237 protein-coding genes, 1 pseudogene, 3 riboswitches and 2 other annotated features (1 of these 243 cut by a window edge) are annotated in these 230686 nt (G+C 36.2%); of the genes and pseudogenes, 90 read left to right on the plus strand and 148 right to left on the minus strand.

Going from position 1 to position 230686, the window contains the following annotated elements; genetic code table 11:
- Positions 1-138: 138 nt before the first annotated feature.
- Entirely contained in the window at positions 139-1329 is a 1191-nt protein-coding gene (locus ACIQ38_RS13305; protein WP_402823578.1) for an oxalate decarboxylase family bicupin, read from the minus strand.
- Positions 1330-1532: 203 nt separating this feature from the next.
- The gene (locus ACIQ38_RS13310; RefSeq protein WP_402823580.1) at positions 1533-1967 is read right to left on the minus strand and encodes a ribosomal maturation YjgA family protein; all 435 of its coding nucleotides are present in this window, start codon (positions 1965-1967) and stop codon (positions 1533-1535) included.
- 138 nt (positions 1968-2105) lie between these two features.
- Between ACIQ38_RS13310 and ACIQ38_RS13315 the strand changes: the two genes are divergently transcribed.
- The 12 genes from ACIQ38_RS13315 (at position 2106) to ACIQ38_RS13370 (ending at position 8895) form a co-directional block, all read left to right on the plus strand.
- Entirely contained in the window at positions 2106-2468 is a 363-nt protein-coding gene (locus ACIQ38_RS13315) for a hypothetical protein (protein ID WP_402823583.1), read from the plus strand.
- A gap of 18 nt (positions 2469-2486) precedes the next feature.
- Positions 2487-2627 (plus strand): hypothetical protein, encoded by a 141-nt coding sequence (locus ACIQ38_RS13320; protein WP_402823586.1) that lies wholly within the window; start codon positions 2487-2489, stop codon positions 2625-2627.
- A gap of 159 nt (positions 2628-2786) precedes the next feature.
- Positions 2787-2993 (plus strand): helix-turn-helix transcriptional regulator, encoded by a 207-nt coding sequence (locus tag ACIQ38_RS13325; RefSeq protein ID WP_402823589.1) that lies wholly within the window; start codon positions 2787-2789, stop codon positions 2991-2993.
- Positions 2990-3472, plus strand: a complete 483-nt coding sequence (locus ACIQ38_RS13330; protein ID WP_402823592.1) for a hypothetical protein — start codon at positions 2990-2992, stop codon at positions 3470-3472. The genes ACIQ38_RS13325 and ACIQ38_RS13330 overlap by 4 nt, the downstream gene beginning before the upstream one ends.
- Positions 3473-3483: 11 nt before the next feature.
- The gene (locus ACIQ38_RS13335; RefSeq protein ID WP_402823595.1) at positions 3484-3981 is read left to right on the plus strand and encodes a hypothetical protein; all 498 of its coding nucleotides are present in this window, start codon (positions 3484-3486) and stop codon (positions 3979-3981) included.
- Positions 3982-3998: 17 nt separating this feature from the next.
- Positions 3999-4415, plus strand: coding sequence for a GNAT family N-acetyltransferase (locus ACIQ38_RS13340; protein ID WP_402823598.1), 417 nt, complete (start codon positions 3999-4001; stop codon positions 4413-4415).
- Positions 4416-4444: 29 nt separating this feature from the next.
- A complete protein-coding gene (locus tag ACIQ38_RS13345; protein WP_402823601.1) occupies positions 4445-4810 on the plus strand; it encodes a YybH family protein in 366 nt (121 codons plus the stop codon).
- Between the two features lie 71 nt (positions 4811-4881).
- Entirely contained in the window at positions 4882-5328 is a 447-nt protein-coding gene (locus tag ACIQ38_RS13350) for a MarR family winged helix-turn-helix transcriptional regulator (protein WP_402823604.1), read from the plus strand.
- A gap of 108 nt (positions 5329-5436) precedes the next feature.
- Positions 5437-6732 carry an arsenic transporter gene (locus ACIQ38_RS13355; RefSeq protein ID WP_402823607.1) on the plus strand — a complete coding sequence of 432 codons (1296 nt, stop codon included), beginning with the start codon at positions 5437-5439 and terminating at the stop codon, positions 6730-6732.
- Between the two features lie 11 nt (positions 6733-6743).
- Positions 6744-7169 carry an arsenate reductase (thioredoxin) gene (gene arsC / locus ACIQ38_RS13360; protein WP_402823610.1) on the plus strand — a complete coding sequence of 142 codons (426 nt, stop codon included), beginning with the start codon at positions 6744-6746 and terminating at the stop codon, positions 7167-7169.
- Positions 7170-7823: 654 nt separating this feature from the next.
- Entirely contained in the window at positions 7824-8114 is a 291-nt protein-coding gene (locus tag ACIQ38_RS13365; protein WP_402823613.1) for a hypothetical protein, read from the plus strand.
- 1 nt (position 8115) lies between these two features.
- On the plus strand, positions 8116-8895 hold the full coding sequence (locus ACIQ38_RS13370) for an alpha/beta fold hydrolase (protein WP_402823616.1): 780 nt from the start codon (positions 8116-8118) through the stop codon (positions 8893-8895).
- A gap of 61 nt (positions 8896-8956) precedes the next feature.
- Here the strand turns inward: ACIQ38_RS13370 and ACIQ38_RS13375 are convergent, their stop codons facing one another.
- Positions 8957-9838: a LysR family transcriptional regulator gene (locus ACIQ38_RS13375; protein ID WP_402823619.1), complete on the minus strand. Its 882-nt coding sequence runs from the start codon at positions 9836-9838 to the stop codon at positions 8957-8959.
- Between the two features lie 103 nt (positions 9839-9941).
- On the opposite strand from ACIQ38_RS13375, the gene ACIQ38_RS13380 reads away from it, so the two are divergent.
- The 13 genes from ACIQ38_RS13380 (at position 9942) to ACIQ38_RS13440 (ending at position 24022) form a co-directional block, all read left to right on the plus strand.
- Positions 9942-11018, plus strand: a complete 1077-nt coding sequence (locus ACIQ38_RS13380; RefSeq protein WP_402823622.1) for a citrate/2-methylcitrate synthase — start codon at positions 9942-9944, stop codon at positions 11016-11018.
- A gap of 106 nt (positions 11019-11124) precedes the next feature.
- Positions 11125-11739: a DUF3885 domain-containing protein gene (locus tag ACIQ38_RS13385; protein WP_402823625.1), complete on the plus strand. Its 615-nt coding sequence runs from the start codon at positions 11125-11127 to the stop codon at positions 11737-11739.
- Between the two features lie 191 nt (positions 11740-11930).
- Positions 11931-13139, plus strand: a complete 1209-nt coding sequence (locus ACIQ38_RS13390; protein ID WP_402823628.1) for an acyl-CoA dehydrogenase family protein — start codon at positions 11931-11933, stop codon at positions 13137-13139.
- An 80-nt stretch (positions 13140-13219) separates the two neighbouring features.
- On the plus strand, positions 13220-13792 hold the full coding sequence (locus ACIQ38_RS13395; RefSeq protein ID WP_402823632.1) for a TetR/AcrR family transcriptional regulator: 573 nt from the start codon (positions 13220-13222) through the stop codon (positions 13790-13792).
- A 77-nt stretch (positions 13793-13869) separates the two neighbouring features.
- On the plus strand, positions 13870-14937 hold the full coding sequence (locus tag ACIQ38_RS13400; protein WP_402823635.1) for a phosphotransferase family protein: 1068 nt from the start codon (positions 13870-13872) through the stop codon (positions 14935-14937).
- Positions 14938-14961: 24 nt separating this feature from the next.
- On the plus strand, positions 14962-15729 hold the full coding sequence (locus ACIQ38_RS13405) for a crotonase/enoyl-CoA hydratase family protein (RefSeq protein ID WP_402823638.1): 768 nt from the start codon (positions 14962-14964) through the stop codon (positions 15727-15729).
- A gap of 18 nt (positions 15730-15747) precedes the next feature.
- The gene (locus ACIQ38_RS13410; RefSeq protein ID WP_402824441.1) at positions 15748-17301 is read left to right on the plus strand and encodes a class I adenylate-forming enzyme family protein; all 1554 of its coding nucleotides are present in this window, start codon (positions 15748-15750) and stop codon (positions 17299-17301) included.
- Between the two features lie 118 nt (positions 17302-17419).
- Positions 17420-17965: a histidine phosphatase family protein gene (locus tag ACIQ38_RS13415; protein WP_402823640.1), complete on the plus strand. Its 546-nt coding sequence runs from the start codon at positions 17420-17422 to the stop codon at positions 17963-17965.
- A 710-nt stretch (positions 17966-18675) separates the two neighbouring features.
- Positions 18676-20430, plus strand: a complete 1755-nt coding sequence (locus tag ACIQ38_RS13420; RefSeq protein ID WP_402823642.1) for an ABC transporter transmembrane domain-containing protein — start codon at positions 18676-18678, stop codon at positions 20428-20430.
- Complete coding sequence (locus ACIQ38_RS13425) at positions 20430-22214, plus strand: ABC transporter ATP-binding protein (protein WP_402823644.1); 1785 nt, start codon at positions 20430-20432, stop codon at positions 22212-22214. Before ACIQ38_RS13420 ends, ACIQ38_RS13425 begins: the two co-directional genes overlap by 1 nt.
- A gap of 90 nt (positions 22215-22304) precedes the next feature.
- Positions 22305-23015, plus strand: a complete 711-nt coding sequence (locus ACIQ38_RS13430) for a cytochrome c biogenesis CcdA family protein (RefSeq protein ID WP_402823647.1) — start codon at positions 22305-22307, stop codon at positions 23013-23015.
- A 117-nt stretch (positions 23016-23132) separates the two neighbouring features.
- The gene (locus ACIQ38_RS13435; protein WP_402823649.1) at positions 23133-23501 is read left to right on the plus strand and encodes a response regulator; all 369 of its coding nucleotides are present in this window, start codon (positions 23133-23135) and stop codon (positions 23499-23501) included.
- A gap of 32 nt (positions 23502-23533) precedes the next feature.
- Positions 23534-24022 carry a CcdC family protein gene (locus ACIQ38_RS13440; RefSeq protein WP_402824444.1) on the plus strand — a complete coding sequence of 163 codons (489 nt, stop codon included), beginning with the start codon at positions 23534-23536 and terminating at the stop codon, positions 24020-24022.
- A gap of 43 nt (positions 24023-24065) precedes the next feature.
- Here ACIQ38_RS13440 and ACIQ38_RS13445 read toward each other — a convergent pair whose 3' ends face one another.
- The gene (locus tag ACIQ38_RS13445; protein ID WP_402824447.1) at positions 24066-24521 is read right to left on the minus strand and encodes a DUF2621 domain-containing protein; all 456 of its coding nucleotides are present in this window, start codon (positions 24519-24521) and stop codon (positions 24066-24068) included.
- Between the two features lie 116 nt (positions 24522-24637).
- On the opposite strand from ACIQ38_RS13445, the gene ACIQ38_RS13450 reads away from it, so the two are divergent.
- The 4 genes from ACIQ38_RS13450 (at position 24638) to ACIQ38_RS13465 (ending at position 25963) form a co-directional block, all read left to right on the plus strand.
- Positions 24638-24853: a DUF1659 domain-containing protein gene (locus ACIQ38_RS13450; RefSeq protein ID WP_402823652.1), complete on the plus strand. Its 216-nt coding sequence runs from the start codon at positions 24638-24640 to the stop codon at positions 24851-24853.
- A gap of 21 nt (positions 24854-24874) precedes the next feature.
- The gene (locus tag ACIQ38_RS13455; protein WP_402823655.1) at positions 24875-25087 is read left to right on the plus strand and encodes a DUF2922 domain-containing protein; all 213 of its coding nucleotides are present in this window, start codon (positions 24875-24877) and stop codon (positions 25085-25087) included.
- A 57-nt stretch (positions 25088-25144) separates the two neighbouring features.
- On the plus strand, positions 25145-25267 hold the full coding sequence (locus ACIQ38_RS13460; RefSeq protein ID WP_402823658.1) for a YvrJ family protein: 123 nt from the start codon (positions 25145-25147) through the stop codon (positions 25265-25267).
- 105 nt (positions 25268-25372) lie between these two features.
- Positions 25373-25963, plus strand: coding sequence for an SCO family protein (locus tag ACIQ38_RS13465; protein ID WP_402823661.1), 591 nt, complete (start codon positions 25373-25375; stop codon positions 25961-25963).
- Positions 25964-25990: 27 nt separating this feature from the next.
- Here ACIQ38_RS13465 and mscL read toward each other — a convergent pair whose 3' ends face one another.
- On the minus strand, positions 25991-26380 hold the full coding sequence (gene mscL, locus ACIQ38_RS13470) for a large conductance mechanosensitive channel protein MscL (protein ID WP_402823664.1): 390 nt from the start codon (positions 26378-26380) through the stop codon (positions 25991-25993).
- Between the two features lie 176 nt (positions 26381-26556).
- Between mscL and ACIQ38_RS13475 the strand changes: the two genes are divergently transcribed.
- Positions 26557-27255 (plus strand): lytic transglycosylase domain-containing protein, encoded by a 699-nt coding sequence (locus tag ACIQ38_RS13475; RefSeq protein WP_402823667.1) that lies wholly within the window; start codon positions 26557-26559, stop codon positions 27253-27255.
- A gap of 19 nt (positions 27256-27274) precedes the next feature.
- On the opposite strand, the gene ACIQ38_RS13480 is transcribed toward ACIQ38_RS13475, so the two are convergent.
- The 3 genes from ACIQ38_RS13480 to yfkAB form a co-directional block, all read right to left on the minus strand.
- Positions 27275-27523 (minus strand): GlsB/YeaQ/YmgE family stress response membrane protein, encoded by a 249-nt coding sequence (locus ACIQ38_RS13480; RefSeq protein ID WP_402823670.1) that lies wholly within the window; start codon positions 27521-27523, stop codon positions 27275-27277.
- A gap of 83 nt (positions 27524-27606) precedes the next feature.
- A complete protein-coding gene (locus ACIQ38_RS13485; protein ID WP_402823673.1) occupies positions 27607-28155 on the minus strand; it encodes a cysteine hydrolase family protein in 549 nt (182 codons plus the stop codon).
- Positions 28156-28463: 308 nt separating this feature from the next.
- Positions 28464-29573, minus strand: a complete 1110-nt coding sequence (gene yfkAB / locus ACIQ38_RS13490; protein WP_402823676.1) for a radical SAM/CxCxxxxC motif protein YfkAB — start codon at positions 29571-29573, stop codon at positions 28464-28466.
- 329 nt (positions 29574-29902) lie between these two features.
- Between yfkAB and ACIQ38_RS13495 the strand changes: the two genes are divergently transcribed.
- The 3 genes from ACIQ38_RS13495 to ACIQ38_RS13505 all read left to right on the plus strand — a co-directional run bounded on the left by ACIQ38_RS13495 (position 29903) and on the right by ACIQ38_RS13505 (position 33897).
- Complete coding sequence (locus ACIQ38_RS13495; RefSeq protein WP_402823679.1) at positions 29903-30406, plus strand: DinB family protein; 504 nt, start codon at positions 29903-29905, stop codon at positions 30404-30406.
- Between the two features lie 114 nt (positions 30407-30520).
- The gene (gene acnA / locus ACIQ38_RS13500) at positions 30521-33229 is read left to right on the plus strand and encodes an aconitate hydratase AcnA (protein ID WP_402823682.1); all 2709 of its coding nucleotides are present in this window, start codon (positions 30521-30523) and stop codon (positions 33227-33229) included.
- Positions 33230-33480: 251 nt separating this feature from the next.
- The gene (locus tag ACIQ38_RS13505; protein WP_402823685.1) at positions 33481-33897 is read left to right on the plus strand and encodes a hypothetical protein; all 417 of its coding nucleotides are present in this window, start codon (positions 33481-33483) and stop codon (positions 33895-33897) included.
- A gap of 31 nt (positions 33898-33928) precedes the next feature.
- Here the strand turns inward: ACIQ38_RS13505 and ACIQ38_RS13510 are convergent, their stop codons facing one another.
- Entirely contained in the window at positions 33929-34477 is a 549-nt protein-coding gene (locus ACIQ38_RS13510; protein ID WP_402823687.1) for a GNAT family N-acetyltransferase, read from the minus strand.
- A gap of 263 nt (positions 34478-34740) precedes the next feature.
- Here ACIQ38_RS13510 and ACIQ38_RS13515 point away from each other — a divergent pair, with 263 nt between their 5' ends.
- From ACIQ38_RS13515 to ACIQ38_RS13570, 12 genes are all read left to right on the plus strand, one after another.
- Positions 34741-37950, plus strand: a complete 3210-nt coding sequence (locus ACIQ38_RS13515) for a BTAD domain-containing putative transcriptional regulator (protein ID WP_402823689.1) — start codon at positions 34741-34743, stop codon at positions 37948-37950.
- Between the two features lie 196 nt (positions 37951-38146).
- Positions 38147-39403, plus strand: coding sequence for a substrate-binding domain-containing protein (locus ACIQ38_RS13520; RefSeq protein ID WP_402823692.1), 1257 nt, complete (start codon positions 38147-38149; stop codon positions 39401-39403).
- A 99-nt stretch (positions 39404-39502) separates the two neighbouring features.
- Positions 39503-40270 (plus strand): ABC transporter ATP-binding protein, encoded by a 768-nt coding sequence (locus ACIQ38_RS13525; RefSeq protein WP_402823695.1) that lies wholly within the window; start codon positions 39503-39505, stop codon positions 40268-40270.
- Positions 40254-40961 carry an ABC transporter ATP-binding protein gene (locus ACIQ38_RS13530; RefSeq protein ID WP_402823698.1) on the plus strand — a complete coding sequence of 236 codons (708 nt, stop codon included), beginning with the start codon at positions 40254-40256 and terminating at the stop codon, positions 40959-40961. Before ACIQ38_RS13525 ends, ACIQ38_RS13530 begins: the two co-directional genes overlap by 17 nt.
- A gap of 11 nt (positions 40962-40972) precedes the next feature.
- The gene (locus ACIQ38_RS13535; RefSeq protein WP_402823701.1) at positions 40973-41833 is read left to right on the plus strand and encodes a branched-chain amino acid ABC transporter permease; all 861 of its coding nucleotides are present in this window, start codon (positions 40973-40975) and stop codon (positions 41831-41833) included.
- Positions 41834-41839: 6 nt separating this feature from the next.
- Positions 41840-42850, plus strand: a complete 1011-nt coding sequence (locus tag ACIQ38_RS13540) for a branched-chain amino acid ABC transporter permease (RefSeq protein WP_402823704.1) — start codon at positions 41840-41842, stop codon at positions 42848-42850.
- Positions 42847-43854 (plus strand): 3-oxoacyl-ACP synthase, encoded by a 1008-nt coding sequence (locus ACIQ38_RS13545; RefSeq protein ID WP_402823707.1) that lies wholly within the window; start codon positions 42847-42849, stop codon positions 43852-43854. The genes ACIQ38_RS13540 and ACIQ38_RS13545 overlap by 4 nt, the downstream gene beginning before the upstream one ends.
- Before the next feature lie 16 nt (positions 43855-43870).
- Positions 43871-44770 (plus strand): intracellular short-chain-length polyhydroxyalkanoate depolymerase, encoded by a 900-nt coding sequence (gene phaZ, locus ACIQ38_RS13550; protein ID WP_402823710.1) that lies wholly within the window; start codon positions 43871-43873, stop codon positions 44768-44770.
- Complete coding sequence (fabG, locus tag ACIQ38_RS13555; RefSeq protein WP_402823713.1) at positions 44767-45507, plus strand: 3-oxoacyl-ACP reductase FabG; 741 nt, start codon at positions 44767-44769, stop codon at positions 45505-45507. The genes phaZ and fabG overlap by 4 nt, the downstream gene beginning before the upstream one ends.
- A 20-nt stretch (positions 45508-45527) precedes the next feature.
- The gene (locus ACIQ38_RS13560; RefSeq protein ID WP_402823716.1) at positions 45528-47009 is read left to right on the plus strand and encodes a class I adenylate-forming enzyme family protein; all 1482 of its coding nucleotides are present in this window, start codon (positions 45528-45530) and stop codon (positions 47007-47009) included.
- 54 nt (positions 47010-47063) lie between these two features.
- The gene (locus tag ACIQ38_RS13565; RefSeq protein WP_402823719.1) at positions 47064-47489 is read left to right on the plus strand and encodes an acyl-CoA thioesterase; all 426 of its coding nucleotides are present in this window, start codon (positions 47064-47066) and stop codon (positions 47487-47489) included.
- A complete protein-coding gene (locus ACIQ38_RS13570; RefSeq protein WP_402823722.1) occupies positions 47489-47785 on the plus strand; it encodes a hypothetical protein in 297 nt (98 codons plus the stop codon). Before ACIQ38_RS13565 ends, ACIQ38_RS13570 begins: the two co-directional genes overlap by 1 nt.
- A gap of 38 nt (positions 47786-47823) precedes the next feature.
- On the opposite strand, the gene ACIQ38_RS13575 is transcribed toward ACIQ38_RS13570, so the two are convergent.
- The 4 genes from ACIQ38_RS13575 to ACIQ38_RS13590 form a co-directional block, all read right to left on the minus strand.
- Complete coding sequence (locus ACIQ38_RS13575; protein ID WP_402823724.1) at positions 47824-48123, minus strand: HesB/YadR/YfhF family protein; 300 nt, start codon at positions 48121-48123, stop codon at positions 47824-47826.
- A 13-nt stretch (positions 48124-48136) separates the two neighbouring features.
- Positions 48137-48739 carry a glycerol-3-phosphate 1-O-acyltransferase PlsY gene (gene plsY, locus ACIQ38_RS13580; protein ID WP_402823726.1) on the minus strand — a complete coding sequence of 201 codons (603 nt, stop codon included), beginning with the start codon at positions 48737-48739 and terminating at the stop codon, positions 48137-48139.
- Between the two features lie 151 nt (positions 48740-48890).
- Positions 48891-50171 (minus strand): dicarboxylate/amino acid:cation symporter, encoded by a 1281-nt coding sequence (locus tag ACIQ38_RS13585; RefSeq protein ID WP_402823729.1) that lies wholly within the window; start codon positions 50169-50171, stop codon positions 48891-48893.
- Between the two features lie 207 nt (positions 50172-50378).
- Positions 50379-51425: a DctP family TRAP transporter solute-binding subunit gene (locus ACIQ38_RS13590; protein WP_402823732.1), complete on the minus strand. Its 1047-nt coding sequence runs from the start codon at positions 51423-51425 to the stop codon at positions 50379-50381.
- Between the two features lie 93 nt (positions 51426-51518).
- Here ACIQ38_RS13590 and ACIQ38_RS13595 point away from each other — a divergent pair, with 93 nt between their 5' ends.
- The 8 genes from ACIQ38_RS13595 (at position 51519) to ACIQ38_RS13630 (ending at position 62284) form a co-directional block, all read left to right on the plus strand.
- Positions 51519-53114 (plus strand): ATP-binding protein, encoded by a 1596-nt coding sequence (locus tag ACIQ38_RS13595; protein ID WP_402823735.1) that lies wholly within the window; start codon positions 51519-51521, stop codon positions 53112-53114.
- Positions 53115-53129: 15 nt separating this feature from the next.
- Positions 53130-53813, plus strand: coding sequence for a response regulator (locus tag ACIQ38_RS13600; RefSeq protein ID WP_402823738.1), 684 nt, complete (start codon positions 53130-53132; stop codon positions 53811-53813).
- A gap of 274 nt (positions 53814-54087) precedes the next feature.
- A complete protein-coding gene (gene parE, locus ACIQ38_RS13605; RefSeq protein WP_402823741.1) occupies positions 54088-56061 on the plus strand; it encodes a DNA topoisomerase IV subunit B in 1974 nt (657 codons plus the stop codon).
- Positions 56058-58490 carry a DNA topoisomerase IV subunit A gene (gene parC, locus ACIQ38_RS13610; protein WP_402823744.1) on the plus strand — a complete coding sequence of 811 codons (2433 nt, stop codon included), beginning with the start codon at positions 56058-56060 and terminating at the stop codon, positions 58488-58490. Before parE ends, parC begins: the two co-directional genes overlap by 4 nt.
- A gap of 307 nt (positions 58491-58797) precedes the next feature.
- Positions 58798-59412 carry an exosporium glycoprotein BclB-related protein gene (locus ACIQ38_RS13615; protein ID WP_402823746.1) on the plus strand — a complete coding sequence of 205 codons (615 nt, stop codon included), beginning with the start codon at positions 58798-58800 and terminating at the stop codon, positions 59410-59412.
- A gap of 516 nt (positions 59413-59928) precedes the next feature.
- Complete coding sequence (locus ACIQ38_RS13620) at positions 59929-60402, plus strand: BclA C-terminal domain-containing protein (RefSeq protein ID WP_402823749.1); 474 nt, start codon at positions 59929-59931, stop codon at positions 60400-60402.
- Between the two features lie 208 nt (positions 60403-60610).
- Positions 60611-61177: a copper resistance CopC family protein gene (locus ACIQ38_RS13625; RefSeq protein ID WP_402823752.1), complete on the plus strand. Its 567-nt coding sequence runs from the start codon at positions 60611-60613 to the stop codon at positions 61175-61177.
- Positions 61178-62284 (plus strand): copper resistance D family protein, encoded by a 1107-nt coding sequence (locus ACIQ38_RS13630; protein WP_402823755.1) that lies wholly within the window; start codon positions 61178-61180, stop codon positions 62282-62284.
- Here ACIQ38_RS13630 and ACIQ38_RS13635 read toward each other — a convergent pair.
- From ACIQ38_RS13635 to ACIQ38_RS13700, 14 genes are all read right to left on the minus strand, one after another.
- Complete coding sequence (locus ACIQ38_RS13635) at positions 62258-62491, minus strand: hypothetical protein (protein ID WP_402823758.1); 234 nt, start codon at positions 62489-62491, stop codon at positions 62258-62260. The genes ACIQ38_RS13630 and ACIQ38_RS13635 overlap by 27 nt on opposite strands.
- A 440-nt stretch (positions 62492-62931) precedes the next feature.
- On the minus strand, positions 62932-63315 hold the full coding sequence (locus ACIQ38_RS13640) for an rRNA methyltransferase (RefSeq protein ID WP_402823761.1): 384 nt from the start codon (positions 63313-63315) through the stop codon (positions 62932-62934).
- On the minus strand, positions 63299-64111 hold the full coding sequence (locus ACIQ38_RS13645) for an LAGLIDADG family homing endonuclease (protein ID WP_402823764.1): 813 nt from the start codon (positions 64109-64111) through the stop codon (positions 63299-63301). Before ACIQ38_RS13645 ends, ACIQ38_RS13640 begins: the two co-directional genes overlap by 17 nt.
- Positions 64112-64216: 105 nt before the next feature.
- Positions 64217-65263 carry an enoyl-CoA hydratase/isomerase family protein gene (locus tag ACIQ38_RS13650; protein WP_402823767.1) on the minus strand — a complete coding sequence of 349 codons (1047 nt, stop codon included), beginning with the start codon at positions 65261-65263 and terminating at the stop codon, positions 64217-64219.
- A gap of 11 nt (positions 65264-65274) precedes the next feature.
- Positions 65275-66060 carry an enoyl-CoA hydratase-related protein gene (locus ACIQ38_RS13655; RefSeq protein WP_402823770.1) on the minus strand — a complete coding sequence of 262 codons (786 nt, stop codon included), beginning with the start codon at positions 66058-66060 and terminating at the stop codon, positions 65275-65277.
- 59 nt (positions 66061-66119) lie between these two features.
- Positions 66120-67007, minus strand: a complete 888-nt coding sequence (locus tag ACIQ38_RS13660; protein ID WP_402823773.1) for an NAD(P)-dependent oxidoreductase — start codon at positions 67005-67007, stop codon at positions 66120-66122.
- 14 nt (positions 67008-67021) lie between these two features.
- Complete coding sequence (locus tag ACIQ38_RS13665; RefSeq protein WP_402823776.1) at positions 67022-68743, minus strand: acyl-CoA dehydrogenase family protein; 1722 nt, start codon at positions 68741-68743, stop codon at positions 67022-67024.
- A gap of 56 nt (positions 68744-68799) precedes the next feature.
- The gene (prpB, locus tag ACIQ38_RS13670) at positions 68800-69708 is read right to left on the minus strand and encodes a methylisocitrate lyase (RefSeq protein ID WP_402823779.1); all 909 of its coding nucleotides are present in this window, start codon (positions 69706-69708) and stop codon (positions 68800-68802) included.
- A gap of 15 nt (positions 69709-69723) precedes the next feature.
- Positions 69724-71160, minus strand: coding sequence for a 2-methylcitrate dehydratase (prpD, locus tag ACIQ38_RS13675; protein WP_402823782.1), 1437 nt, complete (start codon positions 71158-71160; stop codon positions 69724-69726).
- A 94-nt stretch (positions 71161-71254) separates the two neighbouring features.
- The gene (gene mmgD / locus ACIQ38_RS13680; RefSeq protein WP_402823785.1) at positions 71255-72379 is read right to left on the minus strand and encodes a citrate synthase; all 1125 of its coding nucleotides are present in this window, start codon (positions 72377-72379) and stop codon (positions 71255-71257) included.
- A 233-nt stretch (positions 72380-72612) separates the two neighbouring features.
- A riboswitch (cobalamin riboswitch) is annotated at positions 72613-72810 on the minus strand.
- A gap of 175 nt (positions 72811-72985) precedes the next feature.
- Positions 72986-76165 carry an ATP-binding cassette domain-containing protein gene (locus tag ACIQ38_RS13685; RefSeq protein ID WP_402823788.1) on the minus strand — a complete coding sequence of 1060 codons (3180 nt, stop codon included), beginning with the start codon at positions 76163-76165 and terminating at the stop codon, positions 72986-72988.
- 136 nt (positions 76166-76301) lie between these two features.
- Positions 76302-76712, minus strand: coding sequence for an SRPBCC family protein (locus ACIQ38_RS13690; RefSeq protein WP_402823791.1), 411 nt, complete (start codon positions 76710-76712; stop codon positions 76302-76304).
- Entirely contained in the window at positions 76709-77077 is a 369-nt protein-coding gene (locus tag ACIQ38_RS13695; RefSeq protein ID WP_402824450.1) for an ArsR/SmtB family transcription factor, read from the minus strand. Before ACIQ38_RS13695 ends, ACIQ38_RS13690 begins: the two co-directional genes overlap by 4 nt.
- 145 nt (positions 77078-77222) lie before the next feature.
- Positions 77223-78617 (minus strand): amino acid permease, encoded by a 1395-nt coding sequence (locus tag ACIQ38_RS13700; protein ID WP_402823794.1) that lies wholly within the window; start codon positions 78615-78617, stop codon positions 77223-77225.
- Positions 78618-78859: 242 nt separating this feature from the next.
- On the opposite strand from ACIQ38_RS13700, the gene ACIQ38_RS13705 reads away from it, so the two are divergent.
- Together ACIQ38_RS13705 and ACIQ38_RS13710 are read left to right on the plus strand one after the other, a co-directional pair.
- On the plus strand, positions 78860-80530 hold the full coding sequence (locus ACIQ38_RS13705; RefSeq protein ID WP_402823797.1) for a ribonuclease J: 1671 nt from the start codon (positions 78860-78862) through the stop codon (positions 80528-80530).
- Between the two features lie 5 nt (positions 80531-80535).
- Complete coding sequence (locus tag ACIQ38_RS13710; RefSeq protein ID WP_402823800.1) at positions 80536-80781, plus strand: (4Fe-4S)-binding protein; 246 nt, start codon at positions 80536-80538, stop codon at positions 80779-80781.
- A 39-nt stretch (positions 80782-80820) separates the two neighbouring features.
- Here ACIQ38_RS13710 and ACIQ38_RS13715 read toward each other — a convergent pair whose 3' ends face one another.
- Positions 80821-82122, minus strand: a complete 1302-nt coding sequence (locus tag ACIQ38_RS13715) for a CitMHS family transporter (RefSeq protein ID WP_402823803.1) — start codon at positions 82120-82122, stop codon at positions 80821-80823.
- A 237-nt stretch (positions 82123-82359) separates the two neighbouring features.
- Here ACIQ38_RS13715 and ACIQ38_RS13720 point away from each other — a divergent pair, with 237 nt between their 5' ends.
- Genes ACIQ38_RS13720 through ACIQ38_RS13730 form a run of 3 tightly spaced genes read left to right on the plus strand, consistent with a single transcriptional unit; the run spans position 82360 to position 86159 of the window.
- Positions 82360-83910: a spore germination protein gene (locus tag ACIQ38_RS13720; RefSeq protein ID WP_402823806.1), complete on the plus strand. Its 1551-nt coding sequence runs from the start codon at positions 82360-82362 to the stop codon at positions 83908-83910.
- Between the two features lie 16 nt (positions 83911-83926).
- Positions 83927-85048, plus strand: coding sequence for a GerAB/ArcD/ProY family transporter (locus ACIQ38_RS13725; RefSeq protein WP_402823809.1), 1122 nt, complete (start codon positions 83927-83929; stop codon positions 85046-85048).
- The gene (locus ACIQ38_RS13730; RefSeq protein ID WP_402823812.1) at positions 85035-86159 is read left to right on the plus strand and encodes a Ger(x)C family spore germination protein; all 1125 of its coding nucleotides are present in this window, start codon (positions 85035-85037) and stop codon (positions 86157-86159) included. Before ACIQ38_RS13725 ends, ACIQ38_RS13730 begins: the two co-directional genes overlap by 14 nt.
- Before the next feature lie 6 nt (positions 86160-86165).
- On the opposite strand, the gene ACIQ38_RS13735 is transcribed toward ACIQ38_RS13730, so the two are convergent.
- A complete protein-coding gene (locus ACIQ38_RS13735) occupies positions 86166-87122 on the minus strand; it encodes a nucleoside hydrolase (protein ID WP_402823815.1) in 957 nt (318 codons plus the stop codon).
- 229 nt (positions 87123-87351) lie between these two features.
- Here ACIQ38_RS13735 and ACIQ38_RS13740 point away from each other — a divergent pair, with 229 nt between their 5' ends.
- Positions 87352-88170 carry a GNAT family N-acetyltransferase gene (locus tag ACIQ38_RS13740; protein WP_402823818.1) on the plus strand — a complete coding sequence of 273 codons (819 nt, stop codon included), beginning with the start codon at positions 87352-87354 and terminating at the stop codon, positions 88168-88170.
- Between the two features lie 57 nt (positions 88171-88227).
- Here ACIQ38_RS13740 and ACIQ38_RS13745 read toward each other — a convergent pair whose 3' ends face one another.
- The 3 genes from ACIQ38_RS13745 to ACIQ38_RS13755 all read right to left on the minus strand — a co-directional run bounded on the left by ACIQ38_RS13745 (position 88228) and on the right by ACIQ38_RS13755 (position 90711).
- Positions 88228-88776, minus strand: coding sequence for a GNAT family N-acetyltransferase (locus tag ACIQ38_RS13745; protein WP_402823820.1), 549 nt, complete (start codon positions 88774-88776; stop codon positions 88228-88230).
- A gap of 149 nt (positions 88777-88925) precedes the next feature.
- Positions 88926-89576, minus strand: coding sequence for an SDR family oxidoreductase (locus ACIQ38_RS13750; RefSeq protein WP_402823823.1), 651 nt, complete (start codon positions 89574-89576; stop codon positions 88926-88928).
- 190 nt (positions 89577-89766) lie between these two features.
- Complete coding sequence (locus tag ACIQ38_RS13755) at positions 89767-90711, minus strand: tyrosine-type recombinase/integrase (protein WP_402823826.1); 945 nt, start codon at positions 90709-90711, stop codon at positions 89767-89769.
- 349 nt (positions 90712-91060) lie between these two features.
- Here ACIQ38_RS13755 and ACIQ38_RS13760 point away from each other — a divergent pair, with 349 nt between their 5' ends.
- Together ACIQ38_RS13760 and ACIQ38_RS13765 are read left to right on the plus strand one after the other, a co-directional pair.
- Entirely contained in the window at positions 91061-92521 is a 1461-nt protein-coding gene (locus ACIQ38_RS13760) for a SulP family inorganic anion transporter (protein WP_402824453.1), read from the plus strand.
- A 22-nt stretch (positions 92522-92543) separates the two neighbouring features.
- Positions 92544-92963, plus strand: coding sequence for a universal stress protein (locus tag ACIQ38_RS13765; RefSeq protein WP_402823829.1), 420 nt, complete (start codon positions 92544-92546; stop codon positions 92961-92963).
- A 56-nt stretch (positions 92964-93019) separates the two neighbouring features.
- On the opposite strand, the gene ACIQ38_RS13770 is transcribed toward ACIQ38_RS13765, so the two are convergent.
- The 16 genes from ACIQ38_RS13770 to ACIQ38_RS13845 all read right to left on the minus strand — a co-directional run bounded on the left by ACIQ38_RS13770 (position 93020) and on the right by ACIQ38_RS13845 (position 107845).
- Positions 93020-94135 carry a GerAB/ArcD/ProY family transporter gene (locus ACIQ38_RS13770; RefSeq protein WP_402823832.1) on the minus strand — a complete coding sequence of 372 codons (1116 nt, stop codon included), beginning with the start codon at positions 94133-94135 and terminating at the stop codon, positions 93020-93022.
- Positions 94136-94185: 50 nt separating this feature from the next.
- On the minus strand, positions 94186-95295 hold the full coding sequence (locus ACIQ38_RS13775; protein ID WP_402823835.1) for a GerAB/ArcD/ProY family transporter: 1110 nt from the start codon (positions 95293-95295) through the stop codon (positions 94186-94188).
- Between the two features lie 32 nt (positions 95296-95327).
- Entirely contained in the window at positions 95328-95552 is a 225-nt protein-coding gene (locus ACIQ38_RS13780) for a hypothetical protein (protein ID WP_402823837.1), read from the minus strand.
- A gap of 6 nt (positions 95553-95558) precedes the next feature.
- A complete protein-coding gene (locus ACIQ38_RS13785) occupies positions 95559-96746 on the minus strand; it encodes a Ger(x)C family spore germination protein (RefSeq protein WP_402823840.1) in 1188 nt (395 codons plus the stop codon).
- A gap of 22 nt (positions 96747-96768) precedes the next feature.
- A complete protein-coding gene (locus ACIQ38_RS13790; RefSeq protein WP_402823843.1) occupies positions 96769-98373 on the minus strand; it encodes a spore germination protein in 1605 nt (534 codons plus the stop codon).
- Between the two features lie 148 nt (positions 98374-98521).
- Positions 98522-99328 carry a YitT family protein gene (locus tag ACIQ38_RS13795; protein WP_402823846.1) on the minus strand — a complete coding sequence of 269 codons (807 nt, stop codon included), beginning with the start codon at positions 99326-99328 and terminating at the stop codon, positions 98522-98524.
- A 186-nt stretch (positions 99329-99514) separates the two neighbouring features.
- A complete protein-coding gene (locus tag ACIQ38_RS13800) occupies positions 99515-100315 on the minus strand; it encodes a DUF4097 family beta strand repeat-containing protein (RefSeq protein WP_402823849.1) in 801 nt (266 codons plus the stop codon).
- A gap of 110 nt (positions 100316-100425) precedes the next feature.
- Positions 100426-101010, minus strand: a complete 585-nt coding sequence (locus tag ACIQ38_RS13805; RefSeq protein ID WP_402823852.1) for a lysophospholipid acyltransferase family protein — start codon at positions 101008-101010, stop codon at positions 100426-100428.
- A gap of 101 nt (positions 101011-101111) precedes the next feature.
- The gene (locus ACIQ38_RS13810; protein ID WP_402823855.1) at positions 101112-102251 is read right to left on the minus strand and encodes a hypothetical protein; all 1140 of its coding nucleotides are present in this window, start codon (positions 102249-102251) and stop codon (positions 101112-101114) included.
- A 13-nt stretch (positions 102252-102264) separates the two neighbouring features.
- A complete protein-coding gene (locus tag ACIQ38_RS13815; RefSeq protein ID WP_402823858.1) occupies positions 102265-103524 on the minus strand; it encodes a hypothetical protein in 1260 nt (419 codons plus the stop codon).
- Positions 103524-104399: an ABC transporter ATP-binding protein gene (locus ACIQ38_RS13820; RefSeq protein WP_402823861.1), complete on the minus strand. Its 876-nt coding sequence runs from the start codon at positions 104397-104399 to the stop codon at positions 103524-103526. The genes ACIQ38_RS13815 and ACIQ38_RS13820 overlap by 1 nt, the downstream gene beginning before the upstream one ends.
- A gap of 1 nt (position 104400) precedes the next feature.
- Complete coding sequence (locus ACIQ38_RS13825; protein WP_402823864.1) at positions 104401-105159, minus strand: hypothetical protein; 759 nt, start codon at positions 105157-105159, stop codon at positions 104401-104403.
- Positions 105152-105700 (minus strand): RNA polymerase sigma factor, encoded by a 549-nt coding sequence (locus tag ACIQ38_RS13830; RefSeq protein WP_402823867.1) that lies wholly within the window; start codon positions 105698-105700, stop codon positions 105152-105154. The genes ACIQ38_RS13825 and ACIQ38_RS13830 overlap by 8 nt, the downstream gene beginning before the upstream one ends.
- Before the next feature lie 151 nt (positions 105701-105851).
- A complete protein-coding gene (locus tag ACIQ38_RS13835) occupies positions 105852-106736 on the minus strand; it encodes an aminoglycoside phosphotransferase family protein (RefSeq protein ID WP_402823870.1) in 885 nt (294 codons plus the stop codon).
- 144 nt (positions 106737-106880) lie between these two features.
- Positions 106881-107255 (minus strand): cytochrome-c oxidase, encoded by a 375-nt coding sequence (locus ACIQ38_RS13840; protein ID WP_402823873.1) that lies wholly within the window; start codon positions 107253-107255, stop codon positions 106881-106883.
- A gap of 104 nt (positions 107256-107359) precedes the next feature.
- On the minus strand, positions 107360-107845 hold the full coding sequence (locus ACIQ38_RS13845) for a tetratricopeptide repeat protein (protein WP_402823876.1): 486 nt from the start codon (positions 107843-107845) through the stop codon (positions 107360-107362).
- Positions 107846-107937: 92 nt separating this feature from the next.
- Here ACIQ38_RS13845 and ACIQ38_RS13850 point away from each other — a divergent pair, with 92 nt between their 5' ends.
- On the plus strand, positions 107938-108153 hold the full coding sequence (locus tag ACIQ38_RS13850) for a hypothetical protein (protein ID WP_402823878.1): 216 nt from the start codon (positions 107938-107940) through the stop codon (positions 108151-108153).
- A 5-nt stretch (positions 108154-108158) separates the two neighbouring features.
- Here the strand turns inward: ACIQ38_RS13850 and ACIQ38_RS13855 are convergent, their stop codons facing one another.
- Positions 108159-109043 (minus strand): GNAT family N-acetyltransferase, encoded by an 885-nt coding sequence (locus ACIQ38_RS13855; protein ID WP_402823881.1) that lies wholly within the window; start codon positions 109041-109043, stop codon positions 108159-108161.
- Positions 109044-109121: 78 nt separating this feature from the next.
- Here ACIQ38_RS13855 and ACIQ38_RS13860 point away from each other — a divergent pair, with 78 nt between their 5' ends.
- Entirely contained in the window at positions 109122-109403 is a 282-nt protein-coding gene (locus tag ACIQ38_RS13860; protein ID WP_402823884.1) for a DUF2277 domain-containing protein, read from the plus strand.
- 74 nt (positions 109404-109477) lie between these two features.
- On the opposite strand, the gene ACIQ38_RS13865 is transcribed toward ACIQ38_RS13860, so the two are convergent.
- The 15 genes and pseudogenes from ACIQ38_RS13865 to ileS form a co-directional block, all read right to left on the minus strand.
- A complete protein-coding gene (locus ACIQ38_RS13865) occupies positions 109478-110452 on the minus strand; it encodes an NAD(P)H-dependent flavin oxidoreductase (RefSeq protein ID WP_402823887.1) in 975 nt (324 codons plus the stop codon).
- Positions 110453-110673: 221 nt separating this feature from the next.
- Entirely contained in the window at positions 110674-111453 is a 780-nt protein-coding gene (gene trpA / locus ACIQ38_RS13870) for a tryptophan synthase subunit alpha (protein WP_402823890.1), read from the minus strand.
- Complete coding sequence (gene trpB, locus ACIQ38_RS13875) at positions 111446-112639, minus strand: tryptophan synthase subunit beta (protein ID WP_402823893.1); 1194 nt, start codon at positions 112637-112639, stop codon at positions 111446-111448. Before trpB ends, trpA begins: the two co-directional genes overlap by 8 nt.
- Positions 112640-112643: 4 nt before the next feature.
- The gene (locus tag ACIQ38_RS13880; RefSeq protein WP_402823896.1) at positions 112644-113246 is read right to left on the minus strand and encodes a phosphoribosylanthranilate isomerase; all 603 of its coding nucleotides are present in this window, start codon (positions 113244-113246) and stop codon (positions 112644-112646) included.
- Complete coding sequence (trpC, locus tag ACIQ38_RS13885; protein ID WP_402823899.1) at positions 113243-114034, minus strand: indole-3-glycerol phosphate synthase TrpC; 792 nt, start codon at positions 114032-114034, stop codon at positions 113243-113245. The genes ACIQ38_RS13880 and trpC overlap by 4 nt, the downstream gene beginning before the upstream one ends.
- Entirely contained in the window at positions 114034-115062 is a 1029-nt protein-coding gene (trpD, locus tag ACIQ38_RS13890) for an anthranilate phosphoribosyltransferase (protein ID WP_402823902.1), read from the minus strand. The genes trpC and trpD overlap by 1 nt, the downstream gene beginning before the upstream one ends.
- Positions 115063-115142: 80 nt before the next feature.
- Positions 115143-115360, minus strand: a binding site (T-box leader).
- Between the two features lie 315 nt (positions 115361-115675).
- Positions 115676-116151: pseudogene (tnpA, locus tag ACIQ38_RS13895) on the minus strand (IS200/IS605 family transposase).
- 526 nt (positions 116152-116677) lie between these two features.
- Complete coding sequence (gene glsA / locus ACIQ38_RS13900) at positions 116678-117607, minus strand: glutaminase A (protein ID WP_402823905.1); 930 nt, start codon at positions 117605-117607, stop codon at positions 116678-116680.
- A gap of 67 nt (positions 117608-117674) precedes the next feature.
- Complete coding sequence (locus tag ACIQ38_RS13905; RefSeq protein WP_402823908.1) at positions 117675-119084, minus strand: amidohydrolase; 1410 nt, start codon at positions 119082-119084, stop codon at positions 117675-117677.
- Positions 119068-120300 carry an MFS transporter gene (locus ACIQ38_RS13910; RefSeq protein WP_402823911.1) on the minus strand — a complete coding sequence of 411 codons (1233 nt, stop codon included), beginning with the start codon at positions 120298-120300 and terminating at the stop codon, positions 119068-119070. The genes ACIQ38_RS13905 and ACIQ38_RS13910 overlap by 17 nt, the downstream gene beginning before the upstream one ends.
- Before the next feature lie 216 nt (positions 120301-120516).
- Positions 120517-121824: a helix-turn-helix domain-containing protein gene (locus ACIQ38_RS13915; protein WP_402823914.1), complete on the minus strand. Its 1308-nt coding sequence runs from the start codon at positions 121822-121824 to the stop codon at positions 120517-120519.
- Positions 121825-121866: 42 nt separating this feature from the next.
- On the minus strand, positions 121867-122271 hold the full coding sequence (locus ACIQ38_RS13920) for a hypothetical protein (protein ID WP_402823917.1): 405 nt from the start codon (positions 122269-122271) through the stop codon (positions 121867-121869).
- A gap of 90 nt (positions 122272-122361) precedes the next feature.
- On the minus strand, positions 122362-122823 hold the full coding sequence (locus ACIQ38_RS13925) for an Imm30 family immunity protein (protein ID WP_402823920.1): 462 nt from the start codon (positions 122821-122823) through the stop codon (positions 122362-122364).
- 15 nt (positions 122824-122838) lie between these two features.
- The gene (locus ACIQ38_RS13930) at positions 122839-124479 is read right to left on the minus strand and encodes a ribonuclease YeeF family protein (protein ID WP_402823922.1); all 1641 of its coding nucleotides are present in this window, start codon (positions 124477-124479) and stop codon (positions 122839-122841) included.
- A 356-nt stretch (positions 124480-124835) separates the two neighbouring features.
- Positions 124836-127913, minus strand: coding sequence for an isoleucine--tRNA ligase (ileS, locus tag ACIQ38_RS13935; RefSeq protein WP_402823925.1), 3078 nt, complete (start codon positions 127911-127913; stop codon positions 124836-124838).
- Positions 127914-127968: 55 nt separating this feature from the next.
- Positions 127969-128212, minus strand: a binding site (T-box leader).
- Positions 128213-128491: 279 nt separating this feature from the next.
- Here ileS and ACIQ38_RS13940 point away from each other — a divergent pair.
- Positions 128492-129244, plus strand: a complete 753-nt coding sequence (locus ACIQ38_RS13940; protein WP_402823928.1) for a MerR family transcriptional regulator — start codon at positions 128492-128494, stop codon at positions 129242-129244.
- Between the two features lies 1 nt (position 129245).
- Positions 129246-129905, plus strand: a complete 660-nt coding sequence (locus ACIQ38_RS13945; RefSeq protein ID WP_402823930.1) for a VC0807 family protein — start codon at positions 129246-129248, stop codon at positions 129903-129905.
- Between the two features lie 82 nt (positions 129906-129987).
- Here the strand turns inward: ACIQ38_RS13945 and ACIQ38_RS13950 are convergent, their stop codons facing one another.
- Positions 129988-130122 carry a hypothetical protein gene (locus tag ACIQ38_RS13950; RefSeq protein WP_402823933.1) on the minus strand — a complete coding sequence of 45 codons (135 nt, stop codon included), beginning with the start codon at positions 130120-130122 and terminating at the stop codon, positions 129988-129990.
- A gap of 1 nt (position 130123) precedes the next feature.
- Complete coding sequence (locus ACIQ38_RS13955) at positions 130124-131425, minus strand: helix-turn-helix domain-containing protein (RefSeq protein WP_402823936.1); 1302 nt, start codon at positions 131423-131425, stop codon at positions 130124-130126.
- Between the two features lie 507 nt (positions 131426-131932).
- Here ACIQ38_RS13955 and ACIQ38_RS13960 point away from each other — a divergent pair.
- From ACIQ38_RS13960 to ACIQ38_RS13970, 3 genes are read left to right on the plus strand one after another with little or no spacing between them, the layout of a single operon-like run.
- Entirely contained in the window at positions 131933-132457 is a 525-nt protein-coding gene (locus ACIQ38_RS13960; protein ID WP_402823939.1) for a sigma-70 family RNA polymerase sigma factor, read from the plus strand.
- Positions 132450-132623: a YvrJ family protein gene (locus ACIQ38_RS13965; protein ID WP_402823942.1), complete on the plus strand. Its 174-nt coding sequence runs from the start codon at positions 132450-132452 to the stop codon at positions 132621-132623. The genes ACIQ38_RS13960 and ACIQ38_RS13965 overlap by 8 nt, the downstream gene beginning before the upstream one ends.
- Positions 132624-132848 (plus strand): hypothetical protein, encoded by a 225-nt coding sequence (locus ACIQ38_RS13970; protein ID WP_402823945.1) that lies wholly within the window; start codon positions 132624-132626, stop codon positions 132846-132848.
- 424 nt (positions 132849-133272) lie between these two features.
- Here ACIQ38_RS13970 and ACIQ38_RS13975 read toward each other — a convergent pair whose 3' ends face one another.
- Positions 133273-133827, minus strand: a complete 555-nt coding sequence (locus tag ACIQ38_RS13975) for a helix-turn-helix domain-containing protein (protein WP_402823948.1) — start codon at positions 133825-133827, stop codon at positions 133273-133275.
- Positions 133828-133948: 121 nt separating this feature from the next.
- On the opposite strand from ACIQ38_RS13975, the gene ACIQ38_RS13980 reads away from it, so the two are divergent.
- Complete coding sequence (locus ACIQ38_RS13980; protein WP_402823950.1) at positions 133949-134908, plus strand: PLP-dependent cysteine synthase family protein; 960 nt, start codon at positions 133949-133951, stop codon at positions 134906-134908.
- Positions 134909-134979: 71 nt separating this feature from the next.
- Here ACIQ38_RS13980 and ACIQ38_RS13985 read toward each other — a convergent pair whose 3' ends face one another.
- On the minus strand, positions 134980-135522 hold the full coding sequence (locus tag ACIQ38_RS13985; RefSeq protein WP_402823953.1) for an NADPH-dependent FMN reductase: 543 nt from the start codon (positions 135520-135522) through the stop codon (positions 134980-134982).
- 214 nt (positions 135523-135736) lie between these two features.
- Between ACIQ38_RS13985 and ACIQ38_RS13990 the strand changes: the two genes are divergently transcribed.
- Positions 135737-135970: a PepSY domain-containing protein gene (locus ACIQ38_RS13990; protein ID WP_402823956.1), complete on the plus strand. Its 234-nt coding sequence runs from the start codon at positions 135737-135739 to the stop codon at positions 135968-135970.
- 52 nt (positions 135971-136022) lie between these two features.
- Here the strand turns inward: ACIQ38_RS13990 and ACIQ38_RS13995 are convergent, their stop codons facing one another.
- The 3 genes from ACIQ38_RS13995 to ACIQ38_RS14005 form a co-directional block, all read right to left on the minus strand.
- Positions 136023-136673, minus strand: coding sequence for a hypothetical protein (locus ACIQ38_RS13995; protein ID WP_402823959.1), 651 nt, complete (start codon positions 136671-136673; stop codon positions 136023-136025).
- Positions 136674-136789: 116 nt separating this feature from the next.
- Complete coding sequence (locus ACIQ38_RS14000) at positions 136790-137422, minus strand: DUF4652 domain-containing protein (RefSeq protein ID WP_402823962.1); 633 nt, start codon at positions 137420-137422, stop codon at positions 136790-136792.
- A 41-nt stretch (positions 137423-137463) separates the two neighbouring features.
- On the minus strand, positions 137464-138066 hold the full coding sequence (locus tag ACIQ38_RS14005) for a histidine phosphatase family protein (protein ID WP_402824456.1): 603 nt from the start codon (positions 138064-138066) through the stop codon (positions 137464-137466).
- A 164-nt stretch (positions 138067-138230) separates the two neighbouring features.
- Between ACIQ38_RS14005 and ACIQ38_RS14010 the strand changes: the two genes are divergently transcribed.
- Positions 138231-139163: an aldo/keto reductase gene (locus ACIQ38_RS14010; RefSeq protein WP_402823965.1), complete on the plus strand. Its 933-nt coding sequence runs from the start codon at positions 138231-138233 to the stop codon at positions 139161-139163.
- A gap of 43 nt (positions 139164-139206) precedes the next feature.
- Here the strand turns inward: ACIQ38_RS14010 and metA are convergent, their stop codons facing one another.
- The 8 genes from metA to ACIQ38_RS14050 all read right to left on the minus strand — a co-directional run bounded on the left by metA (position 139207) and on the right by ACIQ38_RS14050 (position 145998).
- Entirely contained in the window at positions 139207-140115 is a 909-nt protein-coding gene (gene metA / locus ACIQ38_RS14015; protein WP_402823966.1) for a homoserine O-acetyltransferase MetA, read from the minus strand.
- Between the two features lie 82 nt (positions 140116-140197).
- Positions 140198-140306: riboswitch (SAM riboswitch) on the minus strand.
- A 121-nt stretch (positions 140307-140427) separates the two neighbouring features.
- Complete coding sequence (locus ACIQ38_RS14020; protein WP_402823969.1) at positions 140428-140883, minus strand: 5' nucleotidase, NT5C type; 456 nt, start codon at positions 140881-140883, stop codon at positions 140428-140430.
- Positions 140880-142748 (minus strand): ribosomal protection-like ABC-F family protein, encoded by a 1869-nt coding sequence (gene abc-f, locus ACIQ38_RS14025; RefSeq protein ID WP_402823972.1) that lies wholly within the window; start codon positions 142746-142748, stop codon positions 140880-140882. The genes ACIQ38_RS14020 and abc-f overlap by 4 nt, the downstream gene beginning before the upstream one ends.
- A gap of 112 nt (positions 142749-142860) precedes the next feature.
- On the minus strand, positions 142861-142992 hold the full coding sequence (locus tag ACIQ38_RS14030; protein WP_402823974.1) for an RAxF-45 family protein: 132 nt from the start codon (positions 142990-142992) through the stop codon (positions 142861-142863).
- A gap of 67 nt (positions 142993-143059) precedes the next feature.
- Positions 143060-143287 (minus strand): hypothetical protein, encoded by a 228-nt coding sequence (locus ACIQ38_RS14035; protein ID WP_402823975.1) that lies wholly within the window; start codon positions 143285-143287, stop codon positions 143060-143062.
- A 97-nt stretch (positions 143288-143384) separates the two neighbouring features.
- The gene (locus ACIQ38_RS14040; protein WP_402823977.1) at positions 143385-143780 is read right to left on the minus strand and encodes a sporulation protein; all 396 of its coding nucleotides are present in this window, start codon (positions 143778-143780) and stop codon (positions 143385-143387) included.
- A gap of 5 nt (positions 143781-143785) precedes the next feature.
- Entirely contained in the window at positions 143786-144982 is a 1197-nt protein-coding gene (locus ACIQ38_RS14045) for an AI-2E family transporter (protein ID WP_402823979.1), read from the minus strand.
- A 74-nt stretch (positions 144983-145056) separates the two neighbouring features.
- On the minus strand, positions 145057-145998 hold the full coding sequence (locus ACIQ38_RS14050; protein ID WP_402823982.1) for an LCP family protein: 942 nt from the start codon (positions 145996-145998) through the stop codon (positions 145057-145059).
- A gap of 121 nt (positions 145999-146119) precedes the next feature.
- On the opposite strand from ACIQ38_RS14050, the gene msrA (ACIQ38_RS14055) reads away from it, so the two are divergent.
- Positions 146120-146635 carry a peptide-methionine (S)-S-oxide reductase MsrA gene (gene msrA, locus ACIQ38_RS14055; RefSeq protein WP_402823985.1) on the plus strand — a complete coding sequence of 172 codons (516 nt, stop codon included), beginning with the start codon at positions 146120-146122 and terminating at the stop codon, positions 146633-146635.
- A 23-nt stretch (positions 146636-146658) separates the two neighbouring features.
- Here msrA (ACIQ38_RS14055) and ACIQ38_RS14060 read toward each other — a convergent pair whose 3' ends face one another.
- Positions 146659-148005: a sensor domain-containing diguanylate cyclase gene (locus tag ACIQ38_RS14060; RefSeq protein ID WP_402823988.1), complete on the minus strand. Its 1347-nt coding sequence runs from the start codon at positions 148003-148005 to the stop codon at positions 146659-146661.
- A gap of 184 nt (positions 148006-148189) precedes the next feature.
- Between ACIQ38_RS14060 and ACIQ38_RS14065 the strand changes: the two genes are divergently transcribed.
- On the plus strand, positions 148190-149794 hold the full coding sequence (locus ACIQ38_RS14065; protein ID WP_402823991.1) for an ABC-F family ATP-binding cassette domain-containing protein: 1605 nt from the start codon (positions 148190-148192) through the stop codon (positions 149792-149794).
- Positions 149795-149820: 26 nt separating this feature from the next.
- On the opposite strand, the gene ACIQ38_RS14070 is transcribed toward ACIQ38_RS14065, so the two are convergent.
- Complete coding sequence (locus ACIQ38_RS14070; protein WP_402823994.1) at positions 149821-150306, minus strand: YkvA family protein; 486 nt, start codon at positions 150304-150306, stop codon at positions 149821-149823.
- Positions 150307-150412: 106 nt separating this feature from the next.
- Here ACIQ38_RS14070 and ACIQ38_RS14075 point away from each other — a divergent pair, with 106 nt between their 5' ends.
- On the plus strand, positions 150413-151051 hold the full coding sequence (locus ACIQ38_RS14075) for a hypothetical protein (RefSeq protein ID WP_402823997.1): 639 nt from the start codon (positions 150413-150415) through the stop codon (positions 151049-151051).
- A gap of 41 nt (positions 151052-151092) precedes the next feature.
- On the opposite strand, the gene ACIQ38_RS14080 is transcribed toward ACIQ38_RS14075, so the two are convergent.
- Together ACIQ38_RS14080 and ACIQ38_RS14085 are read right to left on the minus strand one after the other, a co-directional pair.
- Positions 151093-151293: a cold-shock protein gene (locus ACIQ38_RS14080; RefSeq protein ID WP_142605075.1), complete on the minus strand. Its 201-nt coding sequence runs from the start codon at positions 151291-151293 to the stop codon at positions 151093-151095.
- Between the two features lie 192 nt (positions 151294-151485).
- Positions 151486-151764 (minus strand): DUF1033 family protein, encoded by a 279-nt coding sequence (locus tag ACIQ38_RS14085; protein WP_402824002.1) that lies wholly within the window; start codon positions 151762-151764, stop codon positions 151486-151488.
- Between the two features lie 160 nt (positions 151765-151924).
- On the opposite strand from ACIQ38_RS14085, the gene ACIQ38_RS14090 reads away from it, so the two are divergent.
- The 3 genes from ACIQ38_RS14090 (at position 151925) to ACIQ38_RS14100 (ending at position 154115) form a co-directional block, all read left to right on the plus strand.
- A complete protein-coding gene (locus tag ACIQ38_RS14090) occupies positions 151925-152206 on the plus strand; it encodes an acylphosphatase (RefSeq protein WP_402824004.1) in 282 nt (93 codons plus the stop codon).
- Positions 152207-152278: 72 nt separating this feature from the next.
- Positions 152279-152953 carry a 5-bromo-4-chloroindolyl phosphate hydrolysis family protein gene (locus ACIQ38_RS14095; protein WP_402824007.1) on the plus strand — a complete coding sequence of 225 codons (675 nt, stop codon included), beginning with the start codon at positions 152279-152281 and terminating at the stop codon, positions 152951-152953.
- Positions 152928-154115: a toxic anion resistance protein gene (locus ACIQ38_RS14100; RefSeq protein WP_402824009.1), complete on the plus strand. Its 1188-nt coding sequence runs from the start codon at positions 152928-152930 to the stop codon at positions 154113-154115. The genes ACIQ38_RS14095 and ACIQ38_RS14100 overlap by 26 nt, the downstream gene beginning before the upstream one ends.
- Positions 154116-154130: 15 nt before the next feature.
- On the opposite strand, the gene ACIQ38_RS14105 is transcribed toward ACIQ38_RS14100, so the two are convergent.
- The 14 genes from ACIQ38_RS14105 to ACIQ38_RS14170 form a co-directional block, all read right to left on the minus strand.
- Positions 154131-156014, minus strand: coding sequence for a vWA domain-containing protein (locus tag ACIQ38_RS14105; protein WP_402824012.1), 1884 nt, complete (start codon positions 156012-156014; stop codon positions 154131-154133).
- Positions 156015-156023: 9 nt separating this feature from the next.
- The gene (locus tag ACIQ38_RS14110; protein WP_402824015.1) at positions 156024-156887 is read right to left on the minus strand and encodes an ATP-binding protein; all 864 of its coding nucleotides are present in this window, start codon (positions 156885-156887) and stop codon (positions 156024-156026) included.
- A gap of 75 nt (positions 156888-156962) precedes the next feature.
- Positions 156963-157160, minus strand: coding sequence for a DUF6501 family protein (locus ACIQ38_RS14115; protein WP_402824018.1), 198 nt, complete (start codon positions 157158-157160; stop codon positions 156963-156965).
- 138 nt (positions 157161-157298) lie between these two features.
- Positions 157299-158498: an acyl-CoA dehydrogenase family protein gene (locus tag ACIQ38_RS14120; RefSeq protein WP_402824021.1), complete on the minus strand. Its 1200-nt coding sequence runs from the start codon at positions 158496-158498 to the stop codon at positions 157299-157301.
- A complete protein-coding gene (locus tag ACIQ38_RS14125) occupies positions 158495-159838 on the minus strand; it encodes an LLM class flavin-dependent oxidoreductase (protein ID WP_402824024.1) in 1344 nt (447 codons plus the stop codon). Before ACIQ38_RS14125 ends, ACIQ38_RS14120 begins: the two co-directional genes overlap by 4 nt.
- Positions 159839-159859: 21 nt before the next feature.
- The gene (locus tag ACIQ38_RS14130) at positions 159860-160696 is read right to left on the minus strand and encodes a MetQ/NlpA family ABC transporter substrate-binding protein (RefSeq protein ID WP_402824027.1); all 837 of its coding nucleotides are present in this window, start codon (positions 160694-160696) and stop codon (positions 159860-159862) included.
- 240 nt (positions 160697-160936) lie between these two features.
- A complete protein-coding gene (locus ACIQ38_RS14135; RefSeq protein ID WP_402824030.1) occupies positions 160937-161590 on the minus strand; it encodes a methionine ABC transporter permease in 654 nt (217 codons plus the stop codon).
- On the minus strand, positions 161532-162611 hold the full coding sequence (locus ACIQ38_RS14140) for a methionine ABC transporter ATP-binding protein (RefSeq protein WP_402824033.1): 1080 nt from the start codon (positions 162609-162611) through the stop codon (positions 161532-161534). Before ACIQ38_RS14140 ends, ACIQ38_RS14135 begins: the two co-directional genes overlap by 59 nt.
- Before the next feature lie 32 nt (positions 162612-162643).
- On the minus strand, positions 162644-163480 hold the full coding sequence (locus ACIQ38_RS14145; protein ID WP_402824036.1) for a MetQ/NlpA family ABC transporter substrate-binding protein: 837 nt from the start codon (positions 163478-163480) through the stop codon (positions 162644-162646).
- Between the two features lie 127 nt (positions 163481-163607).
- A riboswitch (SAM riboswitch) is annotated at positions 163608-163711 on the minus strand.
- A gap of 175 nt (positions 163712-163886) precedes the next feature.
- Positions 163887-165113 (minus strand): 2-oxoglutarate dehydrogenase complex dihydrolipoyllysine-residue succinyltransferase, encoded by a 1227-nt coding sequence (odhB, locus tag ACIQ38_RS14150; protein WP_402824039.1) that lies wholly within the window; start codon positions 165111-165113, stop codon positions 163887-163889.
- 146 nt (positions 165114-165259) lie between these two features.
- Positions 165260-168055, minus strand: a complete 2796-nt coding sequence (locus ACIQ38_RS14155) for a 2-oxoglutarate dehydrogenase E1 component (protein ID WP_402824042.1) — start codon at positions 168053-168055, stop codon at positions 165260-165262.
- Between the two features lie 265 nt (positions 168056-168320).
- On the minus strand, positions 168321-169697 hold the full coding sequence (locus ACIQ38_RS14160; protein WP_402824045.1) for a HAMP domain-containing sensor histidine kinase: 1377 nt from the start codon (positions 169695-169697) through the stop codon (positions 168321-168323).
- Entirely contained in the window at positions 169694-170368 is a 675-nt protein-coding gene (locus ACIQ38_RS14165; RefSeq protein WP_402824048.1) for a response regulator transcription factor, read from the minus strand. The genes ACIQ38_RS14160 and ACIQ38_RS14165 overlap by 4 nt, the downstream gene beginning before the upstream one ends.
- 34 nt (positions 170369-170402) lie before the next feature.
- Entirely contained in the window at positions 170403-172070 is a 1668-nt protein-coding gene (locus ACIQ38_RS14170) for a diguanylate cyclase domain-containing protein (protein ID WP_402824051.1), read from the minus strand.
- 347 nt (positions 172071-172417) lie between these two features.
- Between ACIQ38_RS14170 and ACIQ38_RS14175 the strand changes: the two genes are divergently transcribed.
- Entirely contained in the window at positions 172418-172963 is a 546-nt protein-coding gene (locus ACIQ38_RS14175) for a GNAT family N-acetyltransferase (protein WP_402824054.1), read from the plus strand.
- Between the two features lie 993 nt (positions 172964-173956).
- Here ACIQ38_RS14175 and ACIQ38_RS14180 read toward each other — a convergent pair.
- The gene (locus ACIQ38_RS14180; protein ID WP_402824057.1) at positions 173957-175033 is read right to left on the minus strand and encodes an undecaprenyldiphospho-muramoylpentapeptide beta-N-acetylglucosaminyltransferase; all 1077 of its coding nucleotides are present in this window, start codon (positions 175031-175033) and stop codon (positions 173957-173959) included.
- A gap of 45 nt (positions 175034-175078) precedes the next feature.
- Here ACIQ38_RS14180 and ACIQ38_RS14185 point away from each other — a divergent pair, with 45 nt between their 5' ends.
- Entirely contained in the window at positions 175079-176437 is a 1359-nt protein-coding gene (locus tag ACIQ38_RS14185; protein WP_402824060.1) for an MATE family efflux transporter, read from the plus strand.
- A gap of 14 nt (positions 176438-176451) precedes the next feature.
- Here ACIQ38_RS14185 and ACIQ38_RS14190 read toward each other — a convergent pair whose 3' ends face one another.
- The 9 genes from ACIQ38_RS14190 to ACIQ38_RS14230 all read right to left on the minus strand — a co-directional run bounded on the left by ACIQ38_RS14190 (position 176452) and on the right by ACIQ38_RS14230 (position 184880).
- Positions 176452-177516, minus strand: a complete 1065-nt coding sequence (locus ACIQ38_RS14190; protein ID WP_402824063.1) for a Ger(x)C family spore germination protein — start codon at positions 177514-177516, stop codon at positions 176452-176454.
- Positions 177500-178534, minus strand: coding sequence for a GerAB/ArcD/ProY family transporter (locus ACIQ38_RS14195; RefSeq protein ID WP_402824065.1), 1035 nt, complete (start codon positions 178532-178534; stop codon positions 177500-177502). Before ACIQ38_RS14195 ends, ACIQ38_RS14190 begins: the two co-directional genes overlap by 17 nt.
- Positions 178527-179942 (minus strand): spore germination protein, encoded by a 1416-nt coding sequence (locus tag ACIQ38_RS14200; protein WP_402824068.1) that lies wholly within the window; start codon positions 179940-179942, stop codon positions 178527-178529. Before ACIQ38_RS14200 ends, ACIQ38_RS14195 begins: the two co-directional genes overlap by 8 nt.
- Before the next feature lie 106 nt (positions 179943-180048).
- Positions 180049-180942, minus strand: coding sequence for a CAP domain-containing protein (locus ACIQ38_RS14205; RefSeq protein ID WP_402824071.1), 894 nt, complete (start codon positions 180940-180942; stop codon positions 180049-180051).
- A 159-nt stretch (positions 180943-181101) separates the two neighbouring features.
- The gene (locus ACIQ38_RS14210; protein WP_402824074.1) at positions 181102-181362 is read right to left on the minus strand and encodes a hypothetical protein; all 261 of its coding nucleotides are present in this window, start codon (positions 181360-181362) and stop codon (positions 181102-181104) included.
- Entirely contained in the window at positions 181355-182260 is a 906-nt protein-coding gene (locus tag ACIQ38_RS14215) for a CobW family GTP-binding protein (protein WP_402824459.1), read from the minus strand. Before ACIQ38_RS14215 ends, ACIQ38_RS14210 begins: the two co-directional genes overlap by 8 nt.
- Positions 182261-182316: 56 nt before the next feature.
- The gene (locus ACIQ38_RS14220) at positions 182317-183798 is read right to left on the minus strand and encodes a S41 family peptidase (RefSeq protein ID WP_402824076.1); all 1482 of its coding nucleotides are present in this window, start codon (positions 183796-183798) and stop codon (positions 182317-182319) included.
- A gap of 83 nt (positions 183799-183881) precedes the next feature.
- Positions 183882-184586 (minus strand): purine-nucleoside phosphorylase, encoded by a 705-nt coding sequence (gene deoD, locus ACIQ38_RS14225; RefSeq protein WP_402824079.1) that lies wholly within the window; start codon positions 184584-184586, stop codon positions 183882-183884.
- A gap of 72 nt (positions 184587-184658) precedes the next feature.
- Positions 184659-184880 carry a YozE family protein gene (locus ACIQ38_RS14230; RefSeq protein ID WP_402824082.1) on the minus strand — a complete coding sequence of 74 codons (222 nt, stop codon included), beginning with the start codon at positions 184878-184880 and terminating at the stop codon, positions 184659-184661.
- Between the two features lie 121 nt (positions 184881-185001).
- On the opposite strand from ACIQ38_RS14230, the gene ACIQ38_RS14235 reads away from it, so the two are divergent.
- The gene (locus ACIQ38_RS14235; RefSeq protein WP_402824084.1) at positions 185002-186861 is read left to right on the plus strand and encodes a methyl-accepting chemotaxis protein; all 1860 of its coding nucleotides are present in this window, start codon (positions 185002-185004) and stop codon (positions 186859-186861) included.
- A 52-nt stretch (positions 186862-186913) separates the two neighbouring features.
- On the opposite strand, the gene msrB is transcribed toward ACIQ38_RS14235, so the two are convergent.
- The 7 genes from msrB to ACIQ38_RS14270 form a co-directional block, all read right to left on the minus strand.
- Entirely contained in the window at positions 186914-187324 is a 411-nt protein-coding gene (gene msrB / locus ACIQ38_RS14240) for a peptide-methionine (R)-S-oxide reductase MsrB (RefSeq protein WP_402824087.1), read from the minus strand.
- Positions 187321-187845 (minus strand): peptide-methionine (S)-S-oxide reductase MsrA, encoded by a 525-nt coding sequence (gene msrA, locus ACIQ38_RS14245; protein ID WP_402824089.1) that lies wholly within the window; start codon positions 187843-187845, stop codon positions 187321-187323. Before msrA (ACIQ38_RS14245) ends, msrB begins: the two co-directional genes overlap by 4 nt.
- 10 nt (positions 187846-187855) lie before the next feature.
- A complete protein-coding gene (locus tag ACIQ38_RS14250; RefSeq protein ID WP_402824092.1) occupies positions 187856-188428 on the minus strand; it encodes a YpmS family protein in 573 nt (190 codons plus the stop codon).
- Between the two features lie 12 nt (positions 188429-188440).
- Positions 188441-189247: a GDSL-type esterase/lipase family protein gene (locus ACIQ38_RS14255; RefSeq protein ID WP_402824095.1), complete on the minus strand. Its 807-nt coding sequence runs from the start codon at positions 189245-189247 to the stop codon at positions 188441-188443.
- Between the two features lie 57 nt (positions 189248-189304).
- A complete protein-coding gene (locus ACIQ38_RS14260) occupies positions 189305-190144 on the minus strand; it encodes a DegV family protein (RefSeq protein ID WP_402824098.1) in 840 nt (279 codons plus the stop codon).
- Positions 190145-190292: 148 nt separating this feature from the next.
- Positions 190293-190781 carry a dihydrofolate reductase gene (locus tag ACIQ38_RS14265; protein WP_402824101.1) on the minus strand — a complete coding sequence of 163 codons (489 nt, stop codon included), beginning with the start codon at positions 190779-190781 and terminating at the stop codon, positions 190293-190295.
- Between the two features lie 18 nt (positions 190782-190799).
- Positions 190800-191744, minus strand: a complete 945-nt coding sequence (locus tag ACIQ38_RS14270; protein ID WP_402824104.1) for a thymidylate synthase — start codon at positions 191742-191744, stop codon at positions 190800-190802.
- A 361-nt stretch (positions 191745-192105) separates the two neighbouring features.
- Here ACIQ38_RS14270 and ACIQ38_RS14275 point away from each other — a divergent pair, with 361 nt between their 5' ends.
- Positions 192106-192777: an excalibur calcium-binding domain-containing protein gene (locus ACIQ38_RS14275; protein WP_402824107.1), complete on the plus strand. Its 672-nt coding sequence runs from the start codon at positions 192106-192108 to the stop codon at positions 192775-192777.
- A gap of 107 nt (positions 192778-192884) precedes the next feature.
- Here ACIQ38_RS14275 and ACIQ38_RS14280 read toward each other — a convergent pair whose 3' ends face one another.
- The 7 genes from ACIQ38_RS14280 to ACIQ38_RS14310 form a co-directional block, all read right to left on the minus strand.
- The gene (locus ACIQ38_RS14280; protein ID WP_402824110.1) at positions 192885-193883 is read right to left on the minus strand and encodes an NADP-dependent oxidoreductase; all 999 of its coding nucleotides are present in this window, start codon (positions 193881-193883) and stop codon (positions 192885-192887) included.
- 26 nt (positions 193884-193909) lie between these two features.
- The gene (locus ACIQ38_RS14285) at positions 193910-194260 is read right to left on the minus strand and encodes an ArsR/SmtB family transcription factor (RefSeq protein ID WP_402824113.1); all 351 of its coding nucleotides are present in this window, start codon (positions 194258-194260) and stop codon (positions 193910-193912) included.
- A gap of 453 nt (positions 194261-194713) precedes the next feature.
- On the minus strand, positions 194714-195304 hold the full coding sequence (locus tag ACIQ38_RS14290; protein ID WP_402824116.1) for a YpjP family protein: 591 nt from the start codon (positions 195302-195304) through the stop codon (positions 194714-194716).
- A 257-nt stretch (positions 195305-195561) separates the two neighbouring features.
- Positions 195562-196341: a class I SAM-dependent methyltransferase gene (locus ACIQ38_RS14295; protein ID WP_402824118.1), complete on the minus strand. Its 780-nt coding sequence runs from the start codon at positions 196339-196341 to the stop codon at positions 195562-195564.
- Entirely contained in the window at positions 196338-196775 is a 438-nt protein-coding gene (locus tag ACIQ38_RS14300; RefSeq protein WP_402824121.1) for a BrxA/BrxB family bacilliredoxin, read from the minus strand. The genes ACIQ38_RS14295 and ACIQ38_RS14300 overlap by 4 nt, the downstream gene beginning before the upstream one ends.
- Positions 196776-197109: 334 nt before the next feature.
- On the minus strand, positions 197110-197934 hold the full coding sequence (locus ACIQ38_RS14305) for a hypothetical protein (RefSeq protein WP_402824124.1): 825 nt from the start codon (positions 197932-197934) through the stop codon (positions 197110-197112).
- A gap of 485 nt (positions 197935-198419) precedes the next feature.
- Positions 198420-199202 carry an alpha/beta fold hydrolase gene (locus ACIQ38_RS14310; RefSeq protein ID WP_402824127.1) on the minus strand — a complete coding sequence of 261 codons (783 nt, stop codon included), beginning with the start codon at positions 199200-199202 and terminating at the stop codon, positions 198420-198422.
- 398 nt (positions 199203-199600) lie between these two features.
- Here ACIQ38_RS14310 and ACIQ38_RS14315 point away from each other — a divergent pair, with 398 nt between their 5' ends.
- The 4 genes from ACIQ38_RS14315 to ACIQ38_RS14330 all read left to right on the plus strand — a co-directional run bounded on the left by ACIQ38_RS14315 (position 199601) and on the right by ACIQ38_RS14330 (position 202455).
- On the plus strand, positions 199601-199777 hold the full coding sequence (locus ACIQ38_RS14315; RefSeq protein WP_402824130.1) for a hypothetical protein: 177 nt from the start codon (positions 199601-199603) through the stop codon (positions 199775-199777).
- 148 nt (positions 199778-199925) lie between these two features.
- The gene (locus tag ACIQ38_RS14320; RefSeq protein ID WP_402824133.1) at positions 199926-200420 is read left to right on the plus strand and encodes a GNAT family N-acetyltransferase; all 495 of its coding nucleotides are present in this window, start codon (positions 199926-199928) and stop codon (positions 200418-200420) included.
- A gap of 265 nt (positions 200421-200685) precedes the next feature.
- On the plus strand, positions 200686-200811 hold the full coding sequence (locus tag ACIQ38_RS14325) for a YjcZ family sporulation protein (protein WP_402824136.1): 126 nt from the start codon (positions 200686-200688) through the stop codon (positions 200809-200811).
- Between the two features lie 1119 nt (positions 200812-201930).
- The gene (locus ACIQ38_RS14330; RefSeq protein WP_402824139.1) at positions 201931-202455 is read left to right on the plus strand and encodes a collagen-like protein; all 525 of its coding nucleotides are present in this window, start codon (positions 201931-201933) and stop codon (positions 202453-202455) included.
- Between the two features lie 562 nt (positions 202456-203017).
- Here ACIQ38_RS14330 and ACIQ38_RS14335 read toward each other — a convergent pair.
- The 4 genes from ACIQ38_RS14335 to ACIQ38_RS14350 form a co-directional block, all read right to left on the minus strand.
- On the minus strand, positions 203018-203443 hold the full coding sequence (locus tag ACIQ38_RS14335; RefSeq protein WP_402824142.1) for a hypothetical protein: 426 nt from the start codon (positions 203441-203443) through the stop codon (positions 203018-203020).
- Between the two features lie 107 nt (positions 203444-203550).
- Complete coding sequence (locus ACIQ38_RS14340) at positions 203551-203700, minus strand: hypothetical protein (protein ID WP_402824145.1); 150 nt, start codon at positions 203698-203700, stop codon at positions 203551-203553.
- Positions 203701-203779: 79 nt separating this feature from the next.
- Positions 203780-204031 (minus strand): hypothetical protein, encoded by a 252-nt coding sequence (locus ACIQ38_RS14345; RefSeq protein ID WP_402824148.1) that lies wholly within the window; start codon positions 204029-204031, stop codon positions 203780-203782.
- A gap of 218 nt (positions 204032-204249) precedes the next feature.
- Positions 204250-205716: an aminoacyl-histidine dipeptidase gene (locus tag ACIQ38_RS14350; RefSeq protein ID WP_402824151.1), complete on the minus strand. Its 1467-nt coding sequence runs from the start codon at positions 205714-205716 to the stop codon at positions 204250-204252.
- 174 nt (positions 205717-205890) lie between these two features.
- Between ACIQ38_RS14350 and ACIQ38_RS14355 the strand changes: the two genes are divergently transcribed.
- On the plus strand, positions 205891-206319 hold the full coding sequence (locus ACIQ38_RS14355) for a hypothetical protein (protein WP_402824154.1): 429 nt from the start codon (positions 205891-205893) through the stop codon (positions 206317-206319).
- Between the two features lie 274 nt (positions 206320-206593).
- Here the strand turns inward: ACIQ38_RS14355 and ACIQ38_RS14360 are convergent, their stop codons facing one another.
- The 4 genes from ACIQ38_RS14360 to ACIQ38_RS14375 all read right to left on the minus strand — a co-directional run bounded on the left by ACIQ38_RS14360 (position 206594) and on the right by ACIQ38_RS14375 (position 212064).
- Positions 206594-207706 carry a virulence factor gene (locus ACIQ38_RS14360; RefSeq protein WP_402824157.1) on the minus strand — a complete coding sequence of 371 codons (1113 nt, stop codon included), beginning with the start codon at positions 207704-207706 and terminating at the stop codon, positions 206594-206596.
- A gap of 24 nt (positions 207707-207730) precedes the next feature.
- Positions 207731-209614 (minus strand): ABC-F family ATP-binding cassette domain-containing protein, encoded by a 1884-nt coding sequence (locus ACIQ38_RS14365; protein ID WP_402824160.1) that lies wholly within the window; start codon positions 209612-209614, stop codon positions 207731-207733.
- Positions 209611-210246: an HD domain-containing protein gene (locus tag ACIQ38_RS14370; protein WP_402824163.1), complete on the minus strand. Its 636-nt coding sequence runs from the start codon at positions 210244-210246 to the stop codon at positions 209611-209613. Before ACIQ38_RS14370 ends, ACIQ38_RS14365 begins: the two co-directional genes overlap by 4 nt.
- A gap of 138 nt (positions 210247-210384) precedes the next feature.
- The gene (locus tag ACIQ38_RS14375) at positions 210385-212064 is read right to left on the minus strand and encodes a formate--tetrahydrofolate ligase (protein WP_402824166.1); all 1680 of its coding nucleotides are present in this window, start codon (positions 212062-212064) and stop codon (positions 210385-210387) included.
- 150 nt (positions 212065-212214) lie between these two features.
- On the opposite strand from ACIQ38_RS14375, the gene ACIQ38_RS14380 reads away from it, so the two are divergent.
- On the plus strand, positions 212215-212418 hold the full coding sequence (locus ACIQ38_RS14380; RefSeq protein WP_402824169.1) for a cold-shock protein: 204 nt from the start codon (positions 212215-212217) through the stop codon (positions 212416-212418).
- A gap of 38 nt (positions 212419-212456) precedes the next feature.
- Here ACIQ38_RS14380 and ACIQ38_RS14385 read toward each other — a convergent pair whose 3' ends face one another.
- Positions 212457-212633, minus strand: a complete 177-nt coding sequence (locus tag ACIQ38_RS14385; protein WP_402824171.1) for a zinc-finger domain-containing protein — start codon at positions 212631-212633, stop codon at positions 212457-212459.
- 112 nt (positions 212634-212745) lie between these two features.
- Between ACIQ38_RS14385 and ACIQ38_RS14390 the strand changes: the two genes are divergently transcribed.
- Positions 212746-213144 carry a reverse transcriptase-like protein gene (locus ACIQ38_RS14390; RefSeq protein ID WP_402824174.1) on the plus strand — a complete coding sequence of 133 codons (399 nt, stop codon included), beginning with the start codon at positions 212746-212748 and terminating at the stop codon, positions 213142-213144.
- Here the strand turns inward: ACIQ38_RS14390 and ACIQ38_RS14395 are convergent.
- The 6 genes from ACIQ38_RS14395 to ACIQ38_RS14420 form a co-directional block, all read right to left on the minus strand.
- Positions 213141-213608, minus strand: coding sequence for an SRPBCC family protein (locus tag ACIQ38_RS14395; protein WP_402824177.1), 468 nt, complete (start codon positions 213606-213608; stop codon positions 213141-213143). The two genes, ACIQ38_RS14390 and ACIQ38_RS14395, sit on opposite strands and share 4 nt — an antisense overlap.
- 739 nt (positions 213609-214347) lie before the next feature.
- Positions 214348-214548: a cold-shock protein gene (locus ACIQ38_RS14400; protein WP_053589685.1), complete on the minus strand. Its 201-nt coding sequence runs from the start codon at positions 214546-214548 to the stop codon at positions 214348-214350.
- 165 nt (positions 214549-214713) lie between these two features.
- Positions 214714-215535, minus strand: coding sequence for a type II pantothenate kinase (gene coaW, locus ACIQ38_RS14405; RefSeq protein WP_402824181.1), 822 nt, complete (start codon positions 215533-215535; stop codon positions 214714-214716).
- Between the two features lie 27 nt (positions 215536-215562).
- Positions 215563-215871, minus strand: coding sequence for a magnetosome magnetite crystal formation protein family (locus tag ACIQ38_RS14410; protein WP_402824184.1), 309 nt, complete (start codon positions 215869-215871; stop codon positions 215563-215565).
- A 56-nt stretch (positions 215872-215927) separates the two neighbouring features.
- A complete protein-coding gene (locus tag ACIQ38_RS14415) occupies positions 215928-217445 on the minus strand; it encodes an amidohydrolase (RefSeq protein ID WP_402824187.1) in 1518 nt (505 codons plus the stop codon).
- Complete coding sequence (locus ACIQ38_RS14420) at positions 217442-218011, minus strand: DUF1836 domain-containing protein (protein WP_402824190.1); 570 nt, start codon at positions 218009-218011, stop codon at positions 217442-217444. The genes ACIQ38_RS14415 and ACIQ38_RS14420 overlap by 4 nt, the downstream gene beginning before the upstream one ends.
- A 133-nt stretch (positions 218012-218144) precedes the next feature.
- Between ACIQ38_RS14420 and trhA the strand changes: the two genes are divergently transcribed.
- Positions 218145-218792: a PAQR family membrane homeostasis protein TrhA gene (gene trhA / locus ACIQ38_RS14425; protein ID WP_402824193.1), complete on the plus strand. Its 648-nt coding sequence runs from the start codon at positions 218145-218147 to the stop codon at positions 218790-218792.
- 247 nt (positions 218793-219039) lie between these two features.
- On the opposite strand, the gene ACIQ38_RS14430 is transcribed toward trhA, so the two are convergent.
- Positions 219040-219483 carry an OsmC family protein gene (locus tag ACIQ38_RS14430; RefSeq protein WP_402824196.1) on the minus strand — a complete coding sequence of 148 codons (444 nt, stop codon included), beginning with the start codon at positions 219481-219483 and terminating at the stop codon, positions 219040-219042.
- 89 nt (positions 219484-219572) lie between these two features.
- Here ACIQ38_RS14430 and ACIQ38_RS14435 point away from each other — a divergent pair, with 89 nt between their 5' ends.
- Complete coding sequence (locus ACIQ38_RS14435; RefSeq protein ID WP_402824199.1) at positions 219573-219941, plus strand: hypothetical protein; 369 nt, start codon at positions 219573-219575, stop codon at positions 219939-219941.
- A gap of 44 nt (positions 219942-219985) precedes the next feature.
- Here ACIQ38_RS14435 and ACIQ38_RS14440 read toward each other — a convergent pair whose 3' ends face one another.
- The 11 genes from ACIQ38_RS14440 to ACIQ38_RS14490 form a co-directional block, all read right to left on the minus strand.
- Entirely contained in the window at positions 219986-221530 is a 1545-nt protein-coding gene (locus ACIQ38_RS14440) for a sensor domain-containing diguanylate cyclase (RefSeq protein ID WP_402824202.1), read from the minus strand.
- Between the two features lie 129 nt (positions 221531-221659).
- Positions 221660-222367, minus strand: coding sequence for an ABC transporter ATP-binding protein (locus tag ACIQ38_RS14445; RefSeq protein ID WP_402824462.1), 708 nt, complete (start codon positions 222365-222367; stop codon positions 221660-221662).
- A complete protein-coding gene (locus tag ACIQ38_RS14450; RefSeq protein ID WP_402824205.1) occupies positions 222360-223148 on the minus strand; it encodes an ABC transporter ATP-binding protein in 789 nt (262 codons plus the stop codon). The genes ACIQ38_RS14445 and ACIQ38_RS14450 overlap by 8 nt, the downstream gene beginning before the upstream one ends.
- Positions 223138-224088: a branched-chain amino acid ABC transporter permease gene (locus ACIQ38_RS14455; RefSeq protein ID WP_402824208.1), complete on the minus strand. Its 951-nt coding sequence runs from the start codon at positions 224086-224088 to the stop codon at positions 223138-223140. Before ACIQ38_RS14455 ends, ACIQ38_RS14450 begins: the two co-directional genes overlap by 11 nt.
- 13 nt (positions 224089-224101) lie before the next feature.
- Positions 224102-224977, minus strand: a complete 876-nt coding sequence (locus ACIQ38_RS14460; protein WP_402824211.1) for a branched-chain amino acid ABC transporter permease — start codon at positions 224975-224977, stop codon at positions 224102-224104.
- Between the two features lie 83 nt (positions 224978-225060).
- Positions 225061-226239, minus strand: coding sequence for an ABC transporter substrate-binding protein (locus ACIQ38_RS14465; RefSeq protein ID WP_402824214.1), 1179 nt, complete (start codon positions 226237-226239; stop codon positions 225061-225063).
- Positions 226240-226905: 666 nt separating this feature from the next.
- Complete coding sequence (locus ACIQ38_RS14470) at positions 226906-227613, minus strand: ABC transporter ATP-binding protein (RefSeq protein WP_402824465.1); 708 nt, start codon at positions 227611-227613, stop codon at positions 226906-226908.
- The gene (locus tag ACIQ38_RS14475; RefSeq protein WP_402824217.1) at positions 227606-228394 is read right to left on the minus strand and encodes an ABC transporter ATP-binding protein; all 789 of its coding nucleotides are present in this window, start codon (positions 228392-228394) and stop codon (positions 227606-227608) included. Before ACIQ38_RS14475 ends, ACIQ38_RS14470 begins: the two co-directional genes overlap by 8 nt.
- Positions 228384-229334, minus strand: coding sequence for a branched-chain amino acid ABC transporter permease (locus ACIQ38_RS14480; RefSeq protein WP_402824220.1), 951 nt, complete (start codon positions 229332-229334; stop codon positions 228384-228386). The genes ACIQ38_RS14475 and ACIQ38_RS14480 overlap by 11 nt, the downstream gene beginning before the upstream one ends.
- A 13-nt stretch (positions 229335-229347) precedes the next feature.
- Entirely contained in the window at positions 229348-230223 is an 876-nt protein-coding gene (locus ACIQ38_RS14485) for a branched-chain amino acid ABC transporter permease (RefSeq protein ID WP_402824223.1), read from the minus strand.
- An 88-nt stretch (positions 230224-230311) separates the two neighbouring features.
- Positions 230312-230686 carry the end of an ABC transporter substrate-binding protein gene (locus tag ACIQ38_RS14490; RefSeq protein ID WP_402824226.1) on the minus strand. 828 nt of this gene lie beyond the right edge of the window, so the window shows 375 of its 1203 coding nt (coding positions 829-1203); its start codon lies beyond the right edge, outside the window; the stop codon is at positions 230312-230314.

A 230686-nucleotide genomic window follows, 5' to 3' on the forward strand; every position in this document is an offset into this window, starting at 1 on the left:
TTTTTAATACCTAAAAACAAAGCCCTGGAAATTTTACTGTTCGTAAAATTTCCAGGGCTTTTCATTTTTCAAGATGGGTTTTGTCCCAGCCTCTTACTCACTGCATCGTTATTGGGTAATATCAATACTTTATAATTGTTATTTAGGATAATAGGTAAATCCCGGATATTTAACAACAGGATGCTTCACTTTATTTAGTGCATTCAATAATTCTGGTCCCACATGCAAATTGCTTTTCACTAGGTCCCGCGGTGTAAGTGCCATCCATTGGTTTAAGGACACATCAACAAATCTGTCGCTTTTGAACATTTCCAAAAACCATAAAGTTTGGTCACCCGTGTTCTGAATATAGTGGCCATTAGCGAAGGGGACATAACCAACATCGCCAGCTCTGTAATCAAATGTGCGAGCAGCGCCATTCCCAGTAAATACCGTCATACGGCCCTGCCCTGAAAGATAATACTGCCATTCATCATTATTCGGATGCCAATGCAGTTCTCTCATTGCCCCCGGTTCAACTTCCACAAGTGCCGCTGCGATATTTTTGGATACAGGAAAATTAGTAGAGTCTACGATTCGTACGCTACCGCCAGGCATTTTCATTGGTTTTTGTGCTAACAACTGATGTGTAAAACTTTGAGGAATGGTTCCGTAAGGAGATTCAACCTTTTCACTTTCAAGAGGGCCTGGAACTTTGTCCTGATAAATATATACTTGCTTAGAAGGAATATGGTCAAAGGTATTAATAGGAACTCCAAAATTAGCAGACAGTACATCTTTTGGCGTGTGTGCAAACCAATCAGAGATAGATAAAGTACTAAGATCCGAAAATTTTCCATCATCGAAAACGAGAAGAAACTCGCAATGTTCCAATCCCTGAATCGAATGGGGAAGTCCAGGGGGAAAGTACCAAAGATCTCCTGGTCCTACGTCAGCAATAAAATTTCTGCCTTCACTATCGATGGATGTGATTCGCGCTCGACCTATTATCATATAGGCCCATTCTGCTTGAAGATGCCAATGTAATTCTCGTACACCACCAGGCGTCAAGCTCATGTTAACTCCTGCAAGCGTAGTAGCGATAGGAAGTTCCCTAACGGTGATTTCTCGTGACCATCCTCCAAAATTTAATTTCATCGCAGTGTCTGAAAACGAAAACTTCATGTTAGGGAGCAAGCCAGCATCTGTTTTGGGTGGAACTAACAAGTCAGGATTTTCAAGATCTCGCATTACATCTCGTGGTCCCGTATCATATCCTCCCGCTCCGTCATTTCGAATCGGTTGTGGGATATGAGCGTATATATCTCGATCTTGTTCAGGATTATCCAATTCATAGACTCCTCTCCGTGTTTCGAATTCTTTTCTAATCTGATATATGATAAGGATTCTGTGTAAATGACTGTCAGATTTTCACCAAAAACTGCAAGAAAAAAGTAAACCGCCCTTAAGCTCCCAAGCAGAGGACAGTTTACTATGAATTTTGCCGATCACTTTGAAAGTAGGATTTTTCCATAAGAGATAAATCTTTTTTATTATTCATGGTGCCGTATTTTTGAAAATACAAGCACTATTTTATCTAAGAAAGCTCCTAGTATAATCCCTACAGCATATCGAAGTAAATCTACTGTAAGAAATCCTTTTCCGAATATTAATGCTCCTAGAGAAGTAGCGCGAATCTGCTTCATCCAATCTCCTTGATACAGCTGGCTACATTCAATGGCAAAACTAAAAATGAAACTAAGGAAAATTGCTATTACTAAGCTTTTCCGGACTAAAAGAAAACGAAATTCAAAATAGACCATCATAGCCCAAATAATGTCTCCTGCGTTTTCTGCTACAAATGGTGAAAGAAAGTAGCTATATTTCCTTGAGGCTAGTCCAAAGAAAATGGTTGTAAAAACCGCGAGTATATAAGCAAATCTACATTTAGGATAATAAAAGTTGATGTATTCACTTTTGGGAATCAATTATATCACTCTTTAGATAGTAGTATTTTTTTCAATATACAAGTTTTAAATGAGGGGAGCAAGGATTCAATGAAGAATCATCGATAATACAGTTACGTTTGGGAATTATAAACTTAACATAACTGGAAGGTGATGAAAATGAAAAAAACTATATTCTTTCTCCTGCTTTTTTTGTCTATTTTTCAGACAGCAAATGGAACTGATGAACTAAGTCCTTACGAAGAAACATACCCCGAAATTGGATATAAGACAGTTGAAGCAGCATTAAACGAGATGGAACAACATTTTAAGAAAGAACTCCAATTGCCACTTCGTGTGCCCCCGATAGCATTTACGCATTATTTTGGAAGGTTTAATGATCTAGATGGAGACCTCAATGATTTATTTGAAGTAACGTTCATACATGATCAGTTGTCAGAAAATCATTATAAGATTGATGTTCGGCCTACTAAATATAAAATTCTAATGAAAGAAAAGGATGTACTAAAATCATATACATAAAAAAATGGAGAGCGGGCAATGTATATGCCAATTTCAGGTTTTAATGTGCTTGTATTTGAAAAAGATGAATGGCAGTATATGCTAAGCATTAACAAAAAAGTTTCAGATAAAGTTACTCCTGAACACTTGGTGGATATTGCTAATTCCATCAATTATTAAACGGAATAGAAAAATTCAAAGGACGCATCAGCATTTAGGGCTGTATACCGTCCTTTTATTTTGTATAAAAAGTAAAGTAAAGCATTCAAAAAGTAAAATGAACTATACAAAAAGACAAATAAACTATACAATGAAAAGAGAACGTTTGGAGGGAGCAGTTTGCTAAAAAATCGAGTAAAGGAATTAAGGGCTAGATTCAACTTCACGCAAGGTGATCTTGCAGAAAAAACGGGCGTAACAAGACAGACAATTGTTTCCTTAGAAAAAGGTAGCTATACTCCATCATTACTGCTTGCAATGAATATAGCAGAAGTATTTGGGGAACCGATTGAACAAATTTTTTACAAGGAGGACGATGTGAAATGAGGATGTATGTGACAGTTCTTTTGAGGTGTTTGCTTTTTACAGCAATGGCGCTAAGTGTGTATGATTATGTGAAAATTAATCAATATTTTGAGCTATTTGGACGTGGTTATATCGATGAATTCTCTGTATATATTAGTACATGGAGAGGAACTTTTTTATCCATTGTTACTATACTTTTAATTATCTTTAATGTGATTGATTTTATCGTAGTAAAGAAAAAGAAAAATGCTCTATTAAAGGAATATATTCTATCTGAATATGATGTTTCGGATGAGCGAGCTGTTGAAATCACTGGCAAAGCTGTTCGTTATGCATTTGTTTTTATTATATTCTACACGATTGTTCTTCTAGCGTCGTATATGCTTATACCCAATTATTTTCTCGATTATCCATGGTATCCGATATTTACAACCGCTTCGATACCGGTTTTTGGTTTGATCATTTATTTAGTGACATTTAAATATTTTCATGCTCGGTAAGGGAGGATTCCATGAGGACTTTATTAATAACTATTATTTTACGCATTCTTTTAATTATTTCATTTGCAGTACACATGTTTCCTTCTGTAAAATCATCTCAACTTTCAAAAATGCTTATGAATAATCAAATAAGTTACGAGTTTTATGTGGAAAATAATACCCATAGTATTTATTACTCCATTCCATTTTTTATCCTTGTATTGCTAAATGCTTGGTTCATATATTCTAATTCTAAAAAAAGGAATAAAGGTAGAATACTAATGAAAGAAATAGTCATCCCAGAAGTAAACCTGGATGACGATGAAAGAGAATCTGAAATTACAGGTAGGTCGGCGAAAGCGGCGTTTTCCGTTGTTATTGTTTGCTCTTTTCTTTTATTATCAATTTTCCCAATGGCTACAACATTTTTCGGTGAACTAATAGCCTATTCGGTATTTGCGGTTGCTGCACTACCCATAGTTGGTCTATTAACTTACTTAATCACCTATAAAGTGCTATATTCTAGGTGAAAAAGGAGAGTTGAAACGTGGAAGAAATAAATATGGAAATCCTTCCAATACCTATTAGAGAACTATTAACATACGCTACGTCTGCAAATAAAATTGATGAGGAGTATAAGCTTTATCAAGAAAAGGAAAATAGAAAATTGTATGGATACAAGCAAGTTGAACAATTTGTTGGCTGTATTGGAGTTGAATTGACAATGGGCAATACTTGTACTATAAGACAGATTGCCGTATCTCCATCAGAAAGAGGACGTGGAATAGGGGAGAGGATGATAGATTTTATTAATGACCATCATTCTCTCTCCATCATTTCTGCTGAAACAGATCAAGATGCAGTAGATTTTTATAAAAAAATGGGATTTACTATTACAAGCCTAGGAGAAAAATATCCAGGGGTGGAACGTTTTTATTGCGAATTCTTAAAAACCGACAAATAAAATAATTATTTTAAACTGGGGGATTTACGATGGGCTACGAAAGAGCATTGGAACAATATATAAGTGCGACAAATACGCATGATTTCAACAATGTGCGAAAAATTCTTCACGAAAATGCAATTTACTGGTTTTCAGATAAGACTTGTACAACTAATAGTGGGATTCAACGTTATTTTGAAAACGCATGGAATCTTATAAAAGAAGAGGTCTATTCAGCCGAAGATGTTAAGTGGATTACAGTAGATGAAGGATCCGCAACATGCATTTATACTTATCGATACAAGGGATATTACAATGATGAATTTGTTTCTGGTAGTGGAAGGGCAACGAACGTATTCATAAAAGTAGATGATGGAAAATGGAAACTAATTCATGAACATTTAAGTAGCCTATAAAATAGAAAACAGGAAATATATAGTTGCATTATGCAAGTATTTGTTATATAAATAAAATAGAGGTGAAAGTCATGGAAAATAAACGTGAATTATTCCAAGTTCTAACACGACGATTTGGATTATTAAATAAAAATTGTTGTTCTATTGGAACCGTGGATATTTCATCTGTTCAAAGTCACGTACTTTATGAAATTGACAGGCAACATGAACCTTCTATGCTACAAGTAGCAGATGCATTAGCAATGGATATTACAACTTTTAGCCGTCAGATTCAGAAATTAGTAAAGATGGAATTAGTAAAAAAAACACCTTCCGTACGAGATAAGAGGATCTACATTTTAAGTTTAACAGTACAAGGAAAGTTCGTTGCTACATCAATCGATCAAACGATGAATGCTTATTTGGATGAAGTGTTTTCACATATGAATGAATTCGAGCGTGAAACAGTCATTCGTTCGATAGAGTTACTAAATAAAGCTATGTCGAAATCGAATGTTTGCAGTTCTTCTTTCTGTTAAATCCATCAATAGTTGCATTATACAAGTAAATTAAAATGTTACATATATATTACGGGTGCCAGGCACCCGTAATATATATGTAACAAGAAATAGTTTGGGGGCTTCAACATGACGGATGCGATTTTGGCATCTATGATTTTTCTTCTGACACTAACTTTAGTTATTTGGCAACCTAGAAACTTATCCATTGGATGGTCAGCATGTGGTGGGGCTTTAATTGCTTTATTGGTTGGGGTAGTAGGATTTCAAGATGTACAAGAAGTAATAGGAATTACGTGGAATGCAACTTTAACATTTGTTGCGATTATTATCATTTCACTGATTTTAGATGAAATTGGGTTGTTTGAGTGGGCAGCTCTTCATATGGTGAAGGCAGCTAAAGGTAGTGGCGTGAAGATGTTCGTATATGTGAGTATATTAGGGGCAATTGTGGCAGCATTTTTTGCCAATGATGGTGCGGCACTTATACTAACACCCATAGTACTTGCGATGGTTCGGCATTTGAATTTTAAAGAGAAGATGATTTTTCCGTTTATTATGGCGAGCGGGTTTATTGCAGATACGACATCTCTGCCTTTTGTTGTGAGTAATTTGGTGAATATTGTATCGGTAGATTTCTTTGGTATTGGATTTGCGGAATATGCGTATCGGATGTTTATTCCAAATTTGTTTTCGTTAATAGCAACTATAACAGTGTTATATATCTATTTTAGAAAAAGCATTCCGAAAGTATATGATTTATCAAAACTAAGATCACCTTCTGAAGCGTTAAAAGATATAAGAATGTTTCACCTATCTTGGGGTGTTTTAGCTATATTACTTGTTGGTTATTTTATAAGTGAATTTATAGAAATACCTATATCCATTATTGCAGGGGTAATTGCTTTGTTATTTTTATTTATGGCGAGGAGAAGTCATGCTGTGAATACAAAAGCCGTTGTAAAAGGAGCTCCATGGAGTATCGTATTTTTCTCCATTGGTATGTATGTGGTTGTTTATGGCCTAGGCAATGCTTGGTTGACGGTTTCTTTGGCAAGCATCATTCAATTTATAGCGGACCAAGGATTGTTAGTTGCAACGATAGGGATGGGCTTTATAGCGGCGTTTTTATCTTCGGTTATGAATAATTTACCAACCGTAATGATTGATGCATTGGCAATAGCAGAAACAAATACTTCTGGTCAAATACGTGAAGCACTAATTTATGCAAATGTGATTGGATCGGATTTAGGTCCGAAAATTACTCCAATTGGTTCCCTTGCAACATTAGTGTGGCTACATGTTTTATCTCAAAAAGACATCAAGATTTCATGGGGCACTTATTTTAAAACTGGAATTGTATTAACGATCCCAATTCTATTTATCACGTTAATAGGATTATATGTAACATTATTAATTTTCTAAAGGAGAAGGAAATGGCGACTAACAAAACAATATACTTTCTTTGTACAGGAAATTCTTGCAGAAGCCAAATGGCAGAAGGCTGGGCAAAGAAATATTTAGGAGAACAATGGAGTGTGTACAGTGCTGGTATCGAAGCACATGGGCTTAATCCGAATGCAGTAAAAGCAATGAAAGAAGTTGGAATGGATATTTCGGATCAAACTTCCAATATTATTGATCCTGTTATACTAAACAATGCAGATTTAGTCGTCACTTTATGCGGAGATGCTGCAGATAAATGCCCAATGACTCCGTCCCATGTAAAAAGAGTACATTGGGGATTTGAGGATCCAGCGAAAGCAGAAGGAACAGATGAAGAAAAATGGTCTTTCTTTCAACGTGTCCGAGATGAGATTGGAGAAAAAATTATACAATTTGCAAATACCAAGAGCAATTGATTTCCTCTTTTTTGAGGAAGGGGCGAAGCGTATACTATTCCAGTAAGATTCAAATTCTTTAGTACAAACAAACTAAAAAAGCACTGGAATAAACAGTTGAAATGTATCATAGCTTGTACAATTAAAACAGAACGTATGTGTGGTATAATAATAGAGTAATAATATAGCGTGTTCATGGGTGGTCGGCATTTCCTATTAACTATACTTGGATTTAATCAAGAGTAGAGAAAGGAGATGCTGCTATATGACAACTTTCGAAACTTTGATGTTCGCCGTAGCGTTCGCTGGTTTGATCGTTTCCATACTTACTTTTTCAAAAGAAAAAAAGTAAACCACCCCTGAGCTTGCCGGCAATTGGGTGGTTTACTAATCTTAACTGCTGATCGCCTTTGAAGCGATACTATATTATTACTGGAACGTTTGGTGTTGTCGCACCAAGCGTTCTTTTTATTTTATCCTGATTCTACTACGATTATAACATCATTTAATAGTTTGAGTAAATAAAAGCAATCGATCATCTGAAATACTAAGCGAAGTGTCCATTCCTAACTTCCGAAATTTTGGGTTACGGCTTTCTGAAGCAGTCAATCGTTAGTTAGATAGATTGAAACTTTTTGTCAGACAGATCGTAAACAGTCATAGGGAGGCGAGCACGTGAAAAAGTATTTGCTGTTCATTATGAGTTTTGCTGTATTATTTTTTGTATTCCAACTAAGCCTAGATATGCTGCTTACACTATTTTATACACCAGAAATAACTTCGATTGGAACTGGCATGTATTCCGAAGTGGAATTCGGAAATGCATCACTCGGTTATTTAGTTGGTACACTTTTCGTTGCTACCATAGTGTTTTTCTTTCACAAAAATTTACTTTCCCCAAAAATGCATTTATTTGAGCGTGTTCAGTTGATGGAAACGCTTTTTTCTATAAAGAGAGGTGATTGATTTGACTATACATTATGTAGAATATGGAGATAAAAATGATCCACTATTGATCTTTTTGCACGGCGGGGGAGTAAGCGGCTGGATGTGGGATAAACAAGTACAATATTTCTCTCAATACCACTGTATCGTACCAGATTTGCCAGAACAAGGGCAGAGTACAATCGGACCTAACTTTTCCATCCAAACAAGTGCTGAACAACTCATCGAGCTTATCAAGGAAAAAGCAAATGGCCAAAAAGTAAGTGTTATTGGGTTTTCCTTAGGGGCTCAAATTACACTTCAAATATTAAGTTTGGAACCAGATTTAGTTGATCATGCCATGATCAATAGCGCATTAGTAAGACCTGTTCCCTTGGCAAAACAGCTAATTGGCCCTTCTATTCGATTAACATTCCCATTAATAAAAAACAAATCGTTCTCAAAAATCCAATCTAAAACACTCTATATAAAAGAAGATTACTTCGACAAATATTATAAAGAAAGTAGTCAAATGAAAGTTGAAACCCTTATTAGAATTTTAGAAGAAAACATGTCCTTTAGACTGCCCAAAGACTTTCCAAAAGCAAAAGGAAAAATTCTGGTGACAGTTGGAGAAAAGGAAAAACCGGTGATGAAAAAGTCTGCAATGGATATTGTAAAAAGTAATCCAAATTGTAAAGGCGTAATACTCTCTAATGTTGGTCACGGAATTTCTTTAGCAAATCCTACTTACTTTAATCGAATGATCGAAACATGGATACAGGAAGGTAATGTGCCAAAAGAAGGCATAATTTCCATGTAAGGCTCGTACATATATATTAGGAAGGGCAGCATATACAATTTATCATGCTACCCTTTTTTGCCTATCGAAAATAATATGTCGAAATCCGATCGATGAAGTCTTTCTCCAAATCCCCTTGCTTTTTCACAATAATGTAAGTAGAAACGGATGGTAATTCAAATAGATCAAAATGGGGTTGCATCACTTTCCCTTCAATTAGCTCCCTTCTGACGATCGAGTGGGGCAAAAAAGAAACACCTAGTCCGTCTCGGATGAATCTTTTCGTTATATGGGCTTGTGTTACTTTCATCGTTCGAAGACTGACGATGTGTTTATTCAGTTGCAATAAAAGATCTTCCCAAAAGACCGGATGATGATGCGTAAATAGATAATTTTGCTGCAGTACATCTTTTATATCAATTGGTGGACCAGTTTCTTCATCATATTCATCAAAAGGCATAATAAATAATATAGGATCCTCATAGATTGGAATGGACTGGATATTTCTTCGCTGTGCTTGTAGTGCTGAAACGCCGATATTGACTTCCCCTTGCTCCACAAGTTGCTCAATATGATGCGACTCTTCTATACGAATACTTATTTCCACATCGGGGTGACGTTTCATAAAAGAACGTAAAACATTTGGTAAGATCGTTTCCGCCATGAGTGGGGAGATAGCAATACTCCAGTTACGACGATATCCTTGGGCAAATGCTTGTACTTTTCCTACACTGTTTTCAATACGATTCACGATTTGTTCCGCCTCTGGTAAAAAGAACTTTCCTGCGTCTGTTAGTGACACACGATTATTTTGTCTCTCGAAAAGAGGGGTACCTAAATGCTCTTCCAATAACCGAATATGCACAGTAACACTCGGTTGGGACAACATTAATTTTTCGGATGCTTTTCGAAAATTAAGCGTTTCCGCTGCAATGCAAAATGTTTTCAGCCATTGATACTCCATAGTTCCACCTACTTGATTAATAATATTAATTAACTTAATTATATATATTTAATTTTCATTATCAACTAACGCTCATATACTGAATAAAAGGAGATGGTTAAATATGTATCAACGAGGACTAAAAGACATTGTAGCGGTGCATACAAACATCGCATCTGTAGAAGGAAACATAGGGGAGCTAAGGTATCGTGGGGTTAAAGTAAATGAATTAGTACCGAACCTTTCGTTTGAGGAGCTGGCAAACTTTCTTTGGACTGGAAAGAGGACAAGTTCTACCCTGCATAACGATCGAGAACTTCCAAAACATATTAAAAATATAATCGATTCACTTCCAAAAGAAACTACATTAATGGATGCCATGAGAACTGCAATTTCTGCGTATGCTCATAAGGAATTCAAGGAAAAAACGATACAAGAACAAGCAGTCATTTTAACAACGGCACTTCCAATCATTGTGGCAAGGCATTACCGAAATCAACATGACCTTCCAATAGTGGATCCAGATAAGCAGTTATCCCATACTGCCAACTATTTATGGATGTTAAATGGGGAACTGCCGAGTGAAGTACAAGTGGAAGCACTGGAGACCTATTTAAAGCTGACGATGGAGCATGGTTTAAATGCTTCCACATTTGCAGCAAGAGTAACGATTTCGACGGAATCTGATTTAACAGCAGCGGTAACTTCCGCACTTGGAACGATGAAAGGTCCACTTCACGGTGGAGCACCGGCCGGAGTCATAGATTTACTAAATGAGTTTAAAGATCCTTCTTCTATTCGAACAATTGTAGAGAGCAAAATAAAGAATGGAGAAAAAATAATGGGATTCGGCCACCGCGTATACAAAACAGAAGATCCACGCTCCATTCTTTTGCGTGAAAAATGTTTGCAGCTCCAAGGAAGAGATGCCTGGTTAGACTTAGCAACGATAGCAGAAAAAGAGATTATCGATTTACTTGCTGAGCACAAACCGGGGCGCAAATTATATACGAATGTGGAATATTATGCAGCGGCCATTATGCGTTCTATTAATATGCCACCAGAGCTGTTCACTCCAACATTCAGCGTAGCAAGAATGGTCGGTTGGACTGCCCATGCAATTGAACAGATTAATGATAACACTATTTTCCGACCTGAATCTGTTTATGTTGGGGATTTAAAAGAAGAAATAAATATTTAAATGAAACACACGAAGAAAATCACGCTTTTCTTCGTATGTTTTTTTTGTTCTATTAAACATTAAATCACTTATAATGAAAGGGAAGATTAAGAAATGGAGAATGAAAATGGATTTAGTGCAATTTTTGGAAAATAATTATCCGAATCTAGAGTTAAAACCGCCTTTATTCTATGACTGGGATATTGGGATACGATTTGAACTTGGCGTTAACATGCAAGAAAATCGTCATTATATGCGAGATGTGTATAAACGTGCTATCACATTATTTCGTGCATTACATAAAGACGATGAGGAGATATGTATCGTAGCAAACGTACATAATTTTGGCAGAATCCCCAAGTCACCTGTTTTATCCAAATATATACGAAACAAATCTGTATTGTATCAACTAGAGCATTATACGTTTCCCTATGTTTTTCCAGAGGATAATGAAGTAGGACAGTGGACAACTGAGCGATTTTGGTTAGAATGTAAACCTTCCGATATCCATTACACATTATTGATACAGGCAATTTGCAACCAAGATATGGGACTTAAACCAAATCTATATCATGATATTTTCTTTATTAATATCAATCGAAAAACAATTTTTCATGTGTATGATGACCGTGGATGTGATTTGATTGCACCATCTCCAGAGTCAATTCGAACGATGTATCATACATATAATGACTGGATACTCGACTATGATCGGGAAAAAATAGATAGAGTATTTCAGTAAAAATATGTTAAAGGCTACCTCTAAAAAGGCAGCCTTTTTTATTGGCTTATTACTATACTAATTTTGTTACTAACCACCATACTCAGTTGAAAATAGTGGTTGCATATTTTCATATGGTAATGATATAGTTAATGTAATATTCTGAACATACTAACCGGTTAGTATTAATAATCATGAATGGAGATGGTAAAGTGAATTTTTCATATTCAGAAAAAACATTGGGACTTCAGAAAAAATTACATCATTTTATGAATACCTATATATATACTAACGAAAAGACTTACGAAGAACAGTTAAATCACCAAGAAGATCGTTGGAAAAAAGTACCCCCAATAATGGAGGAATTAAAGAAAAAAGCCAAAGCGGAAGGATTATGGAATTTATTTTTGCCAAGTAAGGAGTATGGAGCTGGACTTTCCAATCTAGAATATGCTCCACTTTGTGAAATTATGGGGCGTTCTGTAATAGCTCCTGAGGTGTTTAATTGTAGTGCACCTGATACAGGAAATATGGAAGTTTTAGTGAATTACGGATCTGAGGAACAAAAAAAACAGTGGCTCGAACCTTTGTTAGCTGGACATATTCGCTCGTGTTTTGCCATGACAGAGCCTGAAATTGCTTCAAGTGATGCTACTAATATTGAATCTAGTATTGTTAAAGATGGTGATGAATACGTTATTAACGGACGCAAATGGTTCGCATCTGGTGCAGGCGATCCTCGTTGTGAAATTTCGATATTTATGGGAAAAAATGATCCTACTGCTAAAGTTCATGAGCAACAATCCATGATACTAGTTCCTATGGATACAAAAGGAGTAAAAATAGAACGAATGCTTCCGGTATTTGGATATGATCATGCGCCACACGGGCATGGAGAAATAGTATATGAAAATGTACGAGTACCCGCTTCCAATATAATTTGGGGGGAGGGGAAAGGATTTGCCATTGCTCAAGGGAGGTTAGGTCCTGGAAGAATTCATCATTGTATGCGATTAATTGGTGCTGCCGAACGAGCACTAGAGGAGATGTGTAAAAGAGTTCATCTGCGTTCCACATTTGGCAAAAAATTAGCAGAACAAGGAGTGATCCAAGAATGGATTGCAGAATCTAGAATAGATATTGAACAAGCTCGTTTGTTGACGTTAAAAGCAGCATATATGATGGACACAGTTGGAAACAAAGAAGCTAAAGCAGAGATTGCTATGATAAAAGTTGTTGCTCCGAGTATGGCATTAAGAGTGATTGACCGAGCAATTCAAGCTTTCGGGGGCGCAGGAGTAAGTGATGATTTTACACTTGCATCTCATTGGGCCAATTCTAGAGCACTTAGACTTGCAGATGGACCGGATGAAGTCCATCGAAGCCAGATTGCCAAAATCGAACTACGAAAATATGTGTAGTTTTTGCTTATCACGGAAAAATGGAAGTTAGTATGATAGATTAATATTATAAAAACAAGACAGCAAGCGAGGAATCTATCATGAAAGATAAGTTAACAAGAGAAAGTGTATTACTTTTCGAAAAAAAAGGATTTAGTCAGACTTCTATTCAAGACATTGTCGATGCATTAAATGTTACAAAAGGAACATTCTATTATTATTTTTCAAGCAAAGAACAACTACTGATGGATATTCATTTAGAGTACATTACAGATTTATTGGACCGTCAACAACTAATTCTAGATAACGAGGAAACAACTCAAAAAGAAAAACTTACTCAAATGATCCATTTATTAATTGCGGATATAAAAGATAATGGTCCATATGGAAGAGTATTCTTTCGTGAAATACGTCATTTGTTGAATGACAATATGGATATTATTGATCAAAAAAGAACGAAATTTCGTTTGAATATAGAAGATGTAGTGAGAACTGGTATAAATAAAGAAGAGTTTAGACATAACCTTAAAGCTGAAATGATCGCTTTTGGGATTTTGGGTGTAACAAATTGGACTTATAACTGGTTTGATCCGGAAAAGAAAGTAACTACAGAACAATTAGTAGATATTTACGCAGATATGATATTAAATGGCATTTCAAATGAACTTAAGTAATACTATCTAAACTTGATAGTATTACGCTAATGTTTATCTGAAATATTAGTCAATTAAAAATCAGTAGGAGTGATTAAATGAGTCTTACAAGTAACGATACAATTATCGTACGAGCCGGAGAAGAATTGAATAAAGTGAATCTGGCGAAATATATTCAAGAAAACATTGCAGAAGCTCCTACAGGTTTACTTGAAATTGAACAATTTAGTGCAGGACACTCCAATTTAACTTACTTATTACGGATTGGTTCTTGGGAGGCGGTTTTACGTCGACCGCCAATCGGTCCTGTTGCGGCTAATGCACACAATATGGAAAGAGAATATAAGATTTTATCAAGTCTCCATCCAATCTACCCAACTGCACCAAAGCCTTTTATTTTTTGTCAGGATCCATCCATTATTGGAAGTTTATTTTTCATCATGGAACGTAGAACAGGAATTGTGTTTGACACGAAAATCCCAGACGGCATTGTTTATAACAAAGAAGTAGGGCAAAAAATCTCTGAATTGATGGTTGATAAGTTAGTTCAATTACATTCGATTGATTATACAAAAACAGATTTGATTCATCTTGCAAAACCTGAAGGATTTATGGAACGTCAAGTGCTCGGATGGATTAAACGGTATGAGCATTCTAAAACAGAAGAAGTACCAGGTATTAATGTACTAATGAAATGGTTAACCGAAAATATCCCAATTTCATTAGAACCTACAATTATTCATTATGATTACAAGTTAAATAACGCTATGTTTTCTGCTGATTTTAATAAAATGATAGGCTTATTTGATTGGGAAATGACTACAGTCGGAGATCCACTAGCAGATTTAGGGGCAGCTATGAGCTACTGGATTGAGGCAGATGATTCAGATTTATTGAAGTCAGCTCTTGGTACTCCTCCAATCACAATAATGGAAGGATTTTTCACTCGTGAACAGTTTATAGAGAAATATGCAACTAAAAGTGGACGTGATGTTTCTAATATTCACTATTATGAAACGTTTGCTTACTTTAAACTCGCAGTAATTTGTCAGCAAATTTATAGTCGATTTGTAAAAGGCCAAACGCAAGATCAACGTTTTGGTCATTTCAATCAGTTTGTATGTAAGTTAATAAAGTATGCAAGAAATACAGCTAAAGGATTATGAAGAAATTCAAATGGGGGTTATCTCATGTCAGTTATTATTGAGAAAAATGGAAGAGTATGTACGATTCAGATCAATCGACCAGAAGTTAAAAATGCAGTGAATCGTGAAACCGCAAAACAGTTAGCAGATGCATTTCGTGAATTCGAGAATGATAATGAATTATATGTTGCCGTTTTACACGGAGTAGGAGAATCTTTTTGTGCTGGCGCAGATTTGAAAGCGCTATCTTCAGGTAACGGAAATGAATTGGAATTGGATATGGCCAAAGATGGACCTATGGGACCTAGCAGAATGCATTTAACGAAACCAGTCATTGCAGCAGTTTCCGGTTATGCAGTTGCTGGAGGATTGGAATTAGCGCTTTGGTGTGACCTTAGAGTAATGGATTCTGATGCAGTATTTGGTGTATTCTGTCGTCGTTTTGGAGTGCCACTTATAGATGGGGGAACACAGAGGCTTCCAAGACTGATAGGTATGAGTCGGGCACTAGACCTTATCTTAACAGGACGTCCAGTACATTCCGAAGAGGCCTTAATGATAGGACTTGCAAACCGGGTAGTTTCACCAGGAACAGCAAAAGAGGAAGCAGAGAAACTTGCAGGGCAAATTGCAGCGTTTCCTCAATTATGTATGAGAAATGATAGGGAAGCAGTATATAAAGGCTTTGATCAAGATTTTGATAAGGCAATGCGACTCGAATTTTTGTTAGGATATCATGTCGTTCTTAGTGGAGAAACCCATGAAGGGGCACATCGTTTTGCGGAAGGAAAAGGGAGACACGGACAATTTTAAAAAGGGGAGTGTTCATTGATGAACGCAGCGGAATTAATCAAAAGAGGCGCAACTTACTATCCAAACCATACAGCAGTTATTTACAAAGGAGAAAAACTTACATTTAACGAAGTATACAAAAATAGTAATCGTCTCGCCAATGCATTGCTTCAATTAGGCTTAAAAAAAGGGGATAGAGTTGCCTTTATTTTAGCTAACTCATTACAAAGTGTAGAAATTGATTTTGCGTTACTTTTGGCTGGTCTCGTCCGAGTTCCATTAAATGCACGACTTTCTGAAGGTGAACATCGACAAATGATTTATGAAACGGGTTCAAAAGCTCTATTATTCACAGAGGAGTTCAGCGAACGTAGTACACTACTGAAACAAACTTGTAATGTTCTAGAGCTGTTTTGTCAAATGAATGGAACTACAACGACACCATGGATAACTAATATGCCAGAATATGTTCAGAACGTTTCAGATGAGGAGCCTAACGTCACCATAGAAGAAAGTGACCTTGCAACCATTCAATATACTTCTGGAACAACTGGCGTTCTTAAAGCTGCACAACATACGCAGCAAACATGGGCAGCAATATGCACGAATATTATAACATCATTAGATATTCAAGAAGGAGATATAATGATGCATGCAGCCCCATTAACGCATGCTTCTGGAACATTAGTTCTGCCTCATTGGGTTTCTGGAGCAGCAAACTCGATTTTGCCAGGGTTTAATCCAGAAGAATATTTACAAGCTATACATCACGATAAACCTACAACATTAAATCTGGTACCAACAATGGTTGTAATGCTCTTATCACATCCAAATGTTGAAGAATACTCGTTTGAATCCGTACGAAATCTCATTTATGGAGCATCCCCTATGCCACGAGAAGCCTTAAAACGCGGATTAGAACTTTGGGGACCTAAGTTCGTTCAATATTATGGTCAAACGGAAGCTCCTCTTATATTAACTATTCTGAGTAAAGAAGATCATCTTGGGGATGATGAAGAAGCAAATGGAAGATTACTTTCTTGTGGAAGACCGGTAGCTACCGCTTCTATCAAAATTGTAGACGAGGAGAATCGCCCTGTTTTAGCTGGCACTGTAGGGGAAATCGTCATTAAATCTACTCAAAACATGATTGGATATTATAATGAACCAGAGCTAACACAAGAAACAATTATTGATGGTTGGATTCATACTCGCGATATGGGGTATATAGATGAAAAAGGGTATTTATTCCTTGTGGATCGTAAATCAGACATGATTATTACAGGGGGATTCAATGTTTATCCCCGTGAAGTGGAAGAAGTAATCTACCAACATCCGTCTGTAGTAGAGGCATCCGTAGTTGGAGTTCCTGATGAGAAATGGGGAGAAGCTATTAAAGCATTTGTAGTTGTCCGTTCGAATCATGAGGTTTCGGAGGGAGAAATTATACAGTTCTGTAAAGAAAGATTAGCGTCCTATAAAAAGCCTTCTTCTGTGGAATTCATAGATGATCTTCCGAAGAGTGCTGTAGGGAAAGTAGTTCGTCGAGTACTAAGAGAACCTTATTGGAAAGATAATGTGCGAAGAATATAAAAGATAGCCTATTAACCGAAAGAACTCTGAAAATCGTATGATTACGGTTTTCAGAGTTCTTTCATTTCACTAATGTATAGTAGACTATATACTTAGGAAAATTATTGGAGGGTAAACAATGAAAAGAATATACATAATAAGGCATTGTAAAGCAGAAGGTCAGGAAGAGAATGCTAACCTAACTTCCGAGGGCTACACGCAAGCAATCATGCTAAAAAACTATTTTGAAAACGTGCAGATTGACAAAATAATTTCTAGCCATTATGTAAGAGCTGTTCAAACAATTGAACCTTTAGCTGAAGATAAAGGAATGGAAATCATACAAGATGCTAGACTTTCAGAAAGAATTCTAAGTACGGAGAATTATCCCGATTGGCTTGAAAAGCTTAAAATGACCTTTCAAGACAAATCTTTAACATTTATCGGAGGCGAATCTAGTAATGAAGCGCTAATTAGGATCGCTTCAGTATTGGAAGAGGTGATAGTTTCTCCAGAGGAAAATATTATCCTCGTCACACATGGAGCGATTATGTCTTTATTATTAAATAGTATCGATGAAAACTTTGGATTTGATCAGTGGCAAACATTAACGAATCCTGATATTTATTTGATTGAAGTTCAAAATGGGAAAAAGACTTTTAAAAGGACATGGAATTCAAAATAAAAGTTCTACGTAGAGAACAAGCAAAAGCACCTGTCTCAGCTTGATATAGAAAATGCTGGCGAGGGACACATACCGTCTTAAAGTAGCTCTTTTAGTGTTATCTTACTATGGACGATTTTGGGGAGGAGAGATTGTCCAACCTTGCAATTATTGTCCAGTTTACAAGAAAGATTGTCCATCTTTTTGAATAGATTGTCCAATTATTCGAGGGGATTGTCCAACTTTGGAAAGAGATTGTCCATCCTTGCAGAGATTGTCCAACTTTATTAATTTTCGTTGCAGCCGTACGCTCCCCTGGCAGGAGTCGACCTCTGCAGCGAAAATCATAGCGGTCGCTAGTCGACAAACTACAACTCACTATCTTTATATCACTTACATATAGAAAGATAGTCATATCGAAAAAATAATCCACATGTGTAAATTATTTACTCTCCTAAGCAACAAGAAAAAGACCAATTTTCTTGTTGTTTTTTAGTTTAGTTGCTCTTCCTACCAATCTAGTTGCTTTCAAAAGAAAAATAGTAGCTTTCATTACGTCATTAGTTGCTCAATCACCTACACTGGTTGCCCTTAGCCATTTATTTGTAAATATCATCACTATCCATAAAAAAGTTTCAACTTCCGAAATAAATTCTAGCAATCGTCTTCCGAAATGTATGAACATTTGCTAAACTATATAAGTCTTAATATAGGAATATGGGGGAAATCAAGTGAAAGTATTTTTGGATTTAGGGTGGTTTTTTAAAGAAAGGAAAAAGCAATATTTACTAGGCATTCTGATGCTTATGTTCGTTGCTTTTTTGCAACTGATCCCGCCTAAAATTATAGGGTATGTTGTAGATGAAATTAGTGCTGGTTCATTGACGGCTTCTATTCTTACGAAATGGCTGGGCATTTTAGCGATAGCAGCAATTGGAATGTACATTTTACGGTACTACTGGCGTATTATGATTTTCGGTTCTGCTATTTTTTTAGCACGACAATTGAGAGAAAGATTGTTTCGTCATTTTACGAAAATGGCACCATCGTTTTATCAAAAAAAGCGTGTTGGAGATCTAATGGCGCATGCAACGAATGATTTATCTGCAGTTCAACAAACTGCTGGAGCAGGTGTGTTGACACTTGTCGATTCCATCACGACAGGTGGTTTTGTGATAGCTGCAATGGCCATTACGATTAACTGGAAACTAACGTTAATCGCGCTTATTCCGCTACCTTTAATGGCTATATTAACAAGCTATTATGGAACACTGTTACACAAACGATTTCGTTATGCCCAAGAAGCATTTTCTAGTTTGAATGATAAGGCACAAGAAAGTATTTCTGGTGTGAAAGTTATTAAAACATTCGGGCAAGAAAAAGAGGATACCGAAGATTTCGTGCAATTATCAGAAGACGTAGTAGATAAAAATATTCGTGTGGCTAAAGTGGATGCATTGTTTGATCCAACGATTTCACTCATTGTAGGGATTTGTTTCTTCTTATCCATTGTGTTTGGGACTCGTTTTATATTAGCTGGAGATATGTCGATCGGTGATTTGTTTGCCTTTACTTCCTATTTAGGGCTACTCGTTTGGCCGATGCTTGCTTTTGGCTGGTTATTTAACATTGTGGAGCGTGGTCGAGCTTCCTATGATCGTATTATGAATTTATTAGATGAAGAGATTGAAATTGATGATAGACAAGGGGCTTTGGATCAAAAGCCAGAAGGAGACATCCAATTCGATATAGATGAATTCAAATTTCCTGAAGACGAAAGAGCCGCTATACATGATGTTCATTTCACGCTTAAACGCGGAGAAACATTAGGTATTGTCGGTAAAACTGGATCTGGAAAAACAGCAATACTGAAATTACTGATGCGAGAGTTTGAAGGATATACGGGACAAATCGTCTATGGTAATCACTCGATAGATGCTTACAAGAAACGAAGTTTACGGGAAGCGATTGGGTATGTACCTCAAGATCATTTCCTTTTCTCGACAACAGTCGCTGGGAATATTGCGTTCGCAAATGCAGGTGCTTCTATGGAGGAAGTGTATGAAGCAGCGAAACTTGCCTTTATTCATGAAGATATACTGCAGTTTACGGATGGATACAGTACAGTTGTCGGTGAACGAGGCGTGAGCTTATCAGGTGGTCAAAAGCAGCGGATTTCGATAGCACGCGCACTGATGATGGAGCCGGAACTTTTGATCCTCGATGATTCATTGTCCGCAGTAGACGCACGGACAGAAGAGGCTATACTAGAAGCTTTAAAAGCCAAACGACAGGACAAAACAACGATTATTACTTCCCATCGACTAAGCGCGATTCAACATGCGCACCAAATTATTGTTATGAATGAAGGGGCAATTTTAGAAAAAGGGTCCCATGAACAATTGATGGCATTAAAGGGAATGTATTTTGAAATGTATCAATTACAACAATTAGAATCTTTAGTGGAACAGGGGGGTGAAGCATAATGGATGAAAAACAACTACAGTTAAGCGGGAAAGATCAGTGGAAAGTTTTCAAACGATTGCTCACCTATTTAAAACCGCATACAAAAGTTATTGCGTTAGCGTTAATTTTACTAATTTTGACGGTATTAGGGGATATTTTAGGACCTTATTTGATAAAGGTGTTTATGGATGATTATTTAACACCTGGAATTTTTCCGACAGGACCTATTGTCGGTTTGGCACTTGGCTACGTATTCATACAAGTTGGAAATGTCATCGTCAGTTATTTTCAATTGCTTAGGTTTCAAGAAATCGCTTTGAAAATTATTCAGCAAATGCGAATTGATGTGTTTTCCAAAGTCCATAAGTTAGGCATGCGTTACTTCGATAAAACACCTGCTGGAAGCATCGTATCCCGTGTGACGAATGACACAGAAGCGATTAAAGATATGTTCGTTAGTGTATTAGTAGCATTTGTGCAAAGTGGATTTTTAGTAATTGGCGTGTACATTGCTATGTTTATCCTGAATGTAAAATTAGCGCTTGTGACGATTGTCTTGTTACCTATTTTATTTTTCATCATAACGACGTATCGTAAACATAGTTCAATCGTGTATCAAGATTTGCGCGAACGACTAAGTCAGCTAAACGCAAAGCTTGCAGAATCGTTGCAAGGAATGACGATGATCCAAGCATTCCGACAAGAAGATCGTCTACAAGATGAGTTCAATGATATTAACGATAAGCATTGGAATGCAGGTAAGCGTAATATTAAGCTAGATAGTTTACTGCTGCGACCAGCAATCGATTTAGTGTACGCGTTGGCAATTATTATGGTCCTTAGTTATTTTGGGATCATCTCGATGAATAATGTAGTAGAGGTCGGGGTGATTTACGCGTTCGTCACATATATAGACCGATTTTTTGAACCGATAAATCAAGTAATGCAGCGTTTATCGATATTCCAGCAAGCGATTGTTGCTGCATCCCGTGTATTTAAATTATTGGATGAAAATGACCTAGCACCTTCCCAAAACAACATCGCTAATGCTAAAATTGAACAAGGAAAAATCGAATTTCAAAATGTTACTTTTTCTTATGATGGTAAAACGGATGTGCTAAAAAATATTTCCTTTACTGCAGAACCTGGTCAAACGGTAGCTTTAGTAGGGCATACTGGAAGTGGGAAAAGTTCTATTATTAACTTGTTGATGCGTTTTTATGAGTTTGAAAAAGGTAATATTATAATTGATGGGCATTCTGTAAAAGATTTTCAAACCGAAGAAATTAGAGAAAAAGTTGGGCTAGTACTGCAAGATCCATTTTTGTTCTATGGGGATATCGAAAATAATATTCGATTACATGACAAAGAAATGACTACTGAGGAAGTAAGGGCTGCGGCAGAATTTGTGCAAGCAAATACTTTTATTGAAAAGCTTCCGAATACTTACAACCAAAAGGTAACCGAGAGGGGTTCTACATTTTCAAGTGGTCAAAGACAGTTGGTTGCTTTTGCACGTACAATCGCAACGAACCCCAAAATTTTAGTATTAGATGAAGCGACTGCAAACATCGATACGGAAACCGAAGTAGCCATCCAAAGTAGTTTGGAAAAGATGCGAAAAGGTCGCACAACAATTGCTATTGCGCATCGTTTGAGTACGATTGCCGATGCAGAACTTATTCTCGTTTTACATCACGGAGAAATCGTCGAACGTGGCACACATCAACAATTGTTAAATAAAAAAGGATTATACCATAAAATGTATTTACTTCAAAATGGTGTAGTGGATGGTATTGCATAAAAGAGTCAAAAAGCTGTCACAAGCAATTGTAGAGTCAAAGTACGATATATTTGGTACGATAGGGACAGTAATTCGGAAAGGAAGACAGCCGTGAGTACCGATATAAATTTATTTTTGGCATTTGGAGCCGGGTTTTTAAGCTTTATCTCGCCTTGTACATTGCCTTTGTATCCTGCATTTTTATCTTATATAACAGGAATGTCTTTGGAAGAAATTAAAACGGACAAAAAATTGATGCAAAGAAGAGGAATGATGCATACTTTATTCTTCTTATTAGGATTTTCTATTATCTTTGTAGCAATTGGGTTTGCCACATCTTTAGTAGGCACATTCTTTATCCAATATGGAGATTTGCTTCGTCAAGTTGGTGCAATTTTCATTGTCATCTTTGGATTAATCATTGTTGGTATATTCAATCCAGCATTTTTAATGAAAGAAAAGCGTCTTCACTTTAAAAATCGTCCTTCCGGCTTTTTAGGGACTACATTAATAGGGATGGCGTTCGCTGCTGGTTGGACTCCGTGTACTGGACCCATTTTAGCAGCAGTAATTGTAATGGCAGGATCAAACCCGGATGTTGGAATCTGGTATATGCTTTCATATGTGTTAGGGTTTGCGATTCCATTTTTCGTATTATCTTTCTTTGTCACAAGACTTAACTGGATTCGTAAAAACAGTAATCTAATCGTAAAAGTAGGCGGTTATATTATGATTGCCCTTGGGATCTTATTGTTCTTTGATGGTTTAGAGTATATTATTCGAATTTTAAGTCCGTTTTTTGGGAATTTTACAGGGTTTTAAATGAATTTATCGAGCTAGTTTGATAAAATATAGGTACATCTTTTCTACGCAAACTAGAAAAAGTGGAGCAAGAGCAAGTTTAATTGGATTTAACAGTTGAAGGTGAGGGGCATGAATATGACAACAGTATTAGTAGTGGATGATGCAATCTTCATGCGGACCACGATTAAAAGAATGCTTGCGGAACATCAATTTGATATAATTGGGGAAGCAGCTAATGGGCTAGAAGCAGTTGAAATGTATAGAAAGCTATTACCAGATGTAGTGACAATGGATATCACGATGCCAGGAATGACCGGAATCGAAGCGGTTAAAGCAATTATCTCCGAACATCCAGATGCAAAAATAGTAATGGTTACTGCACTTGGACAACAAAAACTCATAGTAGATGCATTGGAGTCCGGCGCAAAAGATTTCATCACAAAACCATTCAATCCAGAACAAATGGTGCAAGTGTTATATAATGTGACAGCTGACTCAGAATAAATGTATGGGAATTGAAGGATATGATGGATACAATGTTTGAAAAAATCTCACCGAACGTTATGATAATTGTTTCTACAATATTTGCGATTGGAATGGGAATTGTTGTTACAACGATAAGAGCAAAATCTGCGAAACGACCGGCAAGTGTTAAAAAAATATTATTGCCTCCACTTTTTATGTCTACTGGAGCGCTAATGTTTATCTTTCCGTTTTTTAGAGTAACAGGACTAGAATTTTTAGAAGCAATAGCTGTGGGGATTTTGTTCTCTACCGTGCTAATTTGGACTTCTAAATTTGAACAAAGAGATGGCGATATTTACTTGAAACAGTCAAAAGCATTTATCTTTATCTTGTTCGGATTGTTAATCGTTCGTATCATTGGAAAATTAGTGCTTAGCTCTACTATTGATGTTGGGGCGTTAAGTGGCATGTTTTGGATATTGGCATTCGGTATGATTGTCCCATGGAGAATTGCCATGTATATGCAATTTAGGAAAGTACAAAAAGAAGTAAGTTTATAAATAGAAAGCGAGCATTCCCTAAAATGGGGAAATGCTCGCTTTTTCATTTACCTCTTGGCATATCTGCTGATAGCTCGAAAAACTGTTCATATGGTGTAACATCAATCTTCAGCTCAGCTAGTTTTTTGCGCAAGAATTTATGATCTCGCTTAGGTGTAGCGATTATATAACCTCGCACTAATAACTCCCGTGTAATAGCGGTCGCTTTTTCCTCTAATGCCAACTGCCCAATTTTGCCTGCGATCTTTTGTTTGGCAACTGGTCGAAAAAGTTCTGGCACTGGGCTAACTAACTCATTTAACAGTATTTTTTGGTCTTCATTCCATAAATGTATTGTGTTGTTAACATAATATTCTTCCCAATCTAGCACGGACTTTCCGTCATCTTTTGGTAGAGCTTTTAAAAACTTTCGGAACATAAAGAAGCCGCCAATAGCCATCAATGATATAAGTACGACTACCCAAAAAAGTATAAACCATAAAAACCAACCATTTAACAATCTATTCACCTCAATCTTCTTACCATTAGTATAAGATGTTTGCGAAAAATTTTCACTAGGAATGTATCCTTTTACTTAAAAAGTTTCTATCTACTAGTTGAAAGGAGGTGATACTCATGGCGAACTTAGAGCATAAACAAGCGGTACTCAAACTGATTTTCGAAGCAGGTTTGACAGAAGACGGAAAGATGAAGACAAAATCGAAAACGTATCGCAATATTAACGGTGCAGCAACAGCAGATCAACTAGAAATAGTAACAACTACTTTAAAAAGCTTCACTAGCAGTCCTTTTATCAATGCAGAAAAAATCGAAACTATGAACTTAAACTAATAAACGAAAGGAGGAAGCAGCATGGCTAAAACATTACAATTACAATTCGAAGCAGCTAACGGAAAAAACATTACCATATCAGTGGATGAACCAAAAGAGTCTTTGACTTCCGAGGAAATTCAAACGGGTATGGATGCCATCGTCTCTAGTAATGTTTTTCATGTGGGAGGGGTACCCCTGGCACAAGGAACAAACGCAAAAGTTATCGAACGAAATGTCACAACTATTATCTAATGTAAAATGACTCTCCGCGCATCGGAGAGTCATTTTTTAAAAGGGAGATGCATATGAATGGAACAATGGCTTGCGGTTATTCAAGATGTTGGTTTTCCAATTTTCGTATCATTTTACTTGATGCACCGAGTGGAAAGCAAACTCGAAGAAATTAAAGATGCACTATTATCCTTAAAATAACTTCTCTATTCACAAAACTGTTGAATTAATAGGAGCCAATGTAGTTGAATGTAACAATTTGTTTCGTTAAGATTAGGCTATAATAGAAAAGAGAGGTCTCATTCGATGAAAAGATTATTAGCAATGCTTTCTATCACCCTGCTAGTTCTTGCAGGTTGCGGAAGTGGAGGTAATTTTGAAGCACAGACGAATTGGAAAGTAGAAGATTTTAAATTCGAAAACCAACGTGGAGAAAATGTTTCACTAAATGATTTAAAAGGAAATGTGTGGCTAGCAAGTTTCATCTATACGAATTGTACAACAGAATGTCCATTAATGACCTTTAATATGAGTGATGTTCAAAAAGCACTTGCAGATAAAGGAATAGAAGATTATAAGATTGTTTCCTTTACAGCAGATCCTGAGTACGACACACCAAAAGTATTAAAAGAATATATTAGTAATTATGAAGTTCCAGATGAAAGCAAATGGAATCTTCTAACTGGTTACTCCCAAGAAGAGATTAAAAAATTTGCAGCGGATAATTTTAAAACAGCTGCTATAAAAAATCCAAATACTAACGAAGTAATGCACGGTGTCTCCTTCTTTTTAGTCGACCAAGACGGTGTAGTTGTGAAAAACTATAATGGCTACACAGATGTTCCAAAAGAAGAGATTGTGATGGATGTAGAAGCATTAATCGCAGATGGAAAATAAAAAAAGAACCCAAAGCGGGTTCTTTTTTTAAGCATTATTTTGTTTTTTCAGTAAGTCTCTAATTTCTTCCAATAATACTTCTTTTGCATCTACTGGAGGAGCTTCTTCCGTAATTTCCACAACGTCTTCTTTTCGTTTAAATTTAGATAATAAGCGAATAAATAGGAAAATAGAAAAAGAGATCACAATAAAATCAAAAACGGACTGGATAAAATTGCCGTATAATATAATTGGATCCTTCGATGGGAACCCTAGGGAAGTAAATTTTACGCCACCTATTAGCAGCCCGACTATAGGCATAATAATATTCTCAACTAATGAAGAAACAATCTTTCCAAAAGCGGCACCAATAACAACCGCTACTGCTAAATCTAACACATTTCCTTTAAAGGCGAACGCTTTAAAGTCTTTCCACATATATATCACCTCCATAGTGCCATACTACAAAAAAATACAATAAATGTATAGCGACTTTCGACGTTTTTCGACTATTTTATTATGTAGAATCATGCGACTGTTTTCTTTTTAATGAAAATTGGGTAAGATAGACGGTGACATAAAAAGTATTTCGTGAAATAGGGGAATAAGGCTATATGAAAAAAAAGAAGGATACATCCTATAAAACTAAAGCTTGGATACTTATATTACTCCTACCTATTACGATTACAGTGTATATACTGTTGATAATTGGGTGGAAGGAATTACAAAGGATACCAGTAGTACTTGAATGGGCAGAATCTATTCAACTAAAATCCTTTTCTCAAAATAAATTAGATATCCCGAAAGAATATATTGCCATTTATCAAGAGGCAGAAGCAATTTATGGAGTACCTTGGACGCTACTAGCAGCTCATCATCGTATGGAAACTATATTTTCTACAATGGATCCGCTCCTATCTCCAGTTGGAGCAGAAGGTCATATGCAGTTTATGCCATGTACGTTCGTCGGTTGGTCGCATCCTAGTTGTAGTGGGTTAGGACAAGGTAACATCCCCGAAGAAGATAAAGTAAACCCAGCTATCATTGCTGAATATGGTGGATATGGAGTCGATGCAAATAAAGATGGGGTAGCGGACCCTTATGATATTGAAGATGCTATTTTCAGTGCTGCAAACTATTTAGCCGCAAGTGGTGCGGCAGACGGTGAGTTAGAAAAAGCTATTTTTAATTACAATCGTAGTGACAAGTACGTAGAAGATGTATTATATTTTTATCATTTATATGAAAATCAATTACAAGCACTACAATCTGCAGCCGCTTTACAAACAGAAAAAAAGGATGGACTCGAGTAGGAGCCCATCCTTTTAGTTATTATTTACGTGTAGATTTGAGTATCAAACTTAAAATGAATACTAAAATAATGGCACCGATCAGAGCTGGAATAATGGCCATATCCCAAATAACTGGTCCAAAGTCAGAGAATATTAGTCCACCAATCCATGCACCAATAATACCTGCAATAATATTACCAATTATTCCTCCAGGAATGTCTTTACCTAATATTAATCCTGCTAACCATCCAATAATACCACCGATTATCAAATATAAAATGAATCCCATATTCATTCATCTCCTTCTAAAAATGTTGTATTGCTGTATATTCTTTATATAGCCATACAGGAGAAAAACTAAACATGCGATTATTATTTTATCGTTACTTTAGCACCAAGCGAGTTCGTAAAATGTTCCAAAGCCCATTCATGGCCTTTCGGATTGAAGCTTGCAACCGCCGACTCATGAACCACAATCGAAAACCCTAAATTATACGCATCCACTGCCGTATGCAATACACAAATATCCGTACATACTCCAACAATATGCACTTCCTCAATCTGACGTTCACGTAATAATTGATGCAAATTCGTTCCAGCAAAAGAACTATAGCGTGTTTTATCCATCCAAATAATTTTATCTTGATTTGTTTCATACACGTTTTTTAGCTCTCCATATAATGCACGTCCTGGCGTATTGCGAATATTATGTGGAGGAAATAGTTTTGTTTCCGGATGGAATGGATCATTTGCTTCGTGCAAATCCACCGGAAAGATGACTAAATCATTGTTATTCAAAAAATTCTGGGTAATGGAAACAATCGCCTCTTCTATTAATTGTCCCGGCTTGCCACAAGTAAGTGCACCATCATCTGCAACAAAATCTACCGTATAGTCAACTACTAGTAATGCTTTTTTCACTTTGCAACACTCCTTTACTAATTACTATTAGTATGAATGAATAAAAATAAAAATCCACAATATATTGTAAAGTAACTATTCAAAATATTTTGCATTCCAAAAGAAAAGCGCGTATAATAACAAAAAAAAGGGAGTGGAGAAGATGGACAGTCAAGTAACAAAAAAGTTAAATAAACAAGGGGTATGGTTCGTGATTCTCCATACAGTATTCATTTTAAACCTAGCGATCGACATATTTTCTCTTCACTAGAAACGTAGTCATATTAGAAACGACCGAATGATTTTTCTCATTCGGTCGTTTTGTTTTTTTACTTTACAGATCCGCTTTCGAACTTGGTTTCTGTATAATACATATTTTTCACTAGAATGTTAGGACCTAAGCATTTTACTGCCGGACAATGACAATTCAATGATTTAGAAAGTGGGGAAGCTAGCCATCTATCAAAAACAGTCGGAAGCGTATCCGTTTGAATATTCCCTAGCTTGGGAGCATCACCAAAATCAGTGACAATCACTTCTCCTGAAAAAATATTGACATTTAAACGTGATCTGCCGTCCGGATCGTTTCGCACCGAAACATTTGGGGCATTCTTTAATCTATTTAAAAGCTCTATGCTTCTATCATTTTGACTGCAAGGATAAAATGGCAATGTCCCGAACAACATCCAAGTGTCTTCATCACGAAAATCTAATATTTGTTCAATCGCATCATGCGTCTCTTCTAAAGTAAGCGTAGTAAGTGCGCTTGCAAAATCAGAAGGGTACATAGGGTGAATTTCATGTCTAGCACATTTCATTTCTTCGACTACTTGTTTATGAATATGTTCTAAACAAGGAAGTGTTTTTTTGTTGAGCATCGTTTCCGCTGAAACCATGACACCCGCTTCCGACAACATTCGACTATTGTCGATCATCCGTTGGAACAACTTTGCACGTTGCTCATAAGTTGGTTTTCGATCCATCATGGCAAAGCCCGTTTCTACAAATTCATCGATAGTTCCCCAATTATGAGAAATATGTAGCACATCTAAAAACGGTGCGATTAGTAAGTATCTCTCCGGGTCTAACGTAAGATTGGAGTTTATTTGTGTCCGTACTCCACGACTTTTAGCGTACTTTAAAAGTGGGAGTACATAATTCATAACGGATTTCTTTGACAACATTGGTTCTCCGCCTGTAATACTAATCGTTTTTAGCTGAGGAATTTCCTCTAGTCTTGTAATGATTAGATCGATAGGAAGCGCTTCGTCATCTTTTGTTTGCAGTGTATAGCCAACTGCACAATGTGCACAGCGCATATTACAAAGATTGGTTGTAGTGAATTCAATATTGGATAATGTCAGTTTTCCGTGTGTTTCGATATCCCGATAAGCTTCCCACGGATCATTTGTTGGTGTCATTATATTTTTAGTAATCAAGTAAATCTTCCTTTCCAATATAATATTGTCTCATATTCTAATGGAAATGAAAATATCACACGTTTTGATTAACTAATTTTCACCGTGAGAATTTTCCCCGAAAATGCGCAAGCAGCCCATTTTATCCTTATACGTTTTCGGTTCTGTTCAAAGCACTACAAAAGCACTTAGTAAGTAAAGTGCCTTGTGTGTTATCACAATCTTAACGATTAATTTAGTGGATACATTTGGTTAATCAACACTTGTGTGAAAATATAGCTTGGAGGAAAGATTGCGGATGCGCTCTATAGGGTATACGATATATAACAAGATATGAGTGGAGGAATAACATGTTTATAGAAAAAAACAATGAAATTAGAGCAACACTTTTTCAGAAAGTAGATACACTAACAGACGAGCAGTTCAATCAAAAACCAGATTCGAACAGTTGGTCGCCAAAAGAAATCATCGAACATTTGATAAAAATGGAACGAACAATTACTAAAGGGATTAAAGCGGAATTAGCTAACCCCGAAAGCTCAAAAGCTAAGAAAAAACCAATACAAATTTCGACATTGCGATTTATAAAAGTAAAAGCGCCTGGCCATACAGTTCCGACCCCTGATTATGAAACAAAAGAAAAGATGAAAGCATTGCTTCATGAAGCTCGAATGGAGTTGCTGTCTGTCTACGCAACTAATAATTTACATGATCTAAGGTCTAAATCATTGAAGCATCCCATTTTTGGGAAAGTCCCGCTTATTCAATGGTTTCCTTTCGTAGGTCTTCATGAGAAAAGACATCTTAAACAATTAGAAAAAACAATTGAGAAACTGAAAGGTCATAAGCAATAATTATCACTTATAATAATTTTAATGTAATTTACTTATCGACTTTATTCGAGTATGATTAATATTGGAGAAAAGTTACTAGATAGATCTTTTCAATAGACACTAGGAGGAATAGTAATGGCAAAAAGTAATTTACACAACAGCCGTACTTCTTTTTCTGTAAATGGTAAAGAATATAACTATTACCGTTTAGCAGCTTTAGAAGAAGCGGGCATCGCAAATGTATCACGCCTTCCTTATTCAATCAAAGTATTATTAGAATCTGTTTTACGTCAATATGACGGCTACGTAATTAAAGACGATCATGTAAACCAATTGGCAAAATGGGGGAAAGACGCTGATACGGAAGCGGAAGTTCCATTTAAACCATCTCGCGTTGTGCTACAAGACTTCACTGGAGTACCAGTAGTAGTTGATTTGGCGTCATTACGTTCCGCTATGAAAGAAATGGGTGGTAACCCAGACAAGATTAACCCTGCTATTCCAGTTGATCTTGTAATTGACCACTCAGTTCAAGTTGACAAATACGGCACATCAACTGCATTAAAAGCAAATATGGATCTTGAGTTTGAACGTAATGCTGAGCGTTACAATTTCCTAAAATGGGCACAAACATCTTACAACAATTTCCGCGCTGTTCCACCAGCAACTGGTATTGTTCACCAAGTAAACTTGGAATACTTGGCTCCAATCGTACATGTGAATGAAGATGCAGATGGCACATTAGAAACTTTCCCTGATTCAGTAGTAGGTACGGACTCCCATACAACCATGATCAACGGTCTTGGTGTATTAGGATGGGGTGTAGGTGGTATTGAAGCAGAAGCAGGAATGCTAGGACAACCTTCATACTTCCCAATTCCAGAAGTAATCGGAGTAAAATTAGTAGGAGACCTTCCTAACGGAACAACTGCTACTGACTTAGCGCTTAAAGTTACGCAAGTATTGCGTCAACGCGGCGTAGTAGGTAAATTTGTTGAGTTCTTCGGTCCTGGGGTATCTAAATTACCACTTGCAGACCGTGCAACAATTGCCAATATGGCTCCTGAATATGGTGCTACTTGCGGTTACTTCGCAATCGATGAAGAATCACTTAACTATTTACGACTAACTGGTCGTGACGAAGAGCATATTGCTGTAGTAGAAGCTTACTTAAAAGCAAATGATATGTTCTTTGATCCAACATTAGAGCCTGTTTATACAGACGTAATTGAAATCAACTTAGCTGATATCGAGGCAAACCTTTCTGGACCAAAACGTCCACAAGATTTGATTCCACTTTCTGACATGAAAGCTCGTTATCATGAAGCAGTTGTTGCTCCACAAGGTACACAAGGTTTCGGTTTATCAGAAAAAGAATTCGACAAAACTGCTACTGCTAAATTTGCAGATGGAGATGTTACAATCCCAACAGGTGCTGTAGCGATTGCTGCAATCACTTCTTGTACAAATACATCTAACCCATACGTAATGTTAGCAGCTGGTTTAGTTGCGAAAAAAGCAGTAGAAAAAGGTTTAACAGTTCCTGCTTACGTAAAAACATCTTTAGCACCAGGTTCAAAAGTTGTTACTGGTTATTTAGAAGATTCAGGATTAAACGAATATCTTGATAAAATTGGTTTCAATACAGTTGGTTACGGCTGTACAACATGTATCGGTAACTCAGGTCCTTTACTTCCTGAAATTGAAAAAGCAATCGTTGACGAAGATCTATTCGTAACTTCTGTTCTTTCTGGTAACCGTAACTTTGAAGGACGTGTACACCCACTTGTAAAAGCTAACTACTTGGCTTCACCACCATTAGTTGTTGCTTATGCACTTGCTGGAACGGTAGATATCGATTTACAAAAAGATTCATTAGGAAAAGACAAAGATGGCAATGACGTATTTTTTGCAGACATCTGGCCTTCAACTGATGAAGTAAATTCAGTGCTTAATAAAGTAGTTACTCGTGAATTATTCCAAAAAGAATATGCACGTGTATTCGACGAAAACGAAGCATGGAACGCTATTGAAACTTCAACAGAATCTTTATATACATTTGATGACAAATCAACGTATATTCAAAACCCACCATTCTTCCAAGGATTATCGAAGGAGCCTGGTGATATCCAAACACTTGCTGGACTTCGTGTTGTTGCGAAATTCGGTGATTCTATTACTACGGACCATATTTCACCAGCTGGTGCGATTGGTAAAGATACACCTGCAGGTAAATACTTGCGTGAAAACGGTGTAGAAATCCGTGATTTCAACTCTTACGGTTCTCGTCGTGGTAACCACGAAGTAATGATGCGCGGAACATTCGCGAACATCCGTATTCGTAATCAGATTGCTCCAGGTACAGAAGGTGGATATACTACTTACTGGCCAACTGGTGAAATCATGCCAATTTATGATGCTGCAATGAAGTATCAAGAAGAGGGTACTGGTTTAGTAGTTCTTGGTGGAAAAGATTACGGTATGGGCTCATCTCGTGACTGGGCTGCTAAAGGAACAAATCTTCTAGGTATTAAAGCTGTTATTACGGAAAGTTTTGAACGTATTCACCGTTCAAACCTAGTAATGATGGGTGTTTTACCACTTAACTTCTTACCAGGAGAAAATGCAGAAACACTTGGATTAACTGGTAAAGAAGAAATCAGTATCAATGTAGCAGAAGGTGTTAAACCTCGTGATATTCTACAAGTTACTGCAAAAGCAGAAGACGGTACAGAAAAAGTCTTCAACGTACTTGCTCGCTTTGACTCAGAAGTAGAAGTAGATTACTACCGTCACGGTGGTATCCTTCAAATGGTACTACGTAACAAAGTATTAGAAGCTTAATAATGTAAGATAAAAAAGCCTAATTCCAAGTGGATTAGGCTTTTTTGGCGTAGAATAGATGATTCGCTTAGGTCATATGATGTATATAAAGTGAAACTTCAATCAGTGAGGGTTTTCTTCATCCCTCACTGATTGTTAGTTGAACCAATCGGGCTTTTACGGGCAATTGGTCTCCCACTTATCTTTTCGCTTTACTTAAATCTTGAAGTGGGAGTCTTACTGCCCGTTAATGCGGGATAAACAACATAGGAGTGAATAAAACGAAAAAAAGAAAAATGCGTCTAATGTTTGGTCTGTTTTTGTTCCTAATTCCTATAACTAGCCTTCTATTTATGAGTACCCCAAAAACAATAATTGAAATCTGCTCCCCGTTTTTCCAACAAGGCACGATAGAAACCCAAATTTTACATCTAACACTGATGGAAAAGGGTGGTCTGTATGAGCAAGTAGGCGAAAGACTAAAAGAAAAAGGATATGAACATCGTATTCTTGGAGGAATCGATGCGAAAGATAAGATTTTGGTTAAATTTGTTTTAGCAAACAAAGAAGCCAATGACTTAAGGCAACAAGAAATAACCACAATTTTTTATGACTACATTACAAAGAATAATTTAGATACAGAGGCTTTCGAAGTAAAGGTAAGTAATGATACAAGTACAAATTGGTAGTAGAAGAATTTTAAAACATCAAAAAGATATTTTAAAAAGTTCGCTTCCACTCCGGTTTAATTAATGAAAACACAAATGTATCATTTGATTTGTTATTTTGATAAATATAACCTCTTAATAGTCCTTCTTGCTCAAAGCCAATTTTCAATAAAAGCTTGTAAGAGGATTCATTTTCTGTAAAAGTCACTGCAGCAATACGGAATAGGTTTAGTTCTTCGAAACAATAATGAATAATTGACTCAACAGCCTCGCGTGCGATTCCTTTTCTCCAGTATTCAGGTAGCAATTCATAACCTATTTCTGTCCGTTTTTGTCCAATTGATAAATTATTTAACCCTAGTGTACCAACTATTTCTTCAGATTCTTTAAGGTAAATTCCCCATCTCATAGATCGCTTTTCTTGAAAACTCTTGGAGAAGGACTTGATCATGTTACTAGCTTGATCTTTTTGTTTTAAAGGCTCCATTCCGTAATATCTTATTACTTCTTCATTTGAAAAGATTTGAAAAATCTTATCGACATGTTCTTCTTTAATTTCGATTAGTTTTAATCGCGATGTTTCTAGCACTGGAAATTCCAATATGTTTCCTCCTTATTAATCAATTATTCTTGTATTTACTAATTGCCAATCTAAGTTATGGTAATTTATCCCGCGTTAACGGGTCAGTAAGACTGAAAGGCAAAAGTGGGAGATAAACTGCCCGGAAATGTCCGATGAAATGATAGAAGTTTTACTATATCATAATTCCATCTTTTGACCAAGTTAGAATTGTTGTGCAATTACGACTATTAGTATGATAGGATAAGTTTAGTAGATTATGTTATTTGATGGGAGCGTTAAAGATGAAACAGCCAACAATTATAATGTCTAAACTAACCCCACCGATAGCCTCTTCTTTTTATATGAGAAGATCTTCACTTATCAAAAAACTAAAAACAAGTGACCATCAAAAGTTAACGCTTTTACATAGTGGTGCGGGCTTTGGTAAAAGTTCAGCACTTGCACAGTACTATTCGGATTCAAAGGAATTGTTTTCTTGGTATACGATTACAGAAGAAGATGATGATATCCTTCCTTTTTTGCGGCATTTAATCCAAAGCATTCAAAAAGTAATACCTACTTTTGGGGAAAGTTTTATGGAAAGAGATATGCTTTCCATGTACCCAAAAGAAGCAGAATTAATACATTGGTATTCCCAATTTAGCAATGAGCTTTCTCGAATAAATGAAACCTTTTCTATAGTACTAGACGACTATCATCTCGTGGACCATGTTTTTTCGATCAATTATATAGTGGAGAAAATCATTGAGTTTCTGCCGCCTAAAATCCATTTAGTTGTTGCTTCTCGCATACGCCCAAAGTGGTCGATACTATTAAAACTGAAACTGAAAGGACAATTGGTAGAAATAACGGAAACTGATTTCATGTTTTCGGAAGAGGAAATACAGGTTTTCTTTGAAGATTATTTTGACAAACAAATTACTGCACAAGAAGCTAACGACATCTTAAATCTAACAGAAGGATGGGCCATTGCCATCCATTTAATTGCTATGCAGTTAGGGGAACATAAACAGCAAATAACTAAATTAGGCGATCCACTACTAAAAGATTTGTTTACATATTTATCAGAAGAAGTGTTTTTGCTTATGTCTGAAATAGATCAGCAATCACTTTTAAACTTCAGTATTTTCCCCATGTTTACAACGCAAGAGATAAGTGATTTTTACGGGGAACAGGAAGCGAAAAGTTTAGAAAGACTGGCAACTAGTCATGCCTTTATCCAACCACTAGCTGAGCCAAATGCCTTTCGTTTTCACGCATTATTTCAACAATTTTTAGAGACAAAATGGTTGCAAAAGGCACAACAGACCTTTTATAAGACTCATAAAAAAGCAGCCAATTATTTTAAAGAACAAAATAATGTGGTGCAAGTACTGCATCATGCCGTGAAATCAAACGATGAATTATTTTTAGGTGAAATGCTTGTTTCATATGCAAACTATATGGTGAAAGCAGGCCAATTCGATTGGTTATTAGATCTACTGAAAGAACATTTATCAGCGGAAACGAGAAAGCATTATTACGAATTATTTTTTTACGAAGGGGAATGCCACAGATACAGAGCTTTTTATGAAAAAGCAAGAATTGCTTATGAGGCGTGTTTAGAAAAGGCGATGGATAAACAGGATATTCTTTTTATTAGTCGAGCAAATGCAGGTTTAGCACATATTTATTTGGATACGATTCAACCAGCATTTGCGAAAGCTTATTTGGAAGAGGCAGTGAAGTGGGCAGAAGAAAGTGAGAAGATACAAAGTAGCGAACGATTATTCCTAAAAAGGTTGCTTGCCGAAAATTTAGTGAACCTTGGCAAAGCAAATGAAGCGAAGGAATGGGTGATGAATGAGCAGTTAGATGCCAGCTTATTAAAAGAAGGTAATCTAGATGCCCGTATCTTGCTACGCACCGGCTTATTGAATGAAGCGCAGCATCTGCTGGAACAACGTACGGCAGATGAAGTAAGTTTACCGGATTCGCACCGCGAGACGGAAGTTCTTCTTTCTTTTATCTATTCTCTCACTGGACAGCAAGATGCAGCAATGCAGTCTGCAAATAAAGGAATAGAGACCGGTATTCGGGAACAGTCGGGTTTTGTGGAAGCGGTAGGTTGGATTCGGAAAGGACATGCTGAGTTTTTAGCAAGTACCTTTGATTTGGAAATGCCTGAGAGTTATTATAGGAAAGCAATCGAGCGGATGGATGAATTAAATGTCGAAAGAGCAAAAGCAGAGCCTTATATGGGGCTTGCCATCGTCAAATCGCGACAAGGGCATTTTCAAGAAGCGATTTCGTATGGAGAGAATGGATTGCGTGAAACCGACAAAGGAAAAGATTATTGGCTTTCTGCCTATATTTTACTTTGTTTGACAATCGTTTATTTTGAGCACAAACAGTTTGAACCAGCGATTCAAGTTGGGAAGGAAGCGAATGCCCTTTTTGCCAATAGTGGGGATGTATATGGTGAAATGATTGCGCATTACTGGTTGCTATGTATATACGACCAGTTGGGACAGCAGGATTTATCCATACAACACGCCCATTCATTTGCGGAATTATGTGTGAAAAACAATTTTTTCTTTTTTCTGCAAAGCAAAACGGTGTTTGGTCCAGTAGATATACAAATAAATTATCCGCTGTTTCAGAAATTTTCTACACTACAACTAGATATGGCTCCATTACAAACAATTGCAGCAAGATTATCTATCCAACCTACCATCACTTATCCTGGATATCAATTGAGTCTCCAACTACTAGGACCCTTTTCTCTTTTTATGGGAAATGAAGAGATAAGTGATCGCAATTGGCAAAGAGATAAATCGAAAGAATTGCTTATCTATTTATATTTACAGAAAGGTCGTTTTGTACCGAAAGAAGAACTCATGCAAGCATTATGGAGCAAAAGTGATGAAAAAACGATGGATCGTGATTTTAAGGTGACGCTAAATTCTTTATTGAAAGTAATCGAACCAAAGCGAAAAGCAAGAGAAGAATCCTATTTTATCGATCGTAAACAAACTATGTATCGTTTAAATCCAGCTGCTCCTATAAAAAGTGATTTGGATACTTTTCAAAAACTCGCAGATCAAGGAATCGATGAAAAGAATCCGTTTATATGTAAAGAGTTACTTTGGAAAGCAGTTAAATTGTATAGAGGAGAATTGGTGGAAGATAAACCCGCATTAGAATGGATTTCACATGAGCGGGAAAAGGCCCAACAACAATATATACACGTATTAGAACGATTGGCGCAAACGAGTACTCGTTTAAAAGAATTTGATCAAACCATTTATTGGGCTCAAAAGTTACTAAAAATAGATCCGACATGGGAAGAAGCATATCGATTATTAATGTTTGCTTGTTATCAGCTACAAAATAGGAGTCTAGCTGTTAAATGGTATGAACGCTGTGTAACTGTACTGAAAACTGAACTAAATATTGAGCCGATGAATACAACGATGCAAATGTATGAAATGATTACGAGCTATGGGTGAAAATAAGTGAAGATAGCTTAAATTTAAAGAAGCTGACTGTGATTTCAACCACGACCAGCTTCTTTTTATTGATTATTCTCTTTAATATCTTTTGCAATGGTGAAAAGTGCGCCTATGTAACTCTTTTGTAACTTGCTTTTTGTATGATAAAACAGAAGCATGAGAGCGCTTACAAATTTGTAAAAGGGGGATTTATATGCCGAAGAAATTGGGATTACTAATGCTATTTGTATTCGTCTTGATTTTCAGTGCCGCTTGTAGCGATGAAACGAATACTGCCGAGGAAACTGAAAAAGATGAAGGAACAACTACTCCTGTGTCAAGTGAAGTAACAGAAGAAGCGGGAACGATCAAAATAGGAGTACTTGCATCTTTAACGGGTGCACTGGAATCTTACGGAAAGCAAACAAAAAATGGTTTTGAATTAGGACTTGAATATGCAACAGATGGGACCTTGGAAGTCGCAGGTAAAAAAATTGAAGTTATTTTCGAGGATACAGAAACGAAACCTGAAGTAGCCGTTCAAAAAGCTACGAAACTATTAGAAGAAGATGAGGTTGACTTTATTGTAGGCTCTTCTAGTTCAGGGGATACACTAGCAGTTCTTCCACTAGCAGAAGAATACGAAAAAATTATGATTGTCGAACCAGCTGTTGCAGATAGTATTACGGGTTCCGAGTTTAACCCGTATCTATTCCGAACAGGACGTAACTCCTCTCAAGATGCGGTAGCCGGAGCAGCTGCCATTGCTGGAGAAGGGGTAAAAATTGCAACATTTGCTCCCGATTACTCATTTGGATGGGATGGAGTATCTGCATTTAAAGCAGCCGCTGAAAAGTTAGGCGCAGAAATCGTGCTAGAAGAATATGCGGATCCAGCTGCAACTGATTTCACATCAAATTTACAAAAAATCATTCAAGCAGATCCAGATTACTTATTTGTAGTATGGGCAGGTGCAAATTCCCCTTGGAACCAAATTGCTGACTTAAAACTGCAAGAAAAAGGGATTAAAATTTCTACTGGAGCTCCTGATATCCCAGCTCTATCAATTATGGAACCATTAGTTGGAATGGAAGGATTCTCAGTTTACTATCATACTTTACCAAACAATCCGATTAATGATTGGTTAGTAGAAGAGCATAAAAAACGCTTTAACGGCGAAGTGCCGGATTTATTCACTCCAGGTGGTATGACTGCTGCAATTGCTATCGTAGAAGCATTAACAAAATCAGAAGGGAATGCAGATGGCACGGCGCTAATCGATATTATGGAAGGAATGTCCTTTGAAACACCAAAAGGAAAAATGACTTTCCGTCCAGAAGATCATCAAGCACTTCAATCATTGTACTCCATTAAACTGGAAAAACAAGAAGGGGTAGATTACCCAGTACCGGTACTTATCAGAGAGTTGTCACCGGAAGAAACAGAGCCACCGATTATGAATAATAAATAAAATAGAGACGTGATAGCCTAATCATTAGGTCTGTCACTCTCCATAGGATAGAAAATTTCCATCCTATGGAGAGCGATAGAAGAAGGGGGTATGAATTAAATGGAACCAATACTAAAAACGGAAAATCTAACGATAAAATTTGGTGGTCAGACCGCAGTGGATCATGTGAACTTCGTCATGCCGGAAAAGCATTTTAAATCGATCATCGGACCAAATGGCGCGGGCAAAACAACTTTTTTCAACTTAATTAGTGGAGAATTAAAGCCTACAGAAGGAGATGTCTTCTTTAGAGGAGAGTCGATGGCCAACTACTCTTCCGTTATAAGGACGAGAAAAGGATTAGGTCGTTCCTTTCAAATCACAAATGTATTTCCTAATCTCACCGTAATCGAAAATGTGCGACTAGCAGTACAGTCGAAAGAAAAAATTCGCTATCAACTTTTTCGCCATTTTACTGCTTATAAAGATTTGCATATTCAAGCAGAGCGATTGCTAGAAATGGTTTTGCTATCCAGCAAAGCGAACGCTTTTGCCAATCAATTATCCCACGGTGAAAAAAGGAAGCTAGAAATTGCGATGTTACTTGCACTCGATACAGAAGTATTACTATTAGATGAACCAACTGCAGGCATGTCACTAGAAGAAGTACCAGCTATTTTAGATGTCATTAAACAAATCAAACAAGCAGGAGACAAAACCATTTTGTTGATCGAACATAAGATGGATATGATTATGGACCTGTCCGACTCTATTATGGTGCTTTTTAATGGTAGATTAGTAGCGGATGGTACCCCTACAGAAATCATGGAAAATGAAACGGTTCAAAGTGCTTACCTAGGAGGATTGTATGATGAGCATCTTGCTTAAAGTAGAAAACGTTCAGACGCATATTGGCCAGTACCATATTTTACAAGGCGTTTCATTTGAAGCAAAAGAAGGTGAAGTAAGTGTACTGCTTGGTAGGAATGGTGCAGGTAAAACGACTACATTAAAAACCATTATGGGACTCACTCCTGCTACTGCTGGAACGATTCATTTTCAAGATAAAGAGATTACGAAACAGGCTACACATCAAATTGCTTCTGGTGGAATTGGCTATGTTCCAGAAGATCAAGGAATTTTTGGAGCACTGACCGTAGAAGAAAACTTAAAAGTAGCCATGAGAAAAGAAGATGATGCAGCACTTGCAAGGCAAGAATATGTGCTTGAACTTTTTCCTGATTTAAAAAAGTATTGGAAAAAAGATGGCGGTCATTTGTCTGGTGGGCAAAAGCAAATGCTATCGATGGCACGTGCTTTTATAAACGACAGCAAATTGCTATTAATCGATGAACCGTCCAAAGGTTTGGCACCCGTTGTGATCGAAAAAGTGATGGAAGCAATAGTGGAAATGAAAAAACAAACAACGATTATTTTAGTAGAACAAAACTTCATCATGGCTAGTAGAATCGGTGATACATATACGTTAATTGACGATGGAGAAACCGTTCAATCCGGCGCAATGAGTGAATTGATAGAAAATGAACAGCTGAAACGTCAATATTTAGGAATCGGATAGGGGGTTATACGATGGAGTTAATCATCAATTTATTGATAAATGGACTTGCAACGGGCATGCTTATCTTTCTTTTAGCAGCTGGCCTTACCTTAATATTTGGGTTAATGGATGTATTAAATTTTGCACATGGTGGGTTATTTGCTTGGGGAGCTTTTTCTGGCGTTTGGTTTTACGGATTAACGAATAGCTTTACGGTAGCTATCATTGGTGCCATTTTAACAGGAGCCGTGCTCGGCTTTATAACCGAAAAAATTATTATCAAACCGGTGTACGGAAATCATATTCAACAAATTCTTATTACGCTTGGTTTTATGATTGTGTTGTCTGAAATGTTGAAAGTCGTTTTTGGTCCAAATCAAATTGCAGCAAAGACTCCTCCTCTATTGTCTGGCAGTTGGGAAATCGGGGATGTTATCATTATTAAATATCGCTTATTTATCATTATTGTAGGGTTCCTTGTTTTTGGAATCTTCCAGTTCATTCTAAAACGAACAAAGATCGGTTTAATTGTTCGTGCTGGAGTAATGAATAAAGAAATGGTGCAAGCGCTTGGCATTAATATTAAACAAGTATTTTTATATGTATTTATGGTAGGAGCAGCACTTGCGGCATTAGGTGGTGCACTTATGGCACCGTATTCAGGAGTAGTGTATGCGGAAATGGGCATGGAATTTGCTATCTTAGCCTTCATCGTAGTTGTTATTGGTGGTATGGGAAGTTTTCCTGGCTCCCTGCTTGCAGCTATACTTGTAGGCCTTGCTGGTAGCTTTATGGCCTACTATGTCCCTGCTTTATCACTTGCGGTCAATATGATGCTTATGGCAATTGTATTAATATTCCGTCCGCAAGGTTTGTTTACGGCGAAAGGATGATGCGAGATGAAAAATAAATTCCAAGTTAATAATGCCATCTTACTTGTCCTAGTCGTTGCACTTGCAGTTTTTCCCTTTGTATCCGACTCACGGACTTGGACGATTTTACTAACACAAATTTTCATATTTTCTATATTGGCAATGAGTTATGATCTGCTATTAGGGTATACAGGAATTGTATCCTTTGGTCATGCAATGTTTTTTGGAATGGGTGCTTATGCTACGGCAATCATGCTCAACCGTCTAGAACCTACGCTAGGGGTATTCTTTTTATCGATAGCTGTTGGTATGGTAATTGCGGGAGTGGTAAGCTTTCTAGTAGGGTTGCTCACCCTACGGTTAAAAAGTCACTTCTTTGCAATGTTGACGCTTGCTGTTTCTGGTTTATTTTTAGTGCTTGCTGAAAAATGGCGAACACTGACGCATGGCAATGACGGTTTCACCTTTCGAGCACCTGAGTTTTTTAAAGATCGAATGATGTTTTATTTATTAGTTCTTGCTTGTTTAGTGCTCGTTTATTTCTTCTTACGCAGATTTGTGCATTCTCCTCTAGGTAGAGTATTAATTGCAGTTAGGGAAAATGAACAAAGAACGAAATCACTTGGATTTCAAACATTGCATTATAAAGTAATTGCGTCGGTCATTGCAGGAGTAGTCGCAAGTTTAGCGGGATCCCTTTATGCTATTTCCTTGCGATTTGTCAATACTAGTGTACTTACGATGGACATTACACTTGATGCCCTTCTTATGACGATTATTGGAGGAGTTGGAACATTAATAGGTCCAATTATAGGAGCTGGTGTCATAGAGCTAGCCCAGCATTATTTATCGGGTCTTGCAAAAGAATATCCTATTTTTGAAAGATGGATCATTTTCTTCGGAATTATTTATATTTTAGCTGTTATCTTTTTCCCAAGAGGGATCGTCGGAACGATTCGCTATGCGTTTTGGAAACAAAAAAACAAAACAAAAGTGGAAATTGCTGCTCCTACTAGTAGAAAGGAGCTAACAAAATGAATATCGGGATTGTAAGTACCGGCGTGTATATACCGGATAATAGGATGACGGGAGAAGAAATTGCAAGGCTTGCAAATTTGCCCGCGCATGTTGTGAAAAACAAAATGGGAATCACGCAAAAAGCAATTCCTGGTCCAGATGATCATACGGTCATGATGGGTATTCGTGCCGCAGAAAAAGCGCTAGCAAAAGGAAATATTGACCCAAAAACGATCGATTTAGTCATATATATAGGAGAAGAACATAAGGAATATCCTTTGTGGACAGCTGCTATTAAAATGCAGGAAGAACTAGGAGCCTATCATGCTTGGGGCTTTGATGTAGCGCTTCGTTGCGGAACGACGATTATGGCGATGAAGGTCGCGAAAAGTTTAATGCAGGCAGACCCTTCGATCAACACCGTATTACTTGCCGGCGGTTATCGTAATAGCGATTTTATTGATTACACGAATGAACGAACTCGTTTTATGTATAACTTAGGAGCTGGCGGGGCTGCCATGATTTTGAAAAAAGACCACGCCGAAAATATTATTTTAGAGACGGACATGATGACGGATGGCTCTTTTTCAGAAGATGTTGTCGTACCGGTCGGTGGAACAAAAGAGCCTTTAACGACTGAACATTTGGAAAAAGGATTATACCGTTTAGATGTACTGGACCCAGAAGGGATGAAGGCTAGACTAGAACAAAAATCAATGCAGAACTTTTTAAAAGTCATACGTCACGCATTGATGAAAAGTGGCTATTCTGAACAAGATATTGATTATTTAGCTATCCTCCATATGAAAAAATCGGCACATGACTTTGTATTACAAGAACTAGGTTTAACAGATGAACAAACTACTTATTTACATGATTACGGCCATATTGGACAAATGGATCAAATTATTTCACTCGAAGTGGCACAACAAGAAGGAAAGCTAAAGGATGGCGATTTAGCCGTACTAGTTAGTGCAGGGATAGGATATGCTTGGGGAGCAGTGGCAGTGAAATGGGGACAATAAAGGGGAGTGTAGGTAAATGAATTTACAAAAAGTACAGTTAGCAAACGGAGTATCACTCGCATATTTTGAACGTCCAGGGGGAGAAGAAGTCATTATGTTAGTCCATGGAAATATGACTTCCTCCAAACATTGGGATGTGCTAATCGACAAATTAGATGCCAAGTATAAAGTGTATGCTGTCGATTTACGCGGCTTTGGAGAATCTACGTATCATACTAGAGTAAAAGGGATCAAAGACTTTTCAGATGACTTAAAAGGATTAGTCGATGCAATAGAATTGAAGCATTTCCACTTGATTGGCTGGTCTACAGGTGGTGCTATTTGCATGCAATTTGTCGCAGACTATCCAGGATATTGTGAGAAGTTAGTACTTCTTGCTTCCGCATCCACTAGAGGCTATCCATTTTACGGTTCTAACATAGACGGAACACCTAATTTAGAACAAAGATTTCAAACGATTGAAGAAATAGAGAATGATCCAGTAAAAACAATACCAATGCAAGGATTATACGACACCAACAATAAAGCAGGGTTAAAAGCTGTTTGGAATGCCGTTATTTATACGCATAATCAACCGAAAGAGGAGGATTACGACGCCTATGTAGATGATATGCTTACGCAACGAAATTTAGCAGATGTGTATCACGCTCTAAACACATTTAATATAAGTGCCCTGGATAATGAAGCAGCAAAAGGTACGAATCAAGCAAAAGATATTACGATTCCCGTTCTTATATTACGAGGAGATCGTGATTACGTGGTGACAGAGGATATGACACAGGAAATTGTCGCGGACTTAGGAGAGAATGCCACATATGTTCCGCTCATTAATTGTGGCCATTCCCCATTAATCGACGATTTGGAACAGTTAACAAGCCGAATCGAAAATTTCATATCAAAGGAGAATGAACGATGAGATTACAAAATAAGGTCGCTCTTATTACAGGTGCAGCTAATGGAATTGGTTTAGCAGCAGCACTTCGCTTTGCAGAGGAAGGGGCGAAAGTAGTATTAGCGGACTATGATGCAAATGCCGGGAAAGAGCAAGAGCATGCATTAAAAGCAAAAGGGTATGACGTAAAATTCATTCAAGTGGATGTTGCCAACCGAGAAAGTGTAGACTCTCTCATAAAAGAAACTATCGAACATTTTGGAGAGATTCATATATTAGTTAATAATGCCGGAATCACAAGGGATGCCATGCTAACTAAAATGACCGAAGAAGATTTCTCACAAGTTTTAGACGTTAATTTAAAAGGGGTATTCTATTGTACACAAGCAGTAGTCCCTCATTTAATCGAGCAAGGCTATGGGAAGATAATAAATACATCGTCTGTAAGCGGAGTATATGGGAACTTTGGGCAAACGAATTATGCTGCCTCCAAAGCAGCTGTCATTGGCATGACCAAAACATGGGCAAAAGAACTTGGGCGAAAAGGTATTAATGTTAATGCCGTATCTCCTGGATTCACTACAACAGCAATGGTAGAAAAAATGCCCGAAAAAATTATCGAACAAATGAAAGCAGGAGTGGCGCTTCGCCGACTAGGTGAACCTGAAGATATCGCCAATGCTTATTTATTTTTAGCTTCGGATGAATCTAGTTATGTACACGGTACGGTATTACAAGTAGATGGTGGAATTATGATGTAACAAAAAAGGAGCGGTGCAAAGTGTATACAGAGCAAGCTTGGATATATAAACGTGCGGCATTGTCTCCAACAAAGATCGCCCTAATTGATAGTGGCACAGATGAACAATGGAGCTATCAAACATTAACCGAACATATATCCAAATGGGTTTACTTTTTTCAAGAAAAAAATTATCAAAAAGGCGATCGAATCGTTGTACTCTCACAAAATCGAATCGAACTATTTGCGATTCTGTTCGCATGTGGCATATCTGGTCTACTCTATGTACCGCTCAATTTTCGATTAAGTAAAGTAGAATTAGCCTATATTTTAGAAGATTGTAAACCAGTGCTCATTATTCATGATGAAGCACATCAAACAATCAGTCACACTTTCGTCCAGGTGGATCGTCTATTACTGACATCTGTACTAGAAAAAGCTGCTTTTTTCTATCCATCTAGCCATAATTGGAGCGCATCAGACAGTTGGATTATTATTTATACGGGAGGAACGACAGGAAAGCCAAAAGGAGTAGAGCTTTCTTTTGATGCAGTCAATTGGAATGCGATCAATACCATTACAAGCTGGGGCTTGAGCGATTCGGACTGTACCTTAAATTATATGCCCATGTTTCATACCGGAGGGTTAAATGCTCTATGTATACCGATTTTAATGGCTGGAGGCACCGTCGTTGTAGGGGCTCGTTTCGATGCAGAAGAAGCTATTAAAGCGTTAAATACGTATAAAACGACGCTGTCTTTATTTGTTCCGACTATGTATCAGGCAATGCTCGATACGACTTACATTCAAACGGCCACTTTTCCAACCGTAAAAGTGTTTTTATCGGGAGGTGCGCCTTGTCCTCATACGATTTATCAACGTTTTGAAGAAAAAGGCATTCTTTTTAAAGAAGGTTACGGACTTACAGAAGCCGGACCGAACAACTTTTTTATTGATCCATTGGATGTAGGGAAAAAAAGAGGATCAGTTGGAAAATGTATGTTGTTTAATGAAGTGAAAATAATAAATGAAAATGGAGAGCTTTGTCGCACCAATGAAGTAGGAGAGCTTTATATTTCAGGGAAGCATGTGTTTACGAAGTATTGGAATAACGAAGAAGAAACAAATCGTGCATTTGTAGATGGTTGGTTGAAGACTGGTGATTTAGCAAAGGTCGATGAAGAGGGATATTATTATATAGTCGGTAGAAAAAAAGAAATGATTATTTCGGGCGGGGAAAATGTGTACCCGCAAGAAGTGGAGCAGTGCCTAGTTTTACATCCGAACGTTAAAGAAGCTGCGGTTATTGGAGTGGCAGATGAAAAGTGGGGAGAATGTGTCACTGCATTTGTCACCTGTAGTACGGTAAGTGAGTCGTTCGAAATGGAATTATTGCAAAGTTGCAAAAGGGAGCTTGGCGGTTATAAAGTACCGAAAAAAATCTATATACTCGATGAACTTCCTCGCACGGATGTTGGTAAGATTGATAAAAAATGTTTACAAGAACTAGCTGTAAAGATTTGATTTACAGCTTTTTTTGTCGCCTTTTTGTATAATTAGTTTTGAGGTGACATGTATATGTTTATTAGTGAGAAAGAAATTGAAGTACGTTACGCAGAAACGGATCAAATGGGGGTAGTGTACCATGCAAACTATGTAATATGGCTTGAGATTGGTCGCACACAGCTTATTAAAGATTTAGGCTTCTCCTATGCCGGTCTCGAAAAAGATGGTTATTTATCTCCCGTTACGAATGTGAATATAAACTATAAATCATCTGTGAGGTACGGAGAAACAGTAGTTGTAAGAACTTGGATCGAAAGCCACGGAAAGCTTCGAACTACATATGGCTATGAAATCGTTCACGAAGACGGTACGATTGCTTCTAGCGCAACATCTGAACATGTTGTCGTGAACAAGGACAATTTCCGGCCAGTTTCCTTAAAGAAAGTTCATCCTGCGTGGGATGCAAAGTATATGGAAATCGCAAAGGTGATAGATTAATGGCATTTGGAATTACAAGAGATGAGTTGCGACATTGGAAAACAGCAGTTGAAAACGAACAGATTGCTTTCCTTACTCATTATTGGCTAGATGACCGTTTTCCAGGATGTAAAACGGTTACCAAAGTCGGCTGTAGTAATTTAGAAAAGTTAATCGAATGGGGCGAAAAATACGGTTTAAAAGAAGAATGGATTGACCATAAAGAAGCCTATCCACATTTCGATTTATTTGGAAAGCATGAGTACGAAATCATGCAAAATGAAGGACTGCTAGATCAATTGATGAGGTTTAAATAAGAACTCGAACAAGCAATATAAAAAAGCGTGATAACAAATCACGCTTTTTTATATGTATAAGCTAATTCATCTAATTGGTGATCTACATCTACATACAAATCATGTCCATCGAAATACCACTCATCTCGTTCCTCGATGAAAAATGTAACTTCCTCAACTTTTACGGTAACAACAGGCTCAAACGGCGTATCCTTTGTCATTCCTAGCGAAAAGCCTTGCTGAATTGGACTGGATCCACCATAGCGTGCGTAAAAGCGAATGGTATCACCTTTACTTACTTCCATTTCTTCTTGAAACCAGGTCAATGCATCTTGCGAGATAAAGATTTTCATATCCATCACCAAGCCTTTCTTAAATCCACTTCACCTTAGGTTCTGTCCCGTTTTTAATACGTTGAATGTTAGTGCGATGACGATAAAAGATAAAAACGGCTATTAAGACAAGCATCGCAATTAATGGCCAATCTTTTTCGGCTGTGAAGTAATAAACGATTGAATAAATAAGTGCAATAACAGCTAAAATCATAGAAGTTAGTGAAACCATCTTAGTTATTTTTAAGATGATAAAAAATCCAACAATTAGAAGCACGAAAAGTGGCCAATTATAAGCAAGTAATATACCTCCAGAAGTAGCTACCGCTTTACCGCCTTTGAATTTAGCAAAAATCGGGAACATATGCCCAATCACTGCAATGATTCCAAGAATTAGTGGATGAACATTAGCCGTTTCAAACACAGCTAAATAACCTAGAAGTGTTGCAGCTGTCCCTTTTAGAATATCCATGATAGTAACAACTAATCCCGCTTTTTTACCTAGCGTGCGAAACGTATTTGTTCCACCTAAATTTCCACTGCCATGCTCACGAATATCTGTATTATAAAATAATTTTCCGACCCATAAGCCGGAAGGGATAGATCCGATTATATAGGCAAGTAAAAGTAAAATGATTATCATAGCATGCTCCTTTAGTGACGAAACTAATATTATATTGAACTATTACAGTTTACCACGCACACTTTGTTTTGTTCAATGTAAAGAAGTAATTATATCAGTAAGAGCCATCTGACAAATAATCAGATGGCTCTTACTAGCATTCAAGTTGTAATTAGTTTTGCAATACTGGAATCTGTTCGCTAACTTTTTCATCGTTGACTTTGTTTTGAACTCCACTTGGATCAAATTCCTTTTCCGATTTTGCTACTACAACTGCTGCAACACCATTACCTATCAAGTTTGTTACAGCACGTGCTTCTGACATAAAGCGGTCTACACCGATTAGTAACGCCATTCCTTCAACAGGAATCATCGGGAAAGCAGCTAATGTTGCAGCAAGTGTGATAAAACCAGAACCAGTAACTCCTGCAGCTCCTTTAGAAGTTAACATTAAAATACCAAGTAAAGTAAGCTGTTGCCAGAAGGAAAGAGGTACACCGTAAGCTTGAGCTATAAAGATGGCAGCCATGGACAAGTAAATGGATGTACCATCTAGATTAAAAGAATAACCGGTTGGTACTACTAATCCTACTACTTGTTTAGAGCAACCGTAATTTTCAAGTTTCCCCATCATCGAAGGCAATGCAGATTCAGAAGAGGAAGTTCCTACAACAAGGAATATTTCTTCCTTAATGTATGCTATAAACTTTGTAATGCTGAAACCATAATATTTTGCGATAGCCCCTAAAATTAAAATAATGAATAAGAACATCGTTATATATACAGAGAGCATTAGTTTCCCTAAAGACCATAAAGAACCAAGTCCGAAATTACCAATCGTGTACGCCATTGCACCGAATGCACCAAACGGAGATATTTTCATTACCATCCCAATGATTTTGAAGAAAATTTCGGATACTTTTTCTAAAAGTTTAATAACCGGTTTAGAAGATTCACCTAATGAAGCCGTAGCAATACCAAATAGAATTGCACAAAATAGAACAGGTAGTAATTGCCCACCAGCTAATGCTCCTATAAAGTTTTCAGGAATGATACTCATGATGAATCCCTTTAAGCCTTCGCTTTCACTAGCTGCAGTTGTAAAAGCAGATACATCTCCGCCATTTGCAGCAGATGTATCTAATCCTTTACCAGGTTGTACTAAATTGACAACAAGTAAGCCAATCGCTAAAGCAATCGTGGAAACAACCTCAAAGTAAATTAATGCTTTACCACCAATCTTACCCACTTTTTTCAAATCGCCCATACTACCGATGCCAATTACTACTGTCAAGAATATTATTGGCGCAATGAGCATTTTAATCATTTTAATAAAAATATCCGCTAAAACTTTTAATTGCGCTCCAAAGGCTGGAAATAACGCACCTACAACAATACCAAGGATAATTGCGAAAATAACTTGTACGGTTAAATTTTTAAAATTTAATCTCATATGACCCCTACTTTCTGTTAGTTTTCTTATTGCTTTTCATGTTGTTACTATCATAAATGTAGAGAAAGCGTTTTCAAATATTTTGGTGATAATGTTCTTTTAGGTCTTTTAGGTCTTTTCTAAAGGTGGGTCAAATAAATCGTTCCCTAGCGGCTTGGAGAGGGAATAAAAAAAGTCACTAGAGAGTTTCCTCCCTAATGACTTTATCTATTTATTGAGTAATTGCTTGATTTCTTGTAAATAGGTTGCATTTATTTCCTGTTCATAATATGTATAGATGGGTTCAAAAACCTTTTGCCATTTTTCTTTATCGGCAGAAGAAAGTGTTTCTATATGGATTCCCGAAAAATCTCTTAATCTACTTAAATTGTCCTCGTTCATTTGTTTAGAATGCTCAAAGTTCCATTCAGCTACTTCGTCCATCACTTCTATTAGATCATTTTGTAAATTTGTAGGCAAACTATTAAAAAAATCTTCATTTATCATGACGGCATATCCCAAAATACCATGATTGGTAATGGTTAGATTTTTTTGTAGTTTGTAAAATCCCTTAGAATAAATATTGGAAATTGTATTCTCTTGTGCATCAATCTCTTTTTTCTCTAATTCCTCATATATTTCATCAAAGGAAGTAGCAAGAGGAGTAGCATGTAGTAACTTGAATTGCATTTGTAGCACATTACTTGGCATCGCTCTTATTTTAAGACCAACAAAGTCTTCCGTTTTTTGAAGAGGTTTACCTGTGCTTAGCATTTGTTTAAATCCGTTGTGCCAAAAGCCTAATCCTCTCACATCGAAGCTATTTAATTGATTTAACAGTTGCTCACCGTACGGTCCTGTCAAAATCCGCTCAATATCTTCTTCATTTTCAAATAAAAAAGGCAAATCTAGCACCTGCCATGTAGGCAATAATTTTGTTACTTTTGAAAAGGTAGGGGCAATCATTTGTACATCATTATTTTTTAATGCATCAAATTCACTATCATCATTGAACAACATACCATTTGGATAGATGACGACTCGAATACGACCATCTGTCTTTTCCTCTAATAACTCAGCAAATTTTACAGCTGCTTGTCCTTTAGGTGTATCCTCGGCTACGACATGACTAAAATGAATGACGATTTGTTCATTTAATCCACTCTGCTCCTCATCGAGCGGTAAAGAACCATCTTGCCAAAACTTTTGCTGATAGCCAATATAACTAATAATCACTACTAATGTACATAAAGCTGTTTTAAAATATAAACGCATTCAGTCCACCACAACATTCTGACATTTTCTTTTATAGTATCATAATTCTAATGGTACAATAGATTCATTATTGGGAAATTCAGAGGGAGCTATATGAAAAAAGAGCAAGCATCTATTAATATTAAAATCGTGTCACTTACGTTTTTCATCATTATCTTTTCATTTATCATTGCAGCTATTTTTGTCATTGGTAATATTATGACCGAAAAGGAAGAGAAACTTAGCGAACAAGCAATGCTCGTTGCCCGTACAGTCGGTAAATTGCCTGAAATACGAGAGAAACTTGCAAGTAGCGAGACTTTTACTGCTAAATCGGAAACTGTCAATCAAACAGTAGAAGGAATACGTGTCATTAACAAAGCCGACTATATAGTTGTATTGGATATGGAGCATAGACGTTTATCCCATCCAGTAAGGAACATGATTGGGCAAACTTCTAATACAGCAGATGAAAATGCCGCATTTGAAGAACATTACTATACATCTAAAGCAATTGGTGAGATAGGTAAAACCGTGCGAGCATTTGTTCCTGTAATGAGTAAGGATCATGAGCAAATAGGTGTTGTTATAGTTGGTTATCGTTTACCTACCATTATGGAAATAATAGGAGGTATGCGTACCGAAATAATGTTCGTCACTATATTATCCCTATTTTTCGGTGCATGGGGAGCATGGGTGCTCGGACGGCATATGAAAAAGCAAATGTTTGGACTGGAACCACATGAGATTGCAAGACTTTACGTCGAAAGAACGGAAACTTTTAATGCCATGCATGAAGGAATCATCGCTATTGATAATAAGTTAAATGTCACCATTTTCAATGAAAAAGCGCGCCAAATTCTTGGAGTCTATCAAGATGATCTAATTGGGAAAAGCATTTATAAGATTTTGCCAGATACCCGTTTACCAGAAATACTAGATTTTAATAAGCCAGTTTATAATAAAGAATTACTCATAAATCAGCATAGTATTATGAGCAATCGCGTACCTATTACAGTGAACGAGGAAACAATTGGGGCAATTGCTATATTTCAAGATCGTACAGAAGTGAAAAAGCTTGCCGAAGAATTGACGGGTGTACAAGAATTTATACAAGCATTACGTATCCAAAACCATGAACATAAAAATAAGATGCATACAATTGCTGGATTGCTTCAACTTGGGCATTATAACCAAGCGCTTGACTATGTGGTAGAAGTAAATCAACGCCAAAACGAGTTATCCCAATTCTTCGAAGAACGAATAAAAAACGAAAACATTTCCGGTTTGCTCCTAAGTAAAATTAACCAAGGAAAAGAACAAGGAATTCACGTTGAAGTCGATATGAATAGCAAGCTTTTATATTTGCCAGAAAAACTGGATATGAATGATTTTGTCATTGTTCTAGGTAATCTAATCGAAAATGCTTTCGATGCTTTACGACATGTTGATAAAGAAGAGAAAAAAGTCTTCATCAGCATAGATCAAGACGAATATACCTTATCTATTTTAGTTGAGGATAATGGCATTGGGATCAAGCAAGAACAACTAAATTATATTTTTGATAATGGTTACTCAACAAAAAACGAACAAAATTACGGAATAGGGTTATACTTAATACAGAGCATCGTCCAAAAAGAGAATGGAAACATTGATGTTTCGAGTAACCTTGGGGAAGGAACAAGCTTTCAAATTACTTTTTATTTATAGAAGGAGGTGCTATTGTTGCTTCCAATTTCAGTCATATTAATAGAAGATGATCCAATGATTCGTCAAGTAAATCAGCAATTTATAGAAAAAGTAAAAGGATTTCAGATAATCGGGACAGCTGGAAACGGAATAGAAGGTATGAAACTCATCAAAAAATTAAAACCTAATTTGGTCATAATGGACATTTTCATGCCGGAGCAGAATGGCATACAAACACTACAACAGCTTCGTGAAAGTAAACTGAATGTAGATGTTATTACGATCACTGCAGCTACTGAGATGAAAACGATCCGTCAAATATTACAGCTTGGTGTATATGATTATATTATGAAACCCTTTACCTTTGAACGAATCAAGCAAACACTCGAAAATTATAGGAATTTTAAAGAAAAGATGGGAAGAAAAAAGGAACTGACCCAAACGGAACTCGACGAATTAATACATCCTCATCGCTTAAACTTGCAAGGGTTAAATGAGTTGCCAAAAGGGCTAAATGCATCCACTTTAGATAAGATAATTGCTTTTATCAGAATGCAAGATAATTCAGTTTCTGCCGAGGAAGTGGCAAACGGTGTTGGACTTGCCCGAGTCACCGCAAGAAGATATCTAGATTATTTAGAGAAACAGCAAAAGGTAGTTATTGATATTCAATATGGTTCTGTTGGTAGACCTGTCAATCAATACAGAATTATTCGGTGAAAGTATACCTGGAGCAGCTTTATTAGGCGTCTTCAGTTTTTTTACGCATTACTTTTTAATCATTGTAAAGAAGGAATAACGTATGAAGACAGAGAATGCTACAGGAAGGTAGATTGCAATCTAATTGATAATTACTTACAATTAGATTCTGGCCTGACTATATAGTCTTTAGATGCTTACGCATTCTAATAGAGCTATTGACATAATGAAAATCTGTTTGTACGCTAAATAGAGAATAAAGAACAGATGTTTTGTTTTTTTGGAGGGAACGTATTTGAGTAAAGATGAAATATTAACGAGCTATAGTGATGATGATATTCAAGTATTAGAAGGTTTAGAAGCCGTTCGAAAACGTCCAGGGATGTACATAGGCTCGACTGATGCGCGAGGATTACATCATTTAGTTTACGAAATAGTTGATAACTCAGTCGATGAAAGTTTGGCTGGATTTGGTAATCATATTAAAGTAACGATACATGAAGATCAAAGTGTGACAGTACGTGACTTTGGTCGAGGGATGCCAACAGGTATGCATAAGACCGGAATTCCAACGGCGGAAGTCATTTTCACCGTGCTCCATGCAGGTGGTAAATTTGGACAAGGCGGATACAAGACAAGTGGGGGACTTCACGGGGTTGGTGCTTCCGTCGTCAATGCTCTTTCATCTTACGTCGAAGTAATTATTCATCGGGATGGCAAAAAATTCATTCAACGCTTCGAAAATGGCGGAAAAATAGTCCAGTCGTTAAAAGAAGTTGGTTCTACGAAAGAGACTGGTACATCTGTACATTTCTTACCTGATGACTCCATTTTCTCCACAGTAAAATTTAATTATGAAACTTTATGCGAAAGGCTGAGAGAGTCGGCTTTTCTTTTGAAAGGACTTAAAATCGAGTTACAAGACGAACGTACAGGCGCTCATGATATTTTTTATTATGAAACGGGCATTGAAGCTTTCGTTTCTTATTTGAATGAAGAAAAAGATGTCCTGCACCCTGTTTTCTATATGGAAGGAGAACAGGATTCAATAGAAGTTGAGTTTGCATTCCAATTTAATGACGGTTATTCAGAAACGATTTTATCTTTTGTTAATAATGTGCGAACAAGAGATGGCGGTACACATGAAACTGGTGCAAAAGCTGCTTTGACAAGAGTTTTTAATGAATATGCAAGAAAAACAAGTTTAATAAAAGAAAAAGACAAAAACTTAGATGGTTCTGACATACGAGAAGGTATTTCAGCGATCGTTTCAGTACGAATCCCAGAAAGCATATTACAGTTTGAAGGCCAAACAAAAGGGAAATTGGGAACAAGTGAAGCAAGAAGTGCAGTAGACGCTGTTATTTCCGAAAAACTGCAATACATTTTGGAAGAGAATGCTGAGCTCACTGCTTCTTTAGTTCGAAAAGCTATTCGCGCACAACAAGCAAGAGAAGCCGCTCGTAAAGCACGAGAGGACGCTCGAAACGGGAAAAAGCGCAAACGTTCGGACACATTATTATCCGGTAAACTAACTCCTGCTCAGTCACGAAACGCAGCAAAAAATGAACTATACCTTGTCGAAGGAGATTCTGCTGGTGGTTCCGCAAAGCAAGGACGGGATCGAACATTCCAAGCAATCTTACCTTTACGAGGAAAAGTTATTAATACGGAAAAAGCAAAACTTGCAGATATTATGAAAAATGAAGAAATCGCGACAATCATTCATGCAATTGGCGGAGGAGTAGGAGCAGATTTCCAAATAGCAGATATCGCTTACGATAAAGTAGTTATTATGACCGATGCAGATACGGACGGGGCACATATTCAAGTGCTTTTATTAACTTTTTTCTATCGTTACATGAAGCCATTGATCGAGCATGGTAAAATTTATATCGCATTACCACCTCTATATAAAGTATTTAAAGGGGTTGGTAAAAAAGAAGTGTTCGAATATGCATGGACTGAAAAAGAATTAGAAGCATCAACGAAAAAGATTGGCAAAGGCTTTATGCTCCAACGTTATAAAGGGCTTGGGGAGATGAATGCCGACCAATTATGGGATACAACGATGAATCCTGAAACGCGTACTTTAATACGCGTAACGATTGAAGATGGCGCAAGAGCGGAAAGACATGTCACTACATTGATGGGCGATAAAGTAGAGCCACGTCGCAAATGGATCGAAGCAAACGTCAACTTTAGTTTAGAAGACGATTCTAATATTTTAGAAAATGAAAGAATACACACGGAGGATGAGTTAGTATGACACAAACCGAACGTTATCAAGATTTACCACTAGAAGAAGTAATCGGCGACCGGTTTGGGCGTTATAGTAAATACATCATTCAAGATCGTGCACTTCCAGATGCTAGGGACGGGTTAAAACCCGTTCAACGTCGTATCTTATTTGCAATGTTTCACGAAGGAAATACGAATGACAAGCCTTTCCGTAAATCTGCTAAAACGGTCGGAAATGTAATCGGGAACTATCATCCACATGGAGACAGTTCTGTTTATGAGGCAATGGTACGTATGAGTCAAGACTGGAAACTCCGTCATATGCTCGTAGAAATGCACGGAAACAATGGTTCAGTTGATGGGGACCCACCAGCGGCAATGCGTTATACAGAAGCAAGACTTTCCGCTATCTCGCAGGAATTGCTACGAGATATCAATAAAAACACAGTAGATTATATACCAAACTTTGACGATTCGGATTCAGAACCAGTCGTCTTACCTGCGCGTTTTCCGAACCTCCTTGTAAATGGTTCAACTGGTATTTCTGCCGGTTATGCGACAGATATTCCACCGCATGCACTTCATGAAGCACTTGATGCTGTGTTAATGCGCATGGAAAACCCTGCAGCAACAGTAGACGAGCTAATGACCGTTATTAAAGGTCCTGATTTCCCAACTGGTGGTATTATTCAAGGTATCGATGGCATTAAAAAAGCATATGAAACAGGAAGAGGGAAAATTGTCGTCCGTTCTAAAACCGAAATCGAAACGATTAAAGGCGGCAAGGAACAAATTGTTATTACGGAAATTCCTTACGAAGTGAATAAGGCAAATCTAATCAAAAAAATTGACGAACAACGCCATGATAAACGTTTAGACGGAATTGCTGATGTCCGAGACGAATCGGATCGCACTGGTTTACGAATTGTGATAGAAATGAAAAAAGAAGTAGATGCATATGGTATTTTACAGTTTTTATTTAAAAATACAGACTTACAAGTGACCTATAATTTTAATATGATTGCTATTCATAATCGCAGACCAACGATGATGACCTTGCCATTATTATTGGATTCCTATATAGATCATCAAAAAGAAGTCGTTACTCGTCGTACTACATTCGATTTGGAAAAAGCGAAGGAACGTTTACATATCGTAGCAGGTCTTATGAAAGCTTTATCCATTCTAGATGAGGTCATTCGAACAATTCGTGCATCCAAAGATAAACGAGATGCCAAAAATAATTTAATTGCGGCATTTGGATTTTCAGAAGCACAAGCAGAAGCCATTGTTTCTTTACAATTATATCGTCTTACAAATACTGATATTACGGAATTACAAAAAGAAGAAGAATCGCTCAATGCATTAGTCAAAGAATTGGAAAGTATTCTAGCGAAAGAATCGGTACTAATGAAAGTGATTAAGAAAGAATTGTTAGTAGTCCGTAAACAATTTGCAGAACCACGTAAATCCATAATTGAAGAGGAAATCGAAGAAATTAAAGTCACACTAGATGTCCTTATTCCAAGTGAAGAGGTAATCGTTACCGTTACAAAAGACGGCTATATTAAACGTACGAGTGTGAGATCCTTTACCGCTTCGAATGGCCAAGATTTTGCTATTAAGGAATCGGATTATTTGTTATACCAAGCACCGATAAATACGCAGCATCATTTACTGTTGTTTACGTCGAAAGGGAATTATATTTACCAACCGGTACATGAATTACCGGATATTCGTTGGAAAGACTTAGGTCAGCATATTTCCAGTATTGTGCCGTTAGATGCCAATGAATCGCTTATCAATGTGATTGGTATCGACTCGTTTGACCTAGATTTATGTGTCCTTACTGCAACGAAGGATGGGCAAATAAAACGTTCCTTGTTATCAGATTACGTCGTACAGCGTTATGCTCGACCGATTAAGACGATCAACTTGAAGGCAAATGATGAAATGATCCTCGCACAGTTAGTAGCACCTTCCGATGAAGTACTATTTACAACGCATTTAAGCTATTCTGTTCGATTCTCATTGGATGAAGTGCCGATTACAGGAGTAAAAACAGGTGGGGTAAAAGGCGTTAGTTTAAAAGAGGATGACTATGTTGTCAGTGTAAACGTCGTTCCTCTAGATAGTCATGATGATATTACATTAGTGACACATCGCGGGGCAGTTAAGAAAATGGCCTTAAAAGAAATCGAATCCGGCACACGTGCCAAACGTGGTATCGTTACACTACGAGAGCTAAAATCAAATCCACATAAAGTATTTGCGGTATTATTAACGAATAAAAAAGAAGAACTTGTTTTAGAAACAGAAAAAGGTATACAAGAAGTTGTTCAACTAAACACACTACGTCTAGTAGATCGCTATTCCAATGGATCGCTCGTCGTCGACACAGGCAAAGATGGTCAACTCGTTCGAGTTTGGAAACAAGCGATTGATGAAAATGAGTAAGAGAACTTAACTTAACTTAACTTAACGACATAATAAAAAGCATTTCCATTAGGTACTTTACCTTTTGTGAAATGCTTTTTGTGTTTTGTGTGTAGTTGGTCAAGCTTATTGAAAAGTCCAACTCTAGTATAGAAGAACCTACAAATTAAGTAACTTCAATTAATCTTCCCTAATCTCCTCATAGGTTAATGTAATAGTCTTTACCCCGAAATAAGAAATATTTTAAAAACTTCCCTAAAGATATAGTTAAAAACCCCGTCCGCCCTTCAATTCCATGAATAGAATAGCAGAGAAAGGAGGTGATAATATGTGTAATAATTCATCATGTGGATGTAATTTCAACCGTTGCACCAACCTTGGACCATTTGTAGCTGTGGACGCGGACTGTATTACTCCTCCAGTGACACGTGCTGCTTCAGTAGTACCGTTCTCTTCTGGTATTACTACGCCAGTGTTATTAGTTACTACTATAGGTGGATTAGTTGGTACAGTTAGTACCATTGGATTTGGTACTGCTAATGTAGGCGTCACACTAGCTGGAGGCTTAATAGACTTGGCTGGACTAACTTCATCCGAATCGTTTACGGTTCCACGAGTAGGTAATGTAACAGCTATATCCGCAAACTTCAATACACTTCTAGCTGCGACTGTTCTTACTGGAACTGCAACAATTCGAGCTCAGATCTACCGTGCACCAGCTGGAACTAATATCTTTAGTCCAACTGCTGCAACCGTAGTATTAGCTCCATCACTAACAGCTCCTGTAGCAGCTGGTCAATTAAGTTCTGGATCAGCGTCGAATTTCTCTGTCCCAGTAGCACCAGGTGACCGTTTGCTTATGGTCTTTTCAACAACTGCGACTGGATTAACAGCTGCTGTTACAGTTGCTGGATTCGCAAGTGCAGGTATAACTATCGAATAAACTTATGACTCTAAAACAATACGACGCTAGCTAAAGTAGGCAGAACAACTTTTTTTTGTGCCCAAGCCCCTTTCATTTAAATAATGTAAAGGGGCTTTATTATTTCTAATTATATGATTTAGCATTTGTGAACTGTTACTTAGGAAAGGTCAAAAGAGGGTGCCTGGTTCTAACACAATTTAAACCATGGCTCCTCACCTATGAAGCTTCATTTCAAAAAATGATAGATTGTATTTTATTACGAATTTTATTGCAAGTAACTGAAGCTATAAGTCAGTATATAGTGATTGTTTTTGATTCAATCAGTGTATATTTTGTCATGCTTATTCCTTTTCAAATTGAAAAGATCAATTATACGTTAGAAGAATCTTTAAATCGAGTACCTCCAAATATTCTTAAAATGAGTCTATTTAAGTATATTTATGAAATAGTTTTAAACTTATCGAAAGATTTAGTTCAAAACCCCGTCCGCTCTTCAATTCTATGAATAGAATAGCAGAGAAAGGAGGTGATAATATGTGTAACTGTGGAAATAATGACCTTAGCCCCGTAATTGTCAATACCAATAGACCAGCTTATGGATATGTCTTTAACTTTCCTGTTCAAGTTGTTGCTTCTGGTGGTGATGTAAGCTTTAGCGGTAACGGACCATTAGTTAATATTGATCACACTGCAGGTACTGCAGAGATTTCCATTCCTCGATCTGGAGACTATTTAGTTGAGTATACCATCGCTGTCGATGGACCTCAGATGTCCGCGTATGCATTGATTCTTAATGATGTAGAAGTACCGAACTCTGCTACTCGTTATGGTGCTACCAGCCCAGCAGGTACCAATCAAACATTGACTGGTTCTGCAATTTTAAGTGTTCCAGCTAACTCCACACTACTACTAAGAAATATTGGTAATACTGCTGATACTCTAGTAGGAACTGATGATGGCCAAGGCGTTCTCAATGCATCGATATCCATTCACAGACTTGGTGCTTAGTAAATTTTTGTATGCCATATGTTATATTTGAGATCCAACAAGCAAAAGTGCGATGTCCTAATTTGTATAGGATGCCGCACTTTTTTTTATTTTTGTTGTTACTATTATATGGAATTTTACAAAAATGAAGCATTTCACTCTTTTTTCATAACTTTATGGTATAAGTAAGTAGGCGGTAAGCTAATACATATACATTTGGAGGAACAACATGAAGAAAATTATGTTAATGACAATTGCTTGTTTATTTCTATTCAGCACACAAGCTTTTGCACACACAGGATTAGAAAGTTCCAACCCTGCTCAAGGGAGTACAGTAACAGAAAGTTTGGATCAAATCACATTAACTTATGCGACTAAAATTGAAGACACGGGCTCGTTTAAATTAATGAACGCTGCAAACGAATCAATGGAAATCACTAATATAGCTGTAAATGAAAACGTGTTGACAGGTAATGTAGCAAGTAATTTAGAAAACGGCCCATACAAAATCATTTGGAAAATTGTCGGTATTGATGGACATCCAATCGAAGGGGAATTAGACTTCGTATTAAATGCACCTATAGTTGAAGAGCCAGCAGAAGATACTGAAACTGTTACAGAAACAACAGAAGAGGCAGAAGTTACAGAACAAGAAGTAACGAAAGAAGAGCCGGCTACAGAGGAAACTGCAACTGCAGATGTGGAAGAAGAGAAAAGCGGTAACACAGGACTTATCATTGCAATTGTAGTAGTACTAGCTGCAGTTATCTGGTTTTTGACACGGAGAAAAAAATAAATGATTTTTCTTTTAACAACAATTAGCGAAGCACTTGTATATACGTGCTTCGCCTTGTTAATGGGAAGTTATATTTTTTCGTTATTTCCATCTGATTTAAAACCTAAAATAGTCGTCTCACGAAAAGTAAAACTGCTTGCAGTTGCTGGGATTGCCATTTTTTCATTTTCCCCGTTACTAAGTCTAGTCACTTTTTTATATGAAGATTACGGTTTGTGGCAAACGCTAAAATCTATTGTTTTCACGTTTGAAGTAGGGAAGTCATGGTTATTTTTAGCTATCTTTTCGATCGTTTTAGGATTGTACATTTTCTTCTTTGACAAGAAAACGGCTTCTGTTTATTCTGTTATTGCAATTATATTGATCTTTGTCTTAATAGCAATCCTTGGACTGGCTGGTCATGCAAGCTCGATTTCTCCAGTGAAGGGTTTTATTACTCATTTCACTCATTTTGCATCAGTCGTTGTTTGGGTCGGCATATTACTGATTGTCAGTTGGTTTTCACGAAATACGGAAAACTGGGTTAACTTTTTAAAGTGGTTTCATGTCATGGCCTTGTATTGTTTTGCTATTGTGATCATTACAGGACTATCGCTCATGAATCTATCGATGGAGTGGAGTGCTTATGCAGATTCCTGGATGCTTTCTTACGGTCAAAGCTTGTTAATCAAACATTTACTCATTATTCCTTTAATCGGATATGCATTCATTAATGGAATTGTGATGAAGCGTAAACTACAAAAAGAGGACCATTTTGATCCAAGACCTTGGACAAAAATTGAATTTTTTATCATCTTGCTCATTTTTGTAGCAACAGGAGCATTAAGTCAGCAATCTCCACCAAGTAATTTAGCGCAAATATTGAGTTCTGAAGGGATTTCTCCTTTATTTGCATTATTCTATGACGGAACCATTCAACCTAGCTTAAACGTTCAATTTTTGCCTAAATTAGATAGTATATTACTAGGTACTGTATCTATTTGCTTTTTTGCGGTAAGTATTTTATCTTTTTTCAAAAAAATGTCGCCCATATTTTCTTTTATAATGAGTGTTTTGGTCGTTATTTCCGCATATTTAGCATTATTGTTTAGTGTGCAAGTTGTATAAACAAATATAAAAAGCATCTCCATTGGGGTATAGACCTTGTTGGAAATGCTTTTTATATTTGTTTTCACTTCGTTGTAATTTTTCCTTTTTGGTTTTGGTCATTCTTACATGTGTACTAAAGTCGATATCGTTACGTAATTTCGTCACATCTTTACCTGTGTTGCGTAGTAGATGCGATCTTTTTCGTTTGGCAGCTGATTTTGCCATATAAATCACTCCTCATCCAATTAGTTGGTTCAAGGGATAGAATATATTAAATCTAAGTAAAAGACAAGTAGGAATTGATGGTATAATTTTCTGACAATTAAAGAGGGATAGCTTAATAATCAAAAGGAATAAGCAATGACGCAGTTAACAATTTTGCTAATAAAAATAATAAAGTTGAAGTAATGATCTACAAATTGTAGGAATGAAAAGAAAAGTTATTGGAAACCAATAAAAAGAGCTACTAACGATGTATTAATGTTGTGCCATTAATTTAGAGTTCATAAATTTTTTGCTGTTATTTAAACAAATAATATAAAACATAAATCTAGTATTAAACTGTAATTTTTCTCAAATATCTCACTGTTTCAAGTATACTTTTTCATTGAAATACAACTCCAACTAATATATATTATGGCCACGGCGTTCTTTGAAATATAAAATCACTCAACCTCTCTTTCTGTTCTATAACGATAATTAGCGTTTTTACTATCAGTAACCTGGATAAATTGAACACTATATTCTATGACGTCATTAATAAATAAACGGTGCTGCTTTGCCAACTTTTTCACTTCTTCTAGCAAATCATGATCATAGGTAGTTTTGTATTGCACACGATCTTTAGGTCTATTTTCTTTATTAAATACAATAGCTTCTTCCAATAATACTTGTTTTAAACCACTTTCTAGTAAATAATTTAGATGTGTATTATTGGCATCGGCCATTTTTTTTAATGAATCTAATATTTGTTTACTAATATTCGTTCGAAATTCTACTCTTGATTCATCTTTCGACTGTATTAATCTTCCATCAACTAATTTCCACATAATAAATCGTCTCCTTCTCTTTAATCCTTTGGGATAATCTTTCTTTTTTTAGATAATTATAGTTATCGGTTGCATGTTCATAAATAATTTTTGCGAGTTTTGGGAGATCATTTTTTCCTTTCACCCATACACGATATATTTTTCTTCCTTTTGTGCTGTATTCCGTTGTTATTTCGGTTCTTAAATCCCAAGATTTGTAGACAGACAAAAGACCTTTAGCAAAATCTTCACTTCCCGTAGTTACATTCATTACATAACCTCTGTCTTGTACCCACCCGTCTCCATCAATAACACCTCGTACGAAGGAAGCTAAATATTCAGCTGGTACATTTGGGAAAGGAACTGTTAATGATTTAGTTGGAGTTATTCCTAGTATAGCAAGATCTTCTTTCATGATCTTGGAATTAACTATTAAAGTTGGGGTCTTTTTAGTTTTTCCATATGGGGCTAAAACGTAATCGGCTTCTAAATAGGTTGCTATTACTTGCAATATTCGCTCGTCTTTTTGGGAGAAGTTTATTGTATGGGTATCTTTATTTATATGGCCATCCGTTACTAACAAACCTAAAACCCAAGCCATTTCATGCGACCAAACTTTGAAAAAATGTTCATTTACTTTATGTTTTCTTGGCCTACCTGAATAGCGATGTCTATTAGTAGGTATATTGTGTTTATGTATGACATTTAGTATTGCACCAGCAGACAGTCCAATTACCGCCTCCATTTCTTTATGTGTCCTCCCGCTTTTATACATCTCTATAATCATTTCATCTGTAATCCCCCGTTTTCTAGGCATAATTCTATCCCTCCAGAACAGCTTTACACCCATTATACAAACAAATGTTCTTGAAATCAAAAAAACAACCGAGAAAACATTAATTTTTTCTCAGTTGCTTAACTATTAAATAGGTTTGAAAAAGTCATTCACTACTTTTTCAGATACATCAGCAAAGACTTTATACCTATATTGGGGTGTTTGCCCTTTATCGATCAAAACAGTGCGTACACCTTCAAAAAAATCATGATGCTTCATGAAATTGGTTGCTAATGTTAAATCTGTTGCCAAACATTCCTCTATTGTTTTATTTTCCCCATCTATTAACTGCTTTAATGTTATTTTTAACGAAAAAGGAGATTTGGACAGTAGTGTCTTCTTCGTTTCCTCAGCAAATGTATCGTCTTTTCCTTTCAAAGACGATATAATGCCTTCTATCGTTTCGAAAGAAAAATGTTCATTTATACTTTCTTCTCGTTTTTGAAGTTTACTATCTTCATTAGACGAACTTGCATAACTCTCAATCAAATCTTGAAGCGTATTTTCAATAGATCGTTCATGCCAGTTTGTTTCATTAACCGTCATAATAAACTCTCCAAGCGCCTCATGGGTCATATATATATCCGCAGCTTTTATATATAAAATATCCGGTGCCGTAATGACAGATGCCGTTAAGGCTAAGTAACGCCCTAGGTACCCAGGTGCTTTATTAAGAAAATAGGCAGCCCCCACATCCGGGAAAAATGCTATATTCATTTCTGGCATAGCCCATTTCGTTCGCTCTGTTACAATTTTATGACTCGCCCCGTAGGATAGACCAACTCCTCCCCCCATCACAATCCCATCTAAACAAGCAATAATTGGTTTTGGAAAAGTATAGATTAGTCGATCTACTTCATACTCTATCTTAAAAAACTGCTTGGCATCTTGATATGCGGCATCGCTAGCATTTGATTGATAGAGCGCTTTTATATCTCCACCAGCACAAAAGCCTTTTTCTCCAGCCCCATTTAAAATAACAAGACATATATTATCGTCCGCTTGCCATTCTTCTAGTTTTGCCTTAAGTTCTTTCACCATTTCAAAGGACAAAGAATTTAGAGCTTTTGGACGATTAAGTGTGATGGTGGCTACCCCATTATCATTAATTGAAAATAGAACTTCGTTTGTCATAATGTCCCCCTTTAAGCATGAATAAAATCAGGTTTTCGTTTTTCTATAAACGCTTTTATCCCTTCATCTGCATCTGAAGTTAAAAACAATTCAGCAAACTTTCTTCGTTCTCTTTCCAAAGCATCTTGTAAATGCTCATTGCTTCCTTGTACAATACATTCTATCACTTTAGTGATACTAGTCATGCTTTTTCCTTCGATAAATGATTGTGCAATCGTACGAGCGGTGCTTAAAAGCTCCTCTTGTGGCACTACTAGTTGTACAATTCCGTGCTCTTTTGCTTCATCTGCTGTTAATTGTTTACTCGTTAATATTAAATTCAATGCAGTTGAAGCATCTGTCAGTTTTGTCAGACGATAAGTGCCTCCAAATGATGGTAGTAACCCAAGTTTCAATTCAGGTAGCCCAACAAATGCGGAATTTGCAGCAATCCGGTAATGGCAAGCCATTGCAAGCTCTAAACCTCCACCAAGCGCCGCTCCATTTATAGCAGCGATAACGGGTTTATTCATCGATTCGATTTCGTTACATAGGTCTTGACCTGCTTTAGCCATCGCTAGACCTTTTTCTTCATCGCCTAGTGCAGCAACAAATTCTTTAATATCTGCTCCAGCGACAAAAAACTTACCTGCCCCCGTTAGAATAATTGCCCTAGTATCCTCATCTTTCGAAAGATTTCTCAATACTAATCTTAGTTCTTCTATACAAGCAGAGGATAAAGTATTTGCTGGAGGATTATTTACTTCTATCGTCGTAATGAAGTTATCTTTCCTAACGTTTGTATATTTAGATTCCATCGATCAATACCTCCTATAAAAATGAATTTGTTTAATACCACTTTTGTAGCTAGTACTTTTTATGAGATGGATGGTGTTTGTGTACTAACTTTTTTATAGAGAACAGACATATCCTGTTCTCCAAAACCACTTTTATCGGCTTCTTCATACATTCCGTAAAGTATTTTACTAATCGGCAAATCGACATAGTTTTTATCCGCAAGCTCTAATGCAAAACCTATATCCTTTTTTAATAAATTGAGTGCAAAACCAGGCGCATAATCATCATTAGCGATAAAGCTCTTATAATTTCGCTCATAAATTCTGCTTTGCCCATAGCTAACATTTAACATATTAAACAATTTATCTAAGTCTAGTTGGCTTTCTTTCGCCAGAGTAAGCGCCTCACTCACTCCCGCCGTATAGAAGCCAATTAACAAGTTATTGATCAGTTTAGTAGCGGTCCCACTATCAATCTTTTCACTAACATGAAAGATATTTTCTCCTAGTGCATTAATAACCGGCAATGCCTTTTCAAAAGCTTCCTTGGGGCCACCAATCATGAAAGTGAGCGTTTTGTTAATGGCCCCTATAACTCCGCCACTAACAGGTGCTGCAAGAAAATCAACGCCTTTAAGCTTAGCGCTTTGTTCAATTTTAATATTGAGTTCAGGAGAAACGGTGCTTGTATCGATTAATAGAATGTTTGGATGAGCATGCTCGATTAGTCCATGTTCACCTAAGTAGATTGCTTCCACTGCTCCGTTGGACGGGAGACTAGTAAAAATAACATCACAAGTGTTTGCTAATTGCGCAACGGTATAGCCAACTTTTCCACCATTTTTCTGAAAATGACGTAAAGCCTCTTGATTCAAATCGACTCCGTACACGTCAAAATTAGATGCGATTAAATTATGAGACATCGGTAAGCCCATATTTCCAAGTCCTACAAAGCCTATCTTTTTCATCCGAACACTCCCATTCATGTGAAATATCGACCATGCTCTATCATTACTTCTGCGATTTTCCGCTTTTTAATAAACAGATTGCTGTAAAGTGGTACAGACAGTTGCTTTATCTCTTGTAGCATAACCGCTCGTAATGGTTCCTCTATTTCTAGTGAAGATAGGATCGTAATAGCAGCCGTTTCTATTTTCCGATAACCTTGCTCACAAATGACAGCTGTAATTAATTGATGAATTGCCCCTTCTTTCTTTTGGCCATTCGAATTTAAGTATTTTTCCAAGCGTAAATAGGAAGATTCCATTACATAAATATCCTTTGTCATATCAGCTAGAAGTCGTAAATATTCTTGTTCTTGCTCTAAGTTTAAAGTAGTATCAGAGAAGGCTTTCAGAACTTTTTGTAGTAACTCTAATGATAGATCAATATATTGGAAGTTTCTGTTTAGATTGGGCGGAGATTCACTTCTAACTAAAGGAATAGTTGAAATGAGTTCTTGTTGTTTTTTTAATATTAATTTAGAAATAGTCAAACGATTAATTTCATTTGTTCCTTCAAAAATGCGGCTAATCCTTGCATCTCGGTAGAGGCTTTCTACTTCATATTCTTGCATAAAGCCATTACCTCCATGAATTTGTACCGCTTCATCTACAATTTCGTCTAATATTTCGGAGCTGTTAATCTTATTTAAGGCACATTCAATTGCATAATTGGCAAATACAGTAGATATCTCTTGATTGCTTTGGATTGTTTCTAAAGATTCATCTATACAATGGGCTGTACGGTAGGCAGCGCTCTCTGCTCCATATATAGAAATTACCATATTGGCTATTTTTTCTTGAATCATTGTAAAGCTGGATAAGTGCTTGTTGAATTGTTTTCGTTCATTCACATATTGGATTGAAAGCTGGGTAGCTTGCTTTGCTGTACCAATATTCGCAAAAGCAAGTTTGAGTCGTGCCATATTTAATATGTTGAGTGCGACTTGATGACCTTTTCCATCGATACCAAGCATATTTTCACTTGGAACAGATACATTATCTAAAATAAGCGTCGCTGTGGATGAACCTTTAATACCCATTTTCTTTTCTTCTGGACCAGTTGAAACTCCTTGAAAGGATTTTTCTACGATAAAAGCAGTGACTCCCTCTACTGTTTTCGCGAATACAACGAAGACATCTGCAACTTTGGCATTCGTTATCCACTGTTTCTCTCCATTTAATAACCACGAACCATCTTCTTGCAATACAGCGGTCGTTTTTAAGCTTAAAGCATCAGAACCTGCATTTGGCTCCGTTAATGCATAAGCTCCGATCCATTCGCCAGAAGCAAGCTTTGGCAAATACTTTTTCTTTTGTGCGGTTGTTCCAAAGTAGACGTACGGAAGTGTTCCAACACCTACATGAATATTAAAGGAAACACTGAAAGAACCGCTTTGACCCATTTTTTCTGCAACTAACCCCGCTGTTTTTTTGCTTAATGACAAACCACCATAAGCTTCCGGGATTTCGATACTTAACAATCCTAAATCACCTGCTTTTTTAAATAACTCGCTTGTTATAGCGTAATCATGTTGTTCAAACTGCGATAATTGAGGAATAATATCTTGTTTAATAAATGACTCCGTCGTTTTTGCTATGAGATGATCTTCTTCTGTAAAATCTTCTGGAGTGAATAAATTAGCATGCGTTTCTTTTTCCGGAGAAAAGAGGTTCTGCACATGGACCAATTGTTTTTCCATCCTTAGCCTCCTAACTTAATGAGGATAAAGCTGTCGAAACAGCTATATCCTTTTCTTTATTGTTGGTTGGTTAGTACTGTTTTGGAAATATCCTTATCTAATTCTTCAAATTTGTAATAGGAAATCGTTTCATACAATTCGCTTCTCGTTTGCATAGCGGATAATCCTTCTTGTTGAGAGCCTCTTTCTTTGATCACTTGAAAAATGCTTTCATAAGCTTTTGCAGCTACTCTAAGGGAAGTAACCGGATAGATGACCATTTTATAACCCATATCTTCAAACTGTTGCGCTGTATAATAAGGGGTTTGACCGAACTCTGTCATGTTTGCAAGCAAAGGAACTGAGATTTTATTGGCAAACTGACGGAATTCGTCCTCCGATTTGAGTGCTTCAGGGAAAATAGCATCTGCTCCAGCTTCTACGTATGCGGTCGCTCGTTCAATAGCAGCATCTAATCCTTCCACTCCTCGTGCGTCTGTCCGTGCAACGATTACTAATGAAGGGGCAACCTCTTTGATCACTTGAATCTTCTGTACCATCTCTTCTGTAGAAGTAAGCTGCTTGCCATTCAGATGACCACATTTTTTAGGTAGTTGCTGATCTTCGATTTGAACGGCAGCGACTCTAGCTTCAAGCATCTCCTTGGCAGTTCTCGCAGCATTTAGTATTCCACCAAATCCCGTATCGATATCTACTAGCAAAGGTAAATTCGTTGCACGTATTATGTCTCTAGCTCGCTCAGCTACTTCTGTAGAGGTGATGATTCCTAAATCAGGCAGTCCCTTACTTGCTGTGTAAGCCGCTCCAGATAAATATAATGCCGAAAATCCTACTTCTTTTGCTATTAATCCAGCCATGGCATCATGACTACCAGGAATTTGCAAAATATGCTCGCCTGCTATTAAAGCACGAAATTGTTCCGCTAGTTCTAATTGTGTAGAGTCTTGATCTACTATCCAAGCCATGTTAAATTCCTCCTTTTAAAGTAGAAACAGCTCCATAAATTCATGTACCTTCATTTTTGCTAATGTTTTATAGTCATAGCAAATTTCTTCTAGCTTTTGCTGCTGTTTTGCCGGGTAGTGCGTCTGGATATTAAGTGAAAACTTTTCTTTAATTTGTGGAATAGCTTCTTCTCTACGGAAACGATGTCCTAAAGGATACTCACATTCTACCTTTTCCGTTAATGTCCCATCCTTGAAATAAATTTGAACCGCGTTGGCGATTGAGCGCTTGCTCGGATCGAGATAATCATGCGTGTACTGTTTATTTTCCACTACTACCATCTTATGTCTTAGTTGATCAATTATTGGATCTGAAGCTGTTTCTTCTTCGTAATGCTCCGCTGTTATAGTTCCTTTGATAAGACCGATAGCGGTAATATATTGTAAACAATGGTCACGATCAGCCGGATTATGAAGTGGTCCTGTTTTATCGATAATCCGAATAGCAGACTCATGTGTCGTAATGACGATTCGCTCAATCTCATCCAAGCGGTCCTTCACTAATGGGTAAAGCTTGACAGCACATTCCGCTGCAGTCTGTGCGTGGAACTCCGCAGGGTAAGACACTTTAAACAAAACATTCTCCATTACATAGGAATCGAGCGTTCGAGCGAGTTTCAACTCTTGTTTATTAAATAAGACGTCTTGAAAGCCCCAACCAGGTGCTGATAAAGCTGTTGGATATCCCATTTCTCCTTTAAGCGCCATCATCGCCAAATGTACCCCGCGACTAGTTGCATCTCCTGCAGCCCATGATTTACGAGAGCCGGTATTTGGAGCATGTCTATATGTTCGTAGACTAGAGTTATCCAGCCATGCATTCGATAGTGCACTAACGATTTCTTCTCTCGTACCTCCAAGCATTTTCGTTACGACAGCAGTAGTAGCAATTTTGACGAATAAAACATGGTCAAGTCCAACTCGATTTAAACTGTTTTCTAGTGCAAGGACGCCTTGGATTTCATGTGCTTTAATCATCATTTCTAACACGTATTGGATTGTTAAAGGCTCTTTTCCTTCTGCAATATTTTTCTGCGATAAATAATCGGCAACAGCAAGGATTCCCCCTAGGTTGTCTGATGGATGGCCCCATTCTGCCGCTAGCCATGTATCATTGAAATCTAGCCATCTGATCATACATCCGATATTAAAAGCTCCTTTTACTGGATCGAGGACAAAGGAAGTACCAGGTACTCGCGAGCCGTTCGGAACAACTGTACCCGGCACAACTGGTCCCAATAGCTTCGTGCATTCCGGGTAATTGAGTGCGAGAATACCGCATCCAAGCGTGTCTAATAATACGTACTGTGCTGTTTGAAAAGCTTCCTCGCTAACGATGTCTTTATGCAGTACATAATCTGCTATTTCCTCTAGTAAAATATCCGTTTTCGTTCGTTCATTGATAGATAACAAGTTAATCTTTCCTTTCCAATGATATTAGTTTAAAATTGATATGGATGTTTTGCAGAACATTCATATGGCGGGCGTGCTTTAAGCTACTATTTGTCTATTGGTTGATAATAATGGCGCGTCGCTCGCCTGTATAATGTACTCTCGGTCGAAATAATCGGTTATTTGCATGCTGCTCCATCACATGTGCGCATAAACCTACTGTTCTAGAACTATAGAAAATCGGTGTATATAAAGGAATCGGAATACCGAGCATCCAATATACCGGCGCTGCATAATAGTCAAGATTTGGGTAGATGCCCTTTTCTTTCTCCATTATTCTTTCCCCGGCTTCACACATTTGATACAGAAGATCGTCCCCTTGTATCTCACATAATTGACGTAATGCATCTTTCATAATGGTTGCTCTAGGATCCATTTTTTTCATATAAACACGATGACCAAATCCCATAATCCGATCTTTATTGGCCAATTTTGTTTCCAGCACTTTTTCAAATTCTTCTACCGTTTTTGCTTCTAGTAGCATATACATAACTGCTTCGTTTGCTCCGCCGTGCAAATTTCCTTTTAGGGAAGCGACTGCTCCAGTGAGTGCACCATACATATCGGATTTTGTGGAAGCTATTACTCTAGCAGTAAAGGTAGAGTTTGGCATTTCATGCTCACTATACAAAACAAGCGAACGATCAAATATCTGTTCTTCTAACGGGGTCGGTTTTTTACCCGTAATCATATAAAAAAAGTTGGCACTGTACGATAATTCTGGAAGTGGCGCTATCACATCTTGCTGTTGGGTTACTCTATAGCTATTTGCAACGAGATTCGGAACCTTCCCCAATAGTTTAAGTGCCTTTTTCATATTTGCTTCTGCTGTGCTGTCATCTATTTGTTGATCAAATCCCGCTAGAGAAGAAAGCCCCGTGCGTAAAGCATCCATCGGGTGTGTATTACTAGGTAGAAGCTTAAAGATATCTAGTATTTCCTTTGGCACATCATATTCTCTCTTTAATACTTCTTCCAAAGCGGCTTTTTCTTCTATGTTTGGAAGTTCTCCTGCGAGTAAAAGGTGAACAATATCTAAATACTCTTTTGTTTTGGATAACTCAATAAGGTCATATCCTTGAATAACGATTTCCCCTTGTACTGTATCTAAAAAGGAAATTTTTGTTTCTGCCGCCACTACACCATCGAGGCCTGGATAAAATTTCTGTACAGCTTCCATTTCTTTTCCTCCCATCCAAATTGTATGCTTGCTCTTTTTGAAAGCCCTTACAAAGGAACGTGCTTTTGAAAGAAAGTAATCTTCGTTTTCAAGTTCATTATTTATAAAAATGGACAATAAAAAAACAACTTCTATGAAGAAGTTGTTAAGACACGAAGGAATACTTAAATAAACATGTTTAAAAAAACACGCTCATTACTCTCGCACTTAACACCCCCTATCCTCGTAGGTATTGATGCATGCTAAAATAGGCAGGTCTCCTGGCTTATGGTCATTGCTTTTCGAACCTTCCCATCTTCTTTTGAAGAAAACAGTGGCTTTTTCGAATCGCTCCCATATACAGTTGCGGGACAGCGTCGGACTCTAACCGAACTTCCCTTTTAAGCAGAAAAGCTATTTGCTATTTCTGCACCTATTTCTACACTTATTCAATTTTCTATTCCAACATATCAAATATTCTTAACATTTACAATTGTTTTTTAAAAATCATTTGTTATTTTCTATTTTTAGCGAGCGAGGAAAATTTTCATAACGATAAGAAAAGTAAAAAATCCCTTGCCTTTATAAAAGAGGCAAGGGACTGGTACAAATATGGATTTCTACATCTTATTTTTTCTTATTATTCTCTTCAAGGCATTGATAAACCGCCATCAAATCTCTTTTATTCAACTCGCGTATACGATTGAAAATTGGAATGGCAGCAACAGCTTCCGAATATAAATTATTCTCCACCACATCACTTACTTTTCCACTGTGCCATGTTTGAATGGTAGTGCCTTCAATTACTTCCTGAAGTCCTTCCTCATTAATACCACTTGCATGACAGCTCACACAAGGGATCGTTAATTTTAATACACCATCATGGAGATTTTCTTCTGTAATGACTTTCTTTCCTTTACAGAACGGGCATGGATGACTTTTTTTGATTTTATTTATTTGGGTAACAATTTTTTTATATCCAAAAGCTTCATACACATACGTTAGTTTTTTGTACTTCCCATTGGTGAAATACTGATCAATAATTGTTTCTCTCGTCTCCGTGATATGGTCAAAATCACAGATGGTTACCTCGTTATTTGTGCTGATGGATTCGATATTGCCTTTAATCGTTTCCCAAAATGGTAAAGCATTTTGTAACACTACTTCATAACCAGCAAAGCTCGCCATCTCCAATTCAAACATTTTCAGCGCGACTTGTGTTTCTCTAGGTAGCAAAGACACATCCTCTGTCAAAGTCATCTCTCCACCGACAATAGATTTCATTTTTACTAGTTCTGGTAACATCCCTACTGTTTCCAACACTTGATCGAGCGGCTGATGAATAATCTCCCGAATATCTGTGTTCCCAAATTGGAGTTTTCTATGATGGTTTAACACAGTGCCCTGACAAATCGGACAGGTTATTTTTTCTTTAGACTCTTTCATTTGCTCTTTAATAATTGATTTGGAAACGACCATATACATCCCGAGAATCGTATTAAAACCTACCCATGTTCTACGAGCTTTTCCTTGTTTGTCATAAAACGACTTTTCAAAATAGCCATACCAAAATGTATGTTTTTCTTCATCTGACATATCATTATAACTTTTTGTCAAGTCCTGTCCCAGTTCATTTTTCAGTTCTTCAAATATAAATTCTAATTTAGCGAATTGATAATATTTTAATACATCCATCACTTCTGGATAGAATAGACCATCCCAAAATGGAACATTTTTGTTTTGTATAACAAGCTCTTTATCAAATATTTCAATCGCTAGACGCCCTGAGCATGATGGACAATGATTGTCTTGAGTAAAGAAATCAAAGCTTCTCGTATCTTTATTGGTCGGATGCGCAGCCACAATATGGTTGATCAGTCCGCCAATTTCATATAGAAAACTGTATTGGCTATACAAATGTCTTTCCAAATCAATCGCAATGACGGGTGCAATTTTATTTGATTCATACTCTCCATAAATCAAACGGGCCATAGAGGATAGACTCTTTAAAATACCGCCTTTATAAACATTTTCTGCGTTCTTAAAATAATCGATATGATTTTCTTCCAAGTAATGAATGCCTGTTTGCTCCTTGAGTGTAGAGGAGATAGTTGTCGGAGCAGCAATATCATTTTGATTTTGAAGACGATAATATTCATCATGACTAACAACATCTAAATGCTCTACTGGTGTAAGCTGTCTTTTACCAAAATCTGCGATGAAATCAGCGTTATCTAACATATAAGCATTATGCTCAATCATAATCATGGAGACAGATTCATCTTCTAAAATAACTCGGACGCTATCGATAAATTGATTTAAAATATTTTGTGATAAACCTTTGGAAGGCTCGTCAAAAATAAAAAGCGTATGTGGATTTTTAGAGTTGGCAAATAGCTCCGAAACTAAATGAACACATTGAAATTCACCATTTGATAAGGATTGTGTTTTTCTTTCCAAGGTCAAATATCCAAGCCCTAGTTTGATCAATAGGCTTAAACGTTTATGCGCAATGTCTTCATTTGGTAGTTCGTCAATAATGTCTTCAATCGAACGTTCAAAAATATCATCAATATCTTCACTATATTTTGTCAGTTTCTTTTTAATATCTAGAAACGTCGCAACAGTTGATCGACTCGTAATCGATTGGTTTCGATTTTGACCTACCATCACTAATTTATCTTTAGGGTACCGGTTTAGAAAATCTTTCGCTATACATTCATTAACAAGCGTAGATTTACCACAGCCAGACTCTCCTGTAAAAGTGACTATTCTATTTTTAGGAATTTGAATTTCTGCCATTTGAATATTACGACTGTATAGATCATGAAAATGATAGTATTCTGTTGGCATTTCCTCATTGCGTTCTTGATTGATTGGTTTTGGACGAGGGGATTCTTCTACAATTTTCCCACCGTACTTCCCACTGCCCGGTCCGAAGAACAATTGCTTATCTGATGTGTCAAGCACTGTATCTGAATGATCGATGAGCCAAATTTGATTTTTATAGCCTAATTTTTTAATCTGCCCTAATATATTTAGTAATGTTTGATGATCAAGCCCTACAGAGATTTCGTCAATAATAATAACCGTATTTTCACTGGAAGACAAAAATTCTGCTAAGTAAAGTCGCGTTAATTCTCCACCTGACAATGTTCCCATAATGCGATTTATTGTTAAGTAACCAATATTCATATTGATTATATTTTGAAGAATATGTTGTTTCTCTTCACTAATATGTAATTCTTCTGCTAGGGATAGAATAGATTCAATGCTTAAGTTGTTAATATCGGAAATATTATGGGCTTGTCCCAATAAATCAATATTATATTGCAGTGTTTCTGTATTATAGCGCTTGCCCTCACATTTTTTACATTCGACATTTTTCGTAGTTCCTCGACCTTTACAAGCCGAACACCATCCTAATTCATTGTTAAATGAAAATACTTCTGGAGAAAGATTAAATTTTTCAGCAAGACGCTGTCGAATGTCTGTGAACACACCAGTATGTGTGCCAATAGTGGAACGAGGATTGGATGAAATGGATGATTTTCCGAGGAAAAGCACTAAAGGCATTTCCTTCATCTTGATGGCACTGAAATTGGTTTCCATAATATTTGGAAATAAATATTGGTATTCCGCCTTTGGCAATAAAGAAACAAGACGCTTTTTAGATTCTTCCCCAATCGTTTGACAAAAAGTCGTTTTACCGGAACCAGACAAACCTGCAATTCCTAACGATTTATCCGTTGGTAATACAACATTTAAATTGTTAATATTATTTGCTATTAGTTGATTTACTTTCATCTTGTCATCCTTCCGTTTCTCTAAATTTCATTTGTGTATGTTTGTAAAAAAAATGACCCTTTTCACAATGAAAGAGCGCAATTCTTGTTACGGAATTGCGCCCTATAAAAAATAGATGGAAAAATCAATTTTATCGTTATGCTAACACTTTTGCAAGCTTATCTGCCATATTCGTCCAACCATATGTTGCTCCCTCGATTGCACCTGGACGAGCTTTTGTTTCTTCACTAAATCCAGTTTGATCGAGATGTAGCTTCGTAGTTCCATCTGCCTCTGAGCTTAAAGTCCATGTAACGGTTGTAGTTTCTCCAGCACTAATCCAAGTGTAAGATAATTTATGAGGTTCTTCTACTTCGAGTACTTCGCCATCTACAATGCCATCCCACCATTCAGAAGGCTCTGCCTTAAACTGAAATTTATAGCCAACAATTGGTTTAAAGTTATTATCCCAAATCCATTTTGCAAGCTTATCCGAATCTATTAAAGCATTCCACACTTTTTCGATTGAACTTGTAAATTGAAAATCTAAAGATACATCTGGTTTCATTCTTCTTCCTCCAATAATAAATTTAATTTGATAATTCTCTCTTTCCAGAACCCTTCGTAATAAGCTACCCAATCTTGAATTTCTCGGAGCGGAGCGGCATTCAACCGATACCTCGTTTCTCTACCGACCTTTCGAGCAATTACAAGATTAGCATCTTTAAGAATAGCCAAATGCTTCGAAACGGCTGTACGACCCATTTGAAAATGAACCGTTATCTCATACAACGGTAATTCGTCAACGTTTGACAACATTTGCAGGATTTTTCTCCTTGTTGGATCAGCAACAGCTTCATAAACATCTCGTTCTTGATTTTTTTCGTCCAAAATCCCCCCCGCCTTTTCATCAATATTTCCCTGTTCTGCCATCGGATATACTAGATAACAATCTAATAGGACACCTTTTGTTGTCATATCGATTATAGGACACCAAAAGGTGACATGTCAAGCAACCAATAAGTAATAATAAAAATCCTCTATCTACAAACAATAGACAGAGGATTTTTATTATTATTTAGCTTAAGTGATTCTCAAGCGCTGCGCTATCTTTTAAAGAATTTTGTTCCACCTTTGATTTACGAATCGAATAAATGACTATCAGTAAAATAAACCAAACAGGCGTTACAAACAATGCAACACGAGTATCTGCTGCAAGTGCTAAAATGACAAGAATAAATGCTAGGAAAACAAGAATCATGTAATTGGCAATTGGATAAAGCGGCATCTTGAACTTGTTTACTTTTGCTAAATCAGGTCTCGTTTTTCGATATTTTAAATGACAGATGACGGTAATTCCCCATATAAAGATAAAACACACCGTAGAAATACTAGTGATTAATGTAAATACACCTTCTGGCATTACATAATTCAATACAACAGCAATTAAAATAACGATTGTCGAAAAGAACAATGCATTAGAAGGCACTTGATGAGAAGTTAATTTTGTAAAGGGAACTGGTGCATTTTTATCTTTGGCTAATGAATAAACCATCCGGCTTGTACTGAAAATAGCACTATTACATGCGGATGCCGCAGAGGTAAGAACAACAAAATTCACTATTCCAGCAGCTGCCGCAATACCTACTGCCACAAAGACTTGTACAAACGGACTTTCCATTGGATTGATCGCATTCCATGGATAAATACTCATTATGACTATCAATGCCCCAATATAAAATATTAAAATCCGAATAGGGATATTATTGATCGCTTTCGGAATTACTTTTTCTGGATTTTCAGTTTCCCCTGCTGTTAGTCCAACTAATTCAATACCTACAAACGCAAATACTACCATTTGGAATGAAAGTATAAATCCATTAAAACCATTTGGGAACATGCCGCCTTGACTCCATAAATGCGTGAAGCTAGACGCTCCTGCATCAGTTGATATACCTTTAATAATCATGAAAATACCAATGACGATCAACGCTAAAATTGCAATCACCTTAATAAGTGCGAACCAAAATTCCATTTCACCAAAAAGCTTTACGGTTGCAAGGTTCATAACGAGTAAAATAACAAGTGCTATTAAACCAGGCATCCACTGCGGTACTTCTGGAAGCCAATACTGCGTATAAAGACCGACTGCCGTCAAATCGGCCATTGCGATAGAAATCCAGCAAAACCAATAGGTCCATCCTGTGATAAAGGCTGCCATATTACCTAAATAATCTTGTACAAAATCTACAAAAGAATGATAGTTTAAATTAGATAAAAGCAGTTCTCCAAGCGCGCGCATGATCAAAAAACAAATCGCTCCAGTAATCAAATAAGCAAATAATATGGAAGGTCCCGCTAAGTGGATAGATTTCCCCGCTCCAAGAAATAATCCCGTTCCAATTGCGCCCCCAATAGCAATTAACTGAACATGTCTGTTTTTTAAACCTCTCGCTAGCTGCTGTTCTTGCATATAATTCCCCTCTCTCTCTCTAAATCTCATTCAAACTTTGGAATTATTAAAAAATTTGAAATTAAAATATAAATAAAAGTCTAGCATAATAACAGTAAATTCGACAATAGCTAAAATCTAACAATTTAGAAAACGTGCAATCCTCACTAGAATTATTTAAAAAAATTCCTTCTAGCCATACTTATAAAAGATGTAGAAAAGGAAATACTTAGAATAGGAATACGAAGTGGAGGAAAAATATATTGAATATAACGGATGAAAAGATATCGATTTTTGCCCTTGGAGGAGTAAATGAAATCGGTAAAAATATGTATGTATTGCAATCTGAAGACGATATAATCGTAATCGATTGCGGCTCTAAGTTTCCCGATGAAAGTCTATTAGGTATCGATTTGATCATTCAAGATATTTCATACTTACAAGACAACCAAGAAAAACTGAGAGCTTTGATCGTAACACATGGGCATGAAGATCATATTGGAGGTATCCCTTACTTTTTAAAGCAGCTAAATGTGCCCATATATGCAACTAATTTAACGTTAGGACTTATCGAGATAAAGTTAAAAGAACATGGTCTCCTAAGACAAACGAAACTCGTTAAGATCGACAGTGAATCAGAATTGACATTTGGTACGATTAGGACCACCTTTTTCAAAACAAGTCACAGTATTCCGGACTGTCTTGGAATAGCATTCCATACTTCACAAGGTACAATTGTCCATACGGGAGATTTTAAGTTTGATTGGACCCCAGTTGATAAACACGGTGCCGAGATTCACAAAATGGCTGCGCTTGGTGAAAATGGTGTACTTCTATTGTTGTCTGAAAGTACAAATGCAGAAAGACCTGGATCCACTCCTTCAGAGCGTCTAGTTGGAGATCATATTGAAGAAGCATTTCGTCATGCACCACGGAAAGTTTTCATCTCTACATTCGCTTCCAATGTGCACCGTGTTCAGCAAATTGTAGATGCGGCGATTAAGACAAATCGGAAGCTTGTACTGCTAGGACGTAGCATGGTCAATGTCGTATCTGTTTCGATCGAACGTGGATATTTAGAGGTGCCTGAAGGAATGATCATCGAAGCTAATGAAGTGAACTCGATGGACCCGGAGAAAGTCGTTATTCTATGTACAGGAAGTCAAGGCGAACCGATGGCAGCATTATCCCGTTTATCGAGCTCTAACTTTAGACAAGTAGAAATTCTTCCTGAAGATACGGTCATTTTAGCAGCAGGTCCCATTCCGGGCAATGAACGTAGTATCTCCCAAATAGTAGATAATTTATTTCAATTAGGAGCAAGGGTAATTTATGGTTCCGGTACAGTTACAGGACTACATGTTTCCGGACACGCTTGTCAAGAAGAGCTTAAATTGATGCTTACTTTGATGAAACCAAAGTACTTCATTCCCATACACGGAGAATATCGAATGCTTCACCAACACCGGCTACTGGCGGAATCTGTTGGTGTTCAATCAGAAAATATTTTCATTGTAAATAATGGAGATGTAGTGGATATAATGAATGAAGAAGCCATCCAAACGCGAAGTGTAGATGCTGGAAATGTTTTTGTTGATGGATTTGGTATAGGGGATGTTGGAGAAATGATTTTACGTGATCGTAAATTACTTTCCGAAGATGGCATGCTTGTCATCGTTACAACGATTAGGAAATCACATGGAAAGATTATTACAGGTCCAGATACCATTTCCAGAGGTTTTATATACGGTCCAGAGTCTGGAGAGCTGATAAGTGAAGTGAACGAAATCGTAAGAACGACTATCGATAAAATGAAAGATAATAGTCGAAATCAACGTGTGTTAAAACAACATATTAAAAAAGCAGTGGAAAAACATTTATATTCTCGTACAAAACGGAAGCCGATGATTCTTCCAATTATGATCGATGTGTGACGACATTGGAAGATGAAAAAGTATTACTACAAGCAGGATACAAGAAATATAATGGACTGGAAGTCGATGTCTATTTTCACCCTGGAAAATGCACGCATGCAGCCAATTGTCTAAAATACTTACCGTCAACTTTCAATATGAGTAGAAAACCTTGGATACTACCGGATGCTGCCCTCAGAGAAGATGTAAAAAGAGTAGTTGCTAATTGTCCAAGTGAAGCATTAGCTTTTATCGAAAAATCTTTAACATAAAATGCTACCGCAATTTTTAAGCGGTAGCATTTTGACTTTTTATAATGTAATTGCACCAGTCAACACAGCTGCAATCGTCATAACAACACAAGTTCCAAAAGCCCATTTAAAAAGGAATTTTTGGTGTTCGCCAAAGCTCACTCCAACTAACCCGATTAGTATGAAAGTAGCCGGAACTAAAGGCGATAATGGGAACCCTGCAGTTGAATGTCCTAGTAAAGCTGCTCTCCCAATTTCCACTGGATCAATTCCAAAACCAGCCGCTGTTTCACTCAAAATTGGTAGAATACCAAAATAATAAGCATCAGGTGAAAAAACAAGTCCCATAGGAATACTAGTAAGTGCCACAATAACAGGCATATGGCTTCCTAATGATGCTGGAATGACAGAAACTAATGTCGCCGCCATGGCATCCATCATTCCTGTGCCACTGAAAACACCTGTAAAAATACCTGCTGCAAAAACCATAGTACTAATCATGACGAAATTATTGGCATGTCTTAATATCTGGTCTTGTTGTTTTTGTACATCAGGGAAGTTAACGACTAAAGCAATTGCAAATGCTGTTGCAAACAAAATAGCAATCGGCAATACATCCATAACAAGTAAGGCCATTAAAACAATCGTCAAGAATAAGTTAAACCAATAAGTTTTAGATACGCTTCTTTTTTCAATAGTTGTTGCAGCAAGTTCTGCAACAGAAGATGCTGGCTCTTCTAACATAATTACTCCAAGTCTCGCCCTTTCTTTCTTCCCTAATAAATATGCGGAGAAGAGCGTCCATAATAACCCTGCAAGCATTACGGGTATTAACGGAATAAACAAATCAGAAACCTCCACTTGCAAACTTGCCGCTGCTCGTACTAACGGTCCACCCCATGGAATAATATTCATCACACCCGCCGCTAAAGCTACCACGCAGGCCAACACTAATCGACTCATACCAAGTCGTATGTATAAAGGAAGCATTGCAGTAACCGACACCATAAATGTCGAAGAACCATCTCCATCTAAACCTACCAATATTGTAATAACAGCAGTCGCTAAAACTACTTTTAAAGGATCTCCTTTTACAAGTTTTAAAATTCGATTAATCATTGGATCAAATAGACCGACATCTATCATTAATCCAAAATACAAGATAGCAAAAACAATCATAACTGCAGTAGGCGTCACTTTGATGATGCCATCCATCATCATTTGACCCATATCGGCGTAAAACCCACCGATTAGCGCAAACACCACTGCTACTCCGATAAAAGCTACTACTACAGATAGTCGCTTAGTAATAACTAAAAATAAAAAAATAACAATCATCAAAAAACCTAATAAAGCCAACATAAATAATAATTCCCCTCTAGTTCGTGTATCAAATCACGAATTTTCTATGTATATGCAATATATTTTATAAAGTATACACAATTAAGTCAAGTTGAATTTTTTAGAATATTGATAATAGTTATAGTGCTCTCTTATTTTTTTCTGACATTCAGGAAAATTGCAGAAATAAGTATAGATGAACCGTTAATAGACCAATCTATACACTAAGTAAGAAATGGAAGGAGCAGATTATTCCAGATGAAATTTAAACTACCTTTCAAAAAGAAGCAATCATCCGCAACAGATCATATAACTACCAAAAATGCACCAAAAGAAGATGTAGAAAAAGTAGTGACAGAAATGATTTCTCCTTCGGAAAATGAATTTACTCAGTTGATAAAAGACGCTACCCATAATCCATCGGATCTTATCATTAAATCTATTCCACCTAACTTGACCCTTATTTACATAAATAATTTAGTTGATGATCAAACCCTAAACGATCATATTATTACTAATTTACAAAATAAATTTTACGAAACGCCAGAAATGATAAAGTCCGCCCTTTCGATACCAGAGGTAAATATATCTAGGCAACTAGAAGAAACAATAGCTTCACTCGTAAACGGAAGTGTTCTTATTTATATGGAAGGATACTCACAAATCGTGCTGGCAACTATTCCAAAGCGAGAATCACGCAGTTTATCAGCACCGGAAAATGAATCACAAGTAATCGGAGCACAGGTAGGATTCAACGAAAGTCTTTCCACCAACATTTCGTTAGTTCGTCGCTATATAATAAGCCCTGAGCTCTGTGTCGAAGAAATTAAAGTCGGACAACGCTCGAATACTTCCGTCAATATTGTATATTTACATGACATTGCTTCTGAGCAAATGGTAAATACACTTCGACAAAGGATAATAGACCTAGATGTGGATGCTTTACTAGATAGCGCAGTTCTAGTAGAAATGATCGATGATAATACCTTTTCTCCCTTCCCTCAAATGCTCCTAACGGAAAGACCGGATAGGTTTTGCGATGCTCTATTAAATGGGAAATTAGGGGTTATCGTGGATGGGAGTTCCATGGCAATTGTTTGTCCTCAAGCATTTATGGAGTTCTTTGAAAGTAGAGAAGATCAAAACTTACGTTGGCAAGTCGCTACATTTGTTCGCCTTTTAAGATTTACTGCTATTTTTCTCTCTGTTTTTCTAACTCCTATCTATGTAGGTGCATTGACATTTCACTACGAAGTAATTCCTCAGTCCTTCCTAGTTCCACTGAGTGAATCGAGGGCATTAGTTCCCTTTCCACCAGTTTTTGAAGCTTTGTTGCTAGAATTAATCATTGAACTTCTAAGAGAAGCCGGGGCTAGATTACCTACAAAGATTGGTCAAACAATTGGTATCGTAGGTGGTATTGTAATTGGAACAGCGGCAGTACAAGCGGGTATTACGAGTAATATATTACTCATTTTCGTTGCCTTAAGCGCACTAGCATCTTTTACGACACCTAGCTATACAATGGGAAATGTTATTCGTCTCATACGTTTTCCAATCATCATACTCGCAGGATTTTGGGGATTTTATGGAATTATGCTCGCTTTTTGTTTCATACTAGTTCATTTATTGCGTCAATCTAGTTTGGGGGCACCGTATATGGCTCCTTTCTATCCCCCAAGACTGCGAGATATGCGAGATAGTCTGATCAAATTGCCTCTACCGTATACAGCAAGAAGACCTCTTAATTCCCGACCTACTGATGAAAAAAAATACAATCCAGAACCAATCAATCCTGAAAAAAGTTGAACTGAAGGTGAATTAAATGAAAAAACCTATACAACTTAGCCCAAAAGATATGATTAATGCTTATTTGCTCTTCTTTGTGATTCACGGTGCTCAAGTTGGGGTTGGGATTCATGGTTTTCAACGTATTGTTTATCAGGAAGCTCGACAAGACGCATGGATTTCCGTTCTTCTGGCAGGCATTGCCACTCATATTATTGCTTTTTGTATGATTAAAACATTGGAAGCATACGGCTCTAATGACCTTTATGGAATCCAGCAAGATATTTACGGAAAATGGATTGGAAATTTCTTTAATAGCATCTATATATTGTATTGTTTCGTAGCATTCTTTTCTGTTTTGCAAAATTACATTGAAGTAATTCAGACATGGATTTTCCCCGGCTTAGCAACTTGGTTTCTTTCTGCCACGCTAATTTTAATCACGGTATATGCGTTTACAGGTGGGCTGCGGGTGGTTGTTGGCGTTTCTTTTTTTGCTATTATGCTCGCTCTATGGATTATTCCTATGTTATTATTTCCTCTAAAATTTTCATCTATAGAAAGTCTTTTCCCTATTTTAGAGGCTGATATTAGTTCTATTTTAAAAGGAGCAAAATCTATGGCTTTTACGATTATAGGTTTTGAAATACTCCAAATCATCTATCCTTTTGTAAAAGACAAAGAAAATGTAAAAAAACATGTGCATTTAGGGTTACTATTCACAACGGTTATCTATATGATCGTTATACTCGTTTCCCTAACCTATTACAGTGAAGGAAAATTAGAGAAAACAATTTGGGCAACATTAACTTTGTTCAGTTTTATTAGTTTTCCTTTTATGGAGCGGTTTGAGTTCGTGGCGGTTTGTTTTTGGATGTTGATAATTTTACCTAATCTCTGTCTTTTTATATGGGCTGCCTATCGTGGTGCCATTAGAGTCGTCAATATAAGCGAAAAAAAATTCGTTTCGATTTTCGCCGTTCTTATATTTATTGGTACATTGATCGTTCAAAGCAGAACCCAAATAAATTCGATTAACACCCACTTTGGAGAAATATCTGTTTATGTTGTATTTATCTATCCTATTATCTTATACTTAGCCACTATACTGAAAAAGAAACTCATAACCAAAAGGAGCAAAAATAATGAAAAAAATTAGATTCTATTTCATTCTTCTTTTTCTTGTCGTTATTTTAGCCGGTTGTGCAGAGACAAATATATTGGATAGAGTAGGTTTAACCACATTGGTTGGGTATGATGTCGGAACAGAAGAAAGAATGGCCACTACCGCGGTAATTCGAGAAGTAAACCCAGAATTTCAAAGCAATGTAGAAGTAATTACAACAGAAAATGAAACAAGTAAAGGAAATAGGATGAAAGCCAATCGAAAATTATCTAAGAAGATTACGGTTGGTCAGATGCGGGTTGTTTTGTTTGGCGAAGAATTAGCAAACAAAGATCTCCAATTTTACATCGATTCTCTTTTAGAAAACGCTAGTGTAAGTAATAGTTTATATATGGCCGTGGTAGAAGGAGAAACTGCTCCTTTACTCCAACATGAATATAAAAATATAGATGATATAGGTCAACATATATATAGGCTTATTGAACAAAACATCAAACAAGAATACATGATTTCCTCCACATTGCATGAAATTGCCCATGATTTTTACATGGTTGGCAAAGATTTCTCGATGCCAATTATCAGTCGTGATGGTGAGTTTATCGAATTAACAGGTCTTGCCTTATTTAGTAATGGCAAAATGGTAAGTAAACTTTCAGCAAAAGATAGCTTTTATGTGAAGCTTGTTAGAGATAACTTTAATTCAGGGATTTTTGAAACAATTATAAAAAAAGCAGATATCCCCCCCAATTTATTAAAAAATGGAGCTAGCGAAATGCCAGTAGCATTTGATGCCATACGCTCGAAAAGGAAATTGGTACTGGTTGATCCGAAAACTCCAGAGTTTAACTTACAACTTAAAATAAAAGCAAGATTATTAGAAATATATCCAGATGTTAATCTTGGTGATCCAAAAGTAATCGAAGAACTTGAAGATGCGATAAGTAAAAACTTATCAACAGAGCTCTCAAGAGTAATTGCCCATGGTCAAAATGTCCAATCGGATATCTTTGGTTTCGGTGAAAAATATAGAAGTTCCGTTAGACACTCTGAATTGACGAAAGAAAAATGGCATGAAATGTATAAAAATATGAAGGTGAACGTAAAGGTTGAGTTTGAAATACTTAGAAATGGGGTTTTTGAATAAAATATTTTACTTACCTTGTATTTTTTGTCCTGTCAAAACAGACAAAAAATTGTAAAAGAACATATTATAATCTAGGTCAAACGCAATACTGTGGATTTTGCTTCCATTATTATGTTGATTATTCGTAGGTTCCTCAGCGATACTTTGACCTCTAGCAGGTCCATTGAGTTCATCAATGATACTTACAGGATAAGTTCCAAAAGTGAACATTTCAGGATGAATAGCTGCTATCAAAGTGACGACATCATGCACTGGTGCCCCTGGAAGAGAAGGATCGCGCTCTTTATAAAAACGTGTATAATAATCCATTAAAGGTTGAAGGATTTTAGTTTTCCCAAATTGATCGATATATTTCACCATTTCAGGTGTAACAATTGCCTTTCTTGTCGCATTTAATGGGATAATCGTGACATTACTTGCGTAAGTCAACACAATATTCACGGCAATAGGATCACCGTGGAAATTTGCCTCTGCGACAGTTGTTACATTTCCTGGAATCCAAAATGCACCGCCCATAATATAATACGCTTCTATATTGTTCATCAACTCTCGATATAGTATGAACATTGTCGCGAGTGAAGTAAGGCGGCCAATATTAACGATAACCAGATCATTTTTATAAGTCTCAATAATTTTTACGATTTCTAAAAAATTTTCAATCTTTAATTGGCCGTCATCATTTGGAATAATAGGTCCCAGTCCATGTTCCCCGTGAATTTCTGGATAAAAGGTTGGTTGTTCTCCCGTTAAGGGAACTTCCGCACCACGTATTACAGGAATTACTGAAGGATAGTTAAACAACTTCGTTAAATAATGAATATTAGATACAGCATCCTCTCTTGATACATTGCCGTAATCCGCCACTATTCCTACAATCTCCACCTCATCACTTAAACTAGCATAGATTAATGCAACCGTGTCATCAATGCCTATATCTCCAAACAACAATACTTTCTTTGCCAAAAAACTCCCTCACTTTCCCCTTTCATTCTATGCCATACAAGTTTGTCTATATACAAAAATAGAAAAATCTTCATTTAGTATTCATTCAATTAAGTTTACATAATATTATTATAGAACATCATATTATATATATAATGAAATTTTTCGAAAATACTTGCTTCGCCTTTTAGCTCCTGTAAAATAAAAGAGAGTTGCACGATCCTCCATACAGAAGAAAAAGGAGCAAAATATGTTAACACAAAAGCAATTAGACGATATTAATCAACTTCAACAGGAATGTGAAATACATGACCAAATTCAACTTAAGCTAAATTGGGAAATGCTTAAAAATCGACAAGACGATACACTCGATTTTTTGCACTATGAAAATGACTTGCTAGTTGCTTTTCTAGGATTATATTCTTTTGGATCAACAGTTGAAGTTTGTGGCATGGTACACCCTAAAGAGCGTCGCAAAGGACATTTTTCTACATTATTTCAAGAAGGAATGAAAATAGCAAAACAAATGAGTTTTAAGAAAATCTTGTTAAATGCACCAGCTAGTTCACTAGAAGCTAAATCGTTTTTAGTGAAACAAGGGGCTACTTACGGATTTTCCGAGCATCAAATGCAATGGAAAGAAAAATTTTTAGATGAAGTAAGTGGTATTCATTTAAGAGTTGCAGATGATTCTGACCTAAATATGCGTATTCGTTTAGATGTAGAAGCTTTTGGAATATCTAATGAAGATGCAGAAACAATGGAAAGCAGAATAGACGGAGATGCGGACAATGCCATGCTCATGATAGAAGTGCATGAAGAAACAGTCGGAAAAATTCGAGTGAAAAGAGAAAATGGAGAAGCTTGGATTTATGGTTTTTCCATCTTGCCAACACATCAAGGAAAAGGAATTGGCAGAAAGGTATTACAAAAAGTAGTGAAAGAGCAATCAGAGGCAGGTTACTCTGTTCATCTTGAAGTAGAAGCTAATAATGCACATGCACTCAAACTTTACGAGTCAATTGGATTCACAGTAATCCATGCACAAGATTATTATATTTATGAATGATGTTTCTACCCTGATATATATATCAGGGTAGAATTGTCTAGAAACATGAAAAACTGTTTATACTTTCTCTATCCAATCTTTTTTTAACATGCCATAAACAATATGATCTACATAGTGATCATACAACCACTCGGCTTGGCGAATGCATCCCTCTTCCGTGAATCCAAGTCTTTCTGGAATTGCTCTACTTTTCTTATTTTCTACAGCAGCGCGAATTTCCACTCTGTTTAATTTCAAATCGTTTAATGCGTAATCAACGAATGCTTTAACTGATTTTGTCATTAACCCTAACCCGACGTAGTCATTACCGAGCCAGTATCCAATACTTGTAGATTTGTTATTCCAGTTAATTTGATGAAAACCAATAACACCCGCTAACTGACTATCGTACCAGATTCCAGCTTGAACTCCGTTATTTTCGCTAAATTGTTTCATCGTAGATTGTATAAAGCTTTGTGTGTCCAGTATAGTTTTGGTGTAATCAATGAATGGCAGCCATTCTCTTAAGCTATCCTTCGACCCAACTGTCAAATCGAACAAAAGTTCGGAGTCCCGTAAATCGAGCATTTTTAAGTATGTTTTTTCGTCCAATTGGTATGTAAACAAAGAATTCCCTCCATTTAGTTAACATAATATTATTATATATACACATTTTTAAAGATTTGTATTAATAAAATATCCTGGTGACACCAAAAGTAGCTATCAACAGTCTTTCGATGTCACCTTCCAGCCGGATTCTGGTCATTGAAGTTCGTTTAATTGATATTTTTTAGTGCTTCTAGTATCGGAGTGTCCCCTGATATCAAGTCAAATGAGCGCTTGAATGTATTTTCCTCATTTAAAGAAGCGACAACTGTTCGGGCAACATCCTCGCGAGAAATAGTTCCTTGTACTAGATTACTAGCTAGCGAAATTTTCCCTACACCAGGATCATTCAAAAGTCCTCCTGGGCGTATTATAGTGTAATTCAATCCACTTGCTTCAAGCATTTTATCCGCATAATGCTTGGCAACCATATATGGTTTTATTGGACTATCAACCCAGCTATCTCTGTTATGTGCTTGTATGGCGCTAATCATAATAAAACGACTAGCACTAACTTTACTAGCAGCTTCCATCGCTTTAACAGCGCCATCTAAATCGACTAATAATGTTTTGTCTGCCCCAGTACTACCACCGGAACCTGCCGTGAAAATAACCGCGTCACTTCCTGCGATTGCATCCGCAATTTCATCCAAACTTCCTTCTAAATTAGAAATAACTGCTTCAACGCCAGACTCGCTTAGTGCTTCTGCTTGCTCTTGTTTGCGCACCATCGCTCTTAATGAATGCTCATTACTTTCTTGTAATAACCGAACAATATGCTTTCCTACTTGACCATTTGCGCCTATCAAAAGAACTTTCACGATAATTTCCCCTTTGCTGTAAGATTTTCCACTATTCTCATTGTTCCAGAAACAGATTGTATAGGCAAAGTATGTGCTTGTCTTTTTATAAACAGAACAAAAGTTCGAAAACCCGTAAATCGAGCATATTTATGTGAATTTAGTAGGTAACGAAAGAATTATCTTAATTAGTTTACATAACATAATTATTTTAACCTAAATGATTAAATGGGTTGTTTTCTATTACTTGTTGTATTTCTTTATCTTCCACATGCGTATATATTTGTGTGGTAGATACGCTCGTGTGACCAAGTATATGCTGCAAACTTCTAATATCTGCTCCATTTTTGTACATTATAGTCGCTGAAGTATGTCTAAGTTTATGTGGTGTGAGCTTTTCTTTGTTTAAACCAGAATCTGCGTTTATTTGTTTCACAATTTTTGCGACAGTTTGACGGGTTAGTCTCGTCCCCTTTTGCGATAAAAATAGTGCTTCATTCGTACTTGCATTTTGTATGTATTGACGTTCCTTTTGCTTGTAAATTTCGAGAGATTGGATGCAGACCTTGTTTAAGAAAACTGTTCGTTCCTTATCCCCCTTACCTACTACATATAACACATTATCCTGGATAGAAGTGAGATTCAAACTGCATAACTCGGATACACGAAGCCCTAAGTTTAAGAAGAACATAACCATCGCATAATTACGATAGTAGTGATTCGTTCTTTTAATCCCTCTAATAAAAACTTCCGCATCTTCTTGATTCATATAAATTGGCTTTTTCTTTCCTATTTTAGGTGTTTCCAGTTCTTCGGCTGGATTATAATCCAGCAACCTTCTTTTCCCTTTTAAATATTTGAAAAACGATTTGATCGTAGCCGCTTTCCTAGCGCGAGATGCTGCGCTATTATGTCGCTGAACTTCACAGTACTCTAAAAACAAATAAATATCTTCTAGTGATATGTCTTGTATAAAGTCAATCGTCAAATCTTTAATATTAATCTCATCTAACTGCTTAAGATCTATTTCATCCTCGACCGATTTTAAAAATCGTAAAAACAATGTTATATCGTATTCATACTCCTTGCGTGTTCGTATAGATTTTCCTTTTATCGTTGTCAAATATACTAAAAAATCCTTTAAAATTTTCGGCATACATTCCACCTCTTCAGCTCCTATTTTATCACAAAATAAGGTTCCCAAATATGTATTTGGGAACCTTATTAAAATTTCATGATATTTAACCTGAAATATGTAAATTTCAACGTTAGTTTGTTCCATATATTAGGATGCTTCAAATTGATCCTGAGAGCATTTTAATTTTTGTTTCGTGAGTAATCTTATGTTAACGATCTCTGAAGGCTAATTCATTAAACATGCCATTATCTATACGATTCTAAGCAAAGTAAATATAAAAAAGTTCAATTTTAGACTAAGAAGTGTTAAACTGATACGATGGATATTTACATACACGAATGGAGAATTAGATGAGGTGAACAATTTAGTGTTAGAAAAAATAAAAAGAGAATGGTTTTCTAATGTGAGAGCCGATATTTTAGCTGGAGCTGTAGTAGCGTTAGCGCTCATTCCAGAAGCAATTGCTTTCTCTATTATTGCCGGAGTAGATCCGATGACTGGATTATATGCTTCGTTCCTAATAGCAGTTACGATTGCCTTCGTCGGAGGCCGTCCAGGGATGATTTCTGCTGCAACAGGTGCAATGGCTCTATTGATGGTTCCACTAGTAAAAGAGTATGGACATGACTATTTACTAGCAGCCACTGTTTTAACAGGCGTGATTCAAATTCTATTTGGTGTTTTTAAAATAGCTAAACTGATGAAGTTTATTCCTCGGGCTGTCATGATTGGCTTTGTAAACGCCTTGGCCATCCTAGTTTTCTTAGCCCAATTACCACATATTCTAGGGGAGTCCACTGTGACATATGTTTTTGTAGGTATTACATTAGTCATCGTGTACGTGCTTCCTCGATTTGTACAATCAGTACCTGCCCCCCTTATTGCGATCATTGTTCTCACAGCGGTTACTTTGTACGCCGGAATTGATATGAAAGTGGTTGGTGATTTAGGAGGAATAACGAAATCTTTGCCGGAATTTTTTATCCCAAATATCCCTTTCAATTTGGAAACACTTGCTATCGTATTCCCCTACTCTATTGCTCTAGCAATTGTCGGTCTATTAGAATCCTTACTAACTGCATCTATCGTTGATGATATGACAGGGACCGATAGTAATAAGAATAAAGAAGCGAAAGGACAGGGTATTGCCAATATAGTTACTGGTTTCTTTGGAGGTATGGCTGGATGTGCGATGATCGGTCAATCGGTGATTAATGTTAAATCAGGTGGGCGCGGAAGACTTTCCACACTTGTCGCAGGTTTACTTTTGATGTTTTTAATCATCGTTCTAGGAGACTTAGTAGTCCAGATTCCTATGTCAGTGTTAGTTGGTATTATGATTATGGTATGTATTGGAACATTTGATTGGTCATCTTTTACGTACCTACGAAAAGCTCCTCGATCAGATGCAATTGTCATGCTAACTACCGTTATTATTGTGGTTGCAACGCATGATTTATCTAAAGGGGTTATTGCAGGGGTTATCTTAAGTGCTGTTTTCTTTGTAGCTAAAATAGCCAAAATAAAAGTGGTAGAAAAAGACCTAAGCGATAATACTACTCAGTTTAATATTGAGGGCCAGTTATTCTTCGCTTCTGTTGAAGATTTTGTAGAAACTTTTGATTTTAATGCGGAAAATAAAACGATCATCATCGACTTCTCTCACTCTCATGTTTGGGACGATTCAGCTGTTGGTGCAATCGATAAGGTAGTTTTGAAGTATCGGGAACAACATAATACAGTCACCATCAAAGGACTAGATTCAAAAAGTGAAAAAATGATACAAAAATTAGCTATTTACAATAAAACGAATACAAATTCCATTTAAATCATTCATGGAGGTGCTTTGAATGTATGAAAAGATTTTGTTAGCAGTCGATGGTTCAAAAAACTCTATTCGTGCTGCGGCTGAAGCTATAAAAATAGCTTCAATGAATTCTGAATGTAAAATTGATATTGTATATGTAGCAGATTTCTCTAAATCAAAAAAGGAGATATTACATACCCAAGGAAAAGAAGAACTCGATTTTTCACGTCGTCAAAAATTAATCCCTGTACAAGATCTGTTACGGAACAAAAATGTCCCTTACACGACAAATATTTTACGTGGTGAACCAGGACCAATGATTATTAGGTACGCAAATGACAATGCATTTGAATTAGTCGTCATCGGTTCAAGAGGATTAAATGGATTGCAAGAGATGGTGCTTGGAAGCGTGAGCCATAAAGTAGTCAAAAGAGTCAACTGTCCTGTGTTAATAGTGAAATAAGTACAAAAATGTACCCTGCCCTTTTAAAAATGGCAGGGTTTTTGCTTTATAAATAGTTAAGGAGAATCAGCATCTTTTTTCAGTTGTTTTTTGCGTATTGCATATACAACTACCATTAAAAGAGGTAAAAGAAGACACATCATTAATGAAAAGTAAATATCAATAGTAGCGTCATAAACACTTTGCTCTATTATATTAGGAAAAATCACAAGCGATAAGACGACGACAATTATACCTAACGGGTACGTTAATGGACGATAATCATTCAAGTGAAATACTTGAGCAAAACCAAGTACACCTGCATAAAAATAAATAACCATCTTAAAATAGAGACAAATAATCCAAAGGGCGGCCATCAGTGCCTCTATGCGGTTTACAAAATTTCCAATGTTTATTTTTTTGGCCAGTTCATAACTCGGAAATCTCTGTAAAGTGGTCATATCACTGCCCAATACTAAAATACACAAGCTGGTGATAATAGTGACAATGAATCCACCTATTAAATTTCCAATTAAAAAGTGTTTCTTAGCAGATTTAGGTTGGTTAATAAAGGCTGGAAAAATCATTAACAAACTAATAGCATTAAGAGATGATACAACAATCAATGGTAGCGATGATTGAACGACTATATTAATATCTGTCTCCAAGACAGGCTGGATGTTTTTAAATTGGACTTCAGGAGCAATAAAGACAACCAGTATAATGAAGAGTAGGAAGAAAACGCCTATAAAAATTTCAGCAGCACGAGCAATAGTTTCAAGTCCAAGACGGACTGCCATTACTAGTATGATCGCAAGAAGAATATTAGTGGCTGCCATTGGCGTATTTGGCATTACATGGATCGTAAGGAATGAACCAGAATAATACAAGAGCATTGCCGCATATAAAAGAGTCATGAAGATAAATAAAAAAGAAAAGATGATACCTATCCATTTCCCAAAAAGCATTACATTCAATTGAATATATGTAAGTTTCGGGAACAGAAGACTTATTTTCGTGTAAAGCCAAACTATCAAAAGTCCGATACCGTTACCAACAATTGCTGCGATCCAAGCGTCTTGTTTTGCATTGGCAGCTAAAGCTGATGGTATAACTAAGATGCTCGTACCGATCGTGAATAATATAACTAAAACTAGAAATTGGTAGGAATTTATTTTAACGTTTGGTAACATATAAGTTCTTCACTTCCACTTTAGTTCAGATTTACCTAATTACAATCCATTTAAGAGTGATTAGGACTTTTTTTCCACTTTTTTCGAATACCATATACAATTACCATCAAAAGAGGTAATAGAATTCCAATCGTAATAGAAAAGTATTTACTAATAGTCGCATCAAATTTTTGTTGTTCCATAACGTTAGGAAAAATCACGAGTGATAAAACAATGGCAATCATTCCAAACGGATACGTTAGAGGACGATAATCTTTCAAGTTTAAAACTTGTGCTAATCCATAGACCGATGCGTAGAAATAAAGAACCATCTTATAATAAAGACAAATAATCCAAAGAGCAGCCATCAGGGCCTCTATTCGGTTTATAAAATTTCCAATGTTTATCATTTTGGCTAAACCATAGCCAGGGAACTCCTGTCTTGCAGTTAAATCAACACCCAATACCAAAATACACAAGAATGTGAGGATAATCATGATAAATCCCCCTATTAAATTTCCAAATAAAAAAGAGTTCTTAGCAGATTGAGGTTCGTTTATAAACGCAGGGAAAATCATTAGTAAACTAACAGCATTAACGGAAGAAACAACGATCAAAGATAACGATGATTGAGCAATACTCTTAATATCTGTATCGAATACAGGTTGAATGTTTTCAAATTCAATCTCAGGGGCAATAAAAATCACTAGTATAATAAAGAGTAGGAAGAAAATGCTGATCAAGATTTCTGCAGAACGAGCAATAGTTTCTAATCCAAGACGAACTGCCATTACCAATATTATCGCCATCAAAATATTTGTAGCCACCATCGGAGTATTTGGCATTACATGGATCGTAAGGAATGAACCAGAATAATACAAGAGTATCGCAGAAAATAAAAGAGTCATGAAAATAAATAAGAAAGATAAGATGTTACCAATCCATTTTCCAAAAAGCATTTCGTTCATCTGAACAAAGGTGAGCTTAGGAAACCAAAGGCCTATTTTTGCATATAACCATACAATCAATAGTCCAATCCCAGTACCAATTATTGCAGCAATCCAAGCGTCTTGTTTCGAGTAGGTGGCTAAAGCCGATGGTACAGTCAAGATGCTCGTACCAATGGTAAAGAAGATAACTAACACCAGAAATTGGTAGGAATTTATTTTAACGTTTTGCATAATATAATCTCTCACCTTGCTTTCTATTTCACTCAACGAGTTATTTCTTCATGTAATGGCTGAAAAATGAAAGTTAGAAGATCAATTGGGTTCGGAATAGCTTTTCCAAAGCTATATGCAATACCTAGCCCAACTCCAGTAGCAAGAAGAATAGAAAACACAATCAATTCCTTTTTATACTTTTTTTCCACGAGTGATGGAACTTCAATAAATAAGATAACTGCAGCTACTAGGAGTATTCCTACGCTTTTCAGCATAATTAGTTAGTCCTTCCTTTTATCTAGTACAGAATTATTCACCGTACCAGTTTTCTGAATTTTCACATCCACTTTAACATTGACTAGCAAGTCAGAAAAATGCTGATCCCACTGCTTTTTCATTGTTCTCCATTCTTTCGGATTGGATCGATGGATAGCATCACCAAATCCAAAAATGTCTGTCTCATATTTTTCTTGTACGCTTTTAATAGAATGACTAATCGTATCTTCTACTGCAGTTTCGTAAGCTTTCTCTAGAATTCTAATCGATTCAGGTTTAGTAAGATCTATTTGGCATTCTATAGCACCTACATTTGCCTCTATTGTAGATAGGACATTCACTTCTGGACTTCCATTTTTAACATTTCCTTTAACTTTTGTTTTGAAACGAAGGACCTCTATATCTGCTTTTCCACCTTCTGGGCATGAAACTGTACCTACCGTATCTTTCACTTGATTTATGATGCCATTATAGCCTCTACTTTCATCCTCTGTTAACCAGCCAATTAGTTTATCATCTTTAAACACTGCTAAATCATCTAGCTTAATACTTGCAGCTGGAGTAATGGTTTCCACATTCTGTTTGCTTGATCCTAATTCCTGCTTTCCTATGATTAAAATTCCCGTTAACACAGCCTCTTTACCGTCACTTCTTAGATCTACTATCAGCTCATCTAATGTAACTCCTACCGTAGCTGCCCAGTTTTCTTCAGAAACTTTAAGAGTGTTAAATATTTTATTGGCTGGTATGGTTTCTAACGGTGTTTGGACATTCAAAATTTGTTCGGCTGTAGATTCCCTAGCTATAGCAACGTAGAAATCCGATCGTAATTCCCAATCTCTTGATATCAAATCTAAGGGATCTCCAATTCCTTCTTTGGCTAATGATTCACTTATTACAAGTATCCGAAGATGTCCAGGATACATTTTTCTAGACAAGCCTTTAGTCATTTTTCGAATAGCTTCATACACTGTTTCTCCTTTTGCTTGAATAAGAGTCACTGGTGATCCCCCTTTTCCTCCGCTCATAGAGACTTCAGAAGGTACAACGACTTGAGCAGAGACTAAATATTCGTCATCTGATTTATCAATTCCTATCGCCAGTGTTATAGCTAGCTCATTTAATTCCCTTCTATTCCAACAACCCGTCAGAAAGATACTAAGAATCAATAATATGAAGATCCCTCTTTTCATTGACTAATCCCCTAACTATCTCTTATAGTTTTTTTTCAGGTTCTGGCTTTGCAGAGGCTGGATTTTGCTGTTTCTTTGTATTTTCTTGATTAATTAAATGAGTCCGTGTGAACATTTTCCATATAGGTAATCGAACAAATGTATCCTTTTGTCCAGCAATATTAAAAGGGGCTATTGGGTACATATATGGAATCCCGAACGAACGTAAACTACATAAATGCAAAATGAGCGCAATTAAACCAACAGTGATTCCAAATAATCCAAACGAAGCAGCGAGCCCCATAAATATAAAACGCAAAATTCTGACGGACATTGCCATGTCGTAAGTAGGAGAAACAAAACTAGCAATAGCTGTTATAGACACCACGATTACCATCGCTGCGGAAATCATACCTGCTTCCACTGCTGCTGTTCCAATCACAAACGCCCCTACAATTGACATGGCTGAACCGATAGCTCTTGGCATTCTTAAACCAGCTTCTCTCAAGACTTCAAAGGTGATTTCCATTATAAGAGCTTCAATAAATGCTGGAAAAGGGACTCCCTCTCGTTGGGCCGCTAGGTTAATAAGAAGTGCAGTAGGTATCATCTCGTGATGAAAAGTAGTAGCCGCTATAAATAAAGCAGGGGCAAGTAATGCAATCAAAAACGAAAAAAATCGAAGGATTCGAACAAGACTGGTAAGATCAGCACGCTGATAATAATCTTCTGAAGATTGAAAGAATTCAACGAATAAGGCAGGAACGGTCAACACAAATGGTGTACCATCAATTAATATAGCTATTCTACCTTCCAATAGGGCTGCAGCTACTACATCAGGTCGTTCTGAATTATAAACCGTTGGAAAAGTGGACATTTGTGCATCCTGAATCAATTCCTCAATATTACCACTTTCTAGTATTCCATCAATGTCAATTCGATCTAATCGCAAACGAAGTTCTTCCACTACTTTGTCATTTGCAATACCTTGGATATACATCACTGCAATGTTCGTTTTCGTACGTCTTCCAATGATTCTGCTTTCCATCCAAAGATTCGGATCTTTTATTTTTCGCCGTATCAAAGCTGTATTTATACGGATATTTTCTGAAAAGGCTTCCCTTGGACCTCTTATTACAGTTTGGGTAGTACCTTCTGTAACTCCCCGCTCAGCCCAACGTTTATTACCTATCACAAGCCCTTCCGAATAACCATCTATCAGAAGAATTACATCCCCTGATAAAAGGGAGGTAAATAACACATCAAATTCAGTTACATTTTTTATTTCTCCTACGGTCATGGCCAAATCTTTTAATGTATTCATTAGTTTTGGGTTAGGAGTTAGCTCACTATCTACCTCTGTATCTTTTATTTCTATCATCAATGTCTCCATAATGAAGTGTTGTAACGAGGGTGCATCGCTTAATCCGTCCGTATACATGATACCTGCTTTAATGGTCCCTTCATTTCCTATTAGAATCTCACGAATAACAATATCAGTACTTTCACCGAGCGTATCCTTTACTGTCTTTATATTATCTTGAAGGTTCGTTTTTAATGTTTGTTTTTCATTGGTCTCCTTCTTTTGACTCTGGGAAGGAGTTGTGGATTTTAACTGATTATTTTTCTTCTCATAAAAAAATCCCATAGTATCCCTCTTTTACAGTAAATAGTTAAGTAAGTGACTTCCTTAGTTTGTCCAAAATTATGTGAAAATAACCCTTTCATCAAGAAATAAAAAAAGCCGACATTCCTAATAGGAACATCAACTTTTTTACTGGTAATAACTATAATACCTAATTTCTAGCGAATTCACCAACGACTTCAACCGTCTCAAATATATTGATAAATGCTTTTTCATCATGTTTACGAACGATTTGTTTAATCTGCATTGTTTCATAGCGAGTAACGACGGTCATTAAAATTTGTTTCTTTTCTTTAGTGAACCCACCGTACCCATCAGTTATTGTAATACCACGATAAATGGATTGCGTTAACTCTTGTCGTATAAGTTCCCCTTGTGTTGTCACAATTTGCATCGTCAGCTTTTCATGATTCGTAAAAATTGTATCAACCATTTTCCCAGATAAATAAATAGCGAGTAATGTGTATAGTGCAATTTCCCAATTAAAAACAGCACCAGAAATGAGGACGATAATTCCATTCATTCCTGTTAATAGTAAGCCAACACTTATATTGCTTGACCTGGAAACAATAATAGCTATAATATCTAACCCACCAGAAGTTCCGGAGTACTTAAGAATCATTCCAACACCAAGTCCACTAATAATCCCACCAAAAATAGCAGAAAGCAGTATATTATCTGTAATCGATTCGGCTGGTATAAAGTATAAGAAAAGCGAAAGAGAAATAACACAAATGAGCGTATTAATCGTAATTTTTTTACCTAATTTAAAATAACCTAGAATGAGTAATGGTAAATTTAGTACAAAGTTTAATACCCCTGTATCAAAAGGTGTAATTATTCCAAGTAAAATAGCAATCCCACTAATTCCACTGCTAAGTATTCCGTGTGGAACTAAAAAACAATTGAAGCCAAAAGCGATAATTAACGATCCTACAATAATGATTAAATTTTTCATGAAATGTATATCCTTTCCGTCAAATTCATCAAAAAACTCGTCCCGTAATTAGGACGAGTGTATACTTTTATTTTATAGTTTGTTTCTTCATATAATACATATAAGAATAAATTTATCAGAATTAGCTTGGCAAGTCAATGTTATGGAAAACCGATTGAGTAATTCTCTCAATCGATTTTAAAAAACTTATCTTTTTTTCACAGTTATTTTTCCATTATCGCTTTCTAGGTTAATCTTATTAACTCCATTACCAAATTTGGTTTGTTTATTATCTACTCCAAAAACATCTACTCTCCCATTATCTACTTTTACATTAATGGTAGCATTGGTCGGTTCTGTATCGGTTTGGACTTCGATTAATCCATTATCAGTTTTCAAATCAATTGTTCGATCTAAGTTAGACGTAGTTAAAATGATTCGACCATTATCCGTTTCTGCCTCTATGTCGCCATTTACTTCTTGCATCAGGATTTGCCCATTATCTGATTTAACGCGAACATTTTGTGCATTGATATTTTCTAAGTTAATCATGCCATTGTCTGTTTCTAAATCGATTTTTTGAATATCCATATCATGCACATGAATCTTCCCATTATCGAGTTCTGTTTTAAGTTCCTTATATTCTTTTTCTGGCACATGTATCGTTAATTCGATAGAATGAGGTCCGAATCCGAAATGGAAAAAATTCCATCTTTTCTCCTTTAACGCAACGAAAAGGGTATCTCCCTTCACTTCTGCTTGGAAGCGATAGTTAAACTTCTTTCTGATTTTTCCTGTATACTCTACTTTTGTATTCGATTCTTTGGTCGGCAGAATTTCTACGGAAGCATTGCCAGATTCCACTTGTATATTCGTATAATTATTTTCTTTTACAACGATTTCATCTGATTTATCTACAAATGTGTCCTTTAAATTGAGGATAATACTTATAGCTGCTCCAGCTAGTAGAACAAATAAACAGATGACCGCCACTTTTTTCAGTCCCATTTTTTAACCTCCATTTTTCTTACTTGTTACATCTTATTATATAGCACTTTGAACATATGCAAATGGTCTGGAGCAGTGACTTTATCTAAGGCTTGAGGCGTATAAAGAATCTAGGAGTAAAATATTTGATTTTCTAGTAAGTTCGTTTTTTCATTTAAGAGTTCCGTATAGGATGCCAATTCCTCTTTGTTTGTTGTTTTTATGTATATAGGTTCTCCAAATATGATGGTAGCTTTTTTCATATTCCGCAACTCTCTTAAAGTTCTTGGTCCAACATATAATGCAGGAACAATTGGTGCTTTTGATAGGTTACCAATAGTTACAGCACCTCTTTTTAAAGGGGCTCCTTCTGACGCTCTAGTGCCACTTGGGAATATGCCAACAACTTCTCCAGATTTCAAAAGCTTTACCGGCTGTTTTATACTACTCGGTGACGGATTTTCTCGATCAACCGGAAAAGCATTTATGCTGCGTAAAAATCGCCCGATCACTTTGTTTTGGAACAACTCTTTTTTCGCCATAAAATGGATGGGCTTTGGCACACACATCCCTAAAATGACAATTTCCAACCATCCTCTATGCGTACAAGTGACGATATAACCTCCATCCTTTGGTAATAAATGCTCGTTTTTCATTTCTACTTTTCCAAATAAACGTACAACCAGTTTTGCAACCGATAACGTGAAATTGTACATAGTCATCACCTTTATTAGCTAGTTTTAGTATCTAGTACTAATTATACTGTGGAAGAATTAAAAATACCAGACCATCAATAGGCCTGGTATTTAATACATTCTTATTCTAAAATACTTCTCTTTTTCTCCCGCTTCCACATATATACCAAGAGCCCAATCCCAATAACGAACATCAATGAATAGGCAGTTGGTACAAGCCACTGTGGAATCCAAATACTAATGATTAACGTAATCAAATACAATAACCCATATCCAATAGTCCCAGCAAGAATAGGTACTTGCACACCAATTAACACAATATAGTTTGGTACAATACTCGAAAATACCATAGCAAGTAGGGCCACGATAAATCCTAGTGCATAAATTGCCACTATATTTAAAACAATAAATTGGAAGAATGTTGGATCATACCAACTATATTCCCCGATAAACATATGAACTGGTACTTTAAAATACATAGATGTATTATTTAACGAATATAAACTTAGATACACGATCAGTAATGTAGTAATAAGCAAAAATGTTGAAATCAATCCTGCCGCTATCTTTATTTTATATAAATTACGTCCTTTTTTAGAAGCATATTGTACATAAAGCAGCTGTGCCTTTCTATCCTTTAGAAAGATTGGTGAGATAAATAATACTGCACTGATCATAATGGTAATGGCAACGGAGAGTATAAATGACATAAAATTTGAAATAACCACCTCTGTATATACACCATATAGACCTTTTTCTTTCATTTCATTAAAACGTTCTTTTTGCCATACTTCAGCATCATTAAAATAATTCTCTATGATTACTTCTTTCATTTTGTAAAAATCGAGCAGGCTTTCTCTGGCTTGAAGCTCCCATACAATGTCTACACTTTCTTCAAAAAATAGTTTGCCATGCAGTGCGTATTGTTCATCATTTTCATGATCCATATTTCGGAACTTTTCATAAGTATCTACCCCCGCTTCTACAAATTCAGGTCTTTCTTGTAGAAACTGATCCATTTCCTTCACTTGCATTTCATACGTTTTCTTAAAATCTTCAAATTCAGTTTCATCCATATGCGTTCCATATTTTTCAATCATTTCAATACCGATGCGATAAGAATCCAGAGATGGTCTTCCATTTGGAAAATGTTCAATATCGAACTCAATCAATAGAAAATATAAGATAGCATTCACAATAAAGAGCAAAAGAAGCATTTTCCAAGTAATTATTTTCTTCAGTTCATTCCATAAAATTCTCAAAATACGCTTCCCCCTATTGGATCTCTTGCTTATTAAAGCATTTCAATGCAAACACACTTGTAGCTAGTACAATGAATGTCCAAATAATAATCGTAATAACTTCAAAATACTGAAACATTGTGCCCAGTCCACTTTGTCCACTAAAAAGCATATGTGGATTTAATACAATAACGGATAAGTTAAAAGCTGTAATAATAATGAAGATAGAGGAAGTAGGCATAAAACCTGTCATTAAATATCCAACTGCAAAAAATATGGTAAAAATAAAAAAGGTGAAATAGCTATTCTTTACGAAAACGGAAATAACAAATGCAATGGCTGAAAAAAGCAGCATGCAGCTATACAAAACTAAAATAACGAGCAAAAGAAATTTTATAAAGGGCATATTCCACCAAGTTATATACGGTAGGTTATATTCCCAATTTAACAAACTACTAATGGAACTATTCCAGAGATGTGCATAGTCAAAAACACTAAAGTAAGTCCCTAATGTAACTGCGAGCAATAGGAAACTAATAATCGAAGAAACGATAAGTGAAGCAATAAGCTTATTCTTCATGAAAGCTCTTCCTTTTTTAGTTGAATAGCTTAAAAGATGCGTTTTATTTTCAAATTCAAAGTTTGTAATAAAGGCAGTTGCTAATACAATTAGAACAAGCGATTCAAATACAAGGGGTCTGAAAAGGCTCCTAAACAAAAAGCTATGCATTCTATATGGGTTCCCAGCAAAAGCCCATTGTTTATATTCTCCGCTTTCCTTTATTTCTTCCAATCGGACGGATAGTTTCTGATACTCCTGTTTAGTCATTTCGGCTGCTTTCCCACTTAAGCTATACATGTTAATGGTGCCTTCTGCCATTTCCTCGACAGATAGCTTGTTATATTCCGTCTCCATATTTTTCGCTATATTTAGGTACATTTCTTTTAATTCAAGGTCGTGAAAGAATGCTCTGTCTTTTTCGCTATAAGCGTTGTAGACTTCCCAAGACGTTTGTTCCAAAAACTCATATATACTGGTAGAATTCGTACGAGTCATTTTTTGTAACTGCTCCACATCTTTTTGAATATCTTGTTCGAACAGTTGTAATGATTCATCTGTAATTTGCAAACCATAAGTATCCGCTAGATGATTGGCCACCTTTAGTTCATTTTTTATATGACTGTTACTCATGATGAGAAATATATTAAAAGCAGAAAACACTAGAATTAGCACTAAAAATATAGGCGATTTCCATACTTTTTGACATTCATTCCAAATGATTTGTCGATTCATCATCCTTCACCTTGCTCATTGTCTCGATATTCATATAAAAATACGTCTTCTAGCTGTGGATTTAATTTTGTCCATCCAGTCTCTGTCTCTCCTTTATGAACAAAACGAATAATCATGTTTTCTCTATCCTGTTTTTCAGAAAGGATTGTATACTGTGTTCGAAAGGAATCTAATGACTCATGTTTGATAGACGTTTCGTATACCGACCCATCCAGTGTTCTACAAATATTTTCCACGCTTTCGTTATAAAGAAGATGTTGGTTTTTAATCATGATCACTTTGTTAGCAATCGATTCAATATCAGACACGATATGTGTGGAAACAATTACAATCCGGTCTCTAGCAAGCTCTGACAATAGCTGGCGGAAGCGTGCTCGCTCTTTTGGATCTAATCCGGCAGTTGGTTCATCTAAAATAAGAATAGCTGGATTATTTAATAAAGACTGAGCGATTCCTACACGCTGAATCATCCCACCTGAAAACTTGCGCATTTTTTTATTGGCTACCTCCCTAAGTGCCACTTTTTGCAATAAGTCTTCAATAATAGGCAATGTTTCTTTTTTACTCATTCCTTTTAAGGCAGCTAAATACAATAAATATTGTTTAGGAGAATAGTTTTTATAATAACCAAATTGTTGCGGCAAATAACCGAGAAGCGTTCGGTACGATTCATCCATCTCGAGAATATTTTTGCCGCTGTATAAAATTTCTCCTTTTGTCGGAAAAATTAAAGTCGTCAGCATTTTAATAAGTGTGGTCTTTCCAGCACCATTGGGAGCCAGTAAACCATATAGCCCATTTGTAAACTCTAAATTTATATTATCCAGCGCTAAAAAATCGCCATATTTTTTCGTTATATTTTGGACAACAAGCATATTAATAAGCACCTTCCTTTTGTTTATAATGAATCAATCTATTTAAAAATCTTACATATAAAAAAGCAGTACAAATGAAGACAAATCCATATACGAATAGTGGTAATTGAATAAGTACCCCTGTGTGTAATTCTTTATTAATTGCATTAAAGACTAGATTTCCAATAAACCAAACAACCACCGCAGTAATCATCGTTAGGAAAGAATGTCTTCGCATGAAGGAATACAAGAAAAGAATCGAAAACAAAAATAAGCCCGTAGTAGAAATCATAAACGCTCTCATAAAATCGATTTGCTCATAAAACATCGCCATTAGTAAAATCGCAATTGTATTAATGAAAATCGACAGAACACTAAAAGTGAGCATTCGAAAAGCAATAATTTGAAAAACATTATATTTACATGTCATTTCTACCTCAAATGTTGTATTCATCACTTTCGTCATGTATGTATACAGAGAAAAAACGAGAAATACGATGGGGGAAAATAGAAAAATAAAAGCATATAAATCTTCTACTTTATAAATGGCCTTGTTAGCGCTGAAAATATAAGTACTGAGTAAAATGATCACCGTAAACAATGTAAATACATATCCTGCACGATTCGAAAATAAATGACGAAGCCCAATTTGCTTATACATGGATTTTATAAAGGTAAGAAAGGATTCCTTTGGTTTCACGCCTTCTTTCACAATTTTTTGGATCTGTTGTTGCATAATCTCTTCACTTGGCAAAGGCACTTGAAACTTTTCTTTACTCATAAAAATGCTCCTTCATCGCATGTCGTATTCGTTTTAATGCCGTGTAGTATTTTGTTTTTACAGTGGATAAAGGTATGGTAGCCATTGCTTCAATTTCTTGAAAAGTATATTCCCCGAAAAGTTTGAGACGGACAATTTGTTGGCTAGCGGCATCTAGTTCATTTAAAAATGAGTTCACTTTTTCATACTCTTCTTTATATTCAAGGGAAATGACTATATTTTGCTCATCTTGAAACTCATATTCTTCGATTGGTTGCTCTTTTTGCGTATATTGATAACTTTTAGAGCGAAAATAATCGACAAGACGGTTCGAAGCTAGCTTATACAGCCATGTTCGAAAAGAAGCCTTTTTGTCATCAAAATGATGAATAGACTTAAGAACACTAATAAAAATTTCTTGCGTTAGATCCAAGGTTAGCTCCTTATCTAACGTTTGTTTATAAATGAATGCATACATTTCTTTGTAATACTTGGCTATTAATTTATTTGCTGCTTCCTCACTTGCACTTCGTTTTATCTTTTTTATCCAAAATCTTTCCATATTTGCGCTTCACCACATGCTTCCTTCGTCATTATTGCCGTCTCATCTATATATTCGAGTTTAGTTCGAAAATAGTTTGCTAGTTTTTAAAAATATTTTTATCTATAAAAATAGACTGCTCACTTCATAATTGATTAAGTGAGCAGTCTTTTCATTTATTATACCATTTTGGAATAAGTAACCTAAATTCGTCAAACTGATCTATTGTAAATCGGGTATACGTTTGAAACCTCTCCTTCTGATTCATGCCCCCCTCGTGTCCCCAAACTTCTGCAAAGACAAGATGCATTGCCGCATATAATCGATGCAACTCCCAAAATGAATTGGGAATGCGCTTTTTATCATGGTACCCATCCACTACACCACATGCATAAGCCCGGCTTAATTGGACATTAAAATACTCCATCTTGTAAAATTCATTGATCGGATCCGCATATCTAATCTTTTGCATATCAATTAAACCTGTAAAACGATCTTCATGGATTAATATATTACCAGGATGAAAATCATAATGTTGAACACAGCTAGGCCGATTTTTTAATAAGTGCAAATTATCTTGTATAAATGGCAAGATGCTCTCATAATTTGGATGCCTACTAACTATTTCTTCAAAACGAGCTTTTTGATTGTCAAATCTACCTCTCCAAGTCTCTTCCCAACTTAGGTATTCTTTCGGTGCTGTTATGCTATGTATATTCTTTAGTGCATTTCCTACTTGAAGTCCAATTTCATATTGAACTTTAGGATTATTTTTTGGTAAAGCAACATACCCATTTTCACCAATCATATAGTCGAGAATCATATAAGCTTTATTTTCATAAACACCTACATCATACACATATGGAATACGAGCATCCAAAGCATGTGCTGCATTTGTAAGTTTCGCTTGCTCTACTAATTTACTACTATCAGATGTTGGAGAAATGCGAAGTAAATATTTTTGATCGACGCACCATTTTTCATCGTCTGAAAAACCTTCATCTATTAATTGAAAGGAAATGCATTTACGTAGAAAGGGTATTTTAAGCTTGTCCATTTGAGTCCTCCTTCAATTGGAATTATTTGAGCAACGAGTTTCACTTTACTATATTTTCAGTTATTTCACAATCATTATATAAAAACAAAAAGCCGCTCCGCTATTCGTCAATGGAACAACAGATCGGCATTTTCTTCTATTCGATTAATTAGCAGATCGTACGTTCATGAACACATTAATAGCGAATATAATTGCACTAAACACGACAAGCACCCCACCGATTGCCGTAAACACAGTCGCCACTTCTGCGCCATTCAAAATGAGTACCGTAAGTGCAATCATCATTAACGGGAGTCCGATATTCGCACTCCAAAAATGTAATTTTGCATACATATTGTTGCTCGTGCTAGGAAATAAATGATACACAAAACCGGCTAATGCAAATGATGCCCATCCTAAAAGATTGACATGCACATGCACCCCTTTTAATGCATAATCGTGTGCCATCGACATGTACAAACCTAACAGAACCCCAATGACAAAATAAAGGACCGAAATCTTGATAAAGCGGATAGCCATGCCTACCTTTCCCCTTTCTCATAATAGAATAATTAGTTCTATATATTCTATTTGCGAAAGAAAATGAGTATGCTTGTTTTGTAAAATAATGGGGTTGTCCTTTCCTATTCCCAAACGTCATTTAGCTTTTCGGAATAGAAGCGAATTGCTCTTTCATAATTCATAATTTCCTTATCAGAGGTAGTATCCACTAAGCATTTTATTAATAATTCCATAGCCTGAGAATGTTCATTTAAATTGTATAAAGTCATAGAATAAAAAACTTGGATAGCTCTATTGCTTGGAAATAATTCGACTGCTTTCACAAATACATTTTTAGATTTCTCATATTCCCCTAATGTTCGATATGTACTTCCTAAACCTAACAAAGCTCCTTGCAAATCCCCATCAGGAAGTCCTAATTCAATAGCATCCTCATAATAAGGCACAGCTTTGGATTCTTCTCCTAATATATCAAAACTCCAAGCACATTGGTAATGGAGCAATGCATCATCCGGATTATTTTCCAACATTTTTAATAGTAAAATGTTGGATTCTCTCAACTTCCCCTCTTGTCGTAAAATAATGGCTTGATTTACTTCTTTTTTCATTCATTTTCCCCTTTTTCCAAAACGTTTAGACATTTCAAAGGTATTTCACCCTTTTGTATAGAATATATATTTAAAAAGGAGTGAGTGTTCCGATGAATTTGATGAGTATCATTTTCGCATTTATCTATCTACTGCTTTTCTTATTTGTTGTATATAAAATGTTTAAAATTAAACGCATCCCTTCTAATCGGTATACACCTTTTGATGACATAATGACAGGAAATAACCCGGATATTAAACAAGAAAAAAGAATTCAGGATACGAAGCATGAAACCGAGTACGAGGAAAAAGTAACTAATACTCAATAATTCTTTTACGCTAAATTCTTTTCATAATGAACGAGCTCATGTACTTCTTTAAATCCTGCCGCTTTATACAAATGGATAGCCTTTTTATTATCTTTTGCAACACTCAACGAAATTTCTTTGATTTCATTGAAAGCAAAAAGATAGGTCAATGCTGCTCGAAGCAATTGAGTTCCAATTCCTTGTTTTCGATAATGATCCGATACAGCAATATATTCAATCTTCCCTTCTTGATGCTCCGGGCTTGCTTCTATATAAACATATCCTTTGATTGTACTATTAGTATCCGTCATGACTAATAATTGATTTTGAGCATTTAATCGGTTAAGAATTTCTTGTGCACTGAAGTATGTATTAGGAAAAGCAGTTTCATGAAGACTCGTGAAAGAATTATTGTATAAAAATTCATATGATTTGACTTGTTCTAGATTGACCTCGCCTAAATCATTACGTGAAGCTTTTAAGATTAAGTGATTGCCCTTATGAATAGCTTGCATTTTTAATGCAAATTGCTGTGCGAATCTATTCTTTTCATTTGCGAAAAAGGAAAACTCTTTCGCTTGGAAATGAGACAGTTCATTCACTTTTTCCCATAACGCTTCTGCAAGACCTGGATAAGCCATTTCATTATTTATGTAAGGTCCCCATACTTCTGCACTTTTACTTTCCCTGTCCAGATCAAGTCCTAATGCACCAATTATTTCTTCCTTTTCATATGCAACTACAAAAGATTGAGAGATATCTATATCAGAGAACTCATGGAGTAGCGTATGCGCAATCTCTTCCTTCATTTCTCCACAATAACCAATATGGCTTTCTGGTTTATTGTTCATTTTTTCTAAAAAAAGGGATAGCTTTTCAATATCGGTAGGTGGGCTTAATATTATATTCATCCTTTTTCACCCTCTTTCCTTACATTTGTTACGATATGATACAATCAATAAAAAGACAAATCAATCGAGGAGAACATTATGTGCAGAAATATAAAAACACTATTTAATTTTGAGCCAACCGCAACAGACGACGAGATTTACGCAGCTTCCCTTCAATATGTACGTAAAGTTTCTGGATTTAATAAGCCTTCCAAAGTCAACGAAGAAATTTTTCAAAAAGCTGTAGAAGAAGTGGCTATTATTACTAGAAATTTGCTAAACTCCTTGCAGACTAGCGCAGAACCTCGGGACCGAGAAGTGGTAGCGGAACAAGCTCGGGCAAGAAATGAAAAAAGATTTGGAAGTGGGAGTATTTCCTGAATAAAGCAAGAACTATATAGAGCTACTCAAAAAGGAGCAGCTCTATATTAGATGAATTTCCAAATGTTCCAAAATCAACCATTCCTCACGACACTACGGCTAAATAGACTGTCTCTTGCCTCCAAATATTCCTTATCAAGTTTGTCTACAAATTTTGCTGCACTAGAAATTTCATTGATAGCACCAACACCTTGACCGCTTCCCCAAATATCCTTCCATGCCTTTGCTGACGTTTCTCCAAAATTCATCTTAGACGGATCACTTTCCGGTAAATTATCTGGGTCTAATCCTGCTGCTTGAATGGAAGGTTTTAAATAATTTCCGTGTACACCGGTGAAAAGACTGCTATATACAATATCATCAGAAGTGGCGTCAACAATAGCTTGCTTATAGCTTTCAGATGCACGGGCTTCATTTGTTGCAATGAACGGTGAGCCAATATAAGCAAAATCTGCTCCCATCGCTTGTGCAGCAAGGATAGAACCTCCCGTCGCAATCGATCCGGATAAAGCAAGCGGACCATCAAACCATTGTCGTATTTCTTGCACTAAAGCAAAAGGACTTTTCACTCCAGCATGACCGCCAGCTCCTGCAGCAACTGCAATAATCCCATCTGCACCTTTATCGATTGCCTTGTGTGCGAATGTATTATTGATCACGTCATGCAGAGCAATTCCTCCATAGCTATGTGCAGCTCCAAATATCTCTTCACGTGCACCTAACGATGAAATAATAATGGGAACTTTATACTTCACGCACAATTCCATGTCATGTTCTAACCGGTCATTTGACTTGTGAACAATTTGATTGATTGCAAATGGAGCAGCCGGACGATCAGGGTTTTTCGCATTATATGCTGCCAGCTCCTCTGTGATTTCTGCCAACCATTCATCCAGTAAGGAAGCGGGCCTAGCATTTAGTGCAGGCATTGATCCAACAATCCCTGCCTTACATTGCTCTATGACAAGCTTAGGATTACTTATAATAAATAAGGGTGCTCCGATTACAGGTAAGCGTAAATTCTGAAGTACTGACGGAATTTTTGACATTTGTACGTTCCTCCATTCAATTGATCAATACTGCCTTCCTAAAAATAGATAAACAAAGGTATTTAATTGTTTCCTTACTATTCTACCATCTTTGGTTTTAATTTTCAGATTAATAGGAATATAACATACATAAGATAACTTGCATACAAGTAATTTGTGATTCATTGGACGTTCTAAAACAGCAAAAAAGCCCTTTGACAATACATCAAAGGACCATTTCTTTAGTTCAACACTTTCTTTTTAGATGCAACAACTAGTTGGCTTATTTTTTCTAAATCTTTTTGATGAAAAGCTTCTACAATCGCACTTCCAACAATGACTCCATCAACCAAGGCTCCAACGGACTTAACTTGTTCCGGAGTCGAAATACCGAAACCAGCAAGAACCGGAACGGAACTTAAACTTTTCAATTGATTCAAATGCTTTTCTAAAGAATCATCAAATCCATCTCGAACTCCCGTAATCCCATTAACAGTAACTGCATATATAAAACCTTCACCAGCAGCAACAATCTTTTCGATACGGTCAGGCGGGCTAGTAAGAGAAACAAGTGGAATAAGTGCCACATCTGTTTCTAAAAATGCCCTTTTTAACATTTCACTTTCTTCTAGTGGCACGTCTGGTACGATCAAACCGTAAACGCCACTTTTCCCACATGCTTGTGCAAATGCATCAATGCCATAGCTTAAAATCGGGTTGATATACGTCATAATAACTAATGGAATCGTCACTTCATCGCGAATCCCACTTAACTCTTCTAAAATGGTTGACAATGTTACCCCATTTTGGAGCGCTCGTTCCCCAGCTCGTTGAATCGTTGGGCCATCTGCTACTGGATCAGAGAACGGGATACCGACCTCGATTGCGGTAGCTCCTGCTTCCTGTAGGAATAAAATTTGTTCTGATAACGAACCGTCCCCACCCATAATATAAGGAATAAAGGCTTTTCCTCCTTCATTCACACGTTTTTGTATTGCTTCCGTTAAAGTTTTCTTAGTCATTTTGAACACCTCCAAGCGCTTCGCGAACAGTATGCACATCTTTATCCCCACGACCTGATAAACAAATAACAACAATCTCATCTTCGCGCATCGTTTTGGCCAAACCTGCCGCATAGTGAATGGCATGGGCACTTTCTAAAGCAGGGATAATTCCTTCTGTTTTTGCTAGCAATTGTAATCCTTCTAATGCCTCATTGTCGGTTACCGAAGTAAAGGTCACTCGGCCTATATCATGTAAATAGGAATGCTCCGGTCCAACAGCTGGGTAATCAAGTCCAGCAGAAATAGAATGCGCTTCTTGGATCAATCCATCTTCATCTTGTAACACATACATGTATGCCCCATGCAGTACTCCTTCTTTTCCACCAGCAACTGCAGCGGCATGCTTACCCGTTTCAATTCCACTTCCTGCTGCTTCCACACCATATAATGCGACTTCTTCATCTTCAATAAATGAGTGGAACATACCGATTGAGTTGCTGCCTCCCCCAACACACGCTACAACTGCATCCGGTAAACGCCCTTCTTTTTCTATTATTTGTTTTCTAGTCTCCACTCCAATCACCCGTTGGAAGTCACGCACAATTTTCGGAAATGGATGTGGTCCAAGTGCTGAACCTAATATATAATGCGTATCTTCTACATTTGATACCCAGTAGCGGAGTGCTTCATTGACAGCGTCCTTTAGTGTTCCAGAACCTTGATCGACAGAAATGACTTTTGCACCAAGAAGCTCCATTCGGAATACGTTTAGCTCTTGTCTACGAACGTCTTCTTTCCCCATAAACACGACACATTCCATGTCAAATAAGGCACAAACAGTCGCAGTAGCCACCCCATGCTGTCCAGCTCCAGTTTCTGCTACTATTTTCTTTTTCCCCATCCGTTTTGCAAGTAAAGCCTGCCCGATTGTGTTATTAATTTTATGTGCTCCTGTATGGTTTAAATCTTCACGTTTTAAATAAATTTTTGCTCCACCAACTTGGCTAGTCAAACGTTCTGCAAAATAAAGGGGATTTTCTCGCCCAACATAATCCTTTAAGTAATAATTTACCTCTTCTATAAAAACGGGATCTATTCTAGCATCCTCATAAGCTGTTTCTAATTCTATCAATGCCGTCATTAATGTTTCTGGAACGAATTGTCCCCCGAATCTTCCATATCTACTTGATGTTGTTTGTACCATTTGCTCATCTCTCCTCATCTTTTGCCGCGTTTATAAATGTACGAATCTTTTCGTTATCTTTTACGCCATTTCGCTCGACTCCACTAGAAACATCCACCATATGTGGCTTTACGCGTTGTATAGCCTCCACTACATTTTCTGCATTTAGTCCTCCTGCTAAAATGACTTTTTCCTGTGGAACTTCATTCCCTTGCATTAGCTGCCAATCAAATGTGATCCCGCTTCCAGCTTGAGGTGCATCAAATAAGAAAAAGTCCGTTTCATATTGCTTTGCTCGCTCGACATCTTCTTCATTTCGAATAGATAAGGCTTTAATAGAAGGATAATTAGCCGATTGAACAAAATCTGGACTTTCATTGCCATGAAATTGAATAAGATCTAAAGGCACTTCATAATAAGCCTTTTCAAGTTCTTCTTTTGTTGGATTTACAAAAACACCAATTTTCAATACAGTAGAAGGAATGTCCTTTGCTAATTCCTGAGCTTTTTCCACCGTGATTTGCCGCTTACTAGGCGCAAAAACAAACCCAATTGCGTCAGCTCCTGCTTCAACAGCGACTGCCACATGCTCTTTTTCCATCAATCCACAAATTTTCACTTTCGTCATTTCAGGATTCCCCCTACCTCCACTTGTAAGGACCGAAGTGCACTTCCAACGTCACCACTTCGCATCAGTGACTCACCAACAAGTACTGCGCTAGCACCCGCTTTTGCCACTCGCTCTGCATCTTTCGTATTCCATATGCCACTTTCACTTATAAGTACTCGCTCTTCATGAAATGGAAAGATAGAGGCAATTTCTTCTGTCCGTTTTAAATCGACGTCAAAGGTTCGTAAATCTCGGTTATTTACACCGATTATTTTTGCACCGAGATGTAGTGCACGTTCCAATTCTTCTGCATCATGCACTTCGACTAGTACTTCTAGCCCTAGATTAGTTGCATATTGATAAAGGTCAGTGAGCTCTTTTGTATTCAGTGCTGTAACAATCAAAAGAATGACGGATGCTCCCGCATTTTTTGCATAATCGATTTGCACTGGATGGATGATGAAATCTTTGCATATTAAGGGAATAGGCACTGTTCGCGCGACATTTGCTAAATCTTCAAAGGAACCTTTGAAAAATGGCGTATCCGTTAAAACAGAAATACAAGTTGCTCCTGCCTCCAAATACGCTTTTGCTTGCGCCTCGGGATTCACTCCTTCTGCAATTAACCCTTTAGAAGGTGATGCACGTTTTATTTCAGAAATGACTTGCAAATGTTCACTTTGATATAATCGATCAAATAAAGAAGGACGCTTCACGCCGCTTTCTACCATTGGAGTTGGTTGCCCTAACATAATCTCTATTTGTTTCTTTTTCTCGACTAGTATCTTATCTAAAATAGTTACCATCATACTACCTCCTGTTTGCGTGCATTGTTGCTGAACTCGATCACTGCTTCTAATTTTGCAAGTGCTTTGCCAGACAAAATACTATCGGCTGCTATTTTAACTCCCTCTTGAATCGTGCCCGCCATTGCATTTGCATACAAACCTACGCCTGCGTTGAATATGACTGTGTCAAAAAATGGGCTACGTTCTCCTTGCAATACGGATTGCATGATTTTCGCATTTTGAACCGCATCTCCACCACGTATTGCCGACACTGGAGCAGCTTTAAGACCAACATCTTCAGGAGTTAAAGTGAAAGGAATTAAATCCCCTTTATCCACTAGTACAAAAGAGTTTTTTCCTGCTAGAGATGCTTCGTCCATACCTAGCGCCCCGCAAACAACGATTGCTCGTTCTCTTCCAAGCATTTGCAAAACAGTTGCATACTCCATCGTAAAGTCTGGTCGGTTAATACCTGTATATTGAGTCGCAAGTTCAATTGGGTTGGTTAATGGACCAATCAAATTAAAAATTGTCGGCTTCCCAATTTGTTGTCTCACTTGCCCAATTCGCTTTAACTTAGGATGAACGCTTGGTGCATAAAGAAAAGTCAGTCCTTCTCGTGAAAGTAAATCCACAGACGCTTCCGAAGAAATAGTGGTATCTATACCCAATGCTTCTAATACATCCGAGCTACCTGCGCTACTAGAAATTTTTCGATTTCCATGTTTTGCTACAGTTGCTCCAGCCCCTGCTAATACAAAAGCCGAAGTCGTACTAATATTGAAGCTTTTTAGGCCATCTCCACCCGTACCACAGTTATCCATATAATTTCCTACTGGTTCATTCAGTTTTAGCGCAAAAGATTTCATAACAGTAGCAAGTGCTGCCACTTCATTAGCCGTTTCTCCTTTTTTAGATAAAGCTACGAGAAAATCAGCAATTAGTTGTAATTCTGTTGTTTCATCAAACATTAATCTCGATGCCTCTACCATTTCTTCATACTGCAAGTGTTCATTTTTCTCAACTTTTTCAATAAAATCTCTCATCTCAAGACTCTCTCCTCTACTCAGCTTCTTTCTGAAAATAAAAAAAGTCCTCTCCAAAGGAATTCAGAAAGAATCCCTTTGGAGAGGACGGTGTTGACCGCGTTGCCACCTCTTGTTGGAGCGTCACCACTCCCACTTTAATTCCTGTAACGTAGGAAACACGTCTATCTCTAAAACGAATGTTCGCTCTCAAGATAGCTCTCATAAGCCCATTCACACTTGCTACAAATCAGTTCTCACCAACCACTGACTCTCTTAATTGCACACAAATGCTACTCTTCTTATTCAAATAATTTCTCCGCTATGCTCATCTAATCTCAGCTCAACTGTTCTATGGGCGATGTGGCTCCCGACATCTTCTACCCGTATTCCGAACATTTAAGTTACTGTCTATGATAGTAGTAATACTTTTAATTGTCAAACTATTTTTAGTTTTTTTAAAATATAAAACAATAGCATTTATAACTCTTAATGTGAAAGAAATCAGCACCACCAGTATAACTGGTGGTTTGCTCTGCGCGTGAAACGCTGGGATACTGGCCCATGTCTAAAGACATACTGAAAGGTCCGCCAACCACACGCCGCTTTCACACGACCACTAAAGTGGTTCTAGTTATTTTCTCTTTCTTGGTTTTATTTCTTCACCTGTGAACGGATCAATGAATTCTTTCATCGTCATCTGATCCTCTAAAATATCTTCTTGCAATTGATTTTTGATATATTCTTGAATTACTTTTCTATTTCGTCCAGCTGTATCTACATAATAACCTCGACACCAAAATTTTCGATTTCCATACTTATATTTCAAATTTGCATGACGGTCGAAAATCATTAAACTACTTTTCCCTTTTAAATAACCTACAAACGATGAAACGCTTATTTTTGGCGGAATACTTACCAACATATGAATGTGGGCGGGCAAGCTGTTGCTTCTATAATTTCTACGCCTTTTCTCTCACTTAATTGACGAAGAATCCTACCCACGTCTGCTTTTATTTGACCATAAATTATCTGTCTTCTGTACTTTGGTGCAAAAACAAGGTGATACTTACAATTCCACGTTGTATGTGCTAAACTTTTATTATCCATTTGGATCCCCTTTCGTACGAAGTCGGTTGACTAGACCTGACTTTATTGTACGATAGGGGCTTTTTTCTAGTCCATAGCTAAAAGCTCTTTGGAACCCCTCGCATAGCAAGGGGTTTTCAATTCTACAATAAAACAAGTGAGGAGATAAATCACCTCACTTGTTTTAATAATAGTAAAATGATTAAGAATGTTGATATACCATGGTTTTTAAAAATGAAAAGGGGCATCCAAAAATCGAAATTTCGACTTACTGGACAGCCCCTTCGTACTGTAGGTTTTTCACTGAATAGAGTAGTTTCCTATTTTTAGTCGCTTTAAGTAATCCCAATTAGTATTACACAAGTACGTGTATGTTCCTAATTAATTTGGCCCTTATATGGAAAATGGCACTTCAGAACTTGTTGCGCGCCCGATAGTTGTAGAACGAATATTAAATATTTGTAGCAGATAGCCTTCACATTTATTTATGTTACGTTTCCCCCGCACGAACTATACCGCTATTTATACAATCATTTTACTCTACCTTTTAAAAAATACTTAAATCATAGGTCTGTGAAAGTTTTTCAATAAATTTCATGCCAGCAACGCTATTACCTATATCATCGATTCCCGGACTATAAACACCAATACCTAATTTTCCTTCAAGGTGCTCTACTTTACCGTTCGATACTGTACATAAAACACCTCCTGAAACACCACTTTTCATTGGAATACCAATGGAAGTAGCATACTTTCCTGAAGCATTATAAAGTCCACAAGTCGTCATTAAAGCTTTAGTTACTTTTGCTGTTTTAGGCGTTATAAACCTATCGTTTGTTAATGGATGAACTCCATTCCCTGCAAGCATAATCCCTATTTTTGCAAGATCCTTTGTCGAAACCTCGAGTGAACATAAACGGATATAAGTCTCTACCGCTTCCTCTACATCACAAAACAAATAATCATTTGCCTTTAAATAATATGCGATTGCGCGGTTCCGATGGGTTGTTTCAATTTCGGAACGATAAACGGCTTCATTTATTTGATGAGGACTATCTGTAATACGATTTAAAAAGTCCACAACATAATCTATTCGATCCTTCACTGATTCCCCTGGTAACATCGAAGCAACAGTTATAGCTCCTGCATTAATCATCGGATTAAATGGTTTTCCCGCCGCGGTGCTTTCTAGACGAATAATCGAATTAAAAGGGTCTCCAGTGGGTTCTACATCTACTTTATCCAGTACAAATTGTAATCCAGAGTATTCGCAGACAACTATAAAATTAATGACCTTTGAAATACTTTGTAGGGTAAATTGTGCCTCCATGTCCCCAACTTCAAAGTAATTTCCATTTTGATCAACTATACATGCTGCAAATTGCTCTACAGATTGTAGGGCTAATTCTGGAATGTAAGATGCAAGCTTTCCTCTCTTCGTAAATGTTTTCGCTTCATTTGTAATTTCCATTAACATCCTGTATACCTCTCTCTACGGCATGAAAGAGATGAACCGATAAAGGTAACATCTCTTTCAAATTTCTCTATTCTTCTGGAATTAGAGAAATGTACTTTTCATCTTTTAAACGAGTCATTAACTCCTGTTTTGCTTTTTCAATAATGGTTGGATTGTCCATACAGGTAATAGCAGTACGAGCCATAATATCCGCCGCATAAAGCATTCCATTATGTGCAATCTGCGTATTACCTACAGCTACTACTTGCCAAGTATGGAGTTGTGTACCAAGTACCAAACAAGCTGTTGTACATTGTACTGTTGGTGTTTTCCAGCTTACATCTGCAACGTCTGTTGAACCATATAAAGCCATCTCTGGCGATAATGGTGATACAAGCTCGCATAGGCGCTTGTTGCCTATTAATTCCTTTTGCTCATGAGACATATTCATATAAGCTGTAGCCTTACTTTCATCATCCAATGCCTGATAAATTTGCTCAGCAAAAGCAAAGTCCCCTTCACTAAATTGAAGAGCTGGAGCTTCATCAAACTGCTGCTGCATCACTTTGGCAAGCGTTGTATTTGGAATTAATTCCGATGCTGTCCCCTCAAATTGTTCCACAAATGTTGTTTCTGTCATTAAGGCCGCACCTTGAGCAATTTTTTGAACACGCTTATGAATATCTACTACTTGCTGTTTCTTTGGCGCCCGAATTAAATAAGAAACCTCTGCATATGGCTGAACTACATTGGGGGACGTACCACCACTATTAACTACAGCATAATGGATGCGTGCCTCTTGGATAACATGTTCACGCAAGTAGTTTACACCAACATTCATTAACTCTACTGCATCTAAAGCACTGCGTCCTAAATGAGGAGCAGCAGCTGCATGTGCACTCTTTCCTGTAAATTTAAAAGTCGCTGCATAGTTCGCTAGTGACTTTATATTCCAGACTGTATTGTTTGTCATTGGATGCCAAGTAATAGCCATATCCACATCATCAAACACACCATACTTTGCCATGTAGGCTTTACCAGATCCGTTTTCTTCAGCTGGACAACCATAAAATCGAATGGTGAACGGTGCATTTGTTTTTTCAACATATTCTTTCGCTGCTACTGCCGCTGCAAATGCACCTGTTCCAAGTAAATTGTGTCCACATCCGTGTCCATTCCCATTTTCTTCAATTGGCGAATATTCTGCCTTCCCGCCTTCTTGACTTAAAAATGGCAAGGCATCATATTCACCTAAAAATGCAATAACAGTTGGACCACTGCCAAAGCTGCCCACAATCGCCGTTTCAAGATTTGCTACATTTTTTTCAACTGCAAATCCTTCCGCTTTTAATGCTTCCTCCATTACTGAAGTCGCATATTTTTCTTTAAAATGCAATTCCGGTATTGCCCAGATTTTATCACTGATTGTTGTAAACGTTTTCCTTTTCTCTTGAAGAAAATCGGTTACATTAAAAATTAAATTATGCAATGTACTCATGCTCAGCCTCCTTATTACCTTGACCTTTTGGAGAGATGGTTATAATCGCACCTACACAAATAATCGACATCACTACTAACAGCCACATTGCAGCATTATATGAACCATTAAATGAATCAACCATGAACCCTATTAAGGTAGGTGTAACAAATCCAGCCAATTGTCCCCCAGTGTTTGCCATACCCATAGCTGTTCCTGCATAATCTGAAGGAATTCTTTTTAACACAAATGATGGTAATAATAACATAACAAAAGTCAATAACAATGTTACGATACTTTGGTATGTGATAAATAATGTAATCGATTGTGCATTAAACATTAAAAATAGAAATCCAGCTAAAACCAGTGCACATAAAGCACCAATAAACTTATTTACTTTCAAATCTAATTTGTCTATTAGATAACCGAATAGCAACATTGCAATAATCTGAATGGCACCGGGAATCATTTGTAGCCATCCAATGGAGACTAAATCAAGCCCACGTACATCTGACAAATATTTGGGCATCCAAGAATTTAAACCCCAGTTCACCGCATAAATGGTAAAGTATGAAACTACTAAACTCCACATTAATGGCTTTTTAAATAAAATGCCTAAAATCGCTTTTACCTGTGGCCCTTTAACAGACTCTTTTAAGACTTCATCCTTCGGTACATACTTCCAATATAGGAATGCAATAATTACCCCCAAGGAACCAGCAATAACAAAGAATGCGCGCCAACCAATAGTTACCAATAACACAGCTGCAATAATGGGTACAAGCATCGCCATAATCCCACCAGATGTAAGCATGATAGACATTGCTTTACTTCGCTCATTCACAGGGAAAGACGTTGAAATAATCTTTGAAGCTGAAGGCTGGAAACCGCCCTCACCAATTCCGAATAAGAAACGAATGACCACCATCACACTTAATGTCCATGCAACTGCTGTTAAACCTGTAAATATGGACCATACAATCACCGCCATTAATAAAACCCGTTTTGCCCCGAATTTATCAGCCAACAAACCCCCAGGTAATTGCATTAAGGCATATCCTAAAAAGAATGAACTTAAAATTAAACCTGTTTCCGTAGCTGACAAGGAAAGATCCTTACCAATATGCACAACCGCATAATTCATTAAATAACGGTCTAGGTTCCCTAATGCCCAACCAAAGAAAAGTAATACTATTAGCGTTTTGCGAACCTTTTTCTCAAGAATTTTTTCTGACATAAATGCCCTCCTTTTCGTACTTTAACGAAAATTTCGTTTAATATACGTAAATTATATGTTAAATTGTAAGTGCTTTCAATATTTTTTTTTAGGTTTCAGAAAATTAGCAAATGGTTAATGGTACATTTTGGAGTAAATTGTTGATATGACTGCAAAAAAAGCATATTCTATCTAAAAGATAGAATATGCTTTTCCTGCATTAATATACTTACAATATTATTTGCATAATTTGTATAACTTTGCAGGACGTCCTCGTGAATTACGACTTTCCTCCCCACAATATTCAATCAGTTCTACCTTCGTTAATTCTGAAATGATTCGCTGTGCATTCCGTTCTGTCATGTTTAACTCTTTTGCTAAAATTTTTGCACTAAATGCCTCAACTTTTAACTCGTTTATAATTGCCTCGATTTTTGCAAACATTTTTCCACTGATGGACGTGTCTTGCAGTTGTTCAATTAACTTTTTATCTCGAACACGACTTGTATACGAAATTTGCGATGACCCTTGGACAATTTCTGTCATAGCCCCGTCCTCCTGCATCACAACAATGCCTTGTGTCCCATTCTCCATTAAATGCTGCATGGCATGATACGCATAATTTTCCGCATAATAAACCGTAGAGGCATGTCCAATACCAACAACAACCGGCTGTTCTGTTTCAACAGACAAACGCTCAATCATTTTATATATTGCATTAATATTTCGTTCAACAATGCCCCGTGAACTAAAAATGACAAAGCGGCCATTACTTTCTTCAATTAGGTATCCATCAATTTTTTCGCAAATTTGCAAAACAATCTTTTTCATAACTAGCTGTAAAAAATGGATTCCATAGCCATTTTGATTGGCCACTTTTATAAAATCAAAATTTTTAATTTGTACAATTAAAGCAGTGGTTTGCGTTTCCTTATAATAAAATGTTTGGATTTTTTCGCTAAATAGCTGAAGCGTGTGATAAATAGCCTGAGAATTCGGACTGACCAAACAAACAGGAATTCCAATTTCCTTTAATTTTTCTTCGACTGTCGGATAAACCGTAATGACACTATCTATTTTTTGGTCCTTCCAGAGTGCCATATGATATTCAATAATTTCGGCGATGGATGTTTTGGCCATAAATCGTTTGATATATACATGGTCTAAAATTTTATCTAAATCTATTATTTCATCAAAAAAACTTTCCTCTGGAGCATGTAGTGTATCAATACTAACATTTTTCGCCAACCTTCCAATTTCATGGCTTATTTCTAATACACCGCGATAAAACATATCTCCTGTAATAAAAATATACTCCATCCTATCCTTTGAAAAACGCTTTGATTGTTGTGCGATCTTATAAGGCATATAGCCTGAAAATAACCAAAAGTCGACGTCACTATGATGCTTTTCTAGTATAACTGTAGTTTCATTTACGATATTATATGGATATCCGACAAAGAATAGATTTGCTTCAAATACCTTTGCATGGTGTAAAATTCTTTCAACTGAGCGCGCAGGTCCTACAATACCAACCTTATACATAGTTGATTTTCACTCCTCAATTTAATTAGATGAGTTCTCTTATTAATAATAATGCATTTTTGATGATTGGGTAAGTATAGCTAACCTATATATTGGAATAGGAAGAATTGCAATATCTTCTGTGTAAAAGTTAAACGCAGCTACTGCATAAGGAGCTAGTCCATCGGGAGTTCCTGATCCGTTTCCACCTAATACTTTTCTCATACTTTCATAGGGGATCATATACTCACCCGTCGCCGGATCAATCGGTGCATCATTCGATGAATTGCCGATATTGGGGTGCTTGGCTAGTTCGGCGTATAACGCTTCTAGTTGTTCTTCCTCCGTCATTGCCGGCTTATTTAGTTGGTTTTCTGAAACTGGTTTGTTTGGGATCGTTGCAAATGCTAAAATACCAATATATCTTTCTCTATTTTTAAGATACTCGTCAACCGTTAATTCATTCATACCTTTTTGACAAATAATTTATTCGGTACTAGGTAGTAGTAGATTAAAAAGCCACCTTAAATGGTCTTTAGCCAATTAAGGTGGTTTTAATTATATTGCTTTTAATACTTCATCTACAGAATTGCTAAACATATTTGGATCTTCACTTTTTATGTCTCTTAATAAGTTTATAATTGTCTCTTTTGTCTTGTCATCTAGTTTAGATAGTACACTACCGTATATTCTTCTTACTTGTTCATGATTTAATATCCTGTAATGTAAAACTTCCATCCATTCTCTTGCCCTATCAATAACACTAGGGATAGCTATAGCGATTAAATATAATCCTTCTTCAATATCTTCTTTATAGAGATGCTCTATGCCATGTACTAATCCGAACATTATTTCATATTGTTCGGTATCATCATCAAATCCCATACATAATCCTGTAATAACTGATAAATCCCCTAAACCAATGAGATTACCTAATGCTTCTTCAAATGAGGATATTTCTTTTTGAGATTGTAAAAGTCTATTTGTGTAGACTTTCTTTAATTCCGATTTCACATCCAAACACTCCACCCCCACTTACTTTTTAAATAATTCAGGATATAATTCCTTATTCTTTCTAATCGTATTTAAAAGCCCCGCTCTTATTTCAGGTGTGTAGACATTACCCTTCATGTATATCCTTCTTGCATCTAATATATCATGAGTAAGGGCATCACGGTAACTTAGGTTTAAATATTCTTCTAATTTATTGCCACTTAAACCATAAGTATATGTTTCTCTATGCCTACCACCTACTCCAGGATGAGGCTGTTCCATATTCATACTAACACCATCGTTCCTCTTTACGCCAGCCTGTTTCATCTTAGCAGCAGAAGGTATATGATGCGGTGTAATATTATCAAACGCTGTACCTTGTTTTGCAAGTTCCTTAAAAGTCCCTACTTTACCTTCTGTAGGTAAGAGAGGATTATCTATTCCCTTACCAACCTCCCTAGCCTTTTCCGCAGTTTTCACCAAATCATGCCCAGCATCAGCCATTTTAGCAGGTTTAATAAACGTAAATGCTGCCGCAAGCATCCGCTCGTCCATTGTCGAATCTGATCCAAACATCGTAGCAATATCTTCCGTGTAAAAGTTAAACGCAGCTACTGCATAAGGAGCCAGTCCATCCGGAGTTCCTGATCCGTTTCCACCCAAAACTTTTCGCATACCTTCATAGGTGATCATATAATCACCCGTCGCCGGGTCAATAGGTGCATCATTGGATGAATTGCCGATATTAGGGTGCTTGGCTAGTTCGGCGTATAGCGCTTCTAATTGTTCTTCCTCGGTCATTGCCGGCTTATTTAGTTGGTTTTCTAAAACTGGTTTGTTAGGGATAGTTGAAAATGCTAAAATACTTGGACCCCAAAAAGCATTCGGTTTATGAATCAATCCATTTAAACCAAACATAATCCGATTCATGTTTGCTAAAAATGCACGGAGCATCGTTTCTGGTTGAATATCTAAGCCTTCCACATCAGTTAGAGCTCCAAGCGTTACTTTTTGAAGAGCCAAATCTGTCTTTAGTTTATTTTCAGAAGATAGGACTGCCCATCTGTCTGCTTGGAAGTGAATATCCGTAAGCCCCTCTTTAAATAATCCTTCGATATTTGTTATCCATGATTCCATTGTGTGTAAATTATCTTCGATCGACCACAAGGCTTTTGTTTGTGTGGCATCGAATTCATGCAAGCGCGTTACCGTATCGTCACGTTTTATTTTAGCATCACGCACGCCTAGCTGTACCCCGCTATCATCGAGATGGGGCAAACCTACAATATCAGCAACTTGATCCATAATACTATTAGTTTCATTTGTTAAAGTTTCTGTCAGTTGGGCAATTTGTTGCAGCCCTTCTTCCACTTCTCCCACTTGAAATTGCTCCAAAATGTAACCTGCGGGATCTGGCTCAAGTGCATTAAGGGCAGCTTCAATTTGTTTTAAGACAGATGTGAAACGGTTTTGGAATAGCTGGAAAAATTGAAGAAAAGGGATATGGCATTCAGCATAAAACGCTCGAATTGTATTTCCGCCTTCCCCTTTTAGCACTTCCTCCATGGCTACCAATCCATCGACTGATTTTTGGATAGTTTCCATTTCCTTACCTAGCCTGTCGAGCATCGTAATATTTCGATGGATACCATCTTGGAATAAATCGACGTCCAGCACCTTCATAAAGGATGCCTCACTAACCGCCGAGAAGAAATCGCTTTTGCTTGCTTCCAATCATTCCTATTATACAATAATCTCGTGTTGGTAAACATTTCATTCCTCCCTTTGTACTCAAAAAAGTTTAAATATTCATTTTTTGTACGAGTATAAGAAGTTAGAAGTTTCATAGATTTATTAAAATGAATCCGAAGAGATATAAGAATATTCCGTAACCGTTACGAAAGAATCTATTAAGAAGTTTCTAGCTATGAAAAAATTCACAAACTGTCAAGGTAATTAGGCTTAACAATCATTAGATGAATATATAGATTGGCATACAAAACTGGATATTAGCGATTATCCTAATATCCAGTGTTGTATTAGTTATTTACCGGTATTACCTGTATTGAAATGGTTTGACTCGCTATTTGGATTTCTGTTCCTCCGTCTATATCCTCACTAATTAATAAGTTTCGCATTAATAAGTTTTGTTCCAACATATGTTTATAGTTTTCAAAGACAGCTTGTAGTTCTTTATCTGCACTCACCGTAATATCCACACGTAAGTCGATGGGAAGATTTAATTGTTTACGGTATGCTTGTATAGCTCTGATCAACTCTCTTGCCAATCCTTCTTGTAGGAGTTCTTCTGTTAAAGAGATGTTTAAAGTAACGGTATACACTCCATTTGATGCAGAAGCATATCCATCCCTCTCTATTTTTTCAATCTGTACATCCTCTATTGCTATATTGATTTTTTGGTGTTCCATGAAACCGGCTTTCATGAATTGTTGTACTTGCGTTTCACTTAATGATTGAAGCCATGCATTAATGGAATTCGATTGTTTGCCAAACTTGGCTCCGGCTTTTTTGAAATCGAGTTTTACTTTAGTAGAAACAAATTCTCCTTCATTGTCTATCAACTCAAATTTCTTAACATTCAACTCATCTTTTATAATATCTTCGTACAAATTCCAATCCATATCATTATTTGAACTCATAAGCGAGAGGCCCCCTAATGGTTGTTTTACCTTTAAGGAAGTACTATTTCGCACACTTCTTCCTAACTCAACTACTTGTAGGACAGCTGCCATTTCTTTTTCTAGCTTTTCATTTATTAATCGTTCGTCTGCTTTGGGAAAATTGGATAAATGAACACTTTCACCAGTCAAATTCATATACACATCTTCCGCCACAAAAGGAGTTAGTGGTGCTAACAACTGGCTAGTCTTGGTTAACACTTCGTTTAGCGTTTTATATGCAGATGCTTTTTCTGGGTTCATACCACTTGACCAAAATCTATCTCTTGATCGTCTTACATACCAATTACTTACTTGCTCTAACAAATTTGCAATTTCTCTTGCAGCGCTTGTAAATTGATAATCATTTAAACTAGTTCCCACCGCTTTAATGGTGCTATGCAAACGTGATAGTATCCAATCGTCCAACTTATTTTTCTTCGTTTGAACTTCCGCTTTAGGGTTGTAATTATCTAAATTCGTGTACAAGGAATAAAAACTATACACATTGTCTAACGTATCGATCAGTTTGGATTTCGCTTCTTGCACGATACGTTCTGAAAAACGTTTCGTATTCCAAGGTGCACTGTCGACTAATAAGGCCCATCGTAATGCATCAGCTCCGTACTTTTGTATTAACTCTACTGGATCTAACGCATTTCCTTTGCTCTTAGACATTTTTTGACCGTTTTCATCCAATATATGTCCCGTCGATAGTACTCGGTTATAGGGCGCTTTTCCTGTAAATAGAGTGGATACGGCAAGCAAGCTATAAAACCAGCCACGTGTTTGATCAATTCCTTCTATTACTACATCCGCTGGAAATTGTTTTTCAAATAGCTCTTTATTTTCAAATGGAAAATGATATTGGGCAAATGGCATAGAACCACTATCAAACCAAACATCGATGACTTCGGGCGTTCTTATCATCGTCCCACTACATTTAGAACAGAGAAGCTTCACTTGATCGACATAAGGTTTATGCAGTTCGATATCATCTAAAGGATCAAGCGAAAACCGCTTTAAATCTTCTATACTTTTTGGCGCATATTCATGATTACACGCTTCACATTCCCAAATGTTAAGCGGGGTTCCCCAATAACGTTTTCTGCTAATATTCCAATCAACCATTTGCTCTAAAAAATTACCGAATCTTCCGTGCTTAATATGTTCCGGATACCAAGTAACTCCTTCATTATTTTGAATGAACTGTTCTTTCAAAGCAGTTGTTTGGATAAACCAGCTTTCATTTGCATAGTACAAAAGGGGTGAATCGCAACGCCAGCAATGAGGGTAGCTATGTTCGTACTTTTCTTTGCTGAAAAGTAAACCTTTGGCAGCTAGGTAACGAACAATATCTACATCGCAATCCTTGACAAACCGACCTTCAAAACCGATTACTTCTGGCGTATACTTTCCTTTTTCATCCACTACGTTAACAAAAGATAATCCATTTTCTTTTACTACTTTGTAGTCATCTTCCCCATAAGCAGGCGCAATATGAACAATCCCTGTTCCACTCTCTGCAGACACATAGTCAGCAGTCACTACTTTATGTCCGTTTTCTACTTTTACAAAATCAAATAATGGCGTATATGAAATATCTTTCAATTCCGCACCAAGATGGACAGAAAGTATTTCATGTTCCTCCTTTAATACCGAACTAGCCAATGCTTCTGCTATGATGAAAATGTCTTGCCCTTGTTTAGCACGAACGTATTTCAACGAAGGATGGACTGCTAGTGCTACATTTGCTGGTAAAGTCCAAGGCGTTGTCGTCCATCCAAGAAAATATTCATTGTCCCGACCACTTATTTTAAATTTAGCTGTTGCGGATAAATCTTTTACCATTTTATAACCTTGTGACACTTCATGCGAGCTAAGAGAAGTTTGACAGCTAGGACAGTAAGGTGAAACTCTATGACCTTTTTGGAGTAATCCTTTTTCGTGAATAGTACCGAGTATATTCCATTCACTTTCTATATAAGCATTGCTTAACGTTAAATAGGGATCGTCCATATCCACCCAATAACCAAGACTTTCTGTAAACCCTCTCCATTGTTTTTCATAAACAAAAACACTTTCTTTACATTTTTCTATGAATGCCTCTACTCCATACTTTTCAATATCGCCTTTACCGGAAATCCCCAGTTGCTTTTCGACTCCAAGCTCGACCGGTAAACCATGTGTATCCCATCCGGCTTTACGTACTACTTGATGTCCGGTCATTGTTTTGTATCTTGCGACGACATCTTTGATCGTACGTCCTAATGCATGACCAACATGCGGCAAGCCATTAGCAGTCGGCGGTCCTTCATAAAACACAAAAGAAGGGCTTCCTTCCCTATTTTCCACGGATTTTTGAAAAGTTTCATTTATCATCCAATGTCGTCGAACGCGTTCTTCCCGCTTTAAAACAGTTTCTTTATCCTTCCCCATTCGGTATCACTCCTAATTTTGTTAAATAAAACATACAAAAAAACCCGTCCCTGTAAAAAGGGACGGGTTTAACCGCGATACCACCCTAATTCTATTGCAAAATTTTCTTCTGCAATAGCACTTAGCCACGTACGATCATACGCGTTCTTTTTAACGGTAGACACCCGGTCTCACTTACTTTACTTCAGCTCGACTTCTCAGAGAGGATTTTCATACATGAACGGAACACCGGATTTCAGCATACACCGGCTCTCTTTGGAACAGTTTCATCTACTACTTTTTCTCATCAACGAATTTGTATGGTTTTATTATTGAAGAATTTAACACAAGTCTAAATAGTTTGTCAACTTAGTATATGCATGATTGTTAAAATTGATCATTTATGAAATAACTAGAATCAGCTATTATTAATCCATTATAAATATTTATAAGAATTTTTTTCAAATATACCCCTTTTAATATTACCGGCTTATACCCTTTTCCTTTTCCAAAATTTCATTTTATTTCGATAAATAACTTGATTCTAACGTAACGTTAGGTTTTATAATGAATGTAGGAACTGGAAATGAGGGATAATTTTGTATTCAATCGGAAATTTAGCTAAATTGAGCAACTCCACCGTAAGGACTCTTCGTTACTACGATGAAATAGGATTGTTAACTCCTTCCCATTTGAGTGAGGGTGGACATCGATATTACGAGGAAAAGGATGTCATCAAACTGCAATATATAAAGATTTTGAAGGAAATAGGATTTAGTCTAATAACGATACGAGAAATGTTAGAGCATCAGCATTTAAGTCATAAAGATGCGCTGTCCATGCAATTAAAAGTATTGGAACTGGAGAAAGAGCGTATCGAGGAACGCTCACGCTCCATTCGATATTTACTTCAACTAAGTGAATTTGAGGAGCTTGCCAATTGGAAAGATGTATTCGATCGTATTCCTATGAAATCCTCTCCTGCTCCTATAGAAGTATATGAGGGAATTTGGAATAACTATTTTTCAAAAGAAGAAGTTCAACTCTTTAAGGATTTGCCTAAGATTGGGGATGATACCGAAACAATACACATTTATACTACATTAATAAAGGATATTAGACAAAATATCCACATTGATATTACAAGTTCAAAAGCTCAAGATTTGGCAAGTAGATGGATTGATTTACTTGAAAGAGATTTTAAAGGGAATTTTAAATTAGCTGAAAAAGTATGGAATAAACAAAAAGAAGTAAAAGGTGGTATTGGATTTTATCAATTTGATCCAGCTATTGTAAACTTTATAGAAGAGGCAATTGCTCATTATTTAAAAGCAAATTCCCAAGGACAGTAATATGAAAATAAATTATATATTAGTAGAGTTAATTGTATATTTAGGACTTCCTTATGTTATTTGGACACATGGCAGAAGTTTTATCGGTGATTATTATGCGATGTTATTCTCTACAATTCCAGCAATAGTCTACACTATTTATCGATTTATGAAAGATCGTCAATTCAATATGATTGGAGTATTTATTATTTCTTCCCTTTTACTTAGCTCTCTACTTGATTTACTTGCTGGGTCTGCCCTTCAAATGCTATGGAATTCTGTTTTTTTGAGCTATGGATTTACTTTAATCTATATTTTTTCCATGATTATTCAAAAACCATTAGCCATATACCTAGCGGTTGAATTTATGTATTTACAAGGTTATCCGCGAGAAAAAAGTAAAAAGCTTTATTTCATGAAAGGAAATGTGAAGTTATTTCAGTTGGTTACTGCTATTTTTGTTGTTCGGGGTCTAATCATGAACTCCATCATGGTCTGGCTAATTATTAATCACGGTGTGGATGCGTTCATGCATTTAATTATCCTTAGAAAAGCACTTGGATTTGTATTTTCAGGCCTAATATTTATCGGATTCTTGTTTGCTGGAAATAAAGCGATGCAGTTAATAAAGGAGCAAGATATTGGGTGCTCAAAGCCTGTTGAAACAGTGGAAGCCGAGTAAAATGCTAGGCCACTCAAAAGCTACTCATCAGCCCTAAAAAGCTAATGAGTAGCTGCATCACGTATTATTATCAACAAAACATTTATAGAAAGGAACTATAATCGATAGATGTAGGTCTAGGCGCTTCTTCCTCTGCAATATTACTAGTGTTTGTAGTAAAACTTAGTGATAAGATAAAAGCCAATGACAACCATAGAAATACACTTTTCTTTTTCATTTCACAAATCCTCCCATTTCGTAATAAAATTTTGTTTAAACAGAATATGAATTGATTTTTGATAATACAAATCAGCTGCTTTAAACTTACTTTCTTTAAAGTAGTAATTTGCTAGTAAAATGGAATACTTTTGTACATGTCGATCGTCATGGTTCATCTCGAAATGATTTATTGCTTTTTTAAGTACTACTTCCAACTCATCAGATACAGAATGGAGCGCTCTATAAATTTCTAAGTGCCATTTGTAAGAATGGTATTCCATATTCCACTTTACTTCTTCTAATAACTTGAACCCTTTTTCACACCAGCTAAGCACTTCACTCTGATTATTTTGCTTAGAATATTCCTTGATTATCGAAAGAATAGTTATCAAATACCCTTCCGGATTGTAATTCTCTTCCTTACTTTTCAAACTGAGTTTATAGTACTCAATTGCTTGAACATGATTCTCTTGAATTGCATATAATGAGCCTATATTTTGATAAATCATCCCTTCATAATTAAAGACTTTATAGTCTATCACCAGCTTTTTGGCTAGATTATAATTTTTTTCTGCTTCTTTGTACTTTCTCATTTTTTTATATGCCATCCCTATAACGATATAGCTATCAATAGCTCTTTCAAATAAGAGATTGTCTTTATAATACATAAGAGATTTTGATGCATAATTGATCGTGTTAAAAAATTCATTACATTTAAAATAAATTAAACTAAGCACATTGTGAAAATCTGCTACTTCCCACTCTTCATTGGATACATTATTTACGAATAAGAGTGAGCCCTCTAATTTACTTAATGCTTTCGAATACTCACCATTCAAATAATAATAAAGACCTAGATTTAAATTACTGATGAATCTTTGCTTTTCATCAAAATTATCTTCCGAATTACTAATCACAGCCAATGTAGATTGTAGCACTTCTTTCTTTTCATTCAGTATTAACCTTAGCCGAAACATATAAAGGTGATAAGTATAATAATTTTTTAGTTGTAAAAAGTAAGTTTTTTGACCAGAAAAATTATGCAATGTTCCCCTGATCGATTCCTTATCCCTCTTAATAATTGCCTCTTTATACAATTCATAAAAAGCATCTATAAACTTGTTTTCCTCTTCATTTGGTAATTTATCTATTTCTAAATTTAGCCTTTTTAACAATAAATTTATTACATCTTCACTCGGAACAGTTGAATTATTCTCAATTTTACTGAGATAGGAAGTAGAACAGATTCCTTTTGCCAATACTGACTGTTTGATTTTTTGGTTTACTCTCTCTTGCTTGATGGTGTAACCTATGCTACTCATTTTCCCCACCCCTTAGAACGTAGTAGATATATTAGTTCTTTAAGAAAAGTAAGATACCTTTAACAATCGTTCGACCTATTACGACAATAAGCTAATGAGAAGGTTCAGTGAAGTGATGAACGGGTTTAATATATAGATATGTCAACCATCCAAAAAATATTAGATAATAATAAAATTTCCTTCTTTTATGAAATTTGAAGAATTTATATAAAAATAATAATGAATAATAAATGATATTTCCCAACTTATTTTTGTACTAAACGCGTATATTTTCTAGTAATATTTAGGAAAGAACAATTACTTTTTACTAAATATATATTTTATTTAATTATACCATATAGAGTATAAAGTCCTGTGAAAATTAATAAATATTTTTCTAAAGAAATGGTTGTTTAAAATCAGATAAAATCCCCTTTATAGGACAAGATATATCTTACCTAGGAAGCAACGCATTATTTTCTCACACCAAATCAGAAAGAAAATTCCAATTTGTGAAGGAGTGAAAAAATGAGTTCCGAAAAACAGAAGATAATTCAAGAATTCTTAAAATGCCCTTCCAACCAAACACTTCTGGAAGAGTTCAAAAATACTCATTCAGAACAAATAAAACAAAAAATTGACTATAAATTTAAACAGTATTATCAAAACTACAGAATAATATCCTACCTAATAAAAGTTTTACACTTCGAAAGTAAACATTTTGATAAAAAAATGCGCACCCATAATCATAGATACCAATTAATCCTCACAAGTGATTTAGAAAACGTAAACTTTTCTCCAATTAACTTCGAGAAATCCTATTCCGATTCGATTGATTTTTCTCATGACCTTGCCGACCATATATCTGACGATAGATTATTTAATAGTTTCAAAAAACTAACAGGGAGACAACGTGAAATACTTTCACTTGTATATATAAGGCAAATGACAGATAAAGAAATTGCTCAACATTTAGGTATTACACAACAAGCTGTCTCAAAGACTAGAAAAAATGTAATAAAAAAAATTAGAAAGGAGAATACACATGATTGATGCAGGGAACATTGTACAATTAATTGGCAACTTTGGATTTCCTATTGTCGTATCTATTTATTTATTGCACCGCTTTGAAAATAAAATAGAATCTCTTGAAAATGCGATTCACAGCATTGAGAATGTCGTTAATAGTAGAATGGAAAAAAGAAAAGGAGGGGAATAAATGAGCGAAATAGACATTCTTGCGATTTTAAAACAACTAGAACCTAAAATGCAAAGTGTATTATTTCAAACAAGTAATGACTACAGAGAAGACTTAGAGCAAGATTTAAAAGAACGTATGATCAAAATTATAAAAAATAATATTAACCTTGAAGTCCCAGGATTTTTTGACTTCATAGGAGAAGAACAGATGCAAGACTATTCCGGAATGCTAACGAGGTGCTGAAAAAATTTTAGATTTATTATTTGTTAAGTTGACTAAGACACTAGCACGACAATTCAACTTCTGTGCCCCCCATATTCGAATATGAACTGCACCATAGCTGTTAGTATAAACTAACATTTGTAGGTGCAGTTCTTATATTTTTTACTAGTATCAAGATTATGTCTTGTTCAGAAACAATATAATCAACAGCTCCTGCAAGGTTAAACGAGTGCTCATACCACCGTCCAGTGTTTTTTGGGTAGACTTTTTCAAGTAATTCAGTGACATAGGCTCTAACTGTTATATATTTCATAAGCCACTTTGAATAGTAAATTTATTAAGGAATTGTTTAAAATGTTTGACCTCTTTCATTATTTGATTGGGTTGCGTAATAAATTCAGCCGTTTGATAATCGTTTTGCGAAAAATTACGTACACTACATTAATTAACTCGGATAATGTATCAACACTGTACATTTCAAAATACCATTCCCATTATTCCGATAAATATGGTTTCTATCTGCTTGGAAAGTAATAGCATCCTCCCTATCCACTACGTATGTCTCTACACCAACAACAATCTCTAGCGCGCCTTCATTGACAAATATATATTCTTCCACTCCTGGATTATGTGCTTCAGACTTATGTTCACACCCAGGTTCAAGTGTTATTGCAAAGACTTCAAATTGCTTTTCGACATTAAATGGAACTAGTGGATAGACTCGATATTTGCCATTACTTTCTAATAACGGATTAAGTTCATTCTTTTTTATGATAGAAACAGATGGACTATCTCCACTTATGAGCGTGGAAAATGACAATCGTAAACCATTCGCTATCTTCCACAGAGTAGTGACCGTTGGATTGGATTCTCCCCTTTCAATTTGCCCTAACATCGTTTTACTTACGCCAGTTAATTCTGAAGTTTTATCTAAGCTTATATTTCTTTCTTTTCTAACACGGTTAAGGTTTTTCCCGATATTTTGATTAATTTGATCCATTTTTAATCCTCCAATAAAAAACGTTATATTGTACAATCAGACGTTATAGTTTACCATAGTCATTATAAAGCACAAATGTGCTTTATAATGACTATCATACAAGAAAAGGGGAAACTTATCTATGATAAACAATTCAATGTTCGCAGGTATTCATCAAGTTATCGGTAACACTCCTATGGTTCATTTGTCTAGAATAACAGAAGGATTAAAAGGAAATATTTTTGCGAAACTGGAGTATTTGAATCCTGGATTTAGCAAAAAAGATCGAATCGGATTACAAATAATTGAAGAGGCAGAAAAGGCAGGCATGCTTGAGCCTGGTCAAACTGTTGTAGAACTAACAAGCGGTAATACAGGAACGGGACTTGCTATTGTATGTGGAGTAAAAGGATATAAATTCGTTGCTGTCATGTCTAAAGGAAATTCTTTGGAACGAGCACGAATGATGAGAGCGCTTGGAGCAGAAGTAGTTCTTGTTGACCAACTCCCCGAGTCTCCTGCTGGACAAGTATCTGGCGATGATTTAGCAAAAGTGGAAGAAGTCGCACAACAAATAACAAGCGAGAGAAATGCTTTTCGGGCCGATCAATTTAATCATATTGGTAATATTCATGCACATGAATATTACACTGGTGAAGAAATGTGGAAGCAAGCAAACGGAGAAATAGACGTCTTTCTTGATTTTGCTGGTTCTGGAGGAACTTTTACAGGATGTGCAAAAGCATTAAGAAAGCATAAGCCAGACATACGATGTTATTTAGTGGAGCCAGACACCACTCCCTACTATTCCAATAAAAAACCAACAAACCCTAATCACAAAATACAAGGTGGAGGATATTCAATGGAATTGCCGCTTTTAGATAAGGACCTAGTGACGGACTATATTCATATTACAGATGATGAAGCCACCAAGGTTGCCAGAGAACTAGCAATAAAAGAAGGTATATTTGCAGGCTTTTCTTCAGGAGCGAATGTGGCTGCAGCTTTGAAGCTATTGAAAGGTACGGAAAAAGGAGCAAATATTGTTTTAACTATAAATGACTCTGGTCTGAAGTATTTAAGTACAGATTTATATGAATGATTAACTCGACAAAACCTATATGCCAGTTCATAAAAAGCTCCCTTATACATTTGTATAAGGGAACCGATTTATTATACGTATTGTTTCATCCACTCTTGGAAATTTTTAATCACAGTATCTAAAAATTGGATTGTCGATTCGTCTGTCAAATTACCTGCTTCATCAAATTTTGTATGTGCAGCGCCTACATATACTTCGTTCATCGGTAATAATGGAGAGTTTAAACCACTTGCGAATAAAATATCGCGTAAATGCATTTGTGCTTTTACTGTTCCTAAAACTCCCATGGAAGCACCCATAATGATAGACGGTTTACCATTCATCACTTTATCTACACGACTCATCCAGTCAATAGCGTTACCAAGCACACCTGGAATAGTTGAATTATATTCTGGTGTTACCCAAAGTACCGCATCAGCTTCTTTTACTTTAGCTTTAAAGTCAAGGACTACTTGTGGTGCTTCAAGTTCGATATCTTGATCATACATTGGTAAATCACGTAAGCTTAAAATTTCAAGATCAAATTGATCTGCATAACGCTTTTGCACATGCTGTGCTAATTTTAAATTGTATGAATCCTTGCGAATACTTCCGACAATTGCTACTACTTTCATTTCTGTTTCCTCCTGAGGTCTGTTAGACAAAAAGTTTAAAATAAAATTGTTGCTTCTTAACATCAATATAAGAATATTAACAACATTTTTATTCTATAGCATTTCTCTTGAAATCAAAAATTATTTGCTTAGGATAAATTCTTAATACATTCACCGATGTTCAATCGCCTACATACAGTAGAAAGACTTATGGTAAATGAGGAGGAGCTTTTCATTGGTTAACCCTATGAATGGACAGCGAATTACAATTGAGCAAGCAATGCAAAATGCGAGACAGCAAGTGCCAGGGCAAGTAATCCATGTGGATTTAGATATGGAAAATGGACTTTTAGTGTATGAAGTATTTATTTCCACAGCTACAGGTAAAGTTTATCAAGTGGATGTCAATGCGAAAACAGGTGCAATAGTCGACATTGATCAAGAAAGTAGTATGTTCTTTAATAGATGAATGACAAAAAAGTAATCCATCGGAATTTTCTTAGATGGATTACTTTTTTGTGTCATGTAATTGATTTAAGAATGGAAGAACTCAATGCATCCATTGGATTAATAATAGTTTTCGAAATCTCGCGTTCAATCTGCTTAGCAGCCTTTACCATCGATAATTGGGCAACAGAGATTTCTTTCTTTTCATCATGTATGATTTTTCGCATGTAATTACAGATTAATCGGTTGTATTCATCATTTAGCCCCTGCATTAACAAATCAAAGGTGCCTTCAATCACAATGACTTCTATGTCTAAAGTTTTTTGTTTAGCTTTCGCATAATCCTTTAATCGGTTCATTGTACCTTCTACTGTAGCTGGATTTGTAAAAAGGATTACTTGTGGTTTGTCCAATTGACAAATAACCTCAAAAAAAGGTTCATCCATTTTAATGATAGGAATGGAAAAGGAAATATCCTCTTCGTTTAATAGTGCAATATAATTTGTACAAGTTATGAGAATAGCATCGACATTACTCTGTGCTATCCATTCCATTTGCTCTTTTACTTTCATCCGTGCATCTATTGGTTGGAAGTTTTCATCATAAGTTACTCTGTTCATAAGACCCGGATCAACAAAATGCATTAATTCAATTTTATAGTGCGATAATGCACTTTCTATATATTCTGTATTTGAATGATGGGCGTGCAAGCATGCTAGCTTCATTTTATCTCTTCCATTTCTCCTGTTTATTAAAAGATTCGTGTGCACTTCACTGGTTTCATTGAGTGGCTCGTCTATATTAAAATAGCAAGTCATCTGTGCGATTATTCAAGGATGGATTACTTATTTGCAGCTTTGCTTTTAGGAAGTGGAATTCTTATTTCCTCGATATGACTTTCTTTCTCCTCATAGTTATCACTGTCATATACATGTTTTTTATAGGTGAATGTACCATCGTTATTTACTTTGGCTGCCATTATTTCTTCATTCTCTAATAGATCTTCAATAATTGGGGTAACGGTGTTGTTCTTTATATTTAGTTTGTATAGTTTCCCACCGGTCGTAACCGTGCCATAAGCATAACCTATGATGACAAATAGGCGATTTTCATCTATCCATTCTATATATTTAGGGGTATATTGACTGAACTCGTTATTTTTCAACTGGTAGATTGTTGTTTTTTTCGTTTGGAGGTTTTCGATGACGAGTACTGCTTCGCCTTCTTCTATTGCCGGATCTCCTTTTCCTTCAATGGTCGCTTGTTGTACACCTTTAGAAGACTTTTTCCATTCTGAATGAAAAGACGGTTCATAATTTGTTACTACCTTAGCGTTGAACTGTGAAGGGGTATTTTCTATTTCTTTACTAAAAACAGAAGGCGTTATAAAAATACTAATAGCAAGTAAACTAAAAAAAGCAAGTATCGTCTTATTTACAATTTTTTGTTTCAGCTGCTGTTCATTTTTCAACATGTATAAATCCCCCCGCTCATTTTTTTCAACATCTATCAGAGTTAATCTATCGTTGTATATTTTGTATGGCCAATGTTTGATAAGCTTACTTCTTGCGGATTTATTCTTATAACGTCAACAAGACTGTTTTTATTAAAAGTAAGTTTATATATATCAGGCATGGCAAGTTCCTCCCAGAAGCGAACATCGAATTGTGGATCAAAATAATTCATGATGAGCACCATGATGTTACCATGTGTCCCGATTGCGATGTTTTGACCTTCGTACTTGTCCAGAACTTGAAGAGTTGCCTCTACACCTCTTTTTTGGGCAATATGACTGGACTCGCCACCTTCTAATGAAAAATCAAAATCTGCCCATACTTGCGAAATCGCTTCGTTAAAATCTGGTACGGGATGTTCCGAAAGCAAGCGTTCACGAAAGCCATCTATCAATTCTATTTCTTTTCCAATCAATTCTGCGATACCTTCGACAGTCTGAATGGCTCTTTTATATGGACTTGAAATGACATGATCGATTTGCAACACTTTCGAGAGATTAGTAATTGCTTTTGCGTCTAGCATCCCACGTTCTGACAGCGGTCTGTTAAGTTCGTCTGGTGAATAGATAGAATGTGCGTGTCTAAAGAAATATAAATTTGTAATCAAAATATTAGCTCCTATTCTTTTAATCTTCTATACAATACTATTCGTCATAGAGAAGAAAGATTCCTTTAATCTCATAAATTAGGACACATTGCTTTGAGCTTATCTTTAATATTGATATGATTATCGTGTAAGTATTCAGAAAAAGGAGTTGTTTTACTAGAATGGTAGCTAAAGTAGAAATCGGCAAAACAGGATTATTTGTAAATCCGGTTGGATTAGGTACAAACGCTGTCGGCGGACATAATCTATTTCCAAATTTAAACGATGAAACTGGAAAAGAGATTGTTCGCACAGCCATTAATAATGGAATTGACTTTTTGGATACGGCTTTCATTTATGGTAAAGGGAGATCGGAAGAGTTAATTGGTGAAGTATTAAAAGAAGGTAAGAATCGTCACGACATTATATTAGCTTCAAAAGGTGCGCATAAATTAGAGGACGGACAAGTATTAATAGACAACTCTCCTCAGTTTTTAAGAGAAACGGTGGAGAATAGTTTGCGTAGCCTTCAAACAGACTACATCGATCTATTTTATATACATTATCCAGATGAAAATACGCCAAAAGCAGAAGCAATCGGCACACTTCATCGCTTAAAAGAAGAAGGAAAAATACGGGCCATCGGAGTATCGAATTTTAATTTGGAACAATTAAAAGAAGGCAATCAGGATGGATATATTGATGTGCTACAATCAGGTTACAATTTACTAAAACGGGATGCAGAAAATGAATTTCTACCATATACGATAGAGCATAATATCTCGTTTATCCCTTATTTCCCCCTAGCATCTGGTTTACTTACTGGAAAATTTGATAAAAATAGTACATTCGAAGATGGTCGTTCCAAAAATCCATTGTTCCAAGGCGAAGTTTTCGTTCATAACTTAGATAAAGTAGAACAGCTGCGTCACATCGCTCATGATAAAAACGTAGGAGTTTCCAATATTGTGCTTGCCTGGTATTTATCACAAGCTGGTATCGATGTAATAATTCCTGGAGCGAAAAAACCTGAGCAAGTATTAGATAATCTTCAAACATTAGAAGTTCAACTTTCCACTGATGAGATTGCGGAAATTGATCGTATTTTTAAATAATCAAAAGCACAGAGCGGTATTTCGCTCTGTGCTTTTCTGTTGTTTATTCCCATTCGTAAGGTGTTTCTTGGTAGACATAATAGTTCAACCAGTTGGAAAATAATAAATGCGTATGGGAACGCCATGTATTTAATGGAGCTTTGGATGGGTCATTATTCGGAAAATAATTTTCTGGTACGTCGATGTCAATTCCCTTTTCCAGATCACGGTTATATTCATCTGCTAAAGTTGTTGCATCATACTCTAAATGGCCAGTAACCATAATATGTTTTTCGTCTTTGGAAATGATCAGAAAAACGCCCGCATCGTCAGATTTGGAAAGTATGTTAAGTCTCGGATCATTTTTAATTTCGTCATAAGAAATGGATGTATAACGAGACACCGGAGCGTTAAAAACATCGTTAAATCCCCGTACAAGATTAACTGTTAGATCAGATAAACGATGATCGAACACACCAAAGCACTTCTTTGGTAAGTCGTATTTATCAATTCCATAATGATGGTATAAAGCAGCTTGCGCTCCCCAACAAATATGGAAAACAGATGTAACATTCGTTTTTGTCCAATCCATAATTTTCGTCATTTCATCCCAATAATTCACCTCTTCAAATTGTAGATGCTCAATTGGTGCCCCAGTAATAATCATACCATCGAATTTACGTTGCTTGATCTCTTCAAAGGTTGTATAAAATGTATCTAAATGCGTTTTACTTACATTTTTAGATTCATGTGAAGCCATGTTCATAAAAGTAACATTCACTTGTAGTGGTGTATTCCCTAATAGCCTTAATAGTTGCAGTTCTGTTTTCTCTTTTTCAGGCATTAAGTTTAAAATGATGATGTTCATAGGACGGATATCCTGCCCAGTAGCGCGTTCCTCGTCCATTACGAATATTTTTTCTTTTTCTAAGTTTTTTATTGCTGGTAACTGTTTCGGTACATTAATCGGCATTTTTTCCCTCTTCCTTTCTATGTAACATAAAAACCCTCTTTTCTCATGGGATAAGAAAAGAGGGTGTATTGATAGCTCTCAGTTCTTATCTCTCAAGATCAAAAATCTTGTAGGAGTTAGCACCTTTCTGACAATATCAGAGGTTGCTGAAGCTTCACAGGGCCATGTCCCTCTGCTTCTCTTGATAAGAATATTTAATTTGTTTATTTATGTAATCTAGTAAATACTACCATGAGCAAAACATTTATGCAACATTTGAAATTTTATAATAAAAAGCTCTTTTTATTAAATTACACGACAATTAAATGGTGTTTATTTCAAAAAATATCGTTCGACTTCATTCCAACTATTCAATCGTGTAAATCTATTTTCATTCCTATTATGCGGGGCTGTAAATAAAATTCGCTCCCCGCAAAAAACGAAATGCTTTTCATTCAAGAAAGGAAAATGCTTTTTTAACCATTGGTATTTAGGTGCTAATGATGCGGGAAACTCCATAGCCGCCGTAACAATGAAAATATCATATTGCTCACTTAATCGGCGCAATGCCCCTTGACTTCCCTCCATAACATCCAATTCCAGAAAAAAAGATTCCTCCGCCAAATAATCATTCACTTTCTCTTTAAAACGGTGATCTAGCTCAGATAAAAGTTTTCCATGAAGATGATCCGCCGTATAGTTTGAATGAAATTCAGCATTAAATAGCTGTAGACATTTCAAGCTAAAAGCCGAAATTACTTCATCCATATCAATTGCAATGCGTTTCAATTTTCATTCTCCATCCATTTCTCCAATAATTTCTCTAATAGCTGCTCATGTTGGTTTTTAGTTTCTAGTAATCGCTCGTAATTCTCCCAATCATTTTCCAACTCGATTTGACTATTTATTGTATTAATTTCTAATTCTAATGCAGCAATTTCCTCTTCTATTGGTTGAGCATGTTTTATCTTTGTTTGATTGTTCTTTGCTGGTTCCTTTATTTTCACTAAGTTAATAGAAGGGGTTTTCGCTTGTAACTCCTCCCATTTTGCACGAGCCCACTCATATGGACCTTCAAAAGTAGTTAACTGCCCTTGATCTAGCCATACAGTTCTAGGGAATAATTTGTTTAAAAAGTAGCGATCGTGAGAGACAGCCAGTATTGTTCCTTGGAAGTCTTCCATAGCATCTTCCAATACTTCTCTAGAATCTATATCTAGATGATTCGTCGGTTCATCTAACATCAATAAATTGATATCTTGATGCATAAGCTGAGCAAGGCGAAGACGCATTCGTTCTCCCCCGCTTAAATCACCTACTCGTTTAAACACATCGGGTCCGTAAAACATAAATTTAGCTAATATGTGGCGGGCATCCCCTTCAACGACGTTTACTTCACTGCGAAACACATCGATTAGTCGAGCTTTCGGATCTGCAATAAGGAAATGCTGTGAAAGAAAGCCAACACGAACATTGCTACCGAGTCGAGCTATTCCTTTATCAACTGGTACTTCTCCTCGTATTAAATTTAAAATCGTCGACTTACCAGTTCCATTACGCCCGACAATCGCCACCCTGTCCTTCCAATATACATGCAAATTTGCAGCATCAAGTAATATTTTTTCATCGAATGATTTGCACACATCTTCCATGACAATTACTTCTTTACCGCTCCGCTCGGTAGCTTCAAAAGTCAAATCCATCTTTTTTGGATCGATTAGCGGTTTTCTTACCTTTTCCATCCGTTCTAAAGCTCTTTCCATATTTCTCGCTTGGCGATGCAAACCAGGATTTGGAGGAACCGCTTCATTTGCCCATTGTCTTAATCGTTTAATCGCTTCTCTCATTTTCTTTATCTTTTTTTGTTGTTCCTCGTATGCTTGAAACTCTCGGGTGAGTCGCTCTTCTTTTTCGAGAGTAAAGGCAGAGTAATTTCCATGATAGACCGTTAATTCGCCTTCCTCTAAGTCCGCTACTTTAGTGACGACTTGGTCTAAAAAGTAGCGATCATGCGAAATGATGACAACTGTACCACTATAATTAACTAAATATTCCTCTAACCATTCCACCGCAAATAGATCTAAATGATTCGTTGGCTCATCGAGTAACAGTAAATCTGGTTGTGTAAGTAAAAGTTTCCCTAACAATATCTTCGTCTGTTCGCCGCCACTTAAACTCGAAAATGATTGATACACAAAGCCAGACAATTGAAGACCTTGTATAACTTTTTCTATTTCTGTTTCTATTTGATATCCCCCAAGATTCACGAATGCTTCTTGGGCATCACCATAACTTTGAAGTAATTTATCCATTTCTTCTGGCTTTGCACTGGACATTTTAACTTCCAGATCTTTCAGTTTTAATTGTATTTCGTTTAATGTCTGGAAAGCACTATTCAACACATCAAAACCTGTTATGTCAGCCGAAAATAATGGGATTTGCGCCAAATACCCAATCTTCGTTCCTTTTTTAAAATGAATACTTCCTTTATCCGTTGTTTCTATACGTGCAATTAATTTAAATAGCGTCGTCTTTCCTGCGCCGTTTCGTCCAACGATAGCAAGCCTATCTCCTGTTTTGATGGAAAGAGACAGATTTTCAAAAATTGTATTTCCTCCGAGCATTTTACTAATTTCTTGTATTGTACATATCATATTGTTCGCTTCCTTTTCTTTTTAATCAGCTGGAAGCATTTTTCTGCACAAAAAAAGACTGCCTGAAAAGCAGTCTTTTCCATAGATGCATGGTTCAGAAAGAATGACTTTATCAGCTGTGAGATTCATTAAATTTGCTAAAAATGGACAGACTGGTCCCGTTGTCAGCAATTTCATGAGTAATCGCACAAGAAATGGATAAAAATTCCAATATAAATCTATGTGCATTCACAGCGTTTTTCATTCTTTCTTCACCTCCATTCAGTATAGTTAAATTAATAGTATCACGATTTTTCTAATAATTCAATGGATTATTCAGTTGGTTTTTCAAATGTTGGATCATTCATATCATCACCAGTGTCCGGTATACCAAGGTCATTTTCTTGATTTACTTCTTCATTTCCGGTGTTCGGTAAGTCTGTTTCACGGCTATCCATTTGTGTTTCTGGATTTGCGGGATCATTTGAATCTCGATTGTTTCCGCAAGCCGATAGCATGAGTAATGAAACAAGTAACACTAGCGAAATTCTTTTGTTCATTTATTTTCCTCCTATTTTTTCGTTAGGATGTGCTTATTTAGCAGCTTTATACAAAAAAGAAAAACCCCAGCATTTTCACTGGAGTTTACACATTTTCTTATTCTTCTATATCGAAGTAAATTTCATCTTCATCGCTGAACTCTTTGCCATTTTCAAATAAAACAGTCGTTCGTAAAATTAATTTGGAGAATTCCTCTGCTTCATCTGGTATCCATCTTTCATCGGGCATAATTTCAAAAGGAATCATTTGCATATCTTTTGAAGCTACCGATCCCACTAATTCTATCGAATGTTTGGAGATAATTTCAGAAACATGCTCGTTTCTTACTTTAAAAACCTCTAGTTTAATATTCTCAACGGATTCATCATCATGCACACCCTCTATATAAATAGTGCCAGAAAGATTAATACCGTGTTCAATATAAGGATGGTCTACCACCGTATCAATTTTAATCGATTGTACTACTATAGAAGATTCAAACTTCTTTGCCATTACTCTCAATCCACCTTGTTGTTTGTATGCTCATATTGATTTTCTAAATTCGGTTCAAATCTATTATACCGCTTTTTAAATAGAGTATATAGATGCGAAACAATTACTTTCAGTATTGCATATCCTGGAATACCTAATACTACACCGGGTACTCCAAATAATGCGCCTGAAGTAATTAATACAAAAATAATTGTAATCGGATGAACATGGAGTGATTTCCCCATAATTTGTGGAGAGATAAATTTCCCTTCTACAAATTGAACTACTGTCCACACAATTGCAAGTTTTACTAACATCAAAGGATCCGATGACACAAGAGCAATAATAACAGCCGGAGTTATGGCAATGACCGGTCCTAAGTAAGGTACAACACTTGTTACCATAGCAATAACACCAAGAAGTAACGCATAATCCATTCCAATGATCGTAAAACCGATAAATATCATAAACCCGATACACATAGACACCAAAATTTGCCCTTGAATATAGGCACTGATTTGGTTATCAATACTTCGGAAGACAGATTGAAAATCGTCCCGCATGCGTGGTGGAAAAACTTTTATCACAAATCTCGGAAGTTTTTCTCCATCTTTTAGCAAGTAAAAAAGGATAAACGGCACCATGATTATAGATAAAACAAAGCTCGTTACTGCTCCGACAACAGATGTAATGCCAGTTGCTACACTTGTAATTGTGCTTTGAAATAATTTCCCCACTTCTGCAGGAACATTTTTCAACATTTGCATTGCATCTTGTTCAATTTGTAAATAATAGTCCGCTACAAACGAGCTTCTTAAAAAGCTGTCTAAAGAATTCAGTAACTGAATCAGGTAGACAGGTAATTCCTCGACTAACCTAGTAGACTGTGATTTTAAAAATGGAACGACTAAAAATACGAGTAAAGTGATTAATCCAATTAATGCTAGGAAGATGATTAATATACCCCATACTCTCGGAATTTTTATCTTCTCGATCAGTCGCAAAATGGGACGCAATAAATAATATGCTATGACTGCTAGAATAACGGGTAAAACGATGTTACCTAGAAATATCGTTAACGGACTAAAGATAAACGACACTTTACCATATACCATAATTATTAGCCCGATCAACAATATTAAAATAAACGTGAAGAACGTATTACGTCCTCCTAAAAATTTTATGTATCTTGTAGAAAAAAAAGAAGGTTTTTCAGGCTCCACTTTTATCAAACACCCTTTCTTTATATAGTTTATTTTACGGACGAATGAAAAGATTGGCAAATGTTAAAGCATTATTATTTTTCTAAAAAGTCATTGATGGCTTGCTTGTTTTTTTCCTTGTTTATTTCAATGACTGAACCAGCATGTTTATAGCTAGAAAAGGAGTATGTTCCTTCAACTGGTATTGTTAATTTTTCCATTTTTAATTTTCCACTGATAAGTGCATCGACAATGCGTTTTGCTTTATCCGTTCTAGAATAATCTGTTTCGATATACCCTTCAGCAGCTCCTAAAAACTTCGGTGTATTGGATAAGTTTCCAATTGATAAAATTTCGTTTTTTAATGCTTCCATTACTATTTGTTGTCTTGCAACTCGTCCAAAATCACCTTCTGCATCCGCGCGGAACCTCGCATAACCAAGCAGCTCTTTACCTGTTAAGTTTTGCTGGCCTTGGACTAGTGTAACGCCGATTTTCTCTGACATATCTTTTTCCACATTTATCGGGACGCCGTTTGGAGAAAGTATGTCTACAAGTGATTCAAAGCTACTAAAATCGATTAACGCATAATGATGAATCGGTAGATCAAACATTTGTTGAATCGTGTTCTTTAATAATTGAACACCATCTAGATAATAGGCTGTATTCAATTTATACGATTGATAGCCAGGAATATCTGCATATATATCCCGCATAAAGGAAATGACCTTGACATCATTATCTTTTTTATCCCAAGAAACGAGCATCATCGTATCCGAGCGTGCTTGTTTTTGACCTCTTGAGTCTACTCCAAGCACTAATATATTTTCTCGATCTCCTGGTTGTTGCTTATCCCCTTCAAAATCAATCGTTAAATCAACTTCTTTGTTCGCTAATTTGTATCCACTGGAATATTGGATAATTGTATATATTCCACTTACTAATAGAGCTAAAACAAGAAATAACGTAAAGACTCGTCCTACTCGAAGTCTCTTTTTTCGCTTATGTCTTGTTCGTGTTTGTCGTTCTTCTTTCATGTTGAAATCGCTCCTTTATATATTAATAATAACGTATTTTCTACCTTTAAGTTTCGGAATTTTGTACATTTTAGCATCTCATGGTAAAATTCAAAATGCAACAATGGGAGGAATGATAATAATGGAAAAAGCAACATTTGCAGGTGGCTGTTTTTGGTGCATGGTCAAACCATTTGATACATGGGATGGCATACATAAAGTAACTTCTGGCTATATGGGGGGACATGTCGAAAACCCAACATATGAGGACGTAAAAAAAGGGACTTCCGGTCATTTGGAAGTGGTCGAAATTCAATATGATCCGACTATCTTTTCGTACAATGAGCTACTTCAAATATTTTGGCAACAGATTGACCCGACAGATGCAGGAGGTCAGTTCCAAGACCGCGGAGAAAGCTATAAGTCAGCCATATTTGTACATACAGATGAACAACGAGAGCTTGCAGAACAATCGAAAGAACAACTAGCATCAAGTGGCAAGTTTTCTAAACCGATCGTAACAGAAATTAGAGAAGCAAAAATCTTCTACGAAGCAGAAGATTATCACCAAGACTTTTATAAAAAGAGCCCTGACCACTATAAAGAAGATAGAGCACAATCGGGCCGAGACGAATTCATCCAAAAGCATTGGAAGTAAAGAACAGAGCTAGTATATTATTGCTAGCTCTGTTCTTCCTCAAATTTGACAATTAAATCTCTGCCTAATTCTTTTGCTTTATATAATGCCTGATCTGCTTGCTTTATCATTACATCTACTGTAGTATCCACGGCACTATTCGAAATTCCGGCAGAAAATGTAATCATAATGGAATATTTTTTTATCAACAATGGCTTTTTCGCGAAATTTTTCTGCAAGCGCTGCAATATATCTAACGCTTGTACATCTGTTGTTTCAGGAAAGATTATAAAAAACTCTTCCCCTCCCCATCTTCCAACAATATCTTGCCCGCGTACGTTTTGCTGGATAAATGCGGCAAATAACTTTAATGTTTCATCTCCAACTGAATGCCCATACGTATCATTCACTCGCTTGAAAAAATCTAGATCAATGATTGCAATGGAATAGGAATTGTTATTTATATTTTGGGCTTGTTGCGCCTCTTCTAGTTCTTCTAAAATTTTCCTTCTATTAAATAAAGATGTCAACGGATCCGTAATAGAGAGCTCTTTTATTTGTTTCAATAGTATTTCTAACTCTTCATTTCTTTTTAATAGCAGTGCTGCTGTATTTTTTTGCTCTGTAATATCAACATGTGTCCCAATCATTACTTTTTTTAGCTGATAGTCTTGGATGAAAATGATTTTTCCTCGCGACAAAATCCAACGATACGTCCCATTTTTATGAAGCATGCGAAATTCCGACTCATATTTTTCTATTTCTCCAGCAGAATATTGCTCTAATATTGCCCTAGCTTTCTGCAAGTCTTCTACATGCATAAGTCGTTCCCATTCGTCAAATGTATTGGCAATTTCTTTTGGTTCATAGCCAAGCATTCTCTTCCAATCATCCGAATAAAACATGCGATTTTGTCCTGGATCCCATTCCCATACGCCTTCTTCCGCATTTTCTATGGCAACTTGATAGCGGGTAGCTAAAAGTTCTTTTTCATTTAGCTGTTTGATCAATGCCGTTTCATCAATCACATACGTGTACACGGAGCGCAAATTGGATAGTATATCTTCTTCTTGAATATAACTATAGGTACGGATATATCTTACTTGTTTATCTTTTGAATAGATTTCATAGGATTCATACCAAAAGCTATCTTCTTGTTCAATATGCCTTTTCAAGTTGGATATAAAAATGGCTTGATGCTCTTCTATAAAAATATCAATCAATCTTGTCGTTCCATTAATTAGTTCCTCTACAGAATAACCGAATATTGGTTCTACATTTGGCGAAACAAAGTCAATCGGATTCATTTTTTCATCCCAAAACCAGTGCATAAAAATAATAGGTCCCGTTCTTATCGCTTGTTGAAAAGCTCCATGAAAATAATGATTCAATTGACTCACCTCGGTATCATTTTTTATTTCTATTTTACTACTAAATTCCGCTAAAATCCAACATATGACTAATAATTCTGAATATTCTTTATGTAAATATCGATCATTTATTTTGCTTTCAAAATACCTTGTTTCGCGGAATCGTGCTATAATAAGAGCATTGTGAATTTTAGGAGGTACTAGCATGATTGCAGTAAGTAATGTAAGTCTTCGTTTCGGTGATCGTAAATTATTTGAAGACGTAAATATAAAGTTTACACCGGGGAACTGTTACGGTTTAATCGGTGCAAATGGAGCAGGAAAGTCAACATTTATCAAAATTTTATCTGGAGAAATAGAGGCACAAGAAGGTAATGTCATTATGAATCCAGATGAACGTTTAGCGATTCTAAAACAAAACCACTTCGAATATGAAGAATATACAGTTCTAGAAACTGTTATTATGGGACATAAACGTTTGTATGAAGTAATGAACGAAAAAAACGCTATCTACATGAAAGAAGACTTTTCGGATGAAGATGGAATGCGCGCAGCTGAACTAGAAGGTGAATTCGCAGACTTAAATGGTTGGGAAGCAGAATCAGAAGCAGCTATCCTTTTACAAGGTCTAGGTATTCCTGATAGTATGCACCAAAAGAAAATGTCTGAGTTAACTGGTTCTGAAAAAGTAAAAGTGTTGTTATCCCAAGCCCTTTTCGGTAAACCTGATGTTCTTTTACTAGATGAGCCTACCAACCATTTGGACATCAAAGCGATCCAATGGTTAGAAGATTTCTTAATTAACTTTGAAAATACTGTTATTGTCGTTTCCCATGACCGTCATTTCTTAAACAAAGTATGTACGCATATTGCGGACTTAGACTTTAGTAAAATTCAAGTATATGTTGGGAACTATGACTTCTGGTATGAGTCTAGTCAACTTGCATTAAAATTAGCGTCTGATCAAAACAGTAAAAAAGAAGAGAAAATTAAAGAGCTTCAGGCCTTTATCGCACGATTTAGCGCTAATGCTTCTAAGTCTAAACAAGCAACTTCTCGTAAGAAAATGCTCGATAAAATCGAATTAGATGATATTAAACCATCTTCTCGTAAATACCCTTATGTCAATTTCGCGATGAAACGTGAAATTGGAAATGATGTTTTACAAGTACAAGATTTAGGCTATACATTTGAGGGAGAAAAACTATTCTCGAAACTTAACTTTACGTTAAATAAAGAAGATAAAATTATTCTTCTTGGAGATGAGTTAGCAAAATCTGCCTTACTTCGTGTGTTAGCAGAGGAAGAAGAACCACAAGAGGGTTCCATCCGTTGGGGTGTTACAACTACTCGTGCTTACTTCCCGCTTGATAATGCAAAATATTTCCAAGGAAACGAGACTTCTTTAGTAGACTGGTTACGTCAATATTCACCAGATGATGAGAGTGAAACATTCCTACGCGGATTCCTTGGTCGCATGCTATTCTCTGGAGAAGAAGTGAAGAAAAAACCATCCGTACTTTCCGGTGGTGAAAAAGTTCGCTGTATGCTTTCTAAAATGATGCTATCAGAGTCGAATGTACTATTACTAGATGAGCCTACAAACCATTTAGACTTGGAATCTATCCAAGCACTGAATAATGGATTGACTGCGTTTAAAGGTGCTATGATTTTCACATCACATGACCATCAGTTCATTCAAACAATCGCGAATCGTGTAATTGAAATTCGTGAAGACGGGTCGATTCTAGATAAACAGTTAACTTATGATGAATTCCTTGAGTGGAAAGAAGCTCAAAAAATTTCATAATAAAAAAAGCGTGAGACTAATTGTTCTCACGCTTTTTTCTTCTTGATAAATTTGCCGAGCAGTGAACTTGCAGGCAATTTCCCTAGTAGCGAATCACTCGTTTCCGCGATTTTCTTTAATGCATTCAATAATTTTTCATCGCCTGTCCAATGCTCTTCGATTATCTCTGCGGAAAACTTATTTAATAGCATATTTACGACAAAAGTGGCCACTATAATATCATCGATATATCCACCTGGTCCAATTAGCCCTTCTGGTAAAACATCTATAGGAGTAATAAAATAAAGAATTCCACTCCCTATAATAGTTTTACTTTTCGTATCAATTCGATTATCTAATAATGCTTTCACTAGCAAATGAAATAAGTCAGGAGCAAACAATAAATACGGAGTGAGCTTCCCCTTTTTTCCTGTTTTCGATTCTACATATGTTGTTATTTTGGATCTTAATTTTTCATAAAAATCTTGCTGTTCCTCATACGGAGGTAATTCTTTTTTTAGTTCGATATCCATTTTCATCTCTCCTTCCTTATTGTCACTATACCAAAAATTCATCCAATTGAAACGTATTACGATTGTATCCGTCTAATATACAAATAATATTTAAGGAGGAAAACACATGAAAAAGTATCTACTCGTGTTGATCCCAGCACTTTTCCTTATAGCCTGCGGTGCTGAAGAACAGAGCGGGAGTGAACCATCCACTAGCCCTCCTACGGAAAATACAACGACGACTGCTGAAACAAAAGTGAGCTTATCAGATTACTTTATGCCAAATGGCTCAATTGCCAAGTTCAAAGGTGAAGGCAATGAATATGCAACTTATACGTTAACAACAAAGCATTTATATGATAACTATGTCTTAACTTATGAAGATAATGGCGGCACAGTTGTGGAAAGAATTTACTATATTCAAGCCGATAAAGTTAGTTTAATTGCACAAAATGGTGAAGCTTATGACGCTAAAGAACCTTCTCTTGCCGAACTTGAATCTATGCAAGAAATAGAAGTATATTTAGCAACACCGCTTGAAGAAGGTAGAGAATTTAACGGTTGGAAAATTATTTCAACAAATGAGTCGTTAAAAACGGACGTCCAACCATTTGATGATGTCATCCTAATAGAAAAAACAGATGAGCAAGGTGCTATCACAAGAAAATACTTTGCCAAAGACTTTGGGGAGATCAAACGGGAATTTATCATGCAAGAAGGCGATGAAGCTTTTACTGTTACCTCTACATTAGAAAATGTTTTATAAAAAAAGAAGCTCCTCCATTCCGGAGGGCTTCTTTTAAGCTATTAAAGTTTAACTACGTTTGCAGCTTGTGGTCCGCGGTTACCTTCAACCACTTCAAATTCTACTTTTTGTCCTTCTTCAAGTGATTTGAAGCCTTCACCTTGAATTGCAGAGAAGTGTACGAATACATCGTTTTCTCCTTCTACTTCGATAAATCCAAATCCTTTTTCCGCGTTAAACCATTTTACCGTACCTTGTTTCATGTCATTACCTCCAAAAAAAATTAATCAATATGCGAAAAACAAAAATTCACATATCCCATGAAGTACCGACATCACATCGATCACTACATAGGATATGTGAATTACAAATACCGTTTCTCACTTTAAATTGTTATCTAAAGTATACCAGTTGGATAGATATAGTCAACAAGTTTTTTTATTATTCTAAATCGTTTACTTCGGAGTATTCCAAATGATACCATGGTAAATTTGTAATTCATCTTCACATGATTCACAATAACATTGTTCCTTTAATGACCAAAAAGCCCAATATTTATCTTCCTTTACTTGCTCTTTTGGGAACTTTCCCCGAAACTCATCCAATATCATTTTTAAATAATTCAATGCTTCTTCCTCTTGCTCGAACGTCTCTTTTTTTACTATATGTTCTTCCCAGCCTTCAAAGGCCCACCAAGGTTCGTAATCTGCTTTCATATAAATAACTTCAAACATGTTCATCGCCTCTAACATTTATTGTTAACTCATATTGTACTGCTTCAACAAAAAAAGTCTACTCAAATGACTTTTACATGTTGAAAGAATTGAAAATAAGCGAAATATCAGGTAAGTTATAGTTAATACAATTTATATGGCATTCAAAGGAGAAGATAAGTTGAAAAAGCGGGCGCATATTCAAATGCACGGGGATGTAGATGGAGTTGGCTTTCGATTTCTAGTAAAACAAAAAGCACAATCACTTAGTTTAAAAGGTTATTGTAGGCAAAATGAATTACAGGAAATTATCATCGATATAGAAGGCAATGTAAATCAATTAGATGAATTCATCGGCTACATTCAAAAAGGAGTATCCCCTTTATCCAAACAAAATGCTTTTGAAATAGAAATATTCGACCATTTAGTAGGATATACAAAAATGGAAACGGATATCGTCTAAATCGCAAGGAAAATGAAACCTTCTTCCCTCCCATTCGTATAATATATTGTAGATAAAAGGAGGTAGCCTATTATGACTGAAGTAATGAATACGGTTATTCGTCATATTATCAATATACCCATTATGTTCATAGCCTGGTTCGTTTTCTTTTTTCCATTAGATATTGGATACTTTATCAGTTCAGCTCTTGCAATTGGCGTGTACTTAGTGTCGAATTTTAGTATAAAAAAGATACAACATCGTAGAATTATGAAAAAACACCAGCTTACTCATTCTGAGTATTTTCATATACAAAAACAACTAAAAGAAGCGAAAGCAAAAATACGAACGTTGAATAGCCACTATTTAAAAGTAAGATCCTTTAGTTCATTTAAACAATTGTTTGACATGAATAGATTGGCAAAACGAATTATTTCATTAGTCAAAGAGAATCCACGTAAGTTTTACCAAGTCGAAAAGTTTTTTTATGCGCATTTAGATTCTGCTGTTGAGCTCACGTCCAAATATACGCTTTTAGTGTCTCAGCCAATGAAAAATCACGATTTAAAAATTGCCTTGGCAGATACGCGAGAGACATTAGAATCGATGAATGCCATTATGGAAGACGATCTAAAAGATGTACTAGCTTCCGATATTGAGCACTTAAAAATGGAACTAGATTTCGCTAAACTATCGGTACGTAAAAAAGAACAACCTTTATATTTAGAAGGAGAATCAGACAATGAGCGAACAACGAGTAAATTCTAGTGATGATTTATTAATGGATGAATTATTAGCAAGTCCATTTGAAGTAAATACGACAAAACAACAAGCTGTGACGACTGCTGACGAACCAGTACCTACAAAACTTATTGATCGGTTATCGGAAGCAGAACAAGAAAAAGCTAAACAACTGGCGAACCAAATCCCTGCGGGTAATTACGAAGCAATATTAACATACGGAGCAAACGCACAAAATGAATTATCTCGTTTCTCCCATCAAATGTTAGATCACGTACAGAAAAAAGACATCGGTCCAGTCGGAGATATTTTAGGGGATCTGATGAACAAGCTGTCCGATATTAATCCGGAAGAACTTTCTACGCAAAAAAAATCAGGTATCAAACGCTTATTTAATCGGGTCAATCGTTCTGTACAAGAAATGATGACGAAATACCAAAAACTAAGCACTCAAATTGATCGCATCGGCATCCAATTGGAACATTCCAAACGCGGATTAGTGGAAGATGTGCAGATGTTAGATAAATTATATGATCAAAACAAAACGTATTTCCAAGCATTAAATGTATACATTGCTGCTGCGGAAGTTAAAAAAGAAGAAATTCTGAATGTCACTATCCCTGAAATGCGACGTAAAGCAGAAGAATCGAATGATCAAATGGCTTACCAAGAAGTCAATGATATGGCACAATTTGTCGACCGTTTAGAAAAACGCATGTACGATTTGCAATTATCACGCCAAATTACGATTCAAAGTGCACCTCAAATACGTATGATTCAACAAACGAACCAAACACTAGCAGAAAAAATCCAATCTTCCATTATGACGTCTATCCCACTTTGGAAAAACCAAATTGCGATTGCTTTAACACTTAATCGTCAGCAAAAAGCAGTCGAAGCACAAAAGCAAGTAACGAAGACGACAAATGATTTATTACTAAAAAATTCAGAAATGCTAAAAGTGAATAGTATCGAAACTGCCAAAGAAAATGAGCGTGGAATCGTTGAAATTGAGACATTGAAAAAAACACAAGAAAACTTACTACAAACAATAGAAGAAACAATGCGCATTCAAGCAGATGGCCGCGTGAAACGAAAAGCAGCTGAAATTGAAATCGGACGCATGGAAGAAGAGTTAAAACAACGTCTTCTATTAATAGCCGACCAATCCAAAAACCGTCCTTCTTAACGAAGAACGGTTTTTTCAAGTACTTTTCACCACATGATGAAGCATTTTACGAAGTAAGCGCAAAGTCTCATCCGAAAACTTTTCTAAAGATCCAGCAGCAGCAGTTTTCTTTCCAAATATTAATCGGAACAAATCTAATTGCTCTTCTGTTGCTTCCCGATCATTCAAAAACAAATGAAGAACAGAAATATGATTTCGTTCAAGCTCTACCACGGCTTCTGCAGTATCCATAATACCGTTTTGCGCATAACCAAATGCAGAAGGTTCCCCGTCGGAAAATACAAGCAAAAATTTATGTGCTTCAGGTCTTTTCTCTAACCTTTTACCCATCCATCTAATCGCAAATCCATCCCGGTTATCTTCATGAGCATCCATCGATAAAATGTTCAACCCACTATCTCTAGCACCGTCTTCTAATTTATGAATCCACTCAAATGTATTTGGCTGCATTGTTTCAGAAGCTTCAAAAGCATCTTCGTAATGTAAAACAATTTCATGTGCAATATTAAGCTTTCTAAGTACATCGTGAAACAACAATACTGCTTTTTTGGTTTCTTCTAGTTTATCCTGCATCGAAGCAGAACCATCGACGAGCAAGCCAAAAACAGCATTTAACTGCGTACTTGGTGCATTTTTTTGATAAAAAGGTTTAGGACGTTCTTCTGTCCAAAGTGCAGTTAGCTTTGAGCCAAGCCTGCCTTTTGATAAATTTAAACGCTTATCTATCTTTTTTTGTTCCATGCGCTTTTTTATCTCTTGTACGAATGCTTTCACATATGGCGCTTGCTCGAGACGAAAAACTTGTAGGTGAAGTTTATGGTCGCTGGAGAGAGATTCATCCATTCTTTTTTCCTCATACACTACTTGTAAATGTTCTTTTCCAAATGTCTTTCCCGCTTTTTTCTTTGCACTAGTTTTTTTATCTTCTCGTTCTGCTCCAAGTCCCTCTTTACTGTCGCCAACTGAAGTCCCTTGACCAATCTCCGTAATTTCATGGCCCTCCTCGCCTTCCCGCGAAGTGAGGTGTTGATCCGCTAAGCCATCCCTACCATGCTCTAGTTCATATTGTAAATGCACACCATCTTCTTGTTCATTCTCTCGATGCCAAGTGCGGAAAATTTCTTCAATCGTCTCTTTTTGTCCTTCCTCTCCTATTTCAGAATCTTTTACCCCTTGATGATAATGAAAATCTTCTGTTGGTAAATTGGAATCGGAAAGAATTGCATAATATTCATGTAATGCATCTTCTTTCATATATTCTTTCATTAAATAGTAGAGTTGATAGACGATATCGATAGAATTTTGTGTGTTTTTACTTTCATAGACATTTGGAATGATTTGATTTGCTAGCTGAAAAGCTTCCGGTCCTTTCGTATGCATCGTGCCTTCATGCATGCCGATGTATACATAGCTAATAAATGCATCCGCTAAAAATCCTTTTTGACTATTAACTAATAATTGCTGTTTATGAAATGCCAAATAGGTTTGAACTCTTGATCGAAAATATTTGGTAGTACCAACTCTATTTTTTTGAATTATTTCGATTAAACGAAACTCTTCTATGCAAAATAGTAACTGGTTAAGCAACTTTGGGAAATCCTTTTCTTTTATTAGCGTAAATGCTTTCCAAGCGCTCACATCAAAGAATTTCCAAAATCCTTCTGCTAATAAATAGATATCAGTTAGCCGGCCTGCATGCATAATTGCTTCATCCCGATGCCTCCAAAACACACTTAGTGAAATCGTTTGATCCGCTGGATGATACTCGATTAACTTTCGTTCGTTCACAAGAATCTTTGTATTATGCGTTAGCGCTTTTGCAACATTTTCATAGTGCATTAACTTTCGTGCATCTAATGTTTCATTATTAAACTGGATAAACCGATTAACGGAGCCCATCTACATCCCTCACTTAATCCAAGAAGAGGCTAATTCTAAAACGAGTTCTCTTTCTTGTTCATCCTCTAACTTCTCTGCAATTGCATATGTAATTGCCCTCATCGGTTCCATATATTGTGCTAGTTCCGTTGCATCGAGTAAGCTCCGTATGGAAGCTGCTTCTTCTGAAAGTAATCCTTGTTTCACTTGTTCCATTAAATCTTCAGCTAATTGTAACATAACAGTGATTAACTGCTTAGGAGCTGCTGGGAAAGTTTCATTCCAAAGATTTGCAAGTAATTCTCCAGATATGTAAGGGATTGAAAAAGAGACAAAACGATTTTTTAATGCCTCATTCATTGGAGTTGTCCCAATATAACCTTCATTGATCGCAGCAATGACCGAAAAATCTGGGTGTGCTTGAATCACTTCTCCTGTAAAAGGATTGGTCAGCATTCTTCTATAATCCAATACGCTATGCAAAATTGGTAATGTCTCTGCTTTTGCCATATTGATCTCATCAATATATAATATATGCCCTTTTTTCATAGCTTCAATGACGGGACCTTCTACAAACTCAATTGCATTCGCTCCATCTTTTAATACAATCGTTTTAAAGCCAAGTAAACTTTCTGCATCTAGGTCAACGGAGCAATTTATACTTTGGACTGGTTGCTTGAAATAGTGAGACACTGTTTCCGCTAGTTTCGTTTTTCCTGCCCCAGTTGGACCTTTTAGTAGTACAGGTTTTTTCAATGAAATAGCGATTAGAACATCATGGAATAAATCATTGTTTGGTGATAAATATCCACCTGCTCCTATAAGCCGACTATCTTCCTCAGTATGTACTCTATTTACTCGTATTTGTTGTTCTTTAGTTAATAACTCATTCATATTTTCATCTCCTTATGAAAAAAATCCGATGATTACTCATCGGACTTTATCCTGCATTAATGGTCAGTAGAGGTGTTACTGAAAATATTCTTTGTAGAAGCCGCCTACTTTACCAGTATTGTCGACAACAAATAGAAATTCTTCTGTTTCATTTTTTACTTCATATGTTTTACCAACTGTTAGTACATTATTGACTAGGAATTTCTTAGCATCTGTATGTACGCATGTTACTGTTTTAAGCGTTGGTTTTGTATCCCAATTTGTATGTATCATGTTATCCACTTCCTTTTACTATAGTATACGAAAGGATACTTTATAATTCAATCTGTTAGCTTTATTTTATTTCTAATAAAATAAAGAAATAGAGCAGTTCCTCAAAATGAAGAATCTGCTCAAATTTTCTAAATAAAGTTAAACGGATATCTCTTCTTTGACACCCTTGGACAATATAAACGCTGCTAACTGCTCAATAATCAGATCATCTTGCGGTGGATTAAAAGCTGCACATTGCACATCCCTAAATAGACGTTCTAACTTATTTCCTTTCGCAATACTCCGCCCACCAACAATCCTCATCGTTTTTGCAACTATTTCCACAGCATTATTGCAAATGACATGTTTAGCAATATTCACATCATTTGCAAGCATATTTTTTAAAGATGGATCTTGCTCAAATCGACTGGCGATCGAGTACAATAGATTACGAGATGATTGAAATAATAACTCTATTTCACCAAGCTTTTGTCGTATATGTGCTGCTGTAGAAATATAATCTCCCAGACTGTAGGAATACGTATTTTGTGCGAAATCTACTGCATAATCTCTCGCTGCTCCAGCAATACCTAAATATACGGCTGGAATTTCTAGAGAATACACACGTCCATCTGCTAGAAATCGATTAGGTCTAGATGCATCAAGTTTAGCCAATAAGTCTGCTTCTGGCACGAATACATCATGAAAAATAATATCATGACTTCCCGTCGCTCGCATGCCTAATGCATTCCATGTATTAATCACTTCTACTTGTTCATTTTTCGTTATTAAAAACTCTGCAGTTACGTCCTCATCTTCAAAATAAGCAGTAATAGAAAAATGATTTAAAATTGGAGCTAATGAAGCAAATGCCTTTTCGCCCGTAATAATATATCCACCAGTAGTTTTACGTGCAATTGTACCTGGTTTTCCACCTCTTGATAAATTTCCTTTCCCTCGCTCTGTGCTAAGAATATTCATTAAAGAACCATCTTCCACAGCAGCACGGCAAATTCTTTCAAATGCCTCTTCTGGCCATGGTGATGTTTCGCGGACATTTAAAAAAGTTAATAAGTGCCACCCAACTGAAAGTGCTGTAGATGCATCAGCTCTTCCAAGCTGTTCTTGTATTAATAACATTTCATATAAAGAGATTTCATCTCCACCATACTTTTTAGGAACTGTTAATTTAAAGAAGCCTTCTTTCTCAAGTAAGGCAAAATGCTCAAACGGAAATTCTCCATGCTCATCGTATTTTCCTGCTGTTTTCTCAATTTCTGTAGCTAAACGTTTGGCATACTCAACCAGATCCGCTTCTCTTTTGTTACGTACAAACAAATCATCACTAAATCTTGTCATCTCTTCACCTTTTCTCTGGCAAAGCGATTAGCCGGTTTTTTTAAACCTAGATGATCTCTTAACGTTTCGCCCTCATAATCCTCACGATATATTCCTCTTTGTTGTAAAATCGGCACAACTTTTTCAACAAAGTCTTCTAAGTCACGTGGCAATAAAGGAAATTGAATCATAAAACCATCTGCCGCTTTTTCGACAAACCATTTTTCCATTTCATCTGCTACTTGTTCAGGGGTTCCTACGAAGCCATCTCGTTTTCCAGCGCCAAACAATCGCCCATACAATTCTCCGACCTTTAAGTTTTCCTCCTTTATAATTTTCATGAACTCATTCACCTGACTTTGAATACTGTTCGATTGAGGAAACTCTACTTCTATAGCAGGGGTATCTAAACTATATTTGGAAAAATCTACATTCCCTAAATAACCAGAAACAAATTTCAAAGCTTCAAATGGATCAATCAAATTTTGCAGCTCTTTGTACTTAGCAATAGCCTCTTCTTCCGTATTACCAATAATAGGCGAAATACCTTGCAGAATAAGTAAATCGTCATCGGAACGATCAAACTCAGCTAACTGTTCTTTCAATCTTTTATAATGTGTTTTACCTACCTCCAAACTATCCCAATGCACAAAAACTACTTCTGCTGTTCGAGCAGCTAGACGTTGACCAGGTTTTGATGCCCCGGCTTGCACAACGACAGGATGACCTTGTTTTGACCGTGCAATATTTAACGGTCCTTTTACAGAGAAATAGTTTCCTTTATAGTTAATTTCATGTACTTTTTCACGATCGTAAAATTGTCCTGTTTCTTTATTGTAAAGAAAAGCATCGTCTTCCCAAGAATCCCATAAGCCTTTTACTACATCAATAAACTCTTCTGCTCTTTCATATCGATGATCATGTTCCCAATGTTTCTCACGACTAAAATTTTGTGCTGTTTCTCCTGTTGCATCCGCCGTTGTTACAAGATTCCAAGCCGCACGACCAGCACTTATATGATCGACGGAAGAAAATTGGCGGGCTAATACATATGGCTCGCTGTAAGTAGTCGAAGCTGTTGCACCTAAACCAATTTTTTCTGTAGCTGCTGCAAGTGCTGTAATTTGAATAATTGGATCTAACCTATTTAATATTTGAGGATGTGACTCATGATTGATAGCTAGACTGTCTGCTATAAATGCAATATCAAATTTACCTCGCTCTGCAGTTTTTGCTAGATTTTGAAGTTGCTTAATATCAATGCTTGCGTTAGGTTTGGAACTAGGATGTTTCCATGATGCGACGTGCATCCCAGTTCCTATTAAATAAGCTGCTAACTTAATTTGACGTTTTCCACCCATCTTGAACCCTCCTTCATGCTATTATTTTGCTATATATGCTTCTTTCCAATTTTTAATCTCATCTGAAGTTAAAATGACAGGAATATAATTTCCATTATATGTTTCTGTAATAAAATTCGCAGTTTCTTCAGATTGATAAATTTTCACAATTTCCTTCAATGTTTCATTTTCAACATCTTCAGGTTTAGCCACAATCACATTAACAAAAGGGATCGCTGTTTTGCTCTCGTGAATTAATGCGTCTTTTAGTAACAAACCTGCCTCTACAGCTACACCGTTGTTAATAATCGATGCTGCTGTATCTTCCATTACCCGTGGAGTTGTAGCTCCGTCGACTGGTACTATTTCAATGTTTTTAGGATTGTCTTTAATTCGATCTGCTCCTCCATTCCCATCAAAATCATCCGTAACTGTTAAAAAACCAGCTTCTTGTAGTAACATTAAAGCCCTGCCCCAGTTGGAAGGGTCATTTGGGACAGCAATTTGAGCACCATTCGGAATTTCTTCTAACGATTTATATTGATTAGAATATAAGCCAATTGGTGCCATAATAGTACTTCCAATAGCTTGAAGATCTGTTTTTTGATTTTCATTAAATAAATTCAAGTATGCTAAATGTTGAAATGCATTAATATCGACTTCTTCTTCAGCTAAAGCTTGGTTTGGATCATACTGTGCGCTAAAGTTCACTAACTCAAGTTCGATTCCTTTATCAGCAGCTTTTTCTTTTATATATTCCCAAGTTTTTATCTCGGAACTACGAATTCCAACTTTTATTACGCTATCTACATCCTTATTTCCACATGCTCCTAATAGAAGACTTATTATTAAGACGAACGCCAAGCTCCATTTTTTCATTGCTATTAACCTTCTTTTCATTATATTTTATCCCGCCTAAACGGTCGGGCAGTAATAACCCCACTTCAAAATTTCGAAAAAAGCTACGAAAGATAAATAAGGGATAATCTGCCCGTAGAGATCCGATTGTTTCAGGCCAACAAGATGTCGGACACTCAGCCATTGCCTTACGACACAGTATTATTTACCTGAGTGCAATTTTCACTACAAGAAAGCGTGGTGGGTCGCTCTAGTTTCACTTTATCCAACTCGTCTAAGTTTTCGTTCGAATACATTACCGATACTTTGAATTAATTGAACAATCGCTACTAAAATTACGACAGTTACTAGAATGGTGACATTATCAAAACGTTGATATCCATAAGTTATTGCAACATCTCCAAGACCACCGCCTCCTACTGCACCAGCCATTGCAGTAGCTCCTATCAATCCTATCGTTGCCGTTGTGACACTTAGAATTAGCGAGGGAAATGCTTCTGGAAGTAAAAACTTTCGTATAATTTGAAATGGAGTAGCCCCCATTGCTTTCGCCGCTTCTATAATCCCCTCGTCTACTTCTAATAAAGAGTTTTCAATTAACCGCGAAATATAAGGTCCAACATGCAACACGAGTGGAACAATTGCTGCGGTTGTTCCAATGGATGTTCCGACGATTAATCGTGTAAAAGGGATAATCGCTACAAGTAAAATAATAAATGGAATAGACCGGAAAATGTTTACAATTGGATTAACGATTGAAAAGATTAATTTATTCTCTAAAATATGCCCTTTTCTAGTGACTACTAATGTAACCCCTAATATAAATCCTAATATCGCTCCAAAAAAGAGAGCAATACTAACCATGTACAACGTTTCCCAAATTGCTTCGATTAAAATTTGTTTGTTTACTTCCATGTCCTTTAACCTCCTTTACATTTACTGTGTCACTTTGAATAAAATTAATTGTTTTTTGAACTTCACGTGGATCCCCTATTACTTCCACAATCAGATTTCCAAATGGAATACTTTGTAGTTCTGTAATACTTCCAAAAAGAATGTTCACATCAACATTAAACTTTTTAGCAACTTGGGAAATAATTGGTTGACCGGAACTCACTCCTACAAAATCGACTTTTAGAATATGACTTCTGCCATTATTGACTTCCATCAAACGATAGACGGATTGTGGTATTTCATCATGTACAACAGAACTTACAAAATTGCGTGTCGTTTCTGTTTGTGGATTTGAAAAAACATCAAGGATATTCCCTGTTTCAATTACTCGACCGTTTTCCATTACGGCAATTCGATTACATATTTCTTTTATAACTTCCATTTCATGCGTAATGATTAGTATCGTAATTTTATATTCTTCATTCACTCGCTTTAAAAGCTGCAAAATAGATTTTGTTGTTTGCGGGTCCAAGGCGGATGTTGCTTCATCACAAAGTAATATGGATGGGTTGGTTACGAGTGCTCGTGCTATACCAACTCTTTGCTTTTGTCCCCCTGAAAGCTGATCTGGATAACTTTTTAATTTATCTTCTAAACCGACGAATTGGAGTACTTCCAATACTCTTTGCTCCACTTCTTTTTTCGTATGTTTACTTAGTAGAAGAGGCATTGCCACATTCTCAAATACTGTTTTCGAGTTTAATAGATTGAAATGCTGAAAAATCATGCCAATATTTTTCTTTTCTTCTCTCAGTTCTTTTTTAGAAATTTTTTGTAAGTTCTTCCCTTCAATCAATACTTCGCCAGAGGTAGGTGTTTCTAATAAATTTACCGTTCGTATTAAAGTACTCTTACCAGCTCCGCTAAAGCCAATTACTCCAAAAATATCTCCTTTATGGACAGTCAACTCTACATCTTCGAGTGCTGTTATTGTTCGTTTCCCCGTGAAGAATCTTTTAGAGACTTTTCGAAATTCAATCATTTAATTTCCTCCTTACTTTGGATATTACTATGTTAAAAAGAAGGCACTACAGCCCCTTCGTACTTCTCTAAGATGAATTCTCTTACTTTTTCCGTGGTTAATGCTGCGGCAACTTTTTGTATAGCATCGTCATTTTGGTTATCTTTTCTTGAAACCAAAATATTTACATATGGAGATTCATTTCCTTCGATGATTAGTGCATCTTCTAATGGTTTGAATCCTCCCTCTAATGCATAGTTTGTATTAATCGCAGCCACTTCCACATCATCCAGCGCCCTTACTAGTAACGGTCCATCAATATCAACAAACTCTAACTTCTTATCATTCTTCGTAATATCTTGAACTGTGTAAGAACCTTCCACATTCGTAGCGAGCTCAATTATTCCATTATCCGCAAATAACAGTAACGCTCGTGAAAAATTTACTGGATCATTTGGTACAGCAACTTTTGCTCCTTCTGCTAATTGAGTAATATCATCAATTTTCTTTGAATAAACACCGAACGGTTCTATATGCACTCCTTTTACATTCACAAGATCGATTCCACTATCCTTATTGACTTGTTCTAAAAATGGAGTGTGTTGAAAGTAGTTTGCATCTAAGTCACCATCAGCCGTTGATTGGTTTGTTTGAATACCGTCTTGTGTGATAACAATATCTAATTCGATACCTTCAGCTTTTAAATCATCTGAAATAAACTGTAATATTTCTGCATGAGGCGTCGTTGATGCACTTATTTTTAATTTAGTTAGTTCCTCACTACTTTTTGTATCACCAGTCCCACTAGAAGTCACTTCCTCATTTGAACCACAAGCTGCTAATAAAAAGACAATCAAAGATAAAATTGACCATGCCAACCATTTTTTCATCTACACTCTCTCCTTTTCTTTATCTTAGTAATTCAATTAAACATATTGTTATGCTTGGTATTAGATCAATAAAAAAACCCCTTTCAGATTATTAGACCTGAAGAGGTATGATAGGAAATCTAACCTCTTCTCATCTTTCGAATTAAATCGATGGAGTTAGCACAGTTTTGCAAATAGCAATCTGTTGCTGAAGCTTCATAGGGCCATTCCCTCTGCTTCTCTTGATAAGAAGAATTTCATATGAAATTTTATTTAACTATACAGAATGGAAAATGATAAGTCAATGCTTTTTATTTTAAAAAATAAAATATTGCGAATCTTATTTATTATAATGAGCAGTTTTACAGTAATAGGAACTAAAAAAAATGCAGACACTCACCTAATGAGTGTCTGCATAATTCACATTTTATGAATTTAACATTAAGTCTTCTGGATTTTCAAGAAGTTCTTTTACCATTTTTAAGAATCCAACAGAATCTTTGCCGTCAATTACACGGTGATCATAAGATAATGCTACATACATCATTGGACGAATTTGAATTTCATCGCCAACTGCAATCGGACGCTTTTGAATAGTATGCATTCCTAGGATACCAACTTGTGTACCGTTAAGAATTGGAGTTGAAAGTAATGAACCGAAAACTCCACCGTTTGTAATTGTAAATGAACCGCCAGACATATCAGAAAGGGCTAATTTGTTATCACGTGCTTTTTTAGCAAGTTCGCCAATATTTCCTTCGATTTCAGCAAAGTTTTTACGGTCTGCATCACGAACGATTGGCACTACTAAACCACCTTCTGTAGATACTGCAATACCAATATCATAGAAGTTGTTTTTCACAATATCAGTTCCATCGATTTGTGAGTTTACATAAGGATATTTTTTAAGGGCTGCAACTACAGCTTTTGTAAAGAATGACATAAATCCAAGGCGTACATCGTTTTGCTCAAAGAATTGGTCTTTTTTGCGTGAGCGTAATGCCATTACATTAGTCATATCGATTTCATTGAAAGTAGTTAACATCGCAGTGTTTTGTTTTACTTCTAGTAAACGAGAAGCAATTGTTTGACGACGACGAGACATTTTTTCACGAGTTGTACGACCATCATCTTCTTTTGGTGCAGAAGCGGCTGGTGCTGGCGCTGCTTTAGAAGGAGCTGGTGCAGAACCATGCGCAGCAACGTCTTGTACACGAACGCGTCCCATTGGATCTACTGGTGAGATTTCACTTAAGTTGATACCTTTTTCACGAGCTAGCTTACGAGCTGCTGGGCTAGCGATTGTGCGATCTTGCTCCGTTGAAGTTTCTTCTGCTACTGGTGTTGCTGGTGCTTGAGGAGCTTCAGGTGTAGCAGCTGCCTCTGTTGCTTTTGGTGCTGATGCTGCTGGTGCGCCTGATCCTGCCCCAACTACAGCAATAACTTGACCTACTTGAACTGTATCGCCTTCTCCTGCAAGTAATTCACTAACAACTCCTGCTTCTTCTGAAATTACTTCAACATTTACTTTATCAGTTTCAAGTTCAACGATGAACTCACCTTTTTCTACTGTTTCGCCCGGTTTTTTTAACCACTGTGCAATCGTACCTTCTGTAATCGATTCTGCTAATTCTGGAACAATAATTTCTGCCACTTGAATTTCCTCCTCTGATATATCCTAGCTTCACTTATAATTCATCTCAATTTCGCCTCGGCGTAATTGTGTCCAGAAAATCAATCTTTGGAACACATCCGCCGGAGGCTCTAAAATAATTCGTTGAGTGCTTTTAAACGACTAAATTATTTTAATGCTTCGTCAATGATTCGTGCTTGTTCAACTTTGTACGTATCTCCATCACCTTCAGCTGGACTTGAACGATGCACACGACCAACGTAAGTGATTTCTTTACCATCTGCTATTTCTAATAAGTACGGAAGGGCAAAATTCCATGAACCCATATTTTCAGGCTCTTCTTGCGCCCAAGCTAGTTGCTTCACATTAGGATAACGATCGACAATTGCTTGAATTTTTTCTGTTGGGAAAGGATATAGTTGTTCTACACGTACGATATGTAAGTGATCGAATCCTTCTCCATCTTTTACTTTGTCTGCAAGATCAATCGCTAGTTTACCGCTTGCAAAAATGATCTTCTCAACCTTTTTAGCGTCTTGGCCAAGACCTGGTTGTTCTACTACGGTTTCAAATTGACCCGAAGTTAGTTCTGCTACATCTGCTCCTACTAACGGGTGTCGTAACAAAGATTTTGGAGACACAATGATTAATGGACGAATTCCATCCTCTTTTAACATTTTAGCTTGTCTGCGTAAAATATGGAAATAGTTTGCCGAACTTGATAGATTGGCTACTGTCCAGTTATTTTCCGCTGCTAACTGTAGATAACGTTCTAAACGTGCACTTGAATGCTCTGCACCTTGACCTTCAGCAGCATGTGGTAATAACATAACAAGTCCTGATTTCAATCCCCATTTAGATCTTGCTGCACTGATAAAGTTATCGAACATCACTTGTGCCATATTCGCAAAATCTCCATATTGTGCTTCCCATATAGATAAAGAATTTGGATCTTCCAAATTGTAGCCAAATTCATAACCTAAAATAGCTGCTTCCGTTAATGGACTATTATGCACAACAAACGAAGCTTTCGCATCACTAACGGCATGAATTGGTGTTAATTCCGCCCCTGTTTTTTCATCGTGTAGCACTAAATGTCTATGAGAGAAAGTACCTCGCTGCGCATCTTGACCAGTTAAACGAATCGAGTTTCCATCTTGCAGAATCGTTGCGAAAGCAAGTGTTTCTGCATGACCCCAGTCGATTTTACCTTTTCCTTTAAAAGGTTCTTCACGTCGTTTTAAGATTTTTTCTAACTTTTTAAATGCAGTAAATTCAGCTGGCCAAGTAAGAAGCTCTTCATTGATTTTTGCGAGCTTGCTTTCCTCTACTCCAGTTTCTATTACAGGGAATCCATTTAATACTGCTTCCGGAATAACAATATCATGGGCAGTAGTTTGTGGAAGCTCTTTCACACGATCATATGCCTCTTGCATTCCACTGAAAATCGACTCATCTAAAGTAGTCACATCAGCAGTATCAATTAATTTTTCTTCTACTAATTGTGTTCCGTAAAGTTCTCGAACTGTTGGATGTTGGTGAACTTTATGATACATCGTTGGATTTGTTACTAAAGGCTCGTCCATTTCGTTATGTCCATAACGACGGTAACCTAATAAGTCAATCACGATATCTTTTTCAAACTTTTGACGATATTCATGAGCAAATTTCGCTACTGCAAGAACTGCTTCTGGATCATCTGCATTTACATGAATAATAGGTACTTCATATCCTTTTGCTGGATCAGAAGAATATTGTGTCGAACGGGAATCGTAATGTTCGGTTGTAAAACCAATCATATTATTTGCGATAATATGTATAGATCCTCCTGTTTGGAATCCTCGTATTCTGCTGTAATTCAATACTTCTGTTACAACACCTTGGCCAGGAAAAGCTGCATCACCATGTATTAAAATAGCAAATGCCGCATTTTTATCTTGAACAGGGTATCCTGCTGTGTCTGTTGTTTCTTGTGCTGCACGAGTTTGACCAGTAACAATAGGACTTACCACTTCTAAATGAGATGGGTTGTATGCCAATTTTAATGTTAGACCGGATGGTGAACGGAATGTCGCACCTTTGTGGTACTTCACATCTCCATACCAACCTTCTGACATTTCTAAGGAACCATCTTTCGGTAAAAATGACTCACTAGGTACATGTGCAAACTCCGCAAACATCATTTCATATGGCTTTTGTAAAACATGTGTTAATACATTTAATCTTCCACGGTGTGCCATACCGATATTTACTTGTTTTGTATTTGTTTTATTGGATTGACGTACTAATTCGTCCATTAGGACAACTAACGTATCTAACCCTTCAATGGAAAAACGTTTCGCACCTACAAATGTGCGGTGGATAAATTTCTCAAAACCTTCTATTTGCGTTAAACGCTTAAGTAATGCTTTTTTGTCATCTGCTGAGAGTTTTTCTAAAACAGCACCTTTTTCAATTTTTTCTTGTAACCATAATCTTTCTTCTGAATTTACAATATGTGCAATTTCAAAAGCTATCTTGTTTGAGTAAGCAGCTTTTAAATGATCAATTGCTTGTAAACCATTAGTAATATTACTTGGAGCATTCGTTAATAAAAATGAAACTGGAACTTCACGTAAATCTTGATCTGTTAAACCATATGTTTTCGGATCAATTTTAGGGTCTTCTTTTGGGCCATCATTTAATGGATAAATATCCGCTGTTAAATGTCCATGTGCACGAATTGCATCTGCAAGTTGGATTGCACGAATAACTTTTTCAAAATTATTTGGCGCAACTAAGGATGTAGTAACATTTGCACTGGATGTAGTAGATGCAATCGTTGGTGCACCATACTGTTGAAATAAACTTACTAATTCGCTGTCCACTTCGTCCGGAGACTGTAGAAATAAATCATACTGCTCCATCACATAACCAAGGTTAGGACCCGAAAAAGCTGACCAAGGTGTTTGATTGTTCGACATTTAGAAAAACCTCCAACATTTTGTGCCTTCTAGGCTTTGATGAAAAATAACATAAAAAAATTTAGTAGAATAAAATCGAATGTAAACTTTTTGTGTCCAACACAAAATGTTCACATTTATAGTTTACCACTCTTTCAAAAGGACTGAAAGTATAGTTTGAAAGAACAATTTTTCCATATCCATCTTACTACTCTAGGAAAAAAATACAATGCTTTTTTTCAAATTAAATAAGAATTTGAACTATATATTTTTTTGGACAATTGTATTATTCCTCCTTTTCCAATTTAGAGAAAATAATGTTAAATTTTGTACATTCATTTTCTACGCTCTCTACCTGTATATCCCCTTCGTATTCGGAAATTAAACGCTTTACAATACTAAGTCCTAAACCAGTTCCTCCTTTTGTTTTCGTCCTTGCTTCATCCACAACAAAAAAGCGATCAAATATTTTAGGTAGCAAAGCAGCTGGAATACCAATCCCGTTGTCTTCGATAGATAGAATGGTTTGGGTATCGTTTTGCGTTACTTGTATGGCAATTTTCGGTCGATTGACGTTGTACTTAATCGCATTATCAATGAGATTTCCTATTATTTGTTCTAAAGCAGTTGTTGGTATCGGTAGTTTTACATTGTTGTTACCATTAAAACTGATTTCTACGGTTGGTGATAGAATGCGGTACTTCTGCTGTAAATCATAAACTACTGCCGAAATTATCGTTTCTTTTTGTTCATAGGAATGTTCCCTTTTTGCAAGTTTAAGCATTTCTTCTATTAAGAGTTTCATTCTTTGTACTTCTGTTAAAGAGATTTGCAAGGAATCATCTAACACATCCTTATCTTCTTTGCCCCAACGATTCAATAAAGACAAATGCCCTTCTACCACTTGTATCGGTGTTCTTAATTCATGCGACACATTATGAATAAATTCATCTTGTCTAGTAATCGTTTCTGAAACTTCATTCATCAGTTGTTTATAAATCGTTAAAAGTTCTCCGATTTCATCATTGGTAGCATATTGAAAACGGACTTCTTTGGAGAACTTTGTCCGTTTTGCTTCTTGCATTTCACTTCGTAATTCTTTTAAAGGTTTTAGTAAAATGGAAGACAATGAGTAACCAATCAATGCCGAAATAACGAGTGCAATTAACGTAAAAATAACCATAGCTATAAAAATATAACGCATTAACTGTGAAAAATTTTCAAGACTATGGGAAATTTCCACATACCCTTTAAATAACCCGAAATCTGTTTCCGACACTTTATGAAGAAGCAGTTGATTATTTAGTTTATCTTTTTGAAAGTCGGTCGTTAATGTTGGTGAAAAATTCGGAAATGGACTTGCATCATTTATGCGTAAAACTTCAATTCCATCTGCATTTAAAATGCGAACAGACTGTTTTTGGTTGACAAGTTGATTTAGCAATGTTTTATTTCGCTGGATATCTTGGATAGAGATGATCGGTCCTTTTGATTCGAAAAAGTTAACGACTTCATGCAATGTATTCTGTGCAGTCTTCTCTTCCGAAATAAGTAACCAATTGTACAGAGAAAAGAACAAAATAAGGCACATCATAAAAAAACTCAAAAAAATCGAAAGACCGGACGCATATGTCCATTTTCGTTGCAATGTCCAGTTTCTCATGTGCGCATCACATATCCTACCCCTCGAACAGTTTCAATGAGCGCAGCAATCTCATCTGGTAGCTTTTTTCTCAAATGCCGTATGTACACATCTACTACATTTGTCTCAACTTCAGTTTCATAGCCCCATACTTTTTCTAAAATAACGTCTCGTGTTAAGACAATATTATTATTTTCCATAAAGTAAACGAGTAAATCATATTCCGTCTTCGTCAGCAAAATTTCTTTTTCCTGGTAAAATACTTGATGTGCTTTTTGGTCAATGGAAAGATGATGAATAGTCAAGTCATCGTCAACTGCTTGTGGACGTTCCACTCGTCTTAAAATAGCACGAATTCTCGCTAATAATTCTTCGATTGCAAACGGCTTTACAACATAATCATCTGCACCGGCTTCCAAACCGGAAACTCGGTCGATAATGGCATCTCTTGCCGTTATTAAAATAATGGGAGTTTCTTTTTTCCCACGAACTCTTCTACAAATTTCTAGGCCATTCAAATTAGGCAACATAACGTCTATTAACATCAAGTCATAGTCATTTTCTAATGCAAGTGTTGCCCCTTCCCTGCCATCATGGGAAACCGTCACAATAAAATTTTCATGCTTTAATTCTAACTCTACAAATTTAGCGATATTTATCTCATCTTCTATGAGTAAAATATGTCGTTTCACAATACACAAATCCTTTCAAAAAATACCGTTCATACTAGGAATGAACGGTACTCGCATATACATAATTATTTTTACCAAGTTTCTTCGCCTCATACAATGCCATGTCCGCATTTTCTAGTAGTTCATTTGCAGTTGGTCCATCATTGGGAAAGATAGAAATGCCAATAGAAATGGTTGGTGAAAAATGATTGTTTTCAATCGTCCACCCTTTTTTAAAAGTATGTTGGATAGACTGAATAATCGATTCGAGCTTCACGCTTTTCCCATCTATATAATCATGAATCTGTTCCACTACAATGATAAATTCATCTCCGCCAAACCGATATATTTGAATGTCTTGTTGGACACTTTCTTTTAATTTCTCTGCAAACTGTTTTAAAAAACGATCCCCCATATCATGTCCAAACTGATCGTTTATTTCTTTAAAATTATCACCATCTATAAATAGTAACCCAATATTCGCGTCATCTACCGAAACTTTTTGTGTAGCTTCGATCATATTTTCGTTGAACATTCGTCTGTTTGGTAAACCTGTCAAACTATCATGGAACGCTAAAAATTTCAGCTGATCCTCTAAGGCACGTTTTTCGGTATTTTCTCTTGATACAAAAACAAACCACTTTTCTTCTTCATCATCCACCGTACTTTGCACGGTAGTAATCGTTGTGTCTGTCCATATAGTGGACCCATCTTTCGTTTTTAAAAGCAGCTCTGTGCGTATTTTGTTCTTATCTTCCTGAGCTGAAAATATTTCAACATCTCCCCAAAAAGCAGAAGACCCTTTGGCGATTAACTGTAAATAATAAGTTCCCAGCAATTCTTCTTTTTCATATTTCAAAATAGTTTCGTGACTCGGAGAAGAATACAGTAAAAAGCCATTTTCATCTGTAATAGCGATTAAATCATTAGAATGTTCTGTAATCAATTTGAATGAGCGTTCAATGTTCCGTAGTTCGGTCATGATTCGCTTTTTTTCAGTATTATCAAATTGAATGGTTAAATATTTCTCAATAATACCATTTTCATTAGAAATTGGTATTATTGTCGCGTCTACCCAATAGAAAGAACCGTATTTGGTACGATTACGTATTTGCCCTCGCCAAATTTCTCCTTTTTGAATCGTTTCCCATAATTGTTCAAAAAAATTCTTTTCATGAAAATGAGAGTTAATCATCCAAAATGATTTTCCAATTAACTCCTCTTTATTAAACTGAGAAGTCTTTTCGAACAATTCATTTACCATTACAATGATACCCTCTTCATTCGTCATAGCGACCAGTGCCGCATCATTTACTCCTTTTCGATAGCTTTCTAATATATAAGTAGAATCTTGCATTTCTTTTGTTTTAATTACTTCTTTTGTAGTTGCTAAAATATATATATTCTCTTCATCAAATATAGGAATTACTGTAGTTTCATTCACAGATGTGGCACCTTTTATACAGTGATGATCCTGGTAAGAAACTGACTGTTTAAGCATAGTCGCTCTATTGTAATGACAGAAAATCAATTTACAATGAAAATCACTAAAGCACTGCTCTAATCGCTTGCCCTGTGGGTTTTCAGTAAAGATTTCTTCCGCCTTTTTATTAATATATTCATAAATAAATGTATTTCCTTCTTTACGCATAAAAAACACATATTCGTCTACTAAATCATATAATAAATGGAATTGTTTTTGCGTAATAATTGGGTAAGACATATTCTTAAACAAACTCCTATCACATTATGTTCTTGTATCCTATAATCATATGTATTTCAAGTAAAACATACAAGTATTTAGTGTTTATTCTTTACAAAGATTTAATAAATTTGACAAGATTTAAGACTATGCAAAACGATGAAAACAAAGTATATTATTAATGCAAATAATTTTATAAGGCAAAGTTCACTTTGCCGAGGGAAGGCAAATGGTGCGCCACCAGTTTTGAGCTGGTCCTAGTAGGTTCGATTCCTACCCCGAAATTTTTTATGCAATTCGAAATGAAAAATTTCTGGGACCTAGGATGACTATGCTCATTTTTTTGGGTTCTTTAGGGGGCGCTTTTTTTGATAAAAAAACGAGATTTGCATGAATGTACTTCTCTGTATGAATTGATGTCGGATCCGACTGTACTGCCTTATGTACGCCATAAAGCATATTCAGTCGATGAATATTGGTTTTCAACAAAACAATTAATGGAAGAAGAGGAAGCTGGTACCGTTATCTCTCGAACGATTATAAGTGATTTCGGTCAACCAATCGGTACCATTAATTTATTTGATATTGAAGATGGAGCTGGGTTTTTAGGCACATGGATTGGCACTCAATTCCAAGGACTTGGCTATAATAAGAAAGCAAAAGAACAATTTCTAGAGGAGTTATTTTTCGAGCTAGATATTCACACTGTATTTTTGCGTATTCGCAAAACGAATCCAAAGAGTATTCGGGCAGCGGAAAAACTTCCTTACACGATTAAAGCAAACGAATCACATCCTTCTATTTATGCAGAGATTAACAAAAACCAAGAAGTATATGATTTGTACTATATTCCAAAAGATTTATTCCATTTAGTGATGATGCAACAAAACGATGCAGAAGAACAAGCGATGTAATAATAAACTCCCTCCAAATAACTGATTTGACGGGAGTTCTTTATTTTTTAATTGTATGTTTGCGGTTCGTTTTTGACGAAATGATTATAACATAATTACCGTGAGATAGATGGAGCAGGACTGAGCAGCCAAAATTGCATCTTTGGCTGCTTTTATCTGTATAGGAAAGTGACTTTTCTTTTGTTCTCAAAAACTTTGCCTCGAGATAGTAAATAGGAATTTTAAAGAATTGAAACGCATAATAGGGATACTGTTTCTTAGAGCGTTCTATTAGGTGACCGCTGTGATTTTCGCTGCAGGACGGACGCTTTCCGTGGGGTGAGTGATAAGCCTTCACCGCCGCGCCTACGCACGTACGTTGTGAAGTCTCATCTTACTCACTTGATCCCTTCGGAGTCGCCGTCCTGCAGCGAAAATCGATGGAAAATACTTACTAATCGGAGTGAAACATTTACAATAAATGGTGTATCGCGACAATACACACCACGAAAGCGACAACAATCGTCTAGCAGATGCTTACCTCCAAGTTCTGCGGGCTTTACGCCGCACATTCCTTAGAATATGTCGAAATCATCATCGTCTCACTACAAGTAAACTTGTTGTTATAAGAATTAGTTGCTCACGCAAGCAATTTAGTAGCTTTCACGCCATTTTTAGTTGCTTTCGGAGTAGATTTAGTAGCTTTCAACGATCGATTAGTTGCCCTATACCATTTACTGGATTTGCTTCATTAGAAAACTGCGTAAAATTTTGTTTTTTAGCATTCCTTGCGACACATTATCTCTATACCATGCTCAAAACTATAAATCTTTAACTTATGTTTTATTAAAAGGTACCCACATGCCAAAATTTCTATCTTTTCCTAGGCAAAAAAAAATGTGTAGGGATGCGACTTTGTCGCATCCCTACACATCAAGAAATCTCGATAATGGTGTGGAACTCGCTTTCGTTCAAAACACTCTAAAAGCATCTATACATTTAATGCCTTGTGTCTTATTTTTTATACGTTAGTAGCAACTCGGTAAATTGGTCTGGTGTTTTAGAAGAATCTGCATTAAACTGTTTATCAATGATTCCCTCTTTGTATGTAACTAAATCACCGAGAGTCTCCATGAAGCTAGTTGTTGTTAATTTTTCCTCCTCAATTACAAGGGCATATCCTTTTTCTTCGAAGAAATTGGCATTTAACACTTGATCTCCTCGACTCGCATGAATCGATAATGGGATTAACAACATTGGTTTTTTTAACTCTAAAAACTCAAATATAGAATTTGACCCAGCACGACTTATTACATAATTGGATATTTTCAATAAATGAGGCAACTCATCAGTAACATACTCAAATGCAATATAATTTGGCTTTCCTGTTAAAGTTGTATCTAAATTTCCTTTTCCACATAAATGGATAATTTGAAATTTACTCGTAAGAGCATCTATGTTCTCTTTAATCACTTCATTAATCTTGGCAGATCCTTGACTTCCACCCATTACGATGATTGTTTCTTTATTGGCTTCAAAACCAGTTAATTTTTCTGCAATTTGTTCGTTGCCTAAAAACAAATCTGGTCGGATAATTGCACCGATAGAAGAAGCTTTTTCTTTTGGTAAGTATTTCAATGTTTCTTCAAACACAGTAAAAATATGTTCTGCAAAAGAAGAAGCGATTTTATTCGCAAGACCAGGAGTGATATCCGATTCGTGTATTACTACAGGGATATTCGCGAGTTTTGCAGCAATAGCTACTGGAACGGATACGAATCCTCCTTTTGAAAAAACGAGGGAAGGTTTTACTTTTTTTAATATTGTTAAAGCTTGTAATGTACCATACAAAACTTTGAAAGGATCCGAAAAGTTTTTCATCGAAAAATATCTTCGAAGTTTCCCGTTAGAAATCGGATGATAAGGGATAGTCGGAAAGCTTTCTCCAATAATGGTACGCTCAATTCCATCATGGGAGCCTATATAATGGATTTTATATCCTTTTTTTATTAGTTCGGGAATAATTGCTTCATTCAGCGAAACATGGCCGGCAGTTCCCCCACCCGTTAATACAATTGTGTTATTATTCATTCATAATCTCCTAACTATTTTAAAACTTAAAGGATGTATGCCAAAATGCATGAAACGAAATCACTACCCGAAAAAAGCAAATATATGATTAAAATTGTAGTACCTATTTTAATCACACAAGTTGCACTTTATTTAATGACCTTTTTTGATATATTAATGACAAGTAAATATAGTATTGATCATCTAGCAGGTGTTTCTATTGGATCCTCCATTTGGGTTCCTGTCTATACCGGGTTAACTGGTATATTAATAGGAATTACGCCCATTGTAGCACAATTTATCGGTGCAAAAAAGAAGGAAGATGTACGTACCTTTGTGCAACAAGGTTTTTATATTGCTATTTTACTAGCATTTATTGTTTTTCTAGGTATTTTGCTTTTGATTGACCCTGTATTAAACTTAATCCCTCTTGAAGATAGTGTACGCTTAGTTGCCAAGAAATATTTGTATATGATGAGTATTGGTCTAATTCCTTTGTTTTTATATAGCGTACTTCGTTCCTTTATCGATGCTTTAGGCAAAACAAGAGTATCTATGGTAATCACTTTACTATCTGCACCGATTAATATAGCTTTAAATTATGTTTTTATCTATGGTAAATTTGGTTTTCCAGCACTTGGAGGAGTTGGTGCAGGGCTTGGTTCCTCGATAACGTATTGGCTAATTCTTTTCATAGCCATTGGTATTGTTTATAAAAATAAGCCTTTTGCGGAATTAGCGATTTTTAGGCACTGGAGTAAACCATCCTTCGCCAAAATAGGAACCCTAACGAAAATCGGAATTCCGATTGGATTGTCTCTATTTGCAGAAACGACCATTTTTTCTGCCGTAACTATCTTGATGAGTGCATATTCAACCGAAGTTATTTCAGCACATCAAATAGCCATGAACTTTACGTCTTTGTTGTATATGATCCCTCTTAGTATTTCCATGGGGGCTACAATTCTTGTAGGGCACGAAATTGGAGCAAAACGATTTAATGATGCCAAAATATATAGTTGGTTAAGCGTAGGAACAGCTGTATTTTTCAGTTTTATCTCTTCTACGATTCTATTCATATTCCGAGAACCAATCGCATCTATTTACACAGACGATCAGCATGTAATTGCGCTTACTGTTCAGTTTTTCTTGTTTGCGGCGCTTTTCCAGTTATCTGATGCCATACAAGCACCAGTACAAGGGGCATTACGTGGATATAAAGATGTGACGATTACGTTTATCATGGCGATTATTTCGTATTGGATTATCGGACTGCCAACAGGCTATATTTTAGCTAATTATACTTCTTTTGAACGTTTTGGTTACTGGATCGGACTTATCGTTGGATTAACAGTTGGTGCCATTACACTTGGTATTAGGCTGGTCCATTTGCAAAAAAAATTAGCAAAAAACGACGCAGAATAATTTGCGTCGTTTTTTTAATCCAAAATTCCTGTGTCTGTAATTTTAACTTGTACTGTTGGTGTGATTGTTAGAGTCGGATATATTTCATTCCATTTCCCTTCTTGAAATAGTTTTGGGTGGAATGCTCTCGCAATTCTACCTAAGCCAAGTGCATCTGAATTAGCATCTAGGAGAATTTTTATATTACTCTCCATTTGGGAAGTTATTTTCTCTTCTAAAGATTTCTCTAATTTTAAGCGTGTATTTTTATCTTTAAAATTATTTTTATAATACTCCATTATAGAAACTTTCAATTGATAATCGAGCCCAATAGTCTCTCCATCCCAATGCATTTTACGTTTTACCTTTTTTATACTGATGGTTAGTGGAATTTTCTCTTCCATGTAAGTGATATAGGCATATTTATTAAGATCATCTCTCATCACATTTAGAATGATGGATTCATCTATATTAAGTATTTCACCTGTGAAATTACCGCTGTCAAATAAAGCTAATCCGACTAGTTCTGGAACATCATTTTCACTCGATATTTTCAAATATGGTAACACTAAATCAATTCCTTCATCCAATAAAATGGAACAAGCCAATTGCAAATCGGTATGTGGTACAACTGATTTTAAAGTGAATCCTTCTAAAAGCATAGGGTAATAATCATTTACCTCTACACTTATTTTCTGTCCATATTGAATAAATGGTTCCGCACTACCCTCTGTTATAATAAGCATAGCATTTAATCGATTTCTAGCGTTTCGATAGTACAAATCCAATAAACTATATAAATCTTTCTCTGCTAATTGATCAGAAATTAAAATGCTTCCTAGCTTAGATAAGTCGACCCCTTCATTCACTTGTGTATCAATTTTCTGTCTTACCTCCTCAACAGACTGTCCTTCTGCCATAAGTAGGTTAAAGTTGCTCATATTTTGCTGTTTCCCCGGTATGCCAAAATAGCCTGTCAGACTACCAAGTTCCCCATCAAACCCTATCATCGGTACAATTGCAATATTTTTGTTCAGACGCTCGTCCCAACATCCACTAAGAAACACAACACAACATAAAATACTAATTACTTTTTTCACGTAAAGCTTTCCTCCATCCTTTGAACATGATGAATAACGGAAATAACAAACCAAAGAATAAATGACCATATAATAAAACATCATGCGATTTTTTTACCACTTCACGAGAAATTAGAAATAGAGGCAAAATGATCAAGATAAGATGGATAACAATCGTAAATTTAATGCTCCGCTTATGCATCGATTTATAAAATTGAAGACCTAAGAACATGAACAAAGCAATCGAGATTATACTCCAAGTCATCCAAATATAAGTAAAGAACAAATCTAACCTTTGTAAAAATGTTATTTCTTGCGATTTAAGTAAGTACATAATAGTCACTGGTACAATTTTGATCTCTTCTAAGGCAAAAAACAATAATACATATAAGATGGTCAAAACAAAGAACAGAGTAAGTAGTGACTGATACAAAATAATTTTACGCGTGGTGATGGCTTGATGATCTTTCACAAATGGTCGAAGTAATAAATAAGCTTCTATCCCTACAAACGCATATAAAGTTTGACCTGCACCGTCCACCCATTGCTTTATGCTAATCTGGCCTATCGGAAAAAGATTAGTCCATATTAAATCCTTTGTAGATAAACTTAGCATAGCGAAAAACAAAAAAATGAATGGAATTAATATGATAGAAATATTAAAGATAACAGCATATTTACTAAGATTCGCATATAGGGAAATTAATACTAGTAAACCAATGACTATATAAGGTGGAGTTAAAGGAAAAGCCCACAACTGTAATATAAAATCAATATAAGCTAAAAAAATGACAACAACTGCATACCAGTAAAGCTGATACATCCATTTTTCTAATTTGTTTGGTTGAAAGTACATATAATATTTATTGAAAAGGATCAATATAAATATATGCAGAAAACTAACAATCGTAAAAACGATCCAAGCATTTTGCGCTGCAGCATTTATAACCCGTGATTGCACCGATATAAACACTGTTCCTGTCTGCAAAATAAATAAAAACAGAAAAAATTGTTTGTTGGAAATTGTCCATTTATCCATTTTTTTTCGGTCCTTTTTTACTGAAAAGATAAAATCCATTACGTTCTGGAATTTGCTTGTAATAAGGAAGTCTGAAAAAGATAGATTTAATCTTCTTCGGTTCGAACGGAACTAGTGGACTTAAATAAGGATGATTTAATGACTGTAAATTTAATAAATGGATAAACAAGATCAGTGATCCAATGACGATACCAAAAAAACCAAAAAGCGATGCTGCAACCATAAAAGGAAATCTTAATATGCGTATCGTCGTATTCATCTCAACAGACGGAACCACAAAACTTGCAAGCGCCGTAGAGGCTACAACAATGACCATCAAATTAGATGCAAGTCCTGCCGATACAATGGCATCTCCAATTACAAGCCCTCCTACAACACCGATTGTTTGACCAATAGGGCTAGGTAATCGAATACTTGCCTCTCGAATGAGTTCGATTAAAAGTTCTAATAACATTGCTTCAAATATAGGTCTAAACGGAACATTCGCAACAGAACTTCTAACTTGTTCCCCAAGATCAATCGGCATGATTTCAAAATGAAAACTAACGACCGCAATATAAAAGGCAGGCAAAAATATTGCCATAAAAAAACAAGCTAAGCGTACTAATCGATAAAATGTCCCGACTAAAACTCTCCCATTAAAATCATCCGGGGATTCATAAAAACTAAACAGATTAATGGGCGCTATAAGTACTGTTGGATCCGCATCAGAGATAATAGCAATTTTTCCTTCCATTAAATTGGCTACTACTCTGTCAGGCCGTTCCGTATTTATAAATTGAGGGAAAGGAGACCAAATAGAATCTTCTAAATAATCTTCTAGCTGTCCAGAACTATATATCATTTCAACATCTATTTTATCTAATCTATCCATTAAATTTTTTAGCGTTTCTTGATCCACTTTAGTCGTCAAGTATAGGATAGAAACCGGTGTATTTGACTTTGTTCCAATAATTCGTTTATCAATTCTCAATTCAGTAGATTTAAGTCTTTTTCGCAACAAATTTATATTAACCTCTGCATTTTCAACGAATGCTTCGTGCGCACCTCGGACGACATATTCGTTGGCAGGAGATTCCGGATTTCTAGATACAGTTTTGGGAAGTATAATTCGAATTAATTTATTCTCTCTCGGAAATATAAGTACAGTTTCACCTGAACAAACACTTTCTTTTAGTTGCTTCATTGTCCAATTACTTTCTTCTGTAAACGCAGTTAATCCCCATCCTACTTCTCCTGCTTCATAACGTTCTTGAATAATTCGTATTTGTTCCATGACAACTGGGGTATCAATCATTGTAGAATAATAACAGAGAATCACAGACTCATTTTTCCATGCCAGATCTTTGGCAACAAAATCAAATGTTTGAGAAAATTCTTCTTTTAAAATATCTGTAAGTTGAAGCATATACACACCCCCTCCTAGCGAAGTGTGTACAAAAACATAAAAAAGTAAACGACAAAAATGCTTATCAAAGATATACTTGATAAGCATTTTTGTCGTTTATAGAAACTTACTTTCCGATAAATTGTTGTGTCCAGTAATACCCACTATCAGATAATCCTACTCCGATATGTGTATAAGATGGATTCATAATATTTGCTCTGTGTCCTGGAGATTCCATCCACGCTTTTACAACTTCTGCTGCACTACGTTGACCCATGGCAATATTTTCAGCCGCTGATCTATACGTAACACCAAATGATTTCATTTGGTCAAATGGTGAACCGTATGTTGGACTCGTATGAGAGAAATAGTTTTTGTCTTTCATATCTTGTGATTTTGCTTGTGCTGATTGTGTAAGCTTTGCATCAATTTGTAACGCTTTTAGACCAGCTTTAGCACGTTCTTGGTTTGTTAAGTCTACAACTTGTTGGATAACAGAAGATACTTGTGTTGTTTCGTTATTTTCTTTTACCGGTTCCTTCACTACTGGTGGTGTTACTGGTGTAGCTGGAGTAGCTGGTTTTTCCGCTACTGGAGTTTTTTCTGTTTCAACTGGTTTTGTAACTACCGGTGTTTTTTCTGTTTTGGCCGTTTTTTCTACAACTGGCGTTTTTTCTGTTACTACTGGTTTTTTTACTACTGGTGCTTTTTCTTTTACTACTGGTTTCTTATACTCTTTCTCTTTCTTCGTAACGATAGATTTATGAGCTTCTTGTATTTCTTTTTGTATGATCGGTTGTAAAGCCGTTAATTGCTCATTGATGAGATTTTGAATCTCTTCGTTATTTCCATTGTTATTATACATTATTTTCATCGGAGACTGCCATTGATACATAACGGATGTATTTGCCTCGGAAGTAGTTTGTGAATTTCCAGTTGTCATAGATGCCTCAGCTGTATTAGTTGAAAGTAATAAGCCACCTGCAAGTAAACCAACCATGATAGAATGTGTTTTCTTCATTTTCATTTCCTCCTTCTTTTGTGCCCCCTTATTGTAAACACAAAATTAGAAGAGAAATTGGCATAAAATATTCCAGTAGGACCAGTTTTATCGAAAACACCATTAGAAAAGCCTTTTTCACACATGGTTATTGGATAACTTAACCACTATACTTAAATATTAGTTTCTATCTTCTGTTGACAGTTTTATATATTCTTCTTTATATACCTTCTCAAGCAATTCCTTTTTATCATCTGACAACGGGCTTTTACTAATTCTGTCGAAAGCTAATCCCAACTTTTTTTCTAGAGATAATCTTGCTCTTGGGTGTGTAAATTCATCTAATAACTCAGACTTTATCAATTCTCGTATTTGTTCTTGTGTTTGCAGTTCAGTAGTAAATCTACGTTCCTTATATAACAATCGAAATGCTTCAATCATTTTGTTCACTACCGATTATTTGAATTTTGTCCACTTGCTCCCCTATAAGAACAATTTGGGGTGGCATTTTCATATACTCGGGCAGCCATTGCACCATACCATATGCGTATTGGAACAGAAATGGATTTTTATGCCCTTTTAATGGAACATATCCTTTCATCCGATAAACTGTATCTGGTAGGCTACGAACCCATTCTTCAAAATCTTCCTGATGTACGTCTTCATGAAATGTATGTAATCTAGACGAGAGTGTTAGTTGTTTTCCAATTGCAGCTTCTTGGACCTCTTTGTCATGGAATGTTGCTTCCATATTCTTTAATAGTTTTATAGGAAGTTTGCTATTCGATGTTTGTATAATTGGTGCTTTCTCATTTAACGCTTGTATTTGCATCGTAACCGTTAAAACTTCCCCTTCCGTAAGTAAATCGATTTTATTGGCTACTATTAAATGGGCATGCTTTATTTGCTCTAAAAAGAGCATTCTCGTTTGTGGAGTCATTGTATCACGATCAAGCCATCTTTTACAATCTGCTACCGTAACAATTCCTTTCATATTTAACTTGCTAGCAAATAAAGGAGAAAAAACAGCATCCATTGCTTCCACAGGATGCGCAGCACCAGTTGTTTCAATTAATAACACATCAAAATCTTCGCCTTCAAGAAGCGTTTGGAGCTGGGCTTCCATTTTTTCAGAACCTGTGCAGCAAATACACCCTTCCAACATTTCCTTTAAAGGAATCTCCTCATCTACAGCTCTACTATCAAAAGGGAGCTTTCCTAGTTCGTTCATAATAACGGCAGGTTTTATCCCTTCAGCTTTAAATTGCTCAATTAGGTGAGATAAAAGTGAGGTTTTCCCACTCCCTAGAAACCCACTCAATAAATAAACATCCTTCATCATCCGTTTGCTCCTTTATACGTGTTGAAAAAGCTGACCAAGATGGCCAGCTTTTTTTATTTGTTTAATAGCTCTTTAACCACTTCAGTTGCTTTTTGCAATTGAGGATCATCATTCACAATCTTTTCTCGAATTTTTTCCATTAATACGTATGTAGAATCATCTACAAGTTTTCCGGTAATTTCAAGCTTGTTATCTGACTGGAATTTTTTCACCGCTGCCGTCATTTTGGCATCGAAATTGCCATTAATTTCACCAACTTCATAGCCAATAGCTTGAAGCATTTCTTTGGCATTTTGTACAGCTTCAGAAGATTGGTTTTCTTCCAAAGTTGTAGATGGATCGATCGGTGATAACATAGCATAACTTGGATATTCTACTTCGTAGTCAGGTACAATTCCTTTTTCATGAATCCAGTTTCCTTCTGGCGTTAACCATTTGGCTGTAGTAATTTTAATATTCGAGCCATCTGGTAAATCATTGACCGTTTGAACAGTCCCTTTACCAAAGGAAGTTAAACCTACTAATGGAACATTGGCAGATTCACTTAACGCACCTGCTAAAATTTCCGATGCAGAAGCACTTCCTTCATCGATTATTATACTTACTGGAACGTTTACTCGCTCTCCTGGAGTTGCAGGTGTGACAAGTTTATCTCCTTTATCTTCAATTTGAAGAATTGTTTTACCATCTTCGATAAATAAATTAGAAATATCGATTGCGGTGTCTAGACGTCCACCTGGATTTTGACGTACATCTAACACTAACGCTTTCATACCTTCACTTTTCATCTCATCAATGGCAGTGAGTAACTCCTCATACGTGTTAGTAGAAAAACTAGAAATAATGATATGTGCCACTTGATCGTCGACCATTTCAGCATAGACTGTCTCAATTGGTATTTCATCTCGTACAATTACGACATCCTTTGGAGCATTATCCCCACGTTTAATAGAAAGTGTTACTTCCGTTCCTTTGTTTCCTCGGATTAACAAAACGGCTTCGGAAGCACTATATCCTTGAATATCTTTCCCATCTACCGACATGATCTTATCATTCGGTAATACCCCTGCTTTTTCAGCGGGTGAATTTTTAATCGGAGATACTACTGTAATAATTCCATCACGTTCTTGGATTTCCGCACCAATTCCTTGAAAACTGGAAGAAATGCTTTCATTAAACTGTGCTGCTTCATTTTCGTTCATATAGTCCGAATATGGATCTTCTAAAGCATCAATCATTCCGTTAATGGCACCGTTGATAATCGCTTCTTCATCTATATCCTTATAGTACTCTGCTTCTAGTTTGTCATACGCCATGTATAACTTAGCAAACTCCGAGCGCTCAGATTTTGGAAGTATACGATCTCCTACTTGTTCTTTTCCCCAAGTCAAGTAAAGCATAGTAATTGCAACTGTTACGATAACTAGGGAGAAAATAGTTAAAAGAAAAACAAATGGTTTCATCTTAATGTAACGAGATGGCTTTGTTTCTTCTAAACATCTTGGTTCTTCATTGTTTTGCTGTTGTTCGTCCAAATTTTTCACCCTTTTCAAAAGTAGCTGTAAACCTTTAAAAAAAAGACTGCCATTTATGACAGTCTATTCTCACTTTAGTTCTCTTAGTCTTGGATTGCTGCTTCTAAAGCAACAACGATCATATCATTGAAAGTAGTTTGACGCTCTTCAGAAGAAGTTGCCTCACCAGTAATAATATGATCACTAACTGTTAATACAGATAGTGCTTGGCGTCCAAATTTAGCGGCTAATGTATATAATGCTGCTGTTTCCATTTCTACTGCAAGAACTCCGTGATCTGCCCATTTTTCATATTGAGCATTTTCGTTATAGAATAAATCTGCAGTAAATACGTTACCAACTTTTAAGTTTAAACCTGCTTCATTACCAACATTAAATGCTTTGTATAATAAATCAAAGTTTGCAGTTGGTGCAAAGTTTAGGTCATCTAAAAGTACTTTATTCAACGAAGAATCAGTCGAAGCACTTTGCGCAAGAATTACATCGCGAACTTTAACGTCTTTTTGGATAGCTCCACAAGTACCTACACGGATTAATTTTTGCACATCATAGTCATTCATTAACTCTTGAACATAAATAGAAATTGATGGGACTCCCATTCCTGTACCTTGAACAGAAATTCTTTTTCCTTTATATGTACCAGTATATCCAAACATGTTACGAACCTCGTTATACTGAACTACATCCTCAAAAAATGTTTCTGCGATATATTTCGCACGAAGCGGATCTCCTGGTAGTAAAATTGTATCCGCAATCTCACCTTTTTTTGCACTAATATGAATACTCATTTAAATAACCTCATTTCTATATATGTATCGGCTTAATAATACCGTTTTTTGGACCAAAATGCAACGAACAAGCTATTTATTTGCTTCTATATAATACTCCCAAAGCTCATCAAAAATGCTTGCAGTTAGATTCGGATGCGCCAATTCTTCAATGTACTCCGAAAGCGAGTGAAAAGAAGTTTCTGTTTTTGGAAAATCATGTTGTAAGAACATGCTTTCTGCAAATTGAGATTTTTTATCGTTCTTTTGTCCCCCACGATATTTCAATGCAAATAAATAAAAAGACTGTTTCAACTAGTTTATCCTCCTTTAGTCATAAGGTCATAGAAAATTCATAAAACTGTAGATAATATTACACAAAACAAGTAAACTAAATGATATCACTATGTTACATATCAAGAAGGGGTTGTTTTTTTTGGTAAAGGGTGCTTCAAATAAGAAGAAATCTGTGCAATGGTTTCAACAAAAAAGAAGGAAAAAGAACGATAATACGGCAAAGAAAAACACTTCTTTCTCCCTCTTTAAGAAAGGAAACAGAAAGGACAAAAGAACGATTACATCGTCTAAATCAACCATATTCCATTCCATTCGAGGAAGGGTCTTATTAATATTTTCCGTATTGATCATTATATTAGTTTCCATGCTTGTCCTAACTTCGACTAAAATGTCCTCGTCCCAACGAGCATTCGAAGATTTTACAAATGTAGATTTAAAAGAACAAATGATGGTCAATAAAATCGCGACTGAAATTGCACAACTCGCTAATGCCGAGCAAAGTTATGTAATCACAGGTAAAGCAAATTATAAAACAACTTATAGACAAAATAAAGATGCGATTGTCACCCACTTAAAAGAATTAAACAAGACTTATGAAAATCGGCCAGATGAACTGCAAAAAATACAGTCCATTGATCAATTCTTTATGACTTATCTACAATATTCAGAAAGAGTAATTGAGCTTAGAGATACACAAGGTATTGAAGCCGCTCAAAAAATTGTAAACGCTGGTAATGGTAAAACGGCTATGAGCTATGTAGATGTTCATATCGCTGCCATGAATGAATTATTAGCTAAAAATAATGCAGAGCAAATCGCGCTATTAAAGAAAGAAAATAATAACTCGCTTTATTTATTTGTTGGTTTAACCATTTTTTCAGTACTCTTAACATTATCATTCGGCATTTATCTTTTCTATTCGATTAAACGAAGCACATACTCTATCAATCGTTCGATATTAGAAATTGCACAAGCAGGTGGAGATTTAACAAGACGTGTGAAGATACGTACGAAAGATGAATTTTCAGAAATTGCTGAAAGCACAAATATTTTAATAGCTTCTATTTCCAACTTAGTTAAAAGAGTTAGTATGCTAACTGAAAATGTTTCGGCCAGCGGACAAGAGCTAATGGCTTCATCTGATGAAACTGCTGTAACGATTCAATCGATCGCGGACACAACAAATGAAATCGCTTCCGGTAGTGAACATACTATGCGCAGTATGACTGTTGCTATTCAGAAAATGAATTCTTTAGAAGAAGCAACAAGATACTTGAACAGCGATGCCCAATCGGTAAAAGAAGCAACAGATCAAATGATTGAAGCTGCTCGAAAAGGTAGCGAATCGGTTCAACACTCTTCTCAAGTCATGATGAACATTGAAGAAACAATGGCCAACACTTCTCAAACAGTAGAGGCACTAGGAACTAAATCATATGAAATTACATCGATTATTAAAACGATCACGGCTATAGCAGAACAAACGAATTTACTTGCTTTAAATGCTGCAATCGAGGCTGCTCGAGCAGGAGAGCATGGCAGGGGGTTTGCAGTAGTTGCAGATGAAGTACGAAAACTAGCTGAACAATCTCAAAACGCCGCAAAAGAAGTAACAGGAATTGTCACGTCTATTCAAACCGAAGTCGTTTCGATTGTGCAACAAAATCATGAAGGTGTGGAAAACGTGATTAAAGGCGTTGAAGTAGCAAACGAAACAAACGCTTCGCTAGAACAAATTATGAAACAAACAAATGATACGATTGCTATTATTGATAAGATGGTTGATCAAATCGGAGAAACACTTAACTTTAGCCAAGAGGTTGCAGCCTCTTTTGTGGAAGTTACACAAATTGCTGAAAATACAGCTTCCAATACAGAAACGTCGGCTGCTGCAGCAGAGCAAGGTTCCGCAGCAATGGAAGAAATCAATGCATCAGCGATTGAACTTTCTCATCAGGCTGACGAGTTAAGAAAAGTAGTAAATGAGTTTAAACTTTAAATGAAAAAAGGCACGGAAGAGAACTTTTCTCCTCCGTGCCTTTTAAAATTACTTAAAATAATTTCAAGTATTCTTCATAACCTTCTTCAACTAACTTATCTTTCGGTACAAAACGCATAGAAGCAGAATTTATACAATAACGAAGGCCCGTTTCTTCTTTTGGACCATCTGGGAATACATGTCCCAAATGAGAATTTGCCGTCTTACTTCTAACTTCCACTCGTCTCATTCCATGGCTATCATCAAATTTTTCCACTACTTCTTGCTCTTCAATCGGTCTAGTGAAGCTTGGCCAACCACAGCCTGCATCATATTTATCTTTTGAATGGAATAATGGCTTACCTGAAACAATATCAACATAAATTCCTTCGTCAAAATGTTTATCATATTCATTTTGGAATGGCGGTTCTGTTCCATTTTGTTGCGTAACATAATATTGCATTTCTGTCAGTTTTTCTTTCATTTGAATACCTCCTGCATTTTCTCTACAAATGCTGCTCTTCCAGAACCGACAAAGTATCGATGATAATGAGCTGGGTTTTTCTTATAATAGTCTTGGTGATAATCCTCTGCAGCGTAGAAATTAGTAGCTGGTAAAATTTTTGTAGCAACCGGCTTATTGAACTTACCGGAAGCATTCAATGCTGCCTTGGTGTTTTCCGCTTTTTCTCGTTGTTCCTCTGAATGATAAAAAATCGCCGTTTGATAAGAGGAACCCCGATCAAAAAATTGACCGTTGTCATCTGTCGGATCAATATTCATCCAAAAGATTTCTAATAACTGATCGTATGAAAATTTTTCTGGGTCAAATGTAATTTGCACTGCTTCAAAATGTCCCGTTGCATTTGAACAAACTTGCTCATATGTCGGATTTTCGACATGCCCTCCTGTATAGCCCGATTCCACTTTTTCTATTCCATCATATGAGTCAAAGGGCTTGACCATACACCAAAAACAACCTCCTGCAAAAGTAGCTTTCTCCATTTTTAGCACCTCATTTCGATGGTATAACTATTTCTAATGTTATAATATCTTCCTCTAAATTCAACTCTTTTGCTCGCACATGAATTCCAGAAGACATCGGAATATTCGATACCTGAATATGTACTTCCTTCTCTTTAGGCATAACAACTATCCACTCAGGTAAGTCAACCGAATCGCGTAATAATTTCAACACGTATTCTGGTTGAAGTTTCGCTTGACCTACCTCTAAGGAAGTTTGCTCTAACCTAATATTCCCGCCCTCTTCCACATACGGCTCAAAGTACATTTTAATAGGAAAATTAAGTGAGAAGATTGTCAGCTCGGAAGACAACACGATTTGATTCTCCACTGTAAGCTGTATCGGGAGTGGCTTGCCTTTCATCGCTTTGTTTAAATACGTATTTGCGATTCCTTGAAAATCTTCTTTCGTCGCATGCACCGTTAGAACATTGCCTCCCGGCGCAGCTTTTGGCATTTCCATTGGCATCGTGTCTGCTGGGGTCGTTACCCAGTATAGAAATGTTCCTATACTACCTAAAATAACGAACACCAACAAAAAAAATGCAATCTTCCATTTATTCATGTAAACAACTCCTCAAAACAACATTTCCCTATTTCGTTCATCAATTAAACCACAATCTTCTAAAGAATGAACTAAAGCTTCTCCAATTAGTTCATATCCCCTACTATTTGGATGAAAAAAGTCCGTATGATACACTAAATTCGCATTTGTTACGAAAAGTTGATCGATTGGGACAAAACAAGCATTTACATCACTATAGGCAATCGTTTCAATGCTCTTATTCCAATCTGCTAAAATCTCATCCAATTCACTTTTTTCATCAGTTACCGCAGTAATAGGATTATAAAGCCCAAGAAGAATAATAGGAGCGCTGCTATTAATCTCTCGAATTTCTTCTAAAATTTGATCATAGTTTTTTTCAAATTTCACTAATTCTTTTTCAAAAGCTTCTACACGGAGATCAAATAAATCTTTCTTCACTACTTTCATCATATCATTACCACCAATCGTTAGTGTAATAATATTGGCTTTTCGTAGCTGATGATCAATATCTCCGGCTTTTAGCATTTTTAAAAGTTGATCACTTCGACGTCCTCTTTTCGCAGTATTGGTTAAAACAACCTCTTCTATTCCTTTATACTGTGAAATTTCTTTTTGCAGTCGACCAATATAACCTGCTCCTTGTAGTTCATCCCCAACACCTTGTGTAAGGGAATCCCCAAGTCCAACAAGTTCAATCGTTCTTGGAAAAAAAGAAAAAGGAATGACATACTCTTCAAACAAAACGGCTTCTCTTTCGGAGAAATTCACTTCCTTCAGTTCACTAGAAGAACAAGCGGAAAGTAGGAATAAACATAATAAACTAACAATATATTTCATTCTAAACCCCTTTACGTATGATTAAAGGCAGGGAATTTTCTTTTCCCTGCCCTTTCACTATTCTGTCATATACATAAAACCAATAGCACCAGGACCTGTATGTGTACTAATTACAGGTGAAGTAAAAGAAAGGTGAATCTGGTTAAATCCAGTTTCTTCGATCAAATTCTTTAGAGGCGTGGCCATGGAAAATCCATTTGCATGGGAAATGCCAACTGCCTTCACAATTTTCCCTTTCGTATCTTGCATAAACTCGTTAAACAAATAATTAATCACCTGTTTGTGGCTCCGTACTTTCGCAACAGGTGTATATTCACCGTCTGCCAAACTTGCAATGGGTTTAATAGATAGCAAAGATCCTATCATTGCTTTTCCTTTCCCAATACGACCACCTTTAACTAAGTTTTCTAGCGTATCTACTACTACGAATAATTTTGTTTTGACACGGGTTTCTTCTACTTTTTGAATGATTTCTTCTACAGTTTTTCCTTGTTCAGCCATTTTAGCTGCTTCTTCGACTTGAAAACCTAAGGCAAAAGAAATAAATTGCGAATCAAAAACCGTGACATCAGATGTGGTCATTTCCGCCGCTGCTTGGGCAGACTTCACTGTCCCACTCATACTTCCTGTCATATGAATGGAAATAATTTGATCTCCATTTGCCCCTAACCTATCATACAGCTCTTTAAAAACACCAGCAGCTGGCTGTGATGATTTAGGTAATTCTTTGGATGAGGCCATTTTTTCTATAAACGCTTCTGGCTGTATGGTAACACCATCAATATACGATTCTCCGTCTATATGAATGGAAAGCGGTACAATATGAATATTATATTTTTCGATCAGTTCATTTGTTAAGTCTGCTGTCGAATCTGTTACGATATGTACTTTTGGCACTCTATCTCTTCCTTCCTCTACACGTTCTATTATAAGAAGAAGTACGGTTCCTTGTAAACTTATTTAACGCCCTATTATTACACTATATGAATAAATGAAGGATATTTGAACAATTACTTGGAATTTGTTCAAATATCCCAATCATTAATTATAGGCTTCCCTGTTTTTCATATACTAAATACACATAAGGAATCCCTTCGGCTGTTTCCATTTTCTCCGAAGTATCCACTAGAACCCATTCCTTACCATAGGGCGGGAAAAATGTATCCCCTTCAAACGATTGCTCAATAAACGTTACATATAAACGATCGGCAGTTGGTAAGATTGCTCGAAAAATCTGCTCTCCACCTATAATCATCACTTCTTCATGATAGCTTTTTGCTAATGCTACTGCATCGGCTAAATTCGTTACTACGTCTGCACCTTCTGCTTTGTAAGAAGCATTTCTTGTAATAATAATATTCTTTCGACCAGGTAATATACGACCAATGGATTCGAATGTTTTTCTCCCCATCACGATCGCTTTACCCATCGTTTTTTCTTTAAAATAAGCAAGATCCCCAGGTATATGCCAAGGCATTTTATTGTCTTGTCCAATTACCCGATTCGGATCATGTGCTACGATCAATGAAATCATCTTGTTTTCTCCCCTCTTTTAGACCGCTATAGGCGCTTTAATACTTGGATGTGGATCGTATCCTTCAATTTTTATATCTTCTATTTCATAATCAAAAATAGACGCTTTTTCATCCGATAAAGATAAAGTAGGTAATGATCGTGGTGTGCGAGCCAATTGCGTCTCCACTTGGTCCATATGATTGGCATACAAATGTGCATCTCCAAGCGTATGTACAAATTCACCGACTTCCAAATTACATTCTTTTGCGATGAGATGCGTTAAAAGAGCATAAGAAGCTATATTAAACGGTACACCTAAAAACACATCGGCACTTCGTTGGTATAACTGACAAGACAATTTCCCATTCGCTACATAAAACTGCATAAAGGCATGACAAGGAGGTAAAGCCATATCATCTACTTCTGCTGGATTCCAAGCAGTAATAATATGTCTTCGAGAATCCGGATTATGCTTAATCTGTTCGATTACTTTTTGTAATTGATCAATCGTTTCACCATTTTGCGCAGGCCAAGATCTCCACTGTCTTCCGTAAACGGGACCTAAATCGCCAAACTCCGCAGCAAATTGATCATCTTCTACTATTTTTGCACAGAAAATGTCCATTTGCTCATCCACAATTGCTTTGAAGTCAGGGTCATTTGCTGCGCGTACACCAAAATTCGTCATATCCGGACCTGTGTAATCATCACTTTTCACCCATTTTTCAAATGCCCAATCATCCCAAATATGATTATTTACTTCAATTAAGGACTTTACATTCGTATCCCCTTTGATAAACCATAACAATTCACTAACAACTAAGCGAAAAGCTGTTTTTTTCGTAGTAAGTAAGGGGAAACCTTCCACTAAATCAAACCGCATTTGGTAACCAAAAACACTTTTCGTCCCCGTTCCCGTGCGATCCCCTTTTTCGACACCATTTTCCATAATATGTTTACATAACGTTAAATATTGGTCCATTTGTATACCTCATTTTCATTTTCTATAGTTCCCTTTAGTATAACAAAAAATGCCCTCTAATAGAGAAGGCATTTTGGTTTGTTTTTAAGCTGGAGTATATTTTGAAAAAAGAAATGAGATTTCCTATATCTCTTTTTGTATATATATTATATAGTTATATTTACGCAAGTCTATATACATAGAAATACATTATTTTTTTCACTTTCACATTTCAAATGTCATAAAAACAAGGGAAGGAGGAGATAGCGATTTTGTAGTTTATAGCACCACGGATGATTTGGAAGCTAACACAATTTAAATTTGTAAAACAATTAAAGTGATATTTACTTGATTTTTTCTAACATCAGGAGGTAACAACACAATGGATGCTGCTTTTTTACTTATCGGTTTTTTCACTCTCTTATTTTCTTTAATATATTTAGTCATACATTTTTTACGTAAAATTAGAAATCGAAATCATTATCTATCCAAAAAGATTTTCTATTCTACTTTTGTAGGTGGATTGGTACTTTTTATCATTGGAAGCTCTCTCTCCGATACGGGAATTCAGAAACAACTGGATGACTCAATCGCCAAAAACACTGAATTGGTAGACCAAAATGAAAAGCTACAGTCGGATATAAAAAAATTAACAGTTACAAATGAAGAATTACAGCAGGAAAAAGATAAACTCTCTACCGATTTAGAACAAGTTACTTCTCAAATCGACACTGATAAGAAATTTGAATCTGAGAACAAAATTTTACAACAGCAAGTTGCAGAACTTACTGAAAATAAAACTTCACTTGAAACTCAAGTAAATGAGCTAAAAGATCAGTTAGCTGCTGAGAAGACAATTGCAGCAGCTAGTAGTTCATCAAATAGTTCTTCTAGTAATTCGAATGTATCCTCTACTAATATTTCTAGTGAAAAAGAATATTTTGCGAACTGCACTGAATTAAGAACTGTATATCCGTCAGGTGTTTCATCCGACCATCCTGCTTATCACTCCAAAATGGATCGCGATAAGGATGGATGGGCTTGTGAAAAATAAGAATTAGTAAGGTACTTATTCGAAAGAGTTATGTGAATCACACTATAAAAGCCTAAATTTTCTCTGTCAAAAGCGTGAATTTAGGCTTTTCTTACTTCATTTGTCAACTATTTGATTTTTAATATTATTTTCCCTTTGGCCCTTCCTGACTCCGCATATTCCATTGCTTTTTGAGCATCTTCAAATGGAATAACTTTATCAATTATCGGTTTGATATTACCAGTCTCAATAAAGTTCGAGATTATACTTAATTGTTCTCCACTTGGTTTCATAAACAAAAACGTATATTGAACATCGTGCTTCTTTTCAAGTTTTGTAAGTTTATTACTCGCTACTGAAAACAAGAAAGTTTTCAAAAATCCGGAACCATATTCTTTACCAAACCGGGCATTCGGTAAACCAGAAACGGAAACAATTTTCCCTCCGTTTTTTACCACTTGGAATGATTTTTCGAGTATATCTCCTCCAAGTGTATCAAATGTGGCATCCATGTTTTTCAGTATCTCCTCAAATTTTTCTGTCTTGTAATTGATAATTTCATCTGCGCCAAGGGATTTTACTAACTTCGCCCCAGCATCACTTGCCGTAGTTACAACAGTGGCACCCATTAATTTGGCCAGTTGAATAGCAAAGGTACCGACACCTCCAGATCCAGCATGAATTAAGATCTTTTGTCCTTTTTGTAATTGTAAAATGTCTACTAGGGCTTGATAGGTCGTTAGCCCAACGAGCGGGATCGATGCTGCTTCTTCAAAGCTCAAGTTTTTAGGTTTTAAGGCGATGTCATCTTCGTGAATAGCGATATATTCAGCAAAAGTACCGATTTTACTCTTACGTGGACGTGCATATATTTCGTCACCAACTTTAAAACGAGTCACTTTTGCGCCAACCTTTGCAACGACACCGGAAAAGTCATTGCCTAAGATAAGAGGCATTTTATAATTAACTAACATTTTCACTTTGCCATCCCGTATCTTAAAATCAACAGGATTAATACTAGCTGCATGAATTTCCGCGAGTACCTCATTTTCACCAATTTCAGGTGTGGGCATTTCTGCTAAACGCATTGGAACTTTCCCATACCTATCCATAACCATTGCTCTCATAGCCTATTCCCCCAAACAAAATATCTTTAGATTTCATTATTTCCATAGAAGTTCTGCATGAACTTATCAATATCCAACACAAGCGTTTTTAATAAACCTAATTCTGAATGTACATTAATATAATAAAAGTTTTTTGTCCCTTCCTTACGCATTAAAATAACACCAGCATCTCGTAAAACCTTCAGATGATGGGACACAGCAGGTCGAGAAAGATGTGTTTGCTTCGTGATTTCTCCCACTCGTAATCCTGTTTGACAATCCGTTCCCATTAGAACTAACAAGATCGATTGACGAGTTTCGTCACCGATTGCCAATAATACTTTTTGACAATTAATAAAATCTTCTTTAATCATATTTAGTTGGTCCTGTTTATTCATGTCAGTAAAAAACCTCCAATAATCAGTTCAATCGTTTAAGTTGATGAACCATATTGCCGAATACAACAATAAACTATTGTTCTGTTAGCTGCAATATTGAGAAAGCAAATCGAGACGAATGAATTTTAAACTGAAGCATTCCTAACTTTTAATGTTAACAACTTTAGTATTCCACCCGATCCATTAATAAAATCAACACTAGAGAAGGAATCTAAATGCCTTCTAAAAAAAAGAACTGAACTGATAATTGCTTTATTGCTATAGGTTCTAGATGCACAACATCCGGAGATGAAATCGAAATTCGAAAAATCTTGGGGTACAATTTGGGGTGCATGCTTAAATACATGATTTTTCGATAGACTAAATAATTACTTAAACAACGGCTTGATGTCAAAAAAATATTGGTATATTAATATTTCCCAATAAAAAAACACTCGTAATTTTTACGAGTGTTTAGGATAACCATTTAGGCGGTGTATTCTTCGACCAAAAAATTTCGCCTAATGCATAATGTTTGGAATAATTATCTTCAGCTAGGTGATAATGAAAATTGAAGTAATATCCATCTTGCGGTTTTTTGTCGGTTCTTACATGAAATCGAATGAAATCTTTTCTTGTGTGTTCATTGTAAATGTGAAATATTTTTTCGTGGTACTCCCCTGAAGGGTGTTCTGTAATCGATAGGTTTGCTGCTTTTTCGCTTTCTACTTTAGCTATGGTTGTGTCTATTACTTCTTGTATTCGAGGGAAAATGACATCGTCAAATTCATTTTGTATCACTGGTCCGATTCGATTGCCGAATTTTATGTATGCTTGCTCTCTAGCTGCTCTGGAAATCGTTTCACTTAAATTTGGTGAATCTAGTGAATCTATAATGGATACTTGATCAAATTCAAATTCACTTGTATTCGCATCCGAAGCAATGGATTTCGTCGGATTTTTGTTATCTAATAATTGCTCCCAAATTAGATGGTTAGGAGAGATAAGTCCAAATGTTAAGAAAGCGACCGTAATAATAATCGTCTTTTGCAACCACTTTTTCATTCTTTATCACCTTCAATTATGACCAAATTTATAAAGCTTCTTACTATTCGAAACGTTTTTACGAACAAAAGGTTTCTTCTTCTATGTATTCATTGTACAATAAAAAGTGTAGACATTCAGTAGCTTTTTTAAAGTAAGGAGGAAAGTCACTATGGACGCAGATTTAATCATTGGTATCGGCTTTTTATTTTTATTAGGATATTTAACGTCACTTAACTTTACAGACTAACAAAAAGCTGTCATCATTGACAGCTTTTTTAAATATCGATAATGCCATAATGAAACTTAGAAGTTAATCTCGTTAACTGCTTGAACTGATATTTATCAAACAGAGGTGATCGAAAATGAGCTTTTAGAACTACTCTTTTTTTGGCCACACGTTTCGCTTCTTCCACCCATTCATTAGACAAAGATTCATGCACTCCAGCTTCCCGAAGTGTTTGGAAATTGGACGATTCTTCTATCACTTCTTCAAACATAGGATCCATATAAACTACATCATAAGAATTAGCTTCCATTTCTTTTAAATAATCTACTGCATCTTGCTGGATGATATGGATACGCCGCATACTTTCTTGCAATTCCATGCTTTCTGTTTCATAGGATTTTAGTTCGCGCTCTACTACAAAAGCAATCATTGCATCTTTTTCACAAGCATCGACTACTCCTTTTTCTCCAACTGCAAATGAAGCTAGTATGCTATCCGAGCATAACCCTGCAGTTGTATCTAAAAAACGATCTCCTTCTTGTAAATTCAACGCTTCTAGTAGTAAGTCTTTTTCTCCATTTAATATTCGCTTCATCCGAAATGCTGCCGAATTTGGGTGAAAGAAAAAAGGAGAAGTAGAACCGTACACATACAGTTCCAATCTCTCCTTACTAACAACTAATACATTAGCCTGCTGCTCCTGTTGCAACTTCTGCATAGACTTCTTTTGACGTCTAACATAGGGCAAAGTTAGTTCACTAGCAATTTCTTTTGCCTTTTGAACAAATAAATCATTCGTTCGACCAGCTGTAGTTACAATTGTTTTCATGAAGAAACGATTTGTGTCAGAACACCAGACAGATGCTCTTTAATTGTTTCCATCGAATTGCTTTCAATTTGCTCGCGTGGAATGAAATAAGCCAATTGGTCATCTTTCCAAATCGCGATTGAAGGCGAACTTGGTGGTACTTCTTCAAAGTAACCTCTCATCGTTGCAGTTGCTTCTTGATCTTGCCCAGCAAATACAGTAACTAAGTTAGTAGGTTTCACTTCTAATTCTTCCACTGCCGCTATTACTGCTGGTCTTGCTAGTCCTGCTGCACAACCACATACGGAGTTTATAACGATTAGGGAAACTCCTTCTGCGTTTGCCATATGGTCCTGTACATCTTCTGGAGTTACTAATTCTTTAAATCCTGCATTTGTTAATTCACTTCTCATTGGTTTGACTATGCCCTGCATATACTCGTCGTAAGCGTTCATACTATCGCCTGCTTTCATTTATATTCACAAATCCTATTATAACAGGACTTGTATAGCATTTGCTATTATACTGTTTTCGTATATTTTCACGCCTTTTCAAAATTTTTGTGACTTTTTCGTGATTACTGTGACTTTTATGTAAAACCATAAATATTTTTGTTAAACATGTTTTACAAATATACACGGTAATATCACAAAATCACCAACCGCAAAGGTTGGTGATTTGTTCTTTCTATACAATACAAATTTTAATGAACAACATTTTCAGTCTGAACATTATTTACTACAACTAATAATTTCACTGCAGACATTCCAGCGATATTTTCAGCTAGAGCTATTGAACTGAAATAAGTTCAGTTATAGTTTCCCCATATGAATCAACAGTTTTGATTATACCAAAGTCAGGAGCAAGATAATCCCTTGTACCGTTTGAATATTTAATAATAACAACATTTTTAAATGTTCCAGCTTTTACGGTTATTGTACTCGTTGTGCTTTCAACCTCTAGATAATCAATAGCTTCTTCCCAATCTTCCGTGAAGTAACTATTTATCGTTTCTTTTCCTTCTATGAACGGATAAGTTAAATTAAAAAATATAAAATCGGATTCATTCATACCAAAACTAATACCACTACTATTTTCAGCATAGATGTATTCATATTCATTACTCACTGAAGTTAATTTAGTATATGATGATGGATCTGAAGAAGATTTAGTTACAATAAAAGACTGTGTTGTGTCGTCAATAAAATTTGGATAATACGTGAGTTTCAATCCTACTTTTGGAGCTAGGCCGCCTGTTACTCCTTTTAATAAAGCTAGTTTACTTTTTGATGGTGTTTCATATTTAACTTTAGAATTCTGCTGTATAAAACTGCCCCCACCTACACCATAAAGGCCACCTGAATTCCCTTTATAACTATAGACCCTAAATTCCTCACCTTTTTTCAAAGTACGAACAGCTGTGAGTGATTGATCAGCATTCAGTTTCACTAAATTTGTTGGTGTTAAAATTGTAACTTTACCGATTTGACCAAGTTTTAACTCAGTCTTCCCCCACATAACTTTCGAAGCTGCTTCAACTGTATTTACTTGAAAAGTAAATACTCCTAGAGCAAATATTGCAACTAAGACACTTTTGATAAATTTTGAATACATATGTCTTCTCCCCTTCCCAATTAAATTAATAGTACATTTTTGAAAAAATAATGTCTATATCCTTATTAAAAACAAACAAAAAAAGCTCCTCTGCTTCAACAGAGGAGCTGTAATTCATGAGATTCTGCGAAGGGATCTCACATCCTATAAAATTTCCTTCAATAGTATAATTTATACTGGTAATATTATCTTCTTGCATCCAACGTATTATTTTTTTCTTTAGCCCTCCAATATCTCTTGCAAGTGCTTGTCAGATGAATGAATTCGTTCTAAGCTGATCAGCAGCTATAACATCATCCAATGTTTTTAATAATTGAATTTACGAGAGCTTACCTCAAAATTCTTTTTAAGTATCAATAATGTTTTCATTCTAACAAGTTGCAAAATTAGCTTCATATAGATGTTCACATTATTTGTTACTATCTACATCCACTTCATATTTTTAGTTTCTGCAATTGTTTACCATTTTTCCCTTAAGACAACTATCAGCCAATAAATTGTATTAATTGTTGATTAAACTTGTCTTTTTCTTCCAAGAAAGGAGCATGACCACTGTATTGAAATGGGACAAGCTGTGAATTCTTTATTAACTTATTTGTTTCTTGCCCTTTATGAAACGGAACAACTTTGTCATGAATACCATGAATAATTAGTGTGGGAACTAATATTTTTCCAAGATCGCGGTACACATTCTCATCTCTTAATGTCATCATAATCGCTGCAGTGGACCAACCAGCAGCCTCTAATCCTAACTGAAAAAACCAATCAGATAATGGAATCGAAATATACTGGAAGAAGAAAATATCTGTTACTCCTCGGAGCATTTTAGGGCGATCATTAAGTGTTTCAGTAATGAAAGTATTTGCTACTTCTTCTTCCACACTAGACGGAGAAGCCGCGTCTATTAAGACCAGTTTTAATACTCCATAACCTTGATATCGAGCCATATATCGAATCGAGATTGCCCCTCCAGTTGAATGTCCAGCGAGTGTGAAATCGTTTAGCTGCAAGGCTCTTACTACTGTATGAACATCATCTGCCAATCTGTCAAAATTGTACCCACTGATTGGTTTATCCGAATTACCGAAGCCTCTCCAGTCAATGCCTATACATCGAAAACCCATTGCTGGAAGAACATTAAACTGATATTCAAACTGCTTATGACTTAAAGGCCATCCATGTATAAACAGTATTGTTTTCTTTCCCGCTGGATTGATATCCTCTACATATATTTTTACTCCTTGTTCTACTTCAACAAAGTATCCCATGCTATCCCTCCGATTACTCCAAGTGCTATTAACCTTAAGATACTCTTTTATGGATACAGAGGTGAATTCCTGTTCGTTGTTTCAACTTTGACGGTATAAGAAGTACAAAGGGTTGCACAATAATTGGTATTGTTCTATAGCAATATCTACTGATTGACCTGTAGCCACTTTATTTTTTATCTAAGATCAGCTTAATTCAAATAAATTATTTACAATGAATTCCCAAATTAAATCAAATTGAATACCAACTAAATCCCCTTAATCCAAGCCTCCAGATTCAATTTACCCAATACTTTCATATAGAGGTTACTTTTTGCTGTTGCGGTAGATATCAATTAGTTAATTGAATAAATCATTATATATTGGTGAATGCTTATGTAAAAAAGGAGAGTAATATAATGAAACTAGAGTTAACCATAAATGATTTTTATGTGGAAAGTCTGAACGAGATAGTTAAACAATTCAATGAATTTGTTCCGAAACATGCCTCCTATTCATACTCTACTCAAGATGTTATTGAGTTACTAATCATTAAGGAATATGTGAATTGTGAAATGCTACTTAATAGACCTTGAAAAGGGTCTATTTTTTCGTGTATTTATTAGTCTAAAAGCAAAACTTTCTATTCGTTTATAAGTCAAAAAAGAATATACGTTCTATTTTTCTTGTTCATTATCGATTAATAGACTATACTTAAATCAATACATATTGGGGGGAAATAAAATGCCGTCTAACGATTTAAAGTCTTCCGTTATACTGGTTGAATACAGTGATACTTTCGATGAACAACTATCCAACTACCATTTGCCTGAAGAGCAACTTCAATTTACCAGTATGCCTTTGGATAAAATTAAAAATCCTCAAGTTTCTAATAGTGCTAAACATGTATTAATACTTGAAAACAGTGTCCCCGTAGGTTATTTTGCTTTAGAAGATGGAGAAAAGCTTTTAAAGTACACCAATAACCCTGAAGCTCGTTTGCTGACAGCTTTCTCCATTGATTCAAAATATCAAGGAAAGGGATTGGCAAAGAACGGTCTTCAGTTATTACCTGATTTTGTTAGGAATAATCTTCTAGGAACTAACGAAGTAGTCCTCGGTGTTAATAAGAGGAATACGCCCGCTTATCATCTTTATTTACAAACAGGATTTGTAGATGAGAACGAATTTTATGAAGGTCCAAAAGGTCCTCAACATATTTTGCATTTGACAGTCTAAAAGAAGAGCTATTTAGCTCTTCTTTTGTTTGCTAGGATGTCAGCGCCACTGCCCATCAAGTTGATTTCATTCATTTCTCAGGGACATTTGCCCCAATGCTTTTTCAAATGATGAATAAGCTACTTAGTAACTGAAGAGCATGTCATATCACGCTTGCTATGCCTCCAGTGGTTTTTAATGATTTATTTAAAACCAAACAAATGAATTAGAATTACCTTTATTATTGTCATAAAAGGTACTATTCCAAATATAGGAGGTGTTCAATATGGGAGAAGCGGTTGGCGGATACGGAAACGGTTCAGGTTTCGCTTTACTTGTTGTTCTGTTTATTCTTTTGATTATTATCGGTGCAAGTTTCTTAGGTCGCGGTTACGGCGAAGGTTACTGCTGATGACAAAGAGCTTCATAATACAGTCTAAGACAGGTTTTACCTGTCTTTAACTTTTTATCAGGCAGCCTAGCCCGTCAGTGATTATTTAACTTTCACCACAGTCCTTGGATTGTCTGAATAGAACTTGCGAATTGCCATATTAAAGTCTGTGTATTGTTATGCCTTAGAACTTTACTCATGCCGTACTTTATACCCTGCACTAGTTTATCAAGATTGGGTTTCTTATTAGGCCATATTTGTCCTTCTATTGCTTAAGCAAGTTTCAATTTATTAGAGGATTTAGGTATCGATTTAAAAATATATACATAAAAACTTAATTCTGTCTCAATTAATGGCTGTGCCTGTTCTGCTTAAGTCATTTTTACAAAATGTTTAAAATCTCGTAATTTGATTGGAATAACTGCTCTAACGTGACTCTATATGAAGAAAATCTTGGTCGCCTTTGTTTATTGTTTTTTTTCATTGTTCATTTTCATAAACAACCTCAGGTATTTTCATTACCTTCCTCCAGTTGTTGCTCTCCAAGAGTTGCGATAAATCAGAAATTCTTTACCCTACAGTTCGGAGTACGTCACATTCACTAGGAAAATTGTTTATATATTTATTCACCAGCCAGTATATTGATCGTTGATGCCCTCTATTCGCTGATAGTTTCATAGATTTGCATGGCGAAATCTTTTGAATTAAGGCTATTTTCTAAAGTCGATTCCACGTGTTGCGTTCAGAAAATACACAATCCTTGTAAAAATATTTAGAGACCAAAGCGACTTTTTCTATATTACCAAAGGCAAATTCTCTACCTCTACATTCTATACACTTATCTTCTACAGGCTTATTTACCTCCTTTGGGCTATTTATTGACAACATCTACACTGGTTCCTAGAGCATTGGCATAACTACTACCATTGGAAAATGAAAATGTGACAATAACAGAGTAAAAGTTTATGGGTACTCGAAATGCACCTTTTCAACGGTGTTATACATTTAATGAATTTTATGTTGAGTTTTAATCTGCTTAATATCTAATATGAAAATAACTTATGTTCACTCTTTGTTTTCCCCAAACAGATATGTTATTGCTGACATATTCTAGAGGTAGTAGTAGAGGAGGTGATTAATTTGTCAAAAAACAATAACTGTGGTTGTGGAAATCGTTCGCTTCCAAGCGTTCGATTGAGAGGATGTATCTGTCCCCCTGGACCTCCAGGACCACCAGGAGGAGCATTAGCATTTGCGGATTTTTTTGCGTTGATGCCTCCTGATAATGCAGCAACTGTTGCGGCTGGGGGTGATGTGGATTTCCCGCAAGATGGACCTACTAGTGGGACGGATATTGTTCGAGCTACTGCAGATTCATTTACCTTGGCTGCAATTGGAACTTACCAAGTATTGTTTCAGGTGAGTGTTACAGAACCCGGCCAACTAATTTTAACTCTTAATAATATTGACCTACCCTACACAGTGGTCGGACGGGCAACGGGTACTTCGCAGATAGTAGGAACGGCTCTTGTAACTACGACAACCATGAATTCAGTACTTACTGTACGAAATCCTGCTGGCAACACCCCAGCACTAACCATCACCCCTTCTGCTGGAGGAGCAAGGTCAGTTTCAGCACACCTTGTTATCACCCGACTCCAATAGACTTAAAAATCAGTATAAGAAATCACACCTCTCAGAAAAATGAACTACACTCCAATTGTTAGGCACACTCTAAAAATTGGGGTGTTTTTTATGAATAAAATCTCTGAATAAGAAAAATCAGCTACTGTTCTGCGCTAATGAATCATATGTGCCAATGGCCAATTCACTTGGAATGGATAAAGTTGATTTTTGATGTACATGAAATATATTATGAATACCGCCTGTACTCGAAATGAGCTAGAAAACAGGTGTAAACAAGTAAAAGAAAAAGGGTCTCATATACTTTAATAATCTCCTTTAAAAAAACAAATAAAAACACCGTTCTTTTTTGAACGATGTTAATATACATTATTGACTATTTAATCTTGCTGTTCGGAAAGTTCTTCACTTAGGTTTGACTCATCTTCATCGACATCGTTACAACCGAATAACAAACCTACCGATAAAATACCAATCATTAGCGTAAAAATATGTCTTTTATGCTTTATCCAATTAATCCCTCCACTCTACTCTGAAGCTCGATCATGATTCCAACTGAGGAGGAGTGGAAATAGTAACACCATTACTTGGACAATTCCTTATAAGCTAAAGCCTTTAACGCTAGCATTTCTTCTTCTGTTAATTTACCTTCAATCTGATTTAAAAGGGCTTGCTTTTCTTCTTCTGTCATTCCATTTTTAGCTTTTGCTTGGATTTCTTGCAATTCGCTTATTTTAAACTTTTTAAGCAGCACTCTTGTTGCTTCTTCTTTTGTTTGAAATGGTAGCTGACTACTATCGACATTTTTTCCTTCTTCTATAAAAGCCTGTAATTGTGGGTCTTTCTGTATTTCTTCTTTGATATTGTCCAATTGTCCCCTATCTTCTAGTTCAACCGTTACTTTTTCCATTACTTGATCCGCAATTATTTTTGGTACGAAATAGTATGCAGCAAAACCAATAATTCCGACAATGAAAACGATACTAAAAAGTATTTTCAAAAATTTCAACTCACTTCCTCCTTCTACTGTATTTTTTGTTGGATAGTCTTTCTTTATTGTACACATAGAAAAAGCACCTTCCAAGGTGCTTAATAGGAAACTTCCTCTATTTTTTATTAATTTCTCTCCGTTAGCATCCTGTTATACGATTGCACAGCCACATTTACTGTAACAAATGAACCAATGAAAAATAATACTGTGCCTCCCAAGGTAAACAATCGAGCGATTAACGTGGTTCTTTCCTCATTAATAAGTGCTTGATTCATTTATTCACCCACCTCTCCATACTCATTATATTCGTTAGTTGCATAATAATGGTCCTTGTATGTTAGCAGTAGGTAGCCCCTATATAGTTTTACTACTTTTTCCTTTGATTTCAGATATTTTATAATCGATAAACGCTCCGATCACTCCGAGTGGTAGTCCTCCAGCAGATATAGAAAGCAGTACTGTAAACAAGTTGAAACTGTCCATTTTAAAATATAATAATAAAAGAATGGAGAGTGTTCCTAATATGGTGAACAAAATAGAAAAATAATATGTGATATGTACTTCATCTTTTATAGTAGCTTCTTTTTCGATGATTTCTTCGCGCATATTACTCCCCCGTTCTTTATAGCATCACTTATCCTTTTTATTATTTACCCATTACTCATTATTTAAACGCTTTAAATAGGAAAAGTAGTTGGAACATCAAGTCAAAAAACACCATTCAACTAAAAATGAATGATGTTGTTAATATGTGAAAGTAAGTAAAAAGTTGCTTAATTTTTTACCCAAAAACGCCAACATATTCTGTACAGTCCAATTGAAGGTTAATAAAAGTCCTTCATCCTTTTTAGAGTATAAATGAAAAATTCCCAGTTATTTATAGTCGAAGGGATACTTACATGCTCTTCAGGAGTATGCACCAAAAACATGTCTGGTCCGATGGAAACAGCATCTAATCCAGGAATTTTTTCAATAAATACCCCACATTCAATCCCGGCATGTACAGCAATTACCTCGATTTCTTTGCCATATTTCTCTTTATACGTCTCTTCAAATAATTGTTTCACTTTGGAGTCAGGATTGTATGGCCACTCCGGATAATCGGAATCGATTATAATGTCACACCCAAGTAATTGTGCAATCGATTTTGCTTGATGGACCATATAGGTTTTTATACTTTTGACTGAACTTCTAATTTCACTTACGAATGTTACTTCACTGTCTGTTGTTGAAACAACCCCTAAATTGGATGAGCTCTCCACTAATCCGTCTATTCCCATACTCATTCCATGAACGCCATGAGGAATTAATAATAGGGATGTAAAAGTTTTATCCACCGTTTCTTTCGAAAAAGCTTTCGGAAAGGTATTTTCACTTTTTTTAAATTCAATCGATATCCCTGGATCTGAAGATTGTAGCTCCGTTTTAAATATACTATTCCATTCTTTAATTCTTTCTGTTATCTTTTTAACTTCATCAGATCGAATTAACACCGTAGCATCCGCTTCTCGTGGTATTGCATTTGATTTCAAGCCACCATTTAATTGTTGTATAGAGCATGAAAAATCTGTAGACAAATCCTGTAATACTCTTCCTAGAAGTTTGATAGAGTTCCCTCGCTCTTTATCAATTTCTATGCCAGAATGACCGCCTTTTAACCCTTTCACGCTAATACAATAACTAGCTTCATCTTCTGATATATCTTGCCATACAATCGGAAGCTTTTGCACTACACGTACCCCACCAGCACTGCTGACTAGTAACTTTCCATCTTCTTCAGAATCAATATTTATCAAAATTTCCCCTTCCAATTGCGTAACATCTACAGCAAGCGCTCCGTTCATCGTCGTTTCTTCTTCCGTTGTTATTACTATTTCCAGTGCGGGATGCTCTATATCATTGGCATCTAATAAAGCTAGAGCATATGCAATAGCAATTCCATTGTCTGCGCCAAGCGTTGTATCCGTAGCATATAACATTTCTCCAATAACCCTCAATTGAAGAGGATCCTTCTCGAAATCATGGATAGTGCCCTTATTCTTTTCGCAAACCATATCCATATGCCCCTGAATAATGACTGTTGGCGTATTTTCATATCCAGCAGTAGCAGCTTTTTTTATAATGACATTCCATGATTCATCCTGTATTACTTCTAAGTTTCGATCTTGTGCAAAATGAACTAAATAATCACTGATTCCTTTCTCATTACCAGAGCCTCTAGGGATATTGGAAATCTCTGCAAAGTAATGAAATACCGGATGGCTAGTTAATGTCTCTAAATTGTTATACAAATATATTCATCCTCTCCATTAATTAATAATCCTAATTCTTCTTAAATATTTTCAGAACAAGAAAGCTAATCTTCATTCACTAACAAAACTTTACCATAAGTTTCTAATGCTTGTATTAGAAAATCCAATTATACATTAGATTGAACTAATAATTTTTCTTAAGGAGAACCTTTCATGAATACTTCAATACCTTGCCCCGGTTGCCAAGAACCGATTACTATCAAAGATTTCGAGCACTTTTCTTCCACTTTTACTATGAAATGCCCACACTGTAAAGCGAAACTAAAAGAAACTAAATTGACACCATTATTACTTTTAATAGCGATAGTTGTAGTGCTATTAATGTTTTTACTAGGCATTACAGTTAAGAATTTTCTAGTTGGTTACTTTCCTATCGTAGAAAAAGTACCTACAATTTTTGTATTCATGTCTTTCTACTATCTTCCTTATGCTTTATATGAAGCTTTCAATGCTGTTATCATAATGAATAAAGGCAATCTACAATTAAAAATAAGGGCTAATCTTTATAGCTATACATTTATCTGCTCAAATAAAAAACACCTTCGACTTAGAAATTTTAAAAATCCCTCTCGAAGGTGTTAGTGTTTATACAACAGTGCAAACAGATTCTGTCCATATGTAATACATGATATCAGAGCATACAAAAAAGCCTCACTCTTCAACGTGAGGCTTGTATACTTAAGCGATCGTGTAAGAAATTCGAAGGGAGATCTTCTAACAGGTTACCAAGCCTGTTTTTCTTACAACAATAGAGTACCATATATTTTTGAAAGTTCCATGCTTAATTATTGCATATAGATCCTATGTTAACCATGAATGGAAATACATGCCCGAAAAGGATTAACAAAAGTTTTTCTTATTTTCTCGCTTCACTCATTTGTTTCCAAACGGATCCTCTTGCTTCTTCCCCGTCTTCAATTCGGGCAATGGCCATACGAATTTGGAGTTTTACTTCATATTCTTTATCTTCCATTGCTTCTTTTAAAGCAGGCAAGGCATCTGTATCACCAACTTCATAGAAGTACATTGCTGCACGCCAGCGGACAAGTTTGTTTTTATCAAACAATGCAACTTTCATCACATCTGCAAATTGTTCAAAACCTAAATCACTCATTGCATCCCCTGCTGTTCTACGCACTGCTCCACTTTTATCTTTTAGAGCAATTTCTAAATAAGGAATTACTGCTTCATCTTCTATTAATCCAAGGTATACCGTAGCTAGACGACGAATGGATACTTGTTCATCTTCTACCGCTTTTGCCAAAATCGTCAAGTCTTCTAATTCAGGGTTGATCAAATTATTAAGCAATTGGAATCTCTCTTCCCATTCACTTACTTCAAATTGCTCCAATGTGAATGGAACTCGAACAGCTGCTTTTTCTTCTGTATGCTGATCTTTTTCTTCAATTAGCTGTTGCAATTTGCTTTGTGGGAAAGTTGCTTCTAATTCTTTGACTAATTGTTCTCCAATTTCTTTTTGATCACCGTAACGAACACCATAATCTACCCATTTGCGAAGCATAATATAGTTTTCTTTATCGCCTTCCATTGCTTCATCCAATGCTTTAGTGAAACGATCGGATAAACCAAAACGTGATTCTGATTCGCTATCAAACACTTTTACTTGAAGAGGAATCCCTTTATATTGTTGTACATGGACATATACTTCCCCGTAATGGTCTAATGGTTGTTCACTAGTTGCTTCTTCATTGTCTGCTCCGAATACATTTTCTACAGAAGCTAAAATAGATTCCCAGCTAATTTTAGAAATGCGTTCAATTGCTAAAAAGTCCGCAACATGATAGACCCCTTTTACCCCTTCTATTTTAAAAAGTTCTTGTATTTCTTTTGGGGAACCTTGAATATTGTCTCTTTTATAATTATAGCTTTTACCAAATGGCAGCTCTTGATCGATCACTACCTTCATCGTATTTGGACTTGGTGTTGGTTCAATTGTAACTATTTTCATCCTATATACCTCCAGTAATTAAGATTAAGAAGAAGCGATTTCGTCTAAATAAGACCATCTCTCTATTAATTGTTCATAAGTGCTATTTGCTTGTTCTAGCTTGTCCGTTAGTTCCTGTAGCAAGGTAAAATCGGAGCCAGCCGTTAAAATTTTCTCTTCCAATTCCACGATCAGCTGCTCTGTTTTTTCGATTTCCTCGCCAATTGTTTCCCATTCTCGTTGTTCTTTATACGACATTTTCTTTTTCTCTTTTGCCACTTTAACTGGCGGAAGTTCTTTTACGATTACTTCCTCCACTTCCATTGGAGTTTCGTTTGCTTCTTCTAAGTAATCAGAATAAACTCCTAACCACTCTTTAACAGAACCGTCCCCATTTAAAATCCATAGTTTTTTCGCTATACGATCCAAGAAAAATCGGTCATGAGAAATAGTCACGATTACACCAGGAAAAGTTTCCATGAAATCTTCTAACACAGATAAAGTTTGAATGTCTAAATCATTCGTAGGTTCGTCCATAAACAGAACGTTCGGCTGTTCCATTAACATTTTTAGTAACACTAACCGTTTTTTCTCTCCGCCCGAAAGTTTCCCAATTTGTGTACCATGTGTGTTTAATGGAAATAAAAATCGTTCTAACATTTGTGCTGCTGAAAACTTTTCTCCAGAACCCGTTTCGATTAAGTTAGAAGATTCTCGTACATATTCTATCATTCTTGTCTGTTCATTTAACTTAGGTAATTGTTGCGAAAAATGCATGAGCTTAACTGTTGAACCGACCATTATTTCTCCAGAATCCATTGGTATTTCTCTTGCTAGCATTTTCAGCAATGTACTTTTTCCAACGCCATTCGGGCCGACTATCCCAATGCGGTCCCCGGCTTGTAATAAGAAAGAAAAGTCTTCTACAATTTTCTTGGAATCAAATCTTTTCGAAATGTTTATTCCTTCTAGCACTTGTTTACCAAGTCTAGTTGTCGCCATTTCTAAATCTAGATTTTGAGTAGAGTTATTACGATCAATTTTAGCATCGATTTCTTCAAATCGATCTTTTCTCGCTTTTTGTTTCGTCGATCTAGCTTTTGCTCCTCTTCGAATCCATTTTAATTCATTGCGGTATAAGTTTTGAAGCTTTTGTTGAGATGCTGCATTCATTTCTTCTCGTAATGCTTTCGACTCTAAATAATCTGCGTAATTCCCTGTATGTGTGTAAAGTGTTTTATCGGCAAGTTCATATATATGCGTTGCAACTGCATCCAAAAAGTAGCGATCATGCGTGACAAAGATAATAGAGCCTTCCACTCGTTGAAGCATATCTTGTAACCAATCCGTTGATTCTTTGTCTAAATGGTTGGTAGGCTCATCTAGTAAAAGTAAATCTGCCGGTTCGATTAACACTTTTGCAAGTGCTACTCTTTTTTGTTGACCACCAGATAGATGAAGAATAGAATCTTCGTATTGCGTAATTCCTAGTTTCGTTAATGCCGTTTTTGCAAGTGCATTGACATCCCATGCTTGCAAATCATCCATTTTTTGTTGTAAGTCCATCAGTTTGTTTTGCCGTTCTGTTGAACCTGAATCTTCCATTAAAGCTAGCAATGCCTCTTCATATTCTCGGTTAATTTTTAAAATAGGAGAATCTCCACTAAATACTGTTTGCAAAACTGTTTCTTCTTTATCGAATACTGGTTGCTGCTCCAAATACGCAACTCGGTATTTGTTTGGATGATCACGATCGATGGAATCCGCTTCTAATTGACCAGCAATAATCGATAGAAATGTAGATTTACCAGTACCATTAATCCCTATTAATCCAGCTCGATTATGATCGTTTATCGTAAAGCTTATATTTTCAAACAGTGTTTTTTCTCCAACTGTTTTTGTTAAGTTTGAAATGATTAAATGACTCATATATGTTCCCCTGTTTCTGTTCTTAAGTTTTGCAAAAATAATTCCATAAATGCATGTCTCTCTTTTGCAAGTTCTTTTCCTTTTTCCGTCAGCATTCCGTCCGCCAGTTTTAATAATTTTTCATAAAAATGCGTAACGGATGCTGTTTCTTTGGAGCGATATTCTTCTACAGACATATTGTCTCTTGGTGTCTCATCTGCATCATATAACTTTCTGCCTTTTGCCCCACCGTAAGCAAAAGTACGCGCAATTCCGACTGCTCCTATTGCATCTAGTCGGTCTGCGTCTCGAACGATTTTGGCTTCTATTGTACTGGCTATTAGTTCATTTCCTCCATTAAAGGAAATGGATTTAATGAGCGTTTTTAGTTGATCTACCTTTTCATCTGATAAGCCAATAAGGCGGAGGATTCTATCTTCCTCTTGCTTTTCTTCACCTGAAGCGTATTTGGGATCACTGACATCATGTAAAAGTACTGCTAACTCGATAAGTTCTAAGTCAGCTTTAGGCTCACAAGATGCGATTTCGAACGCATTTTTACGCACTCTTTCAATATGTTGAAAATCATGACTTGCATCAAAATGCTTGTACACTTCTTTGACTAATTGTTCGCATTGTTGGATTGAATTCATTTTCCTTACCCCTTTAATGTTCTATTATCCATTATAACGAATAAAACTAAAAAAGACTGCTAATTAAGCAGTCTTTCTAGATTAATCGAATAGGTTCCTGCGCAAGCGCGTTGCAGAAAATATATTTGCGGAAGAAAGTTAGAATAATCCGATTGCATGTCCATCTTCCGAAACATCCATATTTAATGCTGCTGGTTTTTTAGGTAGTCCTGGCATGGTCATAATATCTCCGGTTAAGCAAACTAAAAACCCTGCGCCTAGCTTAGGAATAACTTCTCGAACTGTAATTGTAAAGTCAGTTGGTCTTCCTAATAATTTCGGTTGATCGGATAAAGAATACTGTGTTTTTGCCATACAAATTGGAAGTGCATCCCACCCATATGCCGTTATTTGATCGATTTGTTTTTTGGCAGCGTCCGTAAACACTACATCTTTTCCTCCATACACTTGCTGGACAATTGTACGGACTTTTTGTTCAATCGTATCTGTAACATTGTATAGAGGGGCAAAATTAGATGGCTTATCTAGTTCGTTTAACACTAATTTTGCTAATTCCACTCCACCTGCTCCACCTTTTTCCCACACTTCGGTTAAAGCAATAGCAATATTTCTTTCTTCACACCACGTGAGTAATGCATTTAGCTCTGCTTCTGTATCCGTAAAGAATTTATTCAAGGCAACAACTGGCTCGATACCGAATGCCCGAATAGTTTCTATATGCTTTTCTAAATTGTTAGTTCCTTTAAGAAGGGCGTGTACGTCTTCTTCTTTTAACAACTCTTTTTGTTTTCCACCCTGCATTTTAAGCGCTCGAATCGTTGCTACAATAACGACTGCGTCTGGCGATAAATCACCTTGACGTGACTTAATATGCATAAACTTCTCCGCACCTAAATCGGCACCAAATCCTGCTTCAGTCACCACGACATCCGCTAAGTTCATCGCTGTTTTCGTCGCAATAATAGAATTACAGCCATGTGCGATATTGGCAAAAGGTCCACCATGTATAAGAGCGGGTGTTCCTTCAATTGTTTGCACTAAGTTTGGTTTAACTGCTTCTTTTAATAATAAAGTCAGGGCACCTTCAACCCCTAAAGCTCGCACAGTTATAGGTTCTTTTGCATATGTATAACCGATGACGATTTGCGCTAGTCTTTCCTTTAAATCTGCTAAATTCTTTGCCAAACAAAGAATGGCCATAATTTCAGATGCGACCGTAATATCAAATCCGTCTTCTCGCGGCACTCCTTGGGTAGGACCGCCAAGACCAATCGTAATATGGCGTAGTGCCCGATCATTCATATCAAGTACGCGTTTCCAAATAATTCTTCTAGGGTCTATTTGTAAATCATTTCCTTGATGAATATGATTGTCTATCATTGCAGCCAATGCATTGTTGGCAGTTGTAATGGCATGTAAGTCTCCATTGAAGTGTAAATTTATTTCTTCCATTGGTAGAACTTGTGCAAAACCTCCACCAGTAGCACCACCCTTTACACCCATTACTGGACCTAAAGATGGTTCACGAAGCGCTACTACAACAGATTGGCCAATTTTTTTCATGGCATCTGCTAGTCCAACGGTTACGGTAGATTTGCCTTCTCCTGCCGCTGTCGGGCTTATTGCTGTTACAAGCACTACTTTTCCTAAATTTGTTTTCACTGCTATTTTTGTTGGATCAATTTTAGCTTTGTAGTTACCATATTGTTCTAATGCATCTTCTAGAATGCCTAATTTATCCGAAATTTGGCGAATTGGTTGCATTTTGGCATTTTTGGCTATACTTAAATCGGATAGCGGCTCTACGTTAACTTTCATATGTATCCCAACCTTTTTTATTTAATTATAACGTGGAGTCGAGCGAATATAACAGTAAAAATTCGACATATTATTGACGATAGTTGTCATTTACTGTATAGTATATTTATCCATTATCAGAATTTTTAGTGGACCGAGGGAGGAACGTTTATGCAACAGGGGAAAGTAAAATGGTTTAATAATGAAAAAGGCTATGGATTTATCGAGTATAATGATGGAGAAGATGTCTTCGTCCATTTTACAGGTATTCAAGGTGATGGGTTTCGTGCTCTCGAAGAAGGACAAGAAGTTATGTTCGAAATCGTTGAAGGAAACCGTGGTCCTCAAGCTGCAAACGTTATTAAAAATAGTTAGAAACGATTCTTCCCGCGACAAATGGTCGTGGGATTTTTTTACTGAAGTTTTTCTCCTTTTTGCTTAATCTCTTCACCTACTGTACAGCCATGGATGCAAAACTGATGTGCAACTGTTTTTCCTTTTTCTTTTCTAAGCTGTGTCCGGACAAAACATCCATCACAATACTTTTGTAATATATGATCAATTTCATTTATAATTTGTGTGTTTTTCATTCGTTTTACGCTCCTCGCTACATACATAATTGTACTATTATGTTTCTTTTGTTTGCAAGTATACTATAAGTAGTTCAGACTAAAAAGTAACCATATTTTAAAGGGGAATGACATGTTAGAAATTTATATTGATGGCTCAACTACAGGAAATCCAGGTCCAAGCGGAATCGGCATTTTCATTAAGGGTGAAGGACATCATCTAAAGTTTAGCGAGTTCATCGGACATTACTCAAATCATACGACAGAATTTATGGCATTACTTAGAGGAGTAGAAGAAGCACAAAAACTGTCTCCTACTATTGTGTCTGTTCGAACCGATTCACAAATCGTGCTTGCTGCAGTTGAGAAGCGTTATGCAAAAAATGCAGAATTTGCGGCAATCTTAGAAAAAGTGTTAGCGATAAGCGATACATTTGATTTGTTTTTCATCAAATGGATTCCGGATGATCAAAACAAAGCAGCACATGCACTCGCTAGAGAAGCCGTATTAAAACAACTGCCGAAAAGTTAAAGGGCAGTTGTTTTTTTGTATGCAGCTTCAATCGTCTCTTTTGTGCGGTTCATAAAGTTAACTATTACTTCATCGCTTCCAAATAACTGAAAAACGCTAAACAGCGGATTTTTAGGCTTATTGATGGACGTATAGATGAACTTGGTCGTTGTATCGTCTTCCTTTTGCAGTTCATAGTCAATGGTCATTCGAAAGCGATCGTTTAATAGGAAGTGTTCTTGAATCATTTTGTCATTTGGCTCATCTTTATATTTTTCAATCGTTATTTCATATTGTTCCGTTAAAGAACCATTTTGATACATCTGACGGATAACCGATCCGATTACTGACTCCGTTTGTTTTATATATTCCTCTCCTACTACTTTTGGAAAGATTTTTTTCTTTTTTTCTATATCTCCATAAAAATAGGTCCATGCAAATTCAATTGGAACGTTTATGTTAATTTCTTTTTTCCACTTTTTCATTTATTTTTACTCCTAAAACTCAGATTGTGTTGTTTTTATATAATAATACCATAAGAAAAGCGCAGGCGCCTATGTCTGCAACGACTGGCAAATGAGCATGGTGCGCATAATAGGAAAGTGCTTCTTATTGAGGTCTATTAAGGTGTCTGCCGTGATTTTCGCTGCAGGACGGACGCTTTCAGCCCGGTGTGCGATGAGCCATCCCGCCGTTTATGCATACATTGTGAAGTCACATCTTACTCAATAGTGGAACAATTGAGTGTATCCAGTGAAAGGCTTAGGGCAACCAACTAGTCATTGAGAGCAACTAATTCTACACCGAGAGCAACTAAAATTAGTGCAAGTGCAACTAAATTGCATATTAAAGCAACTAATTCTTAAAACAACAAGTTTACTTAGGCTGAGACGACGATGACTGTGACTTATTTTTGTCAAAGTTGCGCGAATGATTCATAATGTTGCGGGTTTGAAGTGGAAAGTTGCGTGAATCCTCTACAATGTTGCGAGTAATGACTAGAACATTGCGCATTTTTTTATTGGGCAATCTTCTCCAGATAAATAGCTCGGATATAATTACCGTAGCGCGGCAAGCACGAAGGCTCGCGATCTCCTTATGACGCATTAGTCCTAAATCACACACAATAAAATAGGTCTAACCTTATGTCAAAGTTGTTCTAATTTCCTAAACGACAAAAAAACAGACTCTCCTAAGAGAGTCTGTTAAAGTTTAGGTTTAAAATTAAGCTTTTACTACGTTAGTAGCTTGAAGACCACGTTGGCCTTGCTCGATTTCAAAAGTTACTTCTTGACCTTCGTCAAGAGATTTGAAACCTTCGCTTTGGATAGCTGAGAAGTGTACGAATACGTCGTCTCCGCCTTCGCGCTCGATGAATCCGAATCCTTTTTCTGAGTTAAACCATTTTACTTTACCTTGTTCCATGTTTGTTTCCTCCTCGTGTGCAATTTGACGCACACATTTTGTTACTATCCTTGCTCAACACTGTTAAGTAAAAGTGTTGCCACCTACTAACTAACCGAACAAAAATAATCCTCTTTAAATATAACACGCACTTTCCAATAATGCAACAGATATACATGATTCTTTTTATTTGTTTTCTAACAATGCACCTATCGCTCCACTAAACCCATGTTTTTCTAAAAAGATTGGTTTTTTCTGCTTTAAAATCGTATAAGATTCAATAATTTTTTGGAGTAATTCATTTTCTTCTAATGTAGAACCAATATAAATAACATCTTCTACACGATGGGCATCAGCTGCTTGAATACAAAGCGTAGCCACTACTTCGCCAATAATCCCTTGTACACCAGCTAACAAATCGGAATGATTTCTCGTTTCTTCTGATTTCAACGCAATACCACCAAAATTACTTGCTGTTAATGAACCTTTAATAGGAAGTTTATTGTGTTGGTATATGTCACTCACTAAAATATCAATGGATCCACGTTTTCCTTCTTTGGATAGCTCGATTATATCTTTGTAGTCGCTGATTCCCGTTAAAGCCGATCCCAAACCTAGTAGTGTCCCACCACCTACTCCAGTTCCACCAATACGACTATGTGTTTCATCTTGCATAATATGTATAGAAGTTCCAGTACCGATATTGGCAATTATGGCCGAATCACTGGAAACGACTTCTTCCTTTAGTTGGTACATCACTCCGTTCATCGTCGCATCAAATTCCACTATGTAAGGGATTTCAATTTTCGATGAAAGATATCTTTTTAGCTGTTCTGCTCGACCACCAGTGAGGCAGATAGAAGCTAACGAGTGATTTGTTTCTAGCCAGTCCTTTACGGCATTAAAATCGGATGAAGGAAATTTTTGAAACGACATTTCCTTTTTTTCATCCCAATAAGCAACTTTCGTTAACGTTCCACCTGCATCAATTCCAATTCTAGTAGTCATCCTAATTCCCCTTTTATATGAGAAGACTTATTTAATCCAAGATCCAACAATCGGATAGTTAAACTTGTCTCCATTAATCGCTTTAATTATTCCGATAATTGGAACAACAAATGCCATTATACCAAAAATAATAAGCATCGGGATACCTATTAAGAAAATAATTAAGAAAATAGAGATAGTAATTAATACGGACATGACAAGCTGAAATAACACTGCTTGAATCGAAAGCTTTTTCACTTCATCATCATCTACAACTAAAAATAAGATAAAAGGGACAAGAAATGGAGCGAACCAAGTGCTTGCATGAAGTAACACTTTTAAGCCTGTATTTTGCATGAAAATCGAACTCCTTTCTCTTTTTTCTTATTTACGACAGAAAGAGACAAATAGTTTCATTTTTTTCTACTAAAAACAATTTTTCCATTCACAACTGTTTGAAGTATTTTCGAAGTAGTAAACGACTCTTTTGTTAATACTTGGTCGACAATTGTAAAATCGGCATCGAAACCATCCAGTATTTTACCGATTACATCTTCTTTTCCGATTGCTTTAGCACTACCAGTTGTAAATAAGGAGATTGCTTCAAATGCGGATAGTTCCTGATTTGGTAAATATGCATTATTCGCCGCAGCATCCATTCCTAGTAATGGATCTGCAAGCTCGATTGGAGAATCGGATCCTCCTGAACAATCAAACCCTTTATCTAATAACGTTTTCCAAGCGTATGCCCCTATTAAGCGTTCTTTTCCTAATCGATCTATTACCCATGGAAAATCAGAAGGCACGAACATCGGTTGAATATCTAAGACTACTGGTAATTTGGCCATTCTGTCTATTAAATCTTCCGTAAGCACGTTCACATGAATGAGTCTATCTTTTTTTCCAGATGGCGCAGGATACTTCTCTATTAAATCTAAAATAATCTCTACCGCTTTGTCTCCAATAACATGTACAGCAATATTCTCATTATATTTTCTTGCTAACTTCACAAGGTTTTCTAATTTTGCCATGTCATGAACGGCAACGCCTTTATTTCCAGGAGAGTCTGAATAATCATCCGATAATAAAGCAGTATGTCCCCCAAGTGACCCATCGATAAATATTTTCATCGCGCCAAATTCGATAAAGTCGACAGATTCTTCTCCCTGCATTTGCTCAAATACTTCGTGATGTCGAAGTAAATGGACGCGAAAACTCGTGCCTATTGTACGGCGATATGCTTCTAGCGGTACCGTGTATGGTCCATAATAGGCCATATCCTCTGTGTGCACGCCTGTTAGTCCTTTTGCTTGCAAATCAGCGACACTTGCTTGAATGACTTGTTGCAAATAGTCGGTTGTAACTGTTGGGATATGCGACGTAATCAATTGTTGTGCTTCGTCATAAAATAGACCATTTAAATTGCCATCCTCATCTTTTCCGATAATACCGCCCACTGGATTTGGTGTGTTTTTTGTTATTCCTGCTAATTCCATCGCTTTTGTATTCGCGACAAGCACATGTCTACAAATTCGCTTTAAGACGATCGGTGTTTCTTCTATTATATCTATGTCTTTACATGTAAGCGGACGACCTTCTACTAAAATATTATCATTCCAACCTTCTGCTAAATACCAGTCCCCTTCTTTCGCACGTTTGGCTACTTCCGCCACAAGTGTTTGAATGGAAGTAAAAGAAGACAAATCTAAATAACTTAGTTTCTCTCCATGGCCAATTAAGTGGATATGACTATCTACAAAACCCGGATACATGACGGCCCCTTGTAAAGATTGAATCTGATCAGCTAAAGGACTTAATTGTTCTTTCGTACCAGTTTGTATAATCTTTCCGTTCTCTACTAATACAGCCTCTTCTTTTTCTCCTTCTGCATTCATTGTAAAAATAGTTCCGTCTGTCCAAAGTGTCTTCATTTTTTATGCTCCTTTTTATTTGAGATTAATTCATCCACTAGTAGTTCTGCTGCCTTGCGATAGGCATTGCTCATATTGGCAAGTGACGTTATTAATAATAAATGCTTCAAATCCTCCTCCATCTCCATTTGGTCAATTTCCTGTTCATGGGCTTGCATTTCAGTAAAAAAACTTTTCGCATTCGCCTGTTGTAATGCAACCGAGTGCTTATAAAAATCTTCTAAATTAAAATGCTCACTGTCTATTTTTTCGTTGATTGGATCCATTGTTGTCTTAATATCATTAATAGAAAGAGCTCCTTTTAATTGATAGATTAAGTTTATTAACATTATATGCTGTTTGGAATATTTTTTGTTTTTGATAGGAATGAATAATTTTCCTTTGGCATAGTTATTGATCATTGTTTTAGTTAATACTTTTTCATCCGTATTTCGAAGGGTTGGACCAAATTTCGAATCAAATAATTGAATTACTTGATCCATGTATAAATCGATATCGGGTATTTCTTCGGCATGAATAGTTGCATCCAATCCTAGCTTTTTGATAAGTTCTTCTGATTTGTTCATGTAAATTCCTCCGTTACTTGCTTGTTCTTATCGTATCGTAAAAAGAGTTTTCAGTAAACATTGACTATCTATCGAAATGAGTATATTATATTAAGTAGTTATCAAAACTACATAATGTTATGGAGGTATTCTGTTGGAGAAGTTTATAAGAGAACCATTTAATGCATTATCACATCTTTTGGGCGCTATTCTTGGTGTTGTTGCTTTAATCGCAATGATAATAAAAGGAATCGTATTAGATCTATCAGGCTTAACGATTACTGCGCTCGTACTATTTGGAGTAAGTATGATTTTACTGTACGCCTCGTCGGCAACTTATCATATGGTTATCGCAAAAGATCATGTCATTCACATGTTGCGACGACTGGATCATTCGATGATTTATTTATTAATAGCAGGTACATATGCCCCGTTTTGTTTAATCGCCTTAAAAGGCACTACTGGTTATACACTTTTTAGTATAATTTCGCTTATGGCGATTAGTGGGATATTATTTAAAATGATTTGGTTCAACTGTCCAAGATGGATTTCTACTGTTTTATATATTGGTATGGGATGGATTATTGTCTTTTTGGCTTCCCCTCTTGCCGGTGCGCTAGGGACACAAGGTCTCTTCTTTTTAATAGTTGGAGGAATATTTTATACGATCGGTGGAGTTATTTACGGGGTGAAACCAAATATACCGTTTATCAAAAAATTAGGCTTCCATGAGATTTTTCATATTTTCATTTTATTAGGCACGATTAGCCACTTTATTTGTGTCTTTGTATATGTTATTTAAGGATGATAAAGCGTCGTGAAAAGGTTTAATAGGTGACTACTGTGATTCCCACCAGCAGTGAAAATCAAATTCGTAGCGATCATTCAATTGAAATTGATCGCTTTTTTGTGGAAGAAATATCCTATTCCAACTAAACTTGAATTTTTTCCAACTAAATGCACCAAAATTCCAACTAAAGCTGTCAAAATTCCAACTAACCACATCTCCAAGGAAAAATATACAAAAAAGGACTTAAACCAAGACGGTTTTAGTCCTTTTTCACATGTATAGTTGGTTCTAATTGTAATTCTACATTTCCTTGTATTGCCCGACTAATCATACAGGATGTTTCGGCTTTTTTGGCAAGTTTCAGTGTCATTGCTCGATCTTTTTCATTTTCAATGCCAATCACTGGACGATGAATAATCTTTTTATATGTAAACACACCGTTTGTAACATCGACTACTGCCGTTGACTCCATGTCGAGTGAATTTTTTACGATTTTGCTCCGTTCAAGCATTGCTGCAAGTGTAATAATATAACAAGTCGCCGCGGCTCCAAGTAACATCTCATCCGGATTTGTCCCAACTCCAGGACCGTCCATCTCTGTCGGTATCGATACTTTTGTAGAAAGATGTTCTGTATGAATTTCTCCTACATCATTTCGATTGCCTGGCCAATTTGCTTTAAGGTGAAAATAATGTTCTGCCATCTCTATCATTCCTTTCATAGAGTTATTCTAGTAGTTGGAAAAACAAGTGATTTCCAGTATGATTAATGAAGAGAAAGAAGGGAATCCACTTGCTGAAAAAATACAATAAAATTGCTGGTATAATGATTGTTTTATCGATGTTTTTACTTATTTTAGGCGTCAGATACGTACTTGGTCAAGATTTAGTCATTATGAACTTCGTCGCTTTTGCTGCATTTTCCGTTGCAGTCGGTGTAATAGCTGCTGCTTTGTTAATGTACAAATTATATAAAGGATTTTACATTTTTACCATAGGTCTTGTCATTGGATTTATTGAATTATTTCGTTCTTTTATTGCTGGAACAGAAGAGTTTGGTGATCTTGTCGGTATTCTATCTCTTTTCATCTTTACTTCTTTCGGCTTAGTGATCGGTTTGATTGTAGAAGGTATCGTATACCTGATGAAAAAAAACAAGTAAAAAAGAAGTTTTTTTCGCACTACTAGCGAGAAAAACTTCTTCTTTTAAGGTGAAATAACTGTTCTATTTCTTCCTTCAGATTTAGCAACATACAAAGCCTCATCGACCCTGTTCAAAAGTTCACTCACAGTTTCTTTATTCGCTTTATATTCCCCAACACCTGCTGAAATGGTGATCTTTCTGTTTAACGGGAGGATGTTCGCTTCAATTTCTTTTCTTAATTTTTCTGCAAGTAGATATGCATCATCTATCAAGCAATTTGGTAATATAATAACAAACTCTTCCCCACCAAGTCGGACACATACATCCTGTTCCGAAACGCCTGACAATAATTTATGTGCTAAAAATTGTAATGTCTCGTCTCCTACTTGATGTCCATAAACATCATTCACTTTTTTGAAATGGTCAATATCAATATTAATAATAGAAAAAGAACATTTTTGTTCCAATAAATCACTAAAGACCAACTCTGAATATCTTCTATTTTTCAATCCAGTAAGCGGATCTGTAAAAGATTGAAGCTTAAAATTAGCAACTTCTTCCTCTTGCAGCTTTCGATAATTTTCAATGGTGTCCGTTAGTTGTTTGGCTTCGAAAAACCAAGTTGAGATGTTTAAATTCTCTATAGATACATCTTTCCCGTTTGTATTCATCGTAGAAATAGCTAACTTCCTCAAAGGTGCAGCTAATTTTTCCGATAACAGATAAGCTAAAACATAAAACAAAATAACAAATGGAAGCGTATAAAAAAACATTTTCGTCATAATCCCACTTAGTGGTTGTAGGCTAATTTCAAAAGGAGTTTGCGAAACAATTCCCCATTGACTTTCGGAAATATAGGAATACCCAGCTAAAAAATGTGCGCCTTGCGTATTATATATTTCTTTAGAACCACTTTGGCCATTCAATAAATGTTGAATCACTTTATTTTTACTAACGTCTTCCCCAATTCTTTTTTTATCCGGATGATAGATTAATGTACCTTCTTCATCAACAACAAAAACATAAGAACCATCTTCGCTAAAATGCTTGGCTAAAATATTGTGAATAAAGTTATCTTCTTGTAAATAAATAGTGCCATTCAGCATACCAAGATATGTATGGGAATCATCATATAATGGAGTAGATACAAGGATTAGCAGTCTCCCTGTTACTGCTTTATATGGTTTCGAAATAAAATTTTCTTTTAGACGCAATGCTTCCACTACACCAGGAGAATCTATTTTGTTACCAGTAATACCTACATTTGGTGAAGTAGCTATTGCGACGCCATCATTACCAATGACGGAAAGCGAGTTAAAGTTTTTACTACTTATTAATAATTGGTTTAATATGTTGGTTAGTTCCTCGGGATCATTGATATATTCCATTACGTCTGTTTTTCTTGCTTCTAGATTAGCTTGCATTGTCCCAAAAACTTCTTCGGACATTTGAGCTAATTTTAAAGCATACATTTCGTTCTGCTCTAACGATTTTTCAATTAAACTTTTCTTCGTTACTAGATAACTAGAAAAAAAGGAACTACTTAAAATAGCTATCATTGTAAAAGTAATCAGTGTTAGTATCCAAAATTTGAGTGTTTTTTTCATTTAACTTCCCCTTCAAAAAGCATTCCAAATCATTATAGCATTTGAACTATTTTTTTACCTGCTCAATAATTAATTTAACAACAAAAAAACTTTCACCAAGTTTATGTAACTTAGTGAAAGTCTTCCTTATCAGTGTCCACCTAAATATGCTTGTCGTACTTCTTCACTAGCCTGAAGTTCTTTCGCTGGGCCGGATAGTACAACCCTGCCAGTTTCGATAACATAGCCACGACTTGCTACAGATAGCGCCATATTAGCGTTTTGTTCGACCAATAAAACAGTTGTGCCGTCCCGGTTAATGTCTTCAATCACTTGAAAGATTGTTTTAACCATCAAGGGAGCTAACCCCATCGATGGTTCGTCTAGTAAAACTAGTTTCGGTTTCGCCATAATTGCACGACCCATTGCGAGCATTTGTTGTTCCCCACCCGACAGTGTACCTGACAGTTGTTTTTTACGTTCTAAAAGTCTTGGGAATATATCATATACTTTTTGCATATCATGATGGATTCCTGCTTTGTCTTTCCGTAAAAAAGCTCCTAATTCTAAGTTTTCTTCTACTGTAAGGTTTGCGAATACACGACGTCCTTCTGGAACATGTGAAATTCCTGATTTCACGATCGTTTGAGCTTGCTTACCGGAAATAGATTTATCTAGAAATTCTATTTTTCCTTTTTTCGGTTTTAGTAGTCCTGACAAAGTTTTCAACAAAGTACTTTTCCCAGCACCGTTTGCTCCGATTAATGTTACAATTTCCCCTTCATTTACATCAATTGACACATCTTTAAGGGCTTGAATGTTCCCGTAAAATACATCTATATTTTCCACTTTAAGCATTGACATCGTGAACTTCCTCCCCTAAATAAGCCTCAATAACCTTAGGATGATTACGAATCACTTCTGGTGATCCTTCCGCAAGAAGCTGACCATGGTCGAGTACATAAATTCGTTCACAAACACCCATGACTAAATTCATATCATGTTCTATTAGTAAGATAGTCAAATCGAATTTATTTCGAATAAAGGCGATTAAATCCATTAAATCTTTCGTTTCTTGCGGGTTCATCCCTGCTGCTGGTTCATCTAATAAAAGAAGTTTTGGATTGGCCGCTAAAGCACGGGCAATTTCTAATCTTCTTTGCTGCCCATACGGCAAATTCTTTGCTAACTCATCCTTATACTTGTCTAAACTAAAAATCTTCAGGAATTCAATCGATTTTTCTTCCATTTCTTTTTCACCAGCAAAATGGGAAGGGAGTCTTAAAATAGAACTTATAATCGAATGCTTAGCAATTGAGTGATAAGCAACCTTTACGTTTTCTAATACAGAAAGTTCATTAAAAAGGCGAATATTTTGGAATGTACGGCTAACCCCTTTTCTAGTAACTTTAAAAGGAGGTAACCCGTTAATTCGTTCTCCATTAAAAAGAATTTCTCCTTCAGTAGGAACATAAACTCCAGTTAACAAGTTAAAACTAGTCGTTTTCCCAGCACCATTCGGACCAATTAGACCAACTAATTCTCCTTGATTTAATACCATATTTAAGTTTTGAACAGCTTTTAAACCACCAAACTGAATACCGGTATTTTTTACTTCTAATAAAGGCTTATTTTTCATGTTGGCCGCCTCCTTTTGGCGTTCTCCATAGTTTGAAGTAATCCGTAATTTCCATCGTACCCATTAATCCCTTAGGTCTATATAACATTACTATAATTAAAACAAGACTATAAATAATCATGCGAGTTTCAGGGTATCCTTGAAGATATGTAGAAACTATCGTTAATAATATGGCTGAAAGTACAGCACCTGATAGACTACCAAGACCACCTAAAACTACGAATATTAAAATATCAAAAGACTTTAAAAAGCCGAACTGACTTGGTTGGATAATATAGAAGTTATGTGAAAATAAAGCACCTGCTACCCCTGCAAAGAATGAGCCGATTGCAAATGCAATTACTTTATAATACGTCGTATTTATCCCCATCGCATCAGACGCAATTTCATTTTCCCTTACAGAGATTGCCGCTAAACCATGTCTCGAGTTTGTGAAATTGGCAATAACTATTATCGTAATAACAAGACAAACAAAGGCATATGTCCAAGTAGTCAAGTGGGAAACTTGCATCCCAGCTGCTCCACCAACTGCATCAATATTCAAAAATACAATACGAATGATTTCCGCAAATCCTAGTGTTGCAATTGCCAAGTAATCCCCTTTTAATCTTAAGCTCGGAATTCCTACAATTAGTCCTGCCAATGCGGCAACAATCCCACCAACAATAATTGCTACTACAAAAGGTAATTGTAATTTCATTGTAATAATTGCGGATACATATGCTCCTACAGCTAAAAATCCTGCATGTCCAATAGAAAATTGACCTGTAATCCCAATAACCAAATGTAGGCTGACTGCTAAAATAATGTTAATGGCAATAAGTATGAGCGTATTAGAATAAAATTGATTCATCATCCCAGTTGAAATAAGTACTTGAACGACTCCATACACTAATACAGCTATTATGATAAATGGCCAAAACTGTTTAGACTTTTTCATCTCTCTATACCACCTACACTTTCTCACGTGTATTTTTGCCAAAGATTCCTGAAGGTCTGAAAATCAGAATTAAGATAAGGATAATGAATGCCGCAGCATCTCTCCATAGAGAGAAACCTAAAGCACTAACAATCGTTTCTACAACTCCGAGAACAAGCCCGCCAACCATCGCCCCAGGAATAATACCAATTCCCCCCAGAACAGCAGCGACAAATGCTTTTAAACCTGGAATGACCCCCATTAAAGGATCGATCTTTGTATAATACACACCAAAAATTACACCAGCAGCACCTGCCAAAGCAGAACCAATCGCAAAGGTTGCAGAAATCGTATTATCTACATTAATTCCCATAAGCTTCGCGGCTTCTACATCATGTGAAACAGCACGCATCGCTTTTCCTGTTTTCGTTTTATGGACGATAAATTGTAGCAATATCATAAGAACGACAGAAACAGAAAGAATTAACACAGATTGTATACTAATTTGAGCTCCTAAAATACTAAATGTTTTGTTGGAGAAAATATTTGGATATGCTTCTGGTTGAGCTCCCCGAATATAAATTACGCCGTATTCTATTAGTAACGATACACCAATTGCAGTGATCAATGCCGCAATACGTGTAGCATTACGCAAACGTTTATATGCAATACGTTCAATAATGACCCCAAATAAAGCACAAGCTACCATAGAAAGGATTAATGCAGGGAAAAAACCTAGTCCAAAAACAGTAATCGAATAAAATCCGATAAAGGAACCTACCATGAACACGTCACCATGTGCAAAGTTGATTAATTTAATTATGCCATACACCATCGTATAACCGAGGGCGATTAATGCGTATATACTTCCGAGTGAAATACCGTTAATCAGTTGTTGTATCCATTCCATGAAGTTTCACTCCTTTATGCATTCATTTTCTTTTACATAGAGAAAAGGAGGGATATCAATCCCTCCCATTTTACTGGTTAATCTTAAGGATTAACTTTCGTGTTAAATACTTGTTTACCATCTACGAATTCTAAAATTGTAGCTGATTTAACCGGATGGTGGTTTTCATCCACTGAGTATAAACCTGTTACTAAATCTAGATTATCTGTAGCTTCTAAAGCCTCTTTAATTTTTGTTCCGTCTGTAGAACCAGCACGCTCAATTGCATCTTTCAATAAGTAAACCGTGTCATAGCCAAGCGCATTAAATGAGTTCGGTGCTTTTCCGAATTTGTCATTAAACTTTTCAGCAAATTCTTTTGCTTTTCCATCTGGATCTTCTGCAGAATAGTGATTAATAACAAAAGTGTTGTTTAGCGCTTCTGCTCCAGCTAAGTCAACGATTGTTGGTGAATCCCATCCATCAGCACCCATTAAAGGAACTGTAATTCCAAGTTCACGAGCTTGTTTAACGATCAAACCAACTTCCTCATAATAACCAGGAATAAAGATAAACTCAGGATTTGCACCTTTAATACGAGTTAAGGTAGATCTGAAATCTGTATCTTTTGCTACATAAGATTCTTGCTGTACGATTGTACCGCCAGCAGCTTCAAAGTCTTTAATAAACGAAGCAGCAAGACCTTTTGCATAGTCACTCGCGTTGTCGGAATAAACTGCCGCAGTTTTTACTTTTAGTTCATTTGCAGCAAAGTTTGCAGCTACAGTCCCTTGAAATGGGTCAATGAATGAAGTACGGAATGCAAATTCATTAACAGAACCATTATCAGCAACTGTTACAGTTGGACTAGTTCCTGACGGTGTAATCATTGGCGTTTTGCTGTCATTAGCAATCTGTACTTGAGCTACAGAGTTACCGCTTGTTGCAGGTCCAATAATTGCAGCTACTTTATCTTGACTTGTTAATTTAATCGCAGCATTTGTAGATTCAGCAGCATCCGACTTATTGTCTACTGTTACTAATTTAATTTGTTTCCCATCAATACCACCAGCAGCATTGATTTCTTCTACTGCCAAATTAAATCCGTCATTTTGTGATGATCCATAGGATGCTACTGGACCAGATAGTTCTAGGTTGACACCGATTTTAATTTCGTCTCCTCCCTTAGAACTACTACCTTCTTCCCCCGCTCCACATCCTGCTAGTATTCCAACTAATAGAGTTGAAGCAAGAAATAACGAAGCAAATTTCGATTTCTTCATTTTATAAAACCTCCTATTTTGTTCGATAATTCTGAATTTATAAGTCGTACTTCTTAATTTTTAATTTTTTAATAAGTAACCGCTCAGAATCTATCATTTATTCGAATGAACTATCTCATTGTAAAACAAAGTATATATTCAGTCTACTATAATTTTTCCTTTAGTTCTAAAATTTCAGAAATTACATTAATATAATATTTTATAAGTATTTATAAATCCTTGTAAATACAAGGTTTCCAATATACTGACATTCTATATATTTCCAAAAATTTTTCTCAATATTTTATTTATAAGCGTCTATTAAACTAGACTAATTTACCATAAGGTCTACTATAATTGTAATTTTATAGAAAATTAACAGGTCAATTATTTATTTTATTTTTCAAATTATATTTTGAAGATTAGTAATTAGTTCGACATCCGCAATAAAAAAGAGTTAAAATATGGTACTAAAGTAGTTCAGATAAGATTAAATTGAATAAGCAATTGCCACAAATGTTACTTCCTTTGGTGCGTCATATAAATTACTAGATTGTACTAAAATGCTCCATTGTTCTTTTGAAAGTTTTGAATCATTCACTAAAAAAGCAAACAAAAAAACAGGCGTAGAAAAGAGTCTTTTCTACGCCTGTTTCAATATATTGTCATACTTTACAGCCCGTCTTTTTAGTGACCACCTAAATATGCTTGTCGTACTTCTTCACTTGCTTGAAGTTCTTTGGCAGGACCAGATAGAACAACTCGCCCGGTTTCGATTACATAGCCACGACTTGCTACAGATAGCGCCATATTTGCATTCTGTTCTACTAATAAAACAGTTGTACCGTCTCGGTTAATATCTTCGATTACTTGAAAGATTGTTTTAACCATTAGAGGAGCTAACCCCATCGATGGTTCGTCTAGTAGAACTAGTTTCGGTTTTGCCATAATAGCACGCCCCATTGCGAGCATTTGTTGTTCTCCACCGGACAGTGTACCAGAATGTTGTTTTTTACGTTCTAAAAGTCTAGGGAAAATTTCGTATACTTTTTGCATATCATGATGGATTCCTGCTTTGTCTTTCCGTAAAAAAGCTCCTAATTCTAAGTTTTCTTCTACTGTAAGGTTTGCAAATACACGACGTCCTTCTGGAACATGTGATATTCCCGATTTCACAATCGTTTGAGCTTGTTTACCTGAGATTGATTTATCTAGAAATTCAATTTTTCCTTTTTTCGGTTTTAATAATCCTGATAGCGTTTTCAACAAAGTACTTTTACCAGCACCATTAGCCCCGATTAATGTTACAATTTCTCCTTCATTTACATCAATTGACACACCTTTAAGGGCTTGAATGTTGCCATAAAATACATCTATGTTTTCCACTTTAAGCATTGACATCGTGAACTTCCTCCCCCAAATAAGCCTCAATAACCTTAGGATGGTTACGGATCACTTCTGGTGACCCTTCCGCAAGAAGTTGACCATGGTCGAGCACATAAATTCGTTCACAAACACCCATAACTAAATTCATATCATGTTCGATTAGCAAAATAGTCAAATCGAATTTATTTCGAATAAAGGCGATTAAATCCATTAAATCTTTCGTCTCTTGGGGGTTCATCCCTGCTGCCGGTTCATCCAATAAAAGAAGTTTTGGACCAGCTGCCAAAGCACGAGCTATCTCTAGTCTTCGTTGCTGTCCGTATGGTAAATTTTTTGCTAACTCATCTTTATACTTATCTAAACTAAAAATTTTCAGAAACTCAATTGATTTTTCTTCCATTTCTTGTTCACCTTTAAAATGAGCCGGCAAACGTAATACGGAGCTGAGAATATTATGCTTAGCGAGTGAATGATAAGCAACCTTTACATTTTCTAATACAGACAAATCATTGAACAGCCGTATATTTTGAAACGTACGACTTATTCCTTTTCTAGTAACTTTAAAAGGAGGTAGCCCATTTACTCGTTCTCCATTGAAAATAATATCTCCTTCAGTAGGAACATAAACTCCAGTTAACAAGTTAAAACTAGTCGTTTTCCCAGCACCATTCGGACCAATGAGACCAACTAATTCTCCTTGATTTAATACTATATTTAAGTTTTGAACAGCTTTTAAACCACCAAACTGAATACCCGTATTTTTCACTTCTAATAAAGGCTTATTTTCCATGTTGGCCGCCTCCTTTTGGCGTTCTCCATAGTTTGAAATAGTCTGTAATTTCCATCGTACCCATTAATCCCTTAGGACGATATAACATTACTAATATTAAAACAAGACTATAAATAATCATGCGAGTTTCAGGGTATCCTTGGAGATATGTCGAAACTACGGTTAATAATATGGCTGAAAGTACAGCACCCGATAGACTACCAAGACCACCTAAAACTACGAATATTAGAATATCAAATGACTTTAAAAAGCCGAACTGACTTGGTTGGATAATATAGAAGTTATGTGAAAATAAAGCGCCTGCTACCCCAGCAAAGAATGAGCCGATTGCAAATGCAATTACTTTATAATACGTCGTATTTATCCCCATCGCATCAGACGCAATTTCATTTTCCCTTACAGAGATAGCTGCTAGACCATGCCGTGAGTTCGTAAAATTGACGATTACTATTATCGTAATCACGAGACAAACAAAGGCATATGTCCAAGTAGTTAAGTGGGATACTTGCATCCCAGCAGCACCACCTACAGCATCAATATTTAAGAATACAATACGGATAATTTCAGCAAATCCTAATGTAGCAATTGCTAAATAATCTCCTTTTAGCCTTAAACTCGGAATTCCAACAATTAATCCCGCTAGTGCAGCTACAAGACCACCAACAATAATGGCAACGACAAATGGAAGATGTAATTTCATTGTCATGATGGCTGAAAGGTACGCACCTACGGCTAAAAATCCAGCATGACCTATCGAAAATTGACCAGTAATACCGATTACCAAATGTAGGCTTACCGCTAAAATTATGTTGATGGCAATTAATATAAGTGTATTAGAATAAAATTGATTCAGCATTCCATTTGAAATTAATATTTGGACAACCGCATATACTAATACTGCCCCTATAATAAATGGCCAAAACTGTTTTGACTTTTTCATATTTATGTACCACCTACACTTTCTCTCGTGTATTTTTTCCGAAGATTCCAGATGGTCTAAAGATCAGAATTAATATTAAAATAACGAATGCCGCAGCGTCTCTCCATAAAGAGAACCCTAAAGCACTAACGATTGTTTCAACAACTCCGAGTACCAATCCGCCTACCATTGCTCCAGGAATTATTCCAATTCCACCAAGAACCGCAGCAACAAATGCTTTCACACCTGGGATTACTCCCATTAGAGGGTCAATCTTTGTATAATATACACCGAATATTACACCCGCTGCTCCAGCTAAAGCTGAACCAATAGCAAATGTTGCAGATATTGTATTGTCTACATTGATTCCCATCAATTTAGCCGCTTCTGTATCATGCGAAACCGCGCGCATCGCTTTTCCAGTTTTCGTTTTGTGTACAATAAACTGTAACAAAATCATCAGTACAACAGAAACCGAAAGAATTAGTATCGATTGAATGCTAATTTGAGCACCTAAAAATTCAAAAGAACGATTGGAGAATATATTAGGATATGCTTCTGGTTGAGCCCCTCTAATATAAATCACTCCATATTCAATCAGTAACGATACACCGATTGCTGTAATAAGTGCAGCAATTCTAGTTGCATTTCGTAAACGTTTATACGCAATACGTTCAATAATCACACCAAATAATGCACACGCTGCCATCGAAAGGATAAGCGCTGGGAAAAACCCTAACCCAAAGACAGTAATCGAATAAAATCCAATGAAAGAACCAACCATGAACACATCCCCGTGTGCAAAGTTGATTAATTTAATAATTCCGTAAACCATCGTGTAACCAAGGGCAATTAATGCATATATACTGCCGAGTGAAATACCATTAATCAATTGCTGTAACCATTCCATCTATTTTCACTCCTTAAAGTCTCTCTATTTCAATTAGTTAGAAATAAAAGAGGAGGGAAATAATCCCCCCTCTATAATTAGGCTTATCTTAAGGATTAACTTTTGTGTTAAATACTTGTTTCCCATCTACAAATTCAATAATTACAGCTGATTTTATCGGATGGTGATTTTCATCAACAGAATATAATCCTGTTACTAATTCTAATTGGTCAGTAGCTTCAATTGCTTCTTTAATTTTTGTACCATCTGTAGATCCTGCACGTTCAATTGCATCTTTCAATAAATAAACAGAATCATACCCAAGTGCGTTGAATGAGTTAGGCTCTTTTCCGTATTTCTTAGAAAAGCTCTCTGCAAATGCTTTTGCTTTTCCATCTGGATCATCAGCAGAATAAGCGGTAATAATGAACGTGTTATTTAATGCATCTGCTCCAGCTAAGTCAACGATTGTTGGAGAATCCCA

This window comes from Psychrobacillus sp. NPDC096389 (assembly GCF_044762855.1).
GTDB lineage: Bacteria > Bacillota > Bacilli > Bacillales_A > Planococcaceae > Psychrobacillus.

What these genes read in the sequence shown, in the direction of transcription:
- ACIQ38_RS14130 (WP_402824027.1), bottom strand. Translation starts at nt 160,696, where the DNA reads ATGAAAAAATGGAGCTTGGCGTTCGTCTTAATAATAAGTCTTCTATTA.
- ACIQ38_RS14465 (WP_402824214.1), bottom strand. Translation starts at nt 226,239, where the DNA reads ATGAAGAAATCGAAATTTGCTTCGTTATTTCTTGCTTCAACTCTATTA.
- ACIQ38_RS14085 (WP_402824002.1), bottom strand. Translation starts at nt 151,764, where the DNA reads ATGTTTGAAGTTATTTATATGAAAGCAGATTACGAACCTTGGTGGGCC.
- ACIQ38_RS13775 (WP_402823835.1), bottom strand. Translation starts at nt 95,295, where the DNA reads ATGCAAAACGTTAAAATAAATTCCTACCAATTTCTGGTGTTAGTTATC.
- ACIQ38_RS13645 (WP_402823764.1), bottom strand. Translation starts at nt 64,111, where the DNA reads ATGCCTAGAAAACGGGGGATTACAGATGAAATGATTATAGAGATGTAT.
- ACIQ38_RS13850 (WP_402823878.1), top strand. Translation starts at nt 107,938, where the DNA reads ATGAATTTGATGAGTATCATTTTCGCATTTATCTATCTACTGCTTTTC.
- ACIQ38_RS14380 (WP_402824169.1), top strand. Translation starts at nt 212,215, where the DNA reads ATGCAACAGGGGAAAGTAAAATGGTTTAATAATGAAAAAGGCTATGGA.
- ACIQ38_RS13335 (WP_402823595.1), top strand. Translation starts at nt 3,484, where the DNA reads ATGAGGACTTTATTAATAACTATTATTTTACGCATTCTTTTAATTATT.
- ACIQ38_RS14205 (WP_402824071.1), bottom strand. Translation starts at nt 180,942, where the DNA reads ATGAAGAAAACACATTCTATCATGGTTGGTTTACTTGCAGGTGGCTTA.
- ACIQ38_RS14050 (WP_402823982.1), bottom strand. Translation starts at nt 145,998, where the DNA reads ATGAAAGAAGAACGACAAACACGAACAAGACATAAGCGAAAAAAGAGA.
- ACIQ38_RS14160 (WP_402824045.1), bottom strand. Translation starts at nt 169,697, where the DNA reads ATGAGAAACTGGACATTGCAACGAAAATGGACATATGCGTCCGGTCTT.
- ACIQ38_RS14485 (WP_402824223.1), bottom strand. Translation starts at nt 230,223, where the DNA reads ATGGAATGGTTACAGCAATTGATTAATGGTATTTCACTCGGCAGTATA.
- ACIQ38_RS14280 (WP_402824110.1), bottom strand. Translation starts at nt 193,883, where the DNA reads ATGAGAGCAATGGTTATGGATAGGTATGGGAAAGTTCCAATGCGTTTA.
- ACIQ38_RS13815 (WP_402823858.1), bottom strand. Translation starts at nt 103,524, where the DNA reads ATGAATCGACAAATCATTTGGAATGAATGTCAAAAAGTATGGAAATCG.
- ACIQ38_RS13425 (WP_402823644.1), top strand. Translation starts at nt 20,430, where the DNA reads ATGGATGAAAAACAACTACAGTTAAGCGGGAAAGATCAGTGGAAAGTT.
- ACIQ38_RS13825 (WP_402823864.1), bottom strand. Translation starts at nt 105,159, where the DNA reads ATGAGTAAAGAAAAGTTTCAAGTGCCTTTGCCAAGTGAAGAGATTATG.
- ACIQ38_RS13450 (WP_402823652.1), top strand. Translation starts at nt 24,638, where the DNA reads ATGGCGAACTTAGAGCATAAACAAGCGGTACTCAAACTGATTTTCGAA.
- ACIQ38_RS14410 (WP_402824184.1), bottom strand. Translation starts at nt 215,871, where the DNA reads ATGCAAAATACAGGCTTAAAAGTGTTACTTCATGCAAGCACTTGGTTC.
- ACIQ38_RS14135 (WP_402824030.1), bottom strand. Translation starts at nt 161,590, where the DNA reads ATGGAAGTAAACAAACAAATTTTAATCGAAGCAATTTGGGAAACGTTG.
- ACIQ38_RS13565 (WP_402823719.1), top strand. Translation starts at nt 47,064, where the DNA reads ATGTTTATTAGTGAGAAAGAAATTGAAGTACGTTACGCAGAAACGGAT.
- ACIQ38_RS13880 (WP_402823896.1), bottom strand. Translation starts at nt 113,246, where the DNA reads ATGACGAAAGTGAAAATTTGTGGATTGATGGAAAAAGAGCATGTGGCA.
- ACIQ38_RS14145 (WP_402824036.1), bottom strand. Translation starts at nt 163,480, where the DNA reads ATGAAAAAATGGTTGGCATGGTCAATTTTATCTTTGATTGTCTTTTTA.
- ACIQ38_RS14450 (WP_402824205.1), bottom strand. Translation starts at nt 223,148, where the DNA reads ATGAAAAATAAGCCTTTATTAGAAGTAAAAAATACCGGTATTCAGTTT.
- ACIQ38_RS13665 (WP_402823776.1), bottom strand. Translation starts at nt 68,743, where the DNA reads ATGGAAAAACAATTGGTCCATGTGCAGAACCTCTTTTCTCCGGAAAAA.
- phaZ (WP_402823710.1), top strand. Translation starts at nt 43,871, where the DNA reads ATGAATTTACAAAAAGTACAGTTAGCAAACGGAGTATCACTCGCATAT.
- ACIQ38_RS14070 (WP_402823994.1), bottom strand. Translation starts at nt 150,306, where the DNA reads ATGGATATCGAACTAAAAAAAGAATTACCTCCGTATGAGGAACAGCAA.
- ACIQ38_RS13845 (WP_402823876.1), bottom strand. Translation starts at nt 107,845, where the DNA reads ATGAAAAAAGAAGTAAATCAAGCCATTATTTTACGACAAGAGGGGAAG.
- ACIQ38_RS13655 (WP_402823770.1), bottom strand. Translation starts at nt 66,060, where the DNA reads ATGGAATCTAAATATACAAACGTTAGGAAAGATAACTTCATTACGACG.
- ACIQ38_RS14430 (WP_402824196.1), bottom strand. Translation starts at nt 219,483, where the DNA reads ATGGCAGAACATTATTTTCACCTTAAAGCAAATTGGCCAGGCAATCGA.
- abc-f (WP_402823972.1), bottom strand. Translation starts at nt 142,748, where the DNA reads ATGATATGTACAATACAAGAAATTAGTAAAATGCTCGGAGGAAATACA.
- ACIQ38_RS14365 (WP_402824160.1), bottom strand. Translation starts at nt 209,614, where the DNA reads ATGAGTCATTTAATCATTTCAAACTTAACAAAAACAGTTGGAGAAAAA.
- ACIQ38_RS13660 (WP_402823773.1), bottom strand. Translation starts at nt 67,007, where the DNA reads ATGAAAAAGATAGGCTTTGTAGGACTTGGAAATATGGGCTTACCGATG.
- ACIQ38_RS14325 (WP_402824136.1), top strand. Translation starts at nt 200,686, where the DNA reads ATGGGAGAAGCGGTTGGCGGATACGGAAACGGTTCAGGTTTCGCTTTA.
- ACIQ38_RS13440 (WP_402824444.1), top strand. Translation starts at nt 23,534, where the DNA reads ATGTTTGAAAAAATCTCACCGAACGTTATGATAATTGTTTCTACAATA.
- ACIQ38_RS13820 (WP_402823861.1), bottom strand. Translation starts at nt 104,399, where the DNA reads ATGCTTGTTGTCCAAAATATAACGAAAAAATATGGCGATTTTTTAGCG.
- plsY (WP_402823726.1), bottom strand. Translation starts at nt 48,739, where the DNA reads ATGATAATCATTTTACTTTTACTTGCCTATATAATCGGATCTATCCCT.
- ACIQ38_RS13315 (WP_402823583.1), top strand. Translation starts at nt 2,106, where the DNA reads ATGAAAAAAACTATATTCTTTCTCCTGCTTTTTTTGTCTATTTTTCAG.
- ACIQ38_RS14185 (WP_402824060.1), top strand. Translation starts at nt 175,079, where the DNA reads ATGCATGAAACGAAATCACTACCCGAAAAAAGCAAATATATGATTAAA.
- ACIQ38_RS13405 (WP_402823638.1), top strand. Translation starts at nt 14,962, where the DNA reads ATGTCAGTTATTATTGAGAAAAATGGAAGAGTATGTACGATTCAGATC.
- ACIQ38_RS13615 (WP_402823746.1), top strand. Translation starts at nt 58,798, where the DNA reads ATGTGTAATAATTCATCATGTGGATGTAATTTCAACCGTTGCACCAAC.
- ACIQ38_RS14290 (WP_402824116.1), bottom strand. Translation starts at nt 195,304, where the DNA reads ATGAAAAAGTGGTTGCAAAAGACGATTATTATTACGGTCGCTTTCTTA.
- ACIQ38_RS14110 (WP_402824015.1), bottom strand. Translation starts at nt 156,887, where the DNA reads ATGAATGAGTTATTAACTAAAGAACAACAAATACGAGTAAATAGAGTA.
- ACIQ38_RS13350 (WP_402823604.1), top strand. Translation starts at nt 4,882, where the DNA reads ATGGAAAATAAACGTGAATTATTCCAAGTTCTAACACGACGATTTGGA.
- ACIQ38_RS13320 (WP_402823586.1), top strand. Translation starts at nt 2,487, where the DNA reads ATGTATATGCCAATTTCAGGTTTTAATGTGCTTGTATTTGAAAAAGAT.
- ACIQ38_RS13640 (WP_402823761.1), bottom strand. Translation starts at nt 63,315, where the DNA reads ATGTGGAAATTAGTTGATGGAAGATTAATACAGTCGAAAGATGAATCA.
- ACIQ38_RS13830 (WP_402823867.1), bottom strand. Translation starts at nt 105,700, where the DNA reads ATGGAAAGATTTTGGATAAAAAAGATAAAACGAAGTGCAAGTGAGGAA.
- ACIQ38_RS14415 (WP_402824187.1), bottom strand. Translation starts at nt 217,445, where the DNA reads ATGAAGACACTTTGGACAGACGGAACTATTTTTACAATGAATGCAGAA.
- ACIQ38_RS13915 (WP_402823914.1), bottom strand. Translation starts at nt 121,824, where the DNA reads ATGTATAAGGTTGGTATTGTAGGACCTGCGCGCTCAGTTGAAAGAATT.
- ACIQ38_RS13330 (WP_402823592.1), top strand. Translation starts at nt 2,990, where the DNA reads ATGAGGATGTATGTGACAGTTCTTTTGAGGTGTTTGCTTTTTACAGCA.
- ACIQ38_RS13800 (WP_402823849.1), bottom strand. Translation starts at nt 100,315, where the DNA reads ATGGGACTGAAAAAAGTGGCGGTCATCTGTTTATTTGTTCTACTAGCT.
- ACIQ38_RS13785 (WP_402823840.1), bottom strand. Translation starts at nt 96,746, where the DNA reads ATGAAAAGAGGGATCTTCATATTATTGATTCTTAGTATCTTTCTGACG.
- ACIQ38_RS13720 (WP_402823806.1), top strand. Translation starts at nt 82,360, where the DNA reads ATGAAATTTAAACTACCTTTCAAAAAGAAGCAATCATCCGCAACAGAT.
- trpA (WP_402823890.1), bottom strand. Translation starts at nt 111,453, where the DNA reads ATGACTAAGAAAACTTTAACGGAAGCAATACAAAAACGTGTGAATGAA.
- ACIQ38_RS13585 (WP_402823729.1), bottom strand. Translation starts at nt 50,171, where the DNA reads ATGAGATTAAATTTTAAAAATTTAACCGTACAAGTTATTTTCGCAATT.
- ACIQ38_RS13530 (WP_402823698.1), top strand. Translation starts at nt 40,254, where the DNA reads ATGAGCATCTTGCTTAAAGTAGAAAACGTTCAGACGCATATTGGCCAG.
- ACIQ38_RS13970 (WP_402823945.1), top strand. Translation starts at nt 132,624, where the DNA reads ATGAGCGAAATAGACATTCTTGCGATTTTAAAACAACTAGAACCTAAA.
- ACIQ38_RS13980 (WP_402823950.1), top strand. Translation starts at nt 133,949, where the DNA reads ATGATAAACAATTCAATGTTCGCAGGTATTCATCAAGTTATCGGTAAC.
- ACIQ38_RS14010 (WP_402823965.1), top strand. Translation starts at nt 138,231, where the DNA reads ATGGTAGCTAAAGTAGAAATCGGCAAAACAGGATTATTTGTAAATCCG.
- ACIQ38_RS13865 (WP_402823887.1), bottom strand. Translation starts at nt 110,452, where the DNA reads ATGTCAAAAATTCCGTCAGTACTTCAGAATTTACGCTTACCTGTAATC.
- msrA (WP_402823985.1), top strand. Translation starts at nt 146,120, where the DNA reads ATGGAAAAAGCAACATTTGCAGGTGGCTGTTTTTGGTGCATGGTCAAA.
- ACIQ38_RS13435 (WP_402823649.1), top strand. Translation starts at nt 23,133, where the DNA reads ATGACAACAGTATTAGTAGTGGATGATGCAATCTTCATGCGGACCACG.
- ACIQ38_RS13905 (WP_402823908.1), bottom strand. Translation starts at nt 119,084, where the DNA reads ATGAGTACATTGCATAATTTAATTTTTAATGTAACCGATTTTCTTCAA.
- ACIQ38_RS14315 (WP_402824130.1), top strand. Translation starts at nt 199,601, where the DNA reads ATGAAACTAGAGTTAACCATAAATGATTTTTATGTGGAAAGTCTGAAC.
- ACIQ38_RS14155 (WP_402824042.1), bottom strand. Translation starts at nt 168,055, where the DNA reads ATGTCGAACAATCAAACACCTTGGTCAGCTTTTTCGGGTCCTAACCTT.
- ACIQ38_RS14470 (WP_402824465.1), bottom strand. Translation starts at nt 227,613, where the DNA reads ATGCTTAAAGTGGAAAACATAGATGTATTTTATGGCAACATTCAAGCC.
- ACIQ38_RS13690 (WP_402823791.1), bottom strand. Translation starts at nt 76,712, where the DNA reads ATGAAACCAGATGTATCTTTAGATTTTCAATTTACAAGTTCAATCGAA.
- ACIQ38_RS13595 (WP_402823735.1), top strand. Translation starts at nt 51,519, where the DNA reads ATGAAAAAAGAGCAAGCATCTATTAATATTAAAATCGTGTCACTTACG.
- ACIQ38_RS13725 (WP_402823809.1), top strand. Translation starts at nt 83,927, where the DNA reads ATGAAAAAACCTATACAACTTAGCCCAAAAGATATGATTAATGCTTAT.
- ACIQ38_RS14460 (WP_402824211.1), bottom strand. Translation starts at nt 224,977, where the DNA reads ATGGAATGGATACAACAACTGATTAACGGTATTTCACTCGGAAGTATA.
- ACIQ38_RS14455 (WP_402824208.1), bottom strand. Translation starts at nt 224,088, where the DNA reads ATGAAAAAGTCTAAACAGTTTTGGCCATTTATCATAATAGCTGTATTA.
- ACIQ38_RS13790 (WP_402823843.1), bottom strand. Translation starts at nt 98,373, where the DNA reads ATGGGATTTTTTTATGAGAAGAAAAATAATCAGTTAAAATCCACAACT.
- ACIQ38_RS13755 (WP_402823826.1), bottom strand. Translation starts at nt 90,711, where the DNA reads ATGCCGAAAATTTTAAAGGATTTTTTAGTATATTTGACAACGATAAAA.
- coaW (WP_402824181.1), bottom strand. Translation starts at nt 215,535, where the DNA reads ATGACTACTAGAATTGGAATTGATGCAGGTGGAACGTTAACGAAAGTT.
- ACIQ38_RS14105 (WP_402824012.1), bottom strand. Translation starts at nt 156,014, where the DNA reads ATGGGCTCCGTTAATCGGTTTATCCAGTTTAATAATGAAACATTAGAT.
- ACIQ38_RS14270 (WP_402824104.1), bottom strand. Translation starts at nt 191,744, where the DNA reads ATGGACCAATATTTAACGTTATGTAAACATATTATGGAAAATGGTGTC.
- ACIQ38_RS14195 (WP_402824065.1), bottom strand. Translation starts at nt 178,534, where the DNA reads ATGGATAAATGGACAATTTCCAACAAACAATTTTTTCTGTTTTTATTT.
- trpC (WP_402823899.1), bottom strand. Translation starts at nt 114,034, where the DNA reads ATGGTAACTATTTTAGATAAGATACTAGTCGAGAAAAAGAAACAAATA.
- ACIQ38_RS13855 (WP_402823881.1), bottom strand. Translation starts at nt 109,043, where the DNA reads ATGAATATAATATTAAGCCCACCTACCGATATTGAAAAGCTATCCCTT.
- ACIQ38_RS14375 (WP_402824166.1), bottom strand. Translation starts at nt 212,064, where the DNA reads ATGAAAGTTAACGTAGAGCCGCTATCCGATTTAAGTATAGCCAAAAAT.
- ACIQ38_RS13930 (WP_402823922.1), bottom strand. Translation starts at nt 124,479, where the DNA reads ATGAAGGTGCTGGACGTCGATTTATTCCAAGATGGTATCCATCGAAAT.
- ACIQ38_RS13740 (WP_402823818.1), top strand. Translation starts at nt 87,352, where the DNA reads ATGTTAACACAAAAGCAATTAGACGATATTAATCAACTTCAACAGGAA.
- ACIQ38_RS13535 (WP_402823701.1), top strand. Translation starts at nt 40,973, where the DNA reads ATGGAGTTAATCATCAATTTATTGATAAATGGACTTGCAACGGGCATG.
- ACIQ38_RS13620 (WP_402823749.1), top strand. Translation starts at nt 59,929, where the DNA reads ATGTGTAACTGTGGAAATAATGACCTTAGCCCCGTAATTGTCAATACC.
- ACIQ38_RS13715 (WP_402823803.1), bottom strand. Translation starts at nt 82,122, where the DNA reads ATGTTGGCTTTATTAGGTTTTTTGATGATTGTTATTTTTTTATTTTTA.
- ACIQ38_RS13695 (WP_402824450.1), bottom strand. Translation starts at nt 77,077, where the DNA reads ATGGCAGAACAGGGAAATATTGATGAAAAGGCGGGGGGGATTTTGGAC.
- ACIQ38_RS13975 (WP_402823948.1), bottom strand. Translation starts at nt 133,827, where the DNA reads ATGGATCAAATTAATCAAAATATCGGGAAAAACCTTAACCGTGTTAGA.
- ACIQ38_RS13650 (WP_402823767.1), bottom strand. Translation starts at nt 65,263, where the DNA reads ATGACAAACGAAGTTCTATTTTCAATTAATGATAATGGGGTAGCCACC.
- ACIQ38_RS13960 (WP_402823939.1), top strand. Translation starts at nt 131,933, where the DNA reads ATGAGTTCCGAAAAACAGAAGATAATTCAAGAATTCTTAAAATGCCCT.
- ACIQ38_RS13410 (WP_402824441.1), top strand. Translation starts at nt 15,748, where the DNA reads ATGAACGCAGCGGAATTAATCAAAAGAGGCGCAACTTACTATCCAAAC.
- ACIQ38_RS13700 (WP_402823794.1), bottom strand. Translation starts at nt 78,617, where the DNA reads ATGCAAGAACAGCAGCTAGCGAGAGGTTTAAAAAACAGACATGTTCAG.
- ACIQ38_RS13780 (WP_402823837.1), bottom strand. Translation starts at nt 95,552, where the DNA reads ATGCTGAAAAGCGTAGGAATACTCCTAGTAGCTGCAGTTATCTTATTT.
- ACIQ38_RS14300 (WP_402824121.1), bottom strand. Translation starts at nt 196,775, where the DNA reads ATGAACGCTTACGACGAGTATATGCAGGGCATAGTCAAACCAATGAGA.
- ACIQ38_RS14075 (WP_402823997.1), top strand. Translation starts at nt 150,413, where the DNA reads ATGAAAAAGTATCTACTCGTGTTGATCCCAGCACTTTTCCTTATAGCC.
- ACIQ38_RS14265 (WP_402824101.1), bottom strand. Translation starts at nt 190,781, where the DNA reads ATGATTTCATTGATCGTAGCACATGATCCGAATCGGGTAATTGGACAA.
- parC (WP_402823744.1), top strand. Translation starts at nt 56,058, where the DNA reads ATGACACAAACCGAACGTTATCAAGATTTACCACTAGAAGAAGTAATC.
- fabG (WP_402823713.1), top strand. Translation starts at nt 44,767, where the DNA reads ATGAGATTACAAAATAAGGTCGCTCTTATTACAGGTGCAGCTAATGGA.
- mscL (WP_402823664.1), bottom strand. Translation starts at nt 26,380, where the DNA reads ATGTGGAAAGACTTTAAAGCGTTCGCCTTTAAAGGAAATGTGTTAGAT.
- ACIQ38_RS14385 (WP_402824171.1), bottom strand. Translation starts at nt 212,633, where the DNA reads ATGAAAAACACACAAATTATAAATGAAATTGATCATATATTACAAAAG.
- metA (WP_402823966.1), bottom strand. Translation starts at nt 140,115, where the DNA reads ATGCCGATTAATGTACCGAAACAGTTACCAGCAATAAAAAACTTAGAA.
- ACIQ38_RS14355 (WP_402824154.1), top strand. Translation starts at nt 205,891, where the DNA reads ATGAATACTTCAATACCTTGCCCCGGTTGCCAAGAACCGATTACTATC.
- ACIQ38_RS14180 (WP_402824057.1), bottom strand. Translation starts at nt 175,033, where the DNA reads ATGAATAATAACACAATTGTATTAACGGGTGGGGGAACTGCCGGCCAT.
- ACIQ38_RS14475 (WP_402824217.1), bottom strand. Translation starts at nt 228,394, where the DNA reads ATGGAAAATAAGCCTTTATTAGAAGTGAAAAATACGGGTATTCAGTTT.
- ACIQ38_RS13465 (WP_402823661.1), top strand. Translation starts at nt 25,373, where the DNA reads ATGAAAAGATTATTAGCAATGCTTTCTATCACCCTGCTAGTTCTTGCA.
- ACIQ38_RS13455 (WP_402823655.1), top strand. Translation starts at nt 24,875, where the DNA reads ATGGCTAAAACATTACAATTACAATTCGAAGCAGCTAACGGAAAAAAC.
- ACIQ38_RS13475 (WP_402823667.1), top strand. Translation starts at nt 26,557, where the DNA reads ATGAAAAAAAAGAAGGATACATCCTATAAAACTAAAGCTTGGATACTT.
- ACIQ38_RS13840 (WP_402823873.1), bottom strand. Translation starts at nt 107,255, where the DNA reads ATGGCTATCCGCTTTATCAAGATTTCGGTCCTTTATTTTGTCATTGGG.
- msrA (WP_402824089.1), bottom strand. Translation starts at nt 187,845, where the DNA reads ATGGAGAAAGCTACTTTTGCAGGAGGTTGTTTTTGGTGTATGGTCAAG.
- ACIQ38_RS14420 (WP_402824190.1), bottom strand. Translation starts at nt 218,011, where the DNA reads ATGAACAAATCAGAAGAACTTATCAAAAAGCTAGGATTGGATGCAACT.
- ACIQ38_RS14395 (WP_402824177.1), bottom strand. Translation starts at nt 213,608, where the DNA reads ATGAAAAAGTGGAAAAAAGAAATTAACATAAACGTTCCAATTGAATTT.
- ACIQ38_RS14305 (WP_402824124.1), bottom strand. Translation starts at nt 197,934, where the DNA reads ATGTATTCAAAATTTATCAAAAGTGTCTTAGTTGCAATATTTGCTCTA.
- ACIQ38_RS14095 (WP_402824007.1), top strand. Translation starts at nt 152,279, where the DNA reads ATGACTGAAGTAATGAATACGGTTATTCGTCATATTATCAATATACCC.
- ACIQ38_RS14115 (WP_402824018.1), bottom strand. Translation starts at nt 157,160, where the DNA reads ATGATACATACAAATTGGGATACAAAACCAACGCTTAAAACAGTAACA.
- ACIQ38_RS13965 (WP_402823942.1), top strand. Translation starts at nt 132,450, where the DNA reads ATGATTGATGCAGGGAACATTGTACAATTAATTGGCAACTTTGGATTT.
- ACIQ38_RS13860 (WP_402823884.1), top strand. Translation starts at nt 109,122, where the DNA reads ATGTGCAGAAATATAAAAACACTATTTAATTTTGAGCCAACCGCAACA.
- ACIQ38_RS14295 (WP_402824118.1), bottom strand. Translation starts at nt 196,341, where the DNA reads ATGAAAACAATTGTAACTACAGCTGGTCGAACGAATGATTTATTTGTT.
- ACIQ38_RS14310 (WP_402824127.1), bottom strand. Translation starts at nt 199,202, where the DNA reads ATGGGATACTTTGTTGAAGTAGAACAAGGAGTAAAAATATATGTAGAG.
- ACIQ38_RS13995 (WP_402823959.1), bottom strand. Translation starts at nt 136,673, where the DNA reads ATGAAGCTAGCATGCTTGCACGCCCATCATTCAAATACAGAATATATA.
- ACIQ38_RS13375 (WP_402823619.1), bottom strand. Translation starts at nt 9,838, where the DNA reads ATGGAGTATCAATGGCTGAAAACATTTTGCATTGCAGCGGAAACGCTT.
- ACIQ38_RS13355 (WP_402823607.1), top strand. Translation starts at nt 5,437, where the DNA reads ATGACGGATGCGATTTTGGCATCTATGATTTTTCTTCTGACACTAACT.
- ACIQ38_RS14080 (WP_142605075.1), bottom strand. Translation starts at nt 151,293, where the DNA reads ATGAAACAAGGTACGGTAAAATGGTTTAACGCGGAAAAAGGATTTGGA.
- ACIQ38_RS13520 (WP_402823692.1), top strand. Translation starts at nt 38,147, where the DNA reads ATGCCGAAGAAATTGGGATTACTAATGCTATTTGTATTCGTCTTGATT.
- ACIQ38_RS13945 (WP_402823930.1), top strand. Translation starts at nt 129,246, where the DNA reads ATGAAAATAAATTATATATTAGTAGAGTTAATTGTATATTTAGGACTT.
- prpB (WP_402823779.1), bottom strand. Translation starts at nt 69,708, where the DNA reads ATGGCTTGGATAGTAGATCAAGACTCTACACAATTAGAACTAGCGGAA.
- ACIQ38_RS14390 (WP_402824174.1), top strand. Translation starts at nt 212,746, where the DNA reads ATGTTAGAAATTTATATTGATGGCTCAACTACAGGAAATCCAGGTCCA.
- ACIQ38_RS14200 (WP_402824068.1), bottom strand. Translation starts at nt 179,942, where the DNA reads ATGCTTCAACTTACAGATATTTTAAAAGAAGAATTTTCTCAAACATTT.
- ACIQ38_RS13515 (WP_402823689.1), top strand. Translation starts at nt 34,741, where the DNA reads ATGAAACAGCCAACAATTATAATGTCTAAACTAACCCCACCGATAGCC.
- ACIQ38_RS14140 (WP_402824033.1), bottom strand. Translation starts at nt 162,611, where the DNA reads ATGATTGAATTTCGAAAAGTCTCTAAAAGATTCTTCACGGGGAAACGA.
- ACIQ38_RS14445 (WP_402824462.1), bottom strand. Translation starts at nt 222,367, where the DNA reads ATGCTTAAAGTGGAAAATATAGATGTATTTTACGGGAACATTCAAGCC.
- trpB (WP_402823893.1), bottom strand. Translation starts at nt 112,639, where the DNA reads ATGGTACAAACAACATCAAGTAGATATGGAAGATTCGGGGGACAATTC.
- ACIQ38_RS14030 (WP_402823974.1), bottom strand. Translation starts at nt 142,992, where the DNA reads ATGAAAAACGCTGTGAATGCACATAGATTTATATTGGAATTTTTATCC.
- ACIQ38_RS13635 (WP_402823758.1), bottom strand. Translation starts at nt 62,491, where the DNA reads ATGGCAAAATCAGCTGCCAAACGAAAAAGATCGCATCTACTACGCAAC.
- ACIQ38_RS14480 (WP_402824220.1), bottom strand. Translation starts at nt 229,334, where the DNA reads ATGAAAAAGTCAAAACAGTTTTGGCCATTTATTATAGGGGCAGTATTA.
- ACIQ38_RS13955 (WP_402823936.1), bottom strand. Translation starts at nt 131,425, where the DNA reads ATGAGTAGCATAGGTTACACCATCAAGCAAGAGAGAGTAAACCAAAAA.
- ACIQ38_RS13570 (WP_402823722.1), top strand. Translation starts at nt 47,489, where the DNA reads ATGGCATTTGGAATTACAAGAGATGAGTTGCGACATTGGAAAACAGCA.
- ACIQ38_RS13590 (WP_402823732.1), bottom strand. Translation starts at nt 51,425, where the DNA reads ATGCGTTTATATTTTAAAACAGCTTTATGTACATTAGTAGTGATTATT.
- ACIQ38_RS13985 (WP_402823953.1), bottom strand. Translation starts at nt 135,522, where the DNA reads ATGAAAGTAGTAGCAATTGTCGGAAGTATTCGCAAGGATTCATACAAT.
- ACIQ38_RS13480 (WP_402823670.1), bottom strand. Translation starts at nt 27,523, where the DNA reads ATGGGATTCATTTTATATTTGATAATCGGTGGTATTATTGGATGGTTA.
- deoD (WP_402824079.1), bottom strand. Translation starts at nt 184,586, where the DNA reads ATGAGTATTCATATTAGTGCAAAAAAAGGTGAGATTGCGGATACAATT.
- acnA (WP_402823682.1), top strand. Translation starts at nt 30,521, where the DNA reads ATGGCAAAAAGTAATTTACACAACAGCCGTACTTCTTTTTCTGTAAAT.
- ACIQ38_RS13805 (WP_402823852.1), bottom strand. Translation starts at nt 101,010, where the DNA reads ATGTACAATTTCACGTTATCGGTTGCAAAACTGGTTGTACGTTTATTT.
- ACIQ38_RS13345 (WP_402823601.1), top strand. Translation starts at nt 4,445, where the DNA reads ATGGGCTACGAAAGAGCATTGGAACAATATATAAGTGCGACAAATACG.
- ACIQ38_RS13920 (WP_402823917.1), bottom strand. Translation starts at nt 122,271, where the DNA reads ATGAATGAATTAACGGTTGACGAGTATCTTAAAAATAGAGAAAGATAT.
- ACIQ38_RS13910 (WP_402823911.1), bottom strand. Translation starts at nt 120,300, where the DNA reads ATGTCAGAAAAAATTCTTGAGAAAAAGGTTCGCAAAACGCTAATAGTA.
- trpD (WP_402823902.1), bottom strand. Translation starts at nt 115,062, where the DNA reads ATGAGAGATTTTATTGAAAAAGTTGAGAAAAATGAACACTTGCAGTAT.
- ACIQ38_RS14255 (WP_402824095.1), bottom strand. Translation starts at nt 189,247, where the DNA reads ATGAAATATATTGTTAGTTTATTATGTTTATTCCTACTTTCCGCTTGT.
- ACIQ38_RS14285 (WP_402824113.1), bottom strand. Translation starts at nt 194,260, where the DNA reads ATGAATAAACAGGACCAACTAAATATGATTAAAGAAGATTTTATTAAT.
- ACIQ38_RS14120 (WP_402824021.1), bottom strand. Translation starts at nt 158,498, where the DNA reads ATGACAAGATTTAGTGATGATTTGTTTGTACGTAACAAAAGAGAAGCG.
- ACIQ38_RS14440 (WP_402824202.1), bottom strand. Translation starts at nt 221,530, where the DNA reads ATGAAAAAAACACTCAAATTTTGGATACTAACACTGATTACTTTTACA.
- ACIQ38_RS14370 (WP_402824163.1), bottom strand. Translation starts at nt 210,246, where the DNA reads ATGAATTCAATCCAACAATGCGAACAATTAGTCAAAGAAGTGTACAAG.
- ACIQ38_RS14125 (WP_402824024.1), bottom strand. Translation starts at nt 159,838, where the DNA reads ATGGGTGGAAAACGTCAAATTAAGTTAGCAGCTTATTTAATAGGAACT.
- arsC (WP_402823610.1), top strand. Translation starts at nt 6,744, where the DNA reads ATGGCGACTAACAAAACAATATACTTTCTTTGTACAGGAAATTCTTGC.
- ACIQ38_RS14275 (WP_402824107.1), top strand. Translation starts at nt 192,106, where the DNA reads ATGGATGCTGCTTTTTTACTTATCGGTTTTTTCACTCTCTTATTTTCT.
- ACIQ38_RS13385 (WP_402823625.1), top strand. Translation starts at nt 11,125, where the DNA reads ATGGATTTAGTGCAATTTTTGGAAAATAATTATCCGAATCTAGAGTTA.
- ACIQ38_RS13540 (WP_402823704.1), top strand. Translation starts at nt 41,840, where the DNA reads ATGAAAAATAAATTCCAAGTTAATAATGCCATCTTACTTGTCCTAGTC.
- msrB (WP_402824087.1), bottom strand. Translation starts at nt 187,324, where the DNA reads ATGAAAGAAAAACTGACAGAAATGCAATATTATGTTACGCAACAAAAT.
- ACIQ38_RS14360 (WP_402824157.1), bottom strand. Translation starts at nt 207,706, where the DNA reads ATGAAAATAGTTACAATTGAACCAACACCAAGTCCAAATACGATGAAG.
- ACIQ38_RS13545 (WP_402823707.1), top strand. Translation starts at nt 42,847, where the DNA reads ATGAATATCGGGATTGTAAGTACCGGCGTGTATATACCGGATAATAGG.
- ACIQ38_RS14040 (WP_402823977.1), bottom strand. Translation starts at nt 143,780, where the DNA reads ATGGCAAAGAAGTTTGAATCTTCTATAGTAGTACAATCGATTAAAATT.
- ACIQ38_RS13415 (WP_402823640.1), top strand. Translation starts at nt 17,420, where the DNA reads ATGAAAAGAATATACATAATAAGGCATTGTAAAGCAGAAGGTCAGGAA.
- ACIQ38_RS13835 (WP_402823870.1), bottom strand. Translation starts at nt 106,736, where the DNA reads ATGGACAAGCTTAAAATACCCTTTCTACGTAAATGCATTTCCTTTCAA.
- ACIQ38_RS13395 (WP_402823632.1), top strand. Translation starts at nt 13,220, where the DNA reads ATGAAAGATAAGTTAACAAGAGAAAGTGTATTACTTTTCGAAAAAAAA.
- ACIQ38_RS13795 (WP_402823846.1), bottom strand. Translation starts at nt 99,328, where the DNA reads ATGAAAAATTTAATCATTATTGTAGGATCGTTAATTATCGCTTTTGGC.
- ACIQ38_RS14320 (WP_402824133.1), top strand. Translation starts at nt 199,926, where the DNA reads ATGCCGTCTAACGATTTAAAGTCTTCCGTTATACTGGTTGAATACAGT.
- ACIQ38_RS14065 (WP_402823991.1), top strand. Translation starts at nt 148,190, where the DNA reads ATGATTGCAGTAAGTAATGTAAGTCTTCGTTTCGGTGATCGTAAATTA.
- mmgD (WP_402823785.1), bottom strand. Translation starts at nt 72,379, where the DNA reads ATGGAAGCTGTACAGAAATTTTATCCAGGCCTCGATGGTGTAGTGGCG.
- ACIQ38_RS13525 (WP_402823695.1), top strand. Translation starts at nt 39,503, where the DNA reads ATGGAACCAATACTAAAAACGGAAAATCTAACGATAAAATTTGGTGGT.
- ACIQ38_RS14210 (WP_402824074.1), bottom strand. Translation starts at nt 181,362, where the DNA reads ATGATTGAAGCATTTCGATTGTTATATAAGGAACGTAGATTTACTACT.
- ACIQ38_RS14345 (WP_402824148.1), bottom strand. Translation starts at nt 204,031, where the DNA reads ATGCGCGAAGAAATCATCGAAAAAGAAGCTACTATAAAAGATGAAGTA.
- glsA (WP_402823905.1), bottom strand. Translation starts at nt 117,607, where the DNA reads ATGTTAATGGAAATTACAAATGAAGCGAAAACATTTACGAAGAGAGGA.
- ACIQ38_RS14170 (WP_402824051.1), bottom strand. Translation starts at nt 172,070, where the DNA reads ATGTCTTACCCAATTATTACGCAAAAACAATTCCATTTATTATATGAT.
- ACIQ38_RS13950 (WP_402823933.1), bottom strand. Translation starts at nt 130,122, where the DNA reads ATGAAAAAGAAAAGTGTATTTCTATGGTTGTCATTGGCTTTTATCTTA.
- ACIQ38_RS13685 (WP_402823788.1), bottom strand. Translation starts at nt 76,165, where the DNA reads ATGAAAGTAAATCAACTAATAGCAAATAATATTAACAATTTAAATGTT.
- ACIQ38_RS14400 (WP_053589685.1), bottom strand. Translation starts at nt 214,548, where the DNA reads ATGGAACAAGGTAAAGTAAAATGGTTTAACTCAGAAAAAGGATTCGGA.
- ACIQ38_RS13400 (WP_402823635.1), top strand. Translation starts at nt 13,870, where the DNA reads ATGAGTCTTACAAGTAACGATACAATTATCGTACGAGCCGGAGAAGAA.
- ACIQ38_RS14250 (WP_402824092.1), bottom strand. Translation starts at nt 188,428, where the DNA reads ATGAATAAATGGAAGATTGCATTTTTTTTGTTGGTGTTCGTTATTTTA.
- ACIQ38_RS13380 (WP_402823622.1), top strand. Translation starts at nt 9,942, where the DNA reads ATGTATCAACGAGGACTAAAAGACATTGTAGCGGTGCATACAAACATC.
- ACIQ38_RS14000 (WP_402823962.1), bottom strand. Translation starts at nt 137,422, where the DNA reads ATGTTGAAAAATGAACAGCAGCTGAAACAAAAAATTGTAAATAAGACG.
- ACIQ38_RS13625 (WP_402823752.1), top strand. Translation starts at nt 60,611, where the DNA reads ATGAAGAAAATTATGTTAATGACAATTGCTTGTTTATTTCTATTCAGC.
- ACIQ38_RS14100 (WP_402824009.1), top strand. Translation starts at nt 152,928, where the DNA reads ATGAGCGAACAACGAGTAAATTCTAGTGATGATTTATTAATGGATGAA.
- ACIQ38_RS14035 (WP_402823975.1), bottom strand. Translation starts at nt 143,287, where the DNA reads ATGAACAAAAGAATTTCGCTAGTGTTACTTGTTTCATTACTCATGCTA.
- ACIQ38_RS13495 (WP_402823679.1), top strand. Translation starts at nt 29,903, where the DNA reads ATGTTTATAGAAAAAAACAATGAAATTAGAGCAACACTTTTTCAGAAA.
- ACIQ38_RS13575 (WP_402823724.1), bottom strand. Translation starts at nt 48,123, where the DNA reads ATGGATATGAAAATCTTTATCTCGCAAGATGCATTGACCTGGTTTCAA.
- ACIQ38_RS13770 (WP_402823832.1), bottom strand. Translation starts at nt 94,135, where the DNA reads ATGTTACCAAACGTTAAAATAAATTCCTACCAATTTCTAGTTTTAGTT.
- ACIQ38_RS13460 (WP_402823658.1), top strand. Translation starts at nt 25,145, where the DNA reads ATGGAACAATGGCTTGCGGTTATTCAAGATGTTGGTTTTCCAATTTTC.
- ileS (WP_402823925.1), bottom strand. Translation starts at nt 127,913, where the DNA reads ATGGGGAAGGATAAAGAAACTGTTTTAAAGCGGGAAGAACGCGTTCGA.
- ACIQ38_RS13630 (WP_402823755.1), top strand. Translation starts at nt 61,178, where the DNA reads ATGATTTTTCTTTTAACAACAATTAGCGAAGCACTTGTATATACGTGC.
- ACIQ38_RS13730 (WP_402823812.1), top strand. Translation starts at nt 85,035, where the DNA reads ATGAAAAAAATTAGATTCTATTTCATTCTTCTTTTTCTTGTCGTTATT.
- ACIQ38_RS14340 (WP_402824145.1), bottom strand. Translation starts at nt 203,700, where the DNA reads ATGAATCAAGCACTTATTAATGAGGAAAGAACCACGTTAATCGCTCGA.
- ACIQ38_RS14215 (WP_402824459.1), bottom strand. Translation starts at nt 182,260, where the DNA reads ATGAAGGATGTTTATTTATTGAGTGGGTTTCTAGGGAGTGGGAAAACC.
- ACIQ38_RS13765 (WP_402823829.1), top strand. Translation starts at nt 92,544, where the DNA reads ATGTATGAAAAGATTTTGTTAGCAGTCGATGGTTCAAAAAACTCTATT.